The organism is Desulforamulus hydrothermalis Lam5 = DSM 18033 (genome assembly GCF_000315365.1).
Taxonomy (GTDB): Bacteria; Bacillota; Desulfotomaculia; order Desulfotomaculales; family Desulfotomaculaceae; genus Desulfotomaculum; species Desulfotomaculum hydrothermale.
The window spans coordinates 346,030-576,715 of record NZ_CAOS01000003.1 but is presented as its reverse complement, the minus strand read 5'-3'; the positions used below and the strand labels follow the sequence as shown (position 1 = coordinate 576,715).

At 49.8% G+C, this 230,686-nt stretch carries 197 protein-coding genes, 2 tRNA genes, 3 rRNA genes, 3 other RNA genes and 3 pseudogenes (1 of these 208 cut by a window edge); 143 read left to right on the top strand and 65 right to left on the bottom strand.

The window, feature by feature from the left end; genetic code table 11:
* Positions 1-358, bottom strand: partial view of a hypothetical protein gene (locus tag DESHY_RS13315; RefSeq protein ID WP_008410513.1) — the 5' portion only. Its footprint begins 80 nt before the window's first position; only the first 358 of its 438 coding nucleotides appear in the window; it begins with the start codon at positions 356-358; the stop codon falls past the left edge of the window.
* Between the two features lie 181 nt (positions 359-539).
* On the opposite strand from DESHY_RS13315, the gene uvrB reads away from it, so the two are divergent.
* The gene (gene uvrB, locus DESHY_RS03685) at positions 540-2,558 is read left to right on the top strand and encodes an excinuclease ABC subunit UvrB (RefSeq protein WP_008410511.1); all 2,019 of its coding nucleotides are present in this window, start codon (positions 540-542) and stop codon (positions 2,556-2,558) included.
* A gap of 148 nt (positions 2,559-2,706) precedes the next feature.
* Complete coding sequence (gene uvrA / locus DESHY_RS03680) at positions 2,707-5,520, top strand: excinuclease ABC subunit UvrA (RefSeq protein ID WP_008410510.1); 2,814 nt, start codon at positions 2,707-2,709, stop codon at positions 5,518-5,520.
* 342 nt (positions 5,521-5,862) lie between these two features.
* On the opposite strand, the gene DESHY_RS03675 is transcribed toward uvrA, so the two are convergent.
* The 4 genes from DESHY_RS03675 to DESHY_RS13985 form a co-directional block, all read right to left on the bottom strand.
* Positions 5,863-7,053 (bottom strand): ABC transporter permease, encoded by a 1,191-nt coding sequence (locus DESHY_RS03675; RefSeq protein ID WP_008410509.1) that lies wholly within the window; start codon positions 7,051-7,053, stop codon positions 5,863-5,865.
* A gap of 15 nt (positions 7,054-7,068) precedes the next feature.
* A complete protein-coding gene (locus DESHY_RS03670; protein ID WP_008410508.1) occupies positions 7,069-8,064 on the bottom strand; it encodes an HlyD family secretion protein in 996 nt (331 codons plus the stop codon).
* Positions 8,061-8,687 (bottom strand): TetR/AcrR family transcriptional regulator, encoded by a 627-nt coding sequence (locus tag DESHY_RS03665; protein WP_008410507.1) that lies wholly within the window; start codon positions 8,685-8,687, stop codon positions 8,061-8,063. Before DESHY_RS03665 ends, DESHY_RS03670 begins: the two co-directional genes overlap by 4 nt.
* A 210-nt stretch (positions 8,688-8,897) precedes the next feature.
* Entirely contained in the window at positions 8,898-9,068 is a 171-nt protein-coding gene (locus tag DESHY_RS13985; protein ID WP_160162477.1) for a hypothetical protein, read from the bottom strand.
* Between DESHY_RS13985 and uvrC the strand changes: the two genes are divergently transcribed.
* The 10 genes from uvrC (at position 9,040) to DESHY_RS03615 (ending at position 20,430) form a co-directional block, all read left to right on the top strand.
* Positions 9,040-10,896: an excinuclease ABC subunit UvrC gene (uvrC, locus tag DESHY_RS03660; protein WP_008410506.1), complete on the top strand. Its 1,857-nt coding sequence runs from the start codon at positions 9,040-9,042 to the stop codon at positions 10,894-10,896. The genes DESHY_RS13985 and uvrC overlap by 29 nt on opposite strands.
* Positions 10,897-10,933: 37 nt before the next feature.
* Positions 10,934-11,761, top strand: coding sequence for a Cof-type HAD-IIB family hydrolase (locus DESHY_RS03655; protein WP_008410505.1), 828 nt, complete (start codon positions 10,934-10,936; stop codon positions 11,759-11,761).
* A gap of 39 nt (positions 11,762-11,800) precedes the next feature.
* Positions 11,801-12,055 (top strand): HPr family phosphocarrier protein, encoded by a 255-nt coding sequence (locus DESHY_RS03650; RefSeq protein ID WP_008410504.1) that lies wholly within the window; start codon positions 11,801-11,803, stop codon positions 12,053-12,055.
* 176 nt (positions 12,056-12,231) lie between these two features.
* Positions 12,232-13,098, top strand: a complete 867-nt coding sequence (gene rapZ / locus DESHY_RS03645; RefSeq protein WP_008410503.1) for an RNase adapter RapZ — start codon at positions 12,232-12,234, stop codon at positions 13,096-13,098.
* Positions 13,099-13,111: 13 nt separating this feature from the next.
* Positions 13,112-14,434 carry a gluconeogenesis factor YvcK family protein gene (locus DESHY_RS03640; protein WP_048817834.1) on the top strand — a complete coding sequence of 441 codons (1,323 nt, stop codon included), beginning with the start codon at positions 13,112-13,114 and terminating at the stop codon, positions 14,432-14,434.
* 166 nt (positions 14,435-14,600) lie between these two features.
* On the top strand, positions 14,601-15,362 hold the full coding sequence (locus DESHY_RS03635) for a polysaccharide deacetylase family protein (protein ID WP_420795108.1): 762 nt from the start codon (positions 14,601-14,603) through the stop codon (positions 15,360-15,362).
* A gap of 252 nt (positions 15,363-15,614) precedes the next feature.
* Positions 15,615-16,580: a DNA-binding protein WhiA gene (gene whiA, locus DESHY_RS03630; RefSeq protein WP_008410500.1), complete on the top strand. Its 966-nt coding sequence runs from the start codon at positions 15,615-15,617 to the stop codon at positions 16,578-16,580.
* Positions 16,581-16,606: 26 nt separating this feature from the next.
* A complete protein-coding gene (gene rpoN, locus DESHY_RS03625) occupies positions 16,607-18,025 on the top strand; it encodes an RNA polymerase factor sigma-54 (RefSeq protein WP_008410499.1) in 1,419 nt (472 codons plus the stop codon).
* Between the two features lie 173 nt (positions 18,026-18,198).
* A complete protein-coding gene (gap, locus tag DESHY_RS03620) occupies positions 18,199-19,245 on the top strand; it encodes a type I glyceraldehyde-3-phosphate dehydrogenase (RefSeq protein ID WP_008410498.1) in 1,047 nt (348 codons plus the stop codon).
* Positions 19,246-19,248: 3 nt separating this feature from the next.
* Positions 19,249-20,430, top strand: coding sequence for a phosphoglycerate kinase (locus tag DESHY_RS03615; RefSeq protein WP_008410497.1), 1,182 nt, complete (start codon positions 19,249-19,251; stop codon positions 20,428-20,430).
* Positions 20,431-20,441: 11 nt separating this feature from the next.
* Here DESHY_RS03615 and DESHY_RS14080 read toward each other — a convergent pair whose 3' ends face one another.
* Complete coding sequence (locus tag DESHY_RS14080) at positions 20,442-20,738, bottom strand: hypothetical protein (RefSeq protein WP_162470930.1); 297 nt, start codon at positions 20,736-20,738, stop codon at positions 20,442-20,444.
* Positions 20,739-20,791: 53 nt separating this feature from the next.
* Between DESHY_RS14080 and tpiA the strand changes: the two genes are divergently transcribed.
* From tpiA to ssrA, 9 genes are all read left to right on the top strand, one after another.
* Positions 20,792-21,553 (top strand): triose-phosphate isomerase, encoded by a 762-nt coding sequence (gene tpiA, locus DESHY_RS03610; protein ID WP_008410495.1) that lies wholly within the window; start codon positions 20,792-20,794, stop codon positions 21,551-21,553.
* 22 nt (positions 21,554-21,575) lie between these two features.
* The gene (gpmI, locus tag DESHY_RS03605) at positions 21,576-23,129 is read left to right on the top strand and encodes a 2,3-bisphosphoglycerate-independent phosphoglycerate mutase (protein ID WP_008410493.1); all 1,554 of its coding nucleotides are present in this window, start codon (positions 21,576-21,578) and stop codon (positions 23,127-23,129) included.
* Positions 23,130-23,157: 28 nt separating this feature from the next.
* On the top strand, positions 23,158-24,444 hold the full coding sequence (gene eno, locus DESHY_RS03600; protein WP_008410485.1) for a phosphopyruvate hydratase: 1,287 nt from the start codon (positions 23,158-23,160) through the stop codon (positions 24,442-24,444).
* 172 nt (positions 24,445-24,616) lie between these two features.
* Positions 24,617-24,847 carry a preprotein translocase subunit SecG gene (gene secG, locus DESHY_RS03595; protein WP_008410484.1) on the top strand — a complete coding sequence of 77 codons (231 nt, stop codon included), beginning with the start codon at positions 24,617-24,619 and terminating at the stop codon, positions 24,845-24,847.
* Positions 24,848-24,906: 59 nt separating this feature from the next.
* Positions 24,907-26,988, top strand: coding sequence for a sodium-translocating pyrophosphatase (locus tag DESHY_RS03590; RefSeq protein ID WP_048817863.1), 2,082 nt, complete (start codon positions 24,907-24,909; stop codon positions 26,986-26,988).
* A 113-nt stretch (positions 26,989-27,101) separates the two neighbouring features.
* On the top strand, positions 27,102-27,584 hold the full coding sequence (locus DESHY_RS03585) for a PaaI family thioesterase (protein WP_008410482.1): 483 nt from the start codon (positions 27,102-27,104) through the stop codon (positions 27,582-27,584).
* Positions 27,535-28,086 carry an HDIG domain-containing metalloprotein gene (locus DESHY_RS03580; RefSeq protein ID WP_008410481.1) on the top strand — a complete coding sequence of 184 codons (552 nt, stop codon included), beginning with the start codon at positions 27,535-27,537 and terminating at the stop codon, positions 28,084-28,086. Before DESHY_RS03585 ends, DESHY_RS03580 begins: the two co-directional genes overlap by 50 nt.
* A gap of 124 nt (positions 28,087-28,210) precedes the next feature.
* Positions 28,211-28,699 (top strand): SsrA-binding protein SmpB, encoded by a 489-nt coding sequence (smpB, locus tag DESHY_RS03575; RefSeq protein WP_008410480.1) that lies wholly within the window; start codon positions 28,211-28,213, stop codon positions 28,697-28,699.
* A gap of 38 nt (positions 28,700-28,737) precedes the next feature.
* Positions 28,738-29,087, top strand: a transfer-messenger RNA (tmRNA) gene (gene ssrA, locus DESHY_RS13500).
* Here ssrA and DESHY_RS13865 read toward each other — a convergent pair.
* From DESHY_RS13865 to DESHY_RS03550, 5 genes are all read right to left on the bottom strand, one after another.
* Positions 29,066-29,401, bottom strand: a complete 336-nt coding sequence (locus DESHY_RS13865) for a hypothetical protein (protein WP_008410478.1) — start codon at positions 29,399-29,401, stop codon at positions 29,066-29,068. The two genes, ssrA and DESHY_RS13865, sit on opposite strands and share 22 nt — an antisense overlap.
* Positions 29,402-29,633: 232 nt before the next feature.
* The gene (locus DESHY_RS03565) at positions 29,634-30,923 is read right to left on the bottom strand and encodes a TIGR02679 family protein (RefSeq protein ID WP_008410475.1); all 1,290 of its coding nucleotides are present in this window, start codon (positions 30,921-30,923) and stop codon (positions 29,634-29,636) included.
* The gene (locus DESHY_RS03560; RefSeq protein ID WP_008410474.1) at positions 30,916-35,001 is read right to left on the bottom strand and encodes a TIGR02680 family protein; all 4,086 of its coding nucleotides are present in this window, start codon (positions 34,999-35,001) and stop codon (positions 30,916-30,918) included. The genes DESHY_RS03565 and DESHY_RS03560 overlap by 8 nt, the downstream gene beginning before the upstream one ends.
* Complete coding sequence (locus DESHY_RS03555) at positions 34,998-36,176, bottom strand: TIGR02678 family protein (protein ID WP_008410473.1); 1,179 nt, start codon at positions 36,174-36,176, stop codon at positions 34,998-35,000. Before DESHY_RS03555 ends, DESHY_RS03560 begins: the two co-directional genes overlap by 4 nt.
* A gap of 24 nt (positions 36,177-36,200) precedes the next feature.
* Entirely contained in the window at positions 36,201-37,688 is a 1,488-nt protein-coding gene (locus DESHY_RS03550; RefSeq protein ID WP_008410472.1) for a TIGR02677 family protein, read from the bottom strand.
* A 375-nt stretch (positions 37,689-38,063) separates the two neighbouring features.
* On the opposite strand from DESHY_RS03550, the gene DESHY_RS03545 reads away from it, so the two are divergent.
* The 4 genes from DESHY_RS03545 to ltrA (DESHY_RS03525) all read left to right on the top strand — a co-directional run bounded on the left by DESHY_RS03545 (position 38,064) and on the right by ltrA (DESHY_RS03525) (position 44,783).
* A complete protein-coding gene (locus DESHY_RS03545) occupies positions 38,064-38,402 on the top strand; it encodes a hypothetical protein (RefSeq protein ID WP_008410470.1) in 339 nt (112 codons plus the stop codon).
* 462 nt (positions 38,403-38,864) lie between these two features.
* Positions 38,865-40,736, top strand: a complete 1,872-nt coding sequence (locus DESHY_RS03540; RefSeq protein WP_008410469.1) for an McrB family protein — start codon at positions 38,865-38,867, stop codon at positions 40,734-40,736.
* Between the two features lie 143 nt (positions 40,737-40,879).
* Positions 40,880-42,490 carry a DUF2357 domain-containing protein gene (locus tag DESHY_RS03535; protein ID WP_008410468.1) on the top strand — a complete coding sequence of 537 codons (1,611 nt, stop codon included), beginning with the start codon at positions 40,880-40,882 and terminating at the stop codon, positions 42,488-42,490.
* Between the two features lie 1,021 nt (positions 42,491-43,511).
* Entirely contained in the window at positions 43,512-44,783 is a 1,272-nt protein-coding gene (ltrA, locus tag DESHY_RS03525; RefSeq protein WP_008410467.1) for a group II intron reverse transcriptase/maturase, read from the top strand.
* A gap of 124 nt (positions 44,784-44,907) precedes the next feature.
* Here ltrA (DESHY_RS03525) and DESHY_RS14685 read toward each other — a convergent pair whose 3' ends face one another.
* The 4 genes and pseudogenes from DESHY_RS14685 to DESHY_RS03515 all read right to left on the bottom strand — a co-directional run bounded on the left by DESHY_RS14685 (position 44,908) and on the right by DESHY_RS03515 (position 47,838).
* The gene (locus tag DESHY_RS14685; RefSeq protein ID WP_008410466.1) at positions 44,908-45,039 is read right to left on the bottom strand and encodes a hypothetical protein; all 132 of its coding nucleotides are present in this window, start codon (positions 45,037-45,039) and stop codon (positions 44,908-44,910) included.
* 28 nt (positions 45,040-45,067) lie between these two features.
* A pseudogene (locus tag DESHY_RS14495) lies at positions 45,068-45,911 on the bottom strand (sodium-dependent transporter).
* An 86-nt stretch (positions 45,912-45,997) separates the two neighbouring features.
* A complete protein-coding gene (locus tag DESHY_RS14490) occupies positions 45,998-46,387 on the bottom strand; it encodes an SLC5/6 family protein (RefSeq protein WP_008410464.1) in 390 nt (129 codons plus the stop codon).
* 62 nt (positions 46,388-46,449) lie between these two features.
* The gene (locus DESHY_RS03515) at positions 46,450-47,838 is read right to left on the bottom strand and encodes a tryptophanase (protein WP_008410463.1); all 1,389 of its coding nucleotides are present in this window, start codon (positions 47,836-47,838) and stop codon (positions 46,450-46,452) included.
* Positions 47,839-48,198: 360 nt separating this feature from the next.
* Here DESHY_RS03515 and DESHY_RS03510 point away from each other — a divergent pair, with 360 nt between their 5' ends.
* Complete coding sequence (locus DESHY_RS03510) at positions 48,199-50,244, top strand: sensor domain-containing diguanylate cyclase/phosphohydrolase (RefSeq protein ID WP_008410461.1); 2,046 nt, start codon at positions 48,199-48,201, stop codon at positions 50,242-50,244.
* Positions 50,245-50,303: 59 nt separating this feature from the next.
* Here DESHY_RS03510 and DESHY_RS03505 read toward each other — a convergent pair whose 3' ends face one another.
* The 3 genes from DESHY_RS03505 to DESHY_RS03495 are packed head-to-tail and all read right to left on the bottom strand — an operon-like array spanning position 50,304 to position 54,589.
* Complete coding sequence (locus DESHY_RS03505) at positions 50,304-52,187, bottom strand: NADH-dependent [FeFe] hydrogenase, group A6 (RefSeq protein WP_008410459.1); 1,884 nt, start codon at positions 52,185-52,187, stop codon at positions 50,304-50,306.
* On the bottom strand, positions 52,141-54,078 hold the full coding sequence (locus DESHY_RS03500; protein WP_048817831.1) for an NADH-quinone oxidoreductase subunit NuoF: 1,938 nt from the start codon (positions 54,076-54,078) through the stop codon (positions 52,141-52,143). The genes DESHY_RS03505 and DESHY_RS03500 overlap by 47 nt, the downstream gene beginning before the upstream one ends.
* Positions 54,017-54,589 carry an NADH-quinone oxidoreductase subunit NuoE family protein gene (locus DESHY_RS03495; RefSeq protein WP_476580435.1) on the bottom strand — a complete coding sequence of 191 codons (573 nt, stop codon included), beginning with the start codon at positions 54,587-54,589 and terminating at the stop codon, positions 54,017-54,019. Before DESHY_RS03495 ends, DESHY_RS03500 begins: the two co-directional genes overlap by 62 nt.
* Before the next feature lie 178 nt (positions 54,590-54,767).
* Between DESHY_RS03495 and DESHY_RS03490 the strand changes: the two genes are divergently transcribed.
* From DESHY_RS03490 to menC, 5 genes are all read left to right on the top strand, one after another.
* Complete coding sequence (locus DESHY_RS03490; protein WP_008410454.1) at positions 54,768-55,178, top strand: RrF2 family transcriptional regulator; 411 nt, start codon at positions 54,768-54,770, stop codon at positions 55,176-55,178.
* Between the two features lie 116 nt (positions 55,179-55,294).
* Complete coding sequence (locus DESHY_RS03485; protein ID WP_008410452.1) at positions 55,295-56,956, top strand: long-chain-fatty-acid--CoA ligase; 1,662 nt, start codon at positions 55,295-55,297, stop codon at positions 56,954-56,956.
* Positions 56,957-57,170: 214 nt separating this feature from the next.
* On the top strand, positions 57,171-58,298 hold the full coding sequence (locus tag DESHY_RS03480; RefSeq protein ID WP_008410450.1) for an amidohydrolase: 1,128 nt from the start codon (positions 57,171-57,173) through the stop codon (positions 58,296-58,298).
* Positions 58,299-58,335: 37 nt separating this feature from the next.
* Positions 58,336-59,172, top strand: coding sequence for a GNAT family N-acetyltransferase (locus DESHY_RS03475; RefSeq protein ID WP_008410449.1), 837 nt, complete (start codon positions 58,336-58,338; stop codon positions 59,170-59,172).
* Positions 59,169-60,278, top strand: coding sequence for an o-succinylbenzoate synthase (gene menC, locus DESHY_RS03470; protein WP_008410448.1), 1,110 nt, complete (start codon positions 59,169-59,171; stop codon positions 60,276-60,278). Before DESHY_RS03475 ends, menC begins: the two co-directional genes overlap by 4 nt.
* A gap of 141 nt (positions 60,279-60,419) precedes the next feature.
* Here the strand turns inward: menC and DESHY_RS03465 are convergent, their stop codons facing one another.
* The 3 genes from DESHY_RS03465 to DESHY_RS03455 all read right to left on the bottom strand — a co-directional run bounded on the left by DESHY_RS03465 (position 60,420) and on the right by DESHY_RS03455 (position 61,527).
* Positions 60,420-60,800 carry an iron-sulfur cluster assembly scaffold protein gene (locus DESHY_RS03465; RefSeq protein ID WP_143147830.1) on the bottom strand — a complete coding sequence of 127 codons (381 nt, stop codon included), beginning with the start codon at positions 60,798-60,800 and terminating at the stop codon, positions 60,420-60,422.
* An 8-nt stretch (positions 60,801-60,808) separates the two neighbouring features.
* Positions 60,809-61,162, bottom strand: coding sequence for a DUF134 domain-containing protein (locus DESHY_RS03460; RefSeq protein ID WP_008410446.1), 354 nt, complete (start codon positions 61,160-61,162; stop codon positions 60,809-60,811).
* Positions 61,163-61,257: 95 nt separating this feature from the next.
* The gene (locus tag DESHY_RS03455) at positions 61,258-61,527 is read right to left on the bottom strand and encodes a DUF5320 domain-containing protein (RefSeq protein WP_008410445.1); all 270 of its coding nucleotides are present in this window, start codon (positions 61,525-61,527) and stop codon (positions 61,258-61,260) included.
* A gap of 182 nt (positions 61,528-61,709) precedes the next feature.
* Between DESHY_RS03455 and DESHY_RS03450 the strand changes: the two genes are divergently transcribed.
* The 3 genes from DESHY_RS03450 (at position 61,710) to DESHY_RS03440 (ending at position 65,764) form a co-directional block, all read left to right on the top strand.
* Positions 61,710-63,464: a sensor histidine kinase gene (locus tag DESHY_RS03450; RefSeq protein ID WP_008410444.1), complete on the top strand. Its 1,755-nt coding sequence runs from the start codon at positions 61,710-61,712 to the stop codon at positions 63,462-63,464.
* Positions 63,461-64,177 (top strand): LytR/AlgR family response regulator transcription factor, encoded by a 717-nt coding sequence (locus DESHY_RS03445; RefSeq protein WP_008410443.1) that lies wholly within the window; start codon positions 63,461-63,463, stop codon positions 64,175-64,177. Before DESHY_RS03450 ends, DESHY_RS03445 begins: the two co-directional genes overlap by 4 nt.
* A gap of 144 nt (positions 64,178-64,321) precedes the next feature.
* Entirely contained in the window at positions 64,322-65,764 is a 1,443-nt protein-coding gene (locus tag DESHY_RS03440; RefSeq protein ID WP_008410442.1) for a carbon starvation CstA family protein, read from the top strand.
* Between the two features lie 73 nt (positions 65,765-65,837).
* Here DESHY_RS03440 and DESHY_RS03435 read toward each other — a convergent pair whose 3' ends face one another.
* Complete coding sequence (locus tag DESHY_RS03435; RefSeq protein WP_008410441.1) at positions 65,838-67,265, bottom strand: NAD-dependent malic enzyme; 1,428 nt, start codon at positions 67,263-67,265, stop codon at positions 65,838-65,840.
* Between the two features lie 196 nt (positions 67,266-67,461).
* On the opposite strand from DESHY_RS03435, the gene DESHY_RS03430 reads away from it, so the two are divergent.
* Together DESHY_RS03430 and DESHY_RS03425 are read left to right on the top strand one after the other, a co-directional pair.
* Positions 67,462-68,553: an efflux RND transporter periplasmic adaptor subunit gene (locus DESHY_RS03430; protein WP_008410440.1), complete on the top strand. Its 1,092-nt coding sequence runs from the start codon at positions 67,462-67,464 to the stop codon at positions 68,551-68,553.
* A gap of 13 nt (positions 68,554-68,566) precedes the next feature.
* Positions 68,567-71,635: an efflux RND transporter permease subunit gene (locus DESHY_RS03425; protein WP_008410439.1), complete on the top strand. Its 3,069-nt coding sequence runs from the start codon at positions 68,567-68,569 to the stop codon at positions 71,633-71,635.
* A 51-nt stretch (positions 71,636-71,686) separates the two neighbouring features.
* Here DESHY_RS03425 and DESHY_RS03420 read toward each other — a convergent pair whose 3' ends face one another.
* The 4 genes from DESHY_RS03420 to DESHY_RS03405 form a co-directional block, all read right to left on the bottom strand.
* Entirely contained in the window at positions 71,687-72,118 is a 432-nt protein-coding gene (locus tag DESHY_RS03420) for a hypothetical protein (protein ID WP_008410437.1), read from the bottom strand.
* 308 nt (positions 72,119-72,426) lie between these two features.
* The gene (locus DESHY_RS03415) at positions 72,427-75,558 is read right to left on the bottom strand and encodes an efflux RND transporter permease subunit (protein WP_008410435.1); all 3,132 of its coding nucleotides are present in this window, start codon (positions 75,556-75,558) and stop codon (positions 72,427-72,429) included.
* The gene (locus DESHY_RS03410) at positions 75,555-76,685 is read right to left on the bottom strand and encodes an efflux RND transporter periplasmic adaptor subunit (protein WP_008410434.1); all 1,131 of its coding nucleotides are present in this window, start codon (positions 76,683-76,685) and stop codon (positions 75,555-75,557) included. The genes DESHY_RS03415 and DESHY_RS03410 overlap by 4 nt, the downstream gene beginning before the upstream one ends.
* A 25-nt stretch (positions 76,686-76,710) precedes the next feature.
* Complete coding sequence (locus DESHY_RS03405; RefSeq protein ID WP_008410432.1) at positions 76,711-77,298, bottom strand: TetR/AcrR family transcriptional regulator; 588 nt, start codon at positions 77,296-77,298, stop codon at positions 76,711-76,713.
* Between the two features lie 755 nt (positions 77,299-78,053).
* Here DESHY_RS03405 and DESHY_RS03400 point away from each other — a divergent pair.
* From DESHY_RS03400 to DESHY_RS14680, 11 genes are all read left to right on the top strand, one after another.
* A 16S ribosomal RNA gene (locus DESHY_RS03400) occupies positions 78,054-79,632 on the top strand.
* Between the two features lie 207 nt (positions 79,633-79,839).
* Positions 79,840-83,313: ribosomal RNA gene (locus DESHY_RS03395) — 23S ribosomal RNA — on the top strand.
* Positions 83,314-83,378: 65 nt separating this feature from the next.
* Positions 83,379-83,495, top strand: a 5S ribosomal RNA gene (gene rrf / locus DESHY_RS03390).
* The 16S, 23S and 5S rRNA genes sit together here with 1 tRNA gene alongside, the layout of an rRNA operon.
* 14 nt (positions 83,496-83,509) lie before the next feature.
* Positions 83,510-83,584 (top strand) — tRNA-Asn (locus DESHY_RS03385).
* Positions 83,585-83,709: 125 nt separating this feature from the next.
* The gene (locus tag DESHY_RS03380; protein ID WP_008410430.1) at positions 83,710-84,711 is read left to right on the top strand and encodes a VCBS repeat-containing protein; all 1,002 of its coding nucleotides are present in this window, start codon (positions 83,710-83,712) and stop codon (positions 84,709-84,711) included.
* Between the two features lie 222 nt (positions 84,712-84,933).
* On the top strand, positions 84,934-86,550 hold the full coding sequence (locus tag DESHY_RS03375) for a DAK2 domain-containing protein (RefSeq protein WP_008410428.1): 1,617 nt from the start codon (positions 84,934-84,936) through the stop codon (positions 86,548-86,550).
* 19 nt (positions 86,551-86,569) lie between these two features.
* A complete protein-coding gene (locus tag DESHY_RS03370) occupies positions 86,570-87,406 on the top strand; it encodes a DegV family protein (RefSeq protein ID WP_008410425.1) in 837 nt (278 codons plus the stop codon).
* Between the two features lie 3 nt (positions 87,407-87,409).
* Positions 87,410-88,654: an MFS transporter gene (locus DESHY_RS03365; protein ID WP_008410423.1), complete on the top strand. Its 1,245-nt coding sequence runs from the start codon at positions 87,410-87,412 to the stop codon at positions 88,652-88,654.
* 85 nt (positions 88,655-88,739) lie between these two features.
* Positions 88,740-89,093 (top strand): CGGC domain-containing protein, encoded by a 354-nt coding sequence (locus tag DESHY_RS03360; protein ID WP_008410422.1) that lies wholly within the window; start codon positions 88,740-88,742, stop codon positions 89,091-89,093.
* Positions 89,094-89,251: 158 nt separating this feature from the next.
* Positions 89,252-89,533 (top strand): DUF503 domain-containing protein, encoded by a 282-nt coding sequence (locus DESHY_RS03355; RefSeq protein ID WP_008410420.1) that lies wholly within the window; start codon positions 89,252-89,254, stop codon positions 89,531-89,533.
* Positions 89,534-89,564: 31 nt separating this feature from the next.
* Positions 89,565-89,699 (top strand): hypothetical protein, encoded by a 135-nt coding sequence (locus tag DESHY_RS14680; protein ID WP_274377183.1) that lies wholly within the window; start codon positions 89,565-89,567, stop codon positions 89,697-89,699.
* A 51-nt stretch (positions 89,700-89,750) separates the two neighbouring features.
* Here DESHY_RS14680 and DESHY_RS03350 read toward each other — a convergent pair whose 3' ends face one another.
* On the bottom strand, positions 89,751-89,939 hold the full coding sequence (locus tag DESHY_RS03350) for a hypothetical protein (protein WP_008410419.1): 189 nt from the start codon (positions 89,937-89,939) through the stop codon (positions 89,751-89,753).
* Positions 89,940-90,218: 279 nt separating this feature from the next.
* Between DESHY_RS03350 and DESHY_RS03345 the strand changes: the two genes are divergently transcribed.
* The 5 genes from DESHY_RS03345 to DESHY_RS03325 all read left to right on the top strand — a co-directional run bounded on the left by DESHY_RS03345 (position 90,219) and on the right by DESHY_RS03325 (position 95,827).
* Positions 90,219-91,376, top strand: coding sequence for a double-cubane-cluster-containing anaerobic reductase (locus DESHY_RS03345; RefSeq protein ID WP_008410418.1), 1,158 nt, complete (start codon positions 90,219-90,221; stop codon positions 91,374-91,376).
* 3 nt (positions 91,377-91,379) lie between these two features.
* Positions 91,380-92,150: an acyl-CoA dehydratase activase gene (locus tag DESHY_RS03340; protein ID WP_008410417.1), complete on the top strand. Its 771-nt coding sequence runs from the start codon at positions 91,380-91,382 to the stop codon at positions 92,148-92,150.
* Positions 92,151-92,266: 116 nt separating this feature from the next.
* Entirely contained in the window at positions 92,267-93,556 is a 1,290-nt protein-coding gene (gene asnS, locus DESHY_RS03335) for an asparagine--tRNA ligase (protein WP_008410416.1), read from the top strand.
* A 128-nt stretch (positions 93,557-93,684) separates the two neighbouring features.
* Positions 93,685-94,101: a 4Fe-4S dicluster domain-containing protein gene (locus DESHY_RS03330; RefSeq protein WP_048817830.1), complete on the top strand. Its 417-nt coding sequence runs from the start codon at positions 93,685-93,687 to the stop codon at positions 94,099-94,101.
* Entirely contained in the window at positions 94,091-95,827 is a 1,737-nt protein-coding gene (locus DESHY_RS03325; RefSeq protein ID WP_008410415.1) for an aldehyde ferredoxin oxidoreductase N-terminal domain-containing protein, read from the top strand. Before DESHY_RS03330 ends, DESHY_RS03325 begins: the two co-directional genes overlap by 11 nt.
* 111 nt (positions 95,828-95,938) lie before the next feature.
* On the opposite strand, the gene DESHY_RS03320 is transcribed toward DESHY_RS03325, so the two are convergent.
* Entirely contained in the window at positions 95,939-97,345 is a 1,407-nt protein-coding gene (locus DESHY_RS03320; RefSeq protein ID WP_008410414.1) for an MFS transporter, read from the bottom strand.
* A gap of 257 nt (positions 97,346-97,602) precedes the next feature.
* Here DESHY_RS03320 and DESHY_RS03315 point away from each other — a divergent pair, with 257 nt between their 5' ends.
* The 19 genes and pseudogenes from DESHY_RS03315 (at position 97,603) to DESHY_RS03225 (ending at position 116,942) form a co-directional block, all read left to right on the top strand.
* Entirely contained in the window at positions 97,603-98,382 is a 780-nt protein-coding gene (locus tag DESHY_RS03315; RefSeq protein WP_337999082.1) for a DeoR/GlpR family DNA-binding transcription regulator, read from the top strand.
* Between the two features lie 10 nt (positions 98,383-98,392).
* Positions 98,393-99,334, top strand: coding sequence for a 1-phosphofructokinase (gene pfkB / locus DESHY_RS03310; RefSeq protein WP_048817829.1), 942 nt, complete (start codon positions 98,393-98,395; stop codon positions 99,332-99,334).
* 28 nt (positions 99,335-99,362) lie between these two features.
* On the top strand, positions 99,363-100,727 hold the full coding sequence (locus DESHY_RS03305) for a PTS fructose transporter subunit IIC (RefSeq protein WP_008410409.1): 1,365 nt from the start codon (positions 99,363-99,365) through the stop codon (positions 100,725-100,727).
* A 97-nt stretch (positions 100,728-100,824) separates the two neighbouring features.
* Positions 100,825-101,277, top strand: a complete 453-nt coding sequence (locus DESHY_RS03300; RefSeq protein ID WP_008410407.1) for a PTS sugar transporter subunit IIA — start codon at positions 100,825-100,827, stop codon at positions 101,275-101,277.
* 14 nt (positions 101,278-101,291) lie between these two features.
* Positions 101,292-101,561 carry an HPr family phosphocarrier protein gene (locus tag DESHY_RS03295; protein ID WP_048817828.1) on the top strand — a complete coding sequence of 90 codons (270 nt, stop codon included), beginning with the start codon at positions 101,292-101,294 and terminating at the stop codon, positions 101,559-101,561.
* Positions 101,561-103,306: a phosphoenolpyruvate--protein phosphotransferase gene (gene ptsP, locus DESHY_RS03290; protein WP_008410404.1), complete on the top strand. Its 1,746-nt coding sequence runs from the start codon at positions 101,561-101,563 to the stop codon at positions 103,304-103,306. The genes DESHY_RS03295 and ptsP overlap by 1 nt, the downstream gene beginning before the upstream one ends.
* A 476-nt stretch (positions 103,307-103,782) precedes the next feature.
* On the top strand, positions 103,783-104,601 hold the full coding sequence (nifH, locus tag DESHY_RS03285) for a nitrogenase iron protein (protein WP_008410403.1): 819 nt from the start codon (positions 103,783-103,785) through the stop codon (positions 104,599-104,601).
* A 55-nt stretch (positions 104,602-104,656) separates the two neighbouring features.
* Positions 104,657-104,986, top strand: a complete 330-nt coding sequence (locus DESHY_RS03280) for a P-II family nitrogen regulator (protein ID WP_008410402.1) — start codon at positions 104,657-104,659, stop codon at positions 104,984-104,986.
* A gap of 12 nt (positions 104,987-104,998) precedes the next feature.
* The gene (locus DESHY_RS03275) at positions 104,999-105,379 is read left to right on the top strand and encodes a P-II family nitrogen regulator (RefSeq protein ID WP_008410400.1); all 381 of its coding nucleotides are present in this window, start codon (positions 104,999-105,001) and stop codon (positions 105,377-105,379) included.
* Between the two features lie 29 nt (positions 105,380-105,408).
* Positions 105,409-107,028 carry a nitrogenase molybdenum-iron protein alpha chain gene (gene nifD, locus DESHY_RS03270; RefSeq protein ID WP_008410399.1) on the top strand — a complete coding sequence of 540 codons (1,620 nt, stop codon included), beginning with the start codon at positions 105,409-105,411 and terminating at the stop codon, positions 107,026-107,028.
* Positions 107,022-108,413: a nitrogenase molybdenum-iron protein subunit beta gene (gene nifK / locus DESHY_RS03265; protein WP_048817827.1), complete on the top strand. Its 1,392-nt coding sequence runs from the start codon at positions 107,022-107,024 to the stop codon at positions 108,411-108,413. Before nifD ends, nifK begins: the two co-directional genes overlap by 7 nt.
* 13 nt (positions 108,414-108,426) lie before the next feature.
* Positions 108,427-109,779 carry a nitrogenase iron-molybdenum cofactor biosynthesis protein NifE gene (gene nifE, locus DESHY_RS03260; RefSeq protein WP_174269694.1) on the top strand — a complete coding sequence of 451 codons (1,353 nt, stop codon included), beginning with the start codon at positions 108,427-108,429 and terminating at the stop codon, positions 109,777-109,779.
* 13 nt (positions 109,780-109,792) lie between these two features.
* Positions 109,793-111,241, top strand: coding sequence for a nitrogenase component 1 (locus tag DESHY_RS03255; RefSeq protein WP_008410394.1), 1,449 nt, complete (start codon positions 109,793-109,795; stop codon positions 111,239-111,241).
* Positions 111,207-112,133: a nitrogenase cofactor biosynthesis protein NifB gene (gene nifB / locus DESHY_RS03250; RefSeq protein ID WP_072866198.1), complete on the top strand. Its 927-nt coding sequence runs from the start codon at positions 111,207-111,209 to the stop codon at positions 112,131-112,133. Before DESHY_RS03255 ends, nifB begins: the two co-directional genes overlap by 35 nt.
* Positions 112,134-112,270: 137 nt before the next feature.
* Positions 112,271-112,897 carry a Fe-only nitrogenase accessory AnfO family protein gene (locus DESHY_RS03245; RefSeq protein WP_008410388.1) on the top strand — a complete coding sequence of 209 codons (627 nt, stop codon included), beginning with the start codon at positions 112,271-112,273 and terminating at the stop codon, positions 112,895-112,897.
* Positions 112,898-112,926: 29 nt separating this feature from the next.
* On the top strand, positions 112,927-113,805 hold the full coding sequence (locus tag DESHY_RS03240) for a beta/alpha barrel domain-containing protein (RefSeq protein ID WP_008410385.1): 879 nt from the start codon (positions 112,927-112,929) through the stop codon (positions 113,803-113,805).
* Between the two features lie 113 nt (positions 113,806-113,918).
* Positions 113,919-114,277: pseudogene (locus tag DESHY_RS03235) on the top strand (winged helix-turn-helix domain-containing protein); the annotation flags it as partial.
* Positions 114,278-114,917: 640 nt separating this feature from the next.
* A complete protein-coding gene (locus DESHY_RS03230; RefSeq protein WP_048817826.1) occupies positions 114,918-116,204 on the top strand; it encodes a putative DNA modification/repair radical SAM protein in 1,287 nt (428 codons plus the stop codon).
* Positions 116,205-116,942, top strand: a complete 738-nt coding sequence (locus DESHY_RS03225) for a TIGR03915 family putative DNA repair protein (RefSeq protein ID WP_008410380.1) — start codon at positions 116,205-116,207, stop codon at positions 116,940-116,942. It abuts the gene before it with no gap.
* Between the two features lie 51 nt (positions 116,943-116,993).
* Here the strand turns inward: DESHY_RS03225 and DESHY_RS03220 are convergent, their stop codons facing one another.
* The gene (locus DESHY_RS03220; protein WP_008410379.1) at positions 116,994-117,200 is read right to left on the bottom strand and encodes a hypothetical protein; all 207 of its coding nucleotides are present in this window, start codon (positions 117,198-117,200) and stop codon (positions 116,994-116,996) included.
* A 333-nt stretch (positions 117,201-117,533) separates the two neighbouring features.
* Here DESHY_RS03220 and rnpB point away from each other — a divergent pair.
* The 3 genes from rnpB to ssrS all read left to right on the top strand — a co-directional run bounded on the left by rnpB (position 117,534) and on the right by ssrS (position 118,390).
* An RNA gene (gene rnpB, locus DESHY_RS13480) (RNase P RNA component class B) lies at positions 117,534-117,894 on the top strand.
* 117 nt (positions 117,895-118,011) lie between these two features.
* Positions 118,012-118,087 (top strand) — tRNA-Ala (locus DESHY_RS03215).
* A gap of 126 nt (positions 118,088-118,213) precedes the next feature.
* Positions 118,214-118,390, top strand: a non-coding RNA gene (gene ssrS / locus DESHY_RS13475) — 6S RNA.
* Positions 118,391-118,435: 45 nt separating this feature from the next.
* Here the strand turns inward: ssrS and DESHY_RS03210 are convergent.
* On the bottom strand, positions 118,436-119,434 hold the full coding sequence (locus DESHY_RS03210; RefSeq protein WP_008410377.1) for a sodium:calcium antiporter: 999 nt from the start codon (positions 119,432-119,434) through the stop codon (positions 118,436-118,438).
* A 123-nt stretch (positions 119,435-119,557) separates the two neighbouring features.
* Here DESHY_RS03210 and DESHY_RS03205 point away from each other — a divergent pair, with 123 nt between their 5' ends.
* From DESHY_RS03205 to DESHY_RS03185, 5 genes are all read left to right on the top strand, one after another.
* A complete protein-coding gene (locus DESHY_RS03205) occupies positions 119,558-120,046 on the top strand; it encodes a 2-thiouracil desulfurase family protein (protein ID WP_008410376.1) in 489 nt (162 codons plus the stop codon).
* Positions 120,047-120,129: 83 nt separating this feature from the next.
* On the top strand, positions 120,130-120,663 hold the full coding sequence (locus DESHY_RS03200; protein WP_008410375.1) for a BON domain-containing protein: 534 nt from the start codon (positions 120,130-120,132) through the stop codon (positions 120,661-120,663).
* A 105-nt stretch (positions 120,664-120,768) separates the two neighbouring features.
* On the top strand, positions 120,769-121,203 hold the full coding sequence (locus DESHY_RS03195) for a Fur family transcriptional regulator (RefSeq protein ID WP_008410374.1): 435 nt from the start codon (positions 120,769-120,771) through the stop codon (positions 121,201-121,203).
* Positions 121,204-121,225: 22 nt separating this feature from the next.
* On the top strand, positions 121,226-121,972 hold the full coding sequence (locus DESHY_RS03190) for a metal ABC transporter ATP-binding protein (protein WP_008410373.1): 747 nt from the start codon (positions 121,226-121,228) through the stop codon (positions 121,970-121,972).
* Positions 121,973-121,982: 10 nt separating this feature from the next.
* Positions 121,983-122,831, top strand: a complete 849-nt coding sequence (locus DESHY_RS03185) for a metal ABC transporter permease (RefSeq protein WP_008410371.1) — start codon at positions 121,983-121,985, stop codon at positions 122,829-122,831.
* 98 nt (positions 122,832-122,929) lie between these two features.
* On the opposite strand, the gene DESHY_RS03180 is transcribed toward DESHY_RS03185, so the two are convergent.
* Positions 122,930-123,151 (bottom strand): hypothetical protein, encoded by a 222-nt coding sequence (locus DESHY_RS03180; RefSeq protein ID WP_008410370.1) that lies wholly within the window; start codon positions 123,149-123,151, stop codon positions 122,930-122,932.
* 130 nt (positions 123,152-123,281) lie between these two features.
* Between DESHY_RS03180 and atoS the strand changes: the two genes are divergently transcribed.
* From atoS to DESHY_RS03160, 4 genes are all read left to right on the top strand, one after another.
* Positions 123,282-125,117, top strand: coding sequence for a two-component system sensor histidine kinase AtoS (gene atoS, locus DESHY_RS03175; protein WP_008410368.1), 1,836 nt, complete (start codon positions 123,282-123,284; stop codon positions 125,115-125,117).
* A gap of 36 nt (positions 125,118-125,153) precedes the next feature.
* Positions 125,154-126,536, top strand: a complete 1,383-nt coding sequence (locus DESHY_RS03170) for a sigma-54-dependent transcriptional regulator (protein WP_008410367.1) — start codon at positions 125,154-125,156, stop codon at positions 126,534-126,536.
* 227 nt (positions 126,537-126,763) lie between these two features.
* Positions 126,764-127,687: a TSUP family transporter gene (locus tag DESHY_RS03165; RefSeq protein ID WP_143147820.1), complete on the top strand. Its 924-nt coding sequence runs from the start codon at positions 126,764-126,766 to the stop codon at positions 127,685-127,687.
* Complete coding sequence (locus DESHY_RS03160; protein ID WP_008410363.1) at positions 127,684-128,487, top strand: TIGR02186 family protein; 804 nt, start codon at positions 127,684-127,686, stop codon at positions 128,485-128,487. The genes DESHY_RS03165 and DESHY_RS03160 overlap by 4 nt, the downstream gene beginning before the upstream one ends.
* A 23-nt stretch (positions 128,488-128,510) precedes the next feature.
* Here DESHY_RS03160 and DESHY_RS03155 read toward each other — a convergent pair whose 3' ends face one another.
* Positions 128,511-129,836 carry an acetyl-CoA hydrolase/transferase family protein gene (locus DESHY_RS03155; RefSeq protein ID WP_008410362.1) on the bottom strand — a complete coding sequence of 442 codons (1,326 nt, stop codon included), beginning with the start codon at positions 129,834-129,836 and terminating at the stop codon, positions 128,511-128,513.
* A gap of 321 nt (positions 129,837-130,157) precedes the next feature.
* Here DESHY_RS03155 and DESHY_RS03150 point away from each other — a divergent pair, with 321 nt between their 5' ends.
* Complete coding sequence (locus DESHY_RS03150) at positions 130,158-130,352, top strand: MFS transporter (RefSeq protein WP_235695503.1); 195 nt, start codon at positions 130,158-130,160, stop codon at positions 130,350-130,352.
* 12 nt (positions 130,353-130,364) lie between these two features.
* Entirely contained in the window at positions 130,365-131,384 is a 1,020-nt protein-coding gene (locus DESHY_RS03145; protein ID WP_008410360.1) for a sulfite exporter TauE/SafE family protein, read from the top strand.
* Between the two features lie 123 nt (positions 131,385-131,507).
* Here DESHY_RS03145 and uraA read toward each other — a convergent pair whose 3' ends face one another.
* The 3 genes from uraA to DESHY_RS03130 form a co-directional block, all read right to left on the bottom strand.
* Complete coding sequence (gene uraA, locus DESHY_RS03140; protein ID WP_008410359.1) at positions 131,508-132,782, bottom strand: uracil permease; 1,275 nt, start codon at positions 132,780-132,782, stop codon at positions 131,508-131,510.
* A gap of 173 nt (positions 132,783-132,955) precedes the next feature.
* On the bottom strand, positions 132,956-133,594 hold the full coding sequence (gene upp / locus DESHY_RS03135; RefSeq protein ID WP_008410358.1) for a uracil phosphoribosyltransferase: 639 nt from the start codon (positions 133,592-133,594) through the stop codon (positions 132,956-132,958).
* A gap of 171 nt (positions 133,595-133,765) precedes the next feature.
* On the bottom strand, positions 133,766-134,023 hold the full coding sequence (locus DESHY_RS03130; protein ID WP_008410357.1) for a glutaredoxin domain-containing protein: 258 nt from the start codon (positions 134,021-134,023) through the stop codon (positions 133,766-133,768).
* Positions 134,024-134,202: 179 nt separating this feature from the next.
* Between DESHY_RS03130 and DESHY_RS03125 the strand changes: the two genes are divergently transcribed.
* Entirely contained in the window at positions 134,203-134,673 is a 471-nt protein-coding gene (locus tag DESHY_RS03125; RefSeq protein WP_048817825.1) for a cell division protein SepF, read from the top strand.
* 31 nt (positions 134,674-134,704) lie between these two features.
* On the opposite strand, the gene DESHY_RS03120 is transcribed toward DESHY_RS03125, so the two are convergent.
* On the bottom strand, positions 134,705-135,463 hold the full coding sequence (locus DESHY_RS03120) for a tRNA lysidine(34) synthetase (protein WP_008410354.1): 759 nt from the start codon (positions 135,461-135,463) through the stop codon (positions 134,705-134,707).
* A 181-nt stretch (positions 135,464-135,644) separates the two neighbouring features.
* Here DESHY_RS03120 and DESHY_RS03115 point away from each other — a divergent pair, with 181 nt between their 5' ends.
* The 8 genes from DESHY_RS03115 to DESHY_RS03080 all read left to right on the top strand — a co-directional run bounded on the left by DESHY_RS03115 (position 135,645) and on the right by DESHY_RS03080 (position 147,144).
* Positions 135,645-135,803, top strand: a complete 159-nt coding sequence (locus DESHY_RS03115) for a small, acid-soluble spore protein, alpha/beta type (protein WP_008410353.1) — start codon at positions 135,645-135,647, stop codon at positions 135,801-135,803.
* Between the two features lie 392 nt (positions 135,804-136,195).
* On the top strand, positions 136,196-136,756 hold the full coding sequence (locus DESHY_RS03110; protein WP_008410352.1) for a 4Fe-4S dicluster domain-containing protein: 561 nt from the start codon (positions 136,196-136,198) through the stop codon (positions 136,754-136,756).
* A gap of 45 nt (positions 136,757-136,801) precedes the next feature.
* A complete protein-coding gene (locus DESHY_RS03105) occupies positions 136,802-137,659 on the top strand; it encodes a CoB--CoM heterodisulfide reductase iron-sulfur subunit B family protein (protein WP_008410351.1) in 858 nt (285 codons plus the stop codon).
* Positions 137,660-137,679: 20 nt separating this feature from the next.
* Positions 137,680-142,125 carry an FAD-dependent oxidoreductase gene (locus DESHY_RS03100; RefSeq protein ID WP_008410349.1) on the top strand — a complete coding sequence of 1,482 codons (4,446 nt, stop codon included), beginning with the start codon at positions 137,680-137,682 and terminating at the stop codon, positions 142,123-142,125.
* 19 nt (positions 142,126-142,144) lie between these two features.
* Positions 142,145-145,168 (top strand): CoB--CoM heterodisulfide reductase iron-sulfur subunit A family protein, encoded by a 3,024-nt coding sequence (locus DESHY_RS03095; protein ID WP_008410348.1) that lies wholly within the window; start codon positions 142,145-142,147, stop codon positions 145,166-145,168.
* Between the two features lie 20 nt (positions 145,169-145,188).
* The gene (locus DESHY_RS03090) at positions 145,189-145,635 is read left to right on the top strand and encodes a hydrogenase iron-sulfur subunit (protein WP_152412011.1); all 447 of its coding nucleotides are present in this window, start codon (positions 145,189-145,191) and stop codon (positions 145,633-145,635) included.
* A gap of 18 nt (positions 145,636-145,653) precedes the next feature.
* Positions 145,654-146,772 (top strand): 4Fe-4S dicluster domain-containing protein, encoded by a 1,119-nt coding sequence (locus DESHY_RS03085; protein WP_008410345.1) that lies wholly within the window; start codon positions 145,654-145,656, stop codon positions 146,770-146,772.
* 93 nt (positions 146,773-146,865) lie between these two features.
* Positions 146,866-147,144, top strand: coding sequence for a TM1266 family iron-only hydrogenase system putative regulator (locus DESHY_RS03080; protein ID WP_008410344.1), 279 nt, complete (start codon positions 146,866-146,868; stop codon positions 147,142-147,144).
* 120 nt (positions 147,145-147,264) lie between these two features.
* Here the strand turns inward: DESHY_RS03080 and DESHY_RS03075 are convergent, their stop codons facing one another.
* Positions 147,265-147,447: a hypothetical protein gene (locus tag DESHY_RS03075; protein ID WP_008410343.1), complete on the bottom strand. Its 183-nt coding sequence runs from the start codon at positions 147,445-147,447 to the stop codon at positions 147,265-147,267.
* Positions 147,448-147,620: 173 nt separating this feature from the next.
* Between DESHY_RS03075 and DESHY_RS03070 the strand changes: the two genes are divergently transcribed.
* Positions 147,621-149,015, top strand: a complete 1,395-nt coding sequence (locus tag DESHY_RS03070) for a sodium:solute symporter family protein (protein ID WP_008410342.1) — start codon at positions 147,621-147,623, stop codon at positions 149,013-149,015.
* Between the two features lie 89 nt (positions 149,016-149,104).
* Here the strand turns inward: DESHY_RS03070 and DESHY_RS03065 are convergent, their stop codons facing one another.
* The 3 genes from DESHY_RS03065 to DESHY_RS03055 all read right to left on the bottom strand — a co-directional run bounded on the left by DESHY_RS03065 (position 149,105) and on the right by DESHY_RS03055 (position 150,891).
* Complete coding sequence (locus DESHY_RS03065) at positions 149,105-149,356, bottom strand: hypothetical protein (protein WP_420795107.1); 252 nt, start codon at positions 149,354-149,356, stop codon at positions 149,105-149,107.
* Between the two features lie 134 nt (positions 149,357-149,490).
* Positions 149,491-150,486: an asparaginase gene (locus DESHY_RS03060; RefSeq protein ID WP_008410338.1), complete on the bottom strand. Its 996-nt coding sequence runs from the start codon at positions 150,484-150,486 to the stop codon at positions 149,491-149,493.
* Positions 150,487-150,633: 147 nt separating this feature from the next.
* Complete coding sequence (locus tag DESHY_RS03055; protein ID WP_008410336.1) at positions 150,634-150,891, bottom strand: DUF1294 domain-containing protein; 258 nt, start codon at positions 150,889-150,891, stop codon at positions 150,634-150,636.
* 365 nt (positions 150,892-151,256) lie between these two features.
* Between DESHY_RS03055 and DESHY_RS03050 the strand changes: the two genes are divergently transcribed.
* From DESHY_RS03050 to DESHY_RS03025, 6 genes are all read left to right on the top strand, one after another.
* Positions 151,257-151,658: a DUF134 domain-containing protein gene (locus DESHY_RS03050; protein WP_008410334.1), complete on the top strand. Its 402-nt coding sequence runs from the start codon at positions 151,257-151,259 to the stop codon at positions 151,656-151,658.
* Positions 151,659-151,694: 36 nt separating this feature from the next.
* Complete coding sequence (locus tag DESHY_RS03045; RefSeq protein ID WP_008410333.1) at positions 151,695-152,543, top strand: Mrp/NBP35 family ATP-binding protein; 849 nt, start codon at positions 151,695-151,697, stop codon at positions 152,541-152,543.
* A 50-nt stretch (positions 152,544-152,593) separates the two neighbouring features.
* Positions 152,594-152,953, top strand: coding sequence for a NifB/NifX family molybdenum-iron cluster-binding protein (locus DESHY_RS03040; RefSeq protein ID WP_008410331.1), 360 nt, complete (start codon positions 152,594-152,596; stop codon positions 152,951-152,953).
* Between the two features lie 12 nt (positions 152,954-152,965).
* Positions 152,966-153,814, top strand: coding sequence for an ATP-binding protein (locus DESHY_RS03035; RefSeq protein ID WP_008410329.1), 849 nt, complete (start codon positions 152,966-152,968; stop codon positions 153,812-153,814).
* Entirely contained in the window at positions 153,811-154,671 is an 861-nt protein-coding gene (locus DESHY_RS03030; protein WP_008410328.1) for an ATP-binding protein, read from the top strand. Before DESHY_RS03035 ends, DESHY_RS03030 begins: the two co-directional genes overlap by 4 nt.
* 153 nt (positions 154,672-154,824) lie before the next feature.
* The gene (locus DESHY_RS03025) at positions 154,825-155,205 is read left to right on the top strand and encodes a NifB/NifX family molybdenum-iron cluster-binding protein (protein WP_008410326.1); all 381 of its coding nucleotides are present in this window, start codon (positions 154,825-154,827) and stop codon (positions 155,203-155,205) included.
* Between the two features lie 164 nt (positions 155,206-155,369).
* Here DESHY_RS03025 and DESHY_RS03020 read toward each other — a convergent pair whose 3' ends face one another.
* Positions 155,370-156,695, bottom strand: coding sequence for an acetyl-CoA hydrolase/transferase family protein (locus DESHY_RS03020; protein WP_008410325.1), 1,326 nt, complete (start codon positions 156,693-156,695; stop codon positions 155,370-155,372).
* Positions 156,696-156,863: 168 nt separating this feature from the next.
* Between DESHY_RS03020 and DESHY_RS03015 the strand changes: the two genes are divergently transcribed.
* The 3 genes from DESHY_RS03015 to DESHY_RS03005 all read left to right on the top strand — a co-directional run bounded on the left by DESHY_RS03015 (position 156,864) and on the right by DESHY_RS03005 (position 158,650).
* A complete protein-coding gene (locus DESHY_RS03015) occupies positions 156,864-157,322 on the top strand; it encodes a hypothetical protein (protein ID WP_008410324.1) in 459 nt (152 codons plus the stop codon).
* Positions 157,323-157,466: 144 nt separating this feature from the next.
* Positions 157,467-158,369 carry an Hsp33 family molecular chaperone HslO gene (hslO, locus tag DESHY_RS03010; RefSeq protein WP_008410323.1) on the top strand — a complete coding sequence of 301 codons (903 nt, stop codon included), beginning with the start codon at positions 157,467-157,469 and terminating at the stop codon, positions 158,367-158,369.
* Positions 158,366-158,650: a Dabb family protein gene (locus DESHY_RS03005; protein ID WP_008410321.1), complete on the top strand. Its 285-nt coding sequence runs from the start codon at positions 158,366-158,368 to the stop codon at positions 158,648-158,650. Before hslO ends, DESHY_RS03005 begins: the two co-directional genes overlap by 4 nt.
* A gap of 57 nt (positions 158,651-158,707) precedes the next feature.
* On the opposite strand, the gene DESHY_RS03000 is transcribed toward DESHY_RS03005, so the two are convergent.
* The 7 genes from DESHY_RS03000 to DESHY_RS02965 form a co-directional block, all read right to left on the bottom strand.
* A complete protein-coding gene (locus DESHY_RS03000) occupies positions 158,708-159,358 on the bottom strand; it encodes an SdpI family protein (RefSeq protein ID WP_008410319.1) in 651 nt (216 codons plus the stop codon).
* Positions 159,348-159,635, bottom strand: coding sequence for an autorepressor SdpR family transcription factor (locus tag DESHY_RS02995; RefSeq protein WP_008410317.1), 288 nt, complete (start codon positions 159,633-159,635; stop codon positions 159,348-159,350). The genes DESHY_RS03000 and DESHY_RS02995 overlap by 11 nt, the downstream gene beginning before the upstream one ends.
* Positions 159,636-159,985: 350 nt before the next feature.
* Positions 159,986-161,986 carry a molybdopterin-containing oxidoreductase family protein gene (locus DESHY_RS02985; RefSeq protein WP_008410315.1) on the bottom strand — a complete coding sequence of 667 codons (2,001 nt, stop codon included), beginning with the start codon at positions 161,984-161,986 and terminating at the stop codon, positions 159,986-159,988.
* 10 nt (positions 161,987-161,996) lie between these two features.
* Complete coding sequence (locus DESHY_RS13310) at positions 161,997-164,738, bottom strand: EAL domain-containing protein (protein WP_008410313.1); 2,742 nt, start codon at positions 164,736-164,738, stop codon at positions 161,997-161,999.
* 193 nt (positions 164,739-164,931) lie between these two features.
* Positions 164,932-165,471 carry a YpiB family protein gene (locus DESHY_RS02975; protein ID WP_008410311.1) on the bottom strand — a complete coding sequence of 180 codons (540 nt, stop codon included), beginning with the start codon at positions 165,469-165,471 and terminating at the stop codon, positions 164,932-164,934.
* 221 nt (positions 165,472-165,692) lie between these two features.
* Complete coding sequence (locus tag DESHY_RS02970) at positions 165,693-166,898, bottom strand: MFS transporter (RefSeq protein WP_008410309.1); 1,206 nt, start codon at positions 166,896-166,898, stop codon at positions 165,693-165,695.
* Positions 166,899-166,994: 96 nt separating this feature from the next.
* Positions 166,995-167,144 (bottom strand): hypothetical protein, encoded by a 150-nt coding sequence (locus DESHY_RS02965; RefSeq protein ID WP_008410308.1) that lies wholly within the window; start codon positions 167,142-167,144, stop codon positions 166,995-166,997.
* A 196-nt stretch (positions 167,145-167,340) separates the two neighbouring features.
* On the opposite strand from DESHY_RS02965, the gene glpX reads away from it, so the two are divergent.
* The 6 genes from glpX (at position 167,341) to DESHY_RS02935 (ending at position 174,574) form a co-directional block, all read left to right on the top strand.
* Entirely contained in the window at positions 167,341-168,309 is a 969-nt protein-coding gene (gene glpX, locus DESHY_RS02960; RefSeq protein ID WP_008410306.1) for a class II fructose-bisphosphatase, read from the top strand.
* A gap of 130 nt (positions 168,310-168,439) precedes the next feature.
* Entirely contained in the window at positions 168,440-168,976 is a 537-nt protein-coding gene (locus DESHY_RS02955; protein ID WP_008410305.1) for an RNA polymerase sigma factor, read from the top strand.
* Positions 168,976-170,436: a PD40 domain-containing protein gene (locus DESHY_RS02950; protein WP_008410304.1), complete on the top strand. Its 1,461-nt coding sequence runs from the start codon at positions 168,976-168,978 to the stop codon at positions 170,434-170,436. The genes DESHY_RS02955 and DESHY_RS02950 overlap by 1 nt, the downstream gene beginning before the upstream one ends.
* Before the next feature lie 3 nt (positions 170,437-170,439).
* Positions 170,440-172,794: a DUF7408 domain-containing protein gene (locus DESHY_RS02945; protein WP_008410303.1), complete on the top strand. Its 2,355-nt coding sequence runs from the start codon at positions 170,440-170,442 to the stop codon at positions 172,792-172,794.
* On the top strand, positions 172,791-173,723 hold the full coding sequence (locus tag DESHY_RS02940) for an ABC transporter ATP-binding protein (RefSeq protein ID WP_008410302.1): 933 nt from the start codon (positions 172,791-172,793) through the stop codon (positions 173,721-173,723). The genes DESHY_RS02945 and DESHY_RS02940 overlap by 4 nt, the downstream gene beginning before the upstream one ends.
* Complete coding sequence (locus tag DESHY_RS02935) at positions 173,723-174,574, top strand: ABC transporter permease (RefSeq protein WP_008410301.1); 852 nt, start codon at positions 173,723-173,725, stop codon at positions 174,572-174,574. The genes DESHY_RS02940 and DESHY_RS02935 overlap by 1 nt, the downstream gene beginning before the upstream one ends.
* Before the next feature lie 57 nt (positions 174,575-174,631).
* Here the strand turns inward: DESHY_RS02935 and mnmL are convergent, their stop codons facing one another.
* Complete coding sequence (gene mnmL, locus DESHY_RS02930; protein ID WP_008410300.1) at positions 174,632-175,594, bottom strand: tRNA modification radical SAM protein MnmL/YtqA; 963 nt, start codon at positions 175,592-175,594, stop codon at positions 174,632-174,634.
* A gap of 210 nt (positions 175,595-175,804) precedes the next feature.
* Between mnmL and DESHY_RS02925 the strand changes: the two genes are divergently transcribed.
* The 7 genes and pseudogenes from DESHY_RS02925 to DESHY_RS13855 form a co-directional block, all read left to right on the top strand.
* Positions 175,805-178,177 carry a Lon protease family protein gene (locus tag DESHY_RS02925; RefSeq protein WP_008410299.1) on the top strand — a complete coding sequence of 791 codons (2,373 nt, stop codon included), beginning with the start codon at positions 175,805-175,807 and terminating at the stop codon, positions 178,175-178,177.
* 96 nt (positions 178,178-178,273) lie between these two features.
* Positions 178,274-179,224: a PLP-dependent cysteine synthase family protein gene (locus tag DESHY_RS02920; protein WP_008410298.1), complete on the top strand. Its 951-nt coding sequence runs from the start codon at positions 178,274-178,276 to the stop codon at positions 179,222-179,224.
* 147 nt (positions 179,225-179,371) lie between these two features.
* Positions 179,372-180,037: an IS607 family transposase gene (locus DESHY_RS02915; protein WP_008410296.1), complete on the top strand. Its 666-nt coding sequence runs from the start codon at positions 179,372-179,374 to the stop codon at positions 180,035-180,037.
* On the top strand, positions 180,000-180,755 hold the full coding sequence (locus tag DESHY_RS14485; RefSeq protein ID WP_008410294.1) for an HlyD family secretion protein: 756 nt from the start codon (positions 180,000-180,002) through the stop codon (positions 180,753-180,755). The genes DESHY_RS02915 and DESHY_RS14485 overlap by 38 nt, the downstream gene beginning before the upstream one ends.
* Before the next feature lie 7 nt (positions 180,756-180,762).
* Positions 180,763-181,710: an IS200/IS605 family accessory protein TnpB-related protein gene (locus DESHY_RS14480; protein WP_008410292.1), complete on the top strand. Its 948-nt coding sequence runs from the start codon at positions 180,763-180,765 to the stop codon at positions 181,708-181,710.
* A gap of 305 nt (positions 181,711-182,015) precedes the next feature.
* A complete protein-coding gene (locus DESHY_RS13470) occupies positions 182,016-182,246 on the top strand; it encodes a SelT/SelW/SelH family (seleno)protein (protein WP_152412010.1) in 231 nt (76 codons plus the stop codon).
* A 335-nt stretch (positions 182,247-182,581) separates the two neighbouring features.
* Positions 182,582-183,040 (top strand): annotated as a pseudogene (locus tag DESHY_RS13855) (transposase); the annotation flags it as partial.
* Positions 183,041-183,132: 92 nt separating this feature from the next.
* Here DESHY_RS13855 and DESHY_RS02900 read toward each other — a convergent pair.
* The 3 genes from DESHY_RS02900 to DESHY_RS02890 are packed head-to-tail and all read right to left on the bottom strand — an operon-like array spanning position 183,133 to position 186,412.
* Positions 183,133-184,500, bottom strand: a complete 1,368-nt coding sequence (locus tag DESHY_RS02900) for a VanW family protein (protein ID WP_235695502.1) — start codon at positions 184,498-184,500, stop codon at positions 183,133-183,135.
* Entirely contained in the window at positions 184,493-185,236 is a 744-nt protein-coding gene (locus DESHY_RS02895; protein WP_008410286.1) for a PRC-barrel domain-containing protein, read from the bottom strand. Before DESHY_RS02895 ends, DESHY_RS02900 begins: the two co-directional genes overlap by 8 nt.
* An 18-nt stretch (positions 185,237-185,254) precedes the next feature.
* Entirely contained in the window at positions 185,255-186,412 is a 1,158-nt protein-coding gene (locus tag DESHY_RS02890; protein WP_008410285.1) for a hypothetical protein, read from the bottom strand.
* A 241-nt stretch (positions 186,413-186,653) separates the two neighbouring features.
* On the opposite strand from DESHY_RS02890, the gene glgP reads away from it, so the two are divergent.
* From glgP to ltrA (DESHY_RS02870), 4 genes are all read left to right on the top strand, one after another.
* Entirely contained in the window at positions 186,654-189,203 is a 2,550-nt protein-coding gene (gene glgP, locus DESHY_RS02885) for an alpha-glucan family phosphorylase (RefSeq protein WP_008410284.1), read from the top strand.
* Positions 189,204-189,259: 56 nt separating this feature from the next.
* Positions 189,260-189,940, top strand: coding sequence for an N-acetylmuramoyl-L-alanine amidase family protein (locus DESHY_RS02880; RefSeq protein ID WP_008410283.1), 681 nt, complete (start codon positions 189,260-189,262; stop codon positions 189,938-189,940).
* Positions 189,937-190,746 carry a divergent polysaccharide deacetylase family protein gene (locus tag DESHY_RS02875; protein ID WP_008410282.1) on the top strand — a complete coding sequence of 270 codons (810 nt, stop codon included), beginning with the start codon at positions 189,937-189,939 and terminating at the stop codon, positions 190,744-190,746. Before DESHY_RS02880 ends, DESHY_RS02875 begins: the two co-directional genes overlap by 4 nt.
* Before the next feature lie 589 nt (positions 190,747-191,335).
* Positions 191,336-192,592, top strand: coding sequence for a group II intron reverse transcriptase/maturase (gene ltrA / locus DESHY_RS02870; protein WP_207635912.1), 1,257 nt, complete (start codon positions 191,336-191,338; stop codon positions 192,590-192,592).
* 221 nt (positions 192,593-192,813) lie between these two features.
* On the opposite strand, the gene buk is transcribed toward ltrA (DESHY_RS02870), so the two are convergent.
* A complete protein-coding gene (gene buk, locus DESHY_RS02865; RefSeq protein WP_008410281.1) occupies positions 192,814-193,875 on the bottom strand; it encodes a butyrate kinase in 1,062 nt (353 codons plus the stop codon).
* 273 nt (positions 193,876-194,148) lie between these two features.
* Here buk and hcp point away from each other — a divergent pair, with 273 nt between their 5' ends.
* From hcp to DESHY_RS02785, 16 genes are all read left to right on the top strand, one after another.
* The gene (gene hcp / locus DESHY_RS02860) at positions 194,149-195,777 is read left to right on the top strand and encodes a hydroxylamine reductase (protein ID WP_008410280.1); all 1,629 of its coding nucleotides are present in this window, start codon (positions 194,149-194,151) and stop codon (positions 195,775-195,777) included.
* Positions 195,778-196,049: 272 nt separating this feature from the next.
* Entirely contained in the window at positions 196,050-196,433 is a 384-nt protein-coding gene (locus DESHY_RS02855; RefSeq protein WP_008410278.1) for a RidA family protein, read from the top strand.
* A 202-nt stretch (positions 196,434-196,635) separates the two neighbouring features.
* On the top strand, positions 196,636-198,549 hold the full coding sequence (locus tag DESHY_RS02850; RefSeq protein WP_008410276.1) for a cell division FtsA domain-containing protein: 1,914 nt from the start codon (positions 196,636-196,638) through the stop codon (positions 198,547-198,549).
* Between the two features lie 39 nt (positions 198,550-198,588).
* On the top strand, positions 198,589-199,032 hold the full coding sequence (locus DESHY_RS02845; protein ID WP_008410274.1) for a YaiI/YqxD family protein: 444 nt from the start codon (positions 198,589-198,591) through the stop codon (positions 199,030-199,032).
* A gap of 214 nt (positions 199,033-199,246) precedes the next feature.
* Complete coding sequence (locus tag DESHY_RS02840; RefSeq protein WP_008410271.1) at positions 199,247-200,626, top strand: FAD-binding oxidoreductase; 1,380 nt, start codon at positions 199,247-199,249, stop codon at positions 200,624-200,626.
* Positions 200,627-200,641: 15 nt separating this feature from the next.
* Positions 200,642-201,922: a (Fe-S)-binding protein gene (locus tag DESHY_RS02835; protein WP_008410270.1), complete on the top strand. Its 1,281-nt coding sequence runs from the start codon at positions 200,642-200,644 to the stop codon at positions 201,920-201,922.
* A 298-nt stretch (positions 201,923-202,220) separates the two neighbouring features.
* Positions 202,221-202,988 carry a L,D-transpeptidase gene (locus tag DESHY_RS02825; RefSeq protein ID WP_008410269.1) on the top strand — a complete coding sequence of 256 codons (768 nt, stop codon included), beginning with the start codon at positions 202,221-202,223 and terminating at the stop codon, positions 202,986-202,988.
* A 226-nt stretch (positions 202,989-203,214) separates the two neighbouring features.
* Positions 203,215-204,549, top strand: coding sequence for a 4-aminobutyrate--2-oxoglutarate transaminase (gene gabT / locus DESHY_RS02820; RefSeq protein ID WP_008410267.1), 1,335 nt, complete (start codon positions 203,215-203,217; stop codon positions 204,547-204,549).
* 20 nt (positions 204,550-204,569) lie between these two features.
* Positions 204,570-206,345 carry an aldehyde ferredoxin oxidoreductase family protein gene (locus DESHY_RS02815; RefSeq protein WP_008410266.1) on the top strand — a complete coding sequence of 592 codons (1,776 nt, stop codon included), beginning with the start codon at positions 204,570-204,572 and terminating at the stop codon, positions 206,343-206,345.
* A gap of 342 nt (positions 206,346-206,687) precedes the next feature.
* The gene (locus DESHY_RS02810) at positions 206,688-208,049 is read left to right on the top strand and encodes a putrescine aminotransferase (RefSeq protein WP_008410265.1); all 1,362 of its coding nucleotides are present in this window, start codon (positions 206,688-206,690) and stop codon (positions 208,047-208,049) included.
* Positions 208,049-208,450 carry a 4Fe-4S dicluster domain-containing protein gene (locus DESHY_RS02805; RefSeq protein WP_048817819.1) on the top strand — a complete coding sequence of 134 codons (402 nt, stop codon included), beginning with the start codon at positions 208,049-208,051 and terminating at the stop codon, positions 208,448-208,450. The genes DESHY_RS02810 and DESHY_RS02805 overlap by 1 nt, the downstream gene beginning before the upstream one ends.
* A complete protein-coding gene (locus DESHY_RS02800; protein WP_008410264.1) occupies positions 208,443-210,206 on the top strand; it encodes an aldehyde ferredoxin oxidoreductase family protein in 1,764 nt (587 codons plus the stop codon). The genes DESHY_RS02805 and DESHY_RS02800 overlap by 8 nt, the downstream gene beginning before the upstream one ends.
* Positions 210,207-210,210: 4 nt before the next feature.
* Positions 210,211-210,453 (top strand): MoaD/ThiS family protein, encoded by a 243-nt coding sequence (locus DESHY_RS13455; RefSeq protein WP_008410263.1) that lies wholly within the window; start codon positions 210,211-210,213, stop codon positions 210,451-210,453.
* 71 nt (positions 210,454-210,524) lie between these two features.
* On the top strand, positions 210,525-211,967 hold the full coding sequence (locus tag DESHY_RS02795; RefSeq protein WP_008410261.1) for an amino acid permease: 1,443 nt from the start codon (positions 210,525-210,527) through the stop codon (positions 211,965-211,967).
* Positions 211,968-212,142: 175 nt separating this feature from the next.
* Positions 212,143-212,673, top strand: coding sequence for a hypothetical protein (locus DESHY_RS02790; protein WP_008410259.1), 531 nt, complete (start codon positions 212,143-212,145; stop codon positions 212,671-212,673).
* Positions 212,674-213,029: 356 nt separating this feature from the next.
* Positions 213,030-213,311 (top strand): hypothetical protein, encoded by a 282-nt coding sequence (locus tag DESHY_RS02785; protein WP_048817818.1) that lies wholly within the window; start codon positions 213,030-213,032, stop codon positions 213,309-213,311.
* 48 nt (positions 213,312-213,359) lie between these two features.
* Here the strand turns inward: DESHY_RS02785 and istB are convergent, their stop codons facing one another.
* Together istB and istA are read right to left on the bottom strand one after the other, a co-directional pair.
* Positions 213,360-214,127, bottom strand: coding sequence for an IS21-like element helper ATPase IstB (gene istB / locus DESHY_RS02780; RefSeq protein WP_008409491.1), 768 nt, complete (start codon positions 214,125-214,127; stop codon positions 213,360-213,362).
* Positions 214,124-215,347, bottom strand: coding sequence for an IS21 family transposase (gene istA, locus DESHY_RS02775; RefSeq protein WP_008409807.1), 1,224 nt, complete (start codon positions 215,345-215,347; stop codon positions 214,124-214,126). Before istA ends, istB begins: the two co-directional genes overlap by 4 nt.
* Before the next feature lie 224 nt (positions 215,348-215,571).
* On the opposite strand from istA, the gene DESHY_RS02770 reads away from it, so the two are divergent.
* On the top strand, positions 215,572-215,949 hold the full coding sequence (locus tag DESHY_RS02770; RefSeq protein ID WP_274377182.1) for a CAP domain-containing protein: 378 nt from the start codon (positions 215,572-215,574) through the stop codon (positions 215,947-215,949).
* Positions 215,950-216,128: 179 nt separating this feature from the next.
* Here DESHY_RS02770 and DESHY_RS02765 read toward each other — a convergent pair whose 3' ends face one another.
* The 4 genes from DESHY_RS02765 to DESHY_RS02750 all read right to left on the bottom strand — a co-directional run bounded on the left by DESHY_RS02765 (position 216,129) and on the right by DESHY_RS02750 (position 219,164).
* Positions 216,129-216,644: a hypothetical protein gene (locus DESHY_RS02765; protein WP_048817817.1), complete on the bottom strand. Its 516-nt coding sequence runs from the start codon at positions 216,642-216,644 to the stop codon at positions 216,129-216,131.
* A gap of 14 nt (positions 216,645-216,658) precedes the next feature.
* Positions 216,659-216,991, bottom strand: a complete 333-nt coding sequence (locus tag DESHY_RS02760; RefSeq protein WP_008410250.1) for a hypothetical protein — start codon at positions 216,989-216,991, stop codon at positions 216,659-216,661.
* A 102-nt stretch (positions 216,992-217,093) separates the two neighbouring features.
* Positions 217,094-218,485, bottom strand: coding sequence for a sensor histidine kinase (locus tag DESHY_RS02755; protein WP_008410248.1), 1,392 nt, complete (start codon positions 218,483-218,485; stop codon positions 217,094-217,096).
* Positions 218,478-219,164 (bottom strand): response regulator transcription factor, encoded by a 687-nt coding sequence (locus DESHY_RS02750; RefSeq protein WP_008410246.1) that lies wholly within the window; start codon positions 219,162-219,164, stop codon positions 218,478-218,480. The genes DESHY_RS02755 and DESHY_RS02750 overlap by 8 nt, the downstream gene beginning before the upstream one ends.
* Positions 219,165-219,269: 105 nt before the next feature.
* Between DESHY_RS02750 and DESHY_RS14075 the strand changes: the two genes are divergently transcribed.
* Positions 219,270-219,506 carry a hypothetical protein gene (locus tag DESHY_RS14075; RefSeq protein ID WP_162470929.1) on the top strand — a complete coding sequence of 79 codons (237 nt, stop codon included), beginning with the start codon at positions 219,270-219,272 and terminating at the stop codon, positions 219,504-219,506.
* A 43-nt stretch (positions 219,507-219,549) separates the two neighbouring features.
* Here DESHY_RS14075 and DESHY_RS14675 read toward each other — a convergent pair whose 3' ends face one another.
* From DESHY_RS14675 to DESHY_RS02730, 4 genes are all read right to left on the bottom strand, one after another.
* A complete protein-coding gene (locus DESHY_RS14675) occupies positions 219,550-221,334 on the bottom strand; it encodes a sigma-54-dependent Fis family transcriptional regulator (RefSeq protein ID WP_008410244.1) in 1,785 nt (594 codons plus the stop codon).
* A 146-nt stretch (positions 221,335-221,480) separates the two neighbouring features.
* On the bottom strand, positions 221,481-222,272 hold the full coding sequence (ehuA, locus tag DESHY_RS02740) for an ectoine/hydroxyectoine ABC transporter ATP-binding protein EhuA (protein ID WP_008410242.1): 792 nt from the start codon (positions 222,270-222,272) through the stop codon (positions 221,481-221,483).
* A 12-nt stretch (positions 222,273-222,284) separates the two neighbouring features.
* Positions 222,285-222,956 (bottom strand): amino acid ABC transporter permease, encoded by a 672-nt coding sequence (locus tag DESHY_RS02735; protein ID WP_008410240.1) that lies wholly within the window; start codon positions 222,954-222,956, stop codon positions 222,285-222,287.
* Positions 222,957-223,001: 45 nt separating this feature from the next.
* Positions 223,002-223,841 (bottom strand): amino acid ABC transporter substrate-binding protein, encoded by an 840-nt coding sequence (locus DESHY_RS02730; protein WP_008410238.1) that lies wholly within the window; start codon positions 223,839-223,841, stop codon positions 223,002-223,004.
* A 188-nt stretch (positions 223,842-224,029) separates the two neighbouring features.
* Between DESHY_RS02730 and DESHY_RS02725 the strand changes: the two genes are divergently transcribed.
* Positions 224,030-225,685 carry a Na/Pi cotransporter family protein gene (locus tag DESHY_RS02725; RefSeq protein ID WP_008410236.1) on the top strand — a complete coding sequence of 552 codons (1,656 nt, stop codon included), beginning with the start codon at positions 224,030-224,032 and terminating at the stop codon, positions 225,683-225,685.
* A 64-nt stretch (positions 225,686-225,749) separates the two neighbouring features.
* Here DESHY_RS02725 and thrC read toward each other — a convergent pair whose 3' ends face one another.
* Positions 225,750-227,252 carry a threonine synthase gene (thrC, locus tag DESHY_RS02720; protein ID WP_008410235.1) on the bottom strand — a complete coding sequence of 501 codons (1,503 nt, stop codon included), beginning with the start codon at positions 227,250-227,252 and terminating at the stop codon, positions 225,750-225,752.
* 452 nt (positions 227,253-227,704) lie between these two features.
* Positions 227,705-228,469, bottom strand: coding sequence for a hypothetical protein (locus tag DESHY_RS02710; RefSeq protein WP_008410233.1), 765 nt, complete (start codon positions 228,467-228,469; stop codon positions 227,705-227,707).
* 165 nt (positions 228,470-228,634) lie between these two features.
* Between DESHY_RS02710 and DESHY_RS02705 the strand changes: the two genes are divergently transcribed.
* From DESHY_RS02705 to DESHY_RS02695, 3 genes are all read left to right on the top strand, one after another.
* On the top strand, positions 228,635-228,814 hold the full coding sequence (locus DESHY_RS02705; protein WP_008410232.1) for a hypothetical protein: 180 nt from the start codon (positions 228,635-228,637) through the stop codon (positions 228,812-228,814).
* A gap of 170 nt (positions 228,815-228,984) precedes the next feature.
* Positions 228,985-230,070, top strand: a complete 1,086-nt coding sequence (locus DESHY_RS02700) for a tetratricopeptide repeat protein (protein ID WP_008410231.1) — start codon at positions 228,985-228,987, stop codon at positions 230,068-230,070.
* A gap of 121 nt (positions 230,071-230,191) precedes the next feature.
* A complete protein-coding gene (locus DESHY_RS02695) occupies positions 230,192-230,671 on the top strand; it encodes a hypothetical protein (RefSeq protein WP_048817815.1) in 480 nt (159 codons plus the stop codon).
* Positions 230,672-230,686: the final 15 nt, after the last annotated feature.

Here is a 230,686-nt window from a genome sequence, read left to right as displayed (position 1 = left end):
CTTCAACCCGCATAAAGCGGTCAATCATTTCTTCACGCAGGGAGGAGAGCTGATCCTTAAAGAAATCCTGATTGGCTTCTAACTTTTCCACCCTTAGTTCGAGATTTTCAACCCGTGCTTCAAGCCGCTCTACCTTTGCATCAAGCCTGTTTACTTTTGCATCAAGTTCTTCTACCCTTGCATCGAGCCTGTTTACTTTTGCATCAAGTTCTTCTACCCTTGCATTAAGCCGTTCTATTTTTGCATCAAGCCGCTCTACCTTCGAATTAAGTTCTTCTACCAGTGAATTGGTATGGCCAACAATGCGAATCAGATCACTAACCAGATGCTCAATCCGTTCCAGACGTTCTTCGCTCACTTACCATCCCCCCCATCAATAAGTACCGGTGCCCGTCCATGCATGTTACCTAAATCTTAGCACAAATTTTTTCACTTTAAAACACTTTAGCAAACACCTGGTTAATTATGCCGGTACTCCCTGGTTTTTGATCTTGACCGGAATGATATAATATAGGATGGAAAGAAAGCAGGTGAGCGAGATGGAATTTAAACTAAAATCTGAATTTCAACCCAGGGGTGACCAGCCTAAAGCGATCCGGCAGCTGACAGACGGGCTGAACAGGGGGCTTAAGCACCAGGTGCTGCTGGGGGCCACCGGTACCGGCAAAACCTTTACCATGGCCAACATTATCCGGCAGGTGCAGCGCCCCACCTTGATTTTAGCCCCCAACAAAACCCTGGCGGCCCAGTTGTGCAGCGAAATGAAGGAATTTTTTCCTCACAACGCGGTGGAGTATTTCGTTAGTTACTTTGATTATTACCAGCCCGAAGCGTATATTCCCCATACAGATACTTACATTGAAAAGGATTCTTCCCTTAACGATGAGATAGATAAACTGCGCCACTCAGCCACCACCGCCCTGCTGGAGCGGCGGGATGTCATTATTGTGGCCAGTGTTTCCTGCATTTACGGCCTGGGTAACCCGGAGACCTACCGGGACCTGGTTTTATCCCTGCGGGTGGGCGGCACCTACGACCGGGAGGCCATTATCAGAAAACTGGTGGATATCCAGTACGAGCGGAACGATGTTAACTTCAGCCGCAACAAGTTCCGGGTGCGGGGCGACGTGATTGAAATTTTCCCGGCCAATGCCAGCGAGCGGGCCCTGCGGGTGGAAATGTTCGGGGACGAAGTGGAACGGCTGCTGGAGATTGATGTGGTGACCGGCGAGGTTTTAGGGCAGCGGCAGCATATTGCGGTTTTTCCTGCCAGCCACTTTGTTACCGCCGAGGACAACCTGAAGCGGGCCCTGGCTTCCATTGAAGCGGAGTTGACGCAGCGGCTGCAGGAATTGCGGCAGGCGGGCAAACTGCTGGAGGCCCAGCGGCTGGAACAACGCACCCGCTACGACCTGGAAATGATGGCGGAGATGGGCTTTTGTTCGGGCATTGAAAACTACTCCCGCCATTTAACCGGGCGGGCGCCGGGGGAACCGCCCTTTACTTTGCTGGATTTTTTCCCGCCGGACTGGCTGTTAATCATTGACGAATCCCACGTGGCGGTGCCGCAAATCGGCGGTATGTACGAAGGGGACCGGTCCCGCAAAACCACCCTGGTGGAACACGGTTTCCGGCTGCCCTCCGCCCTGGACAACCGCCCTTTGAAATTTCACGAATTTGAACAAAAGGTTAACCAGGTGATTTATGTTTCCGCCACGCCGGGCAGTTATGAACTGACCCACGCCCAGCAGGTGGTGGAACAAATTATCCGTCCCACCGGCCTGGTAGACCCGGCTGTATCCGTTCGCCCCACCCGGGGCCAGATTGACGATCTGCTGGGCGAAATCCGCCGGCGGGTGGCCCGGGACGAGCGGGTGCTGGTTACCACCTTAACCAAAAAAATGGCCGAGGATTTAACCGATTACTTTAAAGAAAACGGCGTGCGGGTGCGCTACCTGCACTCGGATATCAATACCATCGAGCGCATGGAAATCCTGCGGGATTTGCGCCTGGGCACCTTTGACGTGCTGGTGGGCATCAACCTGCTGCGGGAGGGTCTGGATTTGCCTGAGGTAAGCCTGGTGGCCATCCTGGATGCGGACAAAGAAGGCTATTTGCGGTCGGAGCGCTCCTTAATCCAGACCATCGGCCGGGCCGCCCGCAATGCGGAGGGCCAGGTGATTATGTATGCCGACAAAATGACTGAATCCATGCGCCGGGCCATCAGCGAAACCGAGCGCCGCCGCCGCATCCAAACCGAATATAACGAGCGGCACGGCATCACGCCGCAAACCGTACGCAAGGCGGTGCGGGATGTCATTGAGGCCACCCGGGCGGCCGAACAGCCGGCCCCTTATCTGGCCAAGAACAAAGCGGGCAAAATGAGCAAAGCCGACATTAAAAAGATGATTGCTCAACTGGAAAAGGAAATGAAAGAATCGGCCCGGCACCTGGAGTTTGAGCGGGCGGCCCAGTTGCGGGATGCCATTATCGAGTTGCGGCTGCAGCTGCGGGGTGCCAAAGAAATTAAACCGGCACTGCCGGAGGTAGAGTATTAGGCATAGAAAACTGTCAATAATTAACATAATTATTACAAATATCGTACAAATGTTCTGGGTCCGGTTGCCTTTTTGCTTTCTTTTAAGTATATTGGTAAGTGGATTGCGGTTCCCGACAGCCATTGCTTAATTTAAAGAGGAGTTAGTCATGCAAGATAAAATTATTATTCGCGGCGCCCGTTCCCACAACTTGAAAGACATCGACGTGGTCATCCCCCGGGACAAGCTGGTGGTGATTACCGGCCTGTCCGGCTCGGGCAAATCCTCCCTGGCCTTTGACACCATTTACGCCGAAGGCCGGCGGCGCTATGTGGAATCCCTGTCTGCCTATGCCCGGCAGTTCCTGGGGCAGATGAACAAGCCGGATGTTGACTACATCGAAGGCCTGTCGCCGGCCATTTCCATTGACCAGAAAACCACCAGCCACAACCCCCGCTCCACCGTGGGCACAGTGACCGAAATTTACGATTACCTGCGGCTGCTGTTTGCCCGGGTGGGCCGGGCCCACTGCCCTAAATGCGGCCAGCCCATAGCCCGGCAAACCGTCCAGCAAATGGTGGATCAACTGATGGCGCTGCCCGAGGGCAGCAGATTGCAGCTGCTGGCCCCGGTGGTGCGGGGCAAAAAGGGCGAGCATGCCAAGGTTTTGGAGGATATCCGCCGCAACGGTTTTGTGCGGCTGCGGGTTAACGGGGAGCTTTACGAAATAGGCGAAGTGCCTGCCCTGGACAAGAAAAAGAAGCACCGCATTGATATTGTGGTGGACCGCATAATCATCCGCCCCGGCTGCGAAACCAGGCTGGCCGACTCCCTGGAAACCGCCCTCAAGCAAAGCGGCGGCCTGGCTGTGGCAGCGGTGACAGACGGCCCGGAATATATCTTCTCCGAGAACTTTGCCTGCCCAACCTGCGGCATTAACATCAGCGAAATCAGCCCCCGGCTGTTTTCCTTCAACAACCCCCACGGGGCCTGCCCGGCCTGCACCGGCCTGGGCTTTAACCACGAGTTCGACCCGGATTTAATTATCCCGGACAAGAGCAAGAGCATCCGGCAGGGGGCTGTTGAAGGCTGGCATAAAGGGCAGGTGGCGGCGGCTTACCTGGCGGGCCTGGCCGAAAAGTACCAATTCAGCCTGGATACCCCGGTGGAACAGCTTACTCAAAAGCAGCTGCAGGTTATTTTATACGGCACCGGCCAGGAAAAAGTAAAGTTTCACTACACCGACAGTTACGGCCATGTGCACCGTTATGAGGTGCCCTTTGAAGGCATTATCGGCAACCTGTCCCGCCGCTACCGGGAAACCCAATCCGAGGCCATGCGGGAAGAATTTGAAAAATATATGAGCATCAAGCCCTGCCCCGCCTGTCAGGGGGCCCGCCTGAAGCCGGAAGCCCTGGCGGTAAAAGTGGGGGACAAAAATATTGCCGAGGTGGCGGCCTTGCCGGTGGCGGAAGCCCTGCATTTTTTTAACAGCCTGCGGCTCAGCCAACGGGAACGCCTGATTGCCCGGCAGATTCTGAAAGAAATTAAGGAGCGGCTGGGTTTCCTGGTCAACGTGGGCCTGGATTATTTAACCTTAAGCCGCTCTGCCGGCACCCTGTCCGGCGGTGAAGCCCAGCGCATCCGGCTGGCCACGCAAATTGGCTCCGGCCTGACAGGAGTGCTGTATATTCTGGACGAGCCCAGCATCGGCCTGCACCAGCGGGATAATGAAAGACTGATTGCCACCCTGCAGCGGCTGCGGGATTTGGGCAACACCCTGATTGTGGTGGAACACGATGAAGACACCATCCGGGTGGCCGACCATATCATTGATATGGGGCCCGGTGCCGGCCGGCACGGCGGCCGGGTGGTGGCGGCCGGCAGGCCGGAGGATATTATGCAGGAGCCGGCCTCCCTCACCGGTCAGTACCTGAGCGGCCGCCGCAGGATTCCGGTGCCGGCCCGGCGCCGCCCGGGCAACGGGCAGAGCCTGGTTATCCAGGGGGCAGCGGCCAACAACCTGAAGGGCATCGACGTAACCATTCCCCTGGGCATGTTTGTGTGCGTTACCGGTGTATCCGGTTCCGGCAAGAGCACCCTGATAAATGAGGTTTTGTATAAAGCCTTGGCCCAGAAATTGCACCGGGCCAAAGACAAGCCCGGCGAACACCTGGGCATCCTGGGCCTGGAGCACCTGCAAAAGGTTATTGATGTCAACCAGGCGCCCATCGGCCGCACGCCCCGTTCCAACCCGGCCACCTATACCGGGGTTTTTAACGACATCCGGGAGTTGTTCGCCCAGCTGCCCGAGTCCCGGGCCCGGGGCTACCAACCCGGCCGCTTCAGCTTTAATGTGAAGGGCGGCCGCTGTGAGGCCTGCCAGGGGGACGGTATTATTAAAATTGAGATGCACTTCCTGCCGGATGTCTATGTGCCCTGCGAGGTGTGCAAGGGCCAACGTTACAACCGGGAAACCCTGGAGGTTAAATATAAAGGCAAGAGCATAGCGGATGTGCTGGATATGGAAGTGGATGAAGCGGTGGAGTTTTTTGCCAGCATACCGAAGATTCACCGCCGCCTGCAAACCCTGCAGGACGTGGGGTTGGGCTATATCCGGCTGGGCCAGCCGGCGCCCGAGCTGTCCGGCGGCGAAGCCCAGCGGGTTAAACTGGCCGGCGAGCTGAGCCGGCGCAGCAACGGCGGCACCATATATATTCTGGATGAGCCCACCACCGGCTTGCACGCCGCCGACATCCACCGGCTGCTGCAGGTACTGCACCGCCTGGTGGACAACGGCAGCACGGTGGTGGTGATTGAGCACAACCTGGATGTCATTAAAACAGCCGATTACATCATCGACCTGGGCCCGGAAGGGGGCGACAAAGGCGGCACGCTGGTGGCTGCCGGCACGCCGGAGGAAATTTGCCGGGTGCCCCAATCCTATACCGGCCGCTTCCTGCAACCGGTACTGGCGCAGTAACTGACGGGAAAGGGGGACGGTGCCAAACCGTCCCCCACAGGGCGCAGATAAAGTTGAGAAACCGTAAAAACATAAGGTGGTTTTATGATCCCCTGCCAGCGACTTGGCGAAGCACCGGTAACAGCACTGGATGAGCGCAGGAGCCCTTGGGGCGGCGCCCACAGGACGTGGGCGCCAGCCGAACCGGGCCAGGAGGGCCCGTTTGAGGCGACCCCAAGGGCGAACGGAGCGAATCTTAGTGCTGTCGGTGCGAAGACCGGAGCTAAAGGGGATTATAAACCACCGGCCAGGTTTTCTATACTCAGCGGGGACGGTCTGGCACCGTCCCCGCTTGCGTGTGTCCTAGCGGGAAAGGTGGCCGGGCGGCTGTCCTGCCGGGGCGGCCATTTTTTGATACTGGCGGTTAAAGCACCAGACAGAGGCCGGCAGCAGCACCGCAAAGAGGCCCGCCAGCACCAGCAGGTTGGGCAGCACCTGAGTTAAGCCAATGCCCATGAGGGCAATGTCCCGCACATCCGACACCAGATAGGTGAGGGGCAGTGCGCCGGAAATCAGCTTGGCCGGCAACGGCATGGACTGCACCGGCCAGGTAAAGCCGGAAAACAGGAAGGACGGAATGGCCACCAGCATGGCCAACTGGGTAGCTTCCAGTTCGTTGTGGCAGACAATCGAAAGAAAGATGCCCAGGGTTAAAATGGCCAGGATAAACACCCCCAGCAGCAGCAACAGCAACAGGTAATGGCCCCGGAAAGGTATCCGGAAAACCGTAAAGCACAGGCCCAGCACCACGTTGGCGCTGATTATGTTTAACAGGAAGTAGGGTATCATTTTGCCCAGCACCACATGGTGGGCCCGGTAGCCGGCGGCCAGCAGCTCTCTGAGGGCGCCGGTTTCCTTTTCCCGGGCCACCGCAATGGCCATGTAAAGCAGGATTACCTGCTGCAGGGCGGTACAGGCCAAGCCCAAAAGCAAAAAGTTGCTATAGTTGAAAGTGGGGTTATACCACACCCGCAGCCGGTACTTTAAGGGCAGGGCGGTGGCGGCCGCCTTTTCAGGCAGCAGGGCCTGGCCCGCCTCCAGCGTCTTCATGCTGGCGCCGGCCGACAGGGTGGCGACAATCTCGTTGGCCGCCGACATAACGGCATTGCTGTACAGCATGTTGCTGCCGTTTACAATCACCAGCACCTCGGAACCCTGCCCCTTTTTCAAATTGCTGTCCAGATCGCCGGGCAATACCACCGCTGCCGTAACCCGGCGGTTGTCCAGCAGCCGGCGCAGTTCCTGTTCGCTGCCGGCATAGCCCACCACATCAAATTTTTCCGAATCCTGAAAGGCCTGGATGACCAGACGGCTGGTGGCAGTCTGGTTGTAATCCAGCACCACGGTTTTAATGTGCTTAACCACATGATTGCTGTACATAAGGCCAAACAGCAGGATGTACAGGGTAGGAATGAAGCACATAATCAACAACAAACGCTTGTTGCCCCGGATGTACTGCCATTCCCGGGAGGCTATGGAAAGGATCTTAGCCATGCGCAACCCTCCCGGCTAGTCAAATTTTACCTGCACCGACATGCCCGGCCGCAATTGGGCGGTATTTACCCGGATTTTCACGTTATATGTGACAATGTCCTTTTCACCCCGGTCGTTGGTGGCCCGGGCGGTGGCAAATTCCGGCTTGCGGCTGATATCAACAATTTTGCCGGTATACTTCTTATCCGGCAGGCTGACAGGTGTTAATACAGCCTGTTGGCCCTCTTGAATCTTATCCAGCACCGATTGCTTTACTTTCACATTAACCCAGTTGTCGCTGTAATCCGTAACGGTCATCAGGGGCAGGCCGGTGGAAACCAGTTCCCCTTCTTCCACATTAAGGGAGGTAACGGTGCCGGCGCAGGGTGCTTTAATTTCGGTTTCCTTTAAGTTAATGCGCACCTGCTGCAAATCCGCTTCGGCTTTGGCCAGGGCTGCTTCAGCCCGCTGCAGGTCAGCCTGGTAAACATCCACCTGCAGGCGGGAGGCCCGGGCGTTGGCCAGGTCACCCTCGGCGGCCGCCACGCCGGCCAGGGCTGCCTGATAATCCTTGGCTGCACTGTCCATTTGCTGGTCTGAAATGGCCTGGGCTTGGTGCAGCTCCAACATCCGCCGGTAAGTTTTAGTGGCCAGCTCAGCATCCGCTTTAGCCTTGGCCAGGGCCGCCTCGGCCTTTTGCACCGCCGCCGCACTGCCGGCGGCAGCCAAACCGCTGCCCGCCGCCGCCTTGGCAATATCACCTTTGGCAGCGGCAATGCCTGCCAGGGCCTGGGCTTCTTTGGCCTTGAGATCCTCATCGTCAATTTTCGCCAGCAAATCGCCGGCTTGCACCTGTTGGCCTTCCTGCACATAAATTTTCACAATGCGGCCGGGAATTTTCGTGTTGACATCCACTTCCCGGGCCTCCACCATCCCGGTAAGTTCTTCCGAAGCAGCCGGCGGTGCGGTGCAGCCGGTCAACAGCAGCAGCACAGCCATTACCGCAACTAACCATTTGTTGGGTCGGGTCATTTTGCTTCCTCCTTGTGTTTCAGGATACCGTTCAGAGTAAAATCAATAATGTGCCGGCAGCGGGCCGCCAGCATTTCTTCCGACATCATGTCACCGGGCCAGATGGGCTGCACCACTTCCCGGCGGCTGAAATAAATCAGGCAGAGGCCGTGAATGCTTAACAGGGTTTGCCTGATGTCCAGATCCGGCCGGAATACCCCCCGGTCAATGCCGTCCTGTAAAATCTGTGCCAGGTCGGACTGCAGCAAATCCAGCAGCTGGGGCCCCACCAGGCGGCCGTAGCGGCCCTGGTGCAGGGCTTCCCAGTTAACCAGCCGCACAAATTCCTCATCCCCGGCCAGGAAGTAAAAATACCGGCGCAGGGCCCGGGTTACGTTGTCCGCCGGGTGGTCGCCGGGCAGGTAAGTTCCCTGGGCCAGGGCGGAAATTTTGCGGTAATTGTAGCGCAGCACTTCCACATACAGGTTTTCTTTACTTGTAAAGTAATGGTAAATCATGCGCTTGTTAATTTTGGCGGCGGCCGCAATTTCATCCACCCGGGCGCCGTCCAGGCCCTTGCGGGAAAAAATTTCTGCCGCTGCCAGCAAAATGCGGTTTTTGCTGTCCTCAGCCCCTTTAGCCATGTCACCCTCCTTACCGAAAAAGTAACTAACTGGTTACTTACTTGCCCTTATTGTGCGCCTGTACGGCGCGTCTGTCAAGAGGGTGCCGGCCCTGCCCGGGGTGCCGCTGTAAAATTTTTACCGTCACCGGCCGGCAGGAAAAGCCAGGTCAAACAGGAAATACTATGAGTTAGCAGGCTGCAGACGAGGTTATAAAAAAGCAGGGCGGTTTTATGCTGCCCGGCCGGCGACTTGCCGCAGCGCCGTAAATGTTGGCCGCACTCCGGAGTTAAGTAAAATTAATCTGATCCAGATGCGCTCATAATTGGCACCGGCGGCCGGACAGGCTACAATCATCCTTGGGGGGATGGTCTTGGCGTTAGCAGACAAAATAAAAAACATACCCGCCCGCCCGGGGGTTTATCTCTATAAAGATGAGGCCGGGCAGGTAATTTATGTGGGCAAAGCGGTTTCCTTAAAAAACCGGGTGCGCTCCTATTTTCAGGCAGGGGCCCGGCAGTCGCCCAAGGTGCAGGCTATGCTGCGCCGGGCGGCCGACTTGGAGTACATTGTTACCGATTCGGAAATGGAAGCCCTGATTTTAGAAAACAACCTGATAAAAGAACACCGGCCCAAATATAACGTCTTATTAAAAGATGATAAAACTTACCCCTATATTAAAGTAACCCTGCAGGAGGAATTTCCCAGGGTGCAGGTGACCCGCCGGGTTTTAAAGGACGGTGCCCGCTATTTCGGCCCTTTTACCAGCGCCGGTGCGGTGCACGAAACCCTGCGGCTGTTAAAGAAAATTTTTCCCTTGCGCAGCTGTCAGCAGCGGCAGCCGGCCGGCCGGCAGCGCCCCTGCTTGAATTACCACATCAAGCGCTGCCTGGGGCCCTGCTGTAATTTGGTGGACCGGGCCGCTTACCGGGAAACCGTTAAAGAGGTGGTGCTGTTTCTGGAAGGGCGGCAGGAGGATTTAATTAAGCGACTGCGCCGGCGCATGGAGGAAGCGGCGGACCACCTGGAGTTTGAAAAGGCGGCCGAACTGCGGGACCAGCTGCAGGCGGTGGAAAAAATCGTGGAGCGGCAGAAGGTGGTTGCCACCGACCCGGTGGACCAGGACGTCATTGCCATGGCCCGGGGGTTTGACGAGGCCTGCCTGACGGTGTTTTTCATCCGGGGCGGCAAGCTCATCGGCCGGGAAAATTATTTCCTGGAGGGCACCGATGCCCGGGAGCGGGGCGAGGTGATGGCCGCCTTTGTGCAGCAGTTTTATAACCAGACCGAGTTTGTGCCGGGCGAAATTTTGCTGTCGGAAGAAATTGCCGGGGCGGATCTGGTGGCGGCCTGGCTGAGCGAACTGCGGGGAGGCAAAGTTTACCTAAAAGTGCCGCAGCGGGGGGATAAGCACAAACTGGTGGCCATGGCTGCCCAGAACGCCCTGCTGGCCCTGGAGCAAGCGCGGCTGGAACGCCAGGCCGACCGGCAGGCGGTTGCCGATGCCCTGGGCGAACTGGCGGCGGCCCTGGGCTTGCCCCAACCTCCCCGGCGCCTGGAGTGCTACGATATCTCCAACATCCAGGGGGCGGAAACGGTGGCCTCCATGGTGGTGTTTGAGGAGGGCAAACCGGCCCGCCGGCAATACCGGCGTTTTAAAATCCGCACGGTGGAAGGGCCCAACGATTTTGCCGCCATGCAGGAGGTAATCAGCCGGCGGCTGGCCCGGTACCGGGAGGAGCAGCAACAACTGGCGGCGGGCACGCTGGCTGTCCACCAGGCCAAATTCAGCAGCCTGCCGGATCTCATCATTATTGACGGCGGCAAAGGGCAGTTGGCCGCTGCCCGCCAGGCCATGGCGGCCCAGGGCTTTGCCCACATCCCGGCCTTTGGCCTGGCCAAAGAGGAAGAGCTGCTGTTTGCCCCGGACCGGCCGGAGGCTATCCGGCTGCCCCGGGAATCCCGGGCGTTGCAACTGCTGCAGCGGCTGCGGGACGAGGCCCACCGGTTTGCCGTTACCTACCACCGGCAGTTGCGCAGCAAGCGCAATCTTAAATCCATCCTGGATGAAATAGAAGGCATCGGGCCGGTGCGCCGCCGGGAACTGTACAAGGCCTTTGCCAGCCTGGAGGCCATCAAGCAGGCCACCCTGGAAGAATTGGCCCGGGTGCCCGGCATGAACAAAAAGGCCGCCGAGGCGGTATACCTGTTTCTGCGGGAACAGGAGTAACCCCAAAACCATAACCGTTAATAAAGGAGGCTGTCCCTTGACCAAGTATAAAATGCTGGCCATCGACCTGGACGACACCTTGCTTAACAGCCGGCTGGAAATATCACAGCGCAACCAGGAATATATCCGGCGGGCCCGGCAGGCGGGGGTATATGTAACCCTGGCCACCGGGCGCATGTATTGTTCCGCCCTGCCCTATGCCCGGCAACTGGAACTCAACCTGCCCTTAATTACTTACCAGGGGGCGCTGGTAAAGGAAGCAGGCACCGGTGAAACACTGCTTCACCGGCCGGTGCCGCTGGAACTGGCCCGGGAGGTAATCCGGCTGGCCCGGTCCCGGGGCTATCACATTAATGTTTATGTTAACGATACCCTGTATGTGGCCAAACTAACGCCGGAGGCGGAAAACTACCGGCGCATTTCCGGCATCACCCCCCATCCGGTGGGCGATTTGCTGGCCTTTTTACAGGAACCGCCCACCAAGGTGCTGCTGGTGGGAGAACCGGATGCGCTGAGCCAACTGGGGCAACAAATGCAGCGGTATTTTGCCGGCCGTTTGCACGTTACCAAATCCAAGCCACACTTTTTAGAATTTTCCCATCCCGCCGCCACCAAAGGCCACGCCCTGGACACCCTGGCCCGGCGCCAGGGCCTGACACCGCAGCAAGTTATTGCCATCGGGGATGCGCCCAACGACCTGGAAATGCTGGCCTATGCCGGCCTGGGGGTGGTAATGGGCAACGCCCTGCCGGAAGTAAAGGAAAAAGCCGACTATGTTACCCTGACCAACGACCAGGACGGGGTGGCGGAGGTTATTGCCAGGTTTATCCTGGAGGATGGAACAGCCCGGGACGGAGAATATTAAGGAAGGAAACAACATTGCAAACAAGGGAACTGATGCGTGATGACAAAAATTTTGCCAAGCACAACCAAGTTGGACCCACAGGCAGCTGCCCGGTTTGTTAAAGCAGCTCATCAGTTCAAGGCCCACATCAGCCTGGAGAAAGCCGGCTACCGGGTTAACGGCAAAAGCATTATGGGTTTGCTGGAATTAACCCACCGGGCCGGCAGCGAGATCACCCTGACCGCCGAAGGGCCGGATGCCGAACAGGCCCTGCAGGTGCTGGGGGAGATGCTGGCAAAGGAACTGCAAAGCTAAAATCTTTTGCACATAGCACCAAAAGGGTGCTATTTTACTATAATGGGGTAGGCGGTGGCAACAACAGCATAACTGGCAATTCCTGCCCCTTCAGGATAAGTGTTTAGTTTGCCAATTTACCGGGTACCGTTTACAATAAAGGAGATGACGCAGCTTGTCTTAAAGGGGGTGCCGCCGTGGCCGAGCCAGGCTTACTAATTGTCACCGGTATGTCGGGAGCGGGTAAAACACAGGCCGTGCAGAGCTTGGAAGATTTGGGCTACTTTTGTGTGGATAACCTGCCGCCGGCCCTCATTCCGAAATTCGCCGAGCTGGTTTCCCAGTCCGGCGGCAAAATAGATAAGGTGGCCCTGGTGGTGGATATCCGGGGCGGGGCCTTTTTCAGCCAGGCCACCGAGGTGCTGCACGACCTCAGCCGGCAGGGCTACCGGTACGAAATACTGTTTTTGGAAGCATCCGATGAAACCCTGGTGCGGCGTTATAAAGAATCCCGGCGCCGTCACCCGCTGGATACCCAGGGCCAGGTGCTGGAAGTGATCCGGGAGGAGCGGAAACTGCTGCGGGAAATCCGGGGCCGCGCCAACAAAATCATTGATACTTCCAACCTATCCAATAACCAGTTGAAAGAACAAATTATCAGCCAGTACGGCGGGGAAAAAGAGACCGGCCGTTTGCTGATAACCGTCATGTCTTTCGGTTACAAGTACGGCCTGCCCCTGGATGCCGACCTGGTGATTGATGTGCGGTTTTTGCCCAATCCCCATTACATTCCGGAACTGCGCTGTCTTACCGGCAACGACGTACCGGTGCAGCGGCATGTGCTGGACCAGGATGTAACCAAAGAATTTATGGAAAAATTAATTGATTTTGTTACCTTTTTAATTCCCCATTATCAAAACGAGGGTAAGGCCACCTTGATGATCGCCATTGGCTGTACCGGCGGCAGGCACCGTTCGGTAACCCTGGCCAATAAACTGGGCGATGTGCTGACCGAAAAGGGCTGCCGGGTAAATGTAAGGCACCGTGATATTATGCGAGTGTAGGCAGGTGGTAAATTTGGCCTCATTATGGAAATGGCTGGCACCGGGCATGAACATCAAACGCTGGCTGCTGCTGGCCCTGGCGGGCATGTTGCTGCTGGGACTGGGGCTGGCGCTGCTGGACCGCGGTTTGGTGGGGCTGATGGGCACCGCCATGGATTGGCTGACTGACCGACTGACCGGCTTGCCTCACTGGCTGACGGGGCTTTTGCTGTCCCTGCTGGGCCTGGGTATGCTGGGGGGCGGGCTGTTAACGGCCTTTAAATCGGTGATGACGGTGATCCGGCCGGACCCCTCAGAACGGCTGGTGGAAACCATTTACCACCACCGCTCCCTCAAGCGGGGGCCCAAAGTGGTGGCCATCGGCGGCGGTACCGGCCTGTCCTGCCTGCTTAAAGGCATCAAGGAATATACCAGCAATATTACCGCCATTGTCACGGTGACGGACGACGGGGGCAGCTCCGGCCGTTTGCGGGAGGATATGGGTATCCTGCCGCCGGGGGATATTCGCAACTGTCTGGTGGCCCTGGCGGATAAAGAAAGCCTGATGGAAGAAGTGCTGCAGTACCGTTTTGACAGCGGCCAACTGGCGGGCCACAATCTGGGCAACCTGCTGCTGGCCGGTTTGCATAACGTTTCCGGCGGTTTTGACGGCGCTGTGCGGGCGCTGTCCAAGGTGCTGGCCATCCGGGGCCAGGTGCTGCCGGTAACGCTGGAGAACGTGGTGCTGGGCGCCGAACTGGCGGACCGCGCCCTGGTGTACGGAGAGTGCAATATTTCGGCCAGCCGCACTCCCATTAAAAGGGTGTTTCTGCAGCCGGCCCGGTGCCGCCCGCTGCCCGAAGCGCTGGCGGCCATCCAGGAGGCGGACCTCATCATTTTGGGCCCCGGCAGCCTTTACACCAGTGTAATTCCCAACCTGCTGGTGCAGGGCATGGCGGAAGCCATTAGCAACTCGCCGGCCCCCAAACTGTATATCTGCAACATCATGACCCAGCCGGGCGAAACCCAGGGCTATACCGCCGCTGACCATGTGCAGGCCATTTTCGACCATGTGGGGCCGCTGGTTGATCTGGTTTTGGTCAACTGCGAGCCAATCCCGGGGCGCCTGCTGAAAAAATACCGGGATAAGGGGGCGGCCCCGGTTAAAGTGGACAGTGCCGCCCTGGCTAAACTGGGCGTACAAATCAGATACAAATACCTGGTGCAGCACAGCAACCTGGTGCGGCACCAGCCGGAAAAACTGGCCCGGGCGGTGATGGAAATATATTACGGTTCGAAAACCGCCCTTTTGGAGCGGGCGCCGGTGAAAATCTACCGGCCGGCCCGGCAGCGCTGACCGGCTCTTACCGGCAGCGTTTTTCAGCTGCCTGGCCGGGGCTTTGCACCGGCCCGTTGCCATGGCCTGCGTGAATATTCTTTTGGAGGTGGCCCGAGTGTCGGCAGTAAAAAAAATCTTTCTGGTCAGCCTGGCCGTTGCAGCCCTACTTGCTACCGGCGCAGGCATGTGGTACCGGTATCAGAAGCAAGCCATCCCCTCGGATGCCCGTTACCCCCAGTTACAGGGCATCCCTATTTTAATGTACCATAAAGTAAACCCTGACCCCCGCACCGGCGGCCTGGGGCTGCGGGTGCCGCCGGATAAATTTGAGTGGCAGATGAGGTACCTGTCTAAGAACGGTTATCAAACTGTTTCTTTGGAAGACGTGATAGATCACTTTGAAAAGGGGAAGCACCTGCCGGACAAGCCGGTTGTCATTACCTTTGACGACGGCTATAAAGACAACTATCAGTTTGCTTATCCCATAATGAAGCAATACGGCTTTACCGGCACAGTCTTTGTGGTTTCCAAAGCCATCGGCAACACCAACTTTTTTGACGTGGAAAAGAAACTGCAGCCGGCAAACAAAATGATGGATTGGCACGAAATCCGGGAACTTGCTGAAGCGGGCTTTACCATCGGGGCCCATACGGTGGATCACCCCCACCTGGCGGAAGTGCCGCCGGAGGTAGCCCGCCACCAGATTGAAGAATCCAAGCGCGCCCTGGAACACGGCCTGCAAAAACCGGTAACGGTGTTTGCCTACCCCTACGGCAGCTACAACGACACCGTGTCAGAGCTGGTTAAACAGGCCGGCTACCGGGCAGCCGTCACCACCCGGCTGGGCCTGGCCAAAGCCGGGGACAACCCCTTCCAGCTCCGCCGCATCCGGGTTACCGGCCACTACAGCAACGAGAAATTTATTGAGGAGCTGCATAAGTATTAAGGGGCTGATTGGCCGGCCAATCCTGCCGGGGGTTTATGAACCCCTTTAGCTCCTGCGCCCTTCAAGTGCTGTTGCCGGTGCTGCAACATGTCGCCGGCAGGGGATTATAAAACCACCGCCTTGCCAAGATTGTTAACACAGCTGACCACCCGGTCAGCTTTTTTTTGCCTGCTACACCGGGCACAAAAATTGCAAGAAGGCCATATTGTGCCAATTTTCTGTGGTATAATATGATCAAAGGGAGGGGTTGTCGTGTCCTTCTCGGCAGTTACCAAGAACGAACTGGCCCGGGTGGTGGGCAGCAAAGATTGCTGCCGGCTGGCAGAGCTGGCTGCCTTAATTAAAATGGACGGCAGTGTGCAGATCAGCGGCCAGAAGAAGCTGTCGCTGAACATCGTGACAGAAAATGCCGCCGTTGCCCGGAAAATATTTAAATTGCTGAAAAACCTGTTTGGCTTGTCCACCGAGATTTTGGTACGGCGCAAGGTCAGGTTGCGCAAAAACAATGTTTATTTGGTGCGGATTCCTTCTCAGCCGGGCATCGAGGAAATTTTTAAAGCCCTGGGGATCGGCGCATCAGGCGCAGCCATTGCCGCAGAAGGCATCAACCGGGAGTTAATTGCCCGGGAGTGCTGCCGCAAAGCCTACCTGAGGGGGGCTTTTTTAGGCGGCGGCTCGGTAAATAACCCCGAAGGCACCTACCATTTGGAGATTATTACGGACAGCCAGCAACACGCCCTGGAGCTGGCCCGGCTGATGCAGAGCTTTCACCTGCCGGCCCGGGTTAGCCCCCGCAAAAACTGGTATGTTGTTTATCTCAAGGGCAGTGAACAAATTATTGCCTGTCTTAACTACATGGGGGCCCATGGGGCCCTGTTGGATTTTGAAAACGCCCGCATTTATAAAGATATGAGAAACCAGGTTAACCGCCTGGTTAACTGCGAAACCGCCAACTTAAACAAAACGGTCAACGCGGCGGTGCGGCAGCTGGAAAATATTAAATACCTGGCTGATACGGTGGGACTGGCTAAATTGCCCAAGCCGCTGCGGGAGGCAGCGGAATTAAGGCTGCAGTACCCGGATGCCAGCCTGAAGGAGCTGGGGGAATTGTGGGAGCCGCCCCTGGGCAAATCAGGCGTTAACCACCGCTTGCGCAAGCTGGAGCGTTTGGCGGAAAGTGTGCGGGCCAAGCGGGCTGTTGATGAGTTTTTCAAATAAACATTAATAACGGGAGGTGATGGATCTTGCGAATGGACTTTGGCCTGAATTTGGAACAAACGCAAAAATTAATTATGACGCCGGAGCTTCGCCAGGCCATCACTGTACTGCAGATGTCTGCCCTGGAACTGACCGAATATGTGGAACAGCAGGTGCTGGAAAATCCCCTGTTAGAACTGCGGGACCATGACGGCGAACGGGCGGAGGAAGCCGAAGCAGCCCGGGAAACCGAACCGCCGGCAGCCGACAGGAAAGAATTCGACCCGGATTGGGTGGAGTATTTTGCCGACAGCAGCGACCTGGGTTTTTGCCTGCCGCGGGGGCAGCGGGAGGTCAGCGAACAGCCTGCCTATGAGCAGTTTGTCAGTCAGGCGCCCACCCTGGCAGACCATCTTCATATGCAGCTTAGCCTAAGCCGGGCCGATGAGGAACTAAAAAGCATTGTCCGCTACCTGATCGGCAACCTTGATGCCCGGGGCTACCTGAGCATTGACCTGGCGGAAGCCGCTGCCCGGCTGCGGCAGCCTTTGGCCAGGCTGCAGCAGGCCCTGGCGGTGCTGCAGGGTTTTGAGCCGCCGGGTGTGGGGGCCCGCAACTTGCAGGAGTGTTTAACCCTGCAGCTGGATGTGCTGCAGGAAAACAATCCGGTGGTGCGGCAGCTGGTGGCCGATCACCTGGAAGACCTGGCCGCCGGCCGGCTGGCTAAAATTGCCGCCCGGCTGGAGGTATCCCCCCAGGAGGTGCAGCGGGCGGCGGATATTTTAAGAAAACTGGAGCCCAAACCCGGCCGCAATTTCAGCCAACATGACGAAATCCGGTATATTGTGCCGGATGTGGTGGTGGAAAAGGTGGCCGGCCAGTATATTATTTTAGTAAATGATGCAGCGGTTCCCCGCTTGACCATTAACCAGACCTACCGCACCGTGCTGGCTGAAAATAGTGCCGCCGATCAGAATACAAAACAGTTTGTGGAGGAAAAATTAAATGCAGCGGCCTGGCTGATTCGCAGTATCGAACAGCGCCGGCTGACCCTGTACAAAGTGGCCAATTGTCTGGTGGAGCTGCAGCGGGATTTTTTGGAGCACGGTGTGAAATACCTGAAGCCCCTCAATTTAAAAAAAGTGGCTGAACTGGTGGGGGTACACGAATCCACCGTCAGCCGGGCCACCTCCAACAAGTACATGCAGACCCCGCAGGGTGTTTTTGAAATGAAATATTTCTTCTCCAGCGGGCTCAGCGATGCCAGCGGTGCCCAGGTGTCCGCCGAGAGCCTGAAGAAAATACTGCGGGAAATTATTCAGCAGGAAGATCCCGCCAATCCCCTGAGCGACCAGAAAATTGCCGAACTGTTCGGACAAAGGGGCATTAACATATCCCGCCGTACGGTTACCAAATACCGTGACGAACTGGGCATTCCTGCCACCGCCAGAAGAAAAAGATATTAAAAATATCCTTTTTCTAATAATGTTTGTCGACACTCTGGAAAAAGATATTAAAAATATCTTTTTCAGCAGGGATATGGCAATTAACGTGGAAATATTTTAGCTAATAAGACATACAATTTAATAGGGGCTGCTGCATTGTGACATACTTAAAATCCGAAGGAGTGGGTAATTAAATGGCACCAATTAAAGTGGGGATTAACGGTTTTGGTCGGATTGGGCGGAACGTTTTGCGCTGCGCCATTGAGCGGGGGGAATTCGAGGTTGCCCTGGTCAACCATAAATCCCGCCGCTTGGATTTTAAAGCCATCAACGATTTAACCTATGCGCAGACTCTGGCGCACCTGTTAAAGTATGATTCGGTACACGGCATTCTCAATGCAGACATTACTGCCACCGAGGACACCATCATTATTAACGGCAAAGAAATCAAGGTTTATGCCGAGGCCGATCCGGCCAACCTGCCCTGGCGTGAACTGGGCGTGGACATTGTTATTGAATCCACCGGCCGCTTCACCAAGGGGCCGGACGCTGCCAAGCACCTGCAGGCCGGCGCCAAAAAGGTGATCATTACCGCACCCGGCAAAGAAGTGGACGGCACCTTTGTTATAGGCGTCAACCACCACACCTACGACCCGGCCCGGCACCACATCATTTCCAATGCTTCCTGCACCACCAACTGCCTGGCGCCGGTGGCTAAAGTGCTGCATAATAAATTCGGCATTGTTAAAGGCTTGATGACCACCGTACACTCTTATACCAACGACCAGCAGATTCTCGATCTGCCGCACAAGGATTTGCGCCGGGCCCGGGCGGCAGGCATGTCGATCATTCCTACCACCACCGGCGCGGCCAAAGCAGTGGCCCTGGTGCTGCCTGAACTAAAGGGCAAACTGAACGGTTTTGCCATGCGGGTACCCACCCCCAATGTATCGGTGGTGGACCTGGTGGTGGAACTGCAAAAACCTGTTGATGCCGAGGAGATTAACGCCACCTTAAAGGCGGCCGCCGAGGGCGAGCTGAAAGGCATCCTGGATTTCAACCCGCTGCCGCTGGTATCTAAAGACTTCAACGGCAACCCCCATTCCTCTATTGTAGACGGCCTGTCCACCATGGTTATTGAAGGCAACATGGCCAAAGTGGTGGCCTGGTACGACAATGAATGGGGCTATTCCAACCGGGTGCTTGATTTGGCGCTGCTGGTGGCTGAAAAGGGGCTGTAAAACATGCGCAAGAAAACGGTTAAGGATATTGCGGTGCAAGGTAAGCGGGTGCTGGTGCGGGTGGACTTCAACGTACCCCTGGCGGGTCAGGCCATTACCGATGATACCCGCATCCGCAAGGCGCTGCCCACCATCCGATACCTCATTGAGCAGGGGGCCAGGGTCATCCTGGCCTCCCACCTGGGCCGCCCCAAGGGCGAAGTGGTGGAAAAATACCGCTTAACCCCGGTGGCCCGGCGGTTGTCTGAACTGCTGGGGCGGCCGGTGAACAAGGTTGACGATTCGGTGGGCGAAGCAGTGAAACAGGCGGTGGCCGCCCTGCAAGACGGGGATGTGCTGCTGCTGGAAAACGTCCGCTTCCAGCCCGGAGAAACCAAAAACGATGCCAACTACGCCCGGCAACTGGCAGAACTGGCGGATATTTTTGTCAACGATGCCTTTGGGGCGGCCCACCGGGCCCATGCCTCCACGGCGGGTGTGGCCGCCTACCTGCCGGCGGTGGCGGGATTGCTGATGGAACAAGAACTGCTGAACCTGGGCCAGGCGGTCAACAACCCTGCCCGGCCCTTTGTGGCCGTTATCGGCGGCGCCAAAGTATCGGATAAAATCGGCGTCATAGAAAACCTGTTAAATAAAGTAGATACCTTAATTATCGGCGGCGGCATGGCCAACACCTTTTTGCGGGCCCAGGGCTGCCCAACCGGCAACTCCCTGGTGGAGGAGGATAAAGTAGAGGTGGCCGGGGAACTGATGGAGCGGGCCCGTAACCGCCGGGTATCACTGCTGCTGCCCGGCGACGTGGTGGTGGCGGAGGCTTTGGCAGCCACAGCGCCGCACCGGGTGGTGCCGGCCGGCGAAGTGCCGGCGGGCTGGCTGATCCTGGACATCGGGCCGGCCAGCGCGGCACAGTTTGCGGCGGTAATTAAGCAGGCAGCCACCGTTGTGTGGAACGGCCCCATGGGCGTGTTTGAAATGGAACCCTTTGCCAAGGGCACCGAAGCGGTGGCCCGGGCCTTAGCCGACTCCCCTGCCCTGACGGTGATCGGCGGCGGCGATTCGGTGGCGGCGGTTAACAAGGTGGGCGTGGCGGACAAGATCAGCCATATCTCCACCGGCGGCGGCGCCTCCCTGGAGTTTTTGGAGGGCAAAGAATTGCCCGGCGTGGCTGTGCTGCAGGATAAATAGAGAGAACCTTTTCAGAGATTTGTTAACAGAAAGAAGTGAGAAGAAACAGCTTCTCGCTCAGACTGTGGACAAAGGAAAGTCAAAGTGGTTTTATGATCCCCTGCCGGCGACTTGTCGAAGCACCGGTTACAGCACTTGATGAGCGAAGGAGCCATTGGGGTGGCGCCCACAGGACGTGGGCGCCAGCCGAACCGGGCCAGGAGGGCCCGTTTGAGGCGACCCCAAGGGCGACCGGAGCGAATCACAGTGCTGTCGGTGCGTAGACCGGAGCCAAAGGGGATCATAAACCACAGTAAATGTTTGTCCACAGCCTGCTGAGAAGAAACAGCTTCTCACTTCTCCTGCGTAAGGGGGTAGCGTGATGCGGCAGAAGATTATTGCCGGCAACTGGAAGATGCATAAAAGCCGGGCAGATGCGGTAAGCTTTGTGCAGGAACTAAAGAACAACCTGGGTGATACCAGGGTTGACGTAGTCATCTGCCCGCCCTTTACCGCCCTGGCGGCGGTGGCGGAAGTCCTGGCGGGCAGCAAATTGGCCCTGGGGGCGCAAAACATGCACTGGGCCGACCAGGGGGCGTATACCGGCGAAATATCTCCCCTGATGCTGCAAGACTGCGGCTGCCGGTACGTCATCCTGGGCCATTCCGAGCGGCGCCAATACTTTGGCGAAACCGACGGGCAGGTGAACCAAAAGGTGAAGGCGGCTTTGGCCCACGGCCTGCTGCCCGTGGTTTGCGTGGGTGAAACCCTGGCCCAGCGGCAGGGCGGCTTGACAGAAACGGTGGTGGGCAGCCAGACTGCCGCGGCCCTGGCGGGCCTGACCCCGGAACAGGTGGCGGGGCTGGTGATTGCCTATGAGCCGGTGTGGGCCATCGGCACCGGGCAAACCGCTTCGGAGCAAGATGCCCAGCAGGTTAATCAATACATCCGGGCCCTGCTTGCCGAGCAGTACGGCCAGGCGGCCGCCGCAGCGGTGCGCATCCTGTACGGCGGCAGCGTTAAGCCGGCTAATGCCGCCAGCCTGCTGGCCCAGCCGGATATTGACGGCGCCCTGGTGGGCGGCGCCAGCCTTAAGGCAGCAGATTTCCTGGGCATTATACAAGCCGTGGGGGACGGTTTTTAACTTGAATTAGGAGGTACAACCATTGAGTCAGGCCAAACACCCCCTGGCCTTAATCATTTTGGACGGCTGGGGGTTATGTGAGGATAACCGGGGCAACGCCGTTGCCCGGGCGGCCACCCCCAACATAAAACAATACCTGGCGCAGTACCCCTTTACCACCCTGGAGTGCTCCGGTCTGGCGGTGGGTCTGCCGCCGGGTCAGATGGGCAACTCAGAAGTGGGGCACCTGAACATAGGGGCAGGACGGGTGGTCTACCAGGAACTGACCCGCATCAGCAAAGCCATTCAGGAGGGCGAGTTTTTTGCCAACCCGGTGCTGGTGCAAGCGGTGCAACAGGCCAAAGCCAACGGGAGCGCCCTGCACATCATGGGGCTTTTGTCGGACGGCGGGGTGCACAGCCATATCAAACACCTTTTTGCCACCCTGCAGCTGGCAGCCCGGCAGGGGCTGGAGCGGGTTTACCTGCACACCTTTCTGGACGGCCGGGATGTGCCGCCTGCCAGCGCCAAGAACTACATGCGGGCCCTGCTGGCCAAAACCAAAGAACTGGGCGTGGGACAAGTAGCCACCGTCAGCGGGCGCTACTATGCCATGGACCGGGATCACCGCTGGGAACGCACCGCCCGGGCCTACCGGGCCATGGTTTATGCCGAAGGGCTGCGGGCCAACTCGCCGGTGGAAGCCATCGACGTAGCTTATGAACGGGGAGAAACAGACGAATTTGTGCAGCCCACCGTCATCACAGACGACCACAAACAACCGGTGGCTCAAATCAAAGAAGGCGATGCGGTCATCTTCATCAACTTCCGGCCGGACCGGGCCAGGCAAATCACCCGGGCCCTGACAGACGAAGACTTCAGCGGCTTTGAGCGGGGAGCAGGCCGGCCCCGGGTGCACTTTGTCTGCCTGACCCTGTACGACAAAACCATAGCGGCGCCGGTGGCCTTTCCGCCCCAGCAACCGGTCAACACCCTGGGCGAATGGCTGAGCAAACAGGGCCTGAAACAACTGCGGCTGGCCGAAACCGAAAAATACGCCCATGTCACCTTCTTCTTCAACGGCGGCGTGGAAGCGCCTAACCCCAACGAAGAAAGAATCCTGATACCGTCGCCCAAAGTGGCCACCTACGACCGGCAGCCGGCCATGGCCGCCCCGGAAATAACCGAAGCCTTTTTAAACAGCCTGGCACAAGAAAAATATGACGTCATCATTACCAACTTTGCCAACCCGGACATGGTGGGGCATACGGGCGACCTGGCGGCAGCCATAGCCGCCATTGAAACCGTAGACCGCTGCCTGGGGCAAATAGTACCGGCGGTACTGGCCAAACAAGGCATCGTCATCATCACCGCCGACCACGGCAACGCAGAAAAAATGCAGGACGAACAGGGGGGGCCTTATACCGCCCACACCACCAACCGGGTGCCCTTCATCCTGGTGAGCCAGGCCCACCAAAAGGCCCGGCTGCGGCCGGACGGCAGCCTGCCGGACATTGCCCCCACCGTACTGGAGCTTCTGGGCCTGCCCCAACCGCCGGAAATGACCGGCAAAAGCCTGCTGGCCGAGCCGCAATAACACAACCCAAACAAGGGAGGTAACCACCATGAGCATCATCAGCGAAATATTCGCCCGGGAAATATTGGACTCCCGGGGCAACCCCACCTTAGAAGCAGAAGTATGGCTGGAAGACGGCACCATGGGCCGGGCGGCGGTACCCTCCGGCGCCTCCACCGGGGCCTACGAAGCGGTAGAACTGCGGGACGGCGACCAGGGCCGCTACCTGGGCAAAGGCGTCAGCCAGGCCGTAGACAACGTCAACGAAATCATCGGGCCGGAACTGATCGGCCTGGACGTTACCGACCAGGCAGGCATTGACCGGCTAATGACAGAACTGGACGGCACCCCCAACAAAAGCAAACTGGGGGCCAACGCCATCCTGGGCGTCTCCCTGGCCGTAGCCCGGGCAGCCGCCAACTACAGCGGGCTGCCCCTCTACCAGTACATCGGAGGCGTTAACGCCCGGGAACTGCCGGTACCCATGATGAACATATTAAACGGCGGGGTCCATGCCGACAACAACGTCGACATTCAGGAATTCATGATCCTGCCGGTGGGTGCCGACAGCTTCTCGGAAGGGCTGCGCATGGGGGCGGAAATCTTCCACCGCCTGAAAAGCGTACTGAAAGGCCGCGGCCTTAACACCGCCGTGGGAGACGAAGGCGGCTTTGCCCCCAACCTCAAGAGCAACGAAGAAGCCCTGGCAGTAATCATGGAAGCCATCGAAAAAGCGGGCTACAAACCCGGGCAAGACATCCTCCTGGGCCTTGATGTAGCGGCCACCGAACTGTACAAAGACGGCAAATACATCCTGGAGGGCGAAGGAGTCACCTATACCTCCGACCAAATGATCGACTTCTACCGGAGACTGACAGACAAATACCCCATCATCAGCATAGAAGACGGGCTGGCGGAAGACGACTGGGAGGGCTGGGCCAAACTGACCGGCGCCCTGGGGCAGCAAATCCAACTGGTGGGTGACGACCTGTTTGTCACCAACACCGAGCGCCTGGCCAAAGGCATTAAAGCCGGGGTGGCCAACTCTGTTTTAATTAAAGTTAATCAGATCGGCACCTTAAGCGAAACCCTGGATGCCATCGAAACAGCCAAGCGGGCCGGCTATACCGCAGTGGTTTCCCACCGTTCCGGCGAAACAGACGACACCACCATAGCCGACCTGGCGGTGGCGGTCAATGCCGGGCAGATCAAAACCGGCGCCCCTTCCCGCACCGACCGGGTGGCCAAATACAACCAGCTGCTGCGCATTGAGGGAGAGCTGGGCCAACTGGCCAGGTACCGGGGCCGGGAGGTATTTTATAACCTGCGGGGTTAGAGTTTGTTAACATAATCACAAAATAGCCGTCAGACAAAGCCAGGGTTTACCTGAGTAAACCTTGGCTGCCTATTTTTACATGAATACAGATTGTCACATATTTCACGTTGTGCTATAATTACTAAGTATACAAGTCTGTTATTGTCATAAATTTTCAAAAGGAGGTGGGGTTTTGTTAAAGGGTTTTGTGACTGCCATTCATGTACTTATTGCACTATCATTAATAGCAACCGTCTTGCTGCAGTCTGGTAAAAGTGCCGGCTTGTCCGGTTCGATTGCCGGTGGTGCCGAGGCAATATTCGGAGGAAAGAAAAAGGGTTTAGATGAAAAACTCGGCAGGCTCACGGCCTTCATTGCTGTTGCCTTTGGTTTGACTTCCATGATTTTAGTGGTAATGAAGTAGGTGTGATTTGATTTTATTTTATTTGGGACAAGGAGGGTAACTTTCAAGTGGAACAAAACATGATGCTCGCTTATTACGCTGCGGGTGCCGGTGCGCTGGCTCTTGTGTTTGCCCTGTTTACGCTGGCCAGCATCCTGAAAGAAGACATGGGCACACCCAAAATGCGTGAAATCTCCGAAGCTGTGCACGAAGGTGCCATGGCTTACTTAAACCGCCAGTACAAAACTCTGATTCCTTTTGCTCTCATTATTTTTGTTCTTCTCTGGGCTGCTCAGTATTTTGTTGAACAACAACCCGGCAGCCACCTGCCGGTAGGTCCTGCCTCCGCTATTTCCTTCCTGGTAGGTGCCGTTTTATCTGCCGTTGCCGGTTACCTGGGCATGACCTCCACCACCAAGTCCAACGCCCGTACTGCTGAGGCGGCCCGCAGCCACGGCCTGGCCAAGGCCCTCAACGTATCCTTCCGTGCCGGTGCTGTAATGGGTCTGTCGGTTGCCGGTCTGGGTCTGCTGGGCGTTTCCGTGCTGTACATTATTTTCGGCAACCCGCTGATTATCAACTCCTTTGCTTTCGGTGCTTCCGCCATTGCATTCTTCGCCCGTGTCGGCGGCGGTATCTACACCAAAGCTGCTGACGTAGGTGCTGACCTGGTAGGTAAAGTAGAAGCCGGTATCCCCGAGGATGACCCCCGTAACCCTGCGGTTATTGCTGACAACGTCGGTGACAACGTCGGTGACACCGCCGGTATGGGTGCCGACCTGTTTGAATCCTATGCTGCCACCACCATCGCAGCTATGCTGATCGGTAACACCCTGTTTGGTTTCCCCGGCATTATCTTCCCGCTGTTAGTAGGCGCTATCGGTATTATCGCTGCCATTATCGGTACCTTCTTTGTACGCACCAGTGAAGACGGCAACCCGCAGGCTGCCCTGAACGTAGGTCTCTGGGTAACCAACATCTTAACCGCTGCCGGTACCTTCTTCCTGGCGAAAGTTACCTTCATCGGTGAAACCGCTTCCATCGCCACCGGCGTATTTATGGCTGTTTTAGCCGGCTTGATTGTTAACGTAGCAGTAGGTTACTTAACTGAGCTGTATACCGGTACCGGCAAAGCTTCCGTTACCCGTATTGCTGAGGCTTCCAAGTCCGGTCCGGCTACCAACGTTATCCACGGTCTGGCTGTTGGTATGGAATCCACCTTCATTCCCATGCTGGTGTTTGCCGGCGCAATCTTCTTTGCCTTCTGGGCAGTAGGTTCTGCCGCTCCTGCTGATAAGGCAGCCGAGTGGGCCATCTACGGTATTGCGATGGCTGCTATGGGTATGCTGTCCTCCGCCGGTATGGTTGTTGCCATGGACTCCTTCGGTCCGGTGGCTGACAACGCCGGTGGTATCGCCGAAATGGCTGAACTGCCGCCGGAAGTTCGTGTTAAGACCGACAAACTGGACGCTGTAGGTAACACCACCGCCGCTATCGCCAAGGGCTTTGCCATCGGTTCTGCTGCCCTGACCGCATTGGCTCTGTTCAGCGCTTACGTTGACGGCGTTAAGCACAAGTTTGGTTTAGAAGAATTCGTTGTGAACATGACCGAACCCATGGTACTGGTTGGTATCTTCATTGGCGGTGCTGTACCCTTCTTGGTAGGTTCCCAAACCATGCGTGCGGTTGGTGAAGCTGCTTACGGTATGGTTGAAGAAGTTCGCCGTCAGTTCCGTGAAATTCCCGGCCTGCTGGAAGGCAAGCCCGGCGCTAAAGCTGACTACGCCCGCTGCGTAGACATTGCTACCCGTTCTGCTATTTCTAAGATGATTGCTCCTGGTATCGTCGCTGTTACCGCTCCTGTTCTGGTAGGTTTCCTGCTGGGTGCCAAGGCTCTGGCCGGTTTCCTGGGCGGCTTAACCACCGTAGGTGTGCTGCTGGCCCTGTTCCTGGCTAACGCCGGCGGCGCTTGGGACAACGCTAAGAAATGGATCGAGCAAGGCAACCTGGGCGGCAAGAAGTCCGATCCTCACAAGGCTGCCGTTGTTGGTGACACTGTAGGCGACCCCTGCAAAGACACCTCCGGTCCTGCTATGAACCCGCTGATCAAGGTTGCAGGTACCATCTCCCTGATCCTTGGTCCCCTGCTCACCAGACTCTAATAAGCATGAAAAGCCGGCCGCTGGGCCGGCTTTTCCATTAAAGCCCATTTTCTTGCCAGATGCCGCATAGTTTAGTAAAATACAATGAAGAAACTTTCATGGGGGTGACAAATATGCAAAGCTATCAAGACCTGTATAACAGCCGACAGTGGCAGGAGGTAAATAAATGTTTTGCGTGTGGTAAAAACAACCCCATCGGGCTTAAACTGGCCATTAAACATAAAGAAGATATTTGTTATACCACCTTTACACCAAAACCGGAACATTCCGGGTGGCTTAATGTGATGCACGGCGGTTTGCTTTCTACCATAATGGATGAAGTGATGGCACACTGGCTCTGGAGCAGGGGCATGCCCGCCATGACGGTGGAGATGACCGTACGCTATGTTAAACCGGTGCCCATTGGTGAACCCATTGTGGTTACCGCCCGGCTGCAGGCCGACCGGGGACGCATAGCGCACATGGCTGCGGAAGTAACCCTGGCCGACGGCACCCAGGTGGCCCGGGCAACCGCTAAATTTATAAAAACAGAAAGGGGATTACAGATTGCAGCGGGAGGAAGCACTTCAAGTGCTGAAACAGAACCTCAAGAATAAAAACCTGCTTAATCACTGCCTGGCGGTGGAAGCGGTTATGCGGCGGCTGGCCCGGCATTTTGGCGAAGATCAGGAAAACTGGGCCCTGGCAGGACTGCTGCATGATATTGATTATGACGAAACCAAGGATGACCCGGCACGGCACAGCCTGGTAGGCGCCCAAATGCTGGAGGAACTGGGCCTGCCGGCAGAAGTGGTGTATGCCGTTAAGGTACATAATGAAAGGCACGGCCTGCCCCGCAACAGCTTAATGGATAAAGCGCTGTATGCGGCTGATCCCACCACCGGGCTGATTGTGGCCGGCGCTCTGATAAAGCCGGAGAAAAAGCTGGCCGCCATTGATGTAGCATTTTTAATTAACCGCATGCATGAAAAGTCCTTTGCCCGGGGTGCCAACCGGGAGCAAATCCGTTCTTGCAGCGAATTGGGCCTGAAGCTGGAAGAATTTTTAGGGCTAAGTTTGGCTGCCATGCAGGATATTGCAGAACAATTGGGTCTTTAAAGCAACTTAATCTTGACAGATGAGGCTGGTTTGTTATAATATATTTACTTGCTAAAAGATTGCAATTGTGTAAAGCCCGAGTCTCAAGCGAGAACTGGGCTTTATCTGTCAGGGGTGTTATTTTATGGCAGCTAAACCTGCATTATCCGCCAAGGTATTTAAAACCATTACGGAAAACCGCCGGGCCCGGCATGAATACCATATACTGGAAACCCACGAAGCGGGTATTGCCCTGACAGGCACCGAAGTAAAATCCCTGCGGGCCGGCAGGGCTAACCTGCAAGACAGTTTTGCCCGGGTTGAAAACGGTGAAATGATGTTATACAATATGCATATAAGCCCCTATGAGCAGGGCAACCGGTTTAATCACGAGCCTAAAAGAACCCGCCGGTTGTTAATGCATAAGCAGGAAATTTTGCGTCTTTATGGCAAGGTGCGGGAAAAGGGGCTGGCCCTGATACCCTTGAAAGTTTATTTTAACCCCAGAGGCCGCGTAAAAGTGGAACTGGCGCTGGCCCAAGGCAAAAAATCCTACGATAAACGGCAGGATATTGCCGCCCGGGATGCCAAACGGGAGATGGATCGGGCATTGCGGGAACGGCAAAAAATATAAACATCAACCTATGTTGGCAAGCAGCATTAATATTACAAGGGGGCGAAATGGCTTCGACGGGGGATGCAATGGCAAGAGGAGCGAGCCGGGATCTCACCAGCCCGTAAAACGGTGAACAAACAATAATTGCCAACGAAGAATACGCTTTAGCTGCTTAATTCAGCTAACCTCCTACCTGCTGCGCCCGCGGTGCGGGATTAGGGGGTCACATCAGCGGGATGCTCTATAGCCTGCCTCCCGGAGGGCTATAGCTAAGACTGCCGGGATAGCGACAGCGGAGGCTGACTGTGGCCGCCAACGGAGCGAAATCTAAAGCATAGTCTACGCTCGTAGAGCCTGTTGTGGTTGCTCTTTCGGACGGTGGGTTCAACTCCCCCCGCCTCCACCAGTCGTATGCACAGACACCATGAGATTTACTTCGATGGTGTCTGTTTTTATTATGGCTTTTTTAACAAATCGTTCGATTACTTGTTTGACCACAAGCGGATCATCACCCCGAACGACTGCAGTTCCATCTGCAATGGCATCAACAATATTTTCAATTTGACGGTCAACCTCGGCTAATTCCTTTTTTAAATAATCCCCTTCACCAGCTGCTGCTTTCTTACTATTTGAGTAAAAGTCATAAAGCTTTTTAGCTAACTTTGGCTTAGTTTCATCACTGAAAATGTCTTGCTTGAGTTTTTTTAAAACATATTCCAATTAGCCCCGGTTTTATCTAAAAGGACCAAAACCATTTACACGAAAATATTTACACACCCCAGGTAGGTATTGGAACAATATAATAAAAGCCGGATTACTGTAATAAAATAAGCAATTCCGGCTTTTATTATTGCCTGTACAGCACCTATAGCGATGAGCGGGTGGGAGCGGCGGCAGTATAAATCACTGCTGTTGTACATTAACAGATGCCCCCCGGCGTGCTTCTTATGGTTCACTCTTTGGTGATGGCGAGCTTTAGGTGCCGGTTGTTGAATTGGTTTATCAGTTTATCTATAAAGGATTCCTGGTAAACGAACAACTTTCTCTCTGACATGCGGTGAACCAATTGCTTGTCCCAAGGGACATCAAGCTTTCTCAGGTTGTTTATTTGATTGGCAGCCGCCGGTTTGCCGTGGGGTACCCCCAGGTAGGTTTCATTATCATAACACCAGGGCCGAAAATTTTGTTTATAGCGCTGAGCCAGGCGGATGGCAATTTCCAGTCCTTTGAGGTCAAAGTCCCCGCTGTAGCAAATAATGCATCCGGCTTGGACAAGTTGGTCTAACAGGGTGAGGGCCGCCACACTGGGCTGGCCGCTGCCGCAGATGATTGGGGGTAAGAAAGCAGCAGGGCAGACATCCAGAATGGTGCTGAATACCGCCGGGTTTTCCGTCATATAAATTTTTTGTCCGGGTTGCCAGCGGGTGGGCATTGCCAGAAAGCGCAGGGGTAAAATTAAAGGGCTGCCGGTGGCATTGGCCACATCAAAAACGGTAAACCTGGGGTCAGCCTGGCATACGCGCAGGCCGGCTGCCAGCACATTGGATGAAACATCATCGTCCAAAAGCCCGGCCTCCCGGAACAGGGTGCGCTTTCCTTCGGCAGTATAGTCTGTTTCCGGCTTGTCCAAGAAGTGCAGCAGACCGTAATAAAGTAGCCGCCCCAACGAGTTTTCCAGGTCCAGGGCATGGGGGTCACCGGTTAATTTGGCGGCAAAAACAGGAATGCGTAAATTCTCACCGGGATGGGTGGCTAAGTAATCCAGTGCTTTTACGCAGATGAAAGCCTCATCAAGGGCAGCCTGCGGGTTATCCTGGTATAGGGCCAGCAGGGTGCGGTAGCCTCTGCCGGTCCCTTGCCAAAGTTGAGCCAACCAGTCTTGGGTTACCGGGGTTTGGGCTTGTTCTTGCAGTTGGGCAAAAAACCGGGACCAACGGTATTTCCGGGTTGCGTAAATTTCCTGGCTGGTCAGAATTCTTTCATTAAAATATAGTTCCAGGAAAGGGTATAGTCCCATTTCCAGGGGGCTGTTTTTCAGAACCTCATCTATTTCATGCAAAGGGATTTTTAGCCTGGTCCGCCCCAAACAGTTCTTGCCCAGAAAACCGCTGATCAGGTCCTGGTCCACCGGGGAAAGGTTGTCCAGAGTAACCGTACCCCGGAGACCGTTTAAGGATTGGATCTTTTTCCTGGCCAGGTTAAACAGTTTCTCAAAACAAGGCTGGCGCAAATAGTCAAGCATTCTCCTCCACCATACTTTCATCCACCAGCATACGCCGGAAGCCGTTCCAGTAATACTGAATCAAGGTCACAAACCTGGCATCTTTGGGACGGTAGATTTCATAAACCGACAGCTTTGGTACTGTATCATAACAACCCCACAGAACCTGGCTGGTCATCATGTAATCAAAATCCAGTTGGGTTAACAGCCCAAACATATCCCGCATGTTTTCATCATCAACACCGGCGAAGGCTTCGTCCAGGGAAATAATTTTGGGGGCTTCCGGTCGACAGTCGTTGTAGCGGGAATAGGTGGCGGCAAACAATGGGATGTACATAGACAGGGCCTTTTCACCGCCGCTTAAGGCATTGAAACGGCTGTCGGTAAGTTCCCTGCGAGACTGCTCGCCCTTTTCATAATAGAGGGTAAACCGGAACCACTCCCGGTAATCCAGCAGTCGGTAAATCCACTGGCGCAGGGTATCATGCTGGTCTGCCTCCTGTTTGGCCCAGGTGATGCGGGAGCGAAAGTGTTCAATCATTTGTTCTATTTCCTGATTTCGCAGCATTTGGGGGTCTTTCTTTAATAAATTAACCAGCTGGAGGGTATCCAGTTCCTTTTCATTGGCGGCCGGCCTGGGTTCCCACTTGAGGTGTAAGCGCAGGCCGCTGGAGGTATCCCGCTGTTCCATCAGCCGGTTCATTTGCTGCACCCATTGTTCGGCCCGCAGTATTTTATAGCGAATGGCTTTCCCTACACTGTGTATGATAATCTGCTCATACAGTTCCCGGTCCTTTTGGCTTAAAAGCAATCGCTGCTCTTCCTCAGTGGTTTTCAGTTCCTGTACCAGGGCCTGGGGTGGCAAGGGATTATGCCGGTCCCGCATAAACAGCACCAGGTTCCGCCGGTGCTCTTCGTCCAGCATCAGCTCAGGTCCGTAGGGGTGCAGATTGCCGCGGCATTCCTGGAAGGCCAGAAACAGGTCGTTGGTAATGCTATCCTTGCTCTTCTGAAGGTATTTTTCATCCCGATATTGTTGCAGCACCTGCTGAGCCACACGGTATAAACCGGGCAGGTTGGCTTCGGAAACGGTGACTTCTGACCAATCTGCCACCAACCGCCGGTTCCATTCGCAGAGCCAGGCCTGCCGAGCCTGGTTAAGGGCAGTTTCTTTTTCTTTTAACAGTTCCCGGGCAGCGGACAGCCTGCTTTCCTCGATGCCCTGCTCTTTTTCTAGCTGACGAATTTCTTTATCCAGGGCATTAATTTCCCTTTGCAATGCATCCCGTTGCTGCTCCAGTTCTCTTAGTTGCCGGTCGATATCCTCAATGCCCAAATCTTTAAGGGCTTGTTCAAAGGCTGAGATTTGGGCGTTAATTTGGTGTAAGGTTTCTCGCAGGGACGCCAGTTCATCGGTTTCCTCGGCAATCTTTTCTGCTGCTTCGGCCAATCCAGCCAGGGCCCGGTCTAAAGCTGCCTGGCTCATGCAGTAGCTGGACCAGTGGGAATGCAGTTCACCAAGCAGCTGGCGATAGGTTTGCAGTTGATCCCGGGCAGCGGTCAGGCCGGCGGTATTTTTAGGAATGGTCCAACCCTGCATGAAGGTGTGCAGTTCGGCTGCAGTCTCCTGATAGGCCTGGGATGCTTGGCGGAAAAGTTCCACCTTTTGTCTTTCTTCCTCCAGGGCAGACTCCATTTCTCTCCTGGCCTGGGCCAATCTGGAGAAGGCTTCTTGCAGTTCATCACCGGCGGGGAAGCAGGATTTTTCCTGGGTCAGTCGGGTCAGTGCCTCCTCGATCCGGTGGATTTGCCGGTTACAATCATCAATATTTTGCTGTTCTTGTTCCATCAGCGCCTCCAGCCGGGCCATTTCGGCCAGCCGGGTGCGGTGTCTGGTTTCTTTACCGATAAATTCGGCCCGTTCCTTGGCCGCCGCCTTGCCGCAAAGGGCTCCCAGGCGAAAATAGCCCTGCTCGTTAACGGCGGCACCCACATTATCCCCGCTGCTGATGTCTCCCAGGCTGATGGTGCGGAGGATTTGGTCAATGATTTCAGCTTTCAGCGAGCCATCCTCCGGGGGAGTGGGGTACAGGTAATCAGCCAGGGTGTAACCAAAGAATTGTGGATTAGGAGCAATCCAGATTTCCTCTTCATTAGTCCCCAGGATACCCAGTCCCTGGGGGCTGACCCAGGCATCCAGTAACCCGCTTTGCTGCAGGGCCGCTTCCAGGGAGGCTTTAAGTTCTTCGCTAACCCCTTCGCGAAACTCGCATAGTGCATAGAGGGGGGCACCTTCGCCGCGCTGGCGGCGGGACAGCTCCCGGGCGGCGGAACGGGGCGGTTCCGGCTCCTTATGGTTTTTCCATTCCTGCCAGGCTGCCCGGAGTTGATTCTGTTCTTCCTGGTGTCGGTCTCTTTGTTGCTCCAGTGCCACCTTTTGTTTTTGCAAATCCAAATAACGGTGGTCGAAGGCCTCCAGCATTGGTTCCTTGATGGATTCGTAGGAGACTTCCGGGAACAGGGAGAGGCGGTGCAGAGTTTTTTGTAGTTCCTCATCGCTAAGATGAAGTTCCAGTAAATTTTTGCGCCAGGCAAAGATTTGTTCTTGGTAGGATTTTTGCACCAGGTCGCAGTTTTCTTCTTCAAAGCGGTAGGATTCTTCAGCGGTATCCCGCCGCTGACGGGCATTACCCACTTCCCGCTCCGCCAGATCCCGCTCATACTTTTTGTGATCCACCCGACGGGCTATTTCCAGCGCTTGGTTAATTTGCCGCTCCTGTTCGGACAAATCCTGCTGCCAGTTGTGCCACTGATTGAATTCCCGGGGCATATCCCGATCCCACCGGCGGTGGTACACATCATGCCGGGAAAAATCAAATTCCCGGGCAATGTCTTCTAAATCAGCCAGGGTCGCCTGCTGCCTGGTGGTATATTCCGCCGCTTCAGCGGTGTACTTCTCTTGATCCCGCCGGTATTCCTTTTGTTTACCTTGCCAGTACATCAGGCTTTTGGCCAGCCGTTCGGCCTGCCGGTTGGTTCTCTCTTTTTCCTCCCGCAGCCGGTTTAGTTCATGCCGTTTTTCCAGCACCTCCGAGGCAGCAAGCACTTGGTGCCGGGCATTAACCTCCAGGAGTTTGGTGGATTGTTCTGTTAGTCGCTCGTTTCGTTCCTGTAAAGAGCGGGAGATCTCTTGCAGTTTAGCCTCCAGTTCCTGGGTGCTGCTCTGCTGGTTGTCCCACTGCCTTTTGGCCTGCAGCAGTTGGCTGGACTGGTGGTAGAGCAGGTATTTATTGTAGCGGTTATACACCTGCTGGAGTTTTTCTGCTTCCCGGCGGTGCAGGCAGACCTCCTCCAGGCGGTCGTTAATCTGGTCCATATCCTCCATGACTTCCGACAGCGGGCGCAGTTCATCATCCTGCAGAGGAGGCAGGGCGTTACTTAATATTTCATAAATGGTGGTGGGTTTGAAATCCTTGGACAGTTTTGGACTGCGAAGTTGAATCAGCAAGTCCAGCAGCTCCTGGAAGGATTGTAAATCGCCGTAGCCAAAGAGCAGTTTGTTGACCATTTCCATATATTTACCTTGCTCGGTGACCACTTGTCCGCCTTCGCCGATGACATCCTCCAACCGGGAACGGGTGAGAGGGATCTTTTGCTCTTGTCCTTGGCTGTAGTCCCTTTCATAAAGCAGAATATCTTTGCCGATGCGACGGTTATCCGTGATGGCAAAGCCCCAGAAACCGGTGTTGGCATTGCGGCGGGCCCTAAGCCCAATACCAATAGTAAGGTAGCGCTGTTGTTCCGGGTGATAAAATTCCAGATAAAGATAACCAATCCGGTCTTGAATACCGCTATCCGGCTCCAGCAGCAGGTAATAGTCGATCTTGCGATCCTTGGAACCAAAGGGATCTAAACGGGAAGGGCGTTTATTGCCGTCCAGCACCAGCGGCAAAAAGCTTTGCATGGTTACGGATTTGCCGGAACCATTGGCCCCCCGCAGGACCAGGCGGCCATCGCTTAACTTAAACTGAACTTCATCGGTGTAATACCAGAAATTAAAAATACCGGCCAGATTCATTTGCCAGCGGTTGCGCATCATTCCTCATCCTCATCTGTTAGATAATTTCCGTTCCAACGGCCCAGGGCCGGGTTAAGTAAAATTATTTGCTCTGAATTTACCGTAGCCAGACCCCAATCGGTTAAGTGCGCCAGTATTTCCTGGGCCAGTTCATTGCTCTTGGCTTGACGCAATTGCTGGCTCCATAGTGATTTGTGTCTTTCCCTCAGGCGCAGCAGCAGTCCCTCCAACTCCGCCAGGGTCAGCGGGATACACCCGCGTTCATCTGTATAAATGCCGGTATCCGACTGGTTCAGCAGGCGACGGATTTCTCCTGCCAGCAGCAATACCAGATCGGAGATGTTTTTGGCGGTGGGGAAAAGTTCTATTTCTGCCGAGTGGTCGGGGTGAAAAAAGATCAATCCTTCCCGGTAACGCCGGCCTTCCAGACCAAAGCGAGCGGACAGGTGTTCCAGGATGGTATGTCGCTGGGTCAGTACGTAATAGCGTTCATCCTGGCTCCATTCCCAGTCGTGCACCACCGGTTCCTGCAGCAGCCTGCGGTAAACCCTGTGTCGGCGTCGGCGAACTTGTCCTTCCTGGTCATCGGGATAAGCTAATTCCCCCAGGGATGCCGGAGTTTGATAGGTGGTCAAATCCTGCGGAAAATGCCGGAGTACATAGCGGGATAAAGGGGAGCACTCGTAGAGAACGTTTTTGTCGTTACCTACCCGGGCCCATTCCGCTTCATCCCCGTCCACCGCCACCAGTACCTTAAGTGTCTTTAACTGTTTAAGGGCCCGATACATGGATTGACGGTGGTGGTACATGGTAAAATCCAGCGATACCTGGGAGCCGATCAAATGGTTTTTGATTTCTTCAATCATTTCGGTGAGCAAAAATTGGTCTGTTTCATTTTTACCTTCCAGGTACCAGAGACAATAGGTAAAAAGGGTATAGTCCAATGGGTCACTGAATAATTCCAAACCCATCCAGGCATGGGCTTGGCCGGGAAATTTCTCCAGCCTGGCCAGTTGCCTCGTTAACAGCAGGCTGAAACCGCAATATTCTTGAAACCAGTCCCTGAGCTCCTGGTAATGACTGCGAATGCTCTGGTATAATTCCGGGTCATCCGCCTTGGTCACCCAGGGGCGGTTGAGCAAGGCGATAAAACAATTCTTTATTTCTTCCTGATTATTACGGGCTATACGGGCCATGTGCTTCCCTTTCTTTTCTGCTGGTTATTGGTCGCCGGTTGGGCGGAAGTAAAGGGTATAGTCGGGCATATCCAGCTCCCCGTCTTCACAGTGCAAAATGGTGCGCTGTCGGTGATCCGGCAGTAGGAGGCTGATTTCGATGCCGTCCGGTGTGCGGATTTGCCTGGACTTATTGGCCAGACACAGGCCGATCCAGCTAAGCAGCACTTGCCTGGTGGCAGCGGGGACAGTGTCTAAATCGGAAATGGTTACAGTCCCCTGGGCCAGAAATTTTTGCAGCAATTCTGCCTGCCGTTGCTGCTGAGCCAGGTATTCTTCCTTAGCCCTTTGTTGCCGTGTGTGCTGGCTTTTCACCGGGTCCGGGCCGGAGCTACGGCCTTTTTTCCGGCTGCGGGAACGCAAACCGCGAATGTTGGGGCCGGCCTGCCACATGGAGATATCGGTAGATTCGGTATCCTTATCATCCTCTCCCTGAAAGTGGCGGCAGCGGTACAGGCCAAAGGCGTAGGCAGCCAGTCGGTGAGCCTCCTCGATGGAAGTCAGGGAGAAAAACCACTGTCCCAGGTAGTCCAGTTCCCGCCGCCGGCTGATGCCGGAACGGCGTCTTTCCTGAATCCGCAGGGCGGCCCGCACAATGCGGGCAATGGTATCTTTGGTGGTTTGCTCCAAATAATAAACGTCACTTTTTTCGCCGGGTTCACCAAGAAACCAACGGTTCAGGCTGTGCCATTGGGTCTGCAAGCGGTGCATGTATTCTTCCGGAGTTACCGGCTCATCCAATTGGGGGCGAGAGGCCAGAGCATCACGTACATTATGAAAGAAATCCCTGAGAAATTCCGGCTGGAACAGGGGGAGGAGTCCTTCAATGCGATAGGCATGGCGCTGCAGGCCCTGGACAAAACCCTGTAAGTATCCGGTAACAGAATTTTTATAGGCCAAAAAGGCTTCCGTTTGCATTAGTTCTTCGGTTTTGCTGCTCTGCAGGCTGGCAATATAGTCGGCAGCGTTTTCGGTAAGCTTGGTAAAGGTTTCGTAAATATTTTCCCACAGGGCCAGGGCTTCTTGGGGAGTAATTTCCGGGGGGAGTTCCTTCATTTTTTGCAGTGACAAGGCGATGCTCTCGAAAAGGGAAGGCTCCAGTGAGCCACCGTAGCCCCGGATGTTCTCCAGGTTTACCACCAGTCGTTCAATCTCCACGGAGTAAGGTGTCATCATATAACGAAATTTTTTACGCAAGTATTCTTCCACAGTGGTAGAGCGGCCGCCATCGTGTTGGGGAACAAGGTTTTTCCACTCCACTAACTGATTGAGGTCCTGCTGGCATTGTTCCATCGTATAATTTTCCAGCAACCCGTAAGATAAGACGCCTTTGTATACTTCTTCCGGCCGCAGCCAATATTGTAGTCGCCGGTGGCGCTCGTAAAAGCATCTCATAATACAACGATAACGGTCAACATTTTGAGCGTTTAAATAACTTAATTCAACAATTGGTTTCAATAAGTTGTTATTCATGCAATAAAACCTCAAAATATATTATTTTTGACAATATTTCTACCTGGTTAATAAAAACCCTTTTGTTATGTATTGCTAAGAAAATATTAAAGGGCCTTGGGTTATTCAACAATTGTAACATGCGCCGCCAGGTGATCTGCAAGCACATTGCCTTTGTGGTGTTGGCCGAAGATAGTCCGGTAACCCGGTAACGACACTGCCTAGCCAGGGTCGGTTGTAAGAAAGCAGAACAGTGTCATTGGATTTTGTTACGGAAAGAAGGCAGAGGGCAAATCAGAGAGGATAATTAAAGACTGCGGATATCATGTCAGAAGGAGCTGGGACTGGCGTAAGCTGGCTCCGGCTGATATAATTACTATTAAGAGGTGGTGCTAAATGGAAGAACTATTAAAGCAGATTCTTGGAAAGCTGGAGCTTTTAGAAGGGATACCCTCGAAATTAGAAGTAATTGACTCTAAACTGGAGCAGATGGAGAGGGCAAATCAGGAACGCTTCAACCGTCTGGAGACCGCTGCTTTAGAGCTTCTAGCTGACTCAAAAGAAACCAAGGAATTCCAGAAGGAAGTCAGAGTGGAATTTGCAAAGGTGAATAACTGCCTTGATGATATTAACGGAAAATTACCCTACTTAATTGCAGATGTGGATATTTTAAAAGAAGATACCGCACAGAATAAAAGGGAAATCAAAGTAATGAAAAAACTGATAGGAGTATAGGGCTGACTTTTTGTCAGTTCTTTTTTTGTAAATTTTTGCTGCCAAACAAGTACCGAAAACTTGCAATTATATTTTCAAATTAAATAATTTGTTCTTGCTGCTTAATATGCGACTCTCCAGGGTGTTTTTTTGTTTTCCAAAGATTTTAGTTTTTCAGTGAAGGCCCTAATGACTGCATTCCATCTGCAATGGCACAACAATATTTTCAAATTGACGCAGTAATTATTAATAATTTTTATACCTTTGAGCATTTACAACAAATAATCCAAAGGATTTGTCGGCCATACAGAGAAAAAATTCAACTATTATATTGAAAAAATTAACGATAATATTACTGGAAAAGCAATTTTTGCAAAAGGAAAATGAGAAGAAAAAAAGCCTCTTTTTGCAGTAGAACCATATATGCCTTAATGCTTTGTGCTAAAAACCCGGCGGGCGTCGCCCGGAAAGGAGCCATCTGTTATGATCTCGGTGGAAAACTGCCTTATCATGAAAGTGAACAATCACAACCGCGCCTACGACGGCAATATCTGTGACAACCCGCGCAAGCACGACTGCGGTGCCACAGCCAACTTCCGGGCCAACTACTGTGCCCGTCAGATCAAGCAATGCTACGACATGGGTCTGTTTGATGTGGCCCATCCCTCCTTTTACAAGCGGGGACGTGATGTGGATGTTGATGGATATGTATCTGAGCTGTACCAAGCCTGCAAGCAGGGGCAAAACCCGCTGGTCTTTTTCTATACCAGCAGCGGGCGGCGCAACATCCTTACCGGCTTATATGTGGTAGGCCAGGTGGACAGGTATCTGGTAGGCTACAGCGGCGACGACTGGGAATACACCTTCACTCCCCTGGAAGGCTGGGCCCTGCGCTTCCCCGACCCGCGCCAGGACAACGATTTTCTCTGGCACCACACCGAAGGCAGCCGGGGTGTCTGCCATCGGGTTAATCGCAACTATGTGGCCACCGGCCTGGGTATATTAATTGACATGTACAGTGAGGTCTTTGCCCGTATGAATCTGGAGCCCGGCCTGCGCCAAGAGCGGGAGAAAATTCTGCTTAAACTGCGCGAACTGCTGGAGCAGCTGGCTCTCGACACTCCCACCGGCCTGGACATGGCGTGTGCGTCTGTCGGGTCGGCCGTGGCCTCCGGTAGCACCAAAGCGGGTTCATTAGCCGCCCGAACGGGTAAAGGGGGCTCGCCTGGCCTGGCCACTGGCGGAAAGACAGCGGGCGGGGTGGTGTCTGTCGCGCCGCCGGCCGCTATTCAGGTGCAGGGCAGGGTGCTGGAGGAAGAACAGCGCTCCCTGCAGGAGGTGGTGGCTAGGGTGCAGGATGAAGCCCGGGCGGCCGGTCTGTATTATTCCGACGGCCTTATTAAACGCTACCACATTAGTTTAAAGACCAAACCCTTTGTTATTCTGGCCGGCATTTCGGGTGGTGGCAAAACCCGACTGGTACTCACCTATGCCCGGGCTACCGGTGCCGAGCTTTTACCCGTGGCTGTGCGTCCCGATTGGACCAGCAATGAGAGCCTGCTGGGTGCCTACAACATTTTGCAAAATTCCTTTGTACCCACGCCCTTCAGCGAGTTCCTGCTGGCGGCGCAGCGGGAATGCAAGCTGGCGAAGCAGCAAAGCCGCCAACCCCGCCAGTACATGGTGTTGCTGGACGAGATGAACCTAGCTCGGGTGGAGTACTACTTTTCCGACTTTTTGAGCAAGATGGAGCTGCCGCCTGAAATGCGGTGCATCCGCTTTTACGACCACCCGGTGGAGGATCCCCGCTTTCCCCGGGAGGTGACTGTACCGCCTAATCTGTCCATCACGGGCACGGTGAATATTGACGAGACCACCCACACCTTTAGCGACAAGGTGCTGGATCGCTCCAACTTTATCAAACTGGAGGAAATTGATTTAAAGTCCCTGGGAGAATTGTTTAAATACTGGCAGCCGCCCCTGGTCAATAAAGAATCAGCCCACCTGCTGGTAGACTATTTGAGCCGTATCAACAACATTTTACGCGCCGCCGACCAGCAGTTCGGTTACCGCACGGCCACCGAGATCATCCGCTGGGTGGACTATGCCCTGACCAGCGCTGCCTTTGGCTTTTACACTGCCCTGGACTACCAGATCAAGCAGAAGGTGCTTGCCAAACTGCAGGTGGCCCGTAGTCGCCGGGCGGACACCGACATGGTGGCGCAGCTGTTGGGCTTTTTCGAGGACGAAAAGCTGCCCGGCGCCGAGGAAACGGCCTTTCCGCAGTGCCGCGAATATGTGGAGCGCCTGAATGAGCGGGTGAGGGAGGAGGAATTCATCCTTGGCCAGATCTGAGCTGCCGCACTGGCTGACGGCGGCGCTGCAGGAAGTACAGGTCTACCTGCTGGGCCAGCGGTAACCGGAGTGGATATGGAGCAACCGCCGGAAATTGAAGCGGCCGACCTGAACACACTTATGATTGTCTACCCGGAGGCGAATTGGATCCCAGCCAACTACACCTGCTCTTGGACTACGACCCCGGGCTGGGAGGGTATCCGCTGCGCTTTTTCCGGGCCACTCCCGGTGTGTTGCGTCCGGAGAGCGAACAGGTACAGCAGTACGCCGGGCAAAAGTTCCTGGGCGAAAGCCAGCTGGCCCTGGCCTACGGCGGGGAACTGCTGAAGGATAAAGTTTTCACCGTGCGTTTTCTAGTTAGGCAGTTCACGGTTCAGCAAATCAATTTTATGCGCAATGAGCTGACGGTGCAAAATATTTCTTTGCTGGATTTTTACGGTATGGGTCGGGATCTGCAGGAACTGGTCCGTCACTTGCCGCCCGGTGCGGCCGCGGCCCGCTTTGAGGTGTTACGCCGGGTGGTGGATGAGTTTTTGCCCCTTTTCCGCCGCATTGAGCGCGACCCGCAACGCGCTTTACAGCGGATTACGGTGCACAAGCCGCTGCATAGGGCCGGGCGTGTTTCGCTACACATGCTGGACCAAGCTGCCCGCCGAACCGGGCAATGGCAGTGGCTGGATGGGCCGGTCGACCGGGTGCTTTTACCCGCCCTGCTGCCGGTGGAGGAAAATGTGGTCTCCTACGACACGCCGGACAACCGCTTTTTGCTTCAGCTGGTGGGGCAAATGCGCCGGGAAGCCACGCTCTTAAAGAAACAGCTGGCTGCCGAGATCGCCCATCAGACCCGCCGGGCAGCCGAGCTTAAGGGCGGATTTCGGGAGTGGGTGCTGGAACAGGCTGCCCGGGCGCGGCGTGGGGTGCAGTATCTGGCCGGAGTGGAAAACACCATGGATGGCCTGATGCAGAGCAGCTTCTTGCGCTATTTGCCCGTCCTCACCCTGTGCCAGAGCCGGGACGTCCAGACGTTGCACCCGCTCTACCGCCAGGCCCGCCGCCTGGCCCGGCGACTTAAGTCCGGCCTGCGTCTGGCCGACCAGGTGATTGCGGTGGATGAGGCGGCACTGCCCGTACATACCCGCAGTATCAATACCCTGTACGAATACTGGGTGGCTATGAGTGTGGTACGTGCACTGGTTGAACTGGGCTTTGTACCGCTGGTCAAAAACGGGGCGCAACTGGTGGGGGATGAAGAAAGCTTCAATTACAACCTGAAGGAAAACGGTGTGGTGGAACTGCAGGCCAAAAGGGGAGGGCACCTGCTGGTCTGGTACGCCCGCCATTACCCCCGCCTGGATTATTCGCCGGCTGCGCTGCTGGGCGCATATCCCTACCGTATTGCTGGCAGCTGGCAGTGCAAAGACTGTCCGGACGTGGCCATAGAATATTACCCGCCCGGTGTGCCTACGCCCGAGATCATTACCTTGGACGCTACTTTCAGCCACGACCCGCGTAAGCTGCAGGAAAAGCAATACTACACCGACACTATCCGCAGCCGCACCTCCCCCCACCAGTTCGAAGATGAGTGGGACTTTCCTGTGCGCGAGGCCTGGGCCGTCTATCCGGATGACTACTACCCCCCGGCCCGGCGCAGCCGCACTACGGGCGGCGAACTTGGCCTGGTACCCGGTCCCGGGGCGGCCGAGCGCCTGCGCCGCTGGTTGGCCGAGCGCCTGCAGGACGTCTGGGGGTTGTGAGGCGGGACATACCGGGCAAAGTGGTCTGGAAGTCACTTTGCCCCGTCTGTGTTTGCCGGCATGGGTATTTAGGCGGGGCAAATTTATTTGCACAAGACGGGGCAAATCTATTGACAATTAACATATTAGGAAAATATGATAAAAAAAGAAAAAACTTGGTAAATTGCATGCTTAAGATGATAAAAGAAAACATAACGCAGTAAAAGAGGTAAGTTTTGCTTTTACGCCTGAAAATTTGTCCCTTTCCGAGGTTTGTCAAAGACTGAGGCACCGCTGTGGCAGCGGTGCCTTATTGTTCGCCCGGCATGTTTGCCGAGCCGATGGGTTGAAAGAAACCCTGTCACCTAACCAGCGGGAAGACAACTCGTAGGCAAGGGCGTCACTGGTAACGGTGGGGTCTGAAGGAAGCTGAAGAGGGAACTTGGAACATAGCGAAAGCGAACCGATGTTGGCCTATCGAGTGGGTAACCTTGCAATATATGGGAAAGCCCAAAAGCTGGATAACTCGAAAGGTTAGGACGGATGCGTTCAAGTTCAGGCAAGCAAACTTAACCGGGGAAGCCCAATATCATCCTGCCCTGCAGGTAAGCTCAAACAAGCGGAAACGCAAGGGAGAGAAGACGTGGTGTTGGGTGGCAGATGAGTCCGTAGTAGCGATAAACCCACAGCCAATGAAGGCTGGTAACAGACCTGAGGACAAAACTGAGGGGACATTGCATCTAATTGCAATGAGCCATAATGAGCCAAAAGCCATTATGATCTGCGAAGGGACGAAGATAAACCAAAGTATGCAACTAACGGATCTGGCAACTGTGAGAGGGAAGACAATCAAGGCTGAAATGCCAAGAGGAACGCTAGAATCGGGAGTGACGAACTCGCTGGGTTTAGCGTCCGCCCAGACAGAGTATTGCAATAAATCCAAGGTAAGATTGCCCAGAGCTAGAAACGCCGGGAAATTGCAAGAAGAGACTGTCACACAATTGGGAGAGACCAAGGAAGCATAGCGAAAGTAGGTGAAATAATGAAGAAATGGTACAGCCTGATAGACAAGGTTTATCGAATTGAAAACCTCGAAAAGGCATACAAAGCCGTGAGAGCAAACAAAGGAGCCCCCGGAGCAGACGGGGTGACCGTGAAAGCCTACGGTGAGAACCTAGAGGAACGGCTAAGCCAACTTCATTATGAACTGAAAACCGGCACATACGAACCACAACCGGTACTGAGAGTGGAAATACCAAAGCCGGACGGAAGTAAGCGGCCGCTAGGTATACCCACTGTAAAGGACCGGGTAGTCCAACAGGCATTACTCAACATTTTGCAACCGATATTCGAACCAGACTTTCACCCCTCAAGCTACGGGTACCGACCAAATAGATCCTGCCATCAGGCAGTAGCCAAGGCAGAGATGTTTATTAACAAATATGGGCTGGAACACGTAGTAGACATGGATCTATCGAAATGCTTTGACCGACTGGATCATGAACTAATACTAAAAGGGGTAGCCCGAAAAGTCAGTGATGGAAAAGTGCTAAAACTGATAAGCAAATTCCTCACTGCAGGAGTAATGAAAGATGGTGCCTGGGAAGGAACAGATTTAGGAAGCCCGCAAGGCGGGGTAATATCCCCGTTGCTTACTAATATATATCTAGACCATTTTGATCAGGCCATGAAGAATAAAGGAATTCGCATCGTTCGCTATGCCGATGACATTCTCATATTCGGCAAAACCCTCAAAGAAGCAAAGCAATATAAACGGATAGCCACAGAAATCCTTGAAGGCGAATTAAAATTAACAGTCAACAGGGAGAAGACACACATTACAAATGTGAGTAAAGGAGTTGCCTATCTAGGCTTTATCATTAGATCAAAGTTTATCTCAATAAATCCTAAAAAGATCAAGAGTATAAAAGACAAAATCAAGAAACTAACACCGAGAAACCACGGGATGAACATTGAAGAAATGATAAGAAGGCTAAATCCAGTGCTAAGAGGGTGGAGCAACTACTTCAGAGTGGCAAACTGCAAGAAGATAGTGGAGCAACTCATGGAGTGGATAAGGCGACGACTACGAATGAAGCAAATGAGAGAATGGAAAAGTTGGAAGCAACTTCACAAAGCACTAAGAAGGCGGGGTTATAAGGGGACATTTGAGAAAATATCCATGCAAAGATGGAGAAACTCGGCTAGTCCGCTAATAAATATGGCCCTACCCAACAAGTGGTTTGACGAAATGGGGTTAATTGACCTGACTAAGTATAGTGTCGGCATTTTGCATCATTTCTGGGAGAAATGACTGAGGTTTATCAGGAGCCGTATACGAGGCCCGTACGTACGGTTCTGTGAGAGGGATAACGCCGTAGCAAATTACTACGGCGTTACTCTACTCGATTTGCAAACCGGAAAACGTGGTTTAACACTTAGGGAACCATGCCGTCGGACAAGCTGGCATAGTCACCTTTTTTATACCTGCTGGATTGGCTGTTTAATTCATACTGCAGTGCCTTATTTTCCCGGGCTGCTTTTGGCACCGGGCTTTTTTGCTTGGGCATTAAATCACCTCCTTTTGCCATCAGACAATTAAATGCCGCCCATGACTATACCCATGACCAGAATAAACAGGGCTACACCGGTAAATACATACTTGGCCAGGTAACCCCACCAGGGGCCCAGGGGCTTAACGGCTCCTTTATTAACCTGGGCACGGGCCCGTTCCACGCCGTACACCCAGAAGAACACAATGGATGCCAGCACCGCCCCGAAAGGTACAATATATATGGTTACCAGGTCGGCAAACTTGCCGAACAAGTTTAAGTTAATATCCAGCGGTATGCCCACCAAAAAGCCCAGCACCGCCACCAGCACCGAAGCCTTAATGCGGCTCATGTTAAAGCGGTCCATAATGGCTTCCACCGGTACTTCCATCAGGTTGATGGCAGAAGATATGGCGGCAAAAACCACTGCCAAAAAGAACAGGGCCCCAAAGATATAACCGCCGGTCATGGTTTTAAAAATATAAGGGATAGTGATAAACAGCAGCGGCGGGCCGGCCTGGGGATCCTGACCGAAGGCAAAGGCCGAGGGAATGGTCACAAAGGCCGCCAGCAGCGAAGCAACGGTGGTCCAGAAAGCTGTGTGCACAGCGGAAGAGGGAATATCTTCCGTTTCCCGCAGGTAACTGCCGTACACCAGCATGGCCGCACCGCCCAGAGAAACTGTGAAAAAGGCCTGGCCCCAGGGCTTGCACCCAGGTAACGGGATTGGCCCAGTTTTGGCCCAATCGGGCAGGGTTAAAAAACCGGATGCTTTTGGCGGCCCCTTCCAGGGTAAGAGAACGCACCAGCAAAATCAGCAGGATAATAAACAAACCGGGCATCATGATTTTGTTGGAAGCCTCTATGCCGCCGGAAACCCCTTTAATCACAATAGCCAGCGTGAGTATCAGTGCCAAAGCATGCCAGAAAATGCTTTCGGCTTGACCGGCAAAACCGCCGAAATAAAGGACCCGGGTCAATGCCGGCCAAAGGCCCCATTACGGCCTACCCAAAAAAATTTCAAAATCCAGCCGCAAACAATGAGATAAAAGGTAAACACACCGCTCACGCCCAGGACGGGGATGATGCCCAGGGTACGGCCCAGCCCGGCGTTTCCCTTTTCCCGGAAGACGTTTTCAAAGGCTGACACAGCCCCCTTTTGCTGGCTGCGGCCGAAGGCAAATTCGCCCATCAGGCCGGTTACCCCCAGCACAAAAACGAACAGGAAATAGGGTACCAGAAAAGCGCCGCCGCCGTAAGCGCCAATACGCCAGGGAAACATCCAGATGGACCCCAGCCCCATGGCGGCACCTACACTGGCCAGAATAAAGCCGGTTTTACTTGACCACGCTTCACGTTCTGCCATAAAAACACCTCTTTTCTTTTACTCTACCCGGTTGGCCCGGTTGGGCGGCCGGGTATCATTTTTTATTGGACCGGCCGCAACCTGGCCGTAAAGTGCCGCAGGATGGGAGGTTCGTAAGTAAATTCCAACCCTTTGAGAGTGGAGGCTTTATCCTTAATGGCAATTAAGCCGTCTGCCACCACATCCATATGGTTATTGGTGTAAGTGCGGCGGGGGATGGTTAAGCGCAGCAGTTCCATGGGTGACTCCAGGTTTTCCCCGGTATCCGGGTCACGCCCCAGCAGGAAGGAACCGATTTCCACCGCCCGCACGCCGGTGTCCACATACAGCTCATTGCCCAGGGCCTGGGCCGGGAACTGGTAGTAGGGTATATGAGGCAAAAGCCTTTTGGCATCGACAAAGACGGCGTGCCCGCCGGTGGGATACTGGATGGGAATGCCGCCTTCCCGCAATTTTTCGCCCAGATAAGCCACCTGGCCAATTCGGTAATCCAGGTAGTCATAGTCCATGCCTTCATACAAGCCCCTGGCCAGCGCTTCCATATCCCGGCCTGCCAGACCGCCGTAGGTAATGAAGCCTTCCATGGGGACGGTTCTGGCGGCACATTTTTGGTACAAAGCCTCGTCCTCTTTGATGGCCAGCACACCGCCGATATTTACAATGGCATCCTTTTTGGCGCTCATGGTAAAGCCTTCGGCGTAACTGAACATCTCTTTGACAATATCCCGGATCGACTTATTGGCGTAGCCTTCTTCGCGGTTTTTAATGAAATAGGCATTTTCGTAGGAGCGGGCAGCATCAATAAATACCCGGATGCCGTACTGTTTGGCCAGCTGGCTGGTTTTGCGAATGTTTTCCATGGATACCGGCTGGCCCCCCGAGCTGTTGCAGGTAACCGTAATAATCACCGCAGCAATATTTTCAGGGCCTTTTTCTTTAATAATGGATTCCAGTTTTGCCAGGTCAAAATTACCCTTGAAGGGGTGGTATTTTTCGGTGTCAAAGGCTTCCTCAATCACACAGTTGACCGCCCGGCCGCCGGCCATTTCCACATGGGCTTTGGTGGTGTCAAAGTGCATATTGCTGATAAACAGGTCGCCCGGTTTTTTAATGATAACGGGGAACAATACCTGCTCGGCGCCCCTGCCCTGGTGCGTGGGAATGGTAAATTTATAACCGAAAATGTCTTCCACAGCGTTTTTCAGGTTAAAAAAGTTTTTGCTGCCGGAATAAGCCTCGTCCCCCAGCATCAAGCCGGCCCATTGGTTGTCGCTCATGGCACCGGTGCCGCTGTCGGTTAACAGGTCAATGTACACCTCTTCACCTTTCAGCAGGAACAGGTTATAGCCGGCCCGTTCCAGTGCCGCCTGTCTTTCCTCCCGTGAAATCATTTTAATGGGTTCCACCATTTTAATGCGAAAAGGTTCTGGTTTAGCTTTAACAGGGCTCATTTTTGGTAACCTCCTTGTCATATTTAACTTGATGTTCGTAGAATATCCTTTGCAGAAAAGGGTAATTTTATTAAAAAAATAACATGGTTCAGGTTGTTGGCAGGCGTATCTGACAGTCCCCCATAACCGGGGCAAAAGTCCCGGAGTTATACACCGCTGCCGTGGATAAAATGTGGATAAATCTGTGGAAAAGCAGCCTTTTGTGTGGATAAGTCGAAAGTTGTATAATGGTGTAAAGAAAGCACAGTCAGGCCAAGGGTCGGGCCGAGGGTTTGGGTAAAGAGATTTTTACAGCTTTGTAGGAATTCGTTGTGTCCGGCCAGAATATTATATAAGCCTGATTTAAAATGCGGAGGAAGTATGAGCAAACAGTTTACCCGCGCAGCCTGGCAAATCTCCCTGGTATATGTTCTGGTCAGCACCGGCTGGGTTTATTTTTCCGATTATATACTTAACATGCTGGTCCGGGATAAACACCTCTTAACCATCTGGCAAACCTACAAAGGAATAGTTTTTGTCAGTGCCACCGGCTTGCTGCTTTTTTATTTAATTGGGCGGCAAATGCGCGAGCGTTTGGCTGCGGAACAAGCCCTGCGGGCCAGTGAAGAAAAGTACCGCAATATTGTCGAACAATCAGTTGACGGAGTTGTTCTGGCCGACCGGCAGGGCAGGATAGTTGAGTGGAACAGTGGCATGGAAAATATTTCCGGAACGGCCAGGCAGCAGGTGCTGGGGCGGTTTTTATGGGATGTGGTGTTTTCCTTTGCCAGCCCGGAGAAAAGACAGGCGGCCCTTTATCAAGATTTTCAGGCCAAAATTTTAGCAGCCCTCAGGTGTCAGGCTTCGCCTTTGTTTAATAAACCGCAGGAGTTTGTTATTTACCGGCCGGACGGCCAGGTGCGTTATATTCAAGAAATTAAATTTCCTATCACTATCGGCGATAGTTTCTATATTGGCGTGATTATTCGGGATGTCAGCGAAAGCAAGCAGACGGAGCAGCAGTTGCTGCTGCAGAAGGCTTGTTTGCAGCAGTTGTTTGATAATTCACCTAATGCGATTGTTATGCTGGATAACGAAGACCGGGTTGTCAATTGCAACCGGGCCTTTGAGGAAATCTTTCAGTATACCGGCGCTGAAGTCCGGGGCCGCAATATTAACGATTTAATTGTGCCCGGCCGGCTGGTGGCAGAAGCCTCTGAGCTGTCCCGGCAGGTTTTGGCGGGCCAGGCATCTGTGTTAAGGGAAACCGTGCGGCAGAAAAAAGACGGCAGCGAAATTCATGTCCACCTGCTGGGTTACCCTATTTTCCTGAACAACCGGCCGGTGGGACTGTATGGCGTTTATAAAGACATTACCGAGCAAAAGAAAGCGGAAGAAAAATTGCAATACCTCAGCCTGCGGGACTCGCTGACCGGCCTGTACAACCGCACTTTTTTTGAACAGGAAATGAAGCGGCTGCCGCAGGCGCATCTTGCGGTGGGCATTATCCTGTGTGATTTAAACGGGTTGAAATTGGTTAACGATACCATGGGGCACGACACCGGGGATGCCCTGCTGCGGGCCGCTGCCGATGTTTTTCAGCACTGCTTCCGGCAGCAGGATGTTATAGCGAGAATCGGCGGTGACGAATTTGCCGTTTTGCTGCCGGACGCTGACCGGGCCATGCTGGAGGATATGGTGCAGCGGGTTAAAAATGCCCTGGATGTCTACAATGCCGGCCATCCGCAGCTGCCCCTAAGTGTTTCCGTCGGTTTGGCGGCGGGCAAAGCCAGGGACATCCATAACTTATTTAAGGAAGCAGACAACAATATGTACCGGGAAAAACTGCACCACAGCCAGAGCACCCGCAGCGCCATTGTGCAAACCCTGATCAAGGCCCTGGAAGCCCGGGATTTTATTACCGAGGGCCATGGTCAACGCCTGCAGGAATTGCTGGTTGGGTTGGCCCAAAAAATCGGCCTGCCGGCCAGCCGCTGGGGCGATCTCCGCTTGCTGGCCCGGTTTCACGATATTGGCAAAGTAGGTATTCCGGATCGCCTTTTATTTAAACCGGGCCGCTTGACGCCTGAGGAAGTGGCAGAGATGCAGCGGCACTGCGAAATCGGCCACCGTATTGCCCAGTCAGCGCCGGATCTGGTGCCCATTGCCGATTGGATTTTAAAGCACCACGAGTGGTGGAACGGCAAAGGCTATCCCCTGGGCCTGCAGGGAGAAGAAATACCCCTGGAATGCCGCATGCTGGCCATTGCGGATGCCTATGACGCCATGACCAGTGACCGGCCCTACCGCCGGGCCATGCCCCGGCAGGCTGCCCTGGCTGAACTGGCCAAGGGCGCCGGTGAGCAATTTGACCCTCACCTGGTAAATGTTTTTATTAATATGATGGAAAGCCATGACGTGGCATGAACAGGCTGCTCCCGGGATTAACCCCGGGAGCAGCCTGTTTCTCTTGCCGCACAAGCCCTTTAATGCAGCATGCCGGGCAGGTTGCCGGCGGGAGCTTGTAAATTTGTCAAGTCAAACCCCGGCAGTTTGCCCCGGGCAGTGTAGCTGGTATGCAAGATTTCTTTCGCCTTTTTGCTCATGGGGGCGCCCAAAAATTCCTCATATACCTGCTTAACCGCCGGGTTTTCGTGGGAGCGGCGCAACTCTTTGCCCAGATCCATGGCATACAAGCCGGCTGCCCGTTGGCGGCGGTGTTCCAGGGTCAGTTCCGGTTTGGCCGGGTCGCCGGTAATGGGCTGGCCGCCGCCCCCCACGCAGCCGCCGGCACAGGCCATAATTTCGATAAAGTGGAATTTTTCGCCCGCCTTAAGCCGGTTCAGCAGCTTTTTTGCATTATTGGTGCCATGGGCCACCCCCAGGCGGATGTCCCGGCCCTTAAGGCGTACGGTTGCTTCTTTAATGCCGCTGCTGCCTCTGAATTCGGTGAACTCCAGGCGGCCCGTTTCTTTGCCCTCGGTGAGGGCGAGGGCGGTGCGGACGGCCGCTTCCATGACCCCCCCGGTGGCGGCGAAAATGTTGGCGGCACCCGAAGCAAGGCCCAGGGGTTGGTCAAATTCCTCTTGCGGCAGCTTGTTTAAATGGATGCCGGCCATGCGCAGCATGCCGGCCAGCTCCCGGGTGGTCAGGACGTAATCGACATCCGGCAGGCCGTAGGTTTTCATTTCCGGCCGGGCTGCCTCGTACTTTTTGGCGGTGCAGGGCATGACGCCCACCACCACCATTTCCCGGGGGTCAAGGCCCAGCTTTTGGGCGTAATAGGTTTTTGCCAGAGCCCCGAACATTTCCATGGGCGATTTGCAGGTAGACAGGTTGTCGATAAATTCCGGGTAGAAATGCTCGCACATTTTAATCCAGCCCGGGCTGCAGGAGGAAATGAGGGGCAGCGGGCCGCCCTTGTCAATTCTGTGCAGCAATTCGTGGGTTTCCTCCATGATGGTAAGGTCAGCGGCAAAGTCGGTGGAAAAAACGCTGTCAAAGCCCAGGCGCCGCAGGGCGGCGGCCAGCTGGCCGGTTACCGCCGTACCCACCGGCAGGCCGAATTCCTCGCCAATACTTACCTGGATGGCCGGTGCCGCCTGCACCACCACATGTTTGGCGGGATCATCAATCACCTGCCACACTTCCTCAACGTAAGAGCGCTCGGTCAGGGAGCCGGTGGGGCAGGCCAGCACGCACTGGCCGCAGGCGATGCAGGCCACCTCCGCCAGGTTGCGCTCAAAGGCAGGGGCAATTACGGTTTCGTAGCCCCGGTAAAGGGGGGTGTACACACCGATACCCTGCATGTTTTTGCACACGGCCTCGCACCGCCGGCATTTGATGCATTTGCTGTAATCCCGCACAATAAAGGGATTTTTGACAATTTTTGGTTCACAGCGGGGCTGGCTGGCCAGCCGGCTGTAGCGGGCACCCACCTTGCGGGCCAGGGCCTGCAGTTCACAAGAAGCGCTGCGCACACAGGTGGGGCATTCCCGGTTGTGTTCGGATAACAGCAGTTCCACCGCCCGCCGGCGGGCCCGGCGCACCCTGGCGGTGTGCGTATGCACCCGCAGTCCCTCGGCCACCGGGTAAACACAGGCTGCCTGGAGCGTACGGGTGCCCTCGATTTCTACTACACAAACCCGGCAGGAGCCGGCCGTGTTCAGATCCCGCAGGTAGCACAGGCTGGGGATGTCGTAACCGCCGGCCCGGCAAGCCTCCAGCACATTTGTGCCTTTATCTGCCTGCACCGGTTGGTCATTGATATAAATAGTTACCTTTTCACCTGTTTTTTCTATAGGGGGCTGTCCCACCGGCCGCTCATGCGGTAGGGTAGGCAGTCCGGTTGTCTCCCGGCCGGTTGGCATTAGTAATTTCACCTCCTATGGCTGCTTTAAAGATGGCCTCTTTCGGACAGCGGGCCTGGCAGGCACCGCATTTGATGCATTTCTGCCGGTCGATGTAAAAAGGTTGCTTTTTCTCGCCGCTGATGGCCTGTACCCCGCAGGCTTTGGCGCACAGGCCGCAGGAAATACATTTGGCGGGATCAATGACAAAGTCTGTCAGCTCCCGGCAAACCCCGGCCGGACATGTTTTATCCCGCACGTGCGCGATATATTCTTCCCGGAAAAAGCGCAGGGTGGATAAAACCGGGTTGGGGGCCGTTTGGCCCAGGCCGCACAGGGAAGCGTCTTTGATATCGTGGGCCAGTTCCGCCAGTTCATCCAGATCGGCCGGTTCGCCTTTGCCCTGGGTGATGCGTTCCATAATTTCCAGCATGCGCCTGGTGCCTACCCGGCAGGGGGTGCATTTGCCGCATGATTCATCTTGGCTGAATTCCAAATAAAACTTGGCAATATCCACCATGCAGTCGGTTTCATCCATCACGATTAAACCGCCGGAACCCATCATGGAGCCTACCCGGGACAGGGATTCATAATCAATGGGGGTGTCCAGCAGGCTGGCAGGAATAACGCCGCCGGAGGGGCCGCCGGTTTGTACCGCCTTAAATTGCCTGCCGCCGGGAATACCCCCGCCAATATCATAAATAACGGTGCGCAGGGTGGTGCCCATGGGCACCTCTATAAGCCCGGTATTGTTAATCTTGCCGGCAATGGAAAAAACCTTGGTGCCCTTGCTGTTTTCAGTACCCAGGCCGGCGTACCATTGCCAGCCCTGTCGTAAGATGACCGGGACATTGGCGTAGGTTTCCACGTTATTCAGCAGGGTTGGCTTGTCCCGAAAGCCGCATACCGCCGGGAAGGGCGGCCGGGGGCGGGGTTCGCCCCGCCGGCCCATGGCCGATTTCAGCAGGGCTGTTTCTTCCCCGCAGACAAAGGCGCCGGCCCCCAAACGCAGTTCTATATCAAAAGCAAAATCACTGCCTAAAATATGATGTCCCAGCAGGCCCGCCTGCCGGGCCTGTGCAATAGCCAGTTCCAAACGCTTGATCGCAATGGGATATTCTGCCCGCACATAAATAATACCCTGGTTGGCGCCAATGCTGTAGCCGGCAATGGCCATGGCTTCCAACACACTGTGGGGATCACCTTCTAAAATGCTGCGATCCATAAAGGCGCCAGGGTCGCCTTCATCCGCATTACACACCACATACTTGGGTGTTCCCGCCGCCTGAACGGTAAACTGCCATTTTTTGCCGGTTGGAAAACCCCCGCCGCCCCGTCCCCGGAGGCCGGACCGGCTGATGATCTCAATAACTTGTTCGGGAGTTTTATGATGAAGCACATCATAAAGGGCAAAATACCCGTCATTGGCGATATATTCTTCAATATCTTCCGGATTGATTAACCCGCAGTTGCGCAGGGCGATGCGCCTTTGGGCCTGGAAGAAAGGAATGTCCGGCAGGCGCAGGTACCTTTTCGACCGGCCCGGTTCCCGGTAAAGAAGCCGTTCCACCAGCCGGCCCTGCTTAAAATGCTGTTCCACCAGCTCCGCGGCATCTCCGGCCTGCACCAGACAATAAAAAATTTGCCCCGGGTGCACCACCAGGATAGGTCCCATTTTGCAAAAACCAAAACAGCCGGTTTTAAAAACCCGCACTTTTTCCTGCAAACCCTGCCGGTCAATTTGCTCACGCAGGGCGGCAATTACCGGTTCACTGCCGCCGGAGGAGCAGCCGGTACCGGTGCAGCACATAACCTGATAACCCGGCGGCGAGGTTTTACCCAGCCGAGCGCTAAGATCCGGCAGGCGACGGTGCCTGATATGTTCCAGGTCCTGCAAGTTCTTGATCTTCATGTTTCTCACCTGCCGCTTGTTTCTTTTGGTATTTTTTGATAAGTTTGGCCACATCCCGGGGGCTTAGTTTGCCGTGGACTTCTTCATTAACCGTGACCACCGGGGCAAGGCCGCAAGCCCCGACGCAGCGGCTGCTGCGCACGGTAAAAAGCATATCCGGGGTGGTATCGCCTTCTTTAATACCCAACTGTTCCCGCAGCCCGTCATAAATCTGTTGGGCCCCCTGCACATAACAGGCGGTGCCCAGACAAACGTTTATGTTATACTTGCCCCGGGGCTGGGTGGAAAACAGGGCATAAAAGGTAACCACACCGTTAACGGTGCTGACGGGTATATCCATTTTATGCGAAATATACGCCTGTACTTCCTCGGGCAGGTACCCGAAAATTTCCTGCGCCTGCTGCAGAACGCGGATCAACTGCTCCGAATCCCGTCCGTAAATATCTAACACTTGATCAAGGCGGCGAAATTTTTCCTTTGTTTCGGGGTCTTGCCAAGACAAGCCGATCACCTCCCACGCTGCTGATTTTAGGTTGTCCCGAAATTAACAGATCATGCAAAATTTGAATTTGCTTTGAGGCAACTATTGCCCGGCGGGTATCCGGCAGCCGCTTGCAATTAGGCAAGAAATCTATTATAGTATCTAAAAGTAAACTTAAACAGTATACTTTGCAGGTGAGTTAGTTCAGATGAAGCTAAGCCAGGCAACGGATTACGCTTTTCGGGCCGTTTTGTTTTTAGCCCGGCTGCCCAAGGGGCAGCCGGTGGAAGCCAAGGTCATTGCAGATCAGGAGAGAATTCCCATCAGGTTTTTGTTAAAAATTCTCCGCTTGCTTACCGCTGCGGGTATTGTAGAATCCTTCCGGGGGGTCGGCGGCGGTTATGCCCTGGCCCGGGAACCGCATCAAATTACCATGCAGGATGTGGTGGAAGCGGTGGAGGGGCCGCCGGTGGTAAACCGCTGTCTGGTGGCGCCGGAGGAATGCAGCAAAAACTTTACTGCCCGCTGCCCGCTGCACAAGGCTCTTTTGGCCATACAGCAAACCTTGAACCGGGAACTGGCCGGCTATAATTTTGCTGACCTGCTTAAAGACCAATAAAAATTAAAAAAATTTAATTTATATGCCAACCTAAAAGGGAAAACCGCCTGCTTTAAAGAAACCTTCAAGGAAAAATTCTTGAAGGTTTTATATTTTAATCCCCAGGGGGTTTCTGTATGACCAAAGAACAGCTATGGCATAAGCATTACCCGCAGGGAATACCGACCCAGGTTGCTGTGCCCGATATGTCTTTGTATGATTTATTGGCACAGGCTGCCCGCAAGTATCCGGATAACCCGGCCATATTTTTTTTCGATCAGCGGCTTACTTACAGCCAGCTGCTGGACCGGGTGGACCGCTTTGCCACAGCCCTGCACCGGCTGGGCATTAAAAAGGGTGATCGGGTAGCTTTAATGATGCCCAACTGCCCGCAAATTGTTATTTCTTACTATGCGGTGGCCCGCCTGGGAGCGGTGGGCGTGATGGTAAACCCGATGTTTACCGAACGGGAGCTGACCTACCTGTTAACCGATTCAGGGACGTCGGCCGTGATATGTTTGGACCAGTTGCAGCCTAAAATAATGAATGTGCTGCCGGCAACCCAAGTTAAACGGGTGGTGCTGACCGGTTTCCAGGATTACTTGTCCCTGCCGCCGGATTTGCCCGCCACAGGGGACATAGGCCCGCAGGAGGACGGCGGGGTTATTTTGCGGTTTGAACAACTGCTGCAGCAGTACCCGCCGGCGCCGCCCGAGGTGTCATTGGCGGCCCACCGGGATCTGGCTTTGTTGCAGTATACCGGCGGCACCACCGGTGTTATTAAAGGGGCCATGTTAACTCACCGGAATTTGATCAGCAACGTTATCCAGACCGGAGCCTGGCTGAACATTTGCGAAGAGGGGAAGGAGAGATTCTTCTGTGTATTGCCCTTTTTCCATGTGTTTGCCATGACCACCTGTATGAACTTGTCTGTACACCTGGCGGCTGCCATGATTTTGATTCCCCGGTTGGAAGCCTTAAATTTGTTAAAACAAATTCAGCAGTATCGACCCACGGTGTTTCAGGGGGTACCCTCCCTGTATGTGGCGGTTATCTCCCATCCGGAAGTAAAGAAGTACGACCTGTCTTCCATCCGTTGCTGTGTAAGCGGCGGGGCGCCCCTGCCGGCCGAAGTGCAGCAGCAATTTGAAGCCCTAACCGGAGCCAGGCTGGTGGAGGGTTACGGTTTAACCGAAGCATCCCCGGTGACCCACTGCAACCCGGTGGCCGGTTATCGGGTCAGCGGTTCCATTGGCCTGCCCATGCCGGGTACGGAAATTAAAATTGTCGATCTGGAAACCGGCAGCCGTGCATTGCCGCCCGGCGAGATTGGCGAATTGTGTATTAAGGGGCCCCAGGTGATGCAGGGCTACTGGAATATGCCGGAAGAAACCGGCAAAGTTTTGCGGGACGGCTGGCTGTACACCGGAGATATTGCCCGGCTGGACGAGCAGGGGTTCACTTACCTGGTGGATCGTAAAAAAGATATGGTAATCAGCATGGGCTATAACGTTTATCCCAGGGAAGTGGAAGAAATCCTCTATGAGCACCCGGCTGTGCGGGAAGCGGCGGTTATCGGCGTCAAAGACCGCACCCGGGGGGAAATTCTCAAAGCTTTTATTGTATTGAAGGAAGGTGCCACAGCCCGGCGGGAAGACATCCTTAAATTCTGCCGCCGGTATTTAACCCCGTACAAGGTACCCAAGCAGGTGGAGTTTCGCAACGAACTGCCCAAGTCAGCGGTGGGCAAAATCCTGCGCCGGGTGTTGGCGGAAGAAGAACAGGCCAAACAAAGCTAAACCCATAGCACTTGCCCAATGGGCAAGTGTTTTTGTTTTTCAAACAGCAATATACATGACGTTGTTTAAAACAGCCCAAGCAATAGTCAGGTTATAATTACTACTTCCCAAAAGCAGAGAAGGTTATTTTTCTGCCGGCAGCTTATGTTATAATTTAGGCAAGCCGGACTGATAGAAAATAAAGGCAACTTTGCCAGAAAGAAGGTCAGCAGAGATGGATTTCAGGTTTGACCGGCAGCGCTGGCAGCCCTATCTTGAGCAGGTGTTTCAGCAGTTGCACGCCATGCCGGAACCGGCCTGGCAGGAATATAAAACAACTCAATTCTTGCAGCAGCAGCTGGCGTCCCTGGGTTATCAAACCATTACTTTTGCCGACTGCACCGGTGTGGTGGGGGTACTGGGCAGCGGCAATTGTACGGTAGCCTTACGGGCAGATATGGACGCCCTCTGCCACCGTACAGATAAAGGCGACCGGCTGATCCACTCCTGCGGGCATGATGCCCATATGTCCATGGTGCTTACGGCAGCGGCGGCCTTGCGGCCAATCTTGCCGCGGCTAAACTGCCGGCTGAAGATTATTTTCCAGCCGGCCGAGGAAACCGGCCAGGGAGCCCGGCGGCTGGTTGAAAAGGGGTTGCTGGATGACGTTAATTTTTTGTTTGGCGTTCATCTGCGTCCCGTTCAGGAACTGGCTGCCGGCCGGGCGGCACCGGCCATTCAAAACGGTGCGGCCTGCCTGCTGCAGGGCCTTGTTAAAGGCCAAAGCGCCCACGGGGCGAGGCCCCACCTGGGGATTAACGTTATTGAAGTGGCAGCCATGCTGGTACAATTGATCAACGGCCTGCGCTGGGATCCCCGGCAGCCGGCTTCCGTCAAAATGACCTCCCTGCAGGCCGGCCAGGCAGCGGGCAATATAATTCCCGACCTGGCAGATTTTACCCTGGATGTCAGGGCCCAAACCAACCGGCACCTGGAGCAATTGGTACAGGCGGTAGAACAAATGTCGGCCGGCCTGGCCGGCATTTATGGAGCGGCTATCAAACTAACCCAACAGGCTGTGACACCGGCGGCGCTGGTTAATGAGCAGGCTATGGCAATTATAGCGCGCGCCATTACAGATACCCTGGGTGAGCCAAACCTGGCGCCGCCTGTACAAACACCGGGCGCTGAGGATTTTCATTATTACACTTGGCTGCGGCCGGCTGTTAAAGCAACCATGTTAGGGCTGGGCTGCCGGCTGACGCCGGGACTGCATCACCCCGACATGGTGTTTGAGCGGCAGTACCTGCCGGACGGGGCGGCCATTTTGGCCCGGGCGGTTTGTTACGCCGCTGCCGGCTGAAACAGGAATGTACATATATACGGGAGGATACAGCAGCATGGATGAAGTTATAATCAGACCTTTGTCAAGCGTGGCGGATTTCAGGGCTATGCAGCAATTAGAACAAACCGTGTGGGAGAACGAACCGCCTACCCCTGTTAACCATACTATTACGGTGGCAAAAAACGGCGGCGTTGTGCTGGGGGCTTGGCTGGATCAGCAACTGGTGGGCATGCTGTACAGTTTCCCGGGTTTTTTCAACAACCAAATTTATTTATGCTCCCATTCCCTGGCTGTACGGCAGGAGCTGCGCAGTTTGGGCATTGGCGAAAAATTAAAGCGGGCCCAAGCGGAAGCTGCGCTGGCCATGGGTTACCGCATGATGACCTGGACCTACGACCCCCTGTTAACCCCTAACGGTTATCTCAATGTAGGCAAGTTGGGTGTAATTTGTTCCACCTACCTGGAAAATTGTTATGGTGAAATGAACGACCCCATGAACAAAGGCTTGCCCACCGACCGTTTCAAAGTCGAGTGGTGGCTGGATCGGCCCAGACTGGCCCTGCCACAGGGGCGGTCCGCCAGCCTGTTGGATTGGTATGTTAACGACCGAGGTTTACCGGTACCCGGGCGGCTGCAGGAGGATGTGGCAGGAGCCTCTTTGCTGCGGGTGGCTGTGCCGGCTTATTATCAGGATATAAAAAATAAAGATTTGGCGCTGGCCGGGGAATGGCGCCTCTGTACCCGGCAAATATTTCTTAATATTTTTGCTGCCGGCTGGGCGGTGGCGGGCTTCTGTCTCCGCCGGGGGGAACCGGTGCATGAGTATGTGCTGGCACCCCGGGCCGCCTTAAACATTCCCCCGGCGCCCTGGCAGGAAGGAGAACAACCATGAAGATGCACTCGATAACTCTGCGGGCTATGCAAATGCGATTGAAAGCGCCTTTTACCACCAGTTTTGGTACTGAATGGGATAAACACTTTATTCTGGTGGAAGTGCGTGATAGCGAAGGCCGCAGCGGCTGGGGCGAATCGGTGGCCATGCGGGAACCAATTTATAACGAAGAAACCGTAAAAACCAACTGGCACATGATGAAGGATTTTCTGATACCTTTGCTGTGGCAAAGGACGCCGGCCCATCCCCAGGAAGTATCAACTCTTTTTCAGCATATCCGGCGCAATAACATGGCCAAGTCGGCGCTGGAGGGGGCTGTTTGGGATCTCTATGCCAGACAGCAGGGCATTCCCCTCAGCCAGGCCCTGGGCGGCCGGCGCCAAACCATTGAAGTTGGCATCAGTATTGGCATCCAGGAATCGGTAGACAAGCTGCTGGCTCTGGTGGAACAGTATGTGGAGCAGGGTTACCGCCGCATAAAAATTAAAATTAGGCCGGGCTGGGATATTGAAGCGGTGGCTGCGGTACGCAACCGCTTCCCCCGGATACCCTTAATGGCAGATGCCAACTCAGCCTATACCTTAGCAGACCTGGAGCGCTTGCGGCAACTGGATCAGTTTGACCTGATGATGGTAGAACAACCCCTGGCCCATGATGATATTGTGGATCACGCTGTGCTGCAAAAGCACATTAAAACTCCTGTTTGCCTGGACGAAAGCATTCACTCGCCGGAGGATGCCCGCAAAGCTGTTGAGTTGGGCAGTTGCCGCATAATAAATATTAAGGTCGGACGTGTGGGGGGGCTGGCCGAAGCCAGGCGCATTCAGGAATACTGCCGGGAGCAGGGCATTCCTGTCTGGTGCGGCGGCATGCTGGAAGCCGGCGTGGGCAGGGCTCATAATGTGGCTGTCACCACCCTGCCGGGCTTTACCCTGCCCGGTGACACCGCCGCCTCCAGCCGCTACTGGGAGCAAGACATCATTCAGCCGGAGGTTACGGTTGAGAAAGGGCTAATACAGGTGCCGGACCGGCCCGGCATCGGCTATCAGCCGGTGCGGGAAATTATTGACCGGTTTACCCTGTACAGTGAGACCTTTCGCCCCTAAAGCTGCCGGCAAATTTCAGCTTTTTCCGTCAGCCCGGCAAGGCGCTGCCGGTGCGTAGATCTGAGCCAAAGGGGATCATAGACCACCGGTAATTTTTGTCAACAATCTGACGGCACCGGTATAGATCCGGTGCCGCTTTAGCTACTTAGCCGCTTGATTTTTATAATAATTATTTATGGCCTTGCGTAAAGCAGTTACGCCCAGGTTTGAACAGTGTACTTTATTTTCAGGGAGACCATCCAGTGCCTTGATAATATCTTCTTCAGTAATATTTAGTGCTTCCTCTAAACTTTTGCCCTTTGCCAGCACCGAAGTCATGCTGGATGTGGCGATAGAGGCGCAGCAACCAAACACCAGATAACTGATCTCCTGGATAATATTGTCTCTTACCTTGATAAAAACAGTTAAAGCATCGCCGCAAGCCGGGTCCCCGGCACTGCCTGCAGCATCAGCATCCGGCATAATATAGGCGTTTTGCGGACACATAAAGTGTTCCATTACTTTATCTGAGTAAATACCAATCCCTCCAGTCAGTTTTGGCCGTGTCTGTGCCTGCGGCAGCCGCCACTGCCGCAGGTATGCTCCTGACCGCTGCAAAGTTTATAGTCGCCGCCTTCAATTCTCAGGCCCTTGCCGTTAACCAAAAAGTCTGCCAGTTTTTTTCTTGCTTCGTTATATATGCCCTGAACAGTTGTACGGGCTATGTTCATCTGTTTGGCGCATTCTTCCTGTGTCAAACCTTCTAAATCAATTAGCCGAATGGTTTCGTATTGGTCAATGGTCATGGTGATAAACGCAGCCGGGTCATGCAAGCCATTAACCGGCCCAAAACTGGTTCTCTCCGGTAAACAACATACTTTTCGCCACTTTCTGGGACGGGGCAATTTAGCCTCACCTCAACTACAAAAAAAGTAACAGGAAAACTGCTTTACCCCCTGTCAGTCACTTAAGGAAGTAACACTAACAGGGGGTGCCGGTATTATAGGTTGGCAAGCTGTTGATTAATAAGCTGCAGTTTGTCTTCCAGCATTTTTTTCTGTTCTTGCAGTAACTCTTTTTGAGTTGTCAGCGGGTGGGGTCCGGCTGCTAAACACCGGCCAAAACCCCTGCCTTGACCACGCCCGCAGCCAAAGCCTGTTGACGGGCTGCTGAAGGTATTGGGTTGTTTGGCATTTGCGTTGCACCGCCCCAGGCCTCTGCCGGTCATGGCACCCCTGCCCAGAGGACCGCCACCGTTTTGTCTTGGCATAATAAGCAACCTCCTTTGTTTATGACATATGTCATTTTAATCTAATTATAAATCATATTTGACATATGTCAATAACAATTCAATAAAAATTTAAAAGCCTGCCGCCAATGTTTTATATTGCCAGGCAACCTTTTATATATTAATTTTTTTTTGAAAACCTATAAAGCAAGGAGGTGGCGGGCTTGTCCTGGTTTCTGTTGTTCTCCATGGTAGAACGGATGGGTATAATTGTGGCCATTGCCTTTTTATTTACCCGCTGGCCGGGTTTTCGCAGCCTGCTGGAGAACCGCCCGGATCCCCGCAGCAAGTTTATGCTTGCTCTGGTATTTGGGCTTTTTGGTATTGTCGGCACATATACAGGTATTACCGTCAGCCCGGGCGAGGTGCAGCACCGGTTTCCCGGCGCCCTTACTTATGAAGATGCCATTGCCAACTCCCGGGCTATCGGCGTGATGGTGGCGGGGCTGCTGGGAGGTCCCTTGACCGGATTGGGAGCCGGTTTGATAGCCGGCTTGCACCGCATGTCCCTGGGGGGCTTTACCGATTTGGCCTGCGGTATATCAACCGTTTATGAAGGGCTGCTGGCCGGACTGGTTTACGCCAAAGCACGCCGGCACGGTATGATCTCACCTTGGGCGGCACTGGCCACCGGCGTTGTCGGCGAATTAGGGCAAATGGCCATTATCTTGCTGGTGGCCAGGCCCCTGGCCAAGGCCCTCTACCTGGTGCAAATTATTGCCCTGCCCATGATTTTAGCCAACAGCCTGGGGATTGCGCTGTTTATGGCCATTATTCAAGCGGTGGCAGAACGGGAAAAAACCATTGGCGCTCTGCAGGCGCAAAAGGCCCTGGCCATTGCCGACAAAACCCTGTCTCATTTACGAACCGGGCTGAACTATGATTCTGCCCTGGCCACCGCCCGGATTATTCACGAACAAGCGGGTGCAGCGGCGGTAGCCATTACCGACCATCAGGTTATTCTGGCCCATGTGGGGGCGGGGGCGGATCACCACCTGCCCGGGCAGCCTATTTTAACTGAAGTTACCAAACAAGTGCTGACCTACGGACAACTGCAGGTTGCCACCGGCCCGGCGGAAATTTCCTGCCAAAACCGGCACTGCCCCCTGCAGTCCGCCATTGTGGTGCCTTTATACAGCGGACGCAAGGTGATCGGCACTCTGAAATTATATGCCGTAAAAAAACGCCGGCCGGACCAGGTAATGGTGGAGCTGGCCCGGGGTTTAGCCCAGCTGTTTTCCACCCAACTGGAGCTGGGGGAAGCAGAACGGCAGGCCCGGCTGCTGCAGGATGCGGAAATTAAAGCCCTGCAGGCCCAAATAAACCCGCATTTTTTGTTTAATGCTTTAAATACGGTGGTTTCTTTGATTCGAACCAATCCCCAGGAAGCCCGCCGGGTGCTTATTGAGCTGGGTAACTATATCCGGCAAAATTTAAAAAGTTCCCTTAATAAATGGACCAACCTGGCCACCGAATTGCAGCATGTACAGGCTTACCTGGCGGTGGTGCAGGCCCGCTTTTCCCACCGCTTGAAGGTTATAATTCAGGTGCCGGATGAATTTTTGGGAGTGGCTTTGCCGCCTCTCACTCTGCAGCCCCTGGTGGAAAATGCTGTCCGGCACGGTTTCAGCAAATTTACCGAACAGTCGATGATTTGTATAGAAGCGGCACAACAACAGGCAGATCTGCTGATTACCGTGCGGGACAACGGTGCAGGTATCCCGCCGGAACAATTAAAAGATTTGCTGACAGAACCGGTTAGCCGCCGGGAAGGGGGCATTGGCCTGATTAATGTGCACAGCAGGCTGCAAGGAATCTTCGGCCCCGGCTACGGCCTTGCTATTGAAAGCACACCGGCAGAGGGAACAACCGTGCGGTTTAAGATACCCTTGCAGGTACAGCAGGAGGTGCAGCGATGAAAGTTGTGGTGGTGGATGATGAGGCACCGGCCCGGGATGAACTGGTCTATTTGCTAAAGCAGCATGGCGGGCTGCAGGTGGTAGGGGAGGCGGAGGATGCGCCAAGCGCGATGCAGGTTTTGCGCCGGGAACGGCCGGATGCGGTGTTTTTGGATATTTCCATGCCCGGCGGGGACGGTCTGGAGGTGGCCCGGCAGTTGGCCCGCCAGGCCCATCCTCCTCTGGTGGTGTTTGCTACGGCCTACGACCGCCATGCTCTGGAGGCCTTCGAGGTCAATGCGGTAGACTACCTGCTGAAGCCCTTTTCCGAGCAGCGGGTGGCGGAAACAATTGACAAGTTAAGGCGGTTGGTTAAGCAAAGGAAGGCGGACGCGCATCCCTTGCAAAACAAGATTGCGGTCAGCAATGAAGATTTAATTACCCTGCTGGACCCGGCGGATATTATTTTTGCCGGCCGCCGGGGCAGGGAGGTGTTTGTTAAAACATACGATCAGGAGTTTAAGGTAAACTATACGCTGCAGGGGTTGGAACAGCGCTTGGATGCAGAGTTTTTTTTCCGGCCGCACCACGGTTTTTTGGTAAACGTAAATAAAATTGAAAAAATAGAGCCGGCCTTTCAGGGTTACCAGCTGGTGATGAAAGACAACACTGCTTCCCGGGTGCCGGTAAGCCGCAGCGGCATGAAAGAAATGAAACGATTGCTGGGCATTTAGAGCAAGCTGCCTGTTCAGACAGCTTGCTTAACCAATTAGACAGGCTATTTGACAAATTAGACATAAATTAAACAACGTGCTTACCTCATGTCTTACAATCAGGTTGTATTCACCAAATAACTAAGCATAAAGGAGGGAACGCACGTGTTTACTTTTTTAGCTGCAATTATTTTACTCATTGTTGGTTACCTAACCTACGGCAAGTTCGTAGAAAAAGTGTTTGGAGTAAATGAAAACAATGTTTGCCCCGCTTACGCCAAACAGGACGGCGTAGACTATGTGCCGATGGAATGGAAACGGGCCAGCCTGGTTCAACTGCTGAACATCGCCGGCTTGGGTCCTATCTTCGGGCCTATTATGGGTGCCCTGTGGGGACCGGTGGCCTTTTTGTGGATTGTCCTGGGATCCATTTTTGCCGGTGCGGTGCATGATTACTTCTCCGGCATGCTTTCAGTAAGAAACGGCGGCGCCGGCCTGCCGGATATCGTCGGTAAGTACCTGGGCAAGGGCATGAAGGCCTTTACCAACGTTTTTGCCCTGGTGCTGCTGGTGCTGGTAGGCACCGTGTTCATGACCGGACCGGCGAAACTGCTGGCCAGCCTGACACCGGGCTGGATGACCCTGAGCGTTTGGGTTGGTATTATCCTGCTTTACTATGTCCTGGCCACCTTGCTGCCGGTGGATAAAATTATCGGCCGGGTGTACCCGTTCTTTGGCGCCCTGCTGCTGATTATGGCCTTTGGCGTAGCCGGCGCTTTGCTGGTGCAGGGTTATCACATCCCTGAGCTGACCCTGGCTAATATGCACCCGAAAGGTTCCCCCATCTGGCCGCTGCTGTTTATCACCATTGCCTGCGGTGCCATTTCCGGTTTCCACGCGACCCAGTCTCCCATTATTGCCCGCTGCACCCAGAATGAAAAATACGGCCGTAAAATTTTCTACGGCATGATGATTGCTGAAGGCATCATTGCCCTGATCTGGGCGGCTGCCGGTATGTCCTTCTACGGCAGCTACGAAGGCCTGGCAGCTGTGCTGGCGCCCGGCGGCCCCGGCCCTGCCGGTGTGGTTAAAGAGGTAGCCACCACCATGCTGGGAGCAGTGGGTGGTACCATGGCGGTGCTGGGAGTTATTGTACTGCCTATTACCTCGGGTGACACCGCTTTCCGGGGTGCCCGCATGCTGATTGCCGACTTCCTGAAAATGGATCAAAAGCCCTTTGCCAAACGTTTGGCCATTGCCGTTCCGCTGTTCACTGTGGGCTACCTGCTGACCCTGATTGACTTTAACTTCCTGTGGCGTTACTTTGCCTGGGCCAACCAGACCACCGCTATGATCATGCTGTGGGCGGCGGCTGTTTACCTGGCGCAGGAGAGAAAACTGTACTGGGTGGCTGCCGTGCCTGCTTCTTTTATGACGGTGGTAACCTTCACCTACATCCTGATGGCGCCCGAAGGCTTTAAGCTGGCCACCGGCATTGCCTACCCCTTAGGTTTTGCTTTGGCCCTGCTGCCCATCGGATTGTTTGTCAAGCAAGTGCTGGGCATGAATAAAGGCACACTGGTTGCAGATCCCGCTAAAAACTCATAAAATAAGCAAACCAAAGGCGACAGGACATGAACCTGTCGCCTTTGGTTATTTATAACCCTGGGATTTATAATTTTTAAGGTCGAAAAACTTCGTCAGCAGAGCCGGCGGCTATTTTCCTGGCCACACCGGTACGTTCGGCCGCTTCTTCCACCGCCCGGGCCACCGCCGGAGCAACTTCTTCGTTAAAAACCGAAGGGATAATATTTTCGGCCGTCAACTGTTCGCCGGTAACAATGCCGGCCAGGGCGTAGGCGGCGGCCAGACACATTTCTTCATTAATGGTGCGGGCATGACAGTTGAGGGCACCCCGGAAAACCCCGGGGAAAGCCAGGGCGTTGTTTATCTGGTTGGCATAATCTGAACGGCCGGTGGCAATCACGCCGGCAATATCATAAATTTCTTCCGGCTGGATTTCCGGGTCGGGGTTGGCCAGGGCAAACACAATGGGTTGGGCGGACATTTGCAAAACAGACGCCCGGGTTAGCACACCCGGCCCGGAGACGCCGATAAACACGTCCGCCCCTGCAATCACCTCCTGCAGGCTGCCCTGCACACCGTCCGGGTTGGTATGTTGAGCCAACCAGGCCTTAGAAGGCTCCGCAGGAAGGTTGCGGCGGCTGATGGCACCCTTGCGGTCGCACACAATCAACCGGCGCACACCGGCCCGCAGCAGTATTTTGGCAATGGCCACACCGGCGGCGCCGGCGCCGCTTATAACAACTTTTACGCCGTCCAGGGTTTTGCCCACCACCTGCAGGGCGTTGATCAGGCCGGCTAATGTGACAATGGCGGTGCCGTGCTGGTCGTCGTGAAATACCGGAATATCCAGCATTTGCTTTAGTTTTGCCTCAATTTCAAAACATTTGGGGGCGGCAATGTCTTCCAGGTTAATGCCGCCAAAGGCCGGTGCCAGGGCGGTGACCGCTTCAATAATTTTATCCGGCGCCTGCACGTCCAGGCAAACAGGCACCGCATCCACATTGGCAAACTGTTTGAACAGCACTGCTTTACCTTCCATTACCGGCAGTGCCCCGGTGGCGCCCAGGTTGCCCAGCCCCAGTACCGCCGAGCCGTCAGTTACAATGGCCACAGTGTTGCCCTTCATGGTCAATTTATATGCCATCTCCGGCTCCTGGGCCAGGGTTTCTGAGATCACCGCCACACCGGGAGTGTACACCAGGGACAGGTCTTCCCAGTTTTCAATGCGCCGCCTGGGGTTGATTTCAATTTTGCCGCCCAGGTGGCGGGTAAACACCCGGTCGGCTACCCGGATTACCTGCACGCCGGGGATGGCCTGCAGGGCTTCCAGCAGCTCCGGCAGGTGGTCCCGCTCCCGCAAACGCACCATTAAATCCCGGGTAACGGTGGCAGGCGAGGCGGCCACTAAATCAATGGCCCCCAGGCTGCCCCCCTCCGCAGCAATGACGTTTAATACTCTGGCCAAAGTACCCGGCCGGTTGGATAACTTGAGCCGGATAGTAATGTTTAATGACATCACCATAAAAGATACCTCTCTTTGTCAGGCATTGTTTTTGGATACGTATTTATTATCTTATTTATTGTTAACCGGCTCAATATTTAAACCTGTTTTTAGAAAAAAATAACTTGACTGTCAAATCAAGAGGGTGATATGTTGAAAACCGGGTATAACAAAGCAAAAGGGAAAGTACGGAAAATACTGTGAAGGGGAAGTGGTTATGAAAGGCAAGTGGAAATTATGGCTGGTGCCGGTGTTGGCGGTGGTGGCCCTGGCTGCTTTCAAAGGGGGCGGTTTGTGGGGGAAAAACGAAAGCCCCCGGGAAATTCCTGTGCCAAAAGTAGTTGTGGCAGCAGCCGCCAGGGTTAAGATGGATCATGCAATTTCCCTGACGGGTAATCTGGAAGCCTACCGGCAGGCGGTTATCCACGCCAAAGTGGCGGGCCGGGTGAGCCGGGTGGCGGTACAAAACGGGCAGCCGGTTACAGCCGGCCAGCCGCTGGTGCAGCTGGAAACCAGTGACTTTGCCAATACCCTGGCTGTTAACGAAGCCGCCTTAAAGAAGGCGGCAGCCGCCTTAGCTATGGCCCGGGCGGATTATCACAGATTTCAAGAACTGCACAAGCAAGCCGCTGTTTCTGACAAGGAGTTTGAGGGGGTAACAGCCGCCTGGCACATGGCCGAAGCGGATGCCGCCGCGGCGGCGGCGGCTGTCAACGCCGCCCGGGAGGCCCTGCAAAACGCCACTGTTACTTCGCCCATCAGCGGTTTGGTGGCCAACCGTGATGTTAAGGTGGGTCAAATGGTTTCGCCCCAGGGGGCTCCCCTGATGACGGTGGAAGACATAGCATCGGTTTATGTGGTTGTAAATATTGAACAGCAGGACCTGGCCAGGGTAAAACCCGGCTTAAAGGCTGACGTTACGGTGGATGCCTATGGTGATCAAGTGTTTAAGGGCGTGGTGGAAGTGATTAACCCGGTGGCCAAACAGGGGGCCCGGGTATTTGAAACCAAAATTAAAGTGGCTAACCCGGAATATCTTTTAAAGCCCGGCATGTTTGCCAGGGTGCAGTTAAAAACCGGTGAGGCAGTTAACACCCTGGTGGTTCCCCAGGCGGCCCTTACAACCAAGCAGGGCATGTATTTTGTTTTTGTGCCGGAGGGCAACCGGGTCAAGCGGCAGCAGGTGGAGATCGGCCAAATTATTAATCAATCAGTAGAAATAAAAAAGGGGCTGACCGAGGGCCAACAGGTGGTAATTACCAATGTCAACAAGCTGAAGGATCAGGATAGGGTAGAGATTGCCCGGTAACAGGAGGTAAACTATGTTTTTAACAAACCTTAGCTTAAAACGGCCGGTTTTTGCCACGGTAACTGTCCTGGCGCTGTTGGCAGTGGGCATCATCAGCTATATTGGTCTTAACATTAATGATTATCCCGAGGTGGAGTTTCCCTATGTGGTGGTAACCGTAGTGCAGCCCGGGGCTTCGCCGGAACAGGTGGAAAGCAAAATTGTCAGCAAACTGGAAGAAGCCATTGGCCAAATTTCCGGCGTCAAGCATATTTATGCCACAGCCCGGGAAGGAGTTGCCACTGTTTTTGCGGAGTTTTCTTTGGAAACCTCGCCCGAGGTAGCGGCCCAGGATGTGCGTGATAAAATTGGCACGATCCGGGGTGAGCTGCCCCAGGATATTGAGGAACCCATTATTGCCCGGTTTGACCCTTCAGCCATGCCCATTGCTTCGCTGGCGGTGACCGGCAGCTTATCACAGCGTGAATTAACCACAGTGGTGGAGGATTTAATTAAAAGAAGGCTGGAAACCGTTAACGGTGTGGGCGCCATTGATATTTACGGGGATGTCAAAAGGGAAATTCATCTGCAGCTGGACAAATATAAGCTGGCTGCCTATGGGCTGACCACTGCCGAAGTGATCAACAGCCTGCGCAGCGAGAATATGGAGGTGCCCGGCGGCAAGGTGGGCAACGGTGACCGGGAAATGACGCTCCGGACGGTGGGCAGCATCAACCGGGTGGAGGAGTTTGCCAACCTGCCGGTGGCCCGGCGGGACGGTGTTCAGTTATATGTTAAAGACATTGCCACAGTGGTTGACGGCGTAGAGGAGACGGACAGTTTATCCCGTTACCAGGGCAAGCCGGCCATTGGCATTGATATCATTAAACAATCAGGCGCCAATACGGTGGAGGTAGCGGACAGGATCAAAGCGGTGCTGGCAGAGGTGAAGCAGGAGCTGCCGCCCGGCGTGCAGCTGGAAATGGTGCGGGACAACTCTGTTTACATCAGGGATGCGGTTAAGGATGTCAGGAATACCCTGATTGAAGGAAGTGTGCTGGCCGTACTGACCGTATTTATTTTTCTCAGGGATTGGCGCAGCACCTTAATTGGCGCGCTGGCTATTCCCACCTCAATTATTGCCACCTTTTTTGCCATGAAAGTGCTGGGCTTTACCTTGAATTTCATGTCTTTAATGGCCCTATCCCTGGCGGTGGGTCTGTTAATTGACGACGCCATTGTGGTTATTGAAAATATTGTGAGGCACCTGCGGCTGGGCAAAAGCCCGTTGGAGGCGGCCCGGGACGGCACCGGCGAGCTGGGTTTGGCGGTCACCGCCACCACCCTGACGGTAGTTGCCGTATTTCTTCCGGTGGGCATGATGACCGGCATTGTAGGGCAATTTTTTAAACAATTTGGCTTAACTGTGGTTTTCAGCGTGCTGGTTTCCCTGTTTGTGGCCTTTACTCTGGTGCCCATGCTGGCCTCCCGCTGTTTAAAAGAGGAAGAACACTTACCCGGGGGTCCGGTGGGCAAATTTCTCAAATGGTTTAACCGTGGCTTTGATAAAATTACCGCCTTTTATGCAGATTTTCTTAAAGTGGTGCTGCGCAACCGCAAAAAAACCCTGGGCATTGCTCTGCTCTTGTTTTTGGGCAGCTTAATGCTGATTCCGCTGCTGGGTTCCACCTTTGTGCCGAGCAGCGACATCGGGGAATTGTATGTGGTGGCCGATTTGGATGCCGGTCTTGGCATGGCGGCCGCCGGACAAGTAACCGCAGAAATGGAAAAGGTATTGCAGGGTTTCCCGGAAGTAACCAAATTATATACTACCGTAACCAATGAACGGGCCAATATTTTTGTCAAACTGGTTGATAAACACCACCGGGACAAAACCATCGACCGGCTGGCCATGGATATGCGGCATCAATTAAATGCCATACCCGGTGTTAAGGTTACTGTTAACCAGCAGGCCGGCATGAGTGACGGAGCGGCCATTCAATTCCGCTTGCTGGGGGATGACCTGGACCAGTTGCAGGTTTATGCGGAACAGGCCCAGAAAATTATGGAAAGCATCCCCGGCACGGTGGATGTGTCCGGCAGCTACAAACCGGGCAAACCGGAAGGGCAGGTGCAAATTAAACGGGATGTGGCTGCCGACCTGGGGGTCAGTACGGCCAGCGTAGCAGATACTTTACGCACCCTGTTTAACGGCGTGGTGGTTAGTCAGTACGAGGAGGGCGAGGAGAGATTTGATGTGCGGGTTCGCCTGGCGGAAGACCATCGCCGGAACCTGGCTGATTTGAGCAATATCTACCTGCCGGGGGCCCAGGGCCTGGTGCCCCTGAGCCAGGTCAGCGAAACGGTATTTGCCACCTCGCCCAGCCAGATCAACCGTTTTGACCGTACCAAAGAAATTGTATTATCCTGCAATACCGACGGCAGCATATCTATGGGCGAATTTAACAAAATCTTTAAGGAGCGGGTGGCCAAAGAAATGAACCTGCCGCCGGGTTACAGCTTTTACGAGGGCGGCGATGCGGAACGCATGGGCGAAACCTTTACGGCCATGCTGCTGGCCCTGGTGACAGCCGTTTTGTTCATTTTCTTTATTCTGGCGGCCCAGTTTGAAAGTTATATCGACCCCTTCTCCATTATGCTGTCGCTGCCCATGGCGGTGGTGGGAGCCATTTTAGCGCTGCTGACAGTGGGCAGTGATTTGAGCATTATGAGTATGATTGGCATTATCATGCTGATGGGCCTGGTCACCAAGAATGCCATTTTGCTAATTGACTTTACCAAACAGGAACGGGCCCGGGGCGTGGAACGCAACGAAGCCCTGCGCAAGGCAGCCCTTACCCGCCTGCGCCCCATTGTAATGACCTCAACGGCCATGATCCTGGGGATGCTGCCCCTGGCTCTGGCCCTGGGCCCCGGTGCCGAAGGACGGGCACCTATGGCCCATGCCATTATCGGCGGCCTGATCACCTCTACGCTGCTGACCCTGGTGGTGGTGCCGGTCATCTATACCATACTGGATGACCTGAAGGCAAAAACCACCGCCTTAAAACACCGCTTTATGCAAGCCGGTGACGGTGCTTAACCGGCATAAAAACGACCTGGCCGCCGTATAGGCGGGCCAGGTCGTTTTTAATTAAAAATACTTGCCCAGGAACCGGTGGGTGGCCTGGTTGCCACAGGAACAGGACAAGGAAACGGCAACTATATCGTGAACGAATTTAAATCCCGATTGCTCTAACTTGACTTTCACCTGGATATTTTGATTGCCACAACGGTTGCAGGTAAATTTTAACCCCTTGGGCAGAGGAGTGAAATCACCCGCCAAAGCGTCCGCCCGGAGTTTATCATCCGGCTCAAAATAATGATAAGATAAGTTGCGGCATTCCTTAGATGAACAATATACAGACAAACAAATGCTTTTTATCTCTTTTTTGTTGAGGTATTCCACTTCCGGCAATACTTCTGCTTCGGTACAGCCGCACAGGTTGCAGAACTGTTCAAACTCACCGGGCCGGTCAAAGTCGTTAACTTTTTCTGCCGCAAATTTCAGGTTAATACTGCTCAAGGGAGATAACCACCTTATCAAAATTCTTTTCTATGTTCTAATTTTACATCATTAGTTGTTTTCCTCTAGGCCTAATGTCTTGTTTATAACAATTTTAGACTTGAATTTTATGATAGCACCGGTTCCCGGCGACCGGTGTTTTTTTAAAAATGCCACAAGCATTGACAATGACAATCGTTTTATAGTTAAGGTAATAAATGTCAATTATACAAGATGCTTTTCTTAAACATATTTTTATTGAGGGAGCAAAGCCCTGTCGGTGCAAGCACTGACAGGGCTAAAAGTTGGCAGAGCGTTTTCTCTGATATTTAAGTACCGATTGATTTTAAGCGAGGCAGCTTTACCTTGGCCCATTTTGCTGACAGTTTGCGGCCCAGGTCGTCAAAAACGGTGTAAACCACCGGTACCAGAACCAGCGTAATGAGGGTAGACAGGGTTAAGCCAAAAGCCACCACCACTGCCATGGGAGCCTGGCCTTCGGAACCCTCGCCGCCGCCAAAGGCCAGGGGCAGCAGGGCCAGCACGGTGGTGAGGGCAGTCATTAAAATAGGCCGCAGGCGCACCGGGCCGGCGGCTAAGACAGCCTGATCCCGCTCGTAGCCGCGCTTGCGCAGGGTATTAATATAATCAACCAGCACAATGGCGTTGTTAACCACAATACCGATCAGCATAATGGCGCCGATTAAAGCCGGGACGCTGAGGTGATGGCCGGTGATGCCCAGGCCCAATACCACCCCGATAAATGTAGGCGGCAGGGAAAACATAATGATGAAAGGCTGAAACAGTGATTCAAACTGGGCTGCCATCACCATAAATACCAGCACCACCGAGAGAATTAAGGCGATGGCCAGGCTCTTAAAGGAATCGGCCATGTCTTTGGCTTGGCCGCCGGTGTGGATGGTATAACCCTCGGGCAAAGCCAATTTGTTTAAAGCGGCTGCAATTTCTTTGTTGACACTGCCGGTATCCCGGCCGGAGATGTCGGCTGTAATGCGAACTTCCCGGCTTTGCGAAGACCGGATAATTTCCGTTGGGGCATGCTGGGTTGTAATCCTGGCTACAGCTGACACCGGCACCCGGGCACCGGTGGGAGCAACTAGCGTCAGGTTGGCCAGAGCATCTGCATCCTTGCTGCTATCCTCCGGGAAAAGCAGGCGCACATCCACTTCATCTTCACCGGTGCGCATACGGCTGACCACTCTGCCGTCAAAGGAAGTGCTGACGGCTGCCAGAACCTGGCCGGCGGACAGGCCGTAGCGGGCGGCCTGTTCCCTGTCAACCATAATCTGCACCTCCGGGGTGGCTTCGGATAACGAGTTGGTCACGTTGCGGGTGCCGGGTACCGACTTAACAACTTCCGCCAGCAGGTCGCCCAACTGGTTGAGTACGGTTAAATCATCGCCCCGGATAGCTATGTCCACCGGTTTGCTGCTGGGACTGCCGGAATTGTCAGCCAGTGAGACGGTGATATCAGCACCGGGGATATCTTGCACAGCCCGGCGCAGTTTTTCCACCGCTTGTTCGGTAGAAATATCCCGTTGGGCCAGGGGTTTTAATTTTATCTGCAGGGTGGCCTGGTCGCCCGACCCTACGCCCAGGAAGGATAACTGGCCGCCGGAGCCAACCGTGGTAAAGATACGCTCGATCTCTTTAACTTGCGAGCGGGCCAATTTTTCCAGGTCGGCGGCTACCCGGGCGGTTTCGGCAACCTTAGTGCCGGCGGGCATGTCTATCTTGACGGTAATTTCCCCCTGATCCATGGTGGGGATAAATTCTGTGCCAATTAAGGGAGTAGCTGCGACACTAAGCAGCAGCAGCAACGCTGTAAAACCCACCACTTTTTTGCGGTTGCCCAGGGCCCACCGCAGCAAGCTGCCGTAATGCAGGTTTAACCGGTGCATGAAACGACCAAACAGCAGGACCGGGTTTTTGGTACGGCCCGGGGGCAAATTTTCATCCGGCGGGGCAACTTTTTGCAGCAGCCGGGAGGACATCATGGGAACCAGGGTCAGGGCCGCAAAAAGGGCGGCAATGTGCGAGAAACTTACTGTGAGAGCCATGGGCTTAAATAATATGCCGGCTAAACCTTCCACAAACACAATGGGCAGAAATACCACCACCTGGGCGCCGGCAGATGCGGTAACGGCGTTGGCTACTTCGGCGGTGCCCAGTTTGGCAGCCTGTATAACATCATATCCCTGCTGGCGGTAGCGGTAGATGCTTTCCAACACCACCACCGAAAAATCCACCAGGGAGCCCAAGCCCAGTGCCAAACCGCCCAGAGACAGCATGTTAATGGTCTGATGGCCGAAATACATCAGGGTAAAGGTAGCAATAATGGAGATGGGCATTACCAGGGCCACCACCAATGTGCTGCGCAGGCTGCGTAAAAACAAATAGAGGATAATTACAGCCAGTATACCGCCCACCAGCCCGTGGTAAATTACATTATCTATAGACTGCTGAATAAATTTGGACATATCCACCACAGTGGTGATTTTAACTCCGTCCGGCAGAGTCTTGTTCAGTGCTGCCACTTCCTGCAGCACCTCCTTGGCCACCTGAACGGTGTTGGCGCCGGTGGATTTCATGACATCCAGGCCCAGGGAGGGCTGGCCATCCACATAGGCGAAACGGCTTTCTTTCTTAAAGGAATCCTCCACGGCGGCCAAGTCACCAAGTGCCAGCGAGCCGCCCTGACCTGGCAACGGAACCCGTATTTGCTTAATTTGCGCCAGGCTGGTATATTCTCCCGTCACCCGAATGGCGGTCTCTTGAGTACCCCGTTCCACTACGCCGGCGGTGCCTGAGATATTATCGCCGGCCAGCGCCTGCATCACCTGATTGACACTGAGGCCATAGGTTTCCATTTTAGCGGGATCCAGGATAACTTTTATTTCCCGGCTTTTGCCACCGCTAATACTAACGGAGGCAACACCGTCAATGCGCTCCAGACGGGATTGGACGGTATCCTCAGCAATTTTCTTTAACTTCACCACATCGCTGCCGGTCATGGAAAAAGAAAGAATCGGCGCCTGATTGGGGTCCAGTTTCATTACCCGGGGGGTTTTTACCTCGCCGGGCAGCGCGCCTTTGACATAATCTATTTTTTCCCGCAATTCAATGGCGGCATTGTCCATATTGGTGCCCCAGTTAAACTGCACAATTACCAGAGAGATGCCGTTTTGGGAACGGGAACGAATTTCTTTTATGTTGCCGGTGGTGGCAACCGCAGCCTCAATGGGTTTGGTAACCAACTTTTCCACTTCTGCCGGGGCAGCACCTTCATAACTGGTTACAATAACAGCGATAGGCAATTCCATTTCCGGGTATAAATCCACCGCCAAGCGGGGGAGGGAAAACAAACCCAAAAAAATAAGGGCAATGATAAGCATAGAGATGGCCACCGGCCGGTCTACCGAAAAATCTGCTATTTTCACCTGGCGGCACCTCCCAGCTCCTTCACTGCTTTAACCTTTTGGCCGTCAGCTACCAAGCGATTGCCCTTTACAATGACGGTTTGACCGGCCTTCAGGCCGTCTTTGATTTCTACCAGCTCACCGGAGGTAACGCCCACTTGAACAGAAACTTCTTTGGCTTTGCCGTCTGCCACAATAAAAACATAGTGCCGGCCTTCCCGTTCCAGGACAGCATCCACCGGTAAGGCCAGCACGCCTGCCGAGGTGCCGGTGGATAAATTTAACCTGGCGACCATGCCGGGCTTAATCTCGCCCTGTTGGTTGGGCAGCTGAATTTCTACCGCAAAGGACCGGGTGGCCGCGTCTGCCCTGGGAGCAACCGAGAGAACTGTACCATTGACAGTTTTATTCAGCGCGTTAATGGCAACAGGCACTGTTGTACCTTCTTTAATGGAGCTGACAACGTTTTCCGACACATACACCTTTACTTTGGGATTGGCCAGTTGAACCACCGTTACCGCCGGGGCCTGAGGTGTAACAGTGTCGCCGGGGTCCACCTGAATACCGGCCACCACGCCGTCAATGGGCGAAGTCAGCAAGGCGTTGTTGTAGTTATCCTGGGTCGTATGCAAGGTAGCCTGGGCTTGTTTTAATTGAGCCGCTGCCACCTTTAAATTGCTCCGGGCTGTCACCAGGGCGCTTTCTGCCTGTTCAAACTGGGATTTGGCAATGGCCTGGGCATCGTACAGGATTTTGCTTCTTTCAAAGTTTATTTCTGCATCCTTTAAAGCCTGGTGGGCCCGTTCCCAGTTGGCTTGGGCCAGTTCAAGACCTGCCTCGGCTTGGTCCAGGGCATGGCGGGTTTCGTTGCCTTCCAACTGCACAAGCGCTTGTCCCCGGTGGACTTTATCGCCCACCCTGACCAAAACTTTTTCAACGCGGCCGGTAACTTTAGGCATTACATTGACATCCGCCGCGGCAATAATTTCACCGGTGGCAGATAAAGTATGGGTGAGATCAGCTGTAGAAACCTTGGTAATTTCTACCGGCATTAACTTTTCTTCCTGGGGAGGTGTTTTTTGACCGCAGCCGGTCACAGAAGCAGTTAATACCAGCATGCAAAGCATAAGGACGATTATCCTTTTCAAGCCAGCAACTCCTTTCCAGCTATGCTTATTCTTTTACCGGTTCACTACTTATCCCGGCCAGGAATATCTCAAGGGTTGTGCGCAGGGTTTGTTCTAATAAAAGCTTGTTTTTATGAACCAGCATTTGCAGACCGGCACCGTCAAAAATGGCCAGGAAAGATAAGGTAACCGTTTTGGGGTCCAGGGCTTTAAACTCACCGTTTCTAATGGCTTCTTCTATAATTTGATAAATAATGTGGGTGGGTTTTTCAAATTCTGCACTCATCTTGCGGATAGTTGCTTCTTCTTTTGCCTGCAGCAAAAATTCAAGCATTAAAGCAGAGATAGGTGTGTCAATGCATTGCAAACGGTGTTCCAGAAATATCGCCAGCTTTTCGGCCGCTGAACGGGTTCCCGGTAAACGGGCTATGTATTGGGTGTTCCATTCATTAACAAAGCGTTTTACCAGGTAGAGAAAAATTTCTTCCTTACTCTTGAAATGCCAGTAGATACCACCCTTGCTGATGCCGGATGCTTTAACAATTTCGTCCACCGAGGTGGCGCCATAACCGGAAGTTAAAAAACAGGCCAGGGCGGCATCGGCAATGAGATCCTTTTTTGATTGTTTAGTCAACAAAGTCCCTCCCTTCCAAACAGACCGGTCAGTCTGTCTTGATTGTATAAACGGCAGTGCATTGATGTCAATAAATTTCTTTCGCATAGGGGTTATAAATTAAAGGAAAGGTGAAATAATAGACATGGTTTCAAGAAAGCCGCCAGGCTGTAGACAAAGGTTGCAAAAAACAAAGTGGGGGGTGGCTTTAATACTTTCTGCAAGGGGCCTGGCGAAGCACTTGATGAGCTAAATAAGCCCAGGTATAAAATGTCGATAAAAAATGCAAATTAAAAGATTTATTAAGCTAATTCAATGAATATATGTTAAATAACAGGACGTAATAATTTTGCGCATTGGCTGCTGCTTATTAAAAATGTGGCATAAAAATAAATAAAGTTTTTAAAAAGGTATTGCATTATAACAAAATTAGTGTTAACATAAAAAACGTCGCTGCGAGGCGGCACTAAAAAATGCCACTTGCCGCAGGGCGGCAAAAGTGGTAAGATGAAGTTCCGCCGCTGATAAGGCGGTGAGTGAATTACCAAAAACTTCTGCTTGCAACAGAGCGGGAGATATGGTAAGATGAAATTCCGGTCGCGAGGCCGGGCGGTCTTTGAAAACTAAACAGTAGATGATGGATGCACAACAGGTCAAGTCAAAAGTCATCGAGAAGATGAGACTGTGACAGACCACAACCTCGTCAAGCGTAAAAAAGCTTACGGGAAATACGGACAACGACAAGAGCCAAAACTCTTGTAAAATATTCAAGATATTTTATGGAGAGTTTGATCCTGGCTCAGGACGAACGCTGGCGGCGTGCCTAACACATGCAAGTCGAACGGTTTTCGAGGTTCGACATTCGAGGTTCGAAGTTCGAGTAAAAGCAAATCGAACTTCGAATTTCGAACGTCGAACTTCGAGAATAGTGGCGCACGGGTGAGTAACGCGTGGATAACCTGCCTGGTAGACCGGGATAACAGCTGGAAACGGCTGCTAATACCGGATACGCTCTGACTGTCGCATGGCAGTGAGAGGAAAGAATTATCGCTATCAGATGGGTCCGCGTCCCATTAGCTGGTTGGTGGTGTAAGAGACCACCAAGGCGACGATGGGTAGCCGGCCTGAGAGGGCGACCGGCCACACTGGGACTGAGACACGGCCCAGACTCCTACGGGAGGCAGCAGTGGGGAATCTTCCGCAATGGGCGAAAGCCTGACGGAGCAACGCCGCGTGAGGGAAGAAGGCCTTCGGGTTGTAAACCTCTGTCTTCAAGGAAGAATAGATGACGGTACTTGGAGAGGAAGCCCCGGCTAACTACGTGCCAGCAGCCGCGGTAAAACGTAGGGGGCGAGCGTTGTCCGGAATTACTGGGCGTAAAGGGCGCGTAGGTGGTTCATTAAGTCAGAGGTGAAAGTTCGGGGCTCAACCCCGTGATTGCCTCTGATACTGGTGGACTTGAGTGCAGGAGAGGGGAGCGGAATTCCCAGTGTAGCGGTGAAATGCGTAGATATTGGGAGGAACACCAGTGGCGAAGGCGGCTCTCTGGACTGTAACTGACACTGAGGCGCGAAAGCGTGGGGAGCAAACAGGATTAGATACCCTGGTAGTCCACGCCGTAAACGATGAGTGCTAGGTGTTGGTGGTATCGACCCCACCAGTGCCGCAGTTAACACAATAAGCACTCCGCCTGGGGAGTACGGTGGCAACACTGAAACTCAAAGGAATTGACGGGGGCCCGCACAAGCGGTGGAGTATGTGGTTTAATTCGACGCAACGCGAAGAACCTTACCAGGGCTTGACATCGCCTGACAGCTGTAGAGATACAGTGTTCAACCTTCGGGTTGACAGGTAGACAGGTGGTGCATGGTTGTCGTCAGCTCGTGTCGTGAGATGTTGGGTTAAGTCCCGCAACGAGCGCAACCCCTAACATTAGTTGCCAGCGAGTGAAGTCGGGAACTCTAATGTGACTGCCGTTGACAAAACGGAGGAAGGTGGGGATGACGTCAAATCATCATGCCCCTTATGTCCTGGGCTACACACGTACTACAATGGCCGGTACAGACGGAAGCGAAGCCGTGAGGCGGAGCGAAACCGAGAAAGCCGGTCTCAGTTCGGATTGTAGTCTGCAACTCGACTACATGAAGTCGGAATCGCTAGTAATCGCAGGTCAGCATACTGCGGTGAATACGTTCCCGGGCCTTGTACACACCGCCCGTCACACCACGAAAGCTGACAACACCCGAAGCCGGTGAGCTAACCGCAAGGAGGCAGCCGTCGAAGGTGGGGTTGGTGATTGGGGTGAAGTCGTAACAAGGTAGCCGTATCGGAAGGTGCGGCTGGATCACCTCCTTTCTAAAGAGTTAACGGCGCGGCTTAGAGAAGGCGCGCGAACTCCGGTCGATCATCCATCATTCATACTGTTTAGTTTTGAGAGACCGGGCAACCGATAAAGCGGTTGAACAAAGGACTCTCAAACGCTCCTTGAAAACTAAACAGCCAAGAAAAGCGTCGCAAAAAAAGCAGGAAACTCAAAGAAACATGAGTAACCGAGCGAAAGTAGGTCAAGAAAGAAAGGGCATACGGCGGATGCCTTGGCGCTAAGAGCCGACGAAGGGCGTGGAAAGCTGCGAAAAGCCACGGGGAGCCGCAAGCAGGCAGAGATCCGTGGATACCCGAATGGGGCAACCCGGCGGAGGGAACCTCCGTCACCCTGTGCTGAACCCATAGGCACAGAGGAGGGCACCCGGGGAACTGAAACATCTAAGTACCCGGAGGAAGAGAAAGAAACATCGACCCCCCCAGTAGCGGCGAGCGAAAAGGGGCGAGCCTAAACCAAACCTCTACGGAGGTATGGGGTTGCGGGACCTTCAAGAAGTAATTGAAGACCTAGCTGAAGCTGTCTGGAAAGGCACTGCACAGAAGGTAACACACCTGTAAGCGAAAGGTTGAAGATTGCAGGAGGCATCCCAAGTACCACAGGACACGTGAAACCCTGTGGGAATCCGGGGGGACCACCCCCCAAGGCTAAATACTCTTAGCGACCGATAGTGAACCAGTACCGTGAGGGAAAGGTGAAAAGCACCCCGGGAGGGGAGTGAAAGAGAACCTGAAACCGTATGCCTACAAGCTGTCGGAGCGCTATTCGAGGTTCGATATTCGAGATTCGACGTTCGAATGCATGTCAGATCTTACGGGACTAAATAAAAAAGACCCCAAAGGAATGCTTGTATCGAACCACGAACTTCGAACATCGAACTTCGAAGCGTGACGGCGTACTTTTTGTAGAACGGACCGGCGAGTTACATCTAACGTGCAGGTTAAGGCAGGAAAGCCGGAGCCAAAGCGAAAGCGAGTCTTAATAGGGCGAGATGTACGTTGGAGTAGACCCGAAACCTGGTGATCTACCCATGTCCAGAGTGAAGCTTTAGTAAAATAAAGTGGAGGCTCGAACCGACCTTCGTTGAAAAGGAGGCGGATGAGGTGTGGGTAGGGGTGAAATGCCAATCGAACCAGGAGATAGCTGGTTCTCCCCGAAATAGCTTTAGGGCTAGCCTCGGATGATGGCAAGCGGAGGTAGAGCACTGAATGGGCTAGGGGCCTTCACGGGTTACCGAACCCAATCAAACTCCGAATGCCGCGATGCCAAATCCGGGAGTCAGACTGCGAGTGCTAAGATCCGTAGTCGAGAGGGAAACAGCCCAGACCAACAGCTAAGGTCCCCAAGACAGGCTAAGTGGAAAAGGATGTGGGGTTGCAGAGACAACCAGGATGTTGGCTTAGAAGCAGCCACCATTTAAAGAGTGCGTAATAGCTCACTGGTCAAGTGGCCCTGCGCCGAAAATGAAACGGGGCTAAGCCTGGCACCGAAGCTTTGGATTTTCGAGGTTCGATGTTCGAGATTCGAAGTTCGAAAGGATAACTCACATGATAAAAATTTATCATGATTTAGAAGTATACAAGAGAGGATATAAGTTAGCTCTTGAAATACACAAAATAACCATGAGTTTTCCTAGACACGAACTATATGAAATAGGTAGCCAAATAAGGCGTGCTGCTGTATCAATACCATTAAACATTGCAGAAGGATACGGTAGAAAAAGATATGTAGATGACTTTAAGAGATTCTAAATTAACGCCCTTGGCTCCTGCAATGAGGTTGCAGTCCTACTAGATATGATTAATGATCTTGGATATATCCCGGATCATTATGAAACATTAAAAGAAGAATACGATCACTTAGGACGGCAAATTAATCGATTAATACAAACATGGAAATAATCGAACCTCGAACTTCGAACATCGAACTTCGAAAATGGTAGGGGAGCGTTCTTATCCTGTAGAAGTCGTACCGTAAGGAGCGGTGGAGGGATAAGAAGTGAGAATGCCGGTATGAGTAAGCGAAAAGGCAGGTGAGAATCCTGCCCGCCGAAAGCCTAAGGATTTCTGGGGAAGGTTCGTCCGCCCAGAGTAAGCCGGGACCTAAGCCGAGGCCGCAAGGCGTAGGCGATGGAAAATCGGTTGAGAATCCGATGCCACCTGGCACCGCTTGAGGATGGAGTGACGCAGGAGGGTAGGTTAAGCCAGCGGATGGAAAAGCTGGTCCAAGCCTGTAGGGAGTGAGGTAGGCAAATCCGCCACACGTTAGACCTGAGAGGTGAAGGGGAGCGAAAAGAAGTAGCGAAGTAACTGAACCCACACTGCCAAGAAAAGCTTCTAACGATGGTAACCAGGTGCCCGTACCGCAAACCGACACAGGTAGGCGAGGAGAGAATCCTAAGGCGCGCGAGAGAACCCTCGTTAAGGAACTCGGCAAAATGACCCCGTAACTTCGGGAGAAGGGGTGCCTTTGTATCGTGAAAGTCAAACGACCGGAGCGAGAAGAGGCCGCAGAGAAAAGGCCCAAGCGACTGTTTACCAAAAACACAGGTCTCTGCTAAAGCGAAAGCTGACGTATAGGGGCTGACGCCTGCCCGGTGCCGGAAGGTTAAGGGGAAGTGTTAGGGAAACCGAAGCATAGAACCGAAGCCCCGGTAAACGGCGGCCGTAACTATAACGGTCCTAAGGTAGCGAAATTCCTTGTCGGGTAAGTTCCGACCCGCACGAAAGGCGTAACGATTTGGGCACTGTCTCAACGAGGGGCTCGGTGAAATTGTAATGACGGTGAAGATGCCGTCTACCTGCGACAGGACAGAAAGACCCCGTGGAGCTTTACTGTAGCTTGACATTGGGTTTTGGTATTTGATGTACAGGATAGGTGGGAGACGTAGAAGCTAGGACGCCAGTTTTAGCGGAGTCGCCGTTGGGATACCACCCTTTAGATATTGAAATTCTAACTAAAGTCCTTAGAGCAGGACATAGGACAGTGTCAGGTGGGCAGTTTGACTGGGGCGGTCGCCTCCTAAAGAGTAACGGAGGCGCCCAAAGGTTCCCTCAGCGCGGACGGAAATCGCGCGTAAGAGTGTAAAGGCAGAAGGGAGCTTGACAGCGAGACAGACAAGTCGAGCTGGTACGAAAGTAGGGCTTAGTGATCCGGCGGTACCGAGTGGAAGGGCCGTCGCTCAACGGATAAAAGCTACCCCGGGGATAACAGGCTTATCTCCCCCAAGAGTCCACATCGACGGGGAGGTTTGGCACCTCGATGTCGGCTCATCGCATCCTGGGGCTGAAGTAGGTCCCAAGGGTTGGGCTGTTCGCCCATTAAAGCGGTACGTGAGCTGGGTTCAGAACGTCGTGAGACAGTTCGGTCCCTATCCGTCGCAGGCGCAGGAAACTTGAGAAGAGCTGTCCCTAGTACGAGAGGACCGGGATGGACGGACCGCTGGTGTACCAGCTATTGTGCCAACGGTAGCGCTGGGTAACTAAGTCCGGACGGGATAAGTGCTGAAAGCATCTAAGCACGAAGCCCCCTTCAAGATGAGGTTTCCCACTGGCAACAGGTAAGATCCCATGGAGACTACGTGGTAGATAGGCCGGGGGTGTAAGCACAGCAATGTGTTGAGCCGACCGGTACTAATAGATCGAGGTCTTGACCTAAGAGAGCGATGCAAGGCTGTTTAGTTTTGAGGGAGCGATAGGCTTCTGAGTTAAGTAAATAAGTTTCTGGTGGCGATACCGGAGGGGGTACACCTGTTCCCATCCCGAACACAGCAGTTAAGCCCTCCAGGGCCGATGGTACTTGGGGCTCACGCCTCTGGGAGAGTAGGTCGCCGCCAGAATTATTATATTATGTTCCCCGATAGCTCAACGGTAGAGCAACCGGCTGTTAACCGGTAGGTTGTAGGTTCGAATCCTACTCGGGGAGCCATTTTAAAAAGGACTTCTGCGTTAGCAGGAGTCCTTTTTCATATCAATTTTTACATAAATTATTGATATTATTAATTTTGGCCGGCATAAAATATTGCGATAAATATATCTAAGGCGGTGGCAAACATGACGCGCGCAAGAATGCTGTGGCAAACTAATTTAAGCGTACCTTTGTTTGTAGCAGCCGGTAATATATTTGATGCAGCACAAAACGTTGTAGTGGCCGGAGGTACTCAAGTGTCAGTATACAGGCCGTTAAATAATACTTACCGATTAGCTGCGACGGCGGCAGTTAATCAAACTGTTTTAAGTTTGGCAGTGGGCCTGCCAATTTTTGCCTCAGAAATTATTTTTGTAGGTTTGGCTGATCGCATAGTTGCTTTTGCCTACCGGCAAGGTGTGCTAATACAACTCTGGCAAACAACACCTGAGCCGGGCGCTAACTTTACAGATATAATTCCGGCGGATTTAGACGGGGACGGGCGGCAGGAACTGGCGGCTATTGCTAACGGCACTGACAGTTTATATGTTTATCTGATAACAGGGCAAACGCTGACCGCTTTGCGGCCGGAATTACTGGCCATTAGACAGCTGCCGGGGAAGCCCGGCAGTATTACCGCTTTTCGTCCCCCCGCGGCCCGGACTGACTGGTTGGCTCTTTCGTACAGTCAAAGTAATCAGGCTACGACTGTACAGACTTTGTTTCTTACTGAAACCGGTTTTTTAGAGGGACCGGCCATCTTTAATTTGCCATACATGGTTACAGATTTAACCGCAGCAAACTTGCTGCCGGTTGTCGGCGAGGAATTGGCAGCTGCCGGCAGTGACGGGGTTGTCAGATTATTTGCCGTTGACGACAGGCTGCGTACAGTCCTGGTAACAAAGAATTTGGGCAGCACAGTTTCAACCGTAACCGCCCTGAATACGCAACCGGATAACGCTGTTCTGGTTGCCGGAACACCCGGTAGTTATGTCTTTGGGTTTAACAGTCCGGGTATTGCGGATGAGCCAAACTGGGCTTTTAAGGCGGCGGGTCCGCTGAAAGATATTGCTGTTATTAATGAGCAAAGAATTGCTGTGGGAACTACGAACGGCATCTTGCAAATTTGGCTAATTCAGCAAGTTTAAAACAAAGAAATGATGCCTAAAACTAAAATGGTCAGTTTTGTTTGGCAGCATCTAGCAATTGCTGCCGCATTGCTTTGGGGGCATTTTTTACTTAAAATAAAACCTGATAAAGATTAAGCTGATTTTTTGTCACCGGAAGGAATGTTTAATTGTAACGAGAATTTAAGTTAATTGGTGTTTTTGCGACACTTTTTTTAGAACAAACTTTCACGGAGGATTTTTATGAGTTTATATTCTTTTGATGGACAAGGTCTAAAAAAAATGATTCTGGGCAGTACCAATTTACTGGCCCGGCAAAAATCTGAAATAGATGCTTTAAACGTATTTCCGGTTCCCGATGGGGATACGGGAAATAACATGTACTTAACTTTACTGGCTGCCGCAAAGGCGATCCAAGACTTAGAAACCTGCCACATCGGCGAAGTGGCTGAAGCGGCTGCCCAGGCTTGTCTGATGGGGGCACGGGGCAATTCCGGCGTAATTCTTTCGCAGCTGGTGCGGGGTTTTGCCAAGGCGCTGGAAGGTAAGGAAAAAGCCAATGCACTGGAAGTCGTGGAAGCACTGGAAGAGGGAGCTAAACTGGCTTACCAAGCGGTCATGAACCCGGTGGAAGGGACCATGCTTACGGTTATGCGGCGCAGTGCGGTGGCAGCCAGAACTGCCGTGCTGCGCAATTACGACCTCCTGCGGGTGATGATTATTACCCTGCGGGAAGCGCGGTTGGCTTTGCAGGAAACGCCCGAACTTCTGCCGGTACTAAAAGAAGCAGGTGTGGTGGATGCCGGCGGCCGTGGTTATGTAGTTATTTTAGAAGGGATACTTAGTGTATTAAAAAGGGTAGAAGATTTTTCACTGCTGAAAGATTTTGCCGCGCGCCAGGAAGATAAGTTTGCCAAAGGATTCAGCCGGGAACTTGACACAGAAATCCAATTTACTTATTGTACCGAGTTTTTGGTCAAGGGATCACAGATCTCGCCGGATGCCATCCGGCACGAACTGGTTCCCTACGGAGATTGTTTAATGGTAGTTGGTTCCGGCCGGCTGGTTAAGGTTCATATTCATACCAACCACCCCGGTTTGGTACTGGAAAATTGTTTAAACTATGGTTCGTTGCATGAAGTATCAATTCATAACATGAAAGATCAATATCAGCAGAATCAAAAACAAGCACCGGCACCGGAAAAAGAAGTAGGTATTGTTACCGTTGGGTCGGGAGAAGGTATTATTGAAATTATGAACAGTCTTGGTGCAGATGCTGTGGTGGTGGGCGGGCAAACCATGAACCCCAGCACTGAGGAAATTGTGCGTGCTATACAGGGCGTCGCCGCTCGAGGCGTATTAATTTTGCCCAACAATAAAAATATTATCTTAGCTGCTGAACAGGCAGCCAAAATGATTAAAGATAAGGACGTAAAAGTTGTTCCTACCCGCACTGTTCCGCAGGGATTAAGTGCTTTACTGGCACAGCAGCCAAGCGGCAATCTGGACGAGAACTTTCAACGCATGTCAGAAGCAGCCCGGTCAGTTGTCAGCGGCGAAGTGACCAGAGCGGTACGGGAAACTACTTGTAATGGCTTACAGATTAAACAGGGCGATTTAATAGGTATTACTGAGGGTGCTATTGTTACTGTTGGTCAAGATATGAACAGGGTGGTTAAGGAACTGGTTGCTAACATGCTGGAGGATGATCATTCTCTGGTGACACTGTATTACGGGTTGGATGCAGGAGATACTGCCGAAGAAATATTTAATGATTTAAAGCAAAGTTACCCTGAATTAGAGTTTGAACTGCATTACGGCGGGCAGCCTTTATATGACTTTTTGATCTCCGTGGAGTAAATTAAGGATAGGTGAAGTCATGCCAGCAGTACGCATTGTTACAGACAGTACGGCTGATTTGCCGGAAGAATTATATCAAAAACATGATATTAGCAGGGTGCCACTAAAGGTATTAATAGGTCAGGAAGTATATCGAGACGGAGTTGATATTAGTACAAGGCAGTTTTATCAATACTTACAGCAAGGGGAGACGGCAGGGACATCACAGCCATCTCCCGGTGAGTTTGCCCAACTTTTTGCATCTTTGACAGCGGACGGTTCCCAGGTGTTATGCTTGACTTTATCCAGCCATTTCAGCGGTACATATCAGTCCGCCAGGGTAGCCGCCGGCATGGTAAACGGCACGGTGGAAGTGATTGATACCAAATCCGCTACCAGGGGAGTCGGTTTGCTGGCTATGGCTGCGGCCCAAGCGGCAGCCAAGGGCAAGACACTGCAAGAGATAAAAGACCTGGTTTATGATTTGATTCCCAAAATGCGTGTATTTTTTTTAGTTGATTCTTTACAATACCTTGAGCGGGGCGGCCGTATCGGTAAGGCTCAGGCCTTTCTCGGCACTTTGCTTAATATTAAACCTCTCCTTTGTGTCAAGGAGGGCATTGTTCACCCTTATGAAAAAGTTAGGGGTAAAAACAAAGGATTGGAAAGAATTATCCAGATTGCTGAGCAAGATACTGCCGGTGCTGAAATAATATGTGCCGTTCTTGACGGCAATGACCCGGCAGCCCGGGCGGTTTTGTATCAAAAGGCCAGGGAGCGGCTTAATTGTCGTGAAATATGGCAGGGCAATATCGGACCGGTGATCGGTAGTCATGTGGGGCCGGGGGTAAGCGGTATTATTTATTACAGGGCGTAGCTTATGAGCAGCAAACAGCAGGGTTGTAAAGGAAAACATGTGGCGTGGGCCCCCTTAGCGGCCCTCAGGCACCGGAACTTCCGCCTGTTCTATGCCGGACAAATGATTTCGGTGATTGGCTTTTGGATGCAGAATGTAGCTCAGGCCTGGGTTGTATTGGAACTGACCGATTCACCCTTTTTATTGGGACTGGTAACTTTTGTCCAGTTTGTACCAAACTTGGTTTTTTCTCTGGCAGCCGGTGTGTTTGCCGACCGCTTTCCCAGAAGAAAGTTAGTTATCGGTACACAGACAGGCTTTATGCTTACGGCTTTACTGTTAACTGTATTAAGCGGCCTGGGAGCACTTCGGTACTGGCATATCCTTCTCATAAGTTCCTTAATGGGGATACTTCATGCTCTTGATATTCCGACCAGGCAGGCTTTTTTGGTGGAAATGGTAGGTCGTGAGGATTTAAGCAACGCCATTGCTTTAAACTCATCAATGTTTAATGCCGCCAGGGTGCTGGGGCCGGCTTGTGGGGGACTGGTACTGGCTAAATATGGTGCAACCGCTTGCTTTTTTATTAATGCAGTCAGTTACTTGTTTGTAATCGGCGGCCTGCTGGCCATGTCAATCAAGCAGAGGATACACCCATCGTCTGCCAAAAATATGTTGAGTCAAATTAAAGATGGCATTTTTTATATAAAAAACACTCCGAATGTCCGTATTCCCATGACGCTACTGGCTTCTGTAAGTATTTCCGCCATGAATTTCGGGGTATTGGTGCCTGTTTTTGCCCGTACTGTTTTAGGGCAGGGACCGGACGGATTTGGTATGCTGGTGTCATCTTTGGGGGTTGGTTCCCTGGCGGGAGCGTTGATCTTAGTGGTCTTGGGCAGCAATTACAACCAGTTTAAATTTCTCTGGGCGGGTGCTGCAGGGCTGTCATTATGTCAAATCATGCTGGGGCAAGTGCAGTTTTTCTGGCCAGCGGCATTACTTCTGGCGGGAGCCGGCTGGAGTATGGTAAGCCTGAGCGCTTCCGTAAACAGTATTATCCAAATGCAGGTGCCGGATGATCTGCGTGGCCGGGTAATGAGCGTTTACTCGTTGTCCTTTATTGGCTTATCTTCCATTGGGGGTATGCTGGCGGGGGCGGTGGCCAGATGGTTTGGGGCAGCAACTGCTTTTACAGGCGGGGGCTTGCTGGCGCTGCTGGCAACCATATGGTTGGCCAAACACTGGCGGGCCAAAGCGTACTCCTAAAGAGACGGATAAATTTATTAATTATGACGGCAGGTATTTTCGAACCGTTATAGAATACCTCATTAATACTGCATGGAGGTGTTCTATGAAAAGAGTTGCTATTTTTACCTGCAAAAAAATTAGAGATATTAGCTGTGTAGCTTGCCTCAAATGTTTTAAAGCCGCTGAATTAAAAGACGGAGAGTTTGGCCGTCACAACGATGAAGTTAAAATTGTGGCGATGACCAACTGCGGAGACTGTCCCGGCTTGGTTATGCCGCGTGCGCAACTTTTGTTGGAACAGGCTGACTATCTGGAGTGTGATATTGACGCTGTGCATATTGGCACTTGTATGGTTAAAGCAGTACAAACTGCCGGCTGTCCCGTTGACCTGGACGGTCTTAAAAAGAAACTGGAAAGCAAATTTAAAGAAGTAATTGTTGGTACCCATAATTATTAAGAAGCGGCTTGCACCTGTCAAAAAATTCCCAAGACCTTAACACAGAGTTCTTTTGTTTGAGGGCTTTGTGCTAAAGGTCTTTTTCTGTTATGATAGATTTTCAAGGAGATACCGAAGTTAATTATCGGACGGCATGAGCACATTGAGAGGTGTAAAAATTGATCGTTGGCTTGCTGACTGTAGAATTGCATATTGGCGGAGCCGTTACCCTTAAGGATAAAAGGAGAGTTATCAAAAGCATTGTTGAGCGGGTACGCAGCAGATATAATGTTTCTATTGCGGAAGTGGCTGACCAGGATCTTTGGCAGCGGGCTACCCTTGGGGTGGCCGCAGTAAGCACTTCAACCGGCCATGTTAACCGGATGTTAGAAACAGTTTTAAAATCAATTCAGGCCAACAGGGAAGCGGACTTAATTAATTACTGGATGGAGATAATGTGAAATTTAAAACAGTTGACAGGAGGCACGTAAAATGACACGGGTGGAACAATTAGTCAAGGAGATTGAAGACTTAACTTTTGAAGAACAAAAAATACTGTTTGACCTTCTGGCAGATACCCTGGATACGTTCGGTTGGATTAAATTAAATGATATAACATTTTATTAAATTAAAACCCCTTGACGGGGTTTTTTTGTAGGAACTGTTTCCTAACCTAAATTAATTTGAGTCATATTTTTCACGGGCATACCGGCGGGCATCTTCTTCGGTGGCAAAACCGCTTACCCGGTGACTGTCTAAGACGTTTTGCCAGTTATCTATAGCATCTTCAATCGGCTTGCCGGCAGGTACTATCTCATATTGGTAATGAAGGTGGCCTTTTAAACGGTAGCATATTATATCAAACAAGCAGCATTCCCTCCTTTAAAGGCATTATATCATAGAGTAGGGTTAAATAGAACTCAAGTAAATCGGTGCGTTTTCGCCCTCAGTTTATAATCAGGCTGCCGGCAGATTGCCTTAAGGACAGAGCGCTGAAACAGCTAGGTTGGCTAAATTGTTTTAAATTAGTTATATCTGTTCGGACAACTATGAAATAATCTAATATATTGTATAAAAGGAATATGATATCTCGGGGGTTAATATTGTTTCAGGTCTGAAAAAATTTATATTACGGAGGAAATAAGAATGAGACCCCAAAGCATGAAGGTTTTTGATGAACTGCGTAATTTAAACGTACTTACGGTGCAAAATGCGAAACAAGAAGGGAAAAAAGTTGTGGGTTGTTACTGCACCTATACCCCGCAGGAACTTATTCTGGCAGCCGGAGCATACCCGGTAACCCTTTGCGGTACTCGCCAAGAACCTGTGGCGGCTGCTGAACGGGATTTGCCCCGTAACCTGTGTCCCTTAATTAAATCCAGTTACGGCTTTGCCATTACAGGCAAATGTCCTTATTTTGAGGCTGCTGATGTGTTGGTGGCAGAAACTACTTGCGACGGAAAGAAAAAAATGTATGAATTAATGGGAAAAATTAAACCAATGCATGTTATGAAGCTGCCCCACAGCCCAAAATCAGAAGCAGCACTGGCTGCCTGGACAAAAGAAATGGAGTTATTAAAAGAATGGTTGGCTGAAAAGTTTGCCGTGGAAATTACTGATGAAGATATCCGTAAAGCTATAAAACTGATGAACCGGGAAAGGGAAGCGATGCGGCGCTTACATGCCACCACTAAAGTGAAACCGTCTCCGGTCAGCGGTGTGGATTTGCTTGTTGCTGTTTGGACCAAGGGTTTCAACATTAACAAGGAGGATGGCATCAAACTGGTGGAAGATTTAACCGCCGAAATCGAAGATTTGGCTGCCCGGGGAATCAGTCCCTTTACCGACAAAACGCCCCGCATACTGCTAACCGGTTGCCCGGTTGGTTTTGGTTCAGAAAAAGTGGTGCGGTTGCTGGAGGAGAGCGGCGCTTCGGTGGTAGCCTTTGAGAACTGTTCCGGCTATAAAGCACTGGACAGGCAGGTGGACGAAAACCCGGCTAAAGACGTAATGACGGCACTGGCTGAAAAGTATCTTAACATTCCCTGTTCCTGCATGTCTCCTAACCAGGGCAGATTGGATTTAATTAAAAAACTAGCGGGCGAATATCAGGTGGATGCGGTGGTGGATTTAACCTGGCAGGCCTGTCATACTTATAACGTAGAGGCCTATGTGATTCGTGATTATGTACAAAACCAGCTGCAGTTACCTTACCTGCATTTAGAAACAGATTATTCCCAATCGGATGTTGAACAGCTGAGAGTGAGGGTTCAGGCATTCCTGGAACTGGTCCAGGGGGAATAAGGAATGATTGCGGCCGGTATTGATGTAGGTTCAGTTTCTACCAAGGCTGTTCTTCTGCTTGATGACGAGATTCATTATTTGGTGCGCCCAACCGGCTGGAGCCCCCGGGAAGCCGGCTGGCAAACTTATCAAGAATTGCTGGCGGCTGCCGGTTGCCGGGACAGTGACGTACATTGTAAAGTGGGTACCGGTTATGGCAGGGTATCTTTAGGGTTTGTAGATAAAGCTGTTACAGAAATCCATTGTCACGCCAAGGGGGCCGGCCATCTGGTGGGCTGCGGCGGCCTGGTGATTGATATTGGCGGTCAGGACAGCAAAGCTATTCTCATTAATAATAACGGTAAGGTGCTGGATTTTGTCATGAATGACAAGTGTGCCGCCGGAACCGGACGATTTTTGCAGGTCATAGCGGCTGCCCTGGGTGTTGATGTAAGTGAACTGTCTGAGCTGGCCCGGGGCAGGCAACCCCTGGAGATTAACAGTATGTGTACGGTGTTTGCTGAATCGGAAGTAATCAGCCTGCTGGCTAAAGGCGAAGATAAGAAAGAAATAATTGCCGGCCTCCACCGCTCGGTGGCCAGGCGGGTATGGGGCATGGCCAGCCGTTTTGCGCCGGTTGATAAGGTAATTTTTACGGGCGGTGTGGCTAAAAATCAGGATGTCAGAGAAAGGTTGGCTCTGGAAGCAGGCTGTGAGGTCATAGCCCCGGCCTTAGGCCCGCTGGCAGGGGCCCTGGGAGCTGCCCTATATGCCAGAGAAATGTCAGCTAAATAAAATTTGCCGAGTCCCTTTACCGGGACTCTTGTTTTTTGCAATATTGTATAGATTTAACACCCCAGAGAATGATAATATTATTGGGTAAACATTGTATACATGAGGTGAGACAGCAGATGCAAGGCGTTTTAATTAAACATTTGGGTAAACATGTTGGAGAGGAAGTTACCATTCAGGGATGGTTATACAACAAACGATCATCGGGGAAAATTCAATTTCTTATTGTGCGGGACGGTACCGGTCTTGTGCAGGGAGTTTTAGTTAAAAAGGAAGCACCGGAACTTTTTGATTTAGCAAAAACTATTACGCAAGAGTCCTCAATCAAAGTTAAAGGTATTGTAAGGGAAGAACCCCGGTCAGTGGGGGGCTATGAGCTGGCGGTAACCGGGTTAGAACTTATCAGTATGGCGGAGGAATATCCCATTTCGCACAAGGAGCATGGGGTAGACTTTTTAATGGACCGTCGCCACCTGTGGTTAAGAACACCCAGGCAAAACGCTATTTTAAGAATACGAGCAGAAATTGAACAGGCTGCCAGAGACTTCTTTCATCAAAACGACTTTACTTTGGTAGACAGCCCCATTATTACACCGGCGGCCTGTGAAGGGACTACAACCCTGTTTGAACTGGATTATCACGGCGAAAAGGCATACTTATCCCAGAGCGGGCAACTGTACAACGAAGCATCGGCCATGGCAGTGGGGCGGATGTACTGCTTTGGGCCTACTTTCCGTGCCGAAAAATCAAAAACCCGACGACACTTAATGGAGTTTTGGATGATAGAAGCGGAAGCAGCCTTTTTTGATCATGAAGATAACATGAAAATACAGGAAGAACTGGTATATTTTATTATCCAGCGGGTACTGGAACGCAGGCGGCAAGATTTAGAGTTTCTTGGACGGGATATCAGCAAACTGGAAGCCATTAAACTGCCTTTCCCCAGAATCAGTTATACCGAGGCGGTTGAACTGATTCGCAGCAAAGGGGAGGATTTTACCTGGGGGCAGGATTTTGGAGCGCCCCATGAAACCATTATTTCAGAGAGTTTTGCCGCACCGGTCTTTGTCCACCGGTTTCCTGCCGAAATTAAGGCCTTTTATATGAAACCAGACCCGGCCGACCCCCGGGTGGTACTGGGAGCTGATTTGATAGCGCCGGAGGGCTATGGCGAAATGATCGGGGGCGGCCAGCGTATTGATGACTTAAGGCTGCTGGAACAGAGAATTGCAGAACACAAGTTGCCCCGGGAAGCTTTTGAGTGGTACCTTGATTTGCGGCGCTACGGCAGTGTACCCCATTCGGGTTTTGGGCTGGGGTTAGAGCGAACGGTTGCCTGGATTTGCAAGCTGGATCACGTCAGAGAAACCATTCCCTATCCCAGAATGTTATATCGGGTATATCCATAGCAAAATTTTGCCCTGGGGAAGTACTCCAGGGCTATTTTATATTAATCTGCCAAGTTATTGACATGATTAATAGAAATATGTCAGTATAGGGAAAACTGTAGTGGTTTTCTTCAACAGGGAGGTTGCACATGGCAAAAATACTTCACGCAAAATACATGGCCAAATGCATAGGATGTTATTCCTGTATGCTGGCTTGTGCAAGAGTTACCAAGCACAGTTTCTCTCTTGCTAAATCCGCCATTCAAATCCGGACGGCCGGTGGTTTGCAAAGCCGTTTTTTGGCTGATATCTGCCGGGGCTGTGAGGATCCTGCTTGCGCCCAAGCATGCCACTATGGGGCGTTGTTACCGCGGGCGGGCGGTGGAGTAAAATTTATTCCTGACAAATGTATAGGGTGTCAGGACTGCGTGGAAGCTTGCGTGGTAAAAACCATCCGGTTTGATCAAGAAAGCAACAAACCGGTGATTTGTATCCAGTGCGGCACTTGTACACGTTTTTGTCCCCACCGGGTTATCACAATGGAGGAGAGAGAAAATGGCAGGTAAACACACCATTAAAGTACTGGATATTGATTTAACAACTGAAAAGGTGGAAATTATCCGCCGGGAAGATTTGGCTCCTTTTATCGGCGGCATTGGGGTGGCTGCCAAATTGTTTGCCGAACTGGTACAGCCGGATAAAGACCCGCTGGACCCCGGTCAGCCCATTATTTTTGCTAACGGGCCCCTGTCAACCATCTTCCCGGTGGTGACCAAAACAGTGGCGGTATTCCGTTCACCTTTAACCGGTGAGTGGGGAGAAAGCTATGCCGGCATGCGTCTGGCACTGGCTATGCGCCTAAGCGGTTATCAGGCCATCATTATCAGAGGCAAAGCTGCCCGGCCTGTTTATCTTTCTATTAGTAATTACGGTGTGCGTTTTCAAAGTGCTGCTGCCCTGTGGGGACTGACGGTATCCGAAACCGGCAGCATCTTAAGGGATTTAGAACCCGGGCGGGGTCACCGCAGCTGCATTCGCATTGGACCGGCGGGAGAACAAGGGGTTCGCTTTGCCAATGTTAATGTGGATACTTACCGCCACTTTGGCCGATTAGGCCTGGGGGCGTTATTTGGGTCTAAAAATTTAAAAGCGATGGTTGTCTACGGCGAGAGAGAGGAAAAAATAGAAAACTTTAGCAAATATAACCAGGTTTATAAAGAAATATACAACAAAGCTGTTACCACCGACATCATGGATAAATACCATGGACTGGGTACCGCCATTAATGTAAGTGGTCTTAATCATTTAAACGGGTTGCCCACCCGCAACTTACAGCAAAGTTCCTTTGAACACGGGGAAGCCATTAGCGGGGAAAGTTTTGCGGCACAAAGTTTGGTGCGCAAAATGGCCTGTGCAGGTTGTCCGGTAGGTTGCATCCATATAGGTTTACACAGACGGGAATTTGGTCCTGGTTACGACTTTGAGTCTAAATATCTTTCCTATGACCATGAGTTGATTTTTGCTCTGGGCTCTTTCCTGGGCATGTCCACCCAGGATAAAATTTACCGGCTGATCGACGAGGTGGAAGAACTGGGGCTGGATGCCATCAGTGCCGGTGTACTGCTGGGTTGGATTACCGAGGCCTGCCGGCGGGGTGTTATCAGTGAAGAACAACTGGGGGTTAAACCGGAGTTTGATCAAACAGAGCCCTATCTGGAAATATTAAGAAAAATAATTCAACAACCCAATGAATTATACCAAACTTTGGCCCTGGGCACCTATGCTGCAGCCCAAAGATACGGCGGTCAGTCTTATGCCATGACTTTGGGCAAAAACGAGATTGCCGGCTACCATACAGGTTATGCCAACATTTTAGGCCAGGCAGTAGGGGCCCGGCACAGCCACCTGGATAACGCCGGTTATGCGGTGGACCAAAAATTAAAAGATAAATCGCCGGCGGAAAAGGTGGAAGCACTGATCAAAGAAGAAAAATGGCGCAATGTATTAAACTGTCTTACTATTTGTTTGTTTGCCCGGGAAATTTACCAGACGGATACGGTTATTAAAGCCCTGGCTGCCATTGGCATTTCAGTGACGGCGGATGACCTGGAGAAACTGGGCCAAACAATTTTTGAGATAAAAAACAAGACCCGCGGTCTGCTGGGGTATCAACTTAATGATTTGCATACGCCCGAACGTTTTTTTGAAACTACCAGCTTGAGCGGCGATCTTACAAGACAACAATTTAATGAAATGCTTAAACTTTACCAAAAACAAATAGGATTAGCATAAACAAGCAACCCGTATCATTTGTGATCTGCTTCCGGACTATTAAAAAGCAGGTGATCAAAAAGCGATACGGGTTTGTTTTTGACTATTTAAGGCTAATAAATTAAATTTGGCCTATTTATAAGGAGGGGCTTTTTGCAAGCCGGCAGGTTTTTTACCCCTGGCCAACGAGGCAAATATACCCATAAAACAAAGCAAAGCAAATACAATAAACGTAGTTTTAGTTCCTTTAACCAGCAGATCAGCCGGTGCCTGGCTAAGTTTAACATTGCCCACATAAAGGGCCAATAATAAGGTAACAATGGCCATACTGACAGCTTGGCCTGTAAGGCGCATGGTTCCCAGAGCAGAAGAAGCTATACCATAAAAACGTTTTTCTACCGAACCCATCACCGAATTGGTATTTGGTGACGAGAACAAAGCAAAACCTGTGCCTAAAAGCAGCAAATTCATAATGATTAACCACAAAGGAGTATTTCTATCTAAGAAACAAAAAATGAACAGTCCCACAGTGGTTAAAGTCATTCCCCAGGAAGAAACAATCCGTGGGTCTTTGCGGTCGGAAAGGCTGCCGGCAAAGGGAGACAACAGTGCCATAATGACCGGCTGGGAGAGCAAGATAAAGCCGGTTATTTGCGAGTTAAAACCCAGTACCACTTGAAAATAAAGAGAAAGCAAAAAACCTACGGCGAAGGTGGCAGAATAATTTATAAAGGCAGCCAGATTAGAAAAAGCAAAAACTGTATTATGTTTAAACAGGCTTAAATTTAATACAGGGTGTTTTACTCGTAATTCGTAACGGACAAAAACCAGCAGAACAACAAAGCCAAACAATAAAATGTACTTAGCCCAAGGCGAGGTAGCCACCGCAGAGATACCGTACATTAAAGCTACCAGCCCCAGGGCATACAGTGCTGCGCCGAGAAAATCGTATCTTTCTTCCCGGGCACCTGCCCATTCGCCGGACAGTTTTGTTACAGTCAGGAAGAATACCGACAAAGCAATCAACGAAGTAAAGTAAAAAATAGAAGGCCAGCCAAAGTGATGGTTCAAGACGCCGCCCAAAACAGGTCCCAGGGAAAGGCCGGTATAAACGGTGGCCACATTAATGCCCAGGACTTTCCCTCTTTCCTGTGGTGGAAAGACAGAGGTTAAGATGGCCATACCGGTACCGAAAATCATGGCACTGCCAATCCCCTGGATAACCCGGAAGGCAATTAAGGCCTCTACCGAGCGGGCAAAACCACATAAAACAGAGGAAAGCCAAAAGCCTAAAACCCCCAGCATAAAAATTTTCTTACGGCCAACGATGTCCGCCAATCGGCCAAAGGGTACTAAAAAAGCTGCTGAGGCCAGAATATAACTGGTAGCAACCCAACTCAGCAGCAATGCGCTGCTGTTAAATTCCTTGCCAATGGAAGGGATAGCCAGATTAACGGCGCTGCCCATAAAGGGTGTTAAAAAAGAAGCCCCGCAGGCTGTCAGTAACGTATATTTTTTTAAAGCAGCGTCTTTTTCCATACCCCAAAACCCCCCTGACTTTTTAGATCCCGACATTTACTAAGAATGAGTAACATATGCATCCTGATTATATACCATCTGAATAATTCTGACAATGAATGGAAGCATTAAATACAAATATGTTCACTGCAAGTAACGTTAAAAAAATTAAAATTATTATTGTTTTTTTGTAATCAATCAAATATAATCATAAATAAGCAGATATAGTCATAAAGATCCATAAATAATCATTTGAACTGTTTTTGGGTTAAAGAGAGGTGAGAAAATCTTTGTACAGTGAAGAAAGAAAAAAACAGATACTGGATTATATTCAAAAAAACGGCAAAGCATCTGTGCAGGAACTGACAGAAGTTTTCCGAGTATCCGAATCAACCATTCGGCGTGATTTAAAAGAATTGGAAGACGCTAAGTTGTTAAAAAGGGCGCATGGCGGGGCCTTGTCGTTGCAAAATGTAAATTTTGAACCATCTTTTGGTGAGAAAAAAGTAATTTTGTCCAGGGAAAAACAAGCGATTGCCAAGAAAGCGGCTGAGTTGATTGAAGAGGGAGAAACTATTTTATTGGATGCCGGAACAACCACCTTTGAACTGGCCGGACAATTAATGAAATTTTCTAACTTAACGGTCATAACAAATGATATTAATATTTCTCGTGAATTGTTGCCTCATCCTGGGATTGAAGTAATGGTAATAGGAGGGATGCTCAGAAAAGCAACTCATGCTATGGTAGGACCGGTGGCAGAGCAAGCCTTGAATATGGTTAGGGTGGACAAACTGTTTTTAGCGATTAATGGATTTGATTTGGCAGCCGGTTTGACAACTCCTAATTTAATAGAGGCAGCCACCAAAAGAAAAATGATTAAAATTGCTAAACAAGTTATTTTATTGGCAGACCATAGCAAGGTAGGGAAGGTAACGCAGGCCAGAGTTGCTGATATTACAGAAATTCATCAAGTCATATTGGACCATGCCGTTGATGATGATTTTATTAAGCAGCTTAAAACAACGGGCATTACTGTTCACCTTGTCCGCCCATAGGAGGAACTACATGCAGTCTAAAGTCGTAACAGTTACATTAAACCCTGCACTCGATAAAACCATCACGATTCCTCAGTTGGAAGTTGGTGGCTTAAATCGTGTGGAACAAGTACGATTAGATCCCGGGGGGAAAGGTATTAATGTAGCCAAGGTACTAAAAAAATTTTCTGTTGATGTAATTGCTACAGGTTTTCTTGGTTCCGAAGGGGAGTTTTTGCAAAGAAGTTTGCAAAAACTGGGAATTAAAACAGACTTTATCAATGTTCCTGGCGTCACCCGTACCAACTTAAAAATTGTTGACAACCAAACCAAATTTACAACTGAAATAAATGAGCTTGGTTTTGTGGTATTGGATGAACATTTAGCAAGTTTCCGTAAAAAACTGCGGCATCTTTTGCAAAATACAGCCGTCCTGGTGTTGGGCGGCAGTTTGCCCCGGGGGGTACCGCCAACCATCTACGCTGATTATATTAGTTTGGCCAGAGAGTATAATGTAAAAACCATTCTCGATGCGGATGGTTTGGCGTTGGAGGAAGGCATTAAAGCATGTCCTTTTGCCGTAAAGCCCAATGTACATGAATTAGCAGGGTTAATGGGACGCCCCCTGACAACAGAAAAGGAAATCGTAGCTGCCGGCCAGGAGTTAATCAAAGCAGGAATCACCATCGTGGTTATTTCCCGGGGCAGTGAAGGGACCATTGCAATGGCAAAAGATGAAGCTTATATCGTAACCCCTTTTTCCATTATTCCCCAAAGTACGGTGGGAGCAGGAGATTCAATGGTTGCTGCCATGGCCTACGCCATATTGCAAAATAAAAGCCTGGTAGAAACAGCACGACTGGCTACCGTAGCAGGAACGGTTACAGCTTCCAAACCCGGCACCGAAGTCTGTTCCCTGAACGAAGTGCAATTACAATTAAATAAGGTACAAGCTACATGGATTGAACCTTAGAAAAGCAAACTATAACGGGGGGAGAAAAATGAAAAAGATTTTGGCTGTTACAGCATGTCCCACCGGCATTGCCCACACTTATATGGCAGCAGAGGCTTTGCAGAAGGCGGCCGAACAAAAAAATATTGAGTGTAAGGTTGAAACCCGCGGTGCTGTTGGGGTTGAAAATGGCTTAACAGAGGACGATATAGCCGGCGCCCATGCCATCATCATAGCAGCGGATACCGATGCTGATGAAGGACGCTTTGTTGGCAAGCCCATCGTAAAAGCTTCTGTTGGGGAAGCTATTAAAAACCCGGACAAGCTTCTTGAAGAGGCCTTAAATAAAAAACCGGTCGCCCAAGACTATGTTGCTGCGGTGGAAAAAACTAAAGCTGAGCGAACCGCGCAACGTACCGGCGCTTACAAACACTTAATGAACGGGGTTTCTTTTATGATTCCTCTGGTGGCCGCCGGTGGATTAATTATTGCTATTTCCTTTATTTTTGGCATTGAAGCATTTAAACAACAGGGTACCTTGGCTGCCGCTTTGATGGATATCGGGGGCGGCGCCGCCTTTGCCCTGATGGTACCTGTACTGGCCGGTTATATTGCTTTTTCCGTTGCAGAAAAGCCTGGTCTTGCCCCTGGTTTAGTCGGCGGAATGCTGGCCTCAAAAATAGGAGCCGGCTTCCTGGGCGGCATAATTGCCGGTTTTATTGCCGGATACATTGCCTTATGGTTAAAGCAAACAATTAAGCTGCCCAGAAACCTTGAAGGATTAAAGCCAATTTTAATCATTCCCTTTTTTGCCACCCTGGTAACCGGTCTTCTCATTATCTATGTTATCGGCGGGCCTGTGAAGTCTATTATGGATGGTCTGACTCACTGGTTGTCCGGGTTAACCGGCACCAATGCAGTTTTCTTAGGGCTTCTTTTAGGCGCCATGATGGCCTTTGATATGGGAGGACCGGTTAACAAGGCAGCTTATACTTTTGGTGTGGGACTTTTAGGTAGCGGCATTTACGAACCAATGGCTGCAATAATGGCTGCAGGTATGACACCTCCTTTAGGTCTCTGGCTGGCAACGCTGCTTGCGCCCAAAAAATATACTGTTGAAGAAAGGGAAGCAGGCAAAGCAGCTGCCGCCTTAGGTATCTCATTTATTACAGAGGGAGCAATTCCTTTTGCAGCAGCCGATCCTGTTCGGGTTATTCCTGCTATTATGGCCGGCTCTGCCGTTACAGGTGCTCTTTCAATGATGTTTGGTGCCACCTTGCGTGCCCCCCATGGCGGAATTTTTGTACTGCCAATTCCCCATGCAGTAGGAAACCTTGGTCTGTATGTTATGGCCATTGCTGTGGGGACGGTGGTTACCGCCCTGCTGGTTAATATATTGAAACGTAATGCGTAACAAGTGGGTAAAGGGAATGGGGGTTATCCCCCATTCCATATTTCAATAAGGTTTTATCAGGTAAAAACAAAACTGTAAAATGCAGGGGGTATTTTAGATGAAGTTAGCAGGCATTATAAACAAAGAAACCATCCAACTTTCCCTTGCTGTATCAAACAAACAAGAATGTATTGCCAAAATGGTTGAACAGATGGTTAAAACAGGTGCGGTAACCAACCAAGAAGACTATATCCAAACGGTTTTGGAACGTGAGCAAAAGGGAACCACCGGAGTAGGTTTTGGTGTAGCCATTCCCCATGGTAAATCCGCCGGCGTTGTCAGACCTGCTTTGGGTTTTGCTAAACTGGCCCAGCCGGTAGATTGGCAATCTTTAGACGGCCAGCCGGTATCCCTGGTATTTTTAATCGCCGTTCCGGCGGCGCAGGCAGGCAATGAGCACCTACAGATATTGGCTGCTATTGCCAGACAGCTTATGCACCAAGAATTTCGCAACCGGCTCTATGAAGCAAAGTCTCCGGAAGAAGTTATGCAGGCATTAGAAACCATTTAATGGAGGTTTATATCGTGGTAAAGAAGGAAGTAACGATTATCAATGAAACCGGTTTACATGCCCGTCCGGCCCAACTTTTCACTCAAAAAGCCAGTGAATTTCAGTCCTCAATTAAAGTAATAAAAGAGGACGGAGCGGCAGGAGATGCTAAAAGCATTCTGGGCATGATGAGTCTTGGTCTTACCAAAGGAACAAAGATAACCATTGAGGCCAATGGTGAAGATGAGGCGCAGGCAGTAGCTGCATTGGTGGAACTGGTGGAACAAGGATTTGGTGAAGTCTGATGACAGGAATAACTATCAGGGGCACCGGTGTTTCAGAAGGAATACGTTTAGGCAGAGTGCTTCTTTACAAATCACAAAATTATCAAGATATACCCAGCCGTACAAACATATCTGCAGATGAAGTTGAGCATGAGATTGAACGGTTAAAAGCAGCCAGAGAAAAAGCATACCAGGAACTGCAAGAGCTAATTGAGCGTGCCAGAAATGAGTTGGGTAAGGATAAAGCCGCTATCTTAATGGCGCAACAGGCTTTCTTGAATGATCCGGCCTTTTGTCCAGCCATGGAAAAAGTTGTGCGCGAACAAAACTTTAGTGCAGAAAAAGGCGTAACAGAAATAGTTGAGCGATATGCTAAGTTGTTTGAGGGCATGAATGACCAATACCTGCGAGAAAGGGCGGCTGACGTCAGAGACCTGGGAAAAAGGCTTATTTTTTGCCTGCAGGGCAAGAGGGGCGTGCAATTAGCAGAGATTAAAGAAGAAGTAATATTGGTGGCAGATGACTTGGCCCCTTCGGATACTGTTCAATTAAACAAAAAATATATTTTGGGTTTTGTTACCCGCGTCGGCGGCAAAACATCTCATACTGCTATCCTGGCCCGCTCCCTTGGTATTCCTGCTATTGTAGGTCTTGGCGAAGCCATTGAACAAATTCATCACAATGATTTTCTTGTTATCGACGGCGGTACCGGTGAGTGTATTATAAACCCAGATTCCTCCCTTGTTAAACAATACCAAGAAAAGAAAGAAAAAGAAGAACAGGCCCTGCGTCAGCTGGCGGCCTTTGCCTTCCAACCGGCCGTTACAATGGATGGCTTTCAGGTAGAAATTGCCGCCAATATTGGCACTCCCACGGAAGCAAAATTGGCCTTGGAACAGGGGGCTGAAGGGATCGGGCTTTACCGCACAGAATTTCTTTTTATGAATGAAACCCAGATGCCATCGGAAGAAAAACAATTCGCCGCTTATAAACAAGTTGTTGCTGTTATGGGCAAACGGCCGGTTATTATTCGCACCCTGGATATAGGGGGAGATAAAGAACTGCCCTACCTTTCTCTGCCCAAGGAAATGAATCCTTTTCTTGGCTACCGTGCCATTCGTCTGTGCTTGGATCAGCGGGAATTAATGGTTACCCAACTGCGAGCTATCCTGCGCGCCAGTGCCTTTGGCCAAGTGAAAATAATGTTCCCCATGATAGCCAGCCTGGAAGAATGGAGGCAAGCCAAGTTAATCCTGGAAGAAGTCAAAATATCTTTAACTAAAGAGGGAGTGGACTTTGACCCGTCCATTGAAGTAGGAATTATGGTTGAAGTACCTTCAACAGCTATTTTAGCCGCGCAGTTTGCCAAAGAGGTTGATTTCTTCAGTATCGGCACCAATGATCTGGTGCAATATACCCTCGCCGTTGATCGTATGAATGAAAAGGTAAGTTACTTGTATGACCACCTTCACCCGGCTGTTATCAGCCTTGTTAAAAATGTAATTGACGCATCCCATCGGGCCGGGAAGTGGACCGGAATGTGCGGGGGCATGGCCGGGGATCCTTTGGCAGCTCCTCTGCTCATCGGATTGGGCCTGGATGAATGGAGTATGGTAGCAGGTTCTATTAAAAAAGTTAAACAAGTTATTTCAAGGGTTACCCGTCAGGAATGCCAGGAGCTGCTGCATGATGTGATGCAACTTGCAACCACAGATGAGGTCCGCAAAAAATTGGAGCAGTTTCATAAAATAAAAAACCTGTTGTAATGCAAAGGATTTTGTTTTTGCAAGTGGGGAGAGCAGATGCTCTCTTTTTTTATACTTACTGTTTTTAACGCTGCAATGATAACCTAAAGTTGACGGATATAATGACACACCGAAACTTAAAATCACATAGCAATTTTATGGACAGCCAATCGGACAACTTCCTTATCAATCAGTTTCTTTTTCATCTGGCAAGTGTGCAGAAAATTAAGAATATAGTTCGTGTACTGTATTCTTGAGGGCGACCTGTTGAAATTGCTGTTTTTCAATGTTATAATCAATTTCAAATTTAAGAGATACATTGAAGTATCAAGTCAAAAGGCGAAGGTGCTGGTGAACAACCAGTGCCTTATTTTTTTGGGAAAAACCTTCCTATATATACATTGATGTAAGTGTGGCGTTGGGGCTGCCGGAGACCGTGCTCGGTTTCTGGTGGCCCTTTTCTTTTAAAACAAGAAGAAAGAAAAGGAGGAAGTCTTATGAGACAGATTGCGATCTATGGTAAAGGTGGTATTGGAAAGTCAACAACTACCCAGAATACGGTGGCCGCCCTGGCAGAGGCCGGTAAAAAAATCATGGTGGTGGGCTGTGACCCTAAAGCTGACTCAACTCGGCTGCTTTTACACGGTTTAAACCAAAAGACGGTATTGGATACCCTAAGGGACGAGGGGGAAGACATTGAACTGGAGGACATCATGCGGCAGGGCTATGGCGGCACCCTATGTGTGGAATCTGGCGGCCCGGAACCAGGCGTCGGCTGCGCTGGTCGGGGCATCATCACTTCCATTAACCTGCTGGAGTCCCTGGGGGCTTATACTCCCGACCTGGATTACGTCTTTTACGATGTCCTGGGGGACGTAGTGTGCGGCGGTTTTGCCATGCCCATCCGGGAAGGTAAGGCCCAGGAAATCTATATTGTGGCCTCCGGTGAAATGATGGCCTTATACGCCGCCAACAACATTTCCAAGGGCATTCAAAAATACGCCCATTCCGGCGGTGTTCGCCTGGGCGGCATTATCTGTAACAGCCGTCGGGTCGACAATGAATTAGAATTGTTGACGGCCTTTGCCAAGGAACTTGGTTCCCAGTTAATTCATTTTGTACCAAGGGACAATATGGTTCAGCGGGCGGAAATTAACAGGAAAACCGTTATTGATTATGACCCTGTACACCCCCAGGCCGACGAGTACCGAACCCTGGCCAGGAACATCGATAACAATGACATGTTTGTAATTCCTAAGCCCATGAGCCAGGACCGCCTGGAAGAATTGTTAATGACCTACGGCATTCTGGATTAAGCTGCCCTTACCGCTTTTAAGGATTACGAGAAATCTTAGTGAGGAGTTGATACTTATGTTTATGATTAGAGCCATTGTAAGACCCGAGAAAACCAATTTTATCTTAGCCGAGTTAAACAACGCCGGGTTTCCGGCGATCACCAAGATGGATGTGGTGGGCCGGGGTAAACAGAGGGGGGTTAAAGTAGGGGAAGTTGTTTATGATGAAATTCCAAAAGAATTACTGATGCTGGTGGTACAGGATGAAAAGGATAAGGATGATGTTATCAATATCATTGCTAAATATGCCAAAACTGGCGAAAAAGGCGCCTTTGGTGACGGGAAAATCTTTGTCAGTTCAGTGGAAGAAGCTTACACCATCAGCAGCGGCACCAAGGGCCTGTAGGAGGGTACCGGTATGAAAGAAATCATTGCCGTTATCCGGATGAATAAAGTAAATACCACCAAAAAAGCACTGGCAGACATTGGCATCTGCGGCATGCACGCCATGAAGGTGATGGGCCGGGGTAAGATGCAGGTGGACTTTTCCATCATTAATGAATTGGGGACTAAAGAAGAAATCGGCGGCCTGCTGGCTGAAGGCCTGGCCCAGGGGGCTCGGCTGATTCCCAAGCGGATGCTAACTATTTTGGTGCAGGATGGGGACGTCGAAAAAGTTGTTAACACCATCATCAAAGTCAATAAAGAAGGCCATAACGGAGACGGCAAAATCTTTGTTGCGCCGGTGCTGGATGCCCTGCGGATCAGGACTGGGGAACAGGGAGAAGCTGCCGTCTAACAGGTGATATTTAAAAGGAGGTGTAGCGGATGGCGATTAACCAAAAAGTGTTGGAGGAAATGTTGAACCAATACCCCTCCAAGGTAAAAAGAAATCGCAAAAAGCACATAATTATCAAGGACTCAGCCCTGGCCCGCCAGGAGATTGAGGCCAACACCAGAACCATTCCCGGTATTATTACTAACCGTGGCTGTGCCTTTGCCGGTTGCAAAGGGGTTGTTTTGGGACCGTTAAAGGATGTCATTCATATTGTACACGGTCCCATCGGCTGTGCCTTTTATACCTGGGGTGCCCGGCGCAATAAGGCCAAATCCGAAGATCCCACCAAAAATTTTATCAACTACTGTGTATCCACCGATATGCAGGAAAGTGATATCGTGTTTGGCGGTGAGAAGAAACTGGCCCGCATGATTGATGAAGTGATGGAGATTTTTAAGCCCAATGCCATTACTATTTCCGCCACCTGCCCGGTAGGATTAATCGGGGATGACCTGCAGGCAGTAGCCAAAGCAGCCCAGGAAAAACACGGCATTCCTATTCTGGCCTTCAACTGTGAAGGTTACAAAGGTGTCAGTCAATCCGCCGGGCACCACATTGCCAATAACGGCCTAATGGAGGGGGTAATCGGCCAGGGGGATTGGGAAGAGGCTCCCGGCAAGTACCCAATTAATATCCTGGGCGAATACAACATTGGCGGCGACAGCTGGGAAGTAGAAAGAATTCTTAAGGAAATTGGCTATACGGTGATCGCGGTGATGACCGGGGACGGTTCCTACGAAGAACTGAAAAATGCCCACGTCGCTGAACTGAATCTGGTGCAATGCCACCGTTCCATTAACTATATTGCCGATATGCTGGAAACCAAATACGGCACACCATGGCTGAAGGTGAACTTTATCGGTGTTCAGGACACCATTGATTCACTTAGAAATATGGCCCTATATTTTGGCGACCCGGCCTTAATTCAGAAAACCGAAGAGGTCATTGCACGGGAACTGGCCCGGGTGGAACCGATCCTGGGGCAATATAAGAAAATTTGCCAGGGGAAAACCGCCTTCTGCTTTGTGGGAGGTTCCCGGGGACACCATTACCAGGGACTGTATGCCGAGTTGGGCATTGAGACGGTTCTGGCGGGTTACGAGTTTGCCCACCGGGATGATTACGAAGGCCGGGATGTTATCCCTGAGATCAAACTGGACGCCGACACCAAAAATATTCCGGATCTTCATGTAACTCCGGACGAGCGAAGATTCCGGCTGAAGATTTCCCCGGAACGGATGGAAGAGTTGAAGAAAAAAATTCCATTAAGTAATTACAAGGGTATGAATATCGAGATGAAAGACGGCAGTATTATCGTGGATGACCTGAACCACTTTGAGACGGAAGAATTTATCAGGCTGTTGAAACCTGACATTTTTTCCTCCGGCATTAAAGATAAATATGTGGTGCAAAAAATGGGTATTCCGTCCAAGCAGCTTCACTCCTATGATTACAGCGGCCCCTATGCCGGTTTTAACGGTGCCGTCAATTTTGCCAGGGATATTGCGATGGCTTTTACCTCGCCCACTTGGAATTTCATTACTCCGCCCTGGAAGAATGAACCCCTACTGGAAGGAATCATTGCGGAAGGAGGATGCTCAAAATGTTAGACTGCACTCCAAAGGAAATTAAAGAACGTACCGGGGGCGCCATCAACCCGGCCAAGACCTGCCAGCCCATCGGTGCCATGTACGCCGCCCTAGGCATCCACAAATGCCTGCCCCACAGCCATGGGTCCCAGGGTTGCTGCTCCTATCACCGGATGCATTTAACCAGGCATTTTCGGGATCCTATTATGGCGTCCACCAGTTCCTTTACCGAAGGGGCATCGGTCTTCGGCGGCGGGGCCAACTTGAAAACAGCCATTAAAAACGTATTTGCTATCTACAATCCGGATATTATGGCGGTGCATACTACCTGTTTGTCCGAGACTATCGGCGATGACCTGCCCACCATAATCCGTACAGCTGAGATTCCCGAAGAGAAGGTGGTAATTCATGCCAATACCCCCAGTTATCAGGGGTCTCATGTAACCGGTTTTTCCAACATGACCAAAGGTATGGTTAACTATCTGTCGGAAGCTACCTTGGAAACCAAAAAAAATCAGGCGAATATCATTCCCGGCTTTGTAAATCCAGGGGATATGAGGGAAATTAAAAGGATTATAAATACCATGGGAATTAAATTCATCATGTTTCCGGATACCTCCGGGGTGGTGGATTCCCCTATGACCGGGGAGTATGTCATGTATCCCCGGGGCGGCACCCGGTTGGCAGACCTGAAAGACACGGGGAATTCCAAAGTGACCATCGCCCTGGGCAGTTACGCTTCCGCCGATGCAGCTAACCAGTTGGAAAGAAAGTGTCAAGTGCCCGCCATTGTTTTAAAGACACCCATCGGCATCAAGGCCACCGACCAGTTGTTGATGACCCTGCGCAGCCGGTTTGCCGTGGAAATACCCTACGAGCTGGAAGAGGAGCGGGGCCAACTGGTAGATATCATGACCGACACCCATTTTCACTTCCACGGTAAGAAAGTAGCCATCTTTGGAGATCCTGATATCGTGCTGGCCATAACTGAATTTGTCTTAAGCCTGGGGATGAAGCCCATTTATGTATTAACTGGCACACCCGGTACTGCCGGAGCCATTGGCTCAACCCTGGGCAACTTTGAAGATGATGTGCGGGAACTGTTAGAAGAAGCGAATATCGAAGGAAGAGTCAAGGCCGGCGGAGACCTCTTTGAACTGCACCAGTGGATTAAGAACGAAAAGGTTGATCTTTTAATCGGTAACACCTATGGCAAGTATATTGCCAGGGCGGAAGACCTTCCCTTTGTACGCCTGGGCTTCCCTATCCTGGACAGAAGTGTCCATTCCCACCTGCCGGTGGTGGGTTACAAAGGTGCAATTAGGTTGATTGAAATGATCAGCAACGCCTTACTGGACAGGGCAGACCGGGATGCCAGCGACGAAGATTTTGAATTGGTCATGTAAATTGAAAGGGGTGATGGATGTGCCTGAGCCCGTATTATGGGACACTGTGCTTGAGGAAAGAAAAGCTTCCATTATCACCAAGGGAAAGCAAAAAAAACATTTAAAATGTGATATCGACAGTGTGGCAGGCTGTGTGAGCCAGCGGGCTTGTGTATATTGCGGGGCCAGGGTTGTATTAAACCCGGTTACCGATGCCATCCATCTGGTTCACGGTCCTATTGGTTGTGCCAGTTATACATGGGATATCCGAGGTAGCCTGAGTAGTGGATCGGAGTTATACCGCAACAGTTTTTCCACCGACTTGCAAGAACAGGACGTAATTTTCGGCGGAGAAAATAAACTGGCCCGGGCCATAGATGAACTGGTGGCAAAATACTCTGCCAAAGTGGTGTTTGTTTATGCCACTTGTATTGTGGGGGTAATTGGAGACGATCTGGAGGCCGTTTGCAAGGCCGCAGCAAAAAAACATAACATTGAGGTGATTCCCGTTCAATCCAGCGGCTTTGCCGGAAACAAAGCCGCTGGTTACCGGGCTGCCTGCGACGCCCTGCTTCGATTGATTCAACCGGGCGAATTATCTAGCGCTCCCCGGGTCAATACCATCAATTACCTGGGGGATTTTAACCTGGCCGGTGAGGTCTGGATCATTAAAAACTACCTGCAGCAGGTCGGTATTGAAGTGAATGTTGCCTTTACCGGGGATTCCAATTACAAGGCATTGAAAAATGCTACCAGGGCATCCCTCAATGTGATCCAGTGCGCAGGTTCCATGATTTACCTGGCCCAACGAATGAAAGAACTGTACCAAATCCCTTACCTCAACATCTCATTTTTGGGTTTAGAGGATACTGCGACATCCTTGAGAAAAATAGCAGCCCACTTTGGGGATGAGAGTATCATGGCCCGGGTGGAGGAGCTGATTGAAAGGGAAACGACTAAAGTAAAGCCGGTCCTGGACTGGTACCGCCAAAGACTGCAGGGAAAAAAAGCGGCCATTTACGTGGGGGGAGGGTTCAAGGCCATCTCTCTCATAAAACAGTTTCGGGAAATCGGCATTGATGTGGTAATGATCGGCACCCAGACCGGGCGCAAGGAAGAATATCAAACTATCAACGATTTAGTGGATGAGGGGACTGTTATTCTGGATGACGCCAACCCTTCGGAGTTGGAGAAATTTATGTTGGAAAAGGGAGCCCACCTGTTGGTGGGAGGCGTTAAAGAAAGACCTCTGGCCTACAAGCTGGGTATCGCGTTTATTGATCACAATCATGACCGGAAGCATCCTTTGAGCGGTTTTGTGGGAGCGGTAAATTTGGCCAAAGAGGTCTATAGCACCCTTTGCTCACCGGTCTGGCAATACGTGTAAGGAGGGTAGGTCCTTGGAAAGAGAAAAAAGTCTTGCAAATTGCTGCAATGTTAATGAAAACCCCTGTAACATGTGCATGCCCATGGGAGGAATTCTTGCCTTAAAGGGATTGGAGCAGGCTATGGTTATTATCCATGGTTCCCAGGGTTGCGCCACCTACATGCGCCGGCATATGGCCGAGCATTTCAACGAGCCCGTAGATGTGGCATCTTCTTCCCTGAATGAAAAGGGTACCATTTACGGGGGAGAAAAAAATTTAAAGCAGGGGCTGGATAATGTCATTAAGGCCTACCGGCCGGGTGTGGTCGGCATCCTAACAACTTGTCTGGCCGAAACTATTGGCGAAGATATAGACCGGATCAGCCAGGTGTACCTGAAGGAAAGGGGATGCAATGATTTACCGGTGGTGACCGTAAACAGCCCCGGGTACGGTGGCACCCATACCGAGGGGTACTGGTTGACCCTGAGAAGAATTGTGACCAAATTGGCCCGGAAAACCGAAACCCATTCCAAAATAAACGTTATTATACCCAATATTAGCCCCGCGGATATTCGGGAAATCAAGAGAATTCTGCAGCTGATGCAGGTGGAGTATGTCCTGCTGCCCGATTTTTCCGATACCCTGGACCGCCCCTATCAAAGACATTACCGAAAAATACCTGAAGGTGGCACCAAACTGGCAGATATTGTTGCCATGGGCGGCGCTGCCGCCACCATTCAGTTTGGCCTGACGGTGGACGACAGTATGTCGCCGGGGAAATATCTGGAAAGTGAATTCGGAGTACCCCTGTATAATCTTCCGCTGCCAATGGGAGTGGAAAATACTGATTTGTTTATTAACCTGTTAATAAAACTTACCGGAAACCATCTGCCTTCTGCCATTGAGCAGGAGCGGGGGAGACTTCTGGATTGTATGATTGACTCTCATAAATACAATGCCCAGGGAAGCAGTGTCATCTTCGGTGAGCCGGAAAACGTCTACGGGGTGGTGAAAATCTGCCTGGAAAACGGGATTTACCCTGTAGTGGTGGCCACTGGCAGTAAAAACCATAATCTTAAGCAATTATTGGATGATTTACTGGTTAACTCTCCGGTGCGGTGTACTGTTATAACCGAAGCAGATTTCACCACCATTCGCCAAAAAAGCAGGGGAAGGGCCAATATCGCCATCGGTTCCTCGGATGGCAGGTACCTTACTGAGAAGGAGGGTATCCCCCTCGTCCGGTACGGTTTTCCCATTCACGACAGAACAGGTGGGCAGCGCCTGCTATCGGTGGGCTATGCGGGTACCACCATGTTCCTTGATCGGGTGACCAACACCCTGCTGGAATATAAACATAAACATTACCGGAGGTCCATGTATCAAATGTTTTATCAAGGGGAGCAAGAAGGACAGGAATTCTCCGCAGAAAGTTGTGGTGAGCATTATGTCATGTTTATGCCGTCAGACGTCAAACAGTAATCAATCAACCAATCATTGGGAGCAAACCCGCAGGCACCCATGCTATTCCATGGAAGCCCATTACAAGTATGCCCGTATGCACCTGCCGGTGGCGCCCAAATGCAATATCGCCTGCAACTATTGCAACCGCAAGTATGATTGTGTCAATGAAAGCAGGCCCGGTGTAACCAGTGAAGTACTGACACCAGAATCAGCAGAACAAAAATTTATTGTGGTTAAGGAGAAAATACCTAACCTCAGTGTGGTAGGCATTGCCGGACCCGGGGATGCTCTAGCCAACTGGGAAAATACCTGTGAGGCCATTGAACGGATTAAACAATCCAACCCGGAAATGATCTTTTGTCTGTCCACCAACGGTTTGCTGCTTCCCCACTATGCTCCGGAAATTGTTGAGTTGGGTATCAAACATGTAACAGTGACCATGAATACCCTTAACCCGGATACCGGAGCTAAAATATACCGGCATGTTCATTACCAAGGGAAAAAATATGAAGGCACCGCGGGAGCCGGTATATTACTGGAAAATCAACTAACCGGTATCCAATATCTAGCCCATCAGAGTGTTCTGGTGAAAGTGAACATTGTGATGATTAAAGATATCAACGACAGTGAGATTCCCGCTGTGGTTAAGAAAGCCAAGCAACTGGGAGCTTTTATGACCAACATTATGCCCCTGATTCCAGCGGAGGGCAGTGTTTTTGCCAACCTTCCCCCCACCAGTATAAAAGAACTGAATCAAATGAGGGATAGATGCCAGATTGATTTACATCAAATGCGCCATTGCAAGCAGTGCCGCGCCGATGCCGTCGGCATGTTGAGTGAAGATCGGTCACAGGAGTTTTATGCTGGTGTGGATTCGCTGATTAAACAGAACCATTCAGTGGCCATGTAACCGGACAATGTCTGTTATGGCGTGTAAGCCCCGAAGACGTGGAAGAGATTATGGATGAGCACATTGAAGAGGGCAAAGTGATTAAGCGATTGGAACTATAGACATCAACTAACTCCTGGAGAAAGGGGGAGATTCTGATGCCTAAAGAAATAGCTGTATACATGGGTGATAATGGAGAGACCACCAGTCTTTATCAAAATGGCAAAGTTTTGGTTTATCAGAGAAATCAGGGCTGTTGGCGAGTATCCAGGGAAAGAGATTTTTCTCTGGGAGACAATTTTAATATCAAGGCTTTACGCGAAATCATGGATGAACTGATTGAATTCCTAGGCCATTGTAAAACCTTTGTAGGTCTTTCCATAACTGGTATTCCGTACTTTGTACTGGAGAAATCCGGCTGCAGTATCTGGGAATTTGAGGGGAACCCGTTGGATTTTCTTGATTATATTCTGGCCAAAGAAGAAGAAGAGCAAAGGGAAAACAGCCAGCAGAACAGTACTATCCTGCCAACACCTGTAGAGACCTTCAGCGGTTGTTATCGTATCTCCATCAAAGAAATTCAAGAAAAGAATTTAGGTGTTAGCTCCAAACAAGTCCTATTGCCTTTTATCCGGCAGGGGAAGTTTTATTCCCTGGAAATTCTCTGTAACCACGTCCCCCCATGGCTGGAAAACGAGATTTTGCTGAACCAGCTGGAGAGCAGGACGGAAGTTATCACTCGAAACGAGGTAAAGTTAGTGATGACGAAAAAGTGTTGTGATTAGTAAAAGTATTTTCCAAAGGAGTGGCTCAGATGGAACCGGTGTACTTTGTTGATACCACCCTAAGAGACGGGGAACAGTCACCCGGCGTTGCCTTTACTGTAGCGGAAAAAGTCCACATAGCTTACTTACTAAGCCAAGTAGGGGTTTATGAGATTGAGGCAGGGATTCCGGTAATGGGCAAGTTGGAAATGGATGCTATTTATCAAATTTTATCACTAAATTTAAAGGCCAGGGTGACCACCTGGAACCGAGCCACTCTAAAAGATGTGAAAGCTTCGTTGGAATGTGGCGCCCGCAACCTGCATATTTCCGCTCCGGTTTCTGACATTCATATAAAATATAAGTTGAACCGCAGCCGGGACTGGGTATTGGATAATGTGAGAAAGGTTGTAAGTTATGCCAGAGCAGCCGGCTGCACCGTAACCATTGGCGCAGAGGATGCTTCCCGGGCGGCTATGCAATTTCTCATTACATTTGCCATGCTGGCTCGGGAAGAAGGGGCCAGTCGCCTGCGTTTTGCCGATACCCTGGGTGTGCTGGATCCTTTCACCACGAGGGAAAAGGTAGCACATATTATTCAGGAGACAGGAATAGAAGTAGAAATGCACGCCCATAACGATTTTGGGATGGCCACCGCCAATGCCCTGGCGGCCCAACTGGCCGGAGCCAAATATCTCAGTACCACAATTTTGGGACTGGGAGAAAGGGCCGGCAATACTTCTTATGCAGAGATAGTGAAGGTTTTGCAGCAGGTTAAGGGTCTTAAAATAAATGTTAATGAACAGATTCTTCAAGAATTGATTCAGTATGTAGCGGCAGCTACCAACAGATATTTTCCCCCCGGATATTTTAAAAAAACAAACCTTTTTGTCGTGCCCCATGCGGGTGCGTGGCGCGAGATTTTATAGAATTTTTATAAACATTTTATTCCCGGTTATAGTTTTTTTACAATGGCCTCATCAAACAAAGGAAGTCATGTAAATGGGTTTTGAAGCTTCTTTATGACATTATTACAACCGGTAGCAGGATCAAATCCCACATCAGAAAACACGAGCGGCTCAAGGGCAACCTGGTTCCCGCCAAAATAAACATTCATAAAGGCTTGGAAATTAATACAGCCTCTGGCAAGGTTTACGTCAACGGCCGTGAAGTGCAGATGACTGCCAGGGAATATGAATTGTTAGTTTTTCTTGCCTCTAACCCCGGCATTGTTTTTTCAAAGGAACATATTCTCACCCGTATTTGGGGTGAAGATTACTACGGCGATACGGCAACCGCGGCTGGGCACATCCAAAAATAAGGAAAAAGACAGAAAAAAACCCGTCCGGCTCGGAGTTTATTGAAACCTTCCGGGGAACGGGATATCCCTTTAACAAGTAACCCCCATAAGCGACAGGGAGAGTTTTATAAAAAATAGGACGAGCACGTAACGATCTACCTTGCACTATCATGAATGGATTATTACCCAGCTATGATCTTTCGACCATAACCAAGCAGTTCACCACCCATGATAATGGTTCGTTCGACCATACAGGATACCTGTACAGCTATATGCAACCTCTCGGCTGCATATAACCGTTAGATCCTTTTCAGGAACCTGCGGCACCCTGTATGATCTTCGCTCGACCACATACGATAGGTTGGGATCACGCTGCAATCATACAATTTATGATTACGACTGCAACGAAACCTTTCCCCACCGTATATGATCTTCCCTCCGGCTACATATGAGCCGTGGTGACCCACATGTAACCTTCGGCCGATTCATATATACCCCTGGTCAGAGCATATATGAATCTGGGCTCGACCGTTACGTACCCGTTGAGTATAGAATGTACCAAAAATCATAGTTGTATACATGGTATTAAAAAATTTTAAAATTTATGTTTTAAAACGAGCGAAAAAATTGTTAATACAAAATATAAATAAAATCCAGCCATAGAAAAGGAGTTAAAGAAACCAGGTTGAATAAAATAAACATATGTTTGGTATAGTTAAATTTTTTATCGGGGTGCATATTGTGGAACTGCTGGAGAAACTTAATATACTGTCGGCCGCAGCTAAATATGATGTTTCCTGTTCATCCAGCGGCAGCAGGCGTCAAAATTCCAGAGGGGGCCTGGGCAATGCGGCTGAAAGCGGTATTTGCCACAGCTGGGCGGATGACGGAAGGTGCATCTCTTTATTAAAAATTCTGCTTACCAACTATTGTATTTACGACTGTGCTTATTGCATTAACCGGGTAAGCAATGATATTCCCAGGGCTTGCTTTACGCCGGATGAAGTGGTGGATATAACGATTAATTTTTACCGGCGCAATTACATTGAAGGTTTATTTTTGAGCTCAGCCATATGGAAAAATCCCAATCATACTATGGAACTTATGGTACAGGTAGTCAAACGGCTGAGAAAGGAATGGAAATTTAACGGATATATTCATCTAAAGGCTATTCCCGGGGCTGATTGGCAGCTGATTGCAGAGGCAGGAACCCTGGTGGACAGAATGAGTGTCAATATTGAACTGCCTTCCAGTGAAAGCTTGAAGCTGCTGGCGCCCCAAAAAAGGAGAGAAAGTATTTTACAACCTATGAGTTTAATTGGTTCGCACATTCTTGCCAACAGGGAGGAAAGACAGCGATTTCGTAAAACGCCTGCCTTTGTTCCGGCAGGGCAAAGTACCCAGCTGATTGTGGGAGCCACTGCGGATTCAGACCTAAGTATAATAAAATTATCCGAAACCCTCTATAGCAAATTTAATTTAAAAAGGGTTTACTATGCCGCTTTTGTCCCGGTGTCCAGCAATCCCAAACTACCCAGCATATCAACACCGCCACTGGAGAGAGAGCACCGGCTTTACCAGGCCGACTGGCTGCTACGATATTATGGCTTTAAAGCACAAGAACTGCTAACCGAGGCCCGCCCTAATTTCAAACTGGAATTAGATCCCAAATCAGATTGGGCACTGCGCAACTTGCATCTTTTTCCGGTTGAGGTTAATCAGGCTGATTACCGTCATTTGCTCCGGGTGCCTGGTATTGGCGTTAAGTCAGCACAAAAAATTATTGCTGCCCGTCGTTTTCATTCCCTGACGTATGAAGATTTACATAAAATCGGTGTTGTATTGAAACGAGCACGTTATTTTATTACTTGCCGTGGTCAGTATTTTGGTCAAGTTCCTTTTCGGGAAGATGCAATCATACAAAAGCTGGTCGGCAAACCAAAGAAGACAACTTCCTGGACACAACTTTCCCTGTTCGCTGAATCAACCGGGGAAGACAGGTATTCTACAATTACAGGAGAACTGTAAATGATCTACTATCTTTACGACGGTACATTTGAAGGACTTCTGACAGCTGTTTATGAGGCCTATTACCGGCGTGAAAAACCGTCCTATATTATAACTAAGGATCAATACGAAGCAAACCTGTTCAGCCGGCCGGTAACAATTATTTCAGATTATGAAAAGTTCTACAAGGTTTACCGGGCTATTGAAGAAAAAATCTCCCCCCAGGCCCTCCGGCAAGTATATTATGTTTTTCTTTCTGATCTCAAGGATGCTGCTACCTTAATATATCATTACCTGCAGCTGGGGTGGCAGGTGGGGGCGGATGTAGACAGTCATTTGTTCCGGGAACCGGTGCGCAAGATGCTTGCCGTTTACCGGCAAGTGTGTCAAGAGAGACATCGCCTGCTGGGTTTGCTGCGCTTTCGTTTGTTGGCAGAAGATATCTACCTTGCTTCCTGTGAACCGGATCACAATATTGTAAGTCTGCTGGCACCTCATTTTGCCCGGCGGATGGCAGACCAAAACTGGATAATACATGACCAAAAAAGAAGTTTGGCGGCTGTTTACAACAGGCGGGAATGGTTTATTGCGTCCTTAAATTTTTCTGAACAGCCTGTCTATGGGGCGGACGAAGAGATGTACCAACAGCTGTGGAAGCAATATTTTGCCGGCACGGCCATTGCGGACAGGCAAAACCTGCGTCTCCAACGACAATTTATGCCTGTTCGCTATTGGAAGCACCTTATTGAGAAAAACTAGTCAGAGGGAACCACAGCAAAAAAGTCCGCCCGCAAAGGGCAGACTTTTTTATTACTGATTATCCCGGTCAATATGAAAATGATTATGATGAATCTTAATTCTATGTTTAATCCCGCATTCCGGGCAGGACAGAACTTCACCGTCTTTAAACCTGACCTCGCCAATATGCTTGTTGCAGCAGATAACCTCAATACCGATAAGGGATCCGTCACTTTTCTGATTAACCCTGTAACCTGAGCTGGCCTTTTGCGTTTCCATGCTTATCATCCCCCTTGTGGTTACTTTATTACATCTTCTTCGCGTTTGCCAAAAATCCTGCCGTCCCTTGGATGCTTAATTGAGTTTTGGTCATAAATTTGAAAAATATACATAAATATGGCAATTTATTATATAATTCTTAGAGATTAAGCTTTTATTTATTCTTTTTTATTCTTACTTAAAAAAATTATTATTCAGTCAGACGAAAAACAATAACCTCTAATGTTAGGGATAATTTGTAATTTATCCAGCATTTTGAGCCTTGATTATTAATCAAATCTGGGTATACTTAAGTAGTGTCGCAAGTTTAAAAACCTTTTAAAACTGTCAAAGTACAGCGGGTAGTCGCTGTTCCGTTCAACGGGGCAGAGGAAAGTCGAGACACGCACACTTTGCTGCAGTTTTCGGCCGTCAGGCCGGTTAATTACAGCGAGTGTAAAATGGTGCCCGGCGCAAGCCGGGGCAGGGCGACCTGACGACGGTGAAAACAACTCTCTGAGTTGCAAGTAACTGTAAAGTGCCACAGAAACCATGTCACCGGGCGACCGGTGAGTGCAAGGGTAAACTCCACCAGCGTGCAACCCAAATAGGCAGGGGCGTTAGTCACCTGCGGGTAGGGGCACCTCGCTCAGGCGGGGAAGGAGAGTATTCTCCTTAGATAGATGACTACTAAAACAGAATCTCGCTTACGGCTGTATCTTTGACAATTATAATTATAAAAAAGGTTAAAAAAATAAAATTTATACTTGCGCACCTCAACAAACCGTGCTATAATAACAAACGTCGGGACGAGGTCGCGAACTTAAAACGTGGGGGCATAGCTCAGCTGGGAGAGCGCTTGAATGGCATTCAAGAGGTCAGCGGTTCGATCCCGCTTGTCTCCACCACTCAAAAAGCTCCGGTTATCGGAGCTTTTTGCTGTTACACCACCTCATTTTTTGTTGCTTTGTTGCTCTTGTCAGTCAGCCTGTTATCTGGTATTATTACTTCACAGAAATTAATTATTAAGCTTGGCAATCCTGCTTTGTGCGTTGCTTGTTGATTTTAAACCCACAGTGTTTTTGAGGGAGTTGGTCTTAGATTGCGTATACCAGGCCGCATAATTGGCGGAAGGTAGAAACAATTTAGCGGCGCCCACCTGCGAGAAGCGGGTATTAAAAACACCGAGCGAACGGCTAAGTGGAAACATGTATAAAATCCTCAGAGTTGCTCTGAGGATTTTATTTATGTGCCGGTTATGAAAAATTATATGCTAAAGCGGCAATGAAAAGACAGTATAATAATCCGTTGTAGGCCAGTGTTCGGGGTTTGATTTGACCGGTGGATTTAAGACGATACCATATAAAACCGGCTGCCGCAACTGACAACAAGGCACTGGTTAAAGCCGGCGGGGATAATTGCCAAGGTGTAAGGGCAATTCCCATGGCAGGTATAACGGTACTTTGAAAAACCATGGCACCGGTTATATTGCCCAAGGCCAAGGTGTCTTTGCCTTGACGAATCCAGATCAGGCTGTTTACTTTTTCAGGTAATTCTGTAGCAATCGGTGATATGACAAAGGCTAAAATAAAAGCGGAAACTCCTAAAAGTGCAGCCAGTTTTTCTATAACATTAACAAATAAATGGGCGCCGTAAACTATGCCGGCTAATCCCGCGGCTACTTGCAGTAAAACTAAAAATAGTGAAGGATCAGCCTTGGCACGAGCAAAAAATAATGGGTTAATTTCACTGTCGGGTTCTGTATCGCCAGAGCATTTCAACGTTTTGATAACATAAATCACATATATGGCCAGCAATAATGGAGGTATGAAGTATTTAAGGTCAGAGGGCAAAAAAGCAGTTATAATGACCAACCCATAGGCGCCTAAAAAGAATTGCAAATCCCTGGTCATAACTAACCTGTTGCAGTGCATGATCCGGCGCCGGGAGCCGTGCCGCTTCCATAGTAAACCGGCTACCCCTGCAATAGCCAGGGCCAGGGTAGATAAAACAAAAGGCGCCCCCAAAATAGCACCGATACCAATATCAATGGCATTTTGGCCGGTGGCAGATAAAATAGCTATAATAGGAATGACGGACTCCGGCAGGGCGGTGCCGACGGCGGCCAGAATACTGCCTACAGTACCTTCATTTAAATGTAATTTTTTGCCCAACCATTCAACACCGTTTGTAAACAGCTCGGCACTGACCAGGATAATACCTAACCCAAACAAAAGCAGCAAGACGTTTGTCAATGTTAAAACCTCCGGATTATTTAATAACAATAAACAAAACAATTCTTGCTTATTATTTTTTTTCCTTCAGTTGCCGGAAAAATAGTGCAATATACAAATAATGAAAGTTAAGGAGAGAGGTATATGATTTTAGTGAGCGCCTGTTTGGCCGGCATTTATTGCCGATATAACGGAGGTAATAACCAGGTGCCGGTGATAGTAGATCTGGTAGAGAAGGGGCTGGCAATTCCTGTTTGTCCGGAGATATTGGGTGGCTTGCCGACACCCCGTGAACCGGTGGATATTATGCAAGGAACCGGCTGTGATGTGCTGGCGGGCCGAACCAAATTGCTTACGGAAAGCGGCAAAGACGTTACAACTGAGTTTTTGCTAGGTGCGGATAAAGTTTTGCAAATCGCCCTGCAGCACCGGGTGAAGTTTGCTGTTTTAAAGGAACGCAGTCCTTCTTGTGGCAGTTCAATGATCTATAACCGAGAGCCGGGATATCAGGAAGTCCGTCGCAAGCCGGTGCCGGGTATGGGTGTTACCACCGCTCTGTTGGCAAAAAACAACATAACAGTTTTTTCAGAGGAACAGTTAACAGAAAAATTATTAAAAGAGATAACTGGGTAAAAATAATAATCAATATAAAGATGATAGCTCTCCTGGTTGGGGGAATAATAGCAGTAAGCATCCCTGGAAGGAGAGATGAAACTATGGTTTCCGGTAATGATAAAAAATTACAGCGAGAAATTCAGGCCTTGATAGACAAAACCAACGGTTTGAAGGATTATGGCATTAAAGTGCAGGTGCAAGAAGGAGAAGTGCACCTTATGGGGCTGGTGGATACACTGCATGAAAGAAGGCAGCTGCACGAGCTGGTTTCCCGGGTACCAGGCATACGAAGCATTGAAAACGGTGTTGCCATCAGCACTGACGGGCAGATAAACGACGGCGAAGTCACTGCGGAAGTATATGAAGAATTAAAGAACAACCGGGTTAATTTAAAAAATATCGGTGCCGAGAGTATAGGGGGGACGGTATACCTGCGAGGCCGTGCGGCCAGCCAGGCAGAAATTCAAAATGCCATGGAAGCAGCTTCCCGAGCCCGTGGGGTAAGGGATGTTATCAGTCAGGTGTCTCTAAGTGCCGGGCCGGATGCAGGTGATTTAACCCTGCGGGATTTGTTTCACAGCCAGGTTAATAATGACCGGGAGGATCCTAATTTTAAGGACGGGCTGTACGAATAATTTTTAAGAGAGAGCTGGCCGGCTCTCTTTTAATTTTTTAGTCTTGAAATTGTTATTAAATGATATAATTATTTAGTAGCAGTTCCTATTTAGGAGGAGTGTCTGATGAATGTTTACCTTGATAAATTACAATCGTCCGGATTAAAAATTACGCCTCAACGGCAGGAAATTTTAAGGGTTTTTTTAGAAAGCAATAAACATCACTTAAGTGCGGAAGAAGTGCACAGCAAAATAGTCCGGCGTTACCCCGGGTTAAGTTTGGATACGGTGTACCGCAATCTAAACCTCTTATTAAACCTGGGTATCCTTTCTGAACTAAACTTTGGGGAAAGAAAAAGTTTTTTTGAGCTAAACAAGCAAGAACATCACCATCATATAATTTGTACAAAGTGCGGGATGTCCCAGGAAATTGATTTTTGTCCCCTAACATATATGGATAGTCGACTGGTTGAAAATTTTGAAATAGAAAAGCATAGTTTTGAAATTTTTGGCATTTGTGCAAACTGTAAAGATAAGAAACAAACAGTTGAAACTCGATAATCCGGTGTCAAGGAGAGAAGCCATGCAAAACCTGCCTGTTGTAGAACTAAAAAACGTAAGTTTTACCTATGGTTGTCACCCGGTTCTTAATCAGATCAATTTAATCATAAACAGCGGTGAGGCTGTGGGTTTGGTAGGTCCTAACGGTTCGGGTAAAACCACTCTTTTGAAAATTATTTTGGGTCAATTGAAACCTCAGACCGGCAGTGTGCAGTTGTTTGGCCAAGATATTAATAAATTTAAGGACAGATATAAAATCGGCTATGTATCACAAAGGGCGGTTCATTATAATCCTCAGTTCCCGGCCACGGTAAGAGAAGTGGTAGCTTCCGGCAGGGTAGCCGGAAGGGGAATTTTCCGTCTTTTAACCCGCAGTGACTACAGCCGGGTTGACAGGGTATTGGAACTGGTAGGCTTGAAGGAGTTAAGTCGCCGGCCGTTGAGTATTCTTTCCGGCGGACAGCAGCAAAGGGTGTTTATCGCCCGTGCATTGGCGGCGGAACCTGCCATATTGATTCTTGATGAACCTACCGTAGGGGTTGACCAGGCGGCACAGGAATCCCTTTATAAACTTTTATATCGATTAAATCAAACCGAACAAATGACTCTTCTTATTGTATCTCACGAAACGGAAGGTCTGTCTTCGGTGATAACACGACAGGTTTGTTTAGACAAATATATCTGTACATGTCAGTTTAGCACTACCTCCCCGGCTCAGCTGAGGGAGGGCATATGTGCCAAAAGATTGGCCTTGCAGGTAGCCGAATAGGGGGTGGCTTATGGAAATTTTTCATTATGAGTTTATGCAAAGGGCATTTATAGCAGGGCTAATTGTTGGTTTGATTTGCCCGGTGGTGGGTTTGTTTATTTCTTTAAGAAGAATGTCAATGATTGCCGATGCCCTGTCCCATGTTTGCCTGGCCGGCGTTGCGGCCGGTTTACTAACCGGCGTACATCCGATTGTCAGTGCTTCGGTTTTTGCGGTTACCGGCGCCCTGAGTATAGAAAAATTAAGAGATGTATATAAGAACTACTCAGAAATTGCCATAGCAATTATTCTATCGGCCGGCGTGGCATTGGGCGCCATTCTGTTAAGCTTGGGCAAAGGATATAATACTAATTTTATGAGCTATCTTTTTGGCAGCATTGTGGCCATTAACGAAACGGATATTAAAATTATTGCCTTTACCGGCCTGGTTGTCTTTATGCTGATTATGCTGTTAATGAAAGAGTTGTTTTTTATTGCTTTTGATGAGGAGGGTGCCCGTTTAAGCGGTATCCCGGTTTCTGTTATTACCCTCTCTTTCACTGCTCTGACAGCTTTGACAATTGCCGTGGCCATAAGGGTGGTAGGTATTTTGCTGGTTTCATCACTGATTGTCTTGCCGGTAGCAGCAGCACTGCGCATAGCTCAAAGTTTTAAGGAGGCCATGATAATTGCTGTAATTATGGCAGAAACAGCGGTGTTTATTGGCTTGTTTGCCTCTTTTTATATAAACCTGGCACCTGGCGGAGCCATTGTGATGACGGCGGTATGCCTGCTGGTGCTGACCCTGGTTGTCCGGCAACTCAGGGTTAATGCGGCCCAAAAAGCGGTTTGCAGAGAAATAAGCGGCAACCGGCCTTAGGGCTGGCGGTGCGAAGACCGGAGCCAAAGGGGATCATAAACCGCCGAGAAATGTTTCTTAACACTCCGGCAGGATGGATAAATTCCATCCTGCTGCTTTTAGTCACGATTAATATTATGCTTCATATCACGCACGCCGGTTTTATACGCCATGCCCATTTTTACGCTTTTTTGTGTACCATGCCGGTGCACACTGTTTAACTGAGCTTTTTGTGATTTTATTTCCCTCGGTTGGGTATGGCCTACCGGGCGATGCAGGTAATGCTGAATTTCGGGTAATTTATGTTGCATGCCTTTGCGATATTCATCAATAATTGACATCGTACCACCTCCCTGAAATTATATTGATAGTTTGCCCGCAATCATCTCTCTCCATGAAATTATTTTCTGTTGGCTGGATCGGTGGAAAGTGCTAATATGAATACAAAAAATTTACTTATGCAGGTGTTTTATGCTTAATAAATTTAAAAACCAGTTAATGATATTAATTGGGATTCTTTTGCTGCTCCCGATTTTAATTATCGGAGCTATGTTATATATGGTCAATCACAGCCGTCCGGTGGTGTTGGATGAGCAGCGTGAAGAACTGATTTATGCTGTGGAAGAACTGTCCCGGGCAGTGCCGTCAGATGTAACACATCTGATGAAAATGCATCAAAACAAACCGCGCAAAGAACAAATTAAAGCATTAAATCGTGAACTGGCCGGGGCTGTTATGAAGGTGTTTCAAAAACACCACGGCATTGAATTAGGTTATTATTCAACCGACATGAAGGCGGTACTGGTTCAAATGGGCCAGGACAGCCACCTGCCTTATCTGGATTTTAAGGACATGTTTCTGGATGTATCCGAAGAAACCCAGTGGTCAGAACAAGCCCAGTGGGAGGATGCCTTTGAAAAAGTCATCTGGTCCCAAAAACCTCTGGAACTGGTTCTGGGCGTACCGGGAAACCAAAAACTGATAGTTTTTTGGCCTATGCGGTCAGGTAATCAGGTGGAAGCAGTCATCTGGGCAGGTGAACGGCTGGGCGGCATTAACAAAGAAATCTTGCAAGCCGAAAGCTTTGCCTACACCGTTATTTTCTTCGGTTTCATGTTGGGTTTATGCAGTACCTTCTTCTTGTTGAAAAATTATTTAGATACCGTGGCCAATATCAAAGCAGGGCTGCAGAAAATGCAGGCAGATTTAACTTATGTGATTCCTCCCTCAATAGGTGAACTGGGAGAAATATCTAAAGCCATTAACGATTTAGCTTCCAGATTAGTAAGTGTGCAGAACTATAATGAAATTATTATGGCCAATATTGATGCGGGCATCATCGGGGTTGATACAGACGGCCGCATTGTCAGTGTCAGCTCGACCGCCCGTAAACTTTTCAACTTGCCGGCAGATGTGGTGGGTTACCATTTTTCTAAGGCCTTCTCCGAGAATCCCTATATGGCAAAACTATTTACAGACTGCCTGCAGGGTCAAGAAACTAAGGATGTATTAATAAAATGGCCGGGAGTTGAGGAACGTCAACTGTTAGCCAATACTTCAATTCTTTATGATGCCAGGCAACAAATGGTGGGAGCTGTCTTGAGCTGTCGCGATGTTACTCACCGGCTGCGTTTGGAAGAACAAATGCGGCGACAGGAAAGACTGGCCTCCCTTGGCAAATTGGTGGCCGGGGTTGCCCACGAAATAAAAAACCCTTTAACTTCCATCAGTGGCTATGTCCAGTTTTGGATGAAAAGCAAAGCACCCACTGTAAAATCACTCAATACCATTTACCGGGAAGTCAAACGATTGGATGCTATTGTTAATAAACTGCTGTTTTTCGCTAAGCCCACCAAAACTGTGTTGACCAGAGTAGATATTAATACACTTATTGGCAAGTTGTTAAACTTTTTTACCGAAACCCACGGAGAAACAATTACATTTATTTTTTTGCCAGATTCCGCTCTGCCGGAAGTTAATCTGGATCCGGATCAAATGGAACAAGTTTTTATGAATGTCATTTATAATGCTGTTCAGGCTATGCCCGGCGGTGGTAAAGTAACTTTGCTTACCCGCTATATGGCTGATGAAAAGACCGTAGCCATTGACATAAAAGATACCGGGTGCGGTGTGCCGGAGGAATTATTGGACAAACTGTTTGACCCCTTCTTTTCTACCCGGGCTAAAGGGACCGGACTGGGTTTAACGATAGCTGATGAAATTATCCGCGCCCATGGCGGCAGTATAGAAATAAAAAGCCAGGAAGGTTTAGGTACAACAGTAAGAATCTTATTGCCGGTAACATAGAGAAAACGACAACACAGATATCCGGAGGTGCTCAAGATGTCATCTAAGTTGGTGCTGGTGGTAGATGATGAAGAAAGTGTAAGACAATTTCTTTATGACGTATTAACTGATGCCGCTTACCGGGTGGAAACTGCTGTAGACGGGCAGGAGTGCCTGGATAAACTTGTTAAATTAAAACCTGATGTTTTGGTAACTGATATTCGCATGCCGGAAAAAGACGGTTTATCTTTGCTGGAGCAAATAAAATCTTTGGGCATCACTACACCGGTAATATTAATGACTGCCTTCGGCACTACCGAAGTAGCCATTAAGGCCATGAAATTAGGCGCTTTTGATTATATTGTTAAACCCTTTGACCTGGACGAATTACTAAATTTAGTGCAACGGGCGGCAGAACAAACTGAAACGGTAGCCGCTTTTCGGCCTCACGATCAAGCTGCCGAGCCGGGTGTTGTTAATCTTATAGGCAATTCTCCTGCCATGCAGGCTGTTTACAAAGATATCGGACGGGTAGCAGACAGCAATGCCACGGTCTTGATTCAGGGAGAGAGCGGCACCGGAAAAGAACTGGTGGCCAGAGCCATCCATAACAACAGCTCCCGCCGTCATAAACCCTTCATTAAAATTAACTGCGCCAATTTACCCGACAGTCTTTTGGAAAGTGAATTATTTGGTTATGAAAAGGGGGCTTTTACCGGGGCCGGTGCTTCTAAGGTGGGCAAGTTTGAACTGGCTCATGAGGGAACCATTTTTTTTGATGAGATCGGTGAAATCAGCCTGGCTACCCAGGCCAAGCTTTTACGGGCCATTCAGGAAAAAGAATTTGACCGGGTAGGGGGAACTGCCACCATAAAAGTTGACGTCAGAATCCTGGCAGCCACCAATCGTAAACTCAAACAAAGTGTGCTGGAAGGTGATTTTCGCGAGGATTTATTTTTCCGGCTTAATGTGGTTAATATCGTTATACCGCCCCTGCGAGAAAGAAAAGAGGATATTCCTTTGCTGGTAGCACATTTCCTGGCCAAATATAACAAAGAGTTTAACCGGCAGGTAAAGGGCTTTTCTACAGCAGCCACCCAAATGTTAATGGCTTACGATTGGCCGGGTAATGTGAGGGAATTGGAAAATGTGGTAGAAAGGGCTGTTATTATGGCCAGAGGCTCAGTAATTGTGCCGGAAGATATTGCGCTGGCGGGCAGGCAAGAAAAAACCGACGTCGTACAGGCTAACCGGTCCAACCTTTCACTTAAGCAAATAGTGGCTGACGTTGAGCGCCAGACCATTCTGCAAGCATTGACAGAAAATAATTGGTGCCGCACCACGGCAGCCAGAGTCCTGGGCATTAACCGACGGACCCTTTACGCAAAAATGAAAGAATTAGGTATTGAAGGTGGGCAAAAAATACCCAACGGTGAGTAATTTTATCCCGCTTTTGTCACCACTAAAAATAACCGGAGATGGATTTAAACGGCACATTAGGGCCGTTTTTTTGTATTGATCCGGTAAACATTGCGGATTATCTAAGGATTCATCTGCTGTGCCAGAGGCGGCAAGCGCCCTTTCATATAAGGCAGTTTTCCCTTGCGGTTGGCACTAAATTTGCTTTGTTAAAAGGCAGGAAAGAGAAAAATTTGGGGGACTGCTATATGGAAAGTATCATTTTTGCAGGTGCCGTAACGTTTTTATTAATGGGTATGATGGTGGGAGTTTTATTTCCTGTTTTGGGCAACATGAGTTTTCTTATAGTGGTACCTTCCTTATTATCGGTTGCCGGACTGCCGCCGGCGGCAGCCGTACCGGTTGGCTTGACCCACTTGGCTGCCCTGCTGGTCCCGCCGGCCGTCAACCATTGGCAGGCGGGTAATGTAGATGTTAAATTGCTGTTACTGTTCAGCTTGGGTTTACTGCCCGGCCTCTTAATATCCGAACCGTTATGCCGACTGATGGATAATTCGGGTTGGTGGGTGGCCGTGATCATGGGGGTCTACTTGATGTTGCTGGCAGGGGCGGTGATACACCGTATCCGTCCGCTGCCGCTGCTGCCCAGGCCCAATAACCGGTGGCGAAAGATGCTGGTAAATTTTCTGCACCGACTGCCAGGCAGAGTCTTCTTGCCTACCAGCATGATGGCGGTACCTTTATTGTTCCCTGTAATTTTAGGCGTGCTGTTTGCCGTCGTAGGGAAAATTTGGGGGCCGGCAGCTGTTTTGCTGGTGTGTCCGTGCCTCATCGTGTGTTTAAATATGCCGGTGATTACTGCGGCGGGCAACGCCATGGCGGCAAACTTTATCGGCTTGTTGGCGGTGTCCCTGGGCAGTGGTTTTCTGTCGCTGCCAATTAATATACAAATATTGTTATGGTTATTTCTCGGGTCATCCCTGACAGTGCTGATTCTGTCTGTCTTTTGGCAGCGAAAGCTGTACCCTGTACCTGTAGCGGTAATTTTAGTACTGATTACTTCGGTTACCCTGTGGATTTTGACCGCCGGTCAGTCTGGATTGCATATTTTAATTCAGCATGGCAGCTTCCTCTCCAACCAGTTTGGATGGTTTGGGGGTGTCCAAGGATGAAGGTTGCTGCCATACTTGGTTTAACCCTTAGTCTGATCTTTCCGCTTGTGGCCTGGGCAGCAGACATAACTTGCCAGCTGTCGGAAAAAGAAATTGATGTAGGTTTGCATCCTGCCCGGGAAACTGTTACGGTATTCGGTGAGGCACCGGCAGGTATGCCGGTAGTAATTAAGGTAACAGCACCGGCCAGGCTGGTGCTGGTGACCCTCTACCCTAACAGTTCGCTAATTAAATGCAACGAAGCGGAAGTCCAGGGGTTACCGGGGTATTACCAGGTACTGACATCTGTACCCAGTGAACAAATAAATCAAAAATATTGGCCAATGTTAGGCCTGGATCCTTCATACAAACATTTGCTGCCCGGCGTCTGGGTCAGAATGCGCCAGGATATCCAGGAGGTGTATCAGAAAAACCAGCAGGACTATATTAACCTGGCTGTTAAAATCAAGGAAGAAAAAGATCTTTTTGCTATCCGGCAGGGGGTTGTCAAGAGGAACGGCAGACACTACTGGGCCAGCATACCTCTGGTGGAAGGTATGCCGCTAGGGCAGTTGCATGTCACGGTTACGGCACTGGAACATGATCAACCGATTACTTCCGAACCCCAAACATTAATGCTTAAACCATCTTCCTTGTTAAACCTGGGTTCCCAGGAACTTTCAATTTCTGCCGTGATGGTAATTTCTTTATTTATGGTGCCGGTTATTCTTTTAACCGCAGCCCAAGTTTTAGAAATGGTTGAATACCGCAGGGAACAGGAGCGGCGGGCAAGGCTGCTCAGGGAAATTTGCCAAAGGTAAAGCCGTGGTGACATTACCACGGCTTATCTGGTTAAACCGAACTTTTTGGCTGCTTCTGCCAAGCCGTCACGGTGATCCGGGTGAGCAATGGCAATAAGGGCTTCAGCCCGTTGGCGGTAAGTTTTGCCCCTTAATTTAGCAAAACCGTATTCGGTTACAACATAGTCAACATCGTTTTTACTTAAGCTGACCACAGAACCGCTTTCCAGCATGGGAACAATTTTTGTCCTGCCTTTATGGGTTGAATGCAGCACTACAATACTTTTGCCGTTAATGGAATTCATGGCGCCCCGGGCAAAGTCAACCTGTTCGCCGGTGCCGGAATACAGCTTGGGACCAACCGGTTCGGAGGCACACTGCCCTAATAAATCTATTTCATCCACTGAGTTAATGGCTACCATATTGTTGTTTTTGGCAATAATCATGGGGTCGTTTGTATAGGAAACAGAATGCATTTCAAACAGCGGGTTGTTGTTCATAAACTGATACAGGCGCTTGGTTCCTACCGCTGAACTGCAAATAATTTTACCCTGATGAATATTTTTCCGCCGGTTTGTGACAGCGCCGCAATCCACCAGATCAACAATGACATCAGTAATGAAATGAGAATGGACACCCAACCCTTTTTTAACACTCAAACACTGGGCTGCTGCATTGGCCACCGAACCCAAGCCAAGTTGGATGGTTGAACCGTCATCAACCAACTCGCAAAGATAGTCGCCGATTCGCTGGTCGATTTTGCTTACTTCCGGTTTCTTAACTTCCAGCAAAGGAGATTGATCCTCCACTATTAAATCCGCTTGGGAAATATGAATAAAGCTGTAGCCCATGGTACGAGGCATGTTTGGGTTAACCAGCAGAATTACTTTTTTGGCACAGCCTGCAGCGGCAATGGTGTAATCAACCGACACCCCAAAACTGAAATAACCGTGTTCATCCATGGGGGAAACTGTTCCCATAAATACATCTACTTCCATCTCACGGATAAACCGGGGATACTCGTAAAGATAACCCGGCATTACCCCGGCCCGCCCTTCTTTGACACCACGTTTTACAACACTGCTGGTCAACCAGGAAACATGGCGAAAGTGGCGCTCCATACCCGGTTTGAGATAACTGGCTTCCCGTAAAGGCAACATCTGGTGAATTCTTACATCCTTTAGCTCACCACGACGATTGGCCAGGGCTTCCATTAAAATCTCCGGTTCGGCGGCTCCGGGAGGTACCACAATGTTGTCACCGGAAGAAATAACAGCAACCGCTTCTTCGGCTGTAACGCATTTTTCTCTATACATGGACATGAGCTTTTCTGAGTCTTCAAACAGCGGTCCTGCTTTGAACCATACCAAAAATATCACCTCCATTTCAAATGCTAAGTGAATTATATCACGTAAGAACTGGGAATGAAAGCAGGTGTTGTCATACTTATCAAAGGATTTTGTTTTAAAACCCAAAGCAAACTTTTATAAAATTTAAAATAAAGACTTGGCATTAAAATAATTCGCTGCTTGCCGAAAAAGAATTTGCCTTGCAAATATTGCCCGGATGTGTTAGCATGGCGGTGAAAAAAGTCCGTTAATGTTTCTGATAAAATAAAATGAATAATTTCACAAAGTTGTCACTGCATAAATGATTGAACTGATTAAAATGTTTGGCCCCAGGGGTGAATTTTGTCACCACAAATCAAGGCTGCCGGGGTGGTCTTTATGTTTGAATCTCTTAATGAATATATCAGGGTTATCTATCAATTTAATAAGGCTCAGTATGCTTTGCTGGTGGTAGCTTTGATGTCTGCGGTGGGAGTATCCGTAGGGCTGTTTGCAGAGTTGGTGTTGAGATTATTAAAAATAAAGGGCGAGCCGTAGGAGGGATTAAATTTGCTCCACTTACCCATTGCCAACGCGGATGTAAACGGATGGGCTTTGTTGTATATTGGTTTTATCGTAGGTATATTGGGAGGATTTTTTGGTATCGGGGGAGCGTTTATAGTTACGCCGGCTCTGAATATTTTGGGCTTTCCCATGGCCTTTGCCATTGGCACGGATATTGCTCATATTTTTGGAAAATCTATTGTAGCCACATTTAAACATGCCCTGTTGCGTCATGTTGATTTCAAACTGGGACTTTTTATGGGCCTGCTGGGGATGTACGGTGTTTCATTAGGCAAGCAAACCGTTTTATATCTGGAAAAAATGGGACAGGTGGGTCCCATAGTGAGGATGGTTTATATTATTGTATTATTTACCCTGGGGATTTTCATGATCGGAGAATATTATCGTTACTCCCGCTTGAGCGAAAATGAAAAAATATCTGCCGAAAAAAATAAGCCCCGGCTGGCCGGTTGGGTGCAAAGGCTGAGAGTTGGTCCTTATATAAGTTTTTCTACCTCCCAGGTAAAATCTATTTCTCTCTGGGTTATTTTATTTCTCAGCATTTTCAGTGGCCTGGTTTCGGGTTTTTTGGGTGTCGGCGGGGGATTTATCAGAGTACCTATATTAATTTATGCTCTCGGGTTGCCCACTGTAATGGCTGTGGGAACTGATTTATTTGCTATTCTTATTACTAATTCCTGGGGAGCCTATATTTATGCCCTGGCGGGTAAGGTGGAAATCATTGGCGCCCTGGTTATGGTGGTGGGCGCTGCGGTGGGAGCGCAAATCGGATCGGTGGCCACAGCTTATATCAAAGGTATGAAAATTCGCCTTTATTTCGGTATAACATTATTGTTAGTGGGCGTGTCGGTGTTTCTTAAGCAAATGCTTTTGCCGTTGCTGGCTGCTTACCTGTTGCTGGGTTCTGCCACTGTTCTGGGTATAATCATTGTTTATATGCTGGTAAGGTCAGTGCAAGAACAGGCACGACAGGCAGAAACGGCAGCACAGTTGATAAAACGATAACTAAAGCCACTTGCTGCAAGTGGCTTTAGCTTGTTGGCAAACTTATAGGAGTTTTTATGAACCCGGCCACATGTCAAAATAACTGTAACAGCACTTGATGTTGCACTGCCGGGTGGTTGTTTGTTAATGGCTGCTGCTTTCATTGCTTAAGCGGACTTTTTCCAGCAGGCGGAAGAAGATACTCAAACAGATGGCTACCACCGTAGCCAGCCCCATGCCGCGCAGACTAACCGCCCCCAACTGAACTTGGGCGCCACTGACGCCGATAATCAGCACCACAGAGGTAAGAATCAGGTTGGAGGCTTTGCTGTAATCAACCTTGGCTTCCACCAGCATGCGAATACCCGAGGCGGCGATGACGCCAAACAACAGCAGGGAGACACCGCCCATCACCGGTGTGGGAATGCTTTGAATGGCTGCTGACAGCTTCCCGATAAAGGAGAGGACGATGGCAATCAAGGCGGCGCCGCCAATAACCCAAGTGCTGTACACCTTGGTAATGGCCATAACACCGATGTTTTCACCGTAAGTAGTATTAGGGGTGGAGCCAAAGCAGCCGGACAGCAAGGTAGACAAACCGTTGCCCAGCAGGGAACGGTGCAATCCGGGATCTTTGGCCAGATCACGCCCCACAATGTTGCTGGTGACAAACAGGTGGCCAACGTGTTCGGCAATTACCACCAGAGCTGCCGGAATAATTATCATAATTGCGTCAGCGTTAAATGTGGGGCTGTAGAAGGTAGGCTTGGCAAACCAGGGGGCCTTGGCGATTGCTTCAGTACTGACAAGTCCGGTAAAAATCGAGAGGATATAGCCGGCCACCACCCCCACCAGGATGGGGATAATTGCCAGGAAACCACGGAATATCATGGAACCTAAGATTGTAACGCCTAAGGTGAAAAGTGACACGGTTATAACTTTGGGGTCAGCGACATAGGGTTTGCCGGCTTCGGCGGCCAGGCCGGCCATCTGGGCCGCCACAGGCGCCAGCTCCAGGCCGATGACCGCCACAATGGCGCCCATGGCCGCCGGCGGAAAGACCACATCTATCCATTTGGTTCCCACAGCGCCGATGATTAATGCCACCGCCGAGAAAATGATACCTACGATTATAAAGCCTCCCAGTGCGGCACTGTAGTCATACTTGCCCAAGACCACAAAGACAGGCGAAAGGAAAGCAAAGCTGGAGCCTAAATAGGCAGGAATACGGCCTTTACAAATAAATAAGTACAGCAGAGTACCGATGCCGTTAAACAGCAACACAGTGGCAGGATCCACCTTAAATAAGATCGGTACCAGAACGGTAGCCCCAAACATGGCAAATAAATGCTGCAGGCTGAGGGGCAGCGTTTGTATAATGGGCAGTCGTTCTTCCACTTGAATCTCTCGTTTTACCATTTTCATTCCTCCCTGGCAATTAATGTGCATAAATGTAAAAAGCTCCTTACAGAGTCCTGTAAGGAGCGCATTACCATAAGAATGCAATAATCCTATGTCCTGAACCGCTACCTTATTAGTATCTCTGTACTAATTTAAAGGTACCTTATTTTACATTATATTATCCGCTTGTCTTAAAGTAAGTATAACCTGTCTCCGGCATCCCCGCAACCCGGGGAAATATATCCAATATTGTTAAGAATTGGATCAACAACTGCTGTTATAACAGAGGTCTGGGGAAACTTGCTGCCCACTTGATCCAATCCTTCCTTAACGGCAAATGCGCAAATCACTTTTATGTCAGCGGCATCCGCCCCGCATTCGGTTAAAACTTCTAAAGCTTTAACACAACTGTTGCCGGTGGCCAGCATGGGATCCAGGACAAAAATACGTTTAAAACCAGACAGGTCTTTTGGCAAACTATTAACGTAAAGTTTTGCCTCCAGAGTTTGGTGATCCCGGGATACGCCGATGTGGGCCACCTTGGCTTTCGGCAAAAGGGAGAGAAAGCTGTCCACCAGGCCTAAACCGGCTCTTAAAATAGGTACCAGCAGAATTTTATTATCCTGCAAAACAGTTACCGGGGTCTCCACGCCCAGCGGCGTGGTTACCTGGGATGTGCCAACCGGTGCATCTTTGGTTGCTTCAACAGCCAACAGATATCCCAAACGGGTCATAGCGGACCGGAAAACGGTAATATCGCTGTTTTTGTCCCTCAGAAGTTGAAGCTGTTCATCCACCAGCGGATGGCGTAAAACGGTTACTGATTTCATAGTTAACTGCCTCCTTTATAAATCCGGCAGTTCCATACGCAGTGTGTCAGACACCAGGAGTTGCCAGATGAAATTCCAAATACCACGTTTTCGATAAAAAACAACAAATTCCTCTTTTTTTGTTTATAAATTTTTAAGCGTAAGAGCCAGGTTGCTGACAGGCAACCTGGCCTAGGTAAGTTCCAATGGTTCCGGGTTTAACAAATGATCCCACTTTTGCGGCAAAAATCCCACCACCAAGTGGCCGTTGACATCGAGAGTCGGCGTATCCAAGCCGCCGGTTTTATTGATTAATTCTCCCCTGGCGCCGGGATCCTGGGTGTTTTTTATTTCATAATTGATTCCCTTGCGGTCCAAATATTTTTTTGCTTCATCACAACCTGTTTTATTCCAGGGAGATATAAAAAGTGTTACATGATAATCACCCATGACAGTCCCTCCTTTATCCTGAGGTTAGTGTACCCATTTAGATAGGAAAAACTTCACTTGTAAATAGGACAATAGTCCTATAGCCAACATGAATAATTTTCCTCATAATAAAAAATAAGTAATATTTTATGTTAATATGTATTTTATGTCTTGTATTTGACTTGAAAGGGGATTTTATTTTGTCTAAAGGATTTGTGGACAAATTTCTTACTTTTATTGGTTTCGAAGAAGTGGAAGAGGAAAGTGAAAAACCGGGACTGGCTGCTTTTAAAGATATGAAAAACGTTAAGCATCAGAACCGTGCTGAGTTACAGGCGGTGCCGGCAGCCAGACAAACCAAAATTGTTTCTACCCAGCCGAGAACCTTTACTGATGTTCAGGTGGTGGCAGAGCATTTAAAGGGCGGTCAGCCGGTGATCGTCAATTTGTCACAGGTGCAGCCTGAGGAAGCCCAGCGCATTCTGGACTACGCCAGCGGTGTTGCCTTTGCTTTAAACGGGTCTGCTAAAAAAGTAAATGCAGAGATTTTTCTGTTTGTTCCCAGTGGGATTGATATTGTTGGCGCAGGTGATATAAGAAACTTAAGCCAGGTTGTCGAACCGGTGGAAGAAAAGATAAAATCCCGCTGGTTTAAGTCTGAAACAGCATAATCTTTAGAAAAGCAAAGGGCGGTGAGGGATATTATCCCCAACGGCCCTTTTGGTTTTCTTTAGCCGGCCACAGGTTCTTAGGGTCAAAATTATGCAATGCCGTAAGAAATTTTTGACGCACATCAGGGTACTGGAAGGATAGATCGTTAACCAATTTTTTTATTTCTTCCCGTTTGGTTTTCTTGTTAGCCGGGCAGGGGTTATGAATTACCGGGATGTTTTTCTGGGGCAGCAATTGCAGTATCTGGGATTCAGTAACGTAAACAAAGGGTCTGATTAATGTAAGCCGGGCACGATCTAAATAAGTTTTGGGCGAAAAGGTTTTCATGTTGCCGTTATAAAGCAAACTCATTAAAAAGGTTTCCAACACATCATCCAGGTGGTGAGCCAGTGCTACCTTGTTATAGCCCAGCTCCAGGGCCGTATTATGCAAAGCACCCCGGCGCAGATTGGCGCACAGGGCACAGGGATTGCTTTCCTTTCTGATGTCAAATAATATGGCGCCAATATCTGTGGCTTTTACGGTTAAAGGTATGTCCAGCCGGCGGCAATAATCTTTTAACGGTTCTATCTCAGCTCCCAGCCCCATATCCAGGTGAACAGCGTGCAATTGGAAAGGAATTTTTCTTAGATATCTTTGGCGGTACATATTTAGGCAAAAGAGCAGCGAATTACTGTCTTTGCCGCCGGATACTCCCACCACCACCTTATCGCCGGGTTGGATAAGGGAGAAGTGGGTTATGGCTCGGGTTACCTGGGTTAACATGGATTTTGGCAAATTATTACTCATGTTTTTTCTCCTGACTTTTTTAATATTGTTTTACTAAGCTGCCCGGGACTCCGGAGTATATAAATATTCCACCTTTTGCTCCCTTGCGGGGCACACATAATAAATTATTTATTTTATTGTGTAGTTTGTCCAGTATAAAAAAGTTATGAGCGGTCAGATTATTTATCAGGGGGGGAAAAACATGGCCAAATACATGAGTGATGCCCTGAAGTACGAGCTGGCCCGGGAGATGGGTGCAGCAGACCGTATCCAAGGCAACGACTACGGTAATCTCACCTCAAGGGAGTGCGGTAATTTCGTTAAGCTGGCGATACAGAGGGCGGAACGCAGCATGTTATAACTTCCCCGATGCCGGTCCACAGTTGTGGGCCGGTATTTCTTTTTTTCAGTCTTACTATTGTCATGCGGGCGACTGTTTTGGATTTCGCCAGCGAAATTAGTTTTAGCGAAAACCATCATTGTTTGAAACAACATGAAATAAGATTTAAAAAAGTCACCCCTTGAAGAATCCTTATAAATCAAGGGGTGCAAAACTTGTCGATTTTTCTGAATTAAGCTGTTTAAAGTAATAGCGAGAAAAATATAGAATCACAGCGAATACAAAAATAAAATAAACCAGGACCCATTAAAAGGCAAAATATGGGCTCTGATTCATGCCTGCAAAGGTTTGCTCTCGCTATAGTCTGTGATAAACTTAACTAAAGTAAAATCGAAAATAAGGGGGGTGGACCTGTGTATATTATAACCGAAGGAGGCCCCAAGGCGCTAGACCTTAATTTCACAAAAGTGGTTAATGAACGCAGCGGACAGGAAATTCAGACTTGTTACCAGTGCCAGAAATGTGCCTCCGGATGCCCCATTGCTGAATACGGGGATATGGATACCAATCAAGTTCTCCGGATGATTCAGTTTGGCCTAAAGGAAGAGGTCCTTAAAAGTAAAGCCATCTGGATTTGTGTGGGGTGTGAAACCTGCGGTGCCCGTTGCCCTAACGGCATTCGTATTGCAGCTGTCATGGATACCCTGCGGGAAATGGCTATTGAAGAAGGAGTAGCGCCGGCGGAAAAAGATATTTATTTATTCCACCAGTGTTTCTTGGACTCTGTAAAATCCCATGGCAGAGTTCATGAAGGCACCATGCTGATGAGATATAAACTGAAAAGCGGCCACTTGACGGATGATGTAGGGGTGGGTTTAAAAATGTTTTTGAAAGGAAAACTTGCCCTGTTCCCGCACAGTGTTCCCAGTAAAACGGAAGTTCGCCGCATTTTTGAATGGGCTAAGAAAAAGTAAGTTTAAGTATTGCAATGGGTTCTGCGGAAGGTAGGGGATTAACAGATGAAATTGGCTTATTATCCGGGTTGTTCCCTGGAAGCAACAGCCAAAGAATTTGACAGTTCGGCACGGGCTGTCTGCAAAGCGCTGGATATTGAACTGGCAGAAATCCCGGAATGGACCTGCTGCGGGGCTACCTCCGCCCACGCCACCAATCACAACCTGTCAGTAGGCCTGCCCGCTTTAACAATCAAGCAGCTTCAGCAGATGGGTCTTGATTGTGTAGTGCCCTGTTCAGCTTGTTTTAACAGACTTAAAACTGCAGAGTACAACATGATAAATAATACCGCATTTCGTCAAGAAATGGAGCAACTGTTAAGTTTTAAATTTGACGGTCAGCCCAGAGTATACGACTTGTTAGCTTATATTGTAGAAAAGATCGGCCTGCCGGCCATTAGCCAAAAGGTTCAGAAACCTTTGAAAAATCTTAAGATTGCTTGCTATTACGGCTGTTTGTCCGTACGTCCCCAGGCCATAACCGGTATTGACAGTGTTGAAAACCCTATGCAGCTTGATAACTTGGTAAAAACTTTGGGGGCTACACCTGTCGCATGGTCCTATAAGGTGGAATGTTGCGGTGCCGGCCATTCAGTGGCCAAGTCATCCATGGTAACTGATTTGTCAGGGAGAATCCTGGCCAAGGCGCGTGCGGCGGGAGCTAATGCGGTGGTTAATGCCTGCCCGCTGTGTCAAACCAACCTGGAGATGCGTCGGCCTCCGGGCGAGGATTTACCGGTGCTTTTCTTTACCGAATTGATGGGACTGGCTTTCGGGTTGCCTGAAACACGCCACTGGTGGAGCAAGCACCTGGTGGATCCCAGTAAACTGGCAGATTCTGTACAGGCTGGGGCAACTTCGTAATGGGATGGAGGTTAACGTAAATGAGCAACGTCCAAACCGATAAGAAATTAACCGGTGCGGCAATGGTTGTGGGCGGTGGCATCTCGGGCATGCAATCCGCCCTTGACCTGGCTGAATCCGGTTTTAAGGTTTATTTATTAGAGGAACAACCTGCCATTGGGGGTACCATGGCCCGGCTGGATAAAACTTTTCCTACCAACGACTGTGCCATGTGTATTATGTCGCCTAAGCTGGTAGACACCGGACGGCATAAAAATATTGAAATTATTACCGGCGCCAAAGTCAAAGCAGTAACCGGGGAACCTGGCAATTTTAAGGTGACAGTGCAGCAGAAAGCCCGCTATATCGATATAAAAAAGTGTACCGGCTGTGGTGATTGCGCCCGGGTTTGCCCCGTTGAACTGCCCAACGAATTTAACGGCGGCATTGATACCCGTAAAGCCACTTACAAATTGTATGCACAGGCTACACCAAACGCTTTTGCCATAGATAAAAGGGGAGTTGCCCCCTGTCGGGCTGCCTGTCCGGCCGGCATTAATGTGCAGGGTTATGTGCAGTTGATTAAGTCCGGCAAATATCTTGATGCTTGGAAAATGATTTATCAGGAAATGCCTTTCCCGGCCATCTGCGGCCGCATTTGCGCCCATCCCTGCCAAACTGCCTGTAACCGTGGTAAGGTGGATGAGCCCATTCAAATTGCTACTCTCAAAAGATTTGCTGCCGATCATGCTTATCAAAAAGATATTAACGAATTACCTTTACCGCAAAAAGAAACTGAACGTGATGAAAGGGTAGCGGTTATCGGGTCCGGTCCGGCTGGTTTGTCCTGTGCTTATTTCCTGGCTTTAAAGGGATATCAGGTAACTATATTTGAGGCTTTGCCGGTTACCGGCGGGATGATGCGGGTAGGCATACCGGAGTACCGGTTACCCAAGAAATGGCTTGATTTGGAAATTGATTTAATTAAGCGCCTGGGCGTTGAAATTAAGGTAAATACCGCCCTGGGCAAAGATGTTACCATAGACGGTTTGTTTAAAGACGGATACAAGGCTATTTTTCTGGGCGTCGGTGCCCAAAAAGGATTTAACCTGAGGGTACCGGGCAGCGACTCCAAGGGAGTAATTACAGCTGTAGAGATGCTGCGCCAAGTGGGATTGGGCAATAAAGTTTCGGTGGGCAAAAAAGTTGCCATCATCGGCGGTGGTAATGTGGCCATGGACGCTGCCCGTGTATCCCGCCGGCTGGGTGCCGAAGTCCACGTCTTTTCACTGGAAGCCGAGGGTAAATTACCTGCCAGTGCGGAAGAAATCCATGAAGCCCTGGAGGAAGGCATTGTTTTCCACTATGCCCAGAGTGTACAAGAAATTAAAACCAGTCAAGGCAAGGTCAGCGGGCTGGTAACTGCCAATGTAATCAGTATTTTTGACGAACAAGGCCGTTTTGCGCCCCGGTGTGGCGAGGAAATTGCCCAATGGGATGGTTTTGACGGGGTTGTGGTGGCTATCGGTCAAACCCCGGATTTATCCTTCGTGGGTGACAAACCCTTAACCAACCCTCAAGGCAACCGCATTGCGGCAGACCCGGACACCTTGGCCACCGGAGTACCCGGTATTTTTGCCGGCGGTGATGCCTTTACCGGACCGGCCCTGTTGATTGATGCTGTAGGTGCCGGTAAACGAGCTGCCATAAGTATACACCGTTATCTTCAGGGAGAAGATCTCAAAGCCGGGCGTCAATTCAAGGTGCCGGAAGAAAAAATTGCCCCCATACCAAGGCCGGCGGATTCTTATGACAAGCAGCCCCGGGTCAAGCAGTCCTATGCGCCGCCTGAGCGGCGATCCACCAATACAGAAGAGGTTTGCCTGGGTTTCACTCCCGAACAAGCTCAGGCAGAAGCAGCCCGCTGTCTTAACTGTGCCATTTGTTCTGAATGTTTGCAGTGTGTAGATGCCTGCCTGCCCAAGGCCATCGACCACAGTATGCAGGATCGGGAGTTTGAGCTTGAAGTTGGGGCGTTAATAATGAACCCTGGTTTTAAACCATATGATCCGTCAGAGTTGACGCTGTATGGTTATGGCAAACTGCCCAATGTGGTTACCAGTATCCAGTTCGAACGGATTTTGTCAGCCAGCGGGCCCTTTGCCGGGCATATGGTGCGTCCTTCGGATCACAAAGAACCCACCAAAATTGCCTGGATTCAGTGTGTTGGTTCCCGTAATGAGCGGATTGGCAAGGGCTACTGCTCATCTGTTTGCTGCATGTATGCCATTAAGCAGGCCATCATTGCCAAGGAGCACAGCCACGATCCCCTGGAGGCCAAAATATTCTATATGGATATGCGAACTCCCGGCAAGGATTTTGAACGTTATTTAAACCGAGCCAAGGATGAGCATGGCGTACAATTTATTCGTTCTCGTATTTATGGTATTGATCCTGCCAAAGACGGCAGTGATGATGTACTAATTCGTTATGCCGACGAAGCAGGCAACCTTTACCATGAAACCTTTGATATGGTGGTGCTGTCCGTAGGCTTGTCAGCTCCCGAGGGAGCTAAAGAACTGGGGCAGGCTGCCGGTATCCGGTTGGATAAATACGGTTTTTGCCGTACCGGTACCTTTACACCGGGCTGCAGCTCCAGGGAAGGTATTTATGTCAGCGGTGCCTTTGGCGAACCAAAGGATATTCCGGAAACCGCTGTAGATGCCAGTGCCGCAGCTGCCATGGTTTCCCGGTTGCTGGCACCTGCCCGCGGCACGATGACTGCTGTACAGGAGTTTCCGCCGGAAAAAGATGTCACCAATCAGTTGCCCAGAATCGGCGTGTTTGTTTGCAACTGCGGTATTAATATCGGCAGTGTAGTTAAAGTATCCGAAGTGGCGGAGTTTGCCAAAACCCTGCCGGGAGTGGTGCATACCGAAGAATTTTTGTTTACTTGCTCACAGGATAACATTATTAAGATTAAAGAACGCATTCAGGAACATAACCTGAACCGGGTGGTGGTAGCCTCCTGCACTCCCAGAACCCACGCTCCGTTGTTCCAAAGCAGCATGCGGGAAGCCGGTTTAAATCCTTACTTGTACGAGCATGCCAACATTCGTGAGCAGTCCTCCTGGGTGCACCGGGAACATCCGGCGGAAGCAACCGAAAAAGCCAAGGATTTAGTTAAAATGGCTGTTTACAAGGTGCGGTTGTTAAAGCCTGTGCAAACCACTTTTATTGATGTCAATCAGCGGGTGCTGGTGGTGGGCGGCGGCGTAGCCGGCCTGACGAACGCCCTGTCTTTGGCGGAACAGGGTTATGCCGTTACCCTGGTAGAAAAAACCGGCAACTTAGGCGGCCGGGCCACCGAACTGCGGTACAGCCTGCAGGGCGAAGACATACCCGCCTTTGTGGCAAAACTGAAAGCCGATGTAACAGCCAATCAATTAATAGATGTGGTCCTTAACGCCCAGGTCACAGAGGTAACCGGTTATCTGGGCAACTATAAAACCACTCTGGTACAAAGCGACGGCAACAAGCTGGAGGTAGAACACGGGGCGGTTGTAATTGCCACCGGCGCCGATGAAGTTGTACCGGACAGCTACCTCTATGGCAGCCATCCGGCGGTGATAACCCAAACCCAATTGGAGCAAAAACTGGCCGACCAGGGGCTGGGAGATGCCCGGACAGTTGTTATGATAAACTGTGTTGGTTCGAGAGAACCGGACAGACCATACTGCAGCAGGGTTTGTTGCAGTCAAGCCATTAAGAACGCTTTGCAGGTTAAAAAATTGAATCCGGCTGCTCAGGTGGTAATCCTGTACCGAGATATTCGTACTTACGGCTTCAAAGAAGAATATTACACCGAGGCCAGGCGGCAGGGCGTTATCTTTATCCGCTACAGTCTTGACAATAAACCGCAGGTGGTTGCCAACGGCAACAAAGTAACTGTAACCGTAAACGATCATGTGCTGCAGCAGCCCGTTAAAATTGATGCTGATATTTTAGCCCTGGCTAACGGAATAAAACCAAGGCCGGATACTGAAGTTCTAAGCCAGCTGTTTAAAGTTCCTTTAAACGCGGACGGTTTCTATCTGGAGGCTCACATGAAGTTGAGGCCGGTTGATTTTGCGGCGGACGGGCTTTACCTCTGCGGTTTGGCCCATGGACCCAAGACTGTTAATGAGTGCATTGCCCAGGCCAATGCGGCATCCATCCGTGCGGTAACTTTGTTGTCCAAGGGCAGGCTGGAATCGCTGGGCATTACCGCCGAAGTGGATTTGGAGCTCTGCAAGGGCTGCGGCATTTGTGTAAGCGCTTGTGCTTACGGTGCCCGGGTGCTGGACGAACGCAGGGGAGTTGCCTATGTACGGGAAGTGCTTTGCCAGGGCTGCGGTGCCTGCGTGGCAGCTTGCCCCAGTGGCGCTACCCAGCAAAAAGGCTTCGCCAAAGATCAGCTGCTGGCCATGATGGATGCGGCTCTGTGATGGGAGGTTGGAGGAACCTATGACGGATAAAAAACAAATCGGTGCGGTTCTGGTTGTGGGCGGAGGCATATCAGGCATGCAGTCCGCCCTGGACCTGGCCGAAGCAGGCTACCGGGTATATCTGGTGGAGAAAAAGCCCGCCATCGGTGGAACCATGGCCAGGCTGGACAAAACCTTCCCCACCAACGACTGTGCCATGTGCACCATGTCACCCAAACTGGTTGATGTGGGGCGGCATCTTAATATTGAAATTATTACCGGGGCAGAGCTGGTTGGCTTAGAAGGGGAGCCGGGCAACTTTAAAGCCAAGGTGCTGCAGCAGGCCCGCTGTGTCAGTTTAGACAAATGTATCGGCTGTGGTGCTTGCGCTGAGGCATGTCCGGTGAAGGTGGAGGATGATTTTGACGGCGGTTTAGGCAAGCGTAAGGCCATTTATAAATTGTATGCCCAGGCTACCCCCAACGCTTATGCCGTGGATAAAAGCAAATGTTTAAAAATCAAAAATCCCAAGGCCTGCGGCAAATGTATCAAGGCCTGTCCGGCAGGAGCCATTGACCACAGCATGGCTGACACCGAACTGGAGCTGGCAGTGGGTGCAGTAATTTTAAGCCCGGGTTTTGAACCGATGGACGGCAACCTGCGGGAAGAATTTGGCTGGGGGCGTTTCCCCAACGTATTAACCAGCCTGCAGTTTGAGCGGCTGCTTTCAGCCAGCGGTCCCACCATGGGCCACCTGGTACGTCCTTCGGATCATGTGGAGCCCAAGCGAATTGCTTTTATTCAATGCGTTGGTTCCCGTGACAGCGCCAAGGGCAATCATTACTGTTCGGCTGTTTGCTGCATGTATGCCACCAAACATGCCATTATTGCCCAGGAACATGAACCTGGTCTGCAAACCAAGATTTTTTATATGGATGTACGGGCTTATGGCAAAGATTTTGAAAAATATTATGACCGGGCCCGCCTGCAGCACGGGGTACAATACGAAAAAGCCATGGTTTCTACGGTAAAAGAAGATCCTGCCACCCACAACCTGATCATCCGCTATCGCAATGCTGACGGTTCCTTTAGCGAAGAAGAATTTGACATGGTAATTTTATCGGTAGGTTTAAAACCTGCTTCGAGCAATGCCAAACTGGCCAGGGCTTGCGGTATTGAATTAGACGAATACGGTTTTTGCCAGACCTCAGAATTTATTCCCGGCCAGACCAGCCGGTCCGGGGTATTTGCCAGCGGTGCCTTTTGTGCCCCCAAAGACATTCCGGAAACCGTGGTTGACGCCAGTGCAGCAGCAGCCAATGCATCACGTTTATTAAGCGCCGTGCGGGGTACCCTGAGCAAGGTCAAGGAATACCCGCCGGAACGGGATATCACTCAGGAAGAACCAAGGGTGGGCGTGTTTGTTTGCAACTGCGGTATTAATATCGGCAGTGTCGTGCGGGTACCGGAAGTGGCCCAATTTGCCGCAAACTTGCCCGGCGTGGTACACAGCGAAGAATTCCTGTTCAGCTGTTCCCAGGACAGTATTGAAAAAATTAAAGAACGGATTAACCAGCATAAGTTAAACCGGGTCGTAGTGGCTTCCTGTACACCCAGAACCCACGCTCCCCTGTTTATGAGCAGCCTGAAAGAAGCGGGACTTAACCCTTACCTGTTTGAACAGGCAAATATTCGGGAGCATGCCTCCTGGGTGCATAGGGATCAACCGGATGCTGCCACCGAAAAAGCAAAAGATTTAGTTAAAATGGCGGTGGCAAAAGTTAAATTGCTTAAGCCGGTGTACACCTCATTTATGGACATCAATCGCCGGGCTCTGGTAATCGGCGGTGGCGTCGCCGGGATGACCGCGGCCCTTAACCTGGCAGACCAGGGCTTTAAAGTAATCCTGGTGGAGAAAAATGATAAGCTGGGTGGTAATGCCCTGGAAGTTAAATATACCATGAAAGGCAGCGATCCGGCTCAGCTGGTAAACCGACTGGTGCAAGAGGTGCAAAAGCATCCCGGCATTGAACTTAACCTTAATTCCACTGTCAAAGAAGTGTCAGGGTATTTAGGCAATTATCAAACCACCTTGAATACGCCCGGCGGTGATCGACCGGTGGAGCATGGTGTAGTGATAATAGCCACCGGGGCTGAGGCTGCTGCCACCACAGAATACCTTTACGGGCAACACCCGGGCGTGCTGACCCAGCGGGAATTGGAACATCGGCTGGCGAGCACCGGTCTTGGCAAGGCACGCAACATTGTTATGATTCAATGCGTGGGCTCCCGCAACAGTGAGCGACCCTATTGCAGCCGTATTTGCTGCTACAGTGCCGTGAAAAATGCCCTGAAAATTAAAGAACAAAATCCTGAGGCCAATATATTTATTCTTTACCGGGATGTTCGCACCTATGGTTTTTATGAAAAATATTACGCCGAGGCCAGAAAAAAAGGCGTGGTCTTTGTGCGCTACACCTTGGAACAGCCACCCAAAGCAGAGGCTGACGGGGATAAATTAAAGGTTATCGTTACCGACCACATTTTAAAAAGGGAACTACAATTAGATACCGATCTTTTGGTACTTAGCACCGGTGTTATTCCCGCCCAGGGTACGGAAACCTTAAGTCAAATCTTCAAAGTATCTTTAAACGCAGACGGTTACTTCCTGGAAGCTCATATGAAACTGCGGCCGGTGGATTTTGCTGCTGACGGATTATACCTGTGCGGCCTGGCCCACTCGCCTAAACTGATTGAAGAATCCATTGCCCAGGCCAATGCTGCCGCTATCCGGGCCACAACCCTGCTGTCTAAGGACAAATTGGAATCTCTGGGTAATGTAGCCATGGTTAACCCCAAGTGGTGCAAGGGATGCGGATTGTGTGTGCAGGCTTGTCCATACGGGGCAAGAGTGCTAAATGAACTGACCGGCGTGGCAGAAGTGCTGGATGTGCTATGTCAGGGCTGCGGGGCCTGTGTGGCCACCTGTCCCAGCGGTGCCTGCCAGCAAAAGGGCTTTGAGAAAGGGCAAATCATCGCCATGTTGGATGCCAGTAACAGCTAGGCTTAAAGGAGGGTAATGAAATGAGTGTACCTGAACAAAAAATTCAAACTGAGTTCGAACCCAAGATTATCGCCATACTCTGTAACTGGTGTTCCTACACCGGTGCGGATTTGGCCGGTACAGCCCGTATCCAGTATCCCCCTAACGTAAGGATTATCCGAGTAATGTGCAGCGGTTCGGTGGACCCACTTTATATGATTAAACCCATTCTTGACGGTGCGGATGCCGTTTTGGTGGGTGGTTGACACGAAGGTGACTGCCACTATGGTAGTGGCAATTACAAGGCCCGTCGTAAAGTGGCCATTGCCAGAAACGTACTCCAACAACTTGGTATCCCCGATGAGCGGTTATGGCTGCGCTTTATCAGTGCTTCCCAGGGTGCCTACTTTGGGGAAGTTATCACTGAAATGACCCAAAAGCTGAAACAGCTAGGACCTAACCCGCTGCGTAAAAACTGGGAAATCTAAGGTGGGAGGCGTTATAGAATGAATACTTACTTGTTAAAACCAGGCGGAGGGAATACCCTGGGTGCCGTTCAGGAGTTTTTTAAGTCATTAATTACCTCCGGTAAGGTTAGTGCTGTATTGGCCCCCCGTGAGGTGGCAGCAAAAACCAATGTGGTACCTGTCTTAATAAAAGATCCGGCCCTGTTTGAGGGGGTTAATCCTTTTGCACCGGTTAACAGCTTTAATACAGCCAGGTTAGTGGCCAACCTTTCCCGTAATTTGCCGGCAAAGGTTGCAGTGGTACTCCGATCCTGTGAACTGCGTGCCCTGTACGAACTGGTTAAGCTGCAGCAGGCCAAGCTGGATAATTTGCTTATTATCGGTGTGGATTGCGCCGGTACTTTTGCGGCCAAAGATTATGCCGCCATGGTTAAAGAAAATAATTTTGATGCTAAACAATGGGTCAACATGGCTGCCGACGGCAAAAACCCTACCGGAGCAGCACAGCGTAGGGCCTGTACCGTATGTGCCTATCCCGAAGCAGGCAACGCTGACATTATCTTGGGCTGGCTGGGGATGGGCGGCAACCTGTTAATAACTGCCAGAGATGAAGTTGATCTTGCCGGACTGGATGGTTTAGTATCTGCCAACACGCCGGATACCAGGATTAAATTATTGGCCAAGCTGGCGGAAGAAAAGAAACAGGCCAAAGAGAAGGCTGTTTCTGAATTTAAAAATAACGTGACAGATATGGAAAAACTGGCTGCTGTACTGGCCACCTGCATTAAGTGCCAGAACTGCCGGCAGGCCTGCCCCATTTGCTTCTGCCGTGAATGCGTGTCCGCCGGTCCTATTTTTGACCATAACGGTGAAAAATACATGGAATATGCTAAGCGGAAAGGCGCCATCGAACTACCGACTGATACCGTGTTATTCCACCTGACCAGGGTCAACCATATGGGTCTCTCCTGCGTTGGCTGCGGGCAGTGCGAAAATGCCTGCCCCATGGATATTCCCGTCGGTCTTATGTTTCAGGCCCTGTCCCAAGCCAACCAGGACCGTTTTGCCTACGAGCCGGGACGCTCGCTGGATGAACCTATACCTTTGACTGTTTATAAAGAGCATGAGCTGGAAGAACTTAATACCGGCAAACACTAAAAACAATTGAAGCCACCCCTCGGGGTGGCTCAATTCATATTTAAGTATAAACAAGACATAATAAAGCAAGAAGAATAAAGGGGGTTTTTTTCAGTGCAGAAGGATATTTTTGTAGTGGGCCTGATGGTGGATGAGCGAAGCACCAAAGCGCCTGATGTACAGCAAGTGATTACTCGCTACGGGAGCAATATTTTATGCCGTAACGGCATCCCCAGCCCCAGCCGGGAAAGGGGTATCATTACATTAACTATGGAAGCCACAGAGGAAGAATACCGGCAAATGGAACGAGAACTGCAGGAACTGCAGGGGGTTACGGTAGACAGCATTCATTTCCGGCAACCCGAATCATTCCAAGTCTGCCACCAAAGTTAGCCTCTGAAATATGCAAAAATAAAAAAGGCTCAACCATCGGACATGGCCGGTGGTTGAGCCTAACCTCTTTTAAAGACAGGCAGGGATCCTTGATCATTCCTTGGAAATCTTCCTCTAAGATTAATACTTGTCAATTGCTTTTTCCAAAATATCCCGGTTATCCAACAAACGCATAATTTTTTGGCCGTCCTGCTCTAACCTTAGCAGTTCGTTTATGGTTTTTAACAATTGTTCCATTTCATCTTTTGTCATGAGAGGTAAGAATTCTATCAATTCAGATGGGGGAGCGTAGGGTGAAATCATATACTTCACTTCCTTAAGCGTTTTTCGTGATAAAATATGCTGAAGGAACAAAAAAGGTTACCAACGTCAGGGTACATAGCTATTCCTTGACGGTCTGTTAATCTTGATAGCAAATAAATATAGCAACCTGTTTTGATAAAAAACTATAATGTTAGGAGTTTGTCTAATCACAAATGATTACGCTGCAGCATTATTTCAGCTTTCTTCTGACACTGGCTGCCACAGCTTTGGTAGGCATATATTCTTTTCGTTTAATTAAAAGCCCGTCAGACTTTAATGTGGGGGGAAGGAAACTAACTACCCGGTTGGTTAGCGGCTCGTTAATTGGCGCCTTTGTGGGAGGAACATCCACTGTAGGAACAGCCCAGGTCGCTTTCCAATGCGGCCTTAGCGGTATTTGGTTTACTCTGGGGGCGGGAATAGGCTGTTTGCTGATGGGATTGTTTTTGGTAAAACCGCTGCGGCAGGCGGAGGTGGACACAATTCCGCAATACTTAGGAAAATATTACGGTACCCGGGTGGTTACCTGGGCCAGTGTCTATACCACGCTTGGCATGTTTATTCAAATCATTGCCCAAATTTTAGCAGCCATTCCGCTGCTGATGGTCATTTTACCGGTAACCTCAGGGGAAGCGGCTCTGCTGGCCACTGCCCTGATGGTACTGTACATATTTTTTGGCGGTTTTTGGGGTACCAGCCTGGTGGGTTTGTTTAAGACAGTCCTGATTTACGCTTCCCTGGGTGTTGCCGGTATTTTCAGCCTAAAAATGGCCGGCGGAATTACCGGTTTGCAGAACCATTTGAGTGATTTTCCTTATTTTACTTTTTTTCCAGGTGGCTTAAGCAAGGAATTGGCGGCAGTTTTTTCTGTCGTGGTCGGCTTTATTTCAACCCAAACTTATATGCAAGTGGTTTTTGCGGCGAAAGACGTGCGTTCTGCCAGAAACGGTGTACTTCTGAGCGGTCTGCTAATCCCCCTGATTGGTGCGGCCAGTGTGTTCATTGGCATGTATATGCGGGCGTACTACCCTGAAATTAACGCTGCCATGGCCTTACCAATGTTTATCATCAATCACCTGCCTCCTTTGTTTGGCGGCGTTGTCCTGGCTGCCTTGCTGATTTCCCTGGTGATGACAGGAGCTTCTTTAACACTGGGGGTTTGCACGACTTTATGTCAGGATATCTATCAAAAACTGTTCCGGCAACAGGCCGGTGACAGCGAATTATTAAAGGTTGCCCGCCTGCTGGTCCTGCTGGTGGGGAGCAGTGCTTTGACAGTAGTATTAAGCCATTATAACTCCCTGATTTTGCAATGGGCATTTTTATCTATGGCTTTGCGGGGTGTCACGGTATTTTTTCCTTTAATGGCAGCTGTATTTTACCAGGGCAAGGTACCGCCCAGAGCAGCCTTGGTGGCTATAACCATATCACCGGCGGTAGCGGCTATCTGGCCCTTCTGGCAGCCGGTTCGGATAGAACCGCTTTATTTAGGCCTGGCAATTAGTTTAATAAGTCTTTACCTTGGCAGTCTTGGCAACTCAAAGGAACTGATAAATAAAAAAATGTAAGGACAATATGTTTCCTTACTTATTAAACGCAGTTGCCGGCGGAACCATAAAACGTCCTGACAGACCTTAAAACTTTGTTTGCACTTGAATTAGATTTTTGTTTTTCTACGGGCTTTAAGTATATAATTGTTACCGTTGTGGCTGCCCACCGGCTGAAAGTCAAAGTGATGTTTGGCCAGCAAATTTGATATTTCCTCAGATTGGTGGGCATCTGCGGCTTCCATGACAATGGTTAACTCATCGTCAGAGCCTAGCCGGTTTAAAGCACGATCCACCTGTTGTAATGCCGCTTGGCTGTCCACCCGGCTAAGTCTAATACTGATATCGGTCAACTGGGACACCTCCTACAATTTTCTTTAATGTGCCCCCTTAAAAAGGTAACTATACCAGAGCATCCACCGCAAGTGGCTATGTATTTTAGCAAAATAATAAAAGAATCTTTTTCGGTGTTTAACGAAAAAGATTCCTGACCTAATTAAAAAGCTGCTTCCAAATGACCGATCTCGTTACCGCGGTGATTTTTTAATACGGGACGCCACAAGTGACGTAAGGCGGTAAACTCAGCCTCAGTAATGTAATTAAACTGTTTCAGCAATTGAATGACCACCGGGTCAATGGCCCGATAATTACCATCCTCAATTTTAAGGGCAATGCCGATTCCGCGCTCAACCAACCCAATGCAGTAAACCCCTTCAGAACCCAGCTTGGCTACCACTTTACCTTTAGTTGCTTCCATCAAAATGGTATCCAACCGGCCGGTGCCGGCTACATAATAGGGGTAGGAAGTCATAGCGGTGCGAATGGTGTTGAGGGCCTTTGTCCTGGCGGGGCTAAAAAAGCTGTCGGGCAAAGCTAAACGGGCATATGCCAAGGCCATATTGCGCAGGGGTAAGCCAAAAACCGGTACTCCGCAGCCGTCAATACCCAGTTTTATCTGATCAGGTGTAAGCTCTGAGCACTGGCAAACGGTTTGTAACATTTCCTGCTGTACCGGGTGGTCCGGGTGCAGGTAACCTGTCAAAGGAGCATCCAGCAGTAAGGCCAGTGCCAGCATACCGCTGTGCTTGCCTGAACAGGCATTATGCACGGCGGTGAATTCTTTGCCTGATGCGGTCAGTTTTTTTGCGCTGGGAGCATGCATGGGGGCGGCAGCGCCGCAATCCAGAAAAGATTCTGTCAGGCCCAGCTTTTGCAGCAGGTGATAAATTGCTTGGATATGCTGCTCTTCGCCGCCATGAGAAGATGTAAAAAGAGCAATTTCCGGTCCCGTTAAGCCAAATCTTTCCACCGCATGCCGTTCAAGCACCGGCACCGCCTGAAAAGGCTTGGCAGCAGAACGCCAGTAGGTGACATGCCCCGGGTTGCCAAGACTGAAAAGAACCTTACCGTTCCTGTCTACCATCACCAGATGACCGCGGTGCTGAGATTCCACCAGGTCACCCCGGATAACCTTTACCAGAATTTCTGCCAACTTAATTCCTCCTAAGCAATATGCTGCAGTTATAAAATATGTTTCCAAGCTCTCATTATATCATAACTCAGTCATATGTTTTCAATCAGTAGCCAACATGAAAAGCAAAAAACCCACTGTTCTTGACAGTGGGTAGGAAAAAACTTCTTAAAGTATCCAGATAAGGAAAACCAGCTGGGCAATGCCCAAAGCAGGCAGGCCAAAGGAAAACAGGGCTTTTTTGGTTTTGTGATGGGCGTATTTCATTCCCAGGTAGCCGCCTAAGGCTCCGCCCGCTAAACAGGCAATTAAGAGACTTCTTTCGGAAATACGCCATCCCCCGGTGGAAGCATACCACTTATCCAAATTAAACATGATAAACGTTAAGATGTTAATGCCAATTAAATACGTTGCCAATACTCCCATCCGTATCCCCCCTTGCCGCTCAACAACTTGTTCTTACTTAATAGTATAAGGGAATAAGATTTATTTTGTCTAATAATTTTTTATATGGTCGCTTTTTGTGAGAAAACTTACATCAGGCACCCGTCCGTTATAAAAGTTCGGACGGGTGCCTGATGTGTTAGACAAACAGCAAGCTTCATATAGCCTACTTAAATTTATTTCTTAGAAAAATATAGTTGCAATACAAAAAACAATTGTGTTGTCAACTAAAAAATACTATAGATTTACCTCAAAAATATTTAATATAAAACATTGGTGTTTTATTGACATATGTTCAAATTGGTTATATTATGGTTATGAACAATCGTCAATAATGAGGTGGGAAAATGGCCAGACCTCCCAAGTGCCGCCTGGTGGAAAGATTGCCGGCAATTACATATTTTAAGCCTCAGGGTATTCCCATGAGCCAACTGTCTGAGGTTATTCTTTCGGTAGAGGAATTGGAAGCTGTGCGCCTGCGGGATTTGGAGGGCCTGGAGCATGAAGAATGTGCCGAAAAAATGGCAGTCTCAAGACCGACCTTTCACCGCATTGTTGCCGGAGCGCGCAGAAAAATTGCTGAGGCACTGATAAACGGACTGGCTATTCGGGTAGAGGGGGGTAATTTTCGGGTTACCCTGATTAAACTAAGGTGCAATCAATGCGGCCATGCCTGGGAAGGTACATTTTGCCGGCGCCATACCAAATGCCCCTGTTGCAAGTCCAGTGACTGGTCAAAGGTAGAGTAACCGGCAAAAATGTTAATAGTAAGGAGGAAGTTAGGCGTGAGTAAAGACAACGGACAATGTGCAAGTTGTGAAGAAATGAAAGAAGGTACCTGCGGCGGCGAAAAGTGCAGTCCCCCGCCCAAACTTTACCCCGGCGGGCAGAGTAAAATTGGACGGGTAATTGCCGTTATGAGCGGCAAAGGTGGTGTGGGCAAGTCTTCCGTAACTTCACTTATGGCAGTCAATCTGCAAAGAATGGGATATAAGGTAGGAATTTTAGATGCTGATATTACCGGTCCCAGTATTCCCAAGATGTTTGGTGTTAAAAGAGTTCCTGCCAGCAGAGGCTTGCTGCTGCCTGCGCAAAGCCGCACAGGCATATCCATTATGTCTCTTAACTTACTGCTGGAGAAAGAAGATGAGCCGGTAATCTGGCGCGGCCCCATTTTGGCCGGTGCCGTCAAACAGTTCTGGACCGATGTAAACTGGGGCGAGCTGGACTACCTGCTGCTGGATATGCCGCCCGGCACCGGCGATATCCCGTTAACTGTACTGCAGCAAATCCCGGTGGACGGCATTGTGGTGGTAACATCACCCCAGGACTTAGCGGTTATGGTGGTGAAGAAAGCCGTCAAAATGGCCGGCATTATGGAAGCGCCCATTTTGGGCTTTGTCCAAAACATGGCTTATGCGACTTGCCCCAAGTGCGGTGAGAAGTTTGAAATTTATGGCAAACCGTTGCAAAAGGGAGATAGCCTTGAAGGGTTGCCGGTGCTTGAAGTATTGCCTATTGACCCGGCTTTCACCAGACTGTGTGATAACGGCCTAATTGAAGATACAGATACCGCAGCCTTTAAGGATATTCCTGAGTTGCTGAAAAACCAAAACCAGGTCAGGGCCAATTAAGATTTAAATAATTAACCCGGTACAAGTTGTTGGAAAGGCAGGAAATTCTTATGAAAATTGCCGTATCTTCCTCCGGCATGAACCTGGAGGATGCCCTTAACCCTCGATTGGGCAGATGTGAGTATTTTATTATTCATCAAGAAGAAACCGGCCATTATACAGCCATAGAAAACACCGGGCGCTTTGCGGTGGGAGCAGCAGGCATTGCTACAGCCGGCTTGCTTAATGAACAGGGGGTAGACGTCTTAATTACCGGCTTAGTTGGCCCCAACGCTTTTACTGCACTCCAAGCAGCGGGTATAAGAGTTTTCATCGGTGCCACCGGCAGCGTGCAACAGGCGTTACAAGATTACCGGGCCGGCAAGTTAAGCGAAGCTGCCGGACCAAATGTCGGGCCCCATGGGCGTTAGGCGGTGTTGCCAATGATTATATCCGTTGCCAGCGGCAAAGGGGGTACCGGCAAAACGCTGGTGGCCACCAGCCTGGCATTATCATTACTGGATGAACAAAAGCCGGTGCAATTACTGGATTGTGACGTGGAAGAACCCAATGCACACATATTTTTTAAATTAAAACCCGTAAGCAAAGAAAAAGTAACACTTCCCGTCCCAAGAGTTGATTATTCTAAATGCCGGTATTGCGGTAAATGCTCGGAAGTTTGCCAGTTTAAAGCCATTGCCCTGCTCAAAAGAACCCTGGTTATTTTCCCGGATGTTTGTCATAGCTGCGGTGGCTGTTGGCACCTTTGCCCCACCGGTGCTTTGGCTCCGGTGGACAGGGAGGTAGGCAGTGTCAGCATCAGTGAAGCAGGTTGTTTGGAAATTGTCAGCGGCATGTTAAAACTGGGAACCCACATTAGTCCGCCGGTGGTAAAGGCTGTTCGGCAAAAAGAGAAAAAGGATAACGTTGTGATCATAGACGGGCCGCCAGGCAGTTCATGCCCGGTAATGGCAGCGGTATCGGATACGGATTTTTGCATCCTGGTTACAGAGCCGACTCCCTTTGGTTTAAATGATTTGTCATTGGCGGCGGAAATGCTCCGGGTATTAAAAGTACCCTGTGGGGTGGTAATCAACCGAGATGTGCCGGGCAACCGGATAATTGATCGGTTTTGCCAGGAAAAGGGTTTACCCATATTGCTGCGAATCCCCTTTCAAACAGAAATTGCCAGGGCCTATGCCAAAGGAATTCCCCTGGTGGAAAGTGATCCTGCTTGGCGTGAAAAATTTAAGGGGCTCTATTACCGGGTGGCCAGGGAGGTGCAGCAGTGAAAGAATTGACCATCATCAGTGGCAAAGGAGGTACCGGCAAGACCAGTATTTTAGGGGCTTTTGCCACACTGGCAGGTAATTCTGTGATTTGTGACTGTGATGTTGATGCTGCCAACCTGCATATTCTTCTAAGGCCGGAGATTAAAGAAACACATCCGTTTTACGGCGAAAAGAAAGCAGACATATTACCCCTGCTTTGCACACAGTGCGGGTTATGTCAAGACCTCTGTCGCTTTCAGGCCATTAAAGAATTTCAGGTTAACCTTTATGCCTGTGAGGGGTGTGCCCTTTGTCAGCATGTATGCCCGGTAGGAGCAGTTGTTTTACACGACCATTTATCCGGACACTGGTATGTGTCGGAAACCCAATGGGGGCCGATGGTGCATGCCAAACTGGGTATTGCCCAGGGAAATTCCGGGTTGCTGGTTAATGTGGTAAGGAAAAAAGCCCGGGAGTTAGCCAAGGAAAAAAAGCTTTCCTTGTTGCTCAGTGACGGTCCGCCCGGCATCGGCTGTCCGGTAATCTCATCACTGGCAGGTACAGATATGGCTTTAATTGTCACAGAACCTACCGCATCAGGGATTCATGATTTGGCAAGAATAGCTAAAGTGGCAGGCACCTTTGGCTGTCAAAGGGCTGTTTGCATAAATAAATATAACCTGGATGAAACCAACTGCCAACGCATTGAAGATTTGGCCGGACAGATGGGCATACCTGTGCTGGGGAAAATACCCTTTGATCCAAATGTGACTGAAGCGGTTTTAAAAGGCATCCCGGTAACGCTCTTGGAGAGTAGTGAGGCGGTATCCTCAATACGGAATTTGTGGGAGCAAGTGGTCAATATGCTGGGAGTATGATTTAAATGGAAAGATATCAATGCGAACAGTGTGGCAAAACTGTTGAGTATTTAAAATCCTTTGGCAAAGGAATAAGAACCTATGTATGCAGTTGTGGCGGCAAATTAAAACCTATTAATAATTTTACGGAAACCAATAAAGGAGGAAAACCTTATGAAAATAGCTATCCCCGCCAGGAACGGACAAGTGAATGAGCATTTTGGCACAACCCAGGAATTTGCTGTTATTGAACTGGAAAACGGTAAAGTTAAACACACCAAATTGATCTCTAACGAAGGTCTGCAGCACAATCATGGCGGTATTGCCAACATGCTTAAAAATGAGAAAATAGATGCAATTATTTGTGGCGGAATCGGCGGCCATATGATACAGGCTTTACAGCAACTGGGTCTGAAGGTTGTCACCGGAGCTGCCGGCCCGCTGGAAAAGGTGGCTGAAGCATACGCAGCCGGTACGCTGGTAACCCGTCCGGTTCAGTGCGGCTGCGGCGGCGGGCACCATCACCATCATCATGGCGGCGGCTGCCATCATTAAAAGGGTATGTCATAATCCGGTCCTGCGCTTGGCGCAGGACCTCAGACTGTAGACAAAGGCTGCCAAACAATGTCAAGGTGGTTTTATGATCCCCTGCCGGCGACTAGACCGGAGCCAAAGGGGATCATAAACCACCGATAACTGCGCCAGGCGCAGGACCTTTCTTACAAGAGCCCCATTTTTTTGGCAGCTTCCCGCAGCTCCGCACGGTGATCCGGATGGGCTATGTTGATAAGGGCTTCCGCCCGTTGTTTAAAAGTTCGGCCGGAAAGTTTGGCTACACCGTATTCGGTTACCACATAATCCACGTCGTTTTTACTGGTAGTGATTACCGTCCCCTCCCTGAACATAGGGACAATTTTAGACTTACCCTTGACGGTGGAGTGCAGTACAATAAAGGCTTTGCCACCCGGAGCCTGGACAGCGCCCCGGATAAAGTCCACCTGACCGCCGGTACCGCTGTATTGTACGGGCCCGATGGTTTCGGAAGCGCATTGCCCCAGCAGATCAACCTCAACCGTGGCGTTAATCGAAACCATTTTAATGTTTTTGCCAATTATGTTGGGGTTGTTGGTATAAGAAACCGGGTGTAATTCAAACATGGGATTATCGTTAATAAAGTTATATAGTTTTTTAGTGCCCAGGGCAGCGCAGGCAACTGCTTTGCCATGATGAATGGTCTTGGCGTTGTTGGTAACAGCACCCGCTTCAATTAAATCCACCATGCCGTCGGTCAGAATTTCGGAATGAATACCGAGATTTTTTTTATTTATAAGGGCTCGGGCCACCGCATTAGGAATTTTGCCAATACCCAGTTGCAATGTTGATCCGTCTTCTATCAGCTCGGCCACATATTGGCCAATAGCTATATCCTCAGGCCCTGGTTCTTTGGCCGGCAGTTCGGGCAGGGGTGAATTATCCTCTACGATGTAATCTGCCTGGGTAACATGAATAAAGGTATTGCCGTGCGTGCGCGGCATATGAGGGTTTACCGCCAGAATAATCTTCTTAGCCTTTTGAGCCACGGTAGTTGTGTAGTCGATAGAAGTGCCAAAACTAAAAAAGCCGTATTTATCCATAGGGGAAACAGTAGCCATTAAAACGTCTACCTCAATATACTCTGCAAACAGGCGGGGTGAGAGATAAAAGTAGTTTGGCATTATATCAAAACGCCCGGATTGCACGCCGTTACGGCTGGCGCCGCTGGTAAACCAGGATACATGGGTAAAATGTTCTTCCATACCGGGTTCTAAGTATTTAACCGCCCGCATGGGAATCATCTGGTGAATGCGGACATCCCGTAATTCATCTTTACGGTTCACCATGGCATCTAACAGGATGGGTGTTTCTGCAACACCAAAGGCTACCACCACGTCGTTGCCCGATTGTATGCAGGTTACCGCTTCATCTGCGGTTACCAGTTTAGCATTATACTGATCTCTTAATAAAGCAGGATTGCCGGTTACTTGTCCACGGTTTTGCCAGGCCATATTTGAGACCTCCTCGTGTTTTAACAAAGTATGTAAGGAGCACATTAGACAAGCCAACTTTAAAACTTCTACATCATGCCATGCAAATCCTTTTTTGAATTGTACGACTGCATAGGTTGCCATGTTAACAGCAACAATAAAACCATACAGAAGTGAGGTGAAAACAGCATGCCCTGGGTTATCACAGCCGTTGTGTCATGGATTATATTCTATTTCCTGGTTGACGTAAATTTGTTAAGAAGGACTGTTTGGGGGGGATTTTTTACCCTTGCCCTTGGCTCCCTGGTGGATTGGGGAGGCCAGTATTTAAATTTGTATAAATTTCACGATGTAATTATTTCCTGGGCCGGATGTTCTGTTTTTTATAAGTTTGGCCCCGTTTTTGTCATAGGCATACTGTTTACCCAATACTTGCCGAAGAAAAAATATCTTCAGGTTATTAATATTGTTGTAATTTCACTGTTATATTTAACTCTGGAACTATTAATTTTACAAACAACGGCCGCCGAATACATTAACTGGCATTACTTAGCCAGTTTTACGGTAGATATCGGTGCCTTTATTGCTTTAACCTGGTTTGCGGAAACCTTTTGCCTGCTGCCGTATAATAAGGGACATTTATTTTAAGCAAAAGTAATTAATGTTCGAAAACAGGGTAATTTTTGAAACATAAAATTACTGAACAAGCCCGGTAAAGGGTAAAAATTGACACGGAAACTGCCGGATTGGTAGAATAACTCTGTAGCCATAACATGGGAGGTAAAAATTGCCATGCATGATTATTTAGTCAGGGGTGTTGCTGCCGACGGCAGCTTTCGCATTTTTGCAGCCAGGACCACCCAAACAGTGGAAGAAGCCAGGCGCAGGCACGGTTGTTGGCCGGTGGCGACGGCAGCCCTGGGGCGCACTTTAACAGCCGGCTTATTGCTGGGGGCCAATTTAAAAGGAGATGACATACTTACCATAAGAGTACTTGGCGATGGCCCTCTGGGTGCTGTTATCGTAACGGCCAATGCCAAGGGAGAAGTAAGAGGTTATGTCCAGGAACCCCAGGTGCATTTGCCCGCTACAGCCGACGGCAAGTTAGCTGTGGGAGCAGCGGTGGGGCATGGTTACCTGCATATCACCAGGGATTTGGGGCTCCGGGAACCTTTTACCGGCAGTGTTGAACTGGTAGCCGGAGAGATTGCGGAGGATATTGCTCATTATTTAACTGTCTCTGAGCAAACACCTTCGGCTGTTTCGCTTGGTGTTTTGGTGGAAACCGATAATTCAGTGGCTGCTGCCGGCGGCTTGTTGTTGCAGTTGTTGCCCCATGCCGGCGAAGAAGTTTTGGAACAATTGGAGCATAATTTAGCCGGTTTGCCCCGTTTAAGTTCTCTGATAAAAGAAGGAGAAACCCCTGAAGATATTATAAAACGGGTTACTGAGGGCTTGGCGGTAAAGTTGTTGGAAGCCAGGCCGGTTAGCTTTGCTTGCACCTGCTCACGGGAAAAATTAGAAAATTTGTTGGTGGGAATTGGCAAACAGGAAGTGTCTGCTATGCTGGCCGAGCAGGGGGAGGCTGAAATCAGCTGTCATTTTTGTGCCAGACAGTACCGTTTTCAACGTGAAGATTTACAGAAAATCTTAGAAAGAATTGAAAAAGAAAATAAAGGGGGAAGCAACGCATGATCACACATATTGTATTTTTTAAATTTAAAGATGCAGCTCATATTGACAGGGCCAAACATGATTTGTTGGCTTTAAAAGAAAAAATACCTCAAATACGTCACTTGGAAGTGGGGGTAGATATCCTGCGTACCGAACGCTCTTATGACCTGGCCTTGATAGCCAAATTTGATTCTTTGGCAGATTTGCAAAGCTATCAGATTCACCCGGCCCACCAGGAGGTTGTTAAATTCATCGCCGAAGTCAGGGAATCAGTAGTGGCTGTGGATTATCAATCTGAGTAAAATCGGATAAACAAAAGGGCAGTAACCGTTTACAGCAGCGTTACTGCCCTTTGTTTATCAAACAAGTTTTTTGTACAAAAAATAAGAATAAATAATTGTCAGGACAAGAGGGAGCAACAGGCCGGCCATGGTAATGATAAAGCCGCTGGTCGGCGGTGCCAACAGAGATAACAGGGCAATCAGTCCGCCGGCCACCATTAGTTTGCCTCCCAACCGGTGCGTCTTATGCCAAACCTCCTCACTGGCCAAGGTCCAGGGAACCCTGATGCCTGTAAAATAGTTATGACGGATTTTTCCCATGTAGTTGCCAATAAAGATAAACAGCAGGCAAATTATCAACCTTACTGACAAACTGATGTCAAGGTTGTAACCAAGGGCACTAAGCAGGGGAAGCAAGGTAATAAGCATCATGACCAATACAATGGCAGCTCTGATTTTGTTGTATGTTGGGGCGAACTTTTGATAGTTTTTTCTTTGGGGATCCAGTATTGGCAAGACAGTCAGCAAGATATAGATAAATAAAGGTAATCCAGGCATAATCAAAGTTGCCACCGCTTTATGCGAATAGTTGTCCACCTGCCCTTGTATATTCCAATGGGTGGGCACCAGGTCAGGCAAGGCCGGGTAAAAAGAAGCGCTAATCAGCCAGTAAATAATTAATAATGCTACAGTTAACTTATTAAGTTTAATTTCATTGTCAAATCTCATGTATCTTGCCCCCTTTTTGCAGCAGATCTGCAAACCAGCTCATTACTTCATCCAGTACCGAGGTATTGAGGGAGTAATAGATATACTGCCCCTTTCGTTCATCAAGGACCAGCTGAGCATTTTTCAGGACATTTAGATGATGTGAAATACTGGGCTTGGTTATACGAAAGTGTTCGGCAATCTCCCCGGCTGTAAGATCCTTCTGCCGCAGTAATTTTAATATTTCACGCCGGGTGGGATCAGAAAGGGCTTGAAAAGTGCTGTTAATGCCGGACATAAACACCACCTTTTGATGTTTAGAAAATTATCTAATTATTTACAATATATTATAAGACAAAACCTTTGTCAATTCCGTTTTGTCAGTAATTCTGTACAGAGAATAATCCCAATCATGATTCCGTTAACCAGAAAAACCGCTTTTTTAATCCTGGCCCAAGAAACATTACCATCAAAGCAAAGGCTGGGGATAACGATAAAAGAGTTGACAACAAAAAGCAAAAACCCGTAAAAAGCTATTTTTATCATTTTCACCACTCCGTAATACAAGAGGGTACGGCAGGTCATCTATAGACATTGCATACCCTCTTGCTAAATGCCTGGCAGCGGCTGATAAAACTGCCGGCTTATTTATTTGGCGGTGATCCGGCAAAGACAATCATAGTAGGGAGTGCCAAGTCCCATGTCCGGGATATATTGGGCAGTCAGGTGGTTCACCCCGTTGCCGTGAGCTGCCCAGTGTCCCTGATAAATTAATGCCGTATCCGGACGTATTTTTTCACTAAGGAAGGCTGAAAATAATGCTTTGCCGCGCCTGGTAGCCACTTCTACGGTTTGTCCCGGCTGAATCTGCAAGGAAGCTGCGGTGTCCGGATGCAGGTAGACGGGCTGCCGCTGCCGACCCTTTTCGGACAGGTTCCAGAATTGGGAATGCAGGTAATCCGGGTGATGAGCTGTAATTAAATGGAGCGGGTATTCCTTGGCCAGTTCGGTATCCCGTAACGGGCTTTCCACCGGTTCTTGATAGATGGGCAACGGGTTTACGCCGTCGCTTGCGGCCAGTTGGGAATACAACTCAAATTTGCCGCTGGGAGTGGCAAAGCCACCGCCCTGCCAGGGCACATCCGGGGCCAGGGGGTGCCGGACCGGTCCGTTTTTTAACTGTTCCAGAGTAATGCCGTAAGGAGCTAACGGGGCCAGAGCTTCTGTCAGCCATGCCTCAGGACTGCGCCGGGGGAAGTCAGGCAAGCCCATAACCTGTGCCAGGTCGCTAAAAATATGGTGATCCGAACGACACTCTCCTACCGGAGGCACCACTTGGGGAGAATAGGCCAAATAATGGTTCCAGGAGGAATATACCACGTCTGTTTCCTCCAAAAAGGTGGTACAGGGCAATACCAGGTGTGCCAGCAAAGCGGTGTCGGTCAGAAACATATCCACCACCACCGTAAACTCTGACTGCCCGAAGGCCTGTCTCACCCGGCCGGTATGCGGCAATTGGGTAACCGGGTTGGAACGGGTTACAAAAATGCTTTTTACAGGCGGGTCCTTGGCTTCTAAAATTGCGTCTGCCAATACCGGCCAGGGCAGTTTACGGCCGGTAAATGCCAGTTCGCGTCCGTCGATAGGAGAAAATAAGCCTTTCCAGTGTCCCCCGGCGTAATTGACGCCACCTCCCGCCCGGCCGATATTACCGGTAATAGCGGCTAAGGCGTCAATGGCCCGCACTGTTTGTCCGCCGTTGCTGTAGCGCTGCAGACCGTAGCCCAGCAATATACAGGCCGGAGAGAGAGAGCCGTACATTTCAGCCAGTCGGCAAATCTGTTCGGCAGGCACTCCTGTGGCGGTGGCTGCCTTTTCCGGCGGGAAGTTCCGGACCAGCTCACGGAAACGGTCAAAACCGTAAACATACTGTTCAATATAGTCACGGTTAACCATATTATTTTTGATTATTTGATGGGCCACGGCCAGGGCCAGAGCGCCGTCCGAGCCGGGCCGGGGCGCGATGTGCCAGTCTGCCAGAGAACAGCTGGCTACTTGCAGCGGGTTAATGACAATAATGCGGACCCCTTGTTTTTTGGCTTGCTGCAATAAAGGCAGCATCTGAATATTGGTACTGGCCGGGTCCCGGCCCCAGAGCAAGATTAACCGGGCGTTCAGAATATCCTCCCAGCTGTGCAACTGCAATTTACCAAAATCGTAAAGCTGGGCCTGGTAACCGCTGCCCCAACAAATGCTGCCAACCGGACGGCTGCAGCCCCCCAAAGCATTAAAAAAGCGGTGCGACAGGCTTTTTAAGATGCCTTCGGAACCGCCGTTATCATGGTGTAAAACAGAGAGGGGCCCGTAGGTATCCAGGATTTTAGTTAATTTTTCAGCTATCAGCAGGTATGCGTCTTGCCAGGATAGAGGTTGCCAGCCGCGACTTGTCTTATACAATGGAGTGGTAATACGTTCTTTGCTGTACAGCCGCTGCAGGTGCTTAAATCTGCCTTTAGAGCAAATTAAACCTTTATTAACCGGATGCTTTTCATCGCCGGTAATTTTTATAACTTTACCCTCTTGTATATGGGCTACCAGACCGCAGTGGGCATAACAATCCAGCGGGCAGTTGGTTCTGATTTGCTGCATACTAACCTCCTTAATGTGTGATATTGATACCTGTGTCCCCTGCCAGCAGCCTGGCCAGCTCATCAGGCGGCAGCGGCCCGCTGAACAAATAGCCTTGCAGGCCGTCACAATGTTGCTGCCGCAAAATGTTTAGTTGCTCCTGGGTTTCCACTCCTTCTGCCACAACCTTCATTTTAAGGTTATGAGCCAGGATAATAATGGTACTGACAATGGAGGTGTCGTCCGGGTCAGTGCTAAGATCCCAGACAAAAGAACGGTCGATTTTGATGGTATCAATGGGCAGCCGCTTAAGGTAACTCAGTGAGGAATAACCGGTACCAAAGTCGTCAATGGCGATGGTAATACCCATGCGGCGCAGTTCCAGCAAAGTTTTTTCCGTGAGTTCTACATCTTTCATGGCCAGGCTTTCAGTAATTTCTAATTCCAACCAGCGGGGAGACATTCCTGTATCCTTAAGTATCTGAGCAACCTTGTCAACGAAATTCTGCTGCAGGAACTGGCGGGGCGACAAGTTAACCGCTACCCGTATGGGCGGCAGACCGCCGTCCTGCCAGGCCTTATTTTGGGTGCAGGCCATACGCAGCACCTTTTCACCAATGGCAATGATTAACCCGGTATCTTCCGCCACCGGGATAAATTGGCCGGGCGGGATCATGCCCAGATGGGGGTGTTGCCAGCGCACCAAGGCTTCTGCGCCAATAATTTTTCCTGTAGCAATTTCCACCTGGGGTTGGTAGTAAACAACGAATTCGTCCCTTTCCAAAGCCCGGCGGAGGTTATTTTCCAGTTCCAGCCGTTGCAAGGACTTGTCATTCATGGCCGGTGTATAAAATTGAAAATTGTTGCGGCCCGCTTCTTTAGCATGATACATGGCAGCATCAGCATTTTTAACTAAAGTTTCTACATCCCTGCCATCGGTCGGGTAAATGGCAATGCCGATGCTGGTGGTGATATGAAATTCATGGTTGCCGATTACCCAAGGTTCTTGCAGGTTATCAATAATTTTCTGGGCTACCCTGGAGGCATCCGCAGGGCGGTTAATATCATTTAAGAGAATAGTAAATTCGTCCCCGCCAATGCGGGCAATGGTATCCCCCTGGCGCAGCAGGGAAGTTAACCGGTGGGCAATCCCTTTGAGCAAAAGATCACCCATATCATGGCCCAGTGTATCATTCACCACTTTAAAATAATCCAGATCTAAAAAAATCACGGCCAACATCTTCTTATGACGGGCGGCTTGGGCAATGGCCACGGCCAGACGGTCATTGAACAGTGAACGGTTGGGCAAATCGGTTAAAGCGTCATGGTAAGCCATATGCAGCAATATTTCTTCCATCCGCCGTCGTTCAGCCAGTTCCTGTTGGGCAGCGTTATATAATCTTGCATTATCCAGGGCAATGGATGCTAACTGAGCAAACCCGGTTAACAGGTTTAAATGTTCGGTACGCATTTTTTTTGTTTTTTCCACAAACCCAATACCAATTACCCCGATTACTTCCTGCCCTGTTTTCAGCGGCACTGCCACCGCCCCGCGGACATCCGGGCAGTCAAATTTGAGTGAACGGCCCGGCCAGGTGGAATAGTCATCAACGATAAGGGGTTTGCCGGTTTGCCAGACTTTGCCGGATAAACCCTCACCGGTTTGCAAGCGGAAACCGGTGTATTTTTTATATATGCCAATGCCCAGCCGCAGCACGATGGCCGACCGATCCGTGTTAGCCAGGTAAATCCAGCCGTGTTCCGTACCCAGCAGAGAGGCGGCCCGGGCAGCGATGGCGGCTAACAGTTCATCCGGATCCAGGCGGTTCATTAAAGCCAGGGCTGTTTCGTGCAGGGAGGTGAGATATTGGTTTTGCTGGTATAACTTTTCCTGGGCCTGTTTGTACGGGGTAACATCGTGGAAATAAATAAATATTCCGTCCGGGGAAGGGTAGGCGTGAATGTTAAACCATTTTGCGCCGGGCAGGTAATAAAAATCAAAATGAGCATTAACTTGCTCCGCCTGTACCCGATGGAGCCGTTTGTAAAAAAACGTATCTACAAGTTGGGGGAAAAGCTGCCACAGGTTACTACCGATGACCTCAGCTTTTTTTATGGAAAGTAACTTTTCTGCTTCGCTGTTAACATAGTTAATTTCCCAGTTGTGGTTCAGTGCAATAAAAGCATCGGTAATGGTTTCTAATATATGGTATAGTTTTTGGTGAGCCCGGTATATTTCTTCGTTGGAATTTCTTAACTCCTCCTCGATGGCTACCAGTTCCTCGTTAATGGCCACCAGCTCTTGGTTAGCAGACATTAAGTCTTGTTCCATTAATTTTCGTTCGGTAATGTCCCGTCCCTCTGCCACCAGATAAAGTATTTCGTTATTTTCATTTAAAACCGGGTTAAGGGTAAAATCGATATAAATGTACTTATCTTGGCCAATAAGATTCTTAGCTTCATAATAAACAGTTTGTCCGGAAGCCGCCCTTTGCACCGCATGCTGGAGCTGACGGATCACCTGCGGGTCATAGTTCCACCAGGGGGTATCCCAGATTTTTTGCCCCACCAGCTCATCGGGGCGTTTATGAAGGTAACTGGCAGCTGTTTCGTTAACCAGCAGTAAAGTGCCGTCGGGAGCCACTTTGGCATTAAGGGTAATCAGGTTGTCAATATAATCCTTCAGCTCGTTTTTACCATATTTGGGCTTGACCGGTTGGGCAAACTTCTTGAAACGGTTAACCAATGCCCTAAGAAAACAAGGTAATTTCATGAACAAACCTCTCACTTAATTAATGGAACATTTAATTTAATACTACAAAGAATATCGATTACCTTTTTTTTACAACAAACTTTTTTAACCCCCAAAACGGGCAAAAGTTGTAAAAATGTCAGGATGGCGGGAGCGTCAAGGTTTGTCAACAATCTGAAGCCCCCTGGTTTTGCCAGGGGGCCTGTCAGCGTAATTACTCATTCGAAAGTTTTTGCAATTCCTCGGTTAAGCGCTTAAATTCCTGCAAGTTCTTATCATCCAAAGATTTATCAATGCGGGCCAGCAAAGCCCGGCGGCGGGCTTCCCGGCGGTTTACCGCCTGTACTGCTTCTACCAGCATGCGGCGGGCTGCCGACATTGGATTGGACATAGCTTTAATATTTTTCTTGTTAGAACGGTTACATAACCGGCACATGGGCGGACTAAGGTAAGAAAGCCAGACAAACAACTTTTTGGGCGGGTTATGTTTTAACTGATGAAGAACTTCATCTACTGATCCATAACTGACATTGTTTAGGCGAAAATCAAAGGGGAAGGTATTTGTATACACCGCGGAAACCAGCAGGGCATCCTTTTTATCAGCCAGTTTGTCGGTAAATGCAACCCTGGCTAACAAATTTTTGTTATCCCTGATGTACTCCAATATTCGGGCTGCTTCGGGCTTTTTTAACTTGTTGGTACGCAAAAACCAGACTATCATTTCCCTTTTTTCGGCCAGACTATTGGCTAACATTGGTGGTCCCCCCTTTTGTATATTAGTTAGATTAAAACTTAATAATTAGACCTGGCAAAGGCTAAATCCTGCCGCTACATTAAAGGTAAAATGTTACATTTGTATAAACCAGGGGAAGCGGCCTCTTTCATTTTTATTCGCTATCCGGCAGGTGGTTGCTAAAATAATGAGATTTAGCCGCTGCCAATTTTAACTTGGGGTGCACCGCAGCCTGGCAGCGGCTAGTCAGCACTGACCGACAAGTGTCCGGCTATTGAACTGCCGGCCGGTATTTTTAAGGCCGCCCAAAGGTTTAACAACGCAATGACGGCTGCCCCCAGGAAAACATACTGGTAGCCCAATTTCATCCACACTAACCCGCCGAAGAAAGGGATGGTCATAGAAACAGCGTGGTCAATGGTTAGGCCCATGGATAAAGTAGGGGTTAAGTCATCTGGCGAGTCGGCTATTTTATTTAAATAAGTGGCTCGGGCCATATTGCAGGCAAAAAGCAGCTGGTCTCCCACATAACATAAAAATACCAACCAGATGGCCAGGGAGCCAAGCCCCAGGTTATTTGCAAAACCGTAGCCCAGGCAGATCAGCACCAGCAATAGCGATTCAGTGCAGATAACCGCCCTTTCGCCAAATTTATCAATGGCTTTGCCCAGCAAAGCCCGGAAGGGGATGCCTGTCACAGTGCACACCAGTCCCAGGGCGGCAAAAGTTGTTACGTGCTGGTCAAATATTTTTATTAATACCCAGGGAGCAAAGGTTAGAAAAACTTGTTTGCGGGCGCCAAACAGTACATTCAGCCAGTAAAAAAGCAGGTATTTACGCTTGAAAAGCAGTTTTGGGCGTTTATTTTTGCTGGGTCGGGGTGTCATCAACAGCAGGCAGACAGCAGCGGCCACCGCACACAACCCGGCCAAGCCAAACAGCAAACTGTAATCTATATGAAAATAGTGAAAACCCAGCCATACCAGCAAAAAGCCGACCAGGGAGGCTGCCGTCTTGGCTGAGCCCAGCTGCCCCAGGCGCTTGCCTTCTTCGCCGGGTTTGGCTAGAGATACACCGATGCTTGCTTCCAACGGCATGTAAAGGTGGGCGCCTACGCTCCAGACCATCATCCAGACCACCACCCAGGTGAAACCGGGGGAAAGAAACCCCAACCCCAGCAGTCCCAGAGCCAGAACCAGGTTGGCCACTACGGCAATACGCACATCAGGCAGAAAGAGCAGCAGGCCGGTGGTAAAGACCACTAAAAAGCCGGGCAGCTCCCGGGGAAATTCCAAACCACCTCTGGCCACCTCGCTGATATGAAATACATCATTTAGGTAGTTATTAAAAGACGGTTCATAGAGGCCGGCATACAGCCCTAAAAAAGCCCCGGCCAAAATAAAAAGAAAAAAGTCCCGCTTTTGCCGGGCCTCTGCATAACTTTGCATGTTCTGGTCCCCCATGTAAATAATTTTCAAACCTTATGCAAACCGTTATTTATATTTTAACAGCTAGGTCCAAAAAGGCAATAAAAAAAGGCCCTGTTAAGCCTGTTGCAGGAATTTGACCGCTTTCATTAAGTCACTGTTCAAACGGGTAAACCATTCCTTCAATTCCTGCTGCTGCTCTTGACGGGCTTGGTTTTGCGCAATAATTTGGATAAGCGCTTGAATGGCTTTTTCCTTTTCGGACATAATTGTTACCTCCTTCCGGTATTTTTATATTACCACTCCAAAATAAAGCGGTAATTAATATTGGGTTAAGTTTAGGTAATATGAACTATTGTGTCAAGGAAAAAAATCATTCTATCTCGATTCGGGGGTGCTATAATATTACTAAAAGGCTTTATGGCTTTAAATCAGCAGTGCTTATTTTAAGGAGGTCTTTAATGTGGATAGAGAGCTTGCGCTGGAGCTTGTGAGGGTTACGGAGGTGGCAGCCCTGGCTTCTTCACGCTGGATGGGGAGAGGCAAGAAAAACGAGGCTGACCAGGCGGCCACCAGTGCCATGCGAGCCATGTTTGATTCGGTAAACATAAATGGCACAGTGGTGATTGGGGAAGGTGAACTGGACGAAGCCCCGATGCTTTACATTGGGGAAAAGGTAGGCAGCGGTCACGGGCCGGAAGTTGACGTAGCCGTGGATCCCCTGGAAGGCACTAACATTGTAGCCAAAGGTTTAAACAACGCCCTGGCGGTGGTGGCCATTTCTGACCGGGGCAATTTGCTGCATGCGCCGGATATGTATATGGAGAAAATTGCTGTGGGGCCCCGGGCCGCCGGGTTAATTCATATTGATGACCCCATTCCGAGAACCCTGGAGATTGTTGCCCGGGCCAACCGCAAGAGAATTCAGGACTGCACCGTAATGATTTTGGAGCGGGAAAGGCATGCGCAAATTATTGAAGCGGTTCGCCGTACCGGTGCCCGGGTCAGGTTGTTCAGTGACGGTGATGTGGGTGCTGCCATTGCCACTTGTTTTGAAGAAACCGGTATTGACCTTTATATCGGTATCGGCGGGGCGCCGGAAGGAGTAATTTCCGCCGCCGCCATAAAAGCACTGGGGGGAGAAATGCAGGGACGTTTGGCGCCTGCCAACCAGGAAGAATATGATCGCTGTATTAAAATGGGCCTGAAAGATCCCAAGCAGATTTTAATGATGGATGATATGGTGCGGGGAGAGGATGCTATTTTTGCTGCCACCGGGGTAACGGACGGGGAACTGCTCAGGGGTGTGCGTTTTGTGGGCAACGACCGGGCAGAAACCCACTCCCTTGTGATGCGGGCCCGCACCAAAACGGTTCGCTGGATCAAGGCCTTGCACAGTATTCCCAATAAGCCCCATTTAATCATGGAGTAGTAAAAACCGGAGAAGGTCCGCCGCAAATTGTGGCGGCCTTTTTATTGATACTGTTACGTTTATGATTTCTCTGCGTCTTTATGATTAGTAAAGCGCACTTAACCTGATCATGGTGAAATGAGGTAGAAAAATGACGCCAGCTATTAACCGGCGGCATCCGGACGGGGATTTACCCTTTGCCGAACTTTATGACCGTTATTTTGAACCGGTAAACCGCTATCTCCGCTACCGGGTGGACAATACCTGGGACGCAGACGATTTAACCACCGCTGTATTTATGAAAGCATTGGAAAATTTTAGCAAATACCGGGCGGACGGACCCTTTGCTGCTTGGATTTTTCGCATAGCTCATAATGTTTATGTGGATTACATGCGAGGCCGCCGGGAATACGCCACCCATGACGTAATGCTGGAACTGGCGGCAGGTTCGGATGACAGCCCTGAGGCGGCTGTTTTGCAGGGGGAAGAGGTTGCCAGGTTACGACAGCTGTTGAGAGATCTGGCTCCTGATTACCGGGATGTGGTGGCGCTGCGCTATGCCGGCGATTTGCGGTTCAGCCAGATTGCTGAAGTATTGGGTAAAACAGAGTCAGCCGTACGCATGCTGCATCACCGGGCCCTTAAACAATTAAGACAGAAATACGTGCGGGAAGGGGGAAGCGCCTGATGAGTGAAGATAAATATTCAAATCAGGAGAATAAGGTTCTCCCCATTGAGGCTTATCTGAAAGTCCGGGAAACAGGAGATGATGCCATTTCCCAATTATTAAGTCATATGCGTCAGGTTAGGGAAGCAGTGCCGGTAAATCGTCGATTGCAGGCAGAACTGCGCAAAAAACTGCTGGAACGACAGGCAGAGCTGCAACAGCAAAAGCAAGCCGGGCAATTGAATACAGCCGGCAGCTATCAACCAGGCTCCTTAGGCCGGCATCCCTGGTTCAGGCCCTTGGCGGCCGTTGCCGCCGCTCTGCTGGTTTTACTGGCGTGCGCAGTTTTTTGGCGGTTCAGCGGCGGTACGGTGTACCTGGAAGCGGCCGGCACGCCTCAAGAGTTAACGCGTTTTTGGACTGAAGCAAGCGACCTGCAGCCGGCGGTTAGTCCTGATGGCAGTAAAATTTTAGTGGTAAGAGGAGGCGGCCTGGTGCTGCTTTCCGACACAGGCATGCAACTGGCTTATCTGGAGCCGCCGGCAGGGGCGGCCTTCCGTTCGCCCAGCTGGTCCCCTGACGGCCGACAGGTGGCTTTGGTTTTGAGTACAGATTACAGCGAGGAAATAAAACAATTGTCTGTTGAGGAAATTTTATCCTACGGCAAAACCCGTTCCTTATTATTGCACTCGCCCGGCAGTATGGATGCCGGCCGGCCCAAGGTTATGGCGGCTGTGGAATCAGGAACTAAGGAAGAAAACGGCAGTGCCTCCCGTCAGTCAAAAACCAAGTATTATTCCCGGCTGGTTTACGGGCCTGACGGGAAAGGCTTGGTTTATGTGGTAACCTCCCTGGGCAAGACGCCGGAGGTTTGGTACCGCAATGCTAACGGTGAGGAAAAACTGATAACCGAAGGGGATGCACCTACCTGGTCACCGGACGGCAAGCATTTGGTGGTGCAAAGACCCGGCAGGTCCGGCAGTTACGAACTCTGGCTGGTGAATATGGAAACCGGGGGAGCTGACCTGTTGGGCCAGGGGGAAAACCCGGTGTGGAGTGATAAGGGTTATCTGGTCTTTTGTACCGGCAAGGAACAGGAACGGATACTGACCTTTTTGCCTAACGGGGAACCGCAGTTCAGTGTGCGCCAGCAGGTGGCGGAAATAAGGGTGGCTTACCTGGGTAAGGACGGAGCCCCGGCCTTAAAAAAGATAAAGGAAGATGCCGGGTGGTTAGCCCACAGTCATCTGCTGGTGGCACCGGAAAGCCGCATCAGCAGCCTGGAAATCAACTGGCTGCGCCAGCAAGAGTTAAGCGGGTTGCCCGGGCCGAAAACACTGGTTTTAAATGAAGTGCAAAAATGTGAGGGGCAGGTTTTGGGCCCCGAGGGTAAATGGTTATTGTTTGCCCGCCGGGACGGTGACACAGTGGCTTTATTTAAGTTGCCGCTTAAAGAACGGTGGGAAAAGGAGAGAGAGTGAGATATGAGCTTGGTAGCCAAGAGACAAATGAGCAGCATTATGATCATGGGATTACTGCTAAGCTGGACAGGTTTGCTGGTCAGCCTGCTGCAGCCGGCAGCGGCTGCAGCAGGGGAGCAGGCACCTGTTCGGATAGCGGTACAGCCTGGCCTGAGCGGTATTTACAAGCTAGGTCTGCCGGTCGGGTTGACTGTCACCGTCGCTAACCGGGGTAAAGCCTTCAATGGTTTGCTGGTCGTGGAACCAACCGATAAATATCCGGAGCAGACAAAGCAGTATACCCGCTATCAAAAAACCATTAAAGTACCGGCCGGCGGGTTGCTGACAACCACCCTGGTGGTACCCAGCGAACTGATCAACGAAGAAGCCCGGCTGGTACTGCTGGTAGACGGCAAGCCGGTGGCCGCCGGCCTTATTCAAGGGACGGCGGTGAACGGTGGTTTTATTGCTCTCAGCCTGGGGGAAAAACCCCTGCAAGGCGGGCTTAGCGCCTGGCTGGATCAAACCTTTGGCGGTCAAACGGCCATCAAATATATGCCGCCGGACTATCTGCCCCAGGATCCCCTGGAATTATCGCTGGCTGATATCATTATCGTGGATGATGTTGCCACCGCCCGGCTTTCTGACAGGCAGGTCGGATTATTAAAGGATTGGGTAGCCTTGGGAGGTATGCTGTTAATTTCCGGCGGGGCAGGGACGTATCCCGGTGGTCCCCTGGCGGAAATATCCCCTGTAACAGCGGCCGGCCGCCAGGTGGTTGCGGCTGATCTGGGCGGTTTGCGGATTGTTAAAGGCAGCATGGAAGTTATTACCGGTTCCCTTACACAGGGTGAGGTTTTAGCCCGGGTGAACGGCGTAATTGTAGTTGCAGCCAGGGATTACGGTAAAGGACGGGTGGTGTACAGCGGCATACCTCTGGAGAACCTTACTTCGGAGTCCGCTGCTTTCTGGCCGCTGGTATTTGGGCAGTTATCCGGACCCAACAGCCTGGACGCCAAAATGCAAACGGCCAGGGAAAAAAGGATGTACAACAACGATATGCTGGGGCATGCAGCTACCTATCTGCCCCAATTTAAAATGCCGCCGGTGCCCCGGGTAGCTGTTGCCTGGGGGGCGTATATTGTGGTGATTGGGCCGGGACTTTACCTGCTGTTGAAGCGTTATGACCGTCGGGATTGGCTGTGGTGGTTAATCCCGGCCGGCGCTGTTGTTTCAACCCTGGTGGTTTACTTTATGTCACCTGCCCAGCGGGTACATGTTCCCATCAGCCAGACCCTGGCGGTGATTGAAATTATGGATGGCAATAAGGCGGAAGTTAACGCAACGGCAGCCTTTGTTACGCCCAGCGGCGGCACCTTGAATATCGAAAGTGTTCCGGGGGCGGTTCTCTGGCCTTCCAGCACCTATTTTGCCAGACAAAAGCAGCCCATAATCCAGTATTCTGAAGCGGCTCCCCGCATTTCTTTCCCGGATGTGGAATACTGGTCGCTGCGCCAGGCCAGGGCCACAGCCCTTAAAAAAGATATAGGCAGCCTCAGCGGCAGCTTGATTATAGAAAACGGCTACCTTAAAGGAAAAATTACCAACCGGACATCGCTTAATTTAAGAGACTGCCGGATTTTGCTGGGAGGGCGTGCCATTGAAATCGACCGGTTGCCGGCTGGCGGCAGTGTTGAGGTAAATCACTCTCTGGCCAAAGGCCCGGGCGGTTTAGGGCCCAATGAATTCAGGGATTTGCTGGTGCCGCCCGCTGTACCGGGCCGCAGTGACATTTATATACGGGAAAGACAGATGGTTGACATGGTGCTGGGGCCCAGACTGCAGGACTACGGCAGTGAACCGGTATTTTACGGCTGGAGCGAGGATTCCCTGGGCATGTTTAAAATTCTTGGGCAGGAAAAAGCCTACAACTATAACCTGGTGTTAGTAACCCAGGAGTTGCCGTTGCAGTTCCCGGCGGACAAGGCTATAACATTGCCTAACGACATGTATTTCCCTCGGGTGGTTGAGAGCAGCGGAGCATTTAGCCAAACACCCCTGGGCTACACACTTTATGAAGGCAAACTGATTTTGGAGATTAACCTGCAGCGCCCGCTGCCCAAACACGATTTAAAGGCGGTTGCCCTTGAATTCCTGCCCCGGGAAAATCAAAATCTTGCAAGGCAAATTTATGATTGGCAAGAAAACAAGTGGCAAGATATACCTGAGGCCGGTGACCGGATTGATCTGGCAGAATTTAAACGCTTTGTTGCCCCCACCGGTGAATGTCGCTTCAAGCTGGAAAAAATAGCCGGTTTTGGCAAGCCGGACAGGGCAGAACTTCCTGTGTTGACTGTGGAAGGGGTGAGAAGCCGGTGAACGCCATAGAAATGAAAAACCTAACCAAGATATACGGCCATAACTATGCTTTGCGGGATTTTACCCTTAATATTGAAACCGGCCGGGTTTACGGTTTAATCGGTCCCAACGGCGCCGGCAAAACAACAGCCATGTCTGTTTTGGCTACCCTGCTGGCGCCGGATGGCGGCAGTGCCACGGTGGGAGGTCACGACGTGGTGCGGGAACCGGCGGCGGTACGCCGGATGATTGGTTATATGCCTGATTTCTTTGGCGTTTATGACGGGCTGAAAGCCAATGAGTACCTGGATTTTTATGCCGCTGCCTATCGCATACCGGTATCCCGGCGGCCCCGCTTAATTCAAGATTTGCTGGAGCTGGTAAACCTTTCGGACAAGACAGATACCTATGTGGATTTTCTTTCCCGAGGCATGAAGCAGCGGCTGGCGTTGGCTCGCTGCCTGGTGCATGACCCGGCTGTGCTGATTTTGGACGAACCGGCCTCCGGCCTTGATCCCAGAGCCAGGGCGGAAATGAAAGAAGTTATTCGTCAACTGCGCCGTATGAGCAAAACAATTTTAATCAGTTCGCACATTCTGCCGGAACTGGCAGAGATGTGCGACAATATTGCCATTATGGAACAGGGACGCCTGGTGGCCCATGGAACAGTGGAAGAAGTTACCGCCGCCCGGCAAGGAAGCAGGGTATTTAAAATCGAGGTGGCGGATAAGTTAGAGGAGCTGCTTGACTATTTGCATAAACGGCCCGACATTGTCAGCGTCGACAGTGAGAATGGTTGGGCCAAAGTAGCTTTGGCCGGCAACAAAGCTGCCCAGGGCCGGTTATTGCGGGACATTATGAATGAAGGCTGGCAGGTTTTGGAGTTTGCTGAGATGAAAGGGAATTTGGAAGATGCTTTTATGGCAGTAACCGGGGAGGTGTCATATTGATGAGGGAATTAAACCCGGTTTTACTCAAAGAGTTGCGGCAGCGTTTTCGTTCTTACCGCTCTTCTTTGGTGATAGTGCTTTACTTGATGGCGTTGGGCAGTGCCGTTCTGGGTTTTATTTACCTGCGCTGGCGCGTGGCTCCTGAGTTTTTTCAACCAGGCAGCAGTAAAGAAATTTTTACGGTATTATGTTTAGCCCAGCTGGGGTTGCTGGCTTTTGTGGTGCCTGGCCTGACGGCAGGGGTTATTAGCGGGGAAAGGGAAAGGCAAACCTTAAACGTTTTATTAACAACCGATCTGAGTCCCCTCAGCATTGTGTTAAGTAAAATGACCGCCGCTTGTTCTTTTACGGTAATACTATTGTTTGCCAGTCTGCCTTTGTACAGCCTGGTGTTCATGTACGGCGGTCTGGCGCCGGTGCAAATTTTGGGAGTGCTGGCTTTCTTTCTGGTGTCAGTTTTGTTTTATGCGGCCATCGGTGTCAGCTGCTCCACTTATTTTAAACGAACCGGTGTCAGTACCGTTACATCCTACGGCCTTGTCTTTTTTCAGCTGTTAGGCACTGTTTTCTTGGGCGGGTTTATTTATGAACTATACCAGCAGCAGGCCCGGATGGCCATGACTAACCTGCAGCAGACACCACTTATCGTGCAGCTGCTGCAGGATACCAACCCCATTTTGGTGATGCTGCGTATTCTCGGGGAGGATGCTGCTTTCGGTCCCGGCCGGGAGATGTGGCTGCCCTACTGGGGAATTTATGCCGTCACCTGCCTGAGTGTTAGTGTTATCCTGATACTCTGGAGCGGTTGGCAATTAAATCCTGTTAATCATCAGAAAAAGTTATTCAGATAACATTAACAACATCCCGTTCCCTTCTGCCGGGGCAACGGGATGTTTTCTGTCCGGAACCTAAGCAGTAAAAAACTTTAGAGCTTTACCGTTCAGATAATCGCACTTCTTGCCTTGCCAGGTGTCTCGCTCCGCCAGAGTTTGTTCAATGGCTTGTTTGATTTTCCACCAACTGGTATGCCAGTTGGAAAACAGTTGGTTGTCCTGCGGGCCTTTTCCCACCAGGCGTTGAATTACAATATGGGGGTCCAGGTACTCCAGGAAGGTAACTACCCGGTCGATGTATTCCTCTAAAGAAATAATAGAAAATTCTTTTTTCTCATACATGTGGGCCAGCACGGTTCCTTTCACCACATAAAGAGCATGCAGTTTAACGTAATTAATCCCCAGTGCCGAGAGGATCTTGGCATTTTCAATGACGTCCAGGCAGTTATCCCAGGGCAAGTTTAAAATAATATGGGTACAGATTTCAAAATTTCTTTTTTTGATGCGCTGCACAGCATCAATAAATTCTGCCAGCGTATGTCCGCGGTTTACTTTTACCAGGGTGTGATAATTAACCGTCTGCAGGCCCAGTTCGAGGTTAATGGACAAACCTCGTGCAGCTTGCAATTCCTGCAAAAAATCCAGGTAAGAGTCCTCTATGCAGTCCGGCCGGGTGGAAATCGAGATGCCCACCACGTCTTGTTCATCGGCAGCTGCCAGCATATTAGCTTTAAATTGCTGCCATGGCATATAGGTATTGCTGAAGGCTTGAAAATAAATAATAAATTTTTTGGCGTTAAAGCGTCTGATAAAAAATTCCCGGTTTTTTTGTACCTGCTGTTTAATGCTCATGGTATTGGGCAGACACTCAAAGCCGGCTCCTGCTTCATCGCAAAAAATACAACCGCCCCGGCCCACGTTGCCGTCCCGGTTAGGGCAGGTACCGGGAAGATTAACCGGCAGTTTATAAACTTTTTCGCCAAATTTTTTCATCAAATGGTCAGAATACCGGCGGTAACGATTTGTCTTTTCATACATACAGCATCCCTCATATTTGCTTTAATATTTGCCAAACACTGCTTGCGCCGGGCAACTGAGAGGCTGCAGCCGGGCTATTACAGTCAAGGCTGACATTTACCATTCATCATAGCACAACAAAATAAAACAAAACAACTTAAAAACCCACCGGCAGGCAGGAGCTAAGCTGCAAAAATAGTATATATACAAAAAGCCATGCGGAGGATATTTATGGTGATAAAGAAAACGCTTGTCGATATTGAGCGGATAAGACGCCGTTGCGCTGAAACGGAACTGGACTTTTGCACCACCTCGGCCGATGTGCCGCCCTTACATGACTTTATTGGCCAGGAAAGAGCTGTGCGGGCCATGCAGTTTGGTCTCACAATGAAGGCCAATGGGTATAACATTTTTGTGGCAGGACCCGCCGGCACCGGGAAAACCACTTATACCCAAACCGTTGTAACTCAGGTGGCAGCCAGGGAGAGCACGCCCGGGGACTGGTGCCTGGTTTATAATTTTAAAGATCCGGATGTTCCCCAGGCAGTGACCTTGCCGGCGGGCGAGGGCAGCAAATTCCAAAAGGATATGGCCAATTTAACCCTGGCCATGAGAAATGCCCTGTCCAGGTTGTTTGAAGGAAAGGAATACAGCCGGCGAAAAAGTGCTATTTTGCAAGAGCTGCAGCAAAAACTGGATCGTGACCTGGAGCAGCTGAAAGAAGATGCCAATGCAGCAGGTTTCGTTATGAAGGTATCTGAACAAGGAATCTTTTTTATTCCTGTGCAAGAAGGCAAACCCCTTTCCCAGGAGCAATATGAGGGGCTTTCCGGTTCAGAACAGCAGGTTCTTGAAGAACGTTTAAAAACATTGCAAGGGCGCACGGAGGAGCTGGCCTTTTCCGGCAAGCTCATGGAGAAAGAAGCAGACCGGGTGATCCGTGAACTGGATCAGCAACTCATCCGGGAAACCATCTTGCCTATGGTAAAAGAAGTGCAGCAGCAGTACCGGGAATACCCCCGGATTATTGCCTATCTTAATGATTTGGTGGAGGATATAACTGCCAACATTAACTGCGGAGTAGCCGGTCAGGAACAGGATGAGACGGATGATGACCCGTACCGCAACTACCGGGTTCATTTGCTGGTCAACCACGGTGATACCCTGGGGGCACCGGTGGTGGTAGAAACCAACCCCCATTACTATAATCTGTTCGGCAAAGTGGAATACCGCAGCCGGTTAGGCACTGTTAATACCGATTTTACCATGATTAAACCGGGTGCCTTACACCGGGCCAACGGGGGATACCTGATTTTGCAGGCGAAGGATCTTTTAGCAGACGCCAATGCTTGGGAAACCTTAAAAAAGGCGTTAAAGAACCGTCAGGTGACAGTGGAAAACATAGGCGAGCATTACCGTTCGGTACCCACCATCAGTTTAAAACCGGAACCCATCCCCTTGAACGTCAAGGTTATTTTAATCGGCTCCCAGAAAATATATCACTTGCTGCAACAACTGGACGAGGATTTTGCTAAGTTGTTTAAGGTTATGGTAGATTTTGAAGTGGTGATGCCGCGTACGCCGGAAAATTTAAAGAATTATGTTGCCTTTGTGGGTTCAGTGTGCCGCCGGGAAAAACTGCCCCATTTTAACAAATCCGGCCTGGCAGAGATCATAGAATATGGTTCCCGGCTGGCCGGCAACCAGAACAAACTCTCCACGCAATTTAACGAAGTGGTGGAAGTGATTCAAGAAGCAGCTGCCTGGGCCCGGGCGGCAGGTGCCGGTCTGGTGGGGGGACAACATGTGCGCCAGGCCATCAGTGAAAGGATTTACCGCAGCCGCCGGGTGGAAGAACGGCTGCAGGAGCTGATTTTACGGGGCAAGATTCTGGTGGATACCGCAGGGGCGGTGGTGGGCCAGGTTAACGGTTTGGCTGTATTGGATGTCGGTAATTATGCCTTTGGCAAACCATCCCGCATAACGGCCAAAACTTTTATGGGGAATGACGGTTTGGTAAATATTGAACGGGAAACCGAAATGAGCGGCAGTATTCATGCCAAGGGAGTGCTTACGCTAACCGGTTATTTAGGCAGCATGTTTGCCCAGACCAAACCGCTTTCGCTGTCAGCCCGGATTACTTTTGAACAGCTGTATGAGGGAGTGGAAGGTGACAGTGCTTCCAGCGCAGAGCTTTATGCCTTGCTTTCCAGTTTGGCGGAAGTCCCCGTTAAACAAAGCCTGGCGGTAACCGGTTCGGTAAACCAGAACGGCGATATTCAGCCCATTGGCGGGGTGACGGAAAAAATCGAAGGCTTTTTCGGGGTGTGCCGGGCCAGAGGTTTGACAGGAGAACAGGGTGTCATCATACCGATACAAAATGTTGATAATTTGATGTTAAGTCACGAAGTGACGGAGGCGGTAGCCCAGGGTATGTTTCATATCTATGCCATTTCCCGGGTCGAGGAAGGTATTGAATTATTAACCGGCATGCCCGCCGGCCGGCGCCGGCCGGATGGCGGATACCCGCCAGGCACCCTTTTTTACCTGGTGGATCAAAAACTGCAGCAGTATGCAGCAGGTTTGTGTCAATACGGCAAATAAAAATACTACCCGCAGGGCGCTTCCTAACCGGACTTAATTCATGGCTGACGGCACATAAATATAGTAAGCAGTGATTAATTTGACGGAGGGGTAAATTTGCAAACCTGTGCGTCTATAATTGAATCCATTGGCAAGACACCAATGGTGGAACTGGCAAGGATTGGCAAGGGTTTGCCGGGCCGCATATTTGCCAAGGCTGAGTTTATGAATCCCAGCGGCAGTATGAAAGACCGCATTGCGCTTAAAATGATTGAAGAGGCTGAACAAGCAGGGCAACTGAAGCCGGGCAGTATTGTTATTGAAGAAACCAGCGGCAATACCGGTATTGCCCTGGCAATGGTCTGTGCCGTAAAGGGTTACCGCTTTGTGGCAGTGATGTCGGAAGGCAACAGTCCGGAACGACGGCAGATTTTGCAGGCTCTGGGAGCCAGGGTAGAGCTGGTTCCCCAGGCTGCAGGGGGAAAACCGGGTCAAGTGACCGGGGCAGACCTGGCTTTGGTAGAAGAGAGGACCAGACAGCTGCAAAGGGAATTAGGGGCTTTCTGGGTAAATCAATTTGACAACCCCGGTAACTGTGCGGCACATTACGAAACCACCGCCCAGGAGATTTGGCAGCAGATGGATGGACAAATAGATTATTTTCTTGACGTGGTAGGTACTTCAGGAACCTTTACAGGTATTGCTAAAGCATTAAAAGAAAAGGATCCCAACCTTCAGTGCTGGGTGGTGGAACCGGCTGCCGCCGCCGTGCTGGCCGGCAAGCCGGTAACCAACCCCCAACATGTTCTGCAGGGATCAAGTTATGCTAAAGTACCAAGGTTATGGGATGCCGGGGTTTGTGACGGGTACCTAACAGTTACCGATGGCGAAGCTGTACGGGCGGCCCGCCGCTTAGCCGCTGAAGAAGGGTTGTTGTGCGGTTATACCTCAGGGGGCAATGTGGCAGCAGCTTTACGTCTGGCAGGTTGGTGCGATGCCGGAGCAAGGATTGTGACAATCCTTTGCGACAGCGGCCTGAGATACTTGAGCAGTGATTTATTTAAGTAAATGGCAAGTTTTTTAAAGGATTGTGTAAGAATATGTATAATAATTGTACATCATAATCAATAAAAAATTGTCTTGGGGAGGTACGTAATAGCTACCTTATTTCCGACAAACCTTGATAAAACTTAACAAACATAATACAATAAACTTATGGAACTATTAACTATAAGCAAAGCGGCAAAGAAATTAGGTGTACATCCGAACAGCCTGCGCAACTGGGAAAAGCAAGGTTTGATTAAGCCTGTCCGTTCACCTGGCGGTCAGCGCCGGTATTCCATGGACGAACTCAACAGGCTTTTACAGTCCGGTCAATTAACTGATAGTCAAGAAGCAGTTGTGCTTTACGCCCGGGTGTCCACCAAAAAGCAGGCGGATGCCGGCAACTTAAACAGGCAACTGGAAAGGCTGAGGCAATATGTGATCGAGTCGCATTACCGTGTTGTTGCCGAGTTCACCGACGTAGCCAGCGGTTTAAACCAAAAACGCCACGGTCTGACAAACGTGCTCAAGCTGGCCGAGCGGGGTGAGTACAAAAAACTAATTATCGAATATCCCGACCGGCTGGCCCGGTTCGGGTATTCGTACATTGAGCGGCATTTAAGGTACTGTGGCGTAGAGATCGTAGCCATAGCTGAAAAAGAGCCGGAAGACGCACAATCCGAATTGGTCAGGGACTTATTGGCAATAGTAACGTCTTTTTCGGCCCGGCTGTATAGCGCCAGAGGCGGGAAGAAGGTCAGGCAGGGTTTTCGGGGACTGATAGCGGAGGCATCTCAAAGTGAAAAAACGGAAGAACAACAAGAAGAAGCCGACTAAGACCGGTGGCGACATAAGCTACACCGTCTGCGGCGAATTTTTTCCGGAGGTTTACCCTGCCTTCCGCTCTCAAAAGTGGAGCCGCGGGATGGAGGATCCGTTAGACACCGAGATGCGGCTGTTCTGCTCCTGCACCCGCTGGGCCTTCAACCGGTTACAGGAAGATAATTCCCGCCCAGAGATAAAGAAGCAGGGTCAAGGAACATTCAGCATAAACTCCCGCTATTGCGACGACGCCATACTGAAAGCCAAAGCCGTAACTGAATCGCAAACAGAGCTGCTTGAATTGGACAGCGAAGAAACAGAAGCAAAGTTAGCCCGCGCCAAGAAGAAACTCCGTTGGGCAGAAAAAGACCTGGACAGGGCCGTTAAAGCAAACAATCAGGCTAAAATCGAGGACTTTAAGCACACCGTACACGGCCGCAAAGCCAGGGTAAAAAAGCTGGCTGACAAGCTGGACGAGCTAAAGGTCCACCGGGACAACGGCACCATACCAAAAGTAATTTTCGGAGGCCGCTCTCTGTGGAAGCGAGTGTGCAGAGGCAGGGTTTCGAGAGAAGAATGGCGGCAGGCCCGGCAGGACAGGCTATACGCCCGCGGCGACGAGACCAAAGGCGGCAACCCGAATCTCAAAATAAGCTGGCATAATGGAGAGTTCACCCTGTCTGTGACCATCTCTCACCTGTCCGAACAGAAAAGGGACAGACAAGAAGGGTAGACCCATAATGACCAGGGCCCCCCGGGTAACGGGTAAGCTCTGGCTGCCTGAGAAGCACCGGCAAAAAGTGCTGGAGCTGCTCTTATCAGGTGTGCCTTACACTGTGGAGCTAATCAAAGGTAGGGACAGCCGGTATAGGGTGCACATCACCTTTGCCGTTACAGCCCCCGTTTTAGTGACCAACCCCAACCAGGGTTACCTGGGTGTAGACACCAACCCCGACGGAGCAGCGCTGGCCAACGTCAGTTACACCGGACAGCCAACGCCCTGGCCGGAAGGTTTCACCGTACCCTATCCGAAAGCACTGCACAAATTCGCCGGGGAATTTCAGATAACCATGCACCCGAACGGTTTTCTTTACATCAAGGTACCAGAATTGTCCTACAGCCGGGGCTTCCGGCGCACGTACTTAATTGGCGTGCTTGCCAAAGTAGTGGTGGACACAGCTAAAACTTTAGGCAAACCCATCGCTTTAGAGAGCCTGGACTTCGGCAAAGACCGTTTTGACACCAACCGGAAATTCAACCGCATGGCGGCCAATTTTCCGTTCAAGAAGATGGTCGAGGCCGTCACCCGTAAAGCCTTCAAAGAAGGCGTCGGTGTAAAGCAAGTCTGGCCGGCGCACACGTCCACCATCGGCTATTACAAATACATGGAGCGTTACGGCATAACTATCCACCACGCCGCGGCATTAGTGATAGCCCGGCGGGCGATAGGTTTTAGAGAGCGCATTACCAAAGAGTTAAAGCAGAAAGTTCAGGCCGTCAAAGAGAAGCTGAGTCAAAAGGTAAATTCCTTGCCTGGGGAAGGAAGAGGGATGACCCGAAAGGTGAAGCAACTCTTCAAGCGGCTGGACGGAAAGATTTCTGTACACAACGGTTTGACCCGTTACAAACAGGAATCGTTTCACTCTGTCTGGCATGACTTGAAACACCTTGCTTTATCAAGTAGGTGACCCCGTTTAGCCGGAGTACGGGAACAACCGGTAGGCCGCATCTAACAGATCGCGGGAAGCAGAGCCGCAAGGCTTTCGCCGGACGGTCAACGCAAGACGGAAACCCCCGTGGTTTTCCATATGGCCGCGTTTTGCGCCCGTAAAGCACTGTTTTTCCGTCCGGGTGAGACTCCCGGGGCCGAGGCCCCCTGTCACCCCAGGGAAAATTTTTCATGGAGGTGTAAAGCCTGGTCATGGGGGGCCGGGTTAACAAAAATCTAACTTATTGTTAGGTATTGTGAACTTTTTTGAACCAGGATTGCCTGATGAGTGAACTTAAATTATCCATTGAGTATTGTACGGCTTGAGGTTACCTGCCGAAAGCGGTCGGTCTGGCCGAAACTTTATTGCGGAAGTACAAAAACAGGATTTCATCCTTAGAACTGATACCCTCCGGCGGAGGAGTTTTTGAAGTTAAGAAAAACGGCACTTTGATATTCTCCAAAAAAGAACTGGGCAGGTTTCCCGACGCAGAGGAAATTACAGCTAACCTGTGATCAGAAAGGCAGCAAACATAAATAAAAAACATCCCGTTTCACTAAAAGTGGTACGGGATGTTTTTTATTTTTGGCTCTAAAATAAATGTTGTGGTGACAGGAAAAAGAAAAGCATTTGGTCGAATACCTTAGTCGCCAAACCAAACCCTCAAAGAGGAGGTATTCTTCCAAATGCAATTTCAGTCTATCAGAAATTTTATTAATTTGAACCTGGGCATACAGAGCTTTAATACGTTGCCATTTGTACATACTGACCACCTCTTTTGCATCCCCCTTTCGGGGGATATTTTATCATATGGTGGGTCAGTTTTATTTGACGATCAGGGGTCAATTCTATTTTACGATCTATAATTTGGGCTATTGATAAGGTCAGAAAACGTGTTCAGCAGTCTTTACCTTATGAAAAACGCCGATTTTTAAAATTCAGCCGTAGACTCCTTCTCTCAAGACCCGATAAGTTAAGCGATGATTCTAAAATCAAATTGGCCAACATCCTTCGTTTTAATGATGAACTTAGAGTTTCTTATCTTTTGAAAGAACAGTTCATGGATTTTGTAAAGGCAAGTTCCTCTGTTGAAGCAGAATCAAAACTTAACCGGTGGCTAAATCTCGTTAAACAACATAAAATCAAAGAATTTTACTACCTGGCTAATACAATCGTAAACTGGAAAACTGAAATTCTAAATTCATTTGATGTCCCTTACTCAAATGGGTGTATTGAAGGCTACAACAACAAAATTAAAGTCATCAAGCGTAATGCTTTTGGTTTTAGAAATTTTAATAGATTCCGGCTCACGTATTCTTCACTGCTGCGCTTAATTTTGGACATAAAAATATGGCGACAGGTATCCGTAGACACCTGTCACCCAACATTTGACATAGAGCCTTATTTTTTAACCTGTCCCTTGGTGCTGATGCCCGGTCCCACAGCAATAACTTCCGGTTCCGGTTCTACTATGGCCTGCGAAAGCAGGCGGCGATCCACTTCTTTATCGTTTTCCATAGTTATTTCGTAGGTTTTTAATTGATAACCGTCCCGACCCGGCCGGCGTACCACTACCTGACCGGGTGCCAGGTTTTGCTCCTGCACATATTTGCGCTCCGGCTTGGTGATGGAGCGCTCTGTTTCAATCTTTATCAGCCGTGCCGATGCTCCCTGACGGTGGCCAAAAATGCTGACCAGGAGTTTGCCATGCTGTACCTGGCTGCTGATTAGGATGGGATAGTCGGTGTTATTTAGAAACTTAAAATCTATTGCATCACCGGCGATGGTGGCATCCTGGCCCGGCGGGGCGTAAGGAACCGGCAGGGAATGGGGAACCCGTTCCACTACTTGCAAGCCCGCCAAGGCCACTGCATTATAGAGGGTGGTAGCCACTTGGCAAACGCCTCCGCCATAATCGCTGGTTAGTTTATTATTAATAATCACCGGTGCCTGCAGGTAACCCCTGTCCTGGCTGCGGGGGCCGAGTACCTTATTAAGGGAAAACACTTGTTTTGGCGGTACAATAAGGTTGTTAATTAATTTGCTGGCCAGTTCAATATTATGAGAACGTGCTTTATTTGAGGAATCAAACTGGGTAACAAAAATTGCTAACCGGGTGTTGATCCCGTTATAATCAGAAATAACAACTTCAGGTTCAACGGTCTTGAACTGCAGTGCCAGCCTGTGCTGATCGGGCGGCAGTTCCCGCAATTGTTTAAGGGTGCCTGGAATATCCAGTTGCCTGCCCTTGCTTTCCGCAAACAATATGACATTGTTTCCGTTAAAGGCAAACTGGGCGTTGCGAGCCGGGACATTGTATTTATCCGCCAGTTGATTAAGTATTTTGCTAAAGGCGGCCTGGTTAAAGGTTTTTACCAAGGGCATATTGTGCCCCTGGTGTATTGCGCCAAATAAAGCGCCGATATTGTGCCAGGCAGCAGCTTGCCGGCTTTGTTTTAAAGCCTCTTGTACGGTGGCCTGATAATCAGCCCGGTAGTTAATGTCGCTGTAGCGGATATGTGTAGATTGTCCTTCCGGGTCCACCAGCATTAACAGGCTGTCCGGACTGGGCCATGGCAGTGCTCTTCTTAACGCCTGTTCGGCTGCCGCAGCCTTTAAACCGCCAAGATCAACCCCCTGCACTGAGGTGCCGGGCAAAATCGTATCCCGGTAGTAAAGCACCGTTGCCGTACTGGACAAACCAATACAAACTAAAAGTTGAAAACCCAGGGCAAGGGTAACCAAAAAAGTTAGCCTTGCTTTATTCACGGGTATTCAATGTCAGCTCCACAAACTTATCGGCTGCCACAGCCCTGTCAACCATGTCCTGGGTAACCCTTTGGCCCTGTTCAGCAATAATTTCTCCCTCATCTGACAAAATATCGGTGGTCACGATACGACCGATTAAATATTGTTTTTGCTTGTCTTCAAAGAATTGTAACGGATCCTGCGATGCTTGCAGCTTTACTTTTTCCTCGGCCGGCTGCCGGACAGCGGCTGTGGGGAGTCCGGCCATGTCTTGCACCAGGTTGGCGGCAAAATCCTCCGCCACCACCAGCATTTCTTTGCCGTAGGTTATTACCAGATTGGCAGGGATTAAGCCGTTGTTGCCGTTATCGCCGGCTGTCCAATGGCAAGCTGCAATTTTACCTGTTTGCTCATCCACCAATATCTCATCAACAGTTCCCTGTAAGCGTCCCTTTTTGGTCATCACAGGGCAACCGACTATTTTGATGTTCTTTTGCAATAACTCAATTGCAGCCGGTTGGGAGGAAACACTGACAACATTGGTGCCGGTTTCGGTAGTTATGGCGTCTTCACCAATACCTGCCACATCCTGCATAGCCAGTAAACGGCGTTCTTTGTACCATTGTTCGGGTTCAACAACCAGGTAATCCACCGATCCGGTGTCAGGGTTAATCACCAGGTCTTCAACTTTACCCAGTGAGGCTACCTCCACAATGCTTATGACGGGCAAACCTACAATTTGGCTTTTTAACTTCACGTAAATAACCCCTTCCGTTTAAGAAATTAAATATTTTATATTAAGAGAGTTGTCAAAAGCCTCTCTACGTACTGTTTCCGGAACCTGTTCATAGGGAATATGACCGTAGCGGTCTCTGTTCAGCAAATCCATCAAACAACGAATAAATTTTGCCTTTTGCAATAAATTGGCCTGGCCGGGATGATCTTTAAGAGACGGGTGTTCGGCAAAAACATTTATTATTTCCCAGGCCATAGGATAAAGACCGAGATGCTGGTAGATAGAGCTCAGCTGGCTGACCGCCAGGTACAACAGTTCCGGCTCTGCCCCGCCGGCTATAACTTGATTCAGGCAACGGACGGCCTGGGCATACTTTTTATGCCTGGCCAGGCGTAAACCTTCTGCCAGCAGCTGATGTGGCACCGGCTGGCCAACATCCGGCGGCCGGCTGTGATCTAAGGCAGACGCAAAATCCTCCTGCAGGCCGGGCAAACTTTCTTGCGTTACATCCGGTGCCGGCGGGTCGGCAGTTTCCGTTTGGCCGGCAGCTGCTTGCGCAACAAAGTTAATTTCTTCTTCAATAGCACCATTTACCGCTCTGCTTGCATCTGTTGCCTCGTCTTTTTCCCCTGTGTCAGTTTCTGTTAAGCAGTCAGTTTCTTCACAAGTAAAAGTTTCTGCGGCGACAACCTCTACCGTATGTTCTTCTCTGTCAGCCATAATTTGCCACTGCTGTTCTTCCGGCCAAGCAACTGTTGTTTGCTCAGGTTGCATTTGAGCAGGTGTTGTTTCACTTGTCACGGTTACCGGTTCCTTAACATCCCACTCCGAAAGGACAGCTTTTTTTGCTGCTGTCTGGTCGGTTGCTTCGTGTTCGGCCGGCTGTGATTCAGAGGGGCCGTCGGCAGACAACTCGGTTGTATCTGTCCGGCCGGCCTGATCTGCTCCTGCAGCATTCTTCTGCTTGTCCCAGGCAGGGTGGCGGCCGGCTGCCGTAACCCCTAAAAACAGCAACAGCAAGCCGAGACAGATAAACGTTTGGGCCACTGACAGATTAGCCTGCAGCAGGGGGTACGCCAGGCCCAGTACAAAGGTGCCGAGTGAAGCCCGGAGCGCTACCGGTTGATTGAAAATTTTTTTATAGGGAAAATATAGCACCGATGCCAGTGCCCCGAGGGTAAGCCAATAAACCCACATGGCAATCCTCCGTATATTATGTAAAAAGTCCGCCATTTCATTACAAAATATTAAAATACGTCATATCTTGCCATAATTCCTCTCAAAAAAACAATGTTTAAAAAATATATCTTAATTGTAACTGCCTGAGGAAGTTTTCGGTTTAACGCATAGCTAACCGGCATGGTTAGGCAAACTAGGAACAGACACAGAACAGGTATGTTTAAGATTCGGATTACCTACAAAGGTTGGAGGGGAAGGCATGTTTTATTTTCGTACCGTCACTGTAAGTCCTTTGATACCCGAACGGATCAGCAGGTTAAAGGAATTGTCGTATAACCTTTGGTTCAGCTGGCACCCGGAAGCACAGGAACTTTTTCGGCGCCTGGATGAATCGGCCTGGGAAACATTTAATCACAATCCGGTAAAACTGTTGTTGCAAGTTAAAAGCGACAGTTTCGAGAGAGCTGCGGCCGATCCGGATTATTTGGCTCTTTATGACCAAGTATTTGATGCGCTGGATCGCTATCTGAAGGATGCTGACTGGTTTAAAAATAAATACCCTCATTTGGTTGATAAAACGGTTGCTTATTTTTCAGCTGAATTTGGCTTGCATGAATCTTTACCCATTTATTCCGGCGGCTTGGGAGTGCTGGCCGGTGATCACTGCAAGGCAGCCAGCGATCTGGGGGTGCCGCTGGTGGGCGTTGGCTTATTATACAAACAGGGCTACTTTACGCAGAGAATTAACCGGGAAGGCTGGCAGGAGGCCCATTACCCGTACCAAAACTACAACGAAATGCCGGTCAAGCCTGCTCTCGATCAAGCAGGCAAAGAAATTATCGTTGAAGTTGAACTCCCTGGCAGAACGGTTTATTTAAAGGTTTGGCAGGTGCTGGTAGGCAGAGTAATCATATACCTGATGGATGCGGACATTACCCTTAATAACCATCAAGACAGGCAGCTGACCGCCCAATTGTACGGTGGCAATAAAGATACCCGGATTGCGCAGGAAATGTTGCTGGGTATCGGCGGCGTCAGGGCCCTCAGGCAACTGGGCATTCATCCCGCTGCCTGGCATATAAACGAAGGTCATGCCGCCTTTCTTTGCTTAGAGCGCTTACAAGAGTTGGTCCGGTCGGGTATCCCCCTGGCCACCGCCAAAGAGGTTGTCCGTGCCAACACCTTGTTTACCACCCATACACCGGTGCCGGCCGGTCACGATGTTTATGATGCCGATAAAGTTGATTATTATTTAAACCACTACTACGACAAACTGGGCGTGGACCGTGACAGTTTTTTGAGTTTCGGGTGGGATAGGCAAAAAAATAACTATAATATGACCATTTTGGCCATGAATTTTGCAGCGTACTGCAACGGCGTCAGCAAGCTGCACGGCCAAATTTCCCGTCAAATGTTTCATTATCTCTACGAACATATACCTGTGGAAGAAGTACCGATTTTCTCTGTCACGAACGGTATTCACACTTTAACCTGGTTGTCCGAAGAACTGGCAGCGTTATTTAATAATTACCTGCATCCCGGCTGGTCAAACAATCTTTGTGAAACAAGCCTGTGGCAGGCTGTTGATCAGATACCGGACGAAATGCTGTGGGATATACACCGCAACCTGAAAAAGAAAGCCATTAACTTCTTTCGCCAGGCCGTCAAAAGGCACAGGCTTCGCAACCAGGAACCGGCAGAACGGATTGCCGAAGTGGACCAATATTTTAATCCGGAGGCTTTTACCATTGGTTTTGCCAGGCGGTTTGCCACCTACAAGCGAGCTACCCTGCTTTTTAAAGATATGGAAAGATTGGCCGGATTGTTCAGTGATCCGGAAAAACCGGTGCAGCTTATCTTTGCCGGCAAGGCTCACCCGGCTGACCGCCCGGGCCAGGATTTAATCAAAAGAATTTACGAAATTTCGCAGCAGGAGCCCTTCCGTGGCAAAATTGTATTTATAGAAAATTATGATATGAATGTAGCCAGGCATATGATACAGGGAGTGGATTTGTGGCTAAATACACCGCGCTGGCCGATGGAGGCCAGTGGTACCAGCGGCATGAAAGCTGCTGCCAACGGGGTGATAAACTGCAGTGTGCTGGATGGTTGGTGGCCGGAAGCATACAACGGTGAAAACGGTTTTGCTGTTGGACAGCACACTGGTTACCAAAACGATGAAGAGCAGGATCGGGACGACGCTTATCACTTGTATGGATTATTGGAAGAGCAAATTATCCCGGCCTTCTATGAGAGGAAAAACGATTACCCTTACCGCTGGATAAAAATGATGAAAAATTGCATTAAAACCATTGCACCGGCCTTCAGCAGCGAGCGCATGGTCAAAGAGTATACTGACCGATTTTACAGCCATGCCATTGAACGGGCTGAACTGTTTACTGGCCGGCATTTTCAGTCTGCCGGCCAACTGCAGGATTTTAAGCGCTATTTAAAAGATAACTGGCACCATGTGGCTGTTAAACATGTGGATGCCAATGCGATTAAAGGGAAAGAATTAATGGCCGGGGAAACACTGGAACTGGCCTGCGATGTTTACCTGGGGCCCATTCAGCCGGACAACGTGGTGGTCGAAGTGGTACACGGGTGTGAGGGGGATCATACCCTGGTTGGTATTAAAACAACTCCCCTGCAGGTGACGGGTCAAAAAGGGGACGGGATCTATCACTATCAAGGGGGCTTTACCCTGGAGCAAGGAACCTGTGGTTTTACCGTCAGGATCAGGCCCCAGCACCCCCTGTTTGCAACTAAGTTTGAACTTGCCCTGGCCAGCTGGGCGCATAATTTCTAGGTTATCACAATCACCTGATGCCGCCATGGCGATAAATTTGAAGGCGAGGTGGGCATGTGATATTTCGTTTGTTACTGCTGATTTTCTGGCTGGTTTGTCCTCAAATCTGCCGAGCCGGAGAAATGCCGGGGGCGGTTGTCATTGACCCGGGACATGGTGGCTATGACCCTGGTGCGGTTCGTCAGGGCGTTATGGAAAAATACGTTAACCTGGCCATTGCCCAGGAAGTAGTTAAAATACTGCAAGAAAACAATGTGCGGGTTTTATTAACCAGAGAAGGTGATTATAATCTTGCGGTGCCCGGACTGCATGGGCGGCAGGCTAAAAGATACGATATCGAGAAGCGAATTGAACTGGCTGAAACATTTGGTGCGGATGCTGTCATCAGTATTCATGTCAACGTGGGGCGCCGCTTATGCACCGGCGCCGAAACTTTTTATCACAGGCAATCACCCCGCAGCAAGTTGTTGGCCCGGTATATCCAAAAAGAAATTTCCGGTTTGCCCCAAATGAACAAGCGGGTTGTTAAGACAGGCAACTATTACATATTAAGGCGTACCCCAATGCCCTGTGTCATTGTGGAAACGGGTTATCTCAATAACCCGCAGGAAAGAAAAAAACTCCTGGATAAAAGCTACCGGCAAATGCTGGCCCGGGCCATTGCCAGAGGGGTCATTAATTATCTGCATGAAAAAGATAAAGCAACTAATAGGGCAGCGGAAGGTGAAGCGAGATGAGACAAAGGTGGGTTTTAACCGTTTCTCTGGTGATTGGTATTATGGCCGTGAGCTTGCTGTTTGACGCAGGACAGTTTTTGAATGTCGAACCCAGCATTAAGCAAGCCCAGCCTATAATGGCCATTGTCATTGACGATTTCGGCGGGCCCGACAGCACCGGGGCAACTGAATTTATGTCCCTTGACCGCCCAATCACAGCAGCAGTAATGCCAAATTTAATTAATTCCAGCGCCCATGCCACAGAAGCGCACCGCCGGGGACACGAAGTAATTATGCACCAGCCCATGGAGCCTTTGCATGGCAAAGCATCCTGGTTGGGGCCGGGTGCGATTTTGTCGCATATGAGTGAGCAGGAAATTAAAGAAACCTTTGCCCAAAATTTACGCACTGTTCCTTATGCCATTGGTTTTAATAATCATACCGGATCAAAAATAACGGCCAGTAAAGCCAAGATTAGCCCTATGCTGGAAGTGGCCCGGCAGAAGGGGTTGTATGTACTGGACAGCGGTACTTCGTATAAATCACAAATTATCCCTGTAGCCAAAAGCATGCATGTGCCTTGGGTGAAAAGGGATGTGTTTTTGGATGATGTAAAAAACCGCCAACATATTGCCAAACAAATAAAAAAAGCCTGCCAGGTTGCCAAGCGGCAGGGCTATGCGGTGGTTATAGGTCATGTGGGGCAAGGCGGCAATATTACAGCCCAGGGGGTAAAGCAGTCTATCACCTATATTGAGCGGGAGGGTATCAAATTGGTACCGCTGTCCGAGATAGTCAAGCTAAACAACCGGAAGGAACAAATATGAGGGGCGCTGCAGCGCCCCTCATATTTGTGTGCGCCCGGCATGGGCGTTATCTATAGGGTGAAAGTCCCGAACGGTGAAGGTAGCAGTAGCCGTAGCTTAAGACAAGGGTGTCCATCGTGAGATGGAATCTGAAGGAAGTCAGCGGCAAACCTCCGGCCCGAGGACCACGAACCCCAGGTGAGGCTAGCGACAGTTGGGTGAGCTTGCACAACAAAGCAAAGCCCATGCTACCGAAGGCTGTCGAGAGTAAATGGGGCGGGTAGATGGAGGAAAAGATAACGTCCTTACCCGGGGAGACCTGCCGGATACGCCAATTAAATTGGTAACCCGTGCAGAGATGTACGGCTGAACCGGCAGGAGTCAGCAGAGGCCATAGTACTTGCAAGGAGACGTCCAAGCAGGGAAGGGCTGAACATGATTGTGAGGGAAGTTCATGGCAAGCTCGAGAGGAAAGCAAAGACAGCAGAAAATCTCAAATGAGAACTACCTTCAGGAGGAAGTGGTGAATACACGGGGGACTGAAGGAGTGCCGAGCTCTTCTCCGGCGCAACCCAGAGAAACGACCCGCGAAGAAAGTTGTACAAACCTGATGGAACGAGTGGTAGCAAAAGACAATATGTTCTATGCATTACACCGGGTGGAGTCTAATAAAGGTGCAGCTGGTATAGATGGAATGACGATAGAATCCCTTCGACCATTTCTGAAAGACCACTGGCCAGAAATCAGAGAACAACTCCTAAACGGAACCTATCGACCCAAACCTGTACGTCGAGTCGAAATCCCGAAGCCAGACGGAGGAATAAGGTTACTAGGGATACCAACGGTGTTAGACCGCCTCATCCAACAGGCACTACTACAAGTCCTGAATGACATCTTTGAACCAACCTTTACACCATTCAGTTTCGGTTTTCGTCCCAACAAAAGAGCCCATTCAGCAGTGAAAACGGCACGGGACTATATAAAAGAAGGATACCGTTGGGTAGTAGACATGGACTTGGAGAAATTCTTCGATAAGGTGAACCACGACATACTAATGTCCAGAGTTGCCCGAAGAGTCCAAGACAAAAGAGTATTACTACTTATTCGGAGATACCTTCAAGCAGGTGTAATGGTAAACGGCTGCTGTATTACAACAGAAGAAGGAACCCCGCAGGGAGGACCGCTAAGTCCACTTCTTGCCAATATAATGCTGAATGAATTGGATTGGGAGCTCTGGAGAAGAGGGCACAAGTTTGTCAGATATGCTGACGACTGTAATATCTATGTGAAGAGTAGTAGGGCAGGAAAAAGGGTTATGGCCAGTGTCAAAAGACTTGTAGAAGAAAGATTAAAACTCAAGGTCAACACACAGAAAAGTGCGGTTGACAGACCGTGGAGAAGAAAATTTCTCGGGTTCTCATTTACCTCTGGCAAAGAACCCAAAATCACAGTGGCCCCCAAAACTAAGAGGCGGTTCAAAGATAAAATACGGGAATTAACCAGCCGCAGCAAGAGTCAACCCATGAGCAAAAGAATTGAGAAAATTAACACCTACACAATTGGGTGGGTTGGTTATTACAGGCTAGCGGATACTAAAACCGTATTTCAAGCCTTTGACGAATGGCTACGTCGGCGGCTACGAATGTGTTACCTAAAACAGTGGAAGAAGCCAAAAACCAAGAAAAGAAAACTAGTAGCACTAGGAATACCGCCGGAATGGGCATCGCTGATAAGTGGTTCAAGAAAAGGGTACTGGAGATTATCCAAAACTCCACAATTAAATAAAGCCCTTGGCCTCGCCTTCTGGCGAGAACAAGGGCTCAGGAGTTTAGCCGAAAGGTACAACGAGCTTCGTTCCACGACATGAACCGCCGTATACCGAACGGTACGTACGGTGGTGTGAGAGGACGGGGGTTAGTCACCCCCTCCTACTCGATTGGCAAGCCATACCGGTGGTTATGATCCCGTTTAACTCCAGTTTGTGCAACGACAGCACTGTAATTCGTAACCGGTTGGGGCCGCCGGAGCATCCTGCTCGGTTCGGCCGGCCGGCAAGCGGGTACTATCATGTTTATCCGGTTGCCTGGCTTAGCGATAAATCAGCGCCGGTTCTTCATTACGCAGCACTCTCAGGGCGCCCAGGGCCAGGGATGCCATTTCTTCTTCGCCGGGCACAGATACTACCGGTGCAATAAAAGATACCCGCCGGGTAATTTCGTCGGTAATAAAAGCTGAATGGGCCAGGCCGCCGGTCAAGACAATGCGGTCCACATCCCCACACAACACGGCAGACATAGCCCCAATCTCTTTGGCTACCTGGTAGCACATGGCTTCCAGCACCAGCCTTGCTTGTCGGTCTCCCTGGTTCATACGTCGTTCTGCTTCTCTGGCATCCTTGGTACCCAGGTAAGCATACATGCCGCCTTCTTTGAGGATGCCGGTGAGCATTTCTTTTTCTGTATACTTGCCTGAATAGCACAACTTAACCAACTGGGCGGAAGGTAAAGTACCGCAGCGTTCCGGTGAAAAGGGGCCTTCATTATTGGCATTATTAACATCAATCATGCGCCCCCGGCGGTGCGGGGAAACCGAAATACCGCTGCCCAGGTGGGCAATTACCAGGTTAACCTCCTGATAGGTTTTTCCCAATTGCCGTGCCACCTTGCGGGCCACTGCCTTCATATTTAAAGCATGGGACAGGCTGATTCGCGGCAGCTCGGGGTGGCCGGACAGACGGGCTACCGGTTCCATTTCGTCTACAGCTACCGGGTCCACAATATAGGCAGGAATGTTAACTTTTTGCGCCAGGTGATAAGCAATAATGGCGCCCAGGTTGGAAGCATGTTCGCCGCCGGGAGCATTATGCGATACCTGGACCAGGTACTCATCCACCAGATAAGTACCGCCGGCCAGGGGGTTTAATAAGCCGCCCCGTCCCACGACGGCGCAGCAGTCTGCCAAACGGCAGTTTTTTTCTTGCAGGGTTTTTAAAATGGCCGCCATGCGGTAGCTGAACTGATCGCTGATTTTGGCAAACGAACGGATGTCTTGCTCAGGATGGTCAATAACTTTCTTCCAAAGGCAGGTTTCATCTTGAAAAACTGCGATTTTGGTAGAGGTTGAACCGGGGTTAATGGCCAGTATTTGCAAAGGCAATCACTCCGTTTAATTTTTTGCTGATTTCATTATACAAAAAAATACGACATAATCCGACTTAATTTTCCCCCATATTTTTCAAAGTTTTTTCTTTAGTGTGATACATGTCACTTTTGCGGACAGTCAAGTATTATATAATGCAGCTATGGAAAATAGTTCTAAGGCAGCGGGTGCAGAGCAATGCAATAAATATTAAGAATATTTGGTCTATTTATGTGCCTGTATGTAGTATGGCTGCCTTGGTACGTAAAAAAGGGGGTTTGGTTAATGTTTTGTAACCAGTGCGAACAAACTGCCAAGGGTACCGGCTGTACGGTGTTAGGTGTCTGCGGCAAGAAGCCGGATGTGGCTGCTTTGCAGGATTTACTGCTGCATGCCTTAAAAGGCTTGTCCCTTTATGCCCATGCAGGACGCCAGGTGGGAGTGGTAGAGCCTGCCATTGACAGATTTACGGTTGGTGCCATGTTTAGCACCTTGACCAACGTTAACTTCGATGCCCAAAGATTTATACCGCTAATTAACCAGTGTGTGGAATACCGGGATGTACTTAAAACCAAAGTGTCAGCGGCCGGCGGCAAGGTAACTTTTGAAGACCCGTCTGCCGGTTTTCAACCGGCAGCTGATCTGGACGGTTTGGTTAAACAGGGTGAGGCAGTGGGAATGGTTAACGACCATACGGCTGATGCCGATATCCAATCCCTGCAGCAAATATTGGTTTACGGCCTCAAAGGGATTGCAGCCTATGCTGACCATGCCGCCATCCTTGGTCAGTCTGACGACGCTGTCTATGGCTTTATTTACCAGGGTATGGCTGCCTTGACCGATAAAGATCTTACTTTAAACGATTGGGTTGGCCTTGTTCTCAAGTGTGGCGAAGTGAACCTGCGGGTTATGGAATTGCTGGATGCTGCCAATACAGGAAAATTCGGTCACCCGGTACCCACCTCAGTGCCTCTTGGCCACAAATCCGGCAAATGCATACTGGTGTCCGGTCATGATCTGCAAGACCTGGCAGATTTACTGGCGCAAACCGAGGGTAAAGGTATTTATGTATACACCCATGGCGAAATGCTGCCGGCCCACGGCTATCCTGAATTGAAGAAGTATCCGCACTTTTATGGTCATTACGGTACAGCCTGGCAAAACCAGAAAAAAGAGTTTGCTGCATTTCCCGGTGCTATTTTGATGACTACCAACTGCATTCAGGATCCCCAAGGCTATACGGACAACATCTTTACCACCGGACAGGTTGGTTGGCCTGGCGTGCAGCATGTGAAGAACGGTGATTTTGCTCCGGTGATTGAAAGGGCCTTGGCTTTGCCAGGATTTCCCTCAGACGAAGATAAGGGCAGTGTTCTGGTTGGATTTGCCCGCAACACTGTAATGGGGGTGGCCGGTAAAGTTATTGAAGCGGTTAAAAACGGTGATATTAAACACTTTTTCCTGGTGGCAGGCTGCGACGGAGCAAAACCCGGCCGCAACTACTATACCGAATTTGTGGAGAAAGCCCCGGCAGATACAGTAATTTTAACTCTGGCTTGCGGTAAATTCCGATTCTTTGATAAAAAGCTGGGCGATATCGGTGGTATTCCCAGGCTGTTAGACATCGGCCAGTGCAATGATGCTTATTCTGCTATACAAATTGCGGTGGCCCTGGCCAATGCCTTCCAATGCGAAGTTAATGATTTGCCTCTTTCTCTGATACTGTCCTGGTATGAACAAAAAGCAGTTGCCATCCTGCTTACTCTCTTGTACCTGGGGATTAAAAATATCCGCCTGGGGCCCAGTTTGCCGGCCTTTATTTCGCCCAATGTGCTGGATGTGCTGGTGAAAAACTTTAACATTAAACCTATAACTACCCCGGACGAAGATCTGGCAGCTATATTAAACAAATAAACAAATCGTTGCCGGCGCTTCACAAGTCGCCGGCAGGGGATATAAAACTACCTTGACATCTTTTGATGACAGTTTGGGAGGAGATATTTCTCCTCCTTTGTTATTTTGCTTCTCGATCAGCTAAAGATTTGTTATTAAAAAATTTGCAACATTACTAAAAAATTTTAATAAATTAGAAGGTAATTTGTGTTTAGTGTCGAAGGATATACTATCAGGTTTTTACCTGTTTTTTTGTTCACATAATTAAACTATATATCTGGGAGGGTTTTGCGTTGAACAAGACAATTATTAGCACGGACCAGGCGCCGGCAGCCATCGGGCCGTACTCGCAGGCAGTAAAAGCCGGCAATTTCCTGTTTATTTCCGGCCAAATTCCTATTGATCCGGCTACCGGCAATGTAGTGGCAGGAGATATTCAAGATCAAACCCGGCAGTGCATCAAAAACCTGCAGGCTATTTGCGAAGCCGCCGGCGCAAGTTTAAGGGATGTTGTGAAAACATCTGTTTTTATTAAGGATATGAACCAATTTGCCCGGGTCAATGAAATTTATGCTCAATACTTTAGCGATGAACCGCCGGCCCGGGCTTGTGTAGAGGTATCTTGCTTACCGAAAAATGTTTTAGTTGAAATTGAAGCTGTTGTTTATATTAAGTAAAGGGACTCCCGAAAGGGGTCCCTTTTCTTGATGGCGGACGCCGCCTTTTGCCACAGCCTTTGCGCCGGCGCACAAATTTGCTCGTTTGTAATTGAGACGGCCATGCCCAGAGTCAGTTTTTTTACTGATTATAGCAGCGGAGAAGGTATTATTATAAAAATTGTCGAACAAGCATAAAAAAGAAACATTGTGAGGTTGTGCTATGGCCAAGATAACCTTCGATGAAAACAATGCCGTTTTTGCCTTAGATATCGGGACCAGGACGGTTATCGGACTGGTGGTTGAGCCAAAGGGCGGGCAAATGAAAATATTAGCCCAGGCCATGGTTGAACATCAAAGCAGGGCCATGCTGGACGGGCAGATCCACGATATTCCCCGGGTGACTGAGGCGGTGCTGAAAGTTAAATCTGCCTTAGAGAAAAAATTAAAAGCACCCTTGAAAAAAGTAGCCATTGCCGCTGCCGGCCGTTCCTTAAAAACTTGCCGTTGCCGGGTTGATCAAGAACTGGTTGAGGATTTAGAGATTGAAGCCATAATGATTCATGCCCTTGAACTGCTGGGGGTACAAAGGGCGCAAGAATTGTTGGCCGAGGAAGCCCTGCCGGGGGATGAGGAGAAATTTTATTGCGTGGGTCACAGTGTGGTGGGATATTACTTAAACGATTATCCCATTGCCAACTTAGAAGGGCATCGAGGCAAGAAAATCAGTGCCGAAGTGCTGGCTACTTTTTTGCCGGCATCGGTGGTCAACAGTTTATATGCCGTACTGGCGCGGGTTGGTTTAGAACCCTTATGCTTAACCCTGGAGCCTATAGCTGCCAGTGAAGTAGTTATACCGGAGCAATTGCGCTTGCTGAACCTGGCCCTGGTGGATGTGGGGGCCGGAACAACCGATATTGCCATTTCCAGGGACGGTACTATAACTGCATACGGTATGGTGCCAACGGCGGGTGACGAAATCACAGAATTAATTGTGGAAAACCTGATGGTAGATTTTATGACTGCAGAACAAATCAAACGCAGCCTGGGACAGGGAGGCAATATACAATACCAAGACGTACTTGGTATTAAAGCGACCGTTAACTGTGCGGAAATTATCAAGATGATAGAGCCCGCTGTGGAAAATTTGGCGGCAGAGATTGCCGGGCATGTGCTTGAACTAAACGGCCAAACACCGCCCAAGTCTGTTATGTGTGTGGGTGGTGGTTCTCAATTGCCGTCCTTGGTAGAAAAAATTGCCCATAAGCTGGGCCTGCTGCCGCAGCGGGTGGTAATCCGCAATCGTTCCCACATTAACTGCCTGTCAGATACACGCAGTAAAGATCTAACCGGACCTGAGGGAGTAACGGTGGCAGGTATTGCAGCCCTGGCTGCCAAAAAGCGGGGACAAAATTTTATTACTGTCACAGTTAACGGACGGCCCTTTACGCTGTTCAATACCGGTCATCTAACCGTGCTGCAGGCACTGAGCCGGCTGAATTTTAACCCCAGAGAATTGCTGGGGCGTCATGGGAAGGACTTGCAATTTACCTTGAACGGTAAACCCAAAACGGTCTATGGCCAGCTGGCTAAACCGGCGGCAATTACCGTAAACGGGCGGCCGGCCCATTTAAAGACACTGTTGCAGGACGGTGACGTAATCCTGGTGGAAAAAGCAATTAACGGCCGGGATGCGACAGCCAAAGTGGGTGATTTTTTAGAAGGCGCTGCTGCCGGGCACCAACAGCTATGCCTGCTTAACGGAAAACCGGCAGATCCGGAACAGCTTATTGCATCAGGCGATGTGTTAGAAATAGCAGTTTTACAGGCAAATGAACATAACAGAGAATTCTCAATGCCTGAAGTTAACCGGGAGGTATTGCCGGCGGCCGAAAGTTTTGCTGCAGGCCGCCGGCCTGCAGCGGCTCCGGCGGACCAGGTATCAATAACAGTGCTTGTTAACGGCCGGACTGTGGTTATGACAGGCAAAAAGGAATATATATTAATAGATATCTTTAATTATTACGATCTGGATCCCGGCCAGGCTAAGGGAAAGGTTAGTATAATGAGAAACGGCCATGCTGCCGAGTATACAGAATTATTGCAGGATGGCGATGTAATAGAAATTTCCTGGTAGTGCCGGCCCCATCCAGGCAAAGTGAAGGGTTGATAAAAAATGCCGCCCCAAATTATTATTGATGCGGATGCCTGTCCTAAAACAGTATTGGCCATCGTGCAGCAAACCTGCAACCGGTTTGGCCTGGCATGGTTGACGGTAGCCAGTTTAGAGCACAATATCTCTTCGCAGCACCACATTGTGGTGGACAACGCCGCCCAGGAAGCAGACATACAGATTATTAATTTAACCCGGCGGGGCGATATAGTTGTTACGCAGGATTGGGGTCTGGCCGCTGTCATCCTGGCCAAAGGGGCGGCGGCCATATCCCCCTGGGGCAAAATTTACCGTGAGAGCACCATTGATTTTATGCTGGAAGAACGGGAAATCAAAGCCAGGCACCGCAGGGCCGGCGGGCGAACTAAAGGCCCCCGCAAGCGTACGGCGGAGGACGACCGGCATTTTGCAAGGCAGCTTAAAAAACTGATTGAGGAAGTAATATGACCTGCACGGTTTTTTACCCAAATTTATTGACTAAAAACAAAAACCGAAAAAGGAATTCAGAAATTTTTGTCGAACTATTGTCTTACAATGTCGAATTTTTTAATGATTCTGTTGGTCTGACCACCATACCACATTTTAAAGAATAGCTGCTAAGAGGTACAACCTCTTTACTTGTTATCATAATTTCAACATTATTACATGGAGGGATTATCAAATGTCCAAGGCACAAGCTATTGAGGCACTTGTCAAGGCAATCGGCAAAGAAAACGTTATTACCGAGCATGAGGAACTGGTTTGTTATTCCTTTGATGCTACAGCTGATGTACCCAGCCAGATGCCTGATGTGGTGGTTACTCCGCGCGGCACGGATGATGTAGTGCAAATTATGAAGGTTGCCAGCCAGTATAAGATACCGGTCTATCCCCGGGGAGCCGGCACCAACCTGTGCGGCGATACCATACCTTTAAAGGGCGGCATTGTTTTAAGAACGCAAAAAATGAATAAAATTATTGAGATTGACGCAGACAACCTGGTGGCCGTGGTACAGCCGGGTGTTGTGATTAACGACCTAAATACGGCCGTGGCTCCCTTTGGCTTGATTTATCCGCCTGACCCCGGTACAGTTGCCACCGCCACCATGGGCGGCAGTGTATCCGAATGTTCCGGTGGCCTGAGAGGGCTAAAATACGGCGTTACCAAGCACTATGTGATGGGCTTGGAAGTGGTTATGGTTGATGGTACTGTGGCCCGTTTCGGCGGCAAAACCGTAAAGAATGTCACCGCCTATGACATGGTAAAATTATTTACCGGGGCGGAAGGGACCCTTGGCATTATTACTGAGATAACCGTTAAGCTGATTCCGGCCCCCGAAGCCAAGAAATCAATGCTGGCTGTTTTTAGTAAGCTGGAAGATGCAGGTAATACGGTGACTGAGATTGTGCGCAGCAAGGTTATTCCTGCCACCATGGAAATTATGGATCAGGTAACCATCCGGACGGTAGAAAACTTCGCCAAGGTTGGTCTGCCCACTGATGCAGAGGCGGTCTTGTTGATTGAAGTGGACGGTATTCCGGAAGTGGTAGAACGGGAAGCTGCCACTGTGGTTAAAGTTGTTGAGAAAAACAATGGCAATATTAAAGTAGCCAAAGATGATAAAGAGCGTGACGGTCTGTGGGCAGCCCGCCGTGCCGCTTTGCCTGCCCTGGCCCAGATGAAGCCGACAACTGTGCTGGAGGACGCCACAGTTCCCCGCAGCCGGCTGACTGAAATGCTGGTGGCTCTGCAAAACATTGCCAAAAAATATAATTTGATGATAGGTACCTTTGGTCATGCCGGGGACGGCAATTTACATCCCACCATTCTGACGGATGAACGCAACACAGAAGAAATGAAGCGGGTGCACCAGGCGGTGGATGAAATCTTTAAGACGGCTTTGGAACTGGGAGGCACTATCAGCGGCGAGCATGGCATCGGCATGGCTAAGGCTAAATACCTGCCGTTGGAGTTTGGTGAGCAGGGCGTGGAAATTATGCGTAAAGTAAAACGAGCCCTGGATCCTGATAACTTGCTGAACCCCGGCAAAATGATGGGCTAAAGGAGGGCAGCATCCATGAGTATTTACGATAACATTAAGGGAATTGAAGAAGAAATAATCAAATGCATGAAATGTGGTAACTGCCAGGCTGTATGCCCTGTTTACAAGGAAACCCTGTCTGAATCCGGTGTGGCCAGAGGGAAAATCCAGCTGGCGGCCAAGATTCTCAAAGGAGAAGCCAGATACTCCCCTGAGTTGTATAAAAAGTTTGACCTTTGTCTGCAATGCCAGGCCTGCAGCGCCAATTGTCCCTGCGGTGTCAAGGCCCATAAAATCATTATGGCAGCCAGGGCAGAACTGGCCAGGCAAAAAATGTTGCCCTTTGCTAAAAAAGCTGCCTTTAATTTGCTGAAGAAACCGTTTTTGTTTGATTTCGGTTTGCGTTTAGGAAGTGTATGCCAGGGCCTGGCTTTTCGGAAAAACGCCACCGGCATGAGCCCCCGTTTTCCCATCGGCTTGGAAATGCGCCGGGTGGTGCCTGCTCTGGCTGATAAGCCCCTGCGCTCACTGTTGCCGGAGGTAAACAAGGCCCCCCGTGCCCGCAAAAAAGTAGCTTTCTTTACCGGCTGCGTAACAAACTATATTTACACCTCAGTGGGCAAAGCAGTGGTAGAGGTGCTGAACCAGAACGGCGTAGATGTTATTATTCCTAAAGAACAACACTGCTGCGGTGCCCCGGCTATTATTAACGGTGACATTGAAACGGGTAAGGCGATGGCCAAATCACACCTTGATATTTTCAGCAAATATAATGTAGATGCCATTATTACTGTATGCGGTACTTGCGGTGGCACCTTTGAACAAAAGTATGTGGAGTTGCTGGCGGATGACCCGGTTTATAGCGCCAAGGCCAAAGCAACAGCTCGCAAGATACGCGATATTTCTGAATATCTGGTAGATGACCTGAAGATTAATTTTGCTAAAATGGGCCGGGTTCCCATATCATTTACCTATCACGAGCCCTGTCATATTGGCAGGGGCATGGGCTTATCCCGCCAGCCCCTGGAATTGCTTACCCAAATACCGGGTATTACTTACAAACCCATGAAGCAGCCCAACCGTTGCTGTGGCAGTGCAGGATCGTTCAGTTTAACTAACTATGAAGTATCCTTTGAAATACTAAAGAAAAAATTAGCTGACATTCAAAGCACCAATGCCGACGTGGTGGTAACCGGCTGCGGTTCCTGCCGGATGCAGTTGGAAGACGGTATTGCCCAAGAAAAAATGCCGCACAAGGTAATGCACGTAATTGAAGTGGTGCAAATGGCGTATCAAAAGGCCAAAGAAACCTGTTAAGGGAATTGGGCAAAAGGCATAACCCCAAAAGGTAAGTTAAAATTTCAGTTTACAAATAGTTATAAATACTTAACGTACTGCAATCCATTTAAAAAGCACCGGATCCCAATACATTATGATTCCGCACAAGTTCCGGTTCTTCAATAACTTGGAGGGCAGCTGCCCCTTTTTGCAAGCGGGGGACGGTTTTTGGCCGCAGCCAAAACCGTCCCCTCTTAAATTTACATGGATTTTTTGCTTGCTGCAAATAATTAATAATGCTGATAATGCAGCCAAACTTGCACTACAGAGGTAATCTATGAAGACAAGATATATGGCCTTATTTCTAACTATCTTTTTGCTTTTTTTCTTCTGGCAGCACTTGCAGCTGCCGGCCATGAAGCCGTTATCCAGGGCCAAGTTGGTTTACCGGGACGCAAAATACACCGTGTACCGGCAAGCAAACCAGGTGATCATAAAAAAAGGGTTCCAAAAAACAACTGTGCAGGTTTCAGAGAATACTTTTCTTAAGGCAGCTGTAATAAAAAACAAAACCCCGGAGCAACCGCCCATGAAAGATGTTGATATCAAGGAGGGCTTGCTGCTTGCAGGGAAAGAAAACAGTTACCTGATAAGGTTGGAACCGGAGATCAAATTAATAACAGGTTATCCCAACCCGGGAACCGACCAACCCAAAATTATTATCTTAAAAGACAGTAACCTGCTGTTTTTTTACAGCCAGGGGCAGTTGATCAAGAAATACCGGGTAGCTACCGGCAAAAAGGAATATTACACTCCCGAAGGGACATTTAAAATTGTCAATAAACTATCTTTCCCGGCCGGCCAGGATTCCCTTTACGGCACCCGTTGGATGGGTTTGGCAGTGCCGGATGACAAGGATAAACGGGCCGACCATGACGCCAGAGCGCCGGTTGGCCATAAATACGGCATCCATGGCACCAACGAACCGGCTTCTATCGGCCGCGACGCTTCGGGCGGCTGTATTCGTTTAAATAACCGGGATGCAGAAGAATTGTACAGTATGGTGCCGCTGGGCACGCAGGTTGAAATCAGAAACAAATCGTAATGTATCGGTGCCAGGGCTGAAGGGGCGTATAAACCACCGGCCAACTTCATATGAACATTCTGATCGTATCACCGGCCGGTGGTACGATTTTTTTTTGGGGGGGGGGTAGGCAGCGTGGTCAGTCAGCTTAGTGTGGAAAGTTTATTAACCGTTGTTGTGTTAGCTTATTTGGCATATACCTTGCATAACCAATCAGTTAATACTAAAACACAGGGAGGAAATTAATATGACCAGATTAAAAACCGACATTCCGGGTCCTCAATCGGCACAGCTGTTAGAAAAACGCCGGCAGTATGTGGCAAGGGGGGTTGGCAATACCGGGAAATTTTTTGTTGACAGAGCCAAGGGGGCATTAATTACCGATGTAGACGGCAATATTTTGATCGATTTTGCCTGCGGCATTGGTGTAACCAACGTGGGCCACTGCCCGGACGATGTTATTGAGGCAGTTAAGGAGCAGTTGGCTAAGTACCTTCACCCATGCTTTCATGTTTCAATGTATGAACCCTATGTCAACCTGGCTGAAAAATTGGTGTCCCTTACGCCCGGCGAGTACCCCAAAAAGGCGATGTTTGCCAACAGCGGGGCGGAGGCAGTGGAAAACGCCGTTAAGATTGCCCGTAAATACACAGGGAAAACCGGCATTATTTCCCTGGAATGCGGTTTTCACGGCCGTACTTTAATGGCCATGACCTTAACCAGCAAGGTAAAACCCTATAAATACGGTTTTGGTCCTTTTGCCCCGGATGTTTATAAAATTCCTTCAGCCTACTGTTACCGTTGTTACTATGGTTTGCAATACCCTGGTTGCGGCCTCCGCTGTTTGGAACAACTGGAGCGGTTTTTTACCGCCGAGTGCCCGGCTGATAAAATAGCGGCCGTAATTGCCGAACCGGTGCAGGGCGAGGGAGGATTTATCGTGCCGCCGCCGGAATTCCTGCCCGGCTTGCAAGCCATTTGCCAGGAGAATGACATAGTGTTCATAGCAGATGAGGTACAAACAGGCTTTGGCAGAACCGGCAAAATGTTTGCATGTGAGCATTATGATTTGCAACCGGATTTAATGACCTTATCAAAAGCCATTGCGGCCGGTTTTCCAATAAGTGCCGTGGTGGGGCGGGCGGATGTCATGGATGCTCCTAATCCCGGTGAGATTGGCGGTACTTACGGAGGGAACCCGATTGCCTGCACAGCCGCCCTGGCGGTAATAGATAAGATCCAGAGGGAAGATCTTTGTGCAAGAGCTAACTGTATCGGCGCACAGATTAAAGAACGGCTGAAGGACATGCAGGAAAAATTCCCGGCTATTGGCGATGTGCGGGGTTTAGGTGCTATGGTTGCGGTAGAGTTTGTTAAAGACCGTCAAACCAGGGAACCTGATCAAGAATTAACAGCCCGGCTGGTGGCAGAGTGTTACAAACGTGGCCTGGTGGTGCTGGCAGCCGGCATTTTCAGCAATGTACTGAGATTTCTCCCCCCCCTGGTCATGACTGACGGTCAACTAAATGAAGCGCTGGATATCCTGGAAGAATCCCTGACATCAGCTGTTAACCAAAAATAGATATTCTAACGGGGGGTTATATGGTGAAGGGCTTTTACGGCAAACTGCTGCGCATTGATTTAACTAACCGGCTTTATCAGGCGGAAAGCATTCCGGAGGAAGTTTTAGCGCAATACCTGGGGGGGAAGGGGTTAGGCAGTTATTTGTTATGGCAAGAGAATGTAGCAAAAGCCGACCCGCTGGGCCCGGGCAATAAGTTAATATTTGCTTTGGGCCCTGCCACCGGCTCAGGCTTTTTTGGCGTGGGCCGGTTCGGGGTATTTGCCCGGTCACCGCTGACCGGAGGTTTTGGAGAGTCATACTGCGGCGGCAAAGCGGCAGAGGCCATGAAAGCAGCCGGCTATGACGCAGTAATTGTGGAAGGTTGTGCTGATCGGCCGGTATACTTGGAAATTTCCGACCGGGGGGTGGCTTTTAGGGAAGCCGCCCACCTTTGGGGCTTGGATACCATAAAGACCGAAGAAACTATTTTAAAAGAAGTGAACAGGCCGGGGGCCCAGGCGGTTGTAATTGGGCCGGCGGGGGAACAGCAGGTAGCCTTTGCCTGTCTGGAGAGCAGTTTCTGGCGTTCCGCCGGCCGGGGCGGCATGGGAGCGGTTTTGGGCAGTAAAAAAGTCAAGGGGATAGTATTTTACGGCACCGCCCGCAGTCCGGTGGCCGATGAAGCAGGACTGCAAGAACTGCTTACCGGGCTGGCACGCTCGGCTCAAGGGCAGCCCGGGGTGAAATTTTATCGCACTTACGGTACGCCGGGAATGGTAGCACTGCTCAATAAAGCCGGGGCTTTTCCCAGCCGTTATTGGTCTGCCGGCGAATTGCCGGAGTGGGAGCAAATAAGCGGTGAACGGCTGCTGGAACATTATCACGTACAGCCCCGGGCTTGCTGCCGCTGCCTGTTGGCCTGCGGTAAGCTGGTTACTGTTAAAACAGGGTTGCGGCGCGGTTTGCAGTTGGAGGGACCGGAATACGAAACAATCTATGCCTTTGGCGGTTTATGCTGCATTACTGACATGGACGAGATTATTTATCTCAACCACCTGTGCGACCGCCTGGGCATGGATACCATCACTGCCGGCAACCTGGTAGCCCTGGCTATGGAGGCAACCGCCAGGGGCAAGGGAAACCTGGACATCGCTTACGGAGACGCAGCGGCGACTGCCCGCCTGCTGGAACAAACGGCACGGCGGGAAGGGGCAGGGGCGGTCCTGGCAGACGGCATCATCCCGGCGGCTGAGCGCCTGGGCATGACTGAGGAAGCAGTGCATGTTAAGGGAATGGAACCGGCCGGTTATGATCCCCGAATATTAAAGGGGGTAGGGCTGGGATATGCCACCTCGGCCAGAGGGGCCTGCCATTTAAGGGCTACCTTTTATAAACCGGAACTGTCAGGTGTGATAAATCCAGACACCGTTGAGGGCAAACCGGAGTTGTACATTGAATATGAAAACCGGCTTACCGTTTTTAACACCTTAATTTTGTGCGTGTTTTTCAGGGATTTGGTGCAATGGGAACAACTGCAGGAACTGCTGCGGGTGCTTACAGGGTATAGCTATGAAGTTGGCGACCTAAGGCAGACGGCTAACCGCATCATCACATTAAACCGCATGTTTAACTTGCGTTGTGGCTTTGACCGGCGCCACGATACCCTGCCGGACAAAATATTTAAACAACCCTTGGCAGGCCGTGGCATCAGCCGGGATGAACTGGCCGGCATGGTACAAAGGTATTATCAACTGCGCGGCTGGGATGATAAGGGTATACCGGGCGAACTCAGCAGTGCTGTGTATCAAACTTGAGATTCAAGTCTCTTTTTTGATACGTCATCATCGGCCGGTTGTCAATAGCGGTTTTCCAGCCCGGCAAAATCGGCTGCCTTTCAAAAAACAATGGAAATAAAAGATTTCAGGAGTAAACGAGTTGTATACAAGATACAAAGGGATTAATTGCATATTTTTGCCACCTCAAATTTTCTCAATTATGATGCGGCATCTCAAAAATGAGAATTATCATTTTGGCATATTTTTACAGGCAGCAGTATAACAGTTATTTTTTATGGTTAATGTCAAAAAACAGACTTTATGCATATGGCACAATATTTGCAATTTTTAAAATACAATAAATTGACAGGGGGAGAATTAATGGAAAGAAATTTTAACGAAGCAGTTGAATTATCGCAAAAGTATCTGGATTTAATTGCCCGGGAAGAATTAACAAACAGCGAAAAGGACTGGGTGGTGCAAGAAACTGTCAAATGTTTTCGTGACCATGTAAACCCCGGCTTTTTAGAGTATCGCAAATCGGTTTCAACAGATTATACATCAGTGGAGTGGAAAGACAGCGGCAGTACCTTTACCGATGTTTATGGCCGGGAGTTTATCGATTGCCTGGGCGGTTTTGGCATCTATAATGTGGGACACAGAAACCCCAAAGTGATAGAAACGGTAATTAACCAGTTGAAAAGACAGGCCTTGCACAGTCAAGAGCTGTTGGATCCCCTGCGGGGTTTTTTGGCTCAGCTGCTGGCTAAAATTACGCCGGGAGATTTACAGTATGCCTTCTTTGTTAACAGCGGTACGGAAGCTGTGGAGGGAGCTTTAAAATTTGCCCGGATGTATACCGGCAGAACAACCTTTATTGCCACCACCAGGGGTTTTCACGGCAAATCCCTTGGTTCGCTGGGAGCCACTGCCAAAGGTGTGTTTCGCAAGCCCTTCTTGCCGTTAATTCAGGGGTTCCGGCACGTGCCGTACGGTGATGCGGATGCCATCGCCATGATGCTGGAAAGCAGTGCTTTTATCGGAGAAGATGTGGCGGCCGTAATACTGGAACCAATTCAGGGGGAAGGAGGCGTTATTGTCCCGCCGGATGATTACCTGCCTCGGGTGCGGCAGTTGTGTGACCGATATGGTGCCCTGTTGATTCTGGACGAAGTGCAGACCGGTATGGGGCGTACGGGCAAGTTGTTCTGCTGTGATCATTATAATGTGGTACCGGACATTCTTTGTTTGGCCAAAGCCTTTGGCGGCGGTGTTATGCCCATTGGCGCGTTTGTTTCCAGAAAAGAAATCTGGCAAAAGCTGATTGATAATCCCATCTTACACAGTACTACCTTTGGCGGCAATCCGGTTTGCTGTGCGGCGGCCATTGCTAATATTAATATTATTTTGTCAGAAAATTTGCCGGCACGGGCGGCAGAACTGGGAGAATTTATGATTGGGCGGTTAAAAGAGCTGGCGGCGCAGTATCCTTCCGTGGTGCAAGAAGTTCGTGGCAAAGGCCTGCTGATTGGCATAGAGTTTGTTACCAATGAAATCGGTTATGAAGTGGCCAAAGGGCTGTTTGCCAGGGGGGTACTGGTAGCAGGCACCTATATTAATTCCAAATCCATCCGTATTGAGCCCCCCCTTACCATCAGCAAGGAGCAGCTTGAACAAGTGCTGGAGCGGTTAAAAGACACGCTGGCGGAAGTAAAAGGTATGGTGGAAAGAGGAGAGGTTTAATGAAACTGGCCTTTTCAGCAGAGAAATGTATAGGTTGCAAGTTATGCCAACTGGCCTGCTCGGCTACCCATGAGGGGGTGTTTAACCCCCATAAATCCCGGTTAAGAGTACTTTCAGAATACCAACCGGACGGCGGACTGCTGGTTAAAGTCAGTATTTGCGACCGTTGCCTAACCTGTGTAGCGGTTTGCCCGGTGGGGGCCGTTTCCGTGCAGGAGGGAAGAATACAATTGGACCGGCAAGCTTGCACCGGCTGCGGTGCTTGTATCAGCCACTGTCCCAATCAAATAATTACCCTGGACAGTGAAAGCAGGCCCAGAATTTGTGATCTGTGCGGCGGCACTCCCTGGTGTGTTGCCTGGTGCCCGCACGGCGCCCTGGAGGTGACAACGGATGTATAGCTACCGGAATTGTGTGCTGCGAGTTAATTTAACCACAGGTCTTATCTCCCGTGAAGCTTTGCGCATGGACTGGGCTAAGCAGTTTTATGGCGGTAAGGGTTTGGGGATGAAATATCTTTACGAAGAGCTTGCCCCTCACACCGATCCCCTGGGGCCGGCAAACAAATTAATTCTCATTACCGGGCCTTTTACCGGCACGGCGGTTCCCTGCTCCGGCAAGCTGGCCATAGTAACCAAATCGCCGGCCAACGGCACCTTGTTGGATTGTTCCATAGGCGGCAGTTTTGCCGCGGCTTTAAAGTTTGCCGGCTTTGATGCGGTGATTATTGAAGGCAAAGCAGCTTCTCCGGTTTATTTAAAGATTCAAAACGATCAGGTAAGCCTGGAATCAGCGGCACATCTCTGGGGTCAAGGAACCAGGGCTACCGAGTTCCGGCTGCGAGATGCCTGCGGTGCCGAGTCAGTAGTGCTGGCCATTGGGCCGGCGGGAGAAAATCAGGTTCCCTTTGCCTGCATCTCCTCTGAACTGTACCGTCAGGCCGGCCGCGGCGGCGTTGGCAGTGTTATGGGCAGTAAAAACCTGAAGGCGGTGGTGGTGAGCGGCACCGGCGATGTGCAGGCAGCCAACATGGAGGGGTTGTTGGAAACTGCTTTAAATGCTTTACGCCAGGATTTGTTAACTGATACCAACCTGTGGGCTTACACCGACGGCACACCCATGCTGGTGGAGTTATCGCAAACGGCAGGGATTTTACCTACGCGCAACTTTCAAAGCGGTACCTTTGACGAATATGAGTCACTGAGCAGCGCTAAAGTACAGCAGCTGCGACTGAGCAAAAAAGGCTGCTTTAGCTGCGGTTTGGGCTGCGGTAACTTTTTAAGAGCCGCCGGCACAGAACTGGAAGGGCCGGAATACGAAACCTTGTCGGCGGCCGGCAGCAACTGTGGCATTGCTGATTTAGCGGCAGTGGTCAAATTCAATGCGTTGTGCGATGATTTAGGACTGGATACCATTTCCACCGGCGGTGTGATAGCCTTTGCCATGGAGCTGACAGAAAAGCAGGTATACGATTTTGGCATGACTTTTGGGGATATACCCAAATACCTGGAAGCGCCTCAATTAATTGCCCGGCGCCAGGGTATCGGCCAGGAGTTAGCCCTGGGTGTTAAAGCCATGGCAGAAAAATATGGCGGGCAGGAGTATGCCATGCATGTTAAAGGCTTGGAAATGCCCGGTTATGAGCCGAGGGGCGCCTGGGGAATGGGTTTGGCCTATGCCACTGCTCCCCGGGGTGCCTGTCATATGAGTGCCTGGCCGGTGGCCGAAGAAGCCTACGGCGACCGAGAGGCGTGTACCGTTGAGGGAAAAGCGGCCTTTGTTATGGAGCTGCAGCATTACAATGCAATTAAATTTTCACTCATTTTATGTGATTTTTGGGCCCTGTCCTTTGAACGTATGGCGGAGCTGCTGAGCTATGCGACAGGAGAACAGATAAACGCTGACCGGTTAATTAAGGCCGGCGAAGCTATCTTTAACCTGGCACGACTTTTTAATATAAGAGAAGGCTATGCCAAGCAGGATGATACGCTGCCGCGTCGAATATTTAACGATTGTCTGCCCGGCGGGGCCGTTGCGGGACAGCGGCTGCCGGCAAAAGACTTTGCCCAAATGCTGGATGAGTATTACCGGTTAAGAGGTTGGGATAACAACGGCGTTCCCACCGCTGCCAAACTGGCAGAACTGGGGTTGGCCTGAGCCCATGCAAAGGAAGGTCAAGGTGGAATTGCGGGGGCCGCTCACCCGTTATGCACCTAATCTTCAGGGCGGGCCAATTTGGGTTGACCTTTCGGAGCATGCCACCGTTGGAAGTATACTTAGCTCACTGGGTATTGCCAGGGAGTATGTAAGTATGATGGTTGTAAACGGTAAAAAGGCAGAACCGTCTACCTTGCTGGGGGAAGGAGATTGTTTGATAATCTTTCCCCCGGTAGCAGGCGGCTAAATTCGGGGGTGTTATATCGAAAAAAAAGATCTGCCTGACAACGGCGTCAGGCCACGGAAGGAGAATGAACCATGTCACTGAAGGAGAGCGAATTATTGCCGGGTAGTTCGGCAACCGGAGAAGGATTGCAGCGGGGCCTGAAATCCCGACACCTGCAGCTGATTGCTCTGGGCGGTATTATTGGCAGCTGTTATTTCCTGGGTACCGGTTATGTGATAGACGCGGCCGGGCCGGCAGCCTGTTTGGCCTACTTGCTGGGTGGGTTGATTGTTCTTTGCGTGATGCTCTGTATGGGCGAGCTGGCGGTGGCCATACCAATTTCCGGCTCTTTTGTCACGTATGCCAGCGACTTTATTTCGCCGGCCTGGGCCTGCGGTGTCGGCTGGTCTTACTGGCTGACCTGGGTGTTTTATGTGCCGTCAGAAATGATTGCAGCGGGGATTATTATGAACAACTTCTTTCCTGCTGTGGATACCGTCTGGTGGGCTATCGGTTTTGGTCTGATTATCACCGCTATTAACCTGGCCTATGTGGGTACCTTTGGCGAGTTGGAATTCTGGCTGGCCATCATAAAAATTTTAGCCATTATCATGTTTGTTGTACTGGCTGTTTTGATCTTTTTTGGTGTAATCGGCCAGGGCGGGTTCAAGGGTACCTCCTTGTTGCTGGGTGACGGCGGGTTTACCCCCAAGGGATCCTGGGCCATCCTGCTGACTATGGTGATCATTCTGGTCAACTTTCAGGGCTCGGAAATTATTGGCCTGGCGGCCGGTGAAAGTAAAGAACCGGAAAAAACCATTCCGGTTGCTGTAAAAAACGTTACCTGGCGTATTATTGCTCTCTACATCATACCTTTGTTTTTACTGGTATGTATTTTCCCGTGGCGAGAGGCAGGCTTGCAAGAGAGTGTATTTGCTGCTGCTTTAAATTCCTATGGCTTTAAATGGGCCGGCGGTTTATTTTCCTTTGTGGTGCTGACAGCAGCCATTTCTTGCTCAAACTCCGGCCTATACGGTTGCACCAGGGCGGTTTATGCTTTGGCCCGTGAAGGAATGGCACCGAAATTCCTGGGCAAGCTGAACAAAAACGGTGTACCCCAGAACGCTACCTTGTTATCTATTGCAGGATGCTGGATTTGCGTACTGGCTTACACCTTTGATACCAGTGAAATTATTTATACCTACCTGCTGGCTTTGTCCGGTTTTGCCGGGGCTATTGCCTGGATTTCTATTTGCTGGTCCCAGCTTAATTTCCGTCGCAAGCTGGTAAGGGAGGGTTTTGATGTTAATCAATTAAAATACCGTACCCCGTTTTTCCCTTACTTAACCCATTTTGCCATCTGGGTACAGGTGGCCTGCCTGGGAATCATTGCCTTCAACGAAGAACTGCGTATTTCTCTTTATATTGGCTTACCTTTGCTGGTTCTGCCTATTATCTGGTATAAGTTATGGGGCTATAAGCTGAAGCCGGCCCAGGTTGGTCGTGTAAAATATGAGGACGTTTTTGTAAAATAAACAGTCTGCATCAAACAGCCGTGGCGGTCCCATCTGGGCAGCACGGCTGTTTTTATTGCTGGGCAAAGAATGATAGCATTTAAGTTAATTGTTACAATTTGTTTACATTTTAATCACAAGGCGGTTACAAATTTCTTCTATACTAAAAATATCAAAACAAAGGAGGTATGTTCAAATGAAAAAACTACTGTCTATGCTGTTAATTCTGGTGATGTTAGCAGGGGGAGCGGGTGCAGCCCTGGCAGCAGAAACAAATAATCCTCCGGTTATTTCTGAGGATTTAATCAGAGAAGATAACAGTGAAGAAGTAAATATGCAAAAGTTAAAGGTAAAGGATCTGCAGGGTTATGATCAACTGCTACAGTTGAGGGAAGAGGCGAAAAACCTGCGAGCTGACATAAAAAATAACAACAAACAGATCAAGGAATTAAGAAAAGGTAAGAAAGGCAGTGCTGTTGACTATAAAAATATCCGCAACAGCATAAAGCAGCTGCAGCAGGAAAGAAAAGTTCTGCGGGCTGCGCAAAAAAATAACTGGCAGGCAATGAAAGCTGCTCGCCGGGCCAACGACCAAACACTAATGCAAAACATTATGGATGATATTATCAGCACCCGTCAGGCCCTAAATCAAACCTTGATGCAAATTAAAGAAATCCAGTTACAGATTCTTGCATCCCTGCAAACAGTTGATGTTGCCAAGGAATAATCGAGCAAGAGGAGGCGGTAAGCCTCCTCTTTTCATACCACCCTGGCAGGCTGGTCAGCACCAGGCGGTTTCCAAAGGTTGGCGCAATTTCTGGATAACGTTTAAGCCCTTGCATCTTCCGGTAGAAGGTGACAAGGGCCTTATTTAAGTTACGGGCATTTTAGTTAAAATTACACAAAACATATGCTTTTTCCATCTGACAGTTATTTAGAATAATAAGAATTATATTGTAAGTAAATAAAGTTAGTTTAATGGTATTCATAATTAACTAGTATATATATATTTGTCTTTTAGCCATAAAAAGATTACTATAAATAGCGTAACAAGTCGCAAACAAAAAGAGAAAGGGGAGTTTTATGAAAACTGCATGGAAAAGAATGGCCGGTTTGACCGTAGGTGCTTTTATTTTTGCCATGACACTGGTTATTTCGGGGGCAACTTCTGCTGAGGCCTATACGTATTATAATTATACTGCTTATAAGGCTGTAAATTATACAAAGTACACAAGCAATTACAATTATTATCAAAACACAGCCGGCCGACCGGCTAGTCAAACTAACAATCAATCAGTTAAACAAACGTCCCAAGCACCGGCTCAGCCATCAACCCAAACACTGTCAACGCCGACTTTATTTTGACCCACCATCGCCGGTTTAGAATTGACCCACCCGGCGATTTTTTGTTGGTTAGGTGGTAGAGGGGGAGCCGTAGGCTCCAGTCCTCATCTTCTCACGAAGTCGGTAACTATTCCCCCTAATATTGACGATGTGGGAATGGTGTAAGAGCCGATCCAGGATAGCCGTAGCAAGTATCGGATCGCCCATCAGTTCCCCCCATTCACCGAAACTCTTGTTGCTGGTCAACAGAATACTCCCTCTCTCGTATCTTGCACTTACTACCTGGAAAAAGAGGTTAGCTGCCAAACTGTCAAACGGTAAGTAACCAATTTCGTCAATAATCAGGAGCTTTGGTCGAATATAGATGCGTAGGCGTTTATCCAGCCTGTTTTCCGTGTAAGCTTTTCGCAGATCTTCGATGAGTTGCGAGAGACTGACAAAGTAAACGGATATCCCTTGCGAGATGGCTTCTACAGCCAACGCCACCGCCAGATGACTTTTTCCTACTCCGGGAGGCCCTAAGAACAAGACATTCTCGTGTCGGGTTACAAAAGTCATCGTGGCCAGCTCTCGAATCAACCGTTCGTCAATGCTGGGTTGGAAAGCAAAATCGAACTCCTCCAGCGTTTTTCGGTAAGGCAAGTGTGCGAGTTTGGTGCGTACCTCCATATTCCGTTTTTGACGTTCCGCTATCTCTGCATCTAGAAGCATGTTGAGAAAGGACAGATAGGTGGGCTGTCCATGACTTGCCGCTTCCAAATGGGCATCCAAGAGTAGAGCCGCTTGCTGAAGCCCAAGTTCCTCGAGACGTAGCCGTGCTTGTTCCAGTTCAATCATGCTCCCACCCCCGTCAGCTGCTCATAGACATCCAGCGAACGCACTTCCACTTGCTGCGATGAAATCTGTCGGGCTTGCGGACGTGGATAGGCATATCCTTGAGCAGTCGTAAGACCTGCATACTGGTTTTCACAAAAAACAGTTGCACGGGATCGATAGACCTTTTGGTGTCGAGCAATACATGTGCCGTCGGCCCAGATTTCCACCCACCCATTCACTTCTCGCACGGTACCCTCACGTCCACTGTACCTCCATGGAACCCCATATCGTACACCATCGTAGCTAACAAATCCGTCTCGGCTGACCTGTCTTGGTTCATGCAAGTATTTTTCCCATCGTTCAGCTGAAGGGATAGGCGACAGATTTTCCTCACGGAGTCGGTCGATGGGACGTTCGCCGGTTGTTCCATGAATACGGCGGTTAATCCGCTCGCACCAGTGTAGGGCTTGTTGATTGAGATCCTGTAAATCAACGAAGCGTTTGCCAGGAAGAAAGTTGTTTTTTACGTATTGAACGCCTCGTTCCACTTTTCCCTTTGTTTCGGGGCGTCGAACTTTGCATACTTTTGGAACAAGCCCAATCGCTGCAGCAAAGTCGGCAAAAAGCGGATGCCAGCGAGGTTTTCGATCATCTCCCATGCCCAGTACGACGGTTTTCATCTGGTCGGTCAGCATTACCTTTGGGATGCCCCCAAAATATTCAAAAGCATGAATCAAGCAACGAAGAAAGCTGTGAATGTCACAACGCTTAGTGAACTCTATATAGGTGGAACGAGAGTACCCCAATACCATGACAAATACCGGCACTTTTCGGACTGTACCGTCCAAATCTACGTAATCACACAGTCCCCAGTCGACCTGTGCATATTCACCAGGTTTCGTCTCGTAACGAAGAACAGCGGGAACTTGTTTGGGAGGACGGAAGTCCTTCACATAGTCTTTCAAGATGGTACGTCCCCCGGTATACCCCTTTTCTCGTAGAAGATCGAATAAAACCTCGCAGTTATAGATACCTTCTTGAAGACGTTCCTGCAGGAACGGTTTATACGGATCAAGCTTGGAACCACGAGATTTACGGGTTCCCTTTTCGGGGGAGAATTCACCCCGGAGATATCGGCGAACTGTATTTCGAGAATGCCCCGTTAGACGGGCAATTTCACGAATACTCTTGCCTTCTGCCCTCATGGTATGTAACGATATCACTATCCCACTCCTTAGCATGTGTCTCCCTCCGAAGATTAACTTGGCCGTTAATTACGAAGGGGATATATTCGCTAAGGGTGGGTCATTTTCTTTCCGGCGAACCTGGGTCAATTATATCCCGGCGGTGACAAACACCAACCCAAGCACCGGCTCAGCCATCAACCCAGGCACCAACCCAAACACCAACCCAAGCACCGGCTCAGACATCCCAACAGCCTGTTGCTGCATCCATAAATATAAGCGTGGCTGACGAGCAGGCTATGTTGAACTTAATTAATCAAGAGCGGCTTGCGGCCGGCTTGCAACCCCTGGCATATGACGCCAAGCTCACCGAACTGGCGCGTTTAAAAGCCCAGGATATGATTGTTAATAATTATTTTAGCCATACCTCACCTACCTATGGTACCCCCTTCGAGATGATGAAAAATGCCGGTGTTACGTATCGGTATGCCGGAGAAAACCTGGCCGGTGCACCGGATGTAAACACTGCTCATAAAAACTTAATGAATTCTCCCAGTCATAAAGCTAACATATTAAAGCCTGAATATACCAAAGTCGGTATCGGCGTGGTGAACGGCGGTCCTTATGGTAAAATGTTTGTCCAAATGTTTAACGGTTAATATTTTATGCAGATTGTCAACAATAGGTCAGTCCTTCCTCATCACCAAGCCCCGGAATTAATAAACAAACATCCCGTTTCACGATAAAAGTGAGGCGGGATGCTTTGTTTTTGGTGTTATATCACAATCAAGGTTGGGTTGCCAAAATAGGAAAATGACTTTTTGGCACAGTCATCTTTTTACGTGGTAACTAACAAACATTTTTGCAAATCTTCTAAACTAATTATTAGACTCTTTAATAAGGCAATACGTTGTTGTTGGATAGATATTATGCTGTCAAGGTTTGTTGCTGCTGCCGCCAGATCTCGGTTTTTAATATGGCCTTTATATTCTGCCAGTATTGGGGTGATATTGCCGGCTGTATTTTTTAAATCCCTTAGATCTGATTTGACTTTTATAATGGTATCCTTTATAAGAGTTAACTTTTCGGGTGTTAAGGTATGATTTTTTCTCAATAATAATTTGATTTGCTGCTTAACCTCATAATTTTTCTGGGCAAGTTCCTTTTTTAATTGTTGTTCTTGTAGCCGGTTATTTTTTATTAATTCTTGCTGAGCCAGTAGTTGAGACTTTATTTCTTGCCTTGTAAGCTTATGTTTTTTATTTATACTCTGTGGCTCCAATGATTTTTCCGCTCCAAAGGCCAGGGAAGATGTTGCTATTATTATTAACATTAAAATGACGATTTTCCTCATCATAGTCACTCCCGCTATTTTTTGCACATATCTTGATCGTCAACTGAGTCAAGACTTTCCAATACTTTGGTAATCTCCGCGAGCTCTTTGTCGAGCTGGTTGTAAAGTTGTTGGGTTTCCGGGTCAGGAGCTTGGGGACTGGATTGAATAACCCTGCCGTCGGTAATTGCCTGCTCATGCGTTTTCCCCTGAGTTGAAGGCTTATTTTGGTCAGTTTTTTCAGATGGAATAACTGCTTGTTCAGAAACCGGTAATTTTTCATTTGATTGTTTGTCCGTGGCAGTATGGCAACCGGCCAGAGAGGAGAGAAGCAGTAATATGAAGACATATCTCAGGAGAAGTGTCAACTTGACTAACCTCCCAGCTACTAAACATAAATTAAGTGATTATGATTAGATTATCTTTAATTTATAACCTGTGAATAAACAAATTGTAAACAAAATGTAAACTTACAGTACAATGGTGAAGGTACTGCCCTTGTTAATTTCGCTCATGACTGCAATGGTGCCGCCGTGCAGCTCTACAATCTGCTTGGCAACGTACAGACCAATACCGGCACCGCCCTGGGAAGCGTTACGGGACTTATCACTTTTATAAAAATGCTCAAAAATATTATTTAATTCTTCAGAGGCTATTCCTATACCGGTATCAGCAACCTGAATAACAATTTTATTGTCTTGATATTTTGCACTCAGAGTAATTGAGCCGCCAGCCGGGGTAAATTTCAAAGCGTTATGTAATAAATTAATAACAACCTGCGGGAATCTGTCAGGGTCAACCGATATTGTCAGTTTTGGCGTGATATCCAATTTTAACAAAATGTTTTTTTTAGAACAGTTTAAAGAAAAGGATTCGGCAATTTGTTCCAACAGGCAGCCTAAATTAACTTCCGACTTACACAGCTGTAAATGGCCGGTTTGCAATTTAGCCAGGTCAAGCAAATCATCTGTTAACTTGGCTAGCCGACCTGCTTCTTGATAAGATAATTGCAAGTATTTTTGCTGGTGTTGCGGTTCCACAATGCCGTCCAAAATGGCCTGTATAAAACCACGGATAGTTGTCAAGGGCGTCCGTAATTCATGTGATACATTGGCCAGCAGCTCTTGACGCATTCTTTCGGTCTGTTGTATTTGCTGGCGCATAAACAAAAAGGATTTTGCCAGCCGACTAACTTCATCCGCCCCGTTGATATCAATGGGGCGGTCAAATTTACCGGCAGCAATTTCTTCCGCAGCCTGGCTTATTTTAACAATAGGGACTGAAATGCGGTAAGAAACCAAATGTATCAGGAGGGTGGCAAGCAACATAAAAGCAGCTGCGGAAAGCCAAACAATTTTATTGATGGGTTGAACTATTTTTTTTATCTCATTAAGGGGAGAGAACAATAATACTGCCCCGACAATTTCCTGATTAATTGATAAGGGCATGCCTACATAAACCACATATGTTTTTAAATAACCTGAAAACTCCTTTTTTTTCATTACAGTTGAACCGGACATGATTTTTGGAATATCTTTAACCAGACCGGCTTCATTGTTAATTGCTTCGAAGTTAAAGGCATTCTTTGCCACTTTAGGGGAAAGATTAAATATATATATTTTAGTACCGGTAATCTTTCCCAGATGATCAACGGCTTGTCTGATTTGTTCCGGTTGTTGATGAAAGGCAGGTTGATTAAATAACTCATTAATTTCCCGGCCCAACATTAATAAATCCTGTTGCTTTTGCTGCAGGTGATAATCACTGATAAAGGTATTAAGCAGAAAGGCCAGGGTAGTAACAGATAAAATATTAACAGCCAAATAAGTAACAAACATTCTTTGAAAGATATTTTTAAACATTCTTAACCTCTAAACAATAACCAATTCCCCAAACGGTTTTAATTTGCCAACCGGTGGCATGGTTTTCTAATTTTTCGCGTAGCCTTTTAATATGAACATCAACTGTTCGTGTTTCACCAACATAATCATAGCCCCAGACTTTCTCCAGTAAGGTGTCCCTTGAGAAAACAATGTTCGGGTGAGAGATTAAGAAATGTAGCAGGTTAATTTCCTTGGGTTTTAAAGGTACGGGTGCACCGTTAAGGAGCACTTCGTATTTTGCCATATCCAAGCAAAGATTGCCAACCACCAGGGTGTTTTTTGCAGCTTGTCGGCTAGTTTGACGCCTTAAATGGGCTCTCACTCTGGCACATAACTCTTTGGGGTCAAAGGGTTTTACCACATAATCGTCCGCTCCGGTGTCCAAGCCGGCAACTTTATCCTCCGAAGTGTCCTTCGCAGTCAACATGATAACCGGCATGGTATAGTGCTGACGGATTAAGCGGCAAACCTCCAGGCCATTAATGACAGGCAACATAATATCCAATATAATTACATCCGGCTTTTCGGCATGCAGCAAATTTAAGCCGGTAGAACCGTCATGGGCCAAAACAACCGTGTAACCTTCTTTTTTAAAATACAGAGCTAACAGCTCACAGATATTTCGGTCATCTTCAATGATCAGTATTTTATAGGACATTTAAAAATCACCTTTATTAACTGGAATAGTTTATTATTCGTTGCGTGAATAAAAAAACCTTCTACAAAGAAGATTCAGGGAGTTGACAAACATTATCGGTGGTTTATGATCCCCTTTGGCTCCGGTCTACGCGCCGACAGCACTATGATTAGCTTCGGTCACCCTTGGGGGTCGCCTCAACCGGTCCATCCTGGCCCGGTTCGGGTAGCGCCCACGTCCTGTGAACGCCACCCCAATGTTTCCTTTTGCTCATCAAGTGCTGTGACCGGCGCTTCGACAAGTCGCCGACAGGGGATCATAAAACCTCCTCACTTTATTTTACAACCTTTGTCTACAGTCTGAACCTTCTGACAAAGAAGGTTGCGGTTTAATGTTCTGTCTTATTTTACTTGTCATAAAGCCGGTGCTGTTTTAACTTACGGTAAAGGGTGGCGCGGCTGATGCCCAGGGCAGCAGGCAGATCAGTAAAGTTTAATTTGCCGTCTTTGACTTGTTTCAGATACCCCAATAGTAACTGCTTTTCATAGTGCTTAATTTGTTCTTCTAAGTTAATCTGTTTGGTATGATCCCGGCGCAGCCAAAAAGAGCGAATCTTGGCAGGAATACTGTCCAGGCAAATATATTCGGATGGTTCCATGTTAACCGCATATTCCACAGCATTTTCCAGTTCCCTGATATTACCCGGCCAATGATATGCCAAAAAGGCTTTACGAATGTCTTCGCTGAAGCCGCGGATCTGTTTGCCCATCAAATGGCGGTATTTTTGCAGAAAATGATCCATTAATATTTCTATGTCTTCCCGGCGCTCCCTTAAGGGAGGAACGCTAAAGGGGATAACACTTAAACGGTAATATAAATCCTCTCGAAATTCGCCTTTGGCACACATGGCTTCCAAATTGCGATTGGTGGCTGCAATAACCCGCACGTCCACCGGGATTACTTTGTTGCCGCCTACCCGTTCTACCTGTTTGCGCTGCAATACATGAAGCAGCTTTACCTGCAGATGCAGAGGGAGATCGCCAATTTCATCCAAAAAAATGGTACCTCCGTCAGCCAGCTCAAATTTACCCGGACGGCCTCCCTTGCGGGCGCCGGTAAAAGCTCCTTCTTCGTAGCCAAACAACTCGCTTTCCAGCAAGGTTTCCGGAATTGCGCCACAGTTGACAATAACCAGCGGTTTATCCTGGCGTGGGCTGGCGTAATGAATGGCTCTGGCAAAAAGTTCTTTTCCGGTGCCGCTTTCCCCGATGATGAGAACGGTGGAGTTGCTTTGAGCCACCCGCAAAGCCTGGTTTTTTAAGTCATTTATTTTACTGCTGGCACCTTTAATCTGGTTTATTTCCAAATTCCGTTCAGTGCTGGCGATGGCGTAGGCACTTTTACGGGCTTCATCCAGATCCCTGAATAAGGCTACCGCGCCCAATGCCCGATTGTTCAATAAAACGGGGGTAGCACTGACCAGTAAATGAATTTTGGAGTTATTATGGTGGTAAAACTCTTCTTTGTCTTTATAACCTTGGCCTGTCTTAATGACATCGGCCAGGGGGGAGTGAGGCCAAATATCTAAAACAGAAAAGCCTATTAATTTGTCTTTGGGCCGCCGGGTAAGTTTTTCAGCTTCTTGATTGCAGTGGGTAATTAAACCGTTTTGATCAACGGCAATAATGCCCTGACTGATGGATTCAATAATTACTTCTAATCTTTTAGATTCGATATTAATCCTGTTATAAGCCTCCACTTCCGCAACATGGGAGGCCAGCAGGGAAGCCATATTTTGCAGGAATTCTTGCAGGTCTTCCCGATGGGTTAATAAGCGGCTGCGCTGCAAGTCATCAAAGGCCACCAGGGCCAGCACCCCGATGATTTCCTCCCGCAGCCTGATGGCACAGCATATTTCGCCGATTTCTCCTAAATCGCGGGGGCCGTAAAGATCACAGGCGGCGTCTTCAATGACAAAGGTTTCGCCTGTTTTTAAAACCCGGGCATAAAGGTATTGGGAGTTATGATAACGGGCTTCATAATCTTTTGTCCCAACCAGCCTTCTATACTTGCCGGTTCCGGCCACAATTGTAAACTCGTTATCAACTATTTCAGTCTCAACGCCCAGAACAACTGAAATGGTTTCTGCAATTTGCTGTGCTTTGGCAGCAATAGGCCATAATCTGGACATTTTAACACACCGCCCAATCAAACATTGTTAAGATATTTAATAAAATTTAGACAATTAAGCAAAGATCCCTGCAACTTATTAAAAAAGTCCGGCCACTTCTAAATTCCTGCAGACATCGGTTGCCTTGAAGTATGAAAGGAAGAACCCTATCCAACCTGCGGATAGGGTTCTTTGTCATAACTTCTTAATACGCTGCTTAAAAATTCTCTTGTTCTGGGATGCCTGGGCGAAGTGAAAATTTGCTCCGGGGTGCCGGACTCAATTATCTTACCTTCATCCATAAATACCACCCGATCAGCTACTTCCCTGGCAAACCCCATCTCATGGGTGACAATAATCATAGTCATACCTTCAGCGGCCAGGTTCTTAATAACCGCCAAAACCTCTCCCACCAGTTCAGGATCCAAAGCGCTGGTGGGTTCATCGAACAACATTAGTTTAGGCTTCATGGCCAGCGCCCGGGCAATGGCTACCCGTTGCTGCTGGCCGCCTGACAGCTGACTGGGGAAGCTGTCGGCTTTATCAGCCAGGCCCACTTTGGCCAGCAGTTCTTCGGCCAGCTGCCTGGCTTCTTGCCGGGATTTACCCAACACTGTGACCGGTCCTTCCATAACATTGGCCAAGGCGGTCATATGAGGAAACAGGTTAAAGCGTTGAAAAACCATACCAATGCTGCTGCGCAGCCGGCACAGGTCTTTGCCTTTAACGGGCAACAGCCTGCCGCCGGCTGACTGGGAAAATCCCACCGGTTGACCGTCAACCTCAACAACGCCGCTGTCCCTGGCTTCCAGATGGTTAATGCAACGGAGGAAGGTACTTTTGCCGGAACCGCTGGGACCGATAATGACAACAACTTCTCCCTGCTTAACTTCCAGGCTAATGCCCTTTAAAACCTGCAGTTTTCCAAAGTTTTTGCGCACATTTTCTGCGATTACCACAGGAACACCTCCTTAATCACCATCTGCCACCGCCAGCCTTTTTTCCAACCTGGTAAATATCGCAGTAAAGACGGTAGTCATTAGCAAGTAAAGCAAACCTGCGGTGACAAATATCTCCACCGGGCGGAAAGTGGCATTTTGCAGCAGCATGGCTGCCCGCATTAATTCCGTCATACAAATTACTGAAACCAGGGCACTGTCTTTCATCAGGGTGATGAACTCGTTACCCATGGGGGGCAGCAAGCGGCGGTACGCCTGGGGGATGATGACCCGCCGCATGGCCTGGCTGTAGCTCATCCCCATGGATAGGGCGGCTTCCATTTGACCTTTATCAATTGAAAGAATACCTGCCCGGATAATTTCAGCAATATAGGCGCCGCCGCATACGGAAAGTCCAATAACTGCTACGGTAAATTCTTCCAGAACGATACCTGCGAAGGCCAGGCCGTAATAAAGAAACATTAGTTGGAGCAACAGCGGTATACCCCGGATAACCCAGGTATAAAGCCCGCCCAACCAGCGCAGCAATTTAATGCCGGAGATTTTTGCCAGGGCGACAAACAAGCCAATCAGCGTCCCAAAGACAATGGCGAAAAAAGTGAGTTTTATTGTCATGAGTGCTCCCAACAGTAAATTGGGCATTATCTGCCAGATGAAATTTATGTCCAATGGGCCCAATTGCATGTTGTCACCAACCTTATATATTCTTTAATGTTCAAAAGCAAAAATCTATTCAGCTTTTGTTGTTATGTCTTTTTGGAACCATTTCATAGAGATTTTAGTCAGGGTACCGTCTTTTTGCATATCGGCAATGGCCTTGTCAATGGCTTCTTTTAATTCTACATCAGCTTTGCGGATCCCGATAGCCATAGGCTCTTTGGTTAATTGTTCGCCTACCACTTCAAAAACGCCGGGACGCTTGCCCAAGTAATGGCCGGCTGTCATGGCGTCTACCACTACCACGGGAATACGGCCAATTTGCAAATCGTTGAAGGCATCAGGGAAAGTTTTATAAAGTTTCGCTTCTTTCAAGCCTTCCATTTTCTTCACAGCTTCTTCACCGGAACTGCCGGCTTGAGTGCCTACCACTTTGCCTTTCAGGTCTTCGGCTGTTTTAAAACCGGTGGTTCCTTTTTTAACTACCATAACTAAACCGTCATTAATGTAAGGGGTAGAGAAATTAATGGATTTTTTACGTTCTTCTGTAACGGTCATACCGGAGATAATCACGTCAAAGCGTTTGGAATCCAAAGCCAGAATAACACCGTCCCACTGGGTGGGCTGCCACTGAATTTTAACGCCTAAACGCTTGCCAAGTTCTTCAGCCATGTCAATGTCAAAGCCGATTAATTCATTAGTCTTTTCGTCGCGATAACCCATGGGGGCAAAGGTATCATCCAGGCCTGCCACCAGGACACCCTTTTCTTTAACCAGTTCCCAGGTGTTTTTTTCGGCCTGTTTAGCCGGTTCCGGCGCTGCTGCCGGTTTCTCTTTGGTACTGCTGCAGCCTGCTGCCACCAGGGCGATTAACAACATGATAACCACCGGCCAAATACTACTCTTTTTCACTTCACCATTCTCCTCCCGCTATGTATTAAATTAATATCTCTTTGATATTTTAACTAACTAAAGTAAAAACGTCAATATGAAAAATAAGCAGAGAAAAATTAATGTAGTATTTACTGCAAAATTATTGCAGGAAATAAATTATTTGCTTATTCTTAAGTTTATTAAAGTTGGTTGGTGGGGGTGATCTAATGCATTGGAATGTGGTTGTCTTAAATATGATCGGAGGAGTGGGGCTGCTGTTGTACGGTATGTCCCTGATGAAAGAGAATTTACAAAAAGTGGCTGGCAGAAAATTGCGGCAGGTACTTATGCTGTTAACAAAAAATCGGTTTGTGGGAGTGCTGTTGGGAACTTTAATTACCTTGCTATTTCAAAGCAGTACAGCTACTACAGTTTTGCTAATAGGCTTAACCAGTGCTTCCATCATCAGTTTAAGGGAAACGCTGGCGGTGGTTCTGGGAGCTGATATTGGCAGTACTATTACTGCGCAGCTGATAGCCTTAAAGGCAACCGAAATATCTTTGCCTGTAATTTTTATCGGCTCGTTCATGTTCATAATGGCTAAATCAAACCGCAAAAAAAGAATGGCTTTAGCCTTGATTGGCTTTGGCATACTTTTCCTTGGTTTAAAAATTATGTGTGACACTATGAGCCCGTTAAAAACTGACCCAACGATAAGCAAAACATTAACGCAAATAAGCAGTTATCCCTGGCTGGGTATTATTGGGGCAGCAGTTTTTACTTTTTTGATTTCCAGCAGCGCGGCTGCTATCGGTATAATTATGCTGCTGGCCATACAGCACATGATTAGTTTAGAAACAGCTGTTTACATGCTGTTAGGAGCCAATATAGGAACCACTTTTACCCCTATGTTATCAAGCCTGGGTGCCAGTCGAGAGTCCCAACGGGTGGCACTGGCTCATTTTTTATTTAAAACAACAGGTGTTCTTGTTTTTTTGCCGTTCATGGAACAAATTGTTTGCTTGATGGTTTATGTTACAGATGCGCCTGGCTTTCAGGTAGCAAATACACATACTTTCTTCAATATCGTCATTACCCTGCTGTTTTTACCTTTCTTAAAACATTGTGCTTATTTTCTTGAAATAGTACTGCCGGATAAGAACCAGGGCGGTCACATTAAGCCAAAGTACTTAGAAGATAATTTCTTGCCAAGTCCGGAATTAGCAATTGGTATGGCCAGCAAAGAAATTATGAACATTTCCGATTATGTTATTGATATGATTAAGCCTGTCTACACTTTATTTGCTTGCTATGATCAAGAAAAAGCAGACAAAATATTAGAGGAGGAAGAAAAGGTTGATCTGCTGGCGATGGCAACCAATAATTATTTAACTAAATTAATGAGAACACCGTTAACCAGGGAAGAATTCAATAAAACGCTTGGGTTGCTTAATATAGTGAGGGAATACGAGTTTGTGGGAGATATTGTAGAAAGGAATGTCATAGGAATGGCAGAACGTATGAATATGAAAAATCTGGAGTTTTCAACTATGGGTCAACGAGAAATATTTGCCCTGCACCAAAAGGTTGTGCAAATGATATATTTAGTAAATACGGCCCTGGCTACAAATAGTTGTTTATTGGCAGAAAAAGCCAAAATATTACAGGAGGAAATTGTTGATTTGCAATTTCGCTTGCAGATGAGTCACTTAGCCAGGATACAAAAGGGTGGCATCAAAACTGATAATTTAACTTTTATTTACATGAGTTTGCTAGATTGCTACCTAAAAATCAGCGAGCATATGAAAAATATTGCCGCGGTTCTTACTAATGACCTATCCTGTGTATGGCCGGAGGAAAAATTGCAACCAAGTTACAATTAGATTTTGCAATATATCATGCAAAAAAAGACCGTACCGCCATGAATGCGGTACGGTTTTTATGATGCTACCTGGCCAGTAGGACAGATCTGACAGCTTCATTAATTTTATCTCTGTCAGTTACGGCCCGGTGTAGAACCGGTCGTTTGTCCAGGTTACGCAATCCCTTGGGAATAGGCCAGCCGGTGTAAAAGGACAGGGTATCAAGCAATTCAAATTCACTCTTGCCGGCAATACCGGCTTCTCCCAGCAGAGCGCCGGCTACGCTGCCGTTAAATTTAAAGGGACTGGCGGTGGCAGCAACCACGCTGTAAGTAGCATCGCCGGTGGCTTGACGGTATTTTTCCAAAACCCTTACAGCTACGGCGGTGTGAGTATCCAGCAGGTAGCGGTGCTGCTGCCAGGTTTCCCGGATGGTGCTAAGAGTTTCCTGATCATCGGCAAAATCTGACCAGAAATGGCTTTGCACTTTATCAAGGGTGTCTTGATCAACAACGTAGCTTCCCTGGGTCTTCAGTTGATTCATCCAGAGGTTGATTTTAGCAGCCTGCCGGCCGGTTAATTCGTACAGCAGCCGCTCCAAGTTGCTGGAGATTAAAATATCCATAGAAGGGGACAGGGTTTTGAGAAATTGCCGGTTGCGATCATAGGACCCGGTTTGGATAAAATCTGTTAACACATTGTTGGCGTTGGCGGCACAAATTAATTTGTTAATGGGTAAGCCCATGGTTTTGGCATAAAAACCGGCTAAGATATTGCCAAAATTACCTGTGGGCACGACAAAGTTAATTTTTTCCCCCGCCCTTATTCTTCCTTCCTTAAGCAAATCAGCATAGGCAGAAAAATAATAAACAATTTGGGGTACCAGCCGGCCCCAGTTGATGGAGTTGGCAGAGGAAAGGCGGTAGCCTTTACCTGCTAAAAGCAGAGCCAGTTCTTGATCACCGAAAACCTGCTTTACACCGCTTTGAGCATCATCAAAGTTGCCCCGTACACCTATCACATGAACATTGCCTCCCGTTTGGGTCACCATTTGCAGCCTTTGCACTTCACTGACTCCTTGCTCCGGGAAGAAAACAACAATGCCGGTGCCGGGCACATCTGCAAAACCTTCCAGGGCAGCTTTGCCGGTATCACCGGAAGTAGCTACCAAAATAATTATTTCGGCAGTTTCTCCGGTCTTTTCCATAGCTTTAACTAAAAACTGCGGCAGGATTTGCAGAGCCATATCCTTAAAAGCACAGGTAGGTCCGTGCCACAGTTCCAGTACAGAGGTATCAGGCGTGAGGGATCTTACCGGCGCCACTTCGGGCACATCAAATTTATCGCCGCCGTAAGCGGCTTCAACACAATGAAGTAATTCTTCATTGCTAAAATCAGTCAGAAAAGGTTGTAAAATTGCTACCGCCCTCTCGGTATAAGGGAGAGAGCTTAATGATAGCAGTTGCTCCTCTGTTAAGGTAACCCTTTCTACCGGTACAAACAAGCCGCCATCGGGTGCGATGCCCATTTTAATTGCTTCAGCGGCAGCCAGAGCAGGTGCGTTGCCACGTGTGCTTTCATACTTCATAAAAAAGGCCTCCTATGTACATGAACATTTGTCCTTAATAAATAATTACATTAAACTACAAAATTCCCTTTTAGTAAAGATTGCCGGGCTGAAAAAACCCTCCGGAATTAATTTCGGAGGCAGGCCGGTTGTAACAGGTATTTTTCTCCCGGTTGTTTACCTCCCTTTTGCCAAAAAGCCAGGGAGGACATTTTGTTTTCATGTATAAGCACCGCAGGTTGGTACAGCGCCCCAGGCAAAGATTAAAGACAAAGGCAGGGGGGCGCAACCAAGGTTGCGCCACAGACGGTAGCAAAGAATGTAAAACAAAGCGAGGTGGTTTTATGATCTCCTGTCGGTGCGTAAACCGGAGCCAAAGAGGTTCATAAACCACCGATAATGTTAGTCGACACTCTGGGGCGCAACCGCAAGGTTGCGCCAAGTCCAAATTTGGATATGAGTCAGTACCTTACTTAAAATACTGTTTCGTTTTGCAGTTCTCTTTGAAAATCTTCCAGGGCTTTCAGCTTATATTTCTCAATGTCCGGCAACAAGGCAGATTCAACTGCGGCGGGCAGAACGCCAGAATCATTGGGCTGGGTAATATCTTTTTTATTAATTAAATTATTAAATCTGCAGCTGCAGCAGCTTTCCACAACTTTTGGCAGGCGCACGGCAGGTTTGCCCACAATGGCATGCACAATGATATTTCGTTCTTGAAACAGTTTAACCCTAATGTTAAACCTAATAAAGTTGATAATCAGCGTCAGGCAAGGATCTATCTTTGTTAAGTTAAATAACCGGTTAAAACATCCCCGGTGGCCGGGTACCACTTCTACCTCCACACAAACTCCCTGGGCTTCGCTGAATTCTTTCTGGGTAAGCCGGTGTCGGTGGTGGATGGCTGCAGTAAATTCATTAAATTTGATTTCCTTGGCAAAGCAGCCCGGAAAGCTTTGGCAGTAAGGAGACCCCACCTTGGGGAAGAATTTCAGGCATAAAATATAGTCCACACACAATAACAACCTGTCACAATTAAAGGTAATGGTACGACCCGTGATTTCTATGTTTTCGCATTCAACCCGGCAGATATTGGAAGGAAACACGAATATATTGGTGTCTACAAAAGCGTTATGGCCGGTTTCATCGTCAACGGCAAATACCACCGGCACACAGATGTCTACAGGCGCAGGGGGGCATTTGGGCTTAAATCGGTCATCCTGCATTTCTTTAGTCATATAGACCCTCCTTAATAATGATAATTAAGGCTGCACAATAATAGCCGGCCTCTATTGCATAATATTGTAATTTTTACCAATGTGTTACATAAAATTGTATATTTTATTTAATGGTAACACTTACCGGTTAATTTACATAGGCTACAGAAAGGAGGAGGTGTTTTGATGAGTCAAAAAGATTTATTAAAAACCATTTTTTTCCATAAATATCATGTTGCCGACCTGCCTGGCTTGGCTGAACTGATAAAGGAGATAAAAGAAAATAAGAAGCAAAATTATCCATTAACTGAAAATACAAAAGCGGTTCAAAAGTTTATCCGCTCGGTTGTTAACTATAAAAAATAATAGGGCGTTGTTGACGCTGCAGTTGACAGTTATCTTTGCCTACAAACGTAAGCCCTTATTTGGGCTTTTCTTTTTGTATGTACAGGCACGCCGGAAGAATTGTTTTTATAAAATATCTGGTAAAGTGTTGACAAAATGCAATTTTTTGTACCGGACGAGGGGGAAAAGAAATGTTTAATATGAATGAGTGGAAGAAACCACGATTTTTTGCTTTACCCCAGTTGCAAGTTCATAACACCGCTGCTTGCCAACAACACACAACCTCATCGGAAGGTTCCGAGGGCAACCGGCAGGTAAGCGAGCAACAAATAACAAAATATCCGGCGGTAGTAAAAAAAGGCCCGGGTTCACATCTCAGTGCCCTGTGGGATGCTGTAAACGAAATTATCAAAGGCACCGCACCGGCCGGGGAGAAAAAAGAAGCTCAGGATGCAGGTTGTCCTCAAGAGTCATGGGAGCCGGAGGAGAATCCCTGGCAGCCGGCAGATCAAGCAGGGAGTGATTTTTTGTCGGATGACCATGTAGCAGACCTGACCGGTGATTGGCTGCAGGAGGAAGAGCCGGCTGACTGGGAGAAAAGGGATGAACAAGATGAGACAAAAAATTGGGCGCCAAGTGAAGAACCAGACGAGGTACAAGATTGGGAGCAAAATAATGTAGATATTAATGAACAAGTATGGGAAGCAACCGGTAAACAAAATGAAAAATCACTGCCTGATCAAGATCAATTTCTGGCCGGCTTTCATTTATATGATTTGGCTCTGGGAGGTGACCCGGGGGCTTTACCAAGCGCCCTTGCGTTGTGGGAAGCAATCTACCGGGAGCATCCCCAAAACAACCTGGCCCGGGCTTATTACGGAGCCTGTCTGATTCTTGAGGCAAGCACCGGCGACAGTCAAGACGAATTTCTTCGCCGTTCCGTCCATGGGCTGCAACTGGTCAACAGCGCTCTACAGGAAGAACCGGGCAATCTCAGGCTGCGGTATTTGCGAGCTTACCTATATTACTACAAGGTGCCGGAAGATGTGGCCCTTTCAATTGAACAGGCCATTGAGGATTTTGTTTTCTTGCAGCAAACCTATGAACAGGATAACCAAGCCTTTGATACAGAGCTTTATCATCAGGTGATGTTCGATCTTGGTTTTGCTTACCAGCAAGCCGGTAAGCTTGATCAGGCTAAAAAAATATGGGCAAAGCTGTATGGACAATGGCCAAACCCCAGGTACAGAGAAGCACTGAAAAAATTATTAATATGAAAAAATTGGCTGTCGGTTAATTATCACCCATTAGTGTCCCGGCCGATAAAATGTTAACAACCAATGAAAGGTTGGCTTCAACCAAGCCATGTTGAGCATGAAGGAAGGTCGGGGTGATTTTATGGAAGAAACAACAAGCAGTGCCGGCCGGGAGAAGTATGAGCTGACTGATGAACCGGCACAGGTTGGCCGGGAAACGGCAGAAGCACGGGAACAATTGCCGGAGCAGGCCGGCGCAAACTCGGAAGCCGGCGATATCCGGGAGGATGTTAACTTAAATAACGACGGTATGGATTATTGGCTGCAGGAATTTGAAAAGATGCTGCAGGAGTATAAGCCGTTAAGCCAAGTATTTACACAATTTAAAAGCAAACTGGGCAAACCCAAGACTTTATTAGTGGTTGGGGGTGGCGTGGCAGCCCTTAGCCTTGCTTTGGTGAGCGTGGTGGCCGGTCAAAGGATACGCCGGCGCACGGTTATCCATACGTTACCGGTACAAAAGCAGCCCGACTCAGAAGCAGCCGCACCGCAGCCGGTGCCGGTTGCCCCTGCCAAGCGAAATCCCCCGCCTGTGCCCTGGCCCTTTATTTTCTTTAAATAAAAAACAGACGGCGCA

Coding starts and splice junctions, on each gene's coding strand:
- nifK (WP_048817827.1), top strand. CDS start 107,022: ATGTTAGACTGCACTCCAAAGGAAATTAAAGAACGTACCGGGGGCGCC.
- DESHY_RS02965 (WP_008410308.1), bottom strand. CDS start 167,144: ATGTCCGAAAAGGAAAAAGCCATTCAAGCGCTTATCCAAATTATTGCG.
- hslO (WP_008410323.1), top strand. CDS start 157,467: ATGCATGATTATTTAGTCAGGGGTGTTGCTGCCGACGGCAGCTTTCGC.
- gabT (WP_008410267.1), top strand. CDS start 203,215: ATGACCAGATTAAAAACCGACATTCCGGGTCCTCAATCGGCACAGCTG.
- DESHY_RS03280 (WP_008410402.1), top strand. CDS start 104,657: ATGTTTATGATTAGAGCCATTGTAAGACCCGAGAAAACCAATTTTATC.
- nifH (WP_008410403.1), top strand. CDS start 103,783: ATGAGACAGATTGCGATCTATGGTAAAGGTGGTATTGGAAAGTCAACA.
- DESHY_RS03340 (WP_008410417.1), top strand. CDS start 91,380: ATGATTGCGGCCGGTATTGATGTAGGTTCAGTTTCTACCAAGGCTGTT.
- DESHY_RS03245 (WP_008410388.1), top strand. CDS start 112,271: ATGCCTAAAGAAATAGCTGTATACATGGGTGATAATGGAGAGACCACC.
- DESHY_RS03095 (WP_008410348.1), top strand. CDS start 142,145: ATGACGGATAAAAAACAAATCGGTGCGGTTCTGGTTGTGGGCGGAGGC.
- DESHY_RS14490 (WP_008410464.1), bottom strand. CDS start 46,387: ATGGCAGAACGTGAAGCGTGGTCAAGTAAAACCGGCTTTATTCTGGCC.
- DESHY_RS03475 (WP_008410449.1), top strand. CDS start 58,336: ATGGATGAAGTTATAATCAGACCTTTGTCAAGCGTGGCGGATTTCAGG.
- DESHY_RS03160 (WP_008410363.1), top strand. CDS start 127,684: ATGAAGGTTGCTGCCATACTTGGTTTAACCCTTAGTCTGATCTTTCCG.
- DESHY_RS03665 (WP_008410507.1), bottom strand. CDS start 8,687: ATGGCTAAAGGGGCTGAGGACAGCAAAAACCGCATTTTGCTGGCAGCG.
- DESHY_RS03040 (WP_008410331.1), top strand. CDS start 152,594: ATGAAAATTGCCGTATCTTCCTCCGGCATGAACCTGGAGGATGCCCTT.
- uvrB (WP_008410511.1), top strand. CDS start 540: ATGGAATTTAAACTAAAATCTGAATTTCAACCCAGGGGTGACCAGCCT.
- DESHY_RS03500 (WP_048817831.1), bottom strand. CDS start 54,078: ATGAAGATCAAGAACTTGCAGGACCTGGAACATATCAGGCACCGTCGC.
- DESHY_RS02970 (WP_008410309.1), bottom strand. CDS start 166,898: ATGCAAAGTTATGCAGAGGCCCGGCAAAAGCGGGACTTTTTTCTTTTT.
- DESHY_RS03000 (WP_008410319.1), bottom strand. CDS start 159,358: ATGAGATTTGACAATGAAATTAAACTTAATAAGTTAACTGTAGCATTA.
- nifE (WP_174269694.1), top strand. CDS start 108,427: ATGGATGTGCCTGAGCCCGTATTATGGGACACTGTGCTTGAGGAAAGA.
- DESHY_RS03205 (WP_008410376.1), top strand. CDS start 119,558: ATGATTTTAGTGAGCGCCTGTTTGGCCGGCATTTATTGCCGATATAAC.
- DESHY_RS03105 (WP_008410351.1), top strand. CDS start 136,802: ATGAAATTGGCTTATTATCCGGGTTGTTCCCTGGAAGCAACAGCCAAA.
- DESHY_RS03555 (WP_008410473.1), bottom strand. CDS start 36,176: ATGGCCCGTATAGCCCGTAATAATCAGGAAGAAATAAAGAATTGTTTT.
- DESHY_RS02975 (WP_008410311.1), bottom strand. CDS start 165,471: ATGTTAGCCAATAGTCTGGCCGAAAAAAGGGAAATGATAGTCTGGTTT.
- DESHY_RS02705 (WP_008410232.1), top strand. CDS start 228,635: ATGAGTCAAAAAGATTTATTAAAAACCATTTTTTTCCATAAATATCAT.
- DESHY_RS03055 (WP_008410336.1), bottom strand. CDS start 150,891: ATGGGAGTATTGGCAACGTATTTAATTGGCATTAACATCTTAACGTTT.
- DESHY_RS03445 (WP_008410443.1), top strand. CDS start 63,461: ATGAAAGTTGTGGTGGTGGATGATGAGGCACCGGCCCGGGATGAACTG.
- DESHY_RS13985 (WP_160162477.1), bottom strand. CDS start 9,068: ATGTTTTTTATTTTGTCTGCTAACGCCAAGACCATCCCCCCAAGGATG.
- DESHY_RS13310 (WP_008410313.1), bottom strand. CDS start 164,738: ATGAAATTACCTTGTTTTCTTAGGGCATTGGTTAACCGTTTCAAGAAG.
- DESHY_RS02755 (WP_008410248.1), bottom strand. CDS start 218,485: ATGTTTAAAAATATCTTTCAAAGAATGTTTGTTACTTATTTGGCTGTT.
- DESHY_RS03170 (WP_008410367.1), top strand. CDS start 125,154: ATGTCATCTAAGTTGGTGCTGGTGGTAGATGATGAAGAAAGTGTAAGA.
- DESHY_RS02890 (WP_008410285.1), bottom strand. CDS start 186,412: ATGTGGGTTTATTGGCTTACCCTCGGGGCACTGGCATCGGTGCTATAT.
- DESHY_RS03510 (WP_008410461.1), top strand. CDS start 48,199: ATGAGCAAACAGTTTACCCGCGCAGCCTGGCAAATCTCCCTGGTATAT.
- DESHY_RS03560 (WP_008410474.1), bottom strand. CDS start 35,001: ATGATGCGCAACCGCTGGCAAATGAATCTGGCCGGTATTTTTAATTTC.
- hcp (WP_008410280.1), top strand. CDS start 194,149: ATGTTTTGTAACCAGTGCGAACAAACTGCCAAGGGTACCGGCTGTACG.
- DESHY_RS03190 (WP_008410373.1), top strand. CDS start 121,226: ATGCAAAACCTGCCTGTTGTAGAACTAAAAAACGTAAGTTTTACCTAT.
- DESHY_RS02955 (WP_008410305.1), top strand. CDS start 168,440: ATGACGCCAGCTATTAACCGGCGGCATCCGGACGGGGATTTACCCTTT.
- DESHY_RS02985 (WP_008410315.1), bottom strand. CDS start 161,986: ATGCAGCAAATCAGAACCAACTGCCCGCTGGATTGTTATGCCCACTGC.
- DESHY_RS03320 (WP_008410414.1), bottom strand. CDS start 97,345: ATGGAAAAAGACGCTGCTTTAAAAAAATATACGTTACTGACAGCCTGC.
- DESHY_RS02790 (WP_008410259.1), top strand. CDS start 212,143: ATGAAAAAACTACTGTCTATGCTGTTAATTCTGGTGATGTTAGCAGGG.
- DESHY_RS03015 (WP_008410324.1), top strand. CDS start 156,864: ATGCCCTGGGTTATCACAGCCGTTGTGTCATGGATTATATTCTATTTC.
- DESHY_RS02795 (WP_008410261.1), top strand. CDS start 210,525: ATGTCACTGAAGGAGAGCGAATTATTGCCGGGTAGTTCGGCAACCGGA.
- DESHY_RS03430 (WP_008410440.1), top strand. CDS start 67,462: ATGAAAGGCAAGTGGAAATTATGGCTGGTGCCGGTGTTGGCGGTGGTG.
- DESHY_RS03165 (WP_143147820.1), top strand. CDS start 126,764: ATGGAAAGTATCATTTTTGCAGGTGCCGTAACGTTTTTATTAATGGGT.
- DESHY_RS03485 (WP_008410452.1), top strand. CDS start 55,295: ATGACCAAAGAACAGCTATGGCATAAGCATTACCCGCAGGGAATACCG.
- DESHY_RS03130 (WP_008410357.1), bottom strand. CDS start 134,023: ATGGGTGATTATCATGTAACACTTTTTATATCTCCCTGGAATAAAACA.
- DESHY_RS03300 (WP_008410407.1), top strand. CDS start 100,825: ATGAAGTTAGCAGGCATTATAAACAAAGAAACCATCCAACTTTCCCTT.
- DESHY_RS02840 (WP_008410271.1), top strand. CDS start 199,247: ATGTCCAAGGCACAAGCTATTGAGGCACTTGTCAAGGCAATCGGCAAA.
- DESHY_RS03505 (WP_008410459.1), bottom strand. CDS start 52,187: ATGCCAACCGGCCGGGAGACAACCGGACTGCCTACCCTACCGCATGAG.
- uvrA (WP_008410510.1), top strand. CDS start 2,707: ATGCAAGATAAAATTATTATTCGCGGCGCCCGTTCCCACAACTTGAAA.
- istA (WP_008409807.1), bottom strand. CDS start 215,347: ATGCTAAGGAGTGGGATAGTGATATCGTTACATACCATGAGGGCAGAA.
- istB (WP_008409491.1), bottom strand. CDS start 214,127: ATGATTGAACTGGAACAAGCACGGCTACGTCTCGAGGAACTTGGGCTT.
- upp (WP_008410358.1), bottom strand. CDS start 133,594: ATGAAATCAGTAACCGTTTTACGCCATCCGCTGGTGGATGAACAGCTT.
- DESHY_RS03370 (WP_008410425.1), top strand. CDS start 86,570: ATGCCAGCAGTACGCATTGTTACAGACAGTACGGCTGATTTGCCGGAA.
- DESHY_RS03425 (WP_008410439.1), top strand. CDS start 68,567: ATGTTTTTAACAAACCTTAGCTTAAAACGGCCGGTTTTTGCCACGGTA.
- DESHY_RS02835 (WP_008410270.1), top strand. CDS start 200,642: ATGAGTATTTACGATAACATTAAGGGAATTGAAGAAGAAATAATCAAA.
- DESHY_RS03550 (WP_008410472.1), bottom strand. CDS start 37,688: ATGAATAACAACTTATTGAAACCAATTGTTGAATTAAGTTATTTAAAC.
- DESHY_RS03195 (WP_008410374.1), top strand. CDS start 120,769: ATGAATGTTTACCTTGATAAATTACAATCGTCCGGATTAAAAATTACG.
- uraA (WP_008410359.1), bottom strand. CDS start 132,782: ATGGTAAAACGAGAGATTCAAGTGGAAGAACGACTGCCCATTATACAA.
- asnS (WP_008410416.1), top strand. CDS start 92,267: ATGCAAGGCGTTTTAATTAAACATTTGGGTAAACATGTTGGAGAGGAA.
- DESHY_RS02695 (WP_048817815.1), top strand. CDS start 230,192: ATGGAAGAAACAACAAGCAGTGCCGGCCGGGAGAAGTATGAGCTGACT.
- DESHY_RS03220 (WP_008410379.1), bottom strand. CDS start 117,200: ATGGAAACGCAAAAGGCCAGCTCAGGTTACAGGGTTAATCAGAAAAGT.
- DESHY_RS03005 (WP_008410321.1), top strand. CDS start 158,366: ATGATCACACATATTGTATTTTTTAAATTTAAAGATGCAGCTCATATT.
- pfkB (WP_048817829.1), top strand. CDS start 98,393: ATGCAGTCTAAAGTCGTAACAGTTACATTAAACCCTGCACTCGATAAA.
- DESHY_RS03185 (WP_008410371.1), top strand. CDS start 121,983: ATGGAAATTTTTCATTATGAGTTTATGCAAAGGGCATTTATAGCAGGG.
- DESHY_RS03585 (WP_008410482.1), top strand. CDS start 27,102: ATGCAAAGCTATCAAGACCTGTATAACAGCCGACAGTGGCAGGAGGTA.
- DESHY_RS02945 (WP_008410303.1), top strand. CDS start 170,440: ATGAGCTTGGTAGCCAAGAGACAAATGAGCAGCATTATGATCATGGGA.
- DESHY_RS03305 (WP_008410409.1), top strand. CDS start 99,363: ATGAAAAAGATTTTGGCTGTTACAGCATGTCCCACCGGCATTGCCCAC.
- DESHY_RS02995 (WP_008410317.1), bottom strand. CDS start 159,635: ATGTCCGGCATTAACAGCACTTTTCAAGCCCTTTCTGATCCCACCCGG.
- DESHY_RS03565 (WP_008410475.1), bottom strand. CDS start 30,923: ATGCTTGACTATTTGCGCCAGCCTTGTTTTGAGAAACTGTTTAACCTG.
- DESHY_RS03455 (WP_008410445.1), bottom strand. CDS start 61,527: ATGCCAAGACAAAACGGTGGCGGTCCTCTGGGCAGGGGTGCCATGACC.
- DESHY_RS02710 (WP_008410233.1), bottom strand. CDS start 228,469: ATGACTAAAGAAATGCAGGATGACCGATTTAAGCCCAAATGCCCCCCT.
- DESHY_RS03670 (WP_008410508.1), bottom strand. CDS start 8,064: ATGACCCGACCCAACAAATGGTTAGTTGCGGTAATGGCTGTGCTGCTG.
- ltrA (WP_008410467.1), top strand. CDS start 43,512: ATGAAGAAATGGTACAGCCTGATAGACAAGGTTTATCGAATTGAAAAC.
- DESHY_RS02925 (WP_008410299.1), top strand. CDS start 175,805: ATGGTGATAAAGAAAACGCTTGTCGATATTGAGCGGATAAGACGCCGT.
- DESHY_RS03650 (WP_008410504.1), top strand. CDS start 11,801: ATGACAAAAATTTTGCCAAGCACAACCAAGTTGGACCCACAGGCAGCT.
- DESHY_RS02700 (WP_008410231.1), top strand. CDS start 228,985: ATGTTTAATATGAATGAGTGGAAGAAACCACGATTTTTTGCTTTACCC.
- DESHY_RS03480 (WP_008410450.1), top strand. CDS start 57,171: ATGGATTTCAGGTTTGACCGGCAGCGCTGGCAGCCCTATCTTGAGCAG.
- DESHY_RS03275 (WP_008410400.1), top strand. CDS start 104,999: ATGAAAGAAATCATTGCCGTTATCCGGATGAATAAAGTAAATACCACC.
- DESHY_RS03515 (WP_008410463.1), bottom strand. CDS start 47,838: ATGAGCCCTGTTAAAGCTAAACCAGAACCTTTTCGCATTAAAATGGTG.
- DESHY_RS03025 (WP_008410326.1), top strand. CDS start 154,825: ATGAAAATAGCTATCCCCGCCAGGAACGGACAAGTGAATGAGCATTTT.
- DESHY_RS03330 (WP_048817830.1), top strand. CDS start 93,685: ATGGCAAAAATACTTCACGCAAAATACATGGCCAAATGCATAGGATGT.
- DESHY_RS02845 (WP_008410274.1), top strand. CDS start 198,589: ATGCCGCCCCAAATTATTATTGATGCGGATGCCTGTCCTAAAACAGTA.
- mnmL (WP_008410300.1), bottom strand. CDS start 175,594: ATGTATGAAAAGACAAATCGTTACCGCCGGTATTCTGACCATTTGATG.
- DESHY_RS03375 (WP_008410428.1), top strand. CDS start 84,934: ATGAGTTTATATTCTTTTGATGGACAAGGTCTAAAAAAAATGATTCTG.
- DESHY_RS03635 (WP_420795108.1), top strand. CDS start 14,601: ATGTGGTACCGGTATCAGAAGCAAGCCATCCCCTCGGATGCCCGTTAC.
- DESHY_RS14685 (WP_008410466.1), bottom strand. CDS start 45,039: ATGCCCAAGCAAAAAAGCCCGGTGCCAAAAGCAGCCCGGGAAAATAAG.
- DESHY_RS03100 (WP_008410349.1), top strand. CDS start 137,680: ATGAGCAACGTCCAAACCGATAAGAAATTAACCGGTGCGGCAATGGTT.
- DESHY_RS03085 (WP_008410345.1), top strand. CDS start 145,654: ATGAATACTTACTTGTTAAAACCAGGCGGAGGGAATACCCTGGGTGCC.
- DESHY_RS14675 (WP_008410244.1), bottom strand. CDS start 221,334: ATGTCCAGATTATGGCCTATTGCTGCCAAAGCACAGCAAATTGCAGAA.
- DESHY_RS03075 (WP_008410343.1), bottom strand. CDS start 147,447: ATGATTTCACCCTACGCTCCCCCATCTGAATTGATAGAATTCTTACCT.
- eno (WP_008410485.1), top strand. CDS start 23,158: ATGAGCATCATCAGCGAAATATTCGCCCGGGAAATATTGGACTCCCGG.
- DESHY_RS02785 (WP_048817818.1), top strand. CDS start 213,030: ATGAAAACTGCATGGAAAAGAATGGCCGGTTTGACCGTAGGTGCTTTT.
- DESHY_RS02735 (WP_008410240.1), bottom strand. CDS start 222,956: ATGCAATTGGGCCCATTGGACATAAATTTCATCTGGCAGATAATGCCC.
- DESHY_RS02935 (WP_008410301.1), top strand. CDS start 173,723: ATGAGGGAATTAAACCCGGTTTTACTCAAAGAGTTGCGGCAGCGTTTT.
- menC (WP_008410448.1), top strand. CDS start 59,169: ATGAAGATGCACTCGATAACTCTGCGGGCTATGCAAATGCGATTGAAA.
- DESHY_RS03070 (WP_008410342.1), top strand. CDS start 147,621: ATGATTACGCTGCAGCATTATTTCAGCTTTCTTCTGACACTGGCTGCC.
- nifD (WP_008410399.1), top strand. CDS start 105,409: ATGGCGATTAACCAAAAAGTGTTGGAGGAAATGTTGAACCAATACCCC.
- DESHY_RS02825 (WP_008410269.1), top strand. CDS start 202,221: ATGAAGACAAGATATATGGCCTTATTTCTAACTATCTTTTTGCTTTTT.
- gap (WP_008410498.1), top strand. CDS start 18,199: ATGGCACCAATTAAAGTGGGGATTAACGGTTTTGGTCGGATTGGGCGG.
- tpiA (WP_008410495.1), top strand. CDS start 20,792: ATGCGGCAGAAGATTATTGCCGGCAACTGGAAGATGCATAAAAGCCGG.
- DESHY_RS03035 (WP_008410329.1), top strand. CDS start 152,966: ATGATTATATCCGTTGCCAGCGGCAAAGGGGGTACCGGCAAAACGCTG.
- DESHY_RS03180 (WP_008410370.1), bottom strand. CDS start 123,151: ATGTCAATTATTGATGAATATCGCAAAGGCATGCAACATAAATTACCC.
- DESHY_RS03360 (WP_008410422.1), top strand. CDS start 88,740: ATGAAAAGAGTTGCTATTTTTACCTGCAAAAAAATTAGAGATATTAGC.
- atoS (WP_008410368.1), top strand. CDS start 123,282: ATGCTTAATAAATTTAAAAACCAGTTAATGATATTAATTGGGATTCTT.
- DESHY_RS13455 (WP_008410263.1), top strand. CDS start 210,211: ATGCAAAGGAAGGTCAAGGTGGAATTGCGGGGGCCGCTCACCCGTTAT.
- DESHY_RS02850 (WP_008410276.1), top strand. CDS start 196,636: ATGGCCAAGATAACCTTCGATGAAAACAATGCCGTTTTTGCCTTAGAT.
- glgP (WP_008410284.1), top strand. CDS start 186,654: ATGTTTTATTTTCGTACCGTCACTGTAAGTCCTTTGATACCCGAACGG.
- DESHY_RS03115 (WP_008410353.1), top strand. CDS start 135,645: ATGGCCAAATACATGAGTGATGCCCTGAAGTACGAGCTGGCCCGGGAG.
- DESHY_RS03545 (WP_008410470.1), top strand. CDS start 38,064: ATGGAAGAACTATTAAAGCAGATTCTTGGAAAGCTGGAGCTTTTAGAA.
- DESHY_RS02875 (WP_008410282.1), top strand. CDS start 189,937: ATGAGACAAAGGTGGGTTTTAACCGTTTCTCTGGTGATTGGTATTATG.
- DESHY_RS02765 (WP_048817817.1), bottom strand. CDS start 216,644: ATGAGGAAAATCGTCATTTTAATGTTAATAATAATAGCAACATCTTCC.
- DESHY_RS03345 (WP_008410418.1), top strand. CDS start 90,219: ATGAGACCCCAAAGCATGAAGGTTTTTGATGAACTGCGTAATTTAAAC.
- DESHY_RS03120 (WP_008410354.1), bottom strand. CDS start 135,463: ATGAGTAATAATTTGCCAAAATCCATGTTAACCCAGGTAACCCGAGCC.
- ptsP (WP_008410404.1), top strand. CDS start 101,561: ATGACAGGAATAACTATCAGGGGCACCGGTGTTTCAGAAGGAATACGT.
- DESHY_RS03675 (WP_008410509.1), bottom strand. CDS start 7,053: ATGGCTAAGATCCTTTCCATAGCCTCCCGGGAATGGCAGTACATCCGG.
- DESHY_RS02815 (WP_008410266.1), top strand. CDS start 204,570: ATGGTGAAGGGCTTTTACGGCAAACTGCTGCGCATTGATTTAACTAAC.
- DESHY_RS14075 (WP_162470929.1), top strand. CDS start 219,270: ATGATCCCCTTTGGCTCCGGTCTACGCGCCGACAGCACTATGATTAGC.
- DESHY_RS03050 (WP_008410334.1), top strand. CDS start 151,257: ATGGCCAGACCTCCCAAGTGCCGCCTGGTGGAAAGATTGCCGGCAATT.
- DESHY_RS03590 (WP_048817863.1), top strand. CDS start 24,907: ATGATGCTCGCTTATTACGCTGCGGGTGCCGGTGCGCTGGCTCTTGTG.
- nifB (WP_072866198.1), top strand. CDS start 111,207: ATGTCATGTTTATGCCGTCAGACGTCAAACAGTAATCAATCAACCAAT.
- DESHY_RS02800 (WP_008410264.1), top strand. CDS start 208,443: ATGTATAGCTACCGGAATTGTGTGCTGCGAGTTAATTTAACCACAGGT.
- ltrA (WP_207635912.1), top strand. CDS start 191,336: ATGGAACGAGTGGTAGCAAAAGACAATATGTTCTATGCATTACACCGG.
- thrC (WP_008410235.1), bottom strand. CDS start 227,252: ATGAAGTATGAAAGCACACGTGGCAACGCACCTGCTCTGGCTGCCGCT.
- DESHY_RS03540 (WP_008410469.1), top strand. CDS start 38,865: ATGATCTCGGTGGAAAACTGCCTTATCATGAAAGTGAACAATCACAAC.
- DESHY_RS03365 (WP_008410423.1), top strand. CDS start 87,410: ATGAGCAGCAAACAGCAGGGTTGTAAAGGAAAACATGTGGCGTGGGCC.
- DESHY_RS03380 (WP_008410430.1), top strand. CDS start 83,710: ATGACGCGCGCAAGAATGCTGTGGCAAACTAATTTAAGCGTACCTTTG.
- DESHY_RS03615 (WP_008410497.1), top strand. CDS start 19,249: ATGCGCAAGAAAACGGTTAAGGATATTGCGGTGCAAGGTAAGCGGGTG.
- DESHY_RS14480 (WP_008410292.1), top strand. CDS start 180,763: ATGACCAGGGCCCCCCGGGTAACGGGTAAGCTCTGGCTGCCTGAGAAG.
- DESHY_RS03490 (WP_008410454.1), top strand. CDS start 54,768: ATGAAGCTAAGCCAGGCAACGGATTACGCTTTTCGGGCCGTTTTGTTT.
- DESHY_RS02805 (WP_048817819.1), top strand. CDS start 208,049: ATGAAACTGGCCTTTTCAGCAGAGAAATGTATAGGTTGCAAGTTATGC.
- DESHY_RS03325 (WP_008410415.1), top strand. CDS start 94,091: ATGGCAGGTAAACACACCATTAAAGTACTGGATATTGATTTAACAACT.
- DESHY_RS02950 (WP_008410304.1), top strand. CDS start 168,976: ATGAGTGAAGATAAATATTCAAATCAGGAGAATAAGGTTCTCCCCATT.
- DESHY_RS02915 (WP_008410296.1), top strand. CDS start 179,372: ATGGAACTATTAACTATAAGCAAAGCGGCAAAGAAATTAGGTGTACAT.
- DESHY_RS03020 (WP_008410325.1), bottom strand. CDS start 156,695: ATGGCCTGGCAAAACCGTGGACAAGTAACCGGCAATCCTGCTTTATTA.
- DESHY_RS02750 (WP_008410246.1), bottom strand. CDS start 219,164: ATGTCCTATAAAATACTGATCATTGAAGATGACCGAAATATCTGTGAG.
- DESHY_RS02725 (WP_008410236.1), top strand. CDS start 224,030: ATGCATTGGAATGTGGTTGTCTTAAATATGATCGGAGGAGTGGGGCTG.
- DESHY_RS02810 (WP_008410265.1), top strand. CDS start 206,688: ATGGAAAGAAATTTTAACGAAGCAGTTGAATTATCGCAAAAGTATCTG.
- DESHY_RS03200 (WP_008410375.1), top strand. CDS start 120,130: ATGGTTTCCGGTAATGATAAAAAATTACAGCGAGAAATTCAGGCCTTG.
- smpB (WP_008410480.1), top strand. CDS start 28,211: ATGGCAGCTAAACCTGCATTATCCGCCAAGGTATTTAAAACCATTACG.
- DESHY_RS03240 (WP_008410385.1), top strand. CDS start 112,927: ATGGAACCGGTGTACTTTGTTGATACCACCCTAAGAGACGGGGAACAG.
- DESHY_RS14680 (WP_274377183.1), top strand. CDS start 89,565: ATGACACGGGTGGAACAATTAGTCAAGGAGATTGAAGACTTAACTTTT.
- DESHY_RS03225 (WP_008410380.1), top strand. CDS start 116,205: ATGATCTACTATCTTTACGACGGTACATTTGAAGGACTTCTGACAGCT.
- DESHY_RS03435 (WP_008410441.1), bottom strand. CDS start 67,265: ATGGTGATGTCATTAAACATTACTATCCGGCTCAAGTTATCCAACCGG.